This window comes from Pseudoalteromonas sp. APC 3358, assembly GCF_030408075.1.
GTDB lineage: Bacteria > Pseudomonadota > Gammaproteobacteria > Enterobacterales > Alteromonadaceae > Pseudoalteromonas > Pseudoalteromonas arctica.
This window is the reverse complement of sequence record NZ_JASDCE010000004.1, coordinates 1-230,686: the sequence shown is the minus strand read 5'-3', so window position 1 is coordinate 230,686 and position 230,686 is coordinate 1. Positions and strand designations below refer to the sequence as shown.

Annotated in this window: 186 protein-coding genes, 2 tRNA genes, 4 pseudogenes and 2 riboswitches (1 of these 194 cut by a window edge); of the genes and pseudogenes, 118 read left to right on the top strand and 74 right to left on the bottom strand. The window is 39.1% G+C overall.

Annotated features, from left to right (window positions below; genetic code table 11):
* The 4 genes from carB to ribB all read left to right on the top strand — a co-directional run.
* Window positions 1–1,110: the 3' end of a carbamoyl-phosphate synthase large subunit gene (gene carB / locus QL995_RS08330; RefSeq protein WP_121955296.1), read on the top strand. It extends 2,109 nt beyond the left edge of the window; 1,110 of the gene's 3,219 nt are visible here — the last part of the coding sequence; its start codon lies beyond the left edge, outside the window; its stop codon occupies window positions 1,108–1,110.
* A gap of 48 nt (window positions 1,111–1,158) precedes the next feature.
* The gene (gene greA / locus QL995_RS08325; protein ID WP_010553419.1) at window positions 1,159–1,635 is read left to right on the top strand and encodes a transcription elongation factor GreA; all 477 of its coding nucleotides are present in this window, start codon (window positions 1,159–1,161) and stop codon (window positions 1,633–1,635) included.
* Window positions 1,636–1,876: 241 nt separating this feature from the next.
* A complete protein-coding gene (locus QL995_RS08320; protein WP_290293967.1) occupies window positions 1,877–2,935 on the top strand; it encodes a S66 peptidase family protein in 1,059 nt (352 codons plus the stop codon).
* Window positions 2,936–3,015: 80 nt separating this feature from the next.
* A riboswitch (FMN riboswitch) is annotated at window positions 3,016–3,193 on the top strand.
* Window positions 3,194–3,441: 248 nt separating this feature from the next.
* Window positions 3,442–4,095, top strand: a complete 654-nt coding sequence (gene ribB / locus QL995_RS08315; protein ID WP_290294023.1) for a 3,4-dihydroxy-2-butanone-4-phosphate synthase — start codon at window positions 3,442–3,444, stop codon at window positions 4,093–4,095.
* Between the two features lie 79 nt (window positions 4,096–4,174).
* On the opposite strand, the gene QL995_RS08310 is transcribed toward ribB, so the two are convergent.
* The gene (locus QL995_RS08310) at window positions 4,175–4,831 is read right to left on the bottom strand and encodes a nitroreductase family protein (RefSeq protein ID WP_290293966.1); all 657 of its coding nucleotides are present in this window, start codon (window positions 4,829–4,831) and stop codon (window positions 4,175–4,177) included.
* Window positions 4,832–5,199: 368 nt separating this feature from the next.
* Window positions 5,200–6,225, bottom strand: a complete 1,026-nt coding sequence (locus QL995_RS08305) for a zinc-binding alcohol dehydrogenase family protein (RefSeq protein ID WP_290293965.1) — start codon at window positions 6,223–6,225, stop codon at window positions 5,200–5,202.
* A gap of 133 nt (window positions 6,226–6,358) precedes the next feature.
* On the opposite strand from QL995_RS08305, the gene QL995_RS08300 reads away from it, so the two are divergent.
* From QL995_RS08300 to rhlP, 3 genes are read left to right on the top strand one after another with little or no spacing between them, the layout of a single operon-like run.
* Window positions 6,359–7,294 carry a LysR family transcriptional regulator gene (locus QL995_RS08300; RefSeq protein ID WP_165722533.1) on the top strand — a complete coding sequence of 312 codons (936 nt, stop codon included), beginning with the start codon at window positions 6,359–6,361 and terminating at the stop codon, window positions 7,292–7,294.
* Between the two features lie 13 nt (window positions 7,295–7,307).
* Window positions 7,308–7,652: a hypothetical protein gene (locus QL995_RS08295; RefSeq protein WP_007375815.1), complete on the top strand. Its 345-nt coding sequence runs from the start codon at window positions 7,308–7,310 to the stop codon at window positions 7,650–7,652.
* Between the two features lie 48 nt (window positions 7,653–7,700).
* Entirely contained in the window at window positions 7,701–8,495 is a 795-nt protein-coding gene (gene rhlP / locus QL995_RS08290; RefSeq protein ID WP_290294022.1) for a rhombotarget lipoprotein, read from the top strand.
* A gap of 74 nt (window positions 8,496–8,569) precedes the next feature.
* On the opposite strand, the gene QL995_RS08285 is transcribed toward rhlP, so the two are convergent.
* The 5 genes from QL995_RS08285 to QL995_RS08265 form a co-directional block, all read right to left on the bottom strand.
* The gene (locus QL995_RS08285; protein ID WP_290293963.1) at window positions 8,570–9,460 is read right to left on the bottom strand and encodes a dienelactone hydrolase family protein; all 891 of its coding nucleotides are present in this window, start codon (window positions 9,458–9,460) and stop codon (window positions 8,570–8,572) included.
* A gap of 106 nt (window positions 9,461–9,566) precedes the next feature.
* Window positions 9,567–10,523 carry an alpha/beta hydrolase gene (locus tag QL995_RS08280; RefSeq protein ID WP_290293962.1) on the bottom strand — a complete coding sequence of 319 codons (957 nt, stop codon included), beginning with the start codon at window positions 10,521–10,523 and terminating at the stop codon, window positions 9,567–9,569.
* A gap of 37 nt (window positions 10,524–10,560) precedes the next feature.
* Complete coding sequence (locus tag QL995_RS08275; RefSeq protein ID WP_165722537.1) at window positions 10,561–10,731, bottom strand: hypothetical protein; 171 nt, start codon at window positions 10,729–10,731, stop codon at window positions 10,561–10,563.
* A 144-nt stretch (window positions 10,732–10,875) separates the two neighbouring features.
* Complete coding sequence (locus QL995_RS08270) at window positions 10,876–14,025, bottom strand: efflux RND transporter permease subunit (RefSeq protein ID WP_101163750.1); 3,150 nt, start codon at window positions 14,023–14,025, stop codon at window positions 10,876–10,878.
* Between the two features lie 2 nt (window positions 14,026–14,027).
* Window positions 14,028–15,206: an efflux RND transporter periplasmic adaptor subunit gene (locus QL995_RS08265; protein WP_007581894.1), complete on the bottom strand. Its 1,179-nt coding sequence runs from the start codon at window positions 15,204–15,206 to the stop codon at window positions 14,028–14,030.
* 169 nt (window positions 15,207–15,375) lie between these two features.
* On the opposite strand from QL995_RS08265, the gene QL995_RS08260 reads away from it, so the two are divergent.
* Together QL995_RS08260 and QL995_RS08255 are read left to right on the top strand one after the other, a co-directional pair.
* Window positions 15,376–15,639 carry a YkgJ family cysteine cluster protein gene (locus tag QL995_RS08260; protein WP_290293961.1) on the top strand — a complete coding sequence of 88 codons (264 nt, stop codon included), beginning with the start codon at window positions 15,376–15,378 and terminating at the stop codon, window positions 15,637–15,639.
* Between the two features lie 204 nt (window positions 15,640–15,843).
* Complete coding sequence (locus QL995_RS08255) at window positions 15,844–16,314, top strand: hypothetical protein (RefSeq protein ID WP_007581896.1); 471 nt, start codon at window positions 15,844–15,846, stop codon at window positions 16,312–16,314.
* A gap of 108 nt (window positions 16,315–16,422) precedes the next feature.
* On the opposite strand, the gene QL995_RS08250 is transcribed toward QL995_RS08255, so the two are convergent.
* Window positions 16,423–18,288, bottom strand: coding sequence for a TonB-dependent receptor (locus QL995_RS08250; RefSeq protein WP_290293959.1), 1,866 nt, complete (start codon window positions 18,286–18,288; stop codon window positions 16,423–16,425).
* 187 nt (window positions 18,289–18,475) lie between these two features.
* Here QL995_RS08250 and QL995_RS08245 point away from each other — a divergent pair, with 187 nt between their 5' ends.
* Complete coding sequence (locus tag QL995_RS08245; protein ID WP_007581898.1) at window positions 18,476–18,964, top strand: peptide-methionine (S)-S-oxide reductase; 489 nt, start codon at window positions 18,476–18,478, stop codon at window positions 18,962–18,964.
* A gap of 382 nt (window positions 18,965–19,346) precedes the next feature.
* Here QL995_RS08245 and QL995_RS08240 read toward each other — a convergent pair whose 3' ends face one another.
* The 4 genes from QL995_RS08240 to QL995_RS08225 all read right to left on the bottom strand — a co-directional run bounded on the left by QL995_RS08240 (window position 19,347) and on the right by QL995_RS08225 (window position 24,633).
* Window positions 19,347–19,898: a DUF4136 domain-containing protein gene (locus tag QL995_RS08240; protein WP_007581899.1), complete on the bottom strand. Its 552-nt coding sequence runs from the start codon at window positions 19,896–19,898 to the stop codon at window positions 19,347–19,349.
* Between the two features lie 140 nt (window positions 19,899–20,038).
* A complete protein-coding gene (locus QL995_RS08235) occupies window positions 20,039–22,813 on the bottom strand; it encodes an ATPase (RefSeq protein WP_290293958.1) in 2,775 nt (924 codons plus the stop codon).
* A complete protein-coding gene (locus QL995_RS08230; RefSeq protein WP_290293957.1) occupies window positions 22,810–23,358 on the bottom strand; it encodes a hypothetical protein in 549 nt (182 codons plus the stop codon). The genes QL995_RS08235 and QL995_RS08230 overlap by 4 nt, the downstream gene beginning before the upstream one ends.
* Before the next feature lie 3 nt (window positions 23,359–23,361).
* Window positions 23,362–24,633 (bottom strand): hypothetical protein, encoded by a 1,272-nt coding sequence (locus QL995_RS08225; RefSeq protein ID WP_197150796.1) that lies wholly within the window; start codon window positions 24,631–24,633, stop codon window positions 23,362–23,364.
* A gap of 222 nt (window positions 24,634–24,855) precedes the next feature.
* On the opposite strand from QL995_RS08225, the gene nhaD reads away from it, so the two are divergent.
* Window positions 24,856–26,103: a sodium:proton antiporter NhaD gene (nhaD, locus tag QL995_RS08220; RefSeq protein ID WP_033026509.1), complete on the top strand. Its 1,248-nt coding sequence runs from the start codon at window positions 24,856–24,858 to the stop codon at window positions 26,101–26,103.
* A gap of 101 nt (window positions 26,104–26,204) precedes the next feature.
* A riboswitch (Lysine riboswitch) is annotated at window positions 26,205–26,377 on the top strand.
* A gap of 75 nt (window positions 26,378–26,452) precedes the next feature.
* Window positions 26,453–27,856 (top strand): lysine-sensitive aspartokinase 3, encoded by a 1,404-nt coding sequence (lysC, locus tag QL995_RS08215; protein ID WP_290293956.1) that lies wholly within the window; start codon window positions 26,453–26,455, stop codon window positions 27,854–27,856.
* A gap of 59 nt (window positions 27,857–27,915) precedes the next feature.
* On the opposite strand, the gene QL995_RS08210 is transcribed toward lysC, so the two are convergent.
* Window positions 27,916–28,674, bottom strand: coding sequence for a 4'-phosphopantetheinyl transferase superfamily protein (locus tag QL995_RS08210; RefSeq protein WP_290293955.1), 759 nt, complete (start codon window positions 28,672–28,674; stop codon window positions 27,916–27,918).
* Between the two features lie 141 nt (window positions 28,675–28,815).
* On the opposite strand from QL995_RS08210, the gene QL995_RS08205 reads away from it, so the two are divergent.
* A complete protein-coding gene (locus QL995_RS08205; RefSeq protein ID WP_290293954.1) occupies window positions 28,816–30,138 on the top strand; it encodes a sodium-dependent transporter in 1,323 nt (440 codons plus the stop codon).
* A 93-nt stretch (window positions 30,139–30,231) separates the two neighbouring features.
* Here the strand turns inward: QL995_RS08205 and QL995_RS08200 are convergent, their stop codons facing one another.
* Together QL995_RS08200 and QL995_RS08195 are read right to left on the bottom strand one after the other, a co-directional pair.
* Window positions 30,232–31,212, bottom strand: coding sequence for a 2-hydroxyacid dehydrogenase (locus tag QL995_RS08200; RefSeq protein ID WP_290293953.1), 981 nt, complete (start codon window positions 31,210–31,212; stop codon window positions 30,232–30,234).
* A gap of 110 nt (window positions 31,213–31,322) precedes the next feature.
* Window positions 31,323–31,883, bottom strand: coding sequence for a glutathione peroxidase (locus tag QL995_RS08195; RefSeq protein ID WP_165725877.1), 561 nt, complete (start codon window positions 31,881–31,883; stop codon window positions 31,323–31,325).
* Window positions 31,884–32,004: 121 nt separating this feature from the next.
* Here QL995_RS08195 and QL995_RS08190 point away from each other — a divergent pair, with 121 nt between their 5' ends.
* Window positions 32,005–32,886, top strand: coding sequence for an NAD(P)-dependent oxidoreductase (locus QL995_RS08190; protein ID WP_290293952.1), 882 nt, complete (start codon window positions 32,005–32,007; stop codon window positions 32,884–32,886).
* 524 nt (window positions 32,887–33,410) lie between these two features.
* Here QL995_RS08190 and sbcB read toward each other — a convergent pair.
* On the bottom strand, window positions 33,411–34,856 hold the full coding sequence (gene sbcB, locus QL995_RS08185; protein ID WP_282114734.1) for an exodeoxyribonuclease I: 1,446 nt from the start codon (window positions 34,854–34,856) through the stop codon (window positions 33,411–33,413).
* A gap of 219 nt (window positions 34,857–35,075) precedes the next feature.
* Between sbcB and QL995_RS08180 the strand changes: the two genes are divergently transcribed.
* From QL995_RS08180 to QL995_RS08170, 3 genes are all read left to right on the top strand, one after another.
* The gene (locus QL995_RS08180; protein WP_290293951.1) at window positions 35,076–38,024 is read left to right on the top strand and encodes a COR domain-containing protein; all 2,949 of its coding nucleotides are present in this window, start codon (window positions 35,076–35,078) and stop codon (window positions 38,022–38,024) included.
* 177 nt (window positions 38,025–38,201) lie between these two features.
* Window positions 38,202–38,609: a hypothetical protein gene (locus tag QL995_RS08175; RefSeq protein WP_101162764.1), complete on the top strand. Its 408-nt coding sequence runs from the start codon at window positions 38,202–38,204 to the stop codon at window positions 38,607–38,609.
* 293 nt (window positions 38,610–38,902) lie between these two features.
* The gene (locus QL995_RS08170) at window positions 38,903–40,153 is read left to right on the top strand and encodes a sodium:proton antiporter (protein WP_024590868.1); all 1,251 of its coding nucleotides are present in this window, start codon (window positions 38,903–38,905) and stop codon (window positions 40,151–40,153) included.
* A gap of 75 nt (window positions 40,154–40,228) precedes the next feature.
* On the opposite strand, the gene QL995_RS08165 is transcribed toward QL995_RS08170, so the two are convergent.
* Entirely contained in the window at window positions 40,229–40,777 is a 549-nt protein-coding gene (locus tag QL995_RS08165; RefSeq protein WP_290293950.1) for a hypothetical protein, read from the bottom strand.
* A 379-nt stretch (window positions 40,778–41,156) separates the two neighbouring features.
* Between QL995_RS08165 and QL995_RS08160 the strand changes: the two genes are divergently transcribed.
* The 3 genes from QL995_RS08160 to QL995_RS08150 all read left to right on the top strand — a co-directional run bounded on the left by QL995_RS08160 (window position 41,157) and on the right by QL995_RS08150 (window position 44,604).
* Window positions 41,157–41,564 carry a hypothetical protein gene (locus QL995_RS08160; protein WP_169044871.1) on the top strand — a complete coding sequence of 136 codons (408 nt, stop codon included), beginning with the start codon at window positions 41,157–41,159 and terminating at the stop codon, window positions 41,562–41,564.
* A 557-nt stretch (window positions 41,565–42,121) separates the two neighbouring features.
* Window positions 42,122–43,420, top strand: coding sequence for a porin (locus tag QL995_RS08155; protein WP_010553489.1), 1,299 nt, complete (start codon window positions 42,122–42,124; stop codon window positions 43,418–43,420).
* A gap of 257 nt (window positions 43,421–43,677) precedes the next feature.
* Window positions 43,678–44,604 carry a LysR substrate-binding domain-containing protein gene (locus tag QL995_RS08150; RefSeq protein ID WP_024609352.1) on the top strand — a complete coding sequence of 309 codons (927 nt, stop codon included), beginning with the start codon at window positions 43,678–43,680 and terminating at the stop codon, window positions 44,602–44,604.
* A 116-nt stretch (window positions 44,605–44,720) separates the two neighbouring features.
* On the opposite strand, the gene QL995_RS08145 is transcribed toward QL995_RS08150, so the two are convergent.
* Window positions 44,721–46,406, bottom strand: coding sequence for a BCCT family transporter (locus QL995_RS08145; RefSeq protein ID WP_197150803.1), 1,686 nt, complete (start codon window positions 46,404–46,406; stop codon window positions 44,721–44,723).
* A 373-nt stretch (window positions 46,407–46,779) separates the two neighbouring features.
* Here QL995_RS08145 and QL995_RS08140 point away from each other — a divergent pair, with 373 nt between their 5' ends.
* From QL995_RS08140 to QL995_RS08080, 13 genes and pseudogenes are all read left to right on the top strand, one after another.
* A complete protein-coding gene (locus QL995_RS08140; RefSeq protein ID WP_010553492.1) occupies window positions 46,780–47,970 on the top strand; it encodes an aromatic ring-hydroxylating dioxygenase subunit alpha in 1,191 nt (396 codons plus the stop codon).
* Window positions 47,970–49,394, top strand: a complete 1,425-nt coding sequence (locus QL995_RS08135; protein ID WP_290294021.1) for an aldehyde dehydrogenase family protein — start codon at window positions 47,970–47,972, stop codon at window positions 49,392–49,394. Before QL995_RS08140 ends, QL995_RS08135 begins: the two co-directional genes overlap by 1 nt.
* Before the next feature lie 99 nt (window positions 49,395–49,493).
* Window positions 49,494–49,655: pseudogene (locus tag QL995_RS08130) on the top strand (rubredoxin); the annotation flags it as partial.
* Entirely contained in the window at window positions 49,644–50,906 is a 1,263-nt protein-coding gene (locus QL995_RS08125; protein WP_356947984.1) for an FAD-dependent oxidoreductase, read from the top strand. The pseudogene QL995_RS08130 and the gene QL995_RS08125, both read left to right, overlap by 12 nt.
* 3 nt (window positions 50,907–50,909) lie before the next feature.
* A complete protein-coding gene (locus QL995_RS08120; RefSeq protein WP_039488163.1) occupies window positions 50,910–52,232 on the top strand; it encodes an FAD-binding oxidoreductase in 1,323 nt (440 codons plus the stop codon).
* A complete protein-coding gene (locus QL995_RS08115) occupies window positions 52,229–52,579 on the top strand; it encodes an ethanolamine utilization protein EutQ (protein WP_010553496.1) in 351 nt (116 codons plus the stop codon). Before QL995_RS08120 ends, QL995_RS08115 begins: the two co-directional genes overlap by 4 nt.
* A gap of 241 nt (window positions 52,580–52,820) precedes the next feature.
* A complete protein-coding gene (locus QL995_RS08110; RefSeq protein ID WP_010553497.1) occupies window positions 52,821–53,231 on the top strand; it encodes a hypothetical protein in 411 nt (136 codons plus the stop codon).
* A gap of 556 nt (window positions 53,232–53,787) precedes the next feature.
* Window positions 53,788–56,880 (top strand): PilC/PilY family type IV pilus protein, encoded by a 3,093-nt coding sequence (locus QL995_RS08105; protein ID WP_290293949.1) that lies wholly within the window; start codon window positions 53,788–53,790, stop codon window positions 56,878–56,880.
* A gap of 432 nt (window positions 56,881–57,312) precedes the next feature.
* Window positions 57,313–58,806 carry a hypothetical protein gene (locus tag QL995_RS08100; protein WP_290293948.1) on the top strand — a complete coding sequence of 498 codons (1,494 nt, stop codon included), beginning with the start codon at window positions 57,313–57,315 and terminating at the stop codon, window positions 58,804–58,806.
* Window positions 58,807–59,042: 236 nt separating this feature from the next.
* Window positions 59,043–59,381: a hypothetical protein gene (locus QL995_RS08095; protein ID WP_007583302.1), complete on the top strand. Its 339-nt coding sequence runs from the start codon at window positions 59,043–59,045 to the stop codon at window positions 59,379–59,381.
* Window positions 59,374–60,714: an SPFH domain-containing protein gene (locus tag QL995_RS08090; protein ID WP_290293947.1), complete on the top strand. Its 1,341-nt coding sequence runs from the start codon at window positions 59,374–59,376 to the stop codon at window positions 60,712–60,714. The genes QL995_RS08095 and QL995_RS08090 overlap by 8 nt, the downstream gene beginning before the upstream one ends.
* A 152-nt stretch (window positions 60,715–60,866) precedes the next feature.
* On the top strand, window positions 60,867–61,133 hold the full coding sequence (locus QL995_RS08085) for a YrhK family protein (protein WP_024590876.1): 267 nt from the start codon (window positions 60,867–60,869) through the stop codon (window positions 61,131–61,133).
* Between the two features lie 89 nt (window positions 61,134–61,222).
* Window positions 61,223–61,738, top strand: coding sequence for a M23 family metallopeptidase (locus QL995_RS08080; RefSeq protein ID WP_024590877.1), 516 nt, complete (start codon window positions 61,223–61,225; stop codon window positions 61,736–61,738).
* A 111-nt stretch (window positions 61,739–61,849) separates the two neighbouring features.
* On the opposite strand, the gene QL995_RS08075 is transcribed toward QL995_RS08080, so the two are convergent.
* Window positions 61,850–63,019, bottom strand: coding sequence for an MFS transporter (locus tag QL995_RS08075; RefSeq protein WP_290293946.1), 1,170 nt, complete (start codon window positions 63,017–63,019; stop codon window positions 61,850–61,852).
* A 267-nt stretch (window positions 63,020–63,286) separates the two neighbouring features.
* On the opposite strand from QL995_RS08075, the pseudogene QL995_RS08070 reads away from it, so the two are divergent.
* Window positions 63,287–63,418 (top strand): annotated as a pseudogene (locus QL995_RS08070) (LysR family transcriptional regulator); the annotation flags it as partial.
* Window positions 63,419–63,437: 19 nt separating this feature from the next.
* Here the strand turns inward: QL995_RS08070 and QL995_RS08065 are convergent.
* The 3 genes from QL995_RS08065 to QL995_RS08055 all read right to left on the bottom strand — a co-directional run bounded on the left by QL995_RS08065 (window position 63,438) and on the right by QL995_RS08055 (window position 67,400).
* Entirely contained in the window at window positions 63,438–64,439 is a 1,002-nt protein-coding gene (locus tag QL995_RS08065; RefSeq protein WP_290293945.1) for a LacI family DNA-binding transcriptional regulator, read from the bottom strand.
* A 75-nt stretch (window positions 64,440–64,514) separates the two neighbouring features.
* Window positions 64,515–66,041, bottom strand: coding sequence for an MFS transporter (locus QL995_RS08060; RefSeq protein ID WP_290293944.1), 1,527 nt, complete (start codon window positions 66,039–66,041; stop codon window positions 64,515–64,517).
* 30 nt (window positions 66,042–66,071) lie between these two features.
* Window positions 66,072–67,400, bottom strand: coding sequence for a GH1 family beta-glucosidase (locus tag QL995_RS08055; protein WP_290293943.1), 1,329 nt, complete (start codon window positions 67,398–67,400; stop codon window positions 66,072–66,074).
* 238 nt (window positions 67,401–67,638) lie between these two features.
* Between QL995_RS08055 and QL995_RS08050 the strand changes: the two genes are divergently transcribed.
* Window positions 67,639–70,215: an exo 1,3/1,4-beta-D-glucan glucohydrolase gene (locus QL995_RS08050; RefSeq protein ID WP_290293942.1), complete on the top strand. Its 2,577-nt coding sequence runs from the start codon at window positions 67,639–67,641 to the stop codon at window positions 70,213–70,215.
* A gap of 327 nt (window positions 70,216–70,542) precedes the next feature.
* On the opposite strand, the gene QL995_RS08045 is transcribed toward QL995_RS08050, so the two are convergent.
* From QL995_RS08045 to QL995_RS08035, 3 genes are all read right to left on the bottom strand, one after another.
* Window positions 70,543–72,030, bottom strand: a complete 1,488-nt coding sequence (locus QL995_RS08045) for a tryptophan halogenase family protein (protein ID WP_290293941.1) — start codon at window positions 72,028–72,030, stop codon at window positions 70,543–70,545.
* On the bottom strand, window positions 72,023–73,573 hold the full coding sequence (locus QL995_RS08040) for a tryptophan halogenase family protein (protein ID WP_290293940.1): 1,551 nt from the start codon (window positions 73,571–73,573) through the stop codon (window positions 72,023–72,025). Before QL995_RS08040 ends, QL995_RS08045 begins: the two co-directional genes overlap by 8 nt.
* Window positions 73,574–73,675: 102 nt before the next feature.
* Entirely contained in the window at window positions 73,676–76,642 is a 2,967-nt protein-coding gene (locus QL995_RS08035) for a TonB-dependent receptor (protein WP_290293939.1), read from the bottom strand.
* A gap of 483 nt (window positions 76,643–77,125) precedes the next feature.
* Between QL995_RS08035 and QL995_RS08030 the strand changes: the two genes are divergently transcribed.
* The 8 genes from QL995_RS08030 to QL995_RS07995 all read left to right on the top strand — a co-directional run bounded on the left by QL995_RS08030 (window position 77,126) and on the right by QL995_RS07995 (window position 82,546).
* Window positions 77,126–78,034 (top strand): MBL fold metallo-hydrolase, encoded by a 909-nt coding sequence (locus QL995_RS08030; RefSeq protein ID WP_290293938.1) that lies wholly within the window; start codon window positions 77,126–77,128, stop codon window positions 78,032–78,034.
* Window positions 78,035–78,110: 76 nt separating this feature from the next.
* The gene (locus QL995_RS08025; RefSeq protein ID WP_225913197.1) at window positions 78,111–78,770 is read left to right on the top strand and encodes a hypothetical protein; all 660 of its coding nucleotides are present in this window, start codon (window positions 78,111–78,113) and stop codon (window positions 78,768–78,770) included.
* Between the two features lie 3 nt (window positions 78,771–78,773).
* Window positions 78,774–79,448, top strand: a complete 675-nt coding sequence (locus QL995_RS08020; RefSeq protein ID WP_010553509.1) for a Crp/Fnr family transcriptional regulator — start codon at window positions 78,774–78,776, stop codon at window positions 79,446–79,448.
* A 71-nt stretch (window positions 79,449–79,519) separates the two neighbouring features.
* The gene (locus QL995_RS08015) at window positions 79,520–79,927 is read left to right on the top strand and encodes a hypothetical protein (RefSeq protein ID WP_290293937.1); all 408 of its coding nucleotides are present in this window, start codon (window positions 79,520–79,522) and stop codon (window positions 79,925–79,927) included.
* A gap of 84 nt (window positions 79,928–80,011) precedes the next feature.
* The gene (locus QL995_RS08010) at window positions 80,012–80,515 is read left to right on the top strand and encodes an Mpo1-like protein (RefSeq protein ID WP_010553511.1); all 504 of its coding nucleotides are present in this window, start codon (window positions 80,012–80,014) and stop codon (window positions 80,513–80,515) included.
* 60 nt (window positions 80,516–80,575) lie between these two features.
* On the top strand, window positions 80,576–81,367 hold the full coding sequence (locus tag QL995_RS08005; RefSeq protein WP_290293936.1) for an SDR family oxidoreductase: 792 nt from the start codon (window positions 80,576–80,578) through the stop codon (window positions 81,365–81,367).
* A 61-nt stretch (window positions 81,368–81,428) separates the two neighbouring features.
* A complete protein-coding gene (locus QL995_RS08000) occupies window positions 81,429–82,022 on the top strand; it encodes a DUF2238 domain-containing protein (protein ID WP_149604942.1) in 594 nt (197 codons plus the stop codon).
* A gap of 71 nt (window positions 82,023–82,093) precedes the next feature.
* Complete coding sequence (locus tag QL995_RS07995) at window positions 82,094–82,546, top strand: GNAT family N-acetyltransferase (protein WP_290293935.1); 453 nt, start codon at window positions 82,094–82,096, stop codon at window positions 82,544–82,546.
* Window positions 82,547–82,600: 54 nt separating this feature from the next.
* Here the strand turns inward: QL995_RS07995 and QL995_RS07990 are convergent, their stop codons facing one another.
* From QL995_RS07990 to QL995_RS07980, 3 genes are all read right to left on the bottom strand, one after another.
* Window positions 82,601–84,697 (bottom strand): hypothetical protein, encoded by a 2,097-nt coding sequence (locus tag QL995_RS07990; RefSeq protein ID WP_290293934.1) that lies wholly within the window; start codon window positions 84,695–84,697, stop codon window positions 82,601–82,603.
* Between the two features lie 634 nt (window positions 84,698–85,331).
* Window positions 85,332–85,511 carry a DUF6435 family protein gene (locus QL995_RS07985; protein WP_007583346.1) on the bottom strand — a complete coding sequence of 60 codons (180 nt, stop codon included), beginning with the start codon at window positions 85,509–85,511 and terminating at the stop codon, window positions 85,332–85,334.
* 144 nt (window positions 85,512–85,655) lie between these two features.
* A complete protein-coding gene (locus QL995_RS07980) occupies window positions 85,656–86,831 on the bottom strand; it encodes a PQQ-dependent sugar dehydrogenase (protein ID WP_290293933.1) in 1,176 nt (391 codons plus the stop codon).
* Between the two features lie 274 nt (window positions 86,832–87,105).
* Between QL995_RS07980 and QL995_RS07975 the strand changes: the two genes are divergently transcribed.
* The 3 genes from QL995_RS07975 to QL995_RS07965 all read left to right on the top strand — a co-directional run bounded on the left by QL995_RS07975 (window position 87,106) and on the right by QL995_RS07965 (window position 90,400).
* On the top strand, window positions 87,106–88,149 hold the full coding sequence (locus QL995_RS07975; RefSeq protein WP_290294019.1) for an iron-sulfur cluster-binding domain-containing protein: 1,044 nt from the start codon (window positions 87,106–87,108) through the stop codon (window positions 88,147–88,149).
* Window positions 88,146–89,198: an acyl-CoA desaturase gene (locus tag QL995_RS07970; protein ID WP_290293932.1), complete on the top strand. Its 1,053-nt coding sequence runs from the start codon at window positions 88,146–88,148 to the stop codon at window positions 89,196–89,198. Before QL995_RS07975 ends, QL995_RS07970 begins: the two co-directional genes overlap by 4 nt.
* A gap of 143 nt (window positions 89,199–89,341) precedes the next feature.
* Window positions 89,342–90,400, top strand: a complete 1,059-nt coding sequence (locus tag QL995_RS07965) for a branched-chain amino acid aminotransferase (RefSeq protein ID WP_290293931.1) — start codon at window positions 89,342–89,344, stop codon at window positions 90,398–90,400.
* An 81-nt stretch (window positions 90,401–90,481) separates the two neighbouring features.
* Here the strand turns inward: QL995_RS07965 and QL995_RS07960 are convergent, their stop codons facing one another.
* Both QL995_RS07960 and QL995_RS07955 read right to left on the bottom strand, forming a co-directional pair.
* The gene (locus tag QL995_RS07960; RefSeq protein WP_290293929.1) at window positions 90,482–93,064 is read right to left on the bottom strand and encodes a TonB-dependent receptor; all 2,583 of its coding nucleotides are present in this window, start codon (window positions 93,062–93,064) and stop codon (window positions 90,482–90,484) included.
* 716 nt (window positions 93,065–93,780) lie between these two features.
* Window positions 93,781–94,095 carry a DUF962 domain-containing protein gene (locus tag QL995_RS07955; protein ID WP_165723651.1) on the bottom strand — a complete coding sequence of 105 codons (315 nt, stop codon included), beginning with the start codon at window positions 94,093–94,095 and terminating at the stop codon, window positions 93,781–93,783.
* Between the two features lie 164 nt (window positions 94,096–94,259).
* Here QL995_RS07955 and QL995_RS07950 point away from each other — a divergent pair, with 164 nt between their 5' ends.
* Window positions 94,260–96,416, top strand: coding sequence for a prolyl oligopeptidase family serine peptidase (locus QL995_RS07950; protein ID WP_290293927.1), 2,157 nt, complete (start codon window positions 94,260–94,262; stop codon window positions 96,414–96,416).
* Window positions 96,417–96,532: 116 nt separating this feature from the next.
* Here the strand turns inward: QL995_RS07950 and QL995_RS07945 are convergent, their stop codons facing one another.
* Window positions 96,533–97,825, bottom strand: coding sequence for an anti-phage deoxyguanosine triphosphatase (locus tag QL995_RS07945; protein WP_290293925.1), 1,293 nt, complete (start codon window positions 97,823–97,825; stop codon window positions 96,533–96,535).
* 247 nt (window positions 97,826–98,072) lie between these two features.
* Between QL995_RS07945 and QL995_RS07940 the strand changes: the two genes are divergently transcribed.
* Window positions 98,073–98,879 carry a glucosaminidase domain-containing protein gene (locus QL995_RS07940; protein WP_290293924.1) on the top strand — a complete coding sequence of 269 codons (807 nt, stop codon included), beginning with the start codon at window positions 98,073–98,075 and terminating at the stop codon, window positions 98,877–98,879.
* Window positions 98,872–99,540 carry a DUF2987 domain-containing protein gene (locus QL995_RS07935; protein WP_165727732.1) on the top strand — a complete coding sequence of 223 codons (669 nt, stop codon included), beginning with the start codon at window positions 98,872–98,874 and terminating at the stop codon, window positions 99,538–99,540. Before QL995_RS07940 ends, QL995_RS07935 begins: the two co-directional genes overlap by 8 nt.
* Window positions 99,541–99,612: 72 nt before the next feature.
* On the opposite strand, the gene QL995_RS07930 is transcribed toward QL995_RS07935, so the two are convergent.
* The 3 genes from QL995_RS07930 to QL995_RS07920 form a co-directional block, all read right to left on the bottom strand.
* Complete coding sequence (locus QL995_RS07930) at window positions 99,613–100,617, bottom strand: LacI family DNA-binding transcriptional regulator (protein WP_290293922.1); 1,005 nt, start codon at window positions 100,615–100,617, stop codon at window positions 99,613–99,615.
* Between the two features lie 62 nt (window positions 100,618–100,679).
* Window positions 100,680–102,002 carry an MFS transporter gene (locus QL995_RS07925; protein ID WP_024590902.1) on the bottom strand — a complete coding sequence of 441 codons (1,323 nt, stop codon included), beginning with the start codon at window positions 102,000–102,002 and terminating at the stop codon, window positions 100,680–100,682.
* A 46-nt stretch (window positions 102,003–102,048) separates the two neighbouring features.
* The gene (locus tag QL995_RS07920; RefSeq protein WP_007585304.1) at window positions 102,049–103,377 is read right to left on the bottom strand and encodes a GH1 family beta-glucosidase; all 1,329 of its coding nucleotides are present in this window, start codon (window positions 103,375–103,377) and stop codon (window positions 102,049–102,051) included.
* Window positions 103,378–103,635: 258 nt separating this feature from the next.
* On the opposite strand from QL995_RS07920, the gene QL995_RS07915 reads away from it, so the two are divergent.
* Both QL995_RS07915 and QL995_RS07910 read left to right on the top strand, forming a co-directional pair.
* Entirely contained in the window at window positions 103,636–104,910 is a 1,275-nt protein-coding gene (locus tag QL995_RS07915) for a sugar MFS transporter (RefSeq protein ID WP_290293921.1), read from the top strand.
* Window positions 104,910–107,462 (top strand): glycoside hydrolase family 3 N-terminal domain-containing protein, encoded by a 2,553-nt coding sequence (locus tag QL995_RS07910; protein WP_290293920.1) that lies wholly within the window; start codon window positions 104,910–104,912, stop codon window positions 107,460–107,462. The genes QL995_RS07915 and QL995_RS07910 overlap by 1 nt, the downstream gene beginning before the upstream one ends.
* Before the next feature lie 189 nt (window positions 107,463–107,651).
* On the opposite strand, the gene QL995_RS07905 is transcribed toward QL995_RS07910, so the two are convergent.
* Together QL995_RS07905 and QL995_RS07900 are read right to left on the bottom strand one after the other, a co-directional pair.
* Window positions 107,652–108,605, bottom strand: coding sequence for a GGDEF domain-containing protein (locus QL995_RS07905; protein ID WP_290293918.1), 954 nt, complete (start codon window positions 108,603–108,605; stop codon window positions 107,652–107,654).
* A 354-nt stretch (window positions 108,606–108,959) separates the two neighbouring features.
* Window positions 108,960–109,850 (bottom strand): TIGR01777 family oxidoreductase, encoded by an 891-nt coding sequence (locus tag QL995_RS07900; RefSeq protein WP_290293917.1) that lies wholly within the window; start codon window positions 109,848–109,850, stop codon window positions 108,960–108,962.
* A gap of 170 nt (window positions 109,851–110,020) precedes the next feature.
* On the opposite strand from QL995_RS07900, the gene QL995_RS07895 reads away from it, so the two are divergent.
* Window positions 110,021–111,058: an AI-2E family transporter gene (locus QL995_RS07895; protein ID WP_007585280.1), complete on the top strand. Its 1,038-nt coding sequence runs from the start codon at window positions 110,021–110,023 to the stop codon at window positions 111,056–111,058.
* Window positions 111,059–111,127: 69 nt separating this feature from the next.
* On the opposite strand, the gene QL995_RS07890 is transcribed toward QL995_RS07895, so the two are convergent.
* The 6 genes from QL995_RS07890 to QL995_RS07865 form a co-directional block, all read right to left on the bottom strand.
* Entirely contained in the window at window positions 111,128–112,207 is a 1,080-nt protein-coding gene (locus QL995_RS07890; protein ID WP_290293916.1) for an FAD-dependent oxidoreductase, read from the bottom strand.
* 117 nt (window positions 112,208–112,324) lie between these two features.
* Window positions 112,325–112,735, bottom strand: a complete 411-nt coding sequence (locus QL995_RS07885) for a hypothetical protein (protein ID WP_197150851.1) — start codon at window positions 112,733–112,735, stop codon at window positions 112,325–112,327.
* The gene (locus QL995_RS07880) at window positions 112,722–114,059 is read right to left on the bottom strand and encodes an ATP-binding protein (protein ID WP_222713809.1); all 1,338 of its coding nucleotides are present in this window, start codon (window positions 114,057–114,059) and stop codon (window positions 112,722–112,724) included. The genes QL995_RS07885 and QL995_RS07880 overlap by 14 nt, the downstream gene beginning before the upstream one ends.
* Window positions 114,053–114,727: a response regulator transcription factor gene (locus QL995_RS07875; protein ID WP_007375447.1), complete on the bottom strand. Its 675-nt coding sequence runs from the start codon at window positions 114,725–114,727 to the stop codon at window positions 114,053–114,055. Before QL995_RS07875 ends, QL995_RS07880 begins: the two co-directional genes overlap by 7 nt.
* 3 nt (window positions 114,728–114,730) lie before the next feature.
* Entirely contained in the window at window positions 114,731–114,988 is a 258-nt protein-coding gene (locus QL995_RS07870) for a PepSY domain-containing protein (protein WP_002959808.1), read from the bottom strand.
* Between the two features lie 162 nt (window positions 114,989–115,150).
* Window positions 115,151–115,453, bottom strand: coding sequence for a YciI family protein (locus QL995_RS07865; protein ID WP_010552536.1), 303 nt, complete (start codon window positions 115,451–115,453; stop codon window positions 115,151–115,153).
* 189 nt (window positions 115,454–115,642) lie between these two features.
* On the opposite strand from QL995_RS07865, the gene QL995_RS07860 reads away from it, so the two are divergent.
* Both QL995_RS07860 and QL995_RS07855 read left to right on the top strand, forming a co-directional pair.
* The gene (locus tag QL995_RS07860) at window positions 115,643–117,067 is read left to right on the top strand and encodes a sodium-dependent transporter (protein WP_024590912.1); all 1,425 of its coding nucleotides are present in this window, start codon (window positions 115,643–115,645) and stop codon (window positions 117,065–117,067) included.
* Window positions 117,068–117,179: 112 nt separating this feature from the next.
* Window positions 117,180–117,632, top strand: a complete 453-nt coding sequence (locus QL995_RS07855) for a hypothetical protein (protein WP_290293915.1) — start codon at window positions 117,180–117,182, stop codon at window positions 117,630–117,632.
* Window positions 117,633–117,685: 53 nt separating this feature from the next.
* Here QL995_RS07855 and glp read toward each other — a convergent pair whose 3' ends face one another.
* Entirely contained in the window at window positions 117,686–118,903 is a 1,218-nt protein-coding gene (gene glp / locus QL995_RS07850; protein ID WP_290293914.1) for a gephyrin-like molybdotransferase Glp, read from the bottom strand.
* A gap of 45 nt (window positions 118,904–118,948) precedes the next feature.
* On the opposite strand from glp, the gene modA reads away from it, so the two are divergent.
* From modA to QL995_RS07835, 3 genes are read left to right on the top strand one after another with little or no spacing between them, the layout of a single operon-like run.
* Window positions 118,949–119,701 (top strand): molybdate ABC transporter substrate-binding protein, encoded by a 753-nt coding sequence (gene modA, locus QL995_RS07845; RefSeq protein WP_290293913.1) that lies wholly within the window; start codon window positions 118,949–118,951, stop codon window positions 119,699–119,701.
* The gene (gene modB, locus QL995_RS07840; protein WP_002959821.1) at window positions 119,688–120,365 is read left to right on the top strand and encodes a molybdate ABC transporter permease subunit; all 678 of its coding nucleotides are present in this window, start codon (window positions 119,688–119,690) and stop codon (window positions 120,363–120,365) included. The genes modA and modB overlap by 14 nt, the downstream gene beginning before the upstream one ends.
* 1 nt (window position 120,366) lies before the next feature.
* Window positions 120,367–121,395 (top strand): ATP-binding cassette domain-containing protein, encoded by a 1,029-nt coding sequence (locus QL995_RS07835; protein ID WP_290293912.1) that lies wholly within the window; start codon window positions 120,367–120,369, stop codon window positions 121,393–121,395.
* On the opposite strand, the gene moeB is transcribed toward QL995_RS07835, so the two are convergent.
* Entirely contained in the window at window positions 121,396–122,154 is a 759-nt protein-coding gene (gene moeB / locus QL995_RS07830) for a molybdopterin-synthase adenylyltransferase MoeB (protein ID WP_222713813.1), read from the bottom strand.
* A gap of 289 nt (window positions 122,155–122,443) precedes the next feature.
* Here moeB and QL995_RS07825 point away from each other — a divergent pair, with 289 nt between their 5' ends.
* The 13 genes from QL995_RS07825 to QL995_RS07765 all read left to right on the top strand — a co-directional run bounded on the left by QL995_RS07825 (window position 122,444) and on the right by QL995_RS07765 (window position 138,162).
* Window positions 122,444–123,913, top strand: coding sequence for a NarK family nitrate/nitrite MFS transporter (locus QL995_RS07825; RefSeq protein WP_290293911.1), 1,470 nt, complete (start codon window positions 122,444–122,446; stop codon window positions 123,911–123,913).
* Between the two features lie 13 nt (window positions 123,914–123,926).
* Complete coding sequence (locus tag QL995_RS07820; RefSeq protein WP_290293910.1) at window positions 123,927–125,684, top strand: bifunctional protein-serine/threonine kinase/phosphatase; 1,758 nt, start codon at window positions 123,927–123,929, stop codon at window positions 125,682–125,684.
* Between the two features lie 9 nt (window positions 125,685–125,693).
* Window positions 125,694–126,887 (top strand): alginate export family protein, encoded by a 1,194-nt coding sequence (locus QL995_RS07815; RefSeq protein WP_290293909.1) that lies wholly within the window; start codon window positions 125,694–125,696, stop codon window positions 126,885–126,887.
* Window positions 126,888–127,114: 227 nt separating this feature from the next.
* A complete protein-coding gene (locus tag QL995_RS07810) occupies window positions 127,115–128,638 on the top strand; it encodes an FAD-dependent oxidoreductase (RefSeq protein WP_290293908.1) in 1,524 nt (507 codons plus the stop codon).
* A 26-nt stretch (window positions 128,639–128,664) separates the two neighbouring features.
* The gene (locus tag QL995_RS07805; RefSeq protein ID WP_290293907.1) at window positions 128,665–131,361 is read left to right on the top strand and encodes a nitrate reductase; all 2,697 of its coding nucleotides are present in this window, start codon (window positions 128,665–128,667) and stop codon (window positions 131,359–131,361) included.
* Between the two features lie 16 nt (window positions 131,362–131,377).
* On the top strand, window positions 131,378–132,349 hold the full coding sequence (moaA, locus tag QL995_RS07800) for a GTP 3',8-cyclase MoaA (protein WP_290293905.1): 972 nt from the start codon (window positions 131,378–131,380) through the stop codon (window positions 132,347–132,349).
* Between the two features lies 1 nt (window position 132,350).
* Window positions 132,351–133,073, top strand: coding sequence for a molybdenum cofactor guanylyltransferase (locus tag QL995_RS07795; protein ID WP_290293903.1), 723 nt, complete (start codon window positions 132,351–132,353; stop codon window positions 133,071–133,073).
* The gene (moaB, locus tag QL995_RS07790) at window positions 133,070–133,609 is read left to right on the top strand and encodes a molybdenum cofactor biosynthesis protein B (RefSeq protein WP_007585240.1); all 540 of its coding nucleotides are present in this window, start codon (window positions 133,070–133,072) and stop codon (window positions 133,607–133,609) included. The genes QL995_RS07795 and moaB overlap by 4 nt, the downstream gene beginning before the upstream one ends.
* Window position 133,610: 1 nt before the next feature.
* Window positions 133,611–134,081 carry a cyclic pyranopterin monophosphate synthase MoaC gene (moaC, locus tag QL995_RS07785; RefSeq protein WP_007585237.1) on the top strand — a complete coding sequence of 157 codons (471 nt, stop codon included), beginning with the start codon at window positions 133,611–133,613 and terminating at the stop codon, window positions 134,079–134,081.
* Entirely contained in the window at window positions 134,059–134,358 is a 300-nt protein-coding gene (locus tag QL995_RS07780) for a MoaD/ThiS family protein (RefSeq protein ID WP_165721836.1), read from the top strand. Before moaC ends, QL995_RS07780 begins: the two co-directional genes overlap by 23 nt.
* Window positions 134,358–134,813, top strand: a complete 456-nt coding sequence (gene moaE, locus QL995_RS07775; protein WP_290293901.1) for a molybdopterin synthase catalytic subunit MoaE — start codon at window positions 134,358–134,360, stop codon at window positions 134,811–134,813. The genes QL995_RS07780 and moaE overlap by 1 nt, the downstream gene beginning before the upstream one ends.
* Window positions 134,814–134,962: 149 nt before the next feature.
* A complete protein-coding gene (locus QL995_RS07770) occupies window positions 134,963–137,500 on the top strand; it encodes a toll/interleukin-1 receptor domain-containing protein (RefSeq protein WP_290293899.1) in 2,538 nt (845 codons plus the stop codon).
* Between the two features lie 17 nt (window positions 137,501–137,517).
* On the top strand, window positions 137,518–138,162 hold the full coding sequence (locus QL995_RS07765) for an MOSC domain-containing protein (RefSeq protein ID WP_290293898.1): 645 nt from the start codon (window positions 137,518–137,520) through the stop codon (window positions 138,160–138,162).
* Window positions 138,163–138,178: 16 nt separating this feature from the next.
* Here the strand turns inward: QL995_RS07765 and QL995_RS07760 are convergent, their stop codons facing one another.
* Complete coding sequence (locus tag QL995_RS07760) at window positions 138,179–139,084, bottom strand: LysR family transcriptional regulator (RefSeq protein WP_290293896.1); 906 nt, start codon at window positions 139,082–139,084, stop codon at window positions 138,179–138,181.
* Between the two features lie 126 nt (window positions 139,085–139,210).
* Here QL995_RS07760 and QL995_RS07755 point away from each other — a divergent pair, with 126 nt between their 5' ends.
* From QL995_RS07755 to QL995_RS07745, 3 genes are all read left to right on the top strand, one after another.
* Complete coding sequence (locus QL995_RS07755; RefSeq protein ID WP_290293895.1) at window positions 139,211–139,648, top strand: PACE efflux transporter; 438 nt, start codon at window positions 139,211–139,213, stop codon at window positions 139,646–139,648.
* A 279-nt stretch (window positions 139,649–139,927) separates the two neighbouring features.
* Window positions 139,928–141,382, top strand: coding sequence for a HAMP domain-containing sensor histidine kinase (locus tag QL995_RS07750; RefSeq protein ID WP_010552556.1), 1,455 nt, complete (start codon window positions 139,928–139,930; stop codon window positions 141,380–141,382).
* Window positions 141,379–141,828 (top strand): response regulator, encoded by a 450-nt coding sequence (locus QL995_RS07745; RefSeq protein WP_033027013.1) that lies wholly within the window; start codon window positions 141,379–141,381, stop codon window positions 141,826–141,828. Before QL995_RS07750 ends, QL995_RS07745 begins: the two co-directional genes overlap by 4 nt.
* A 153-nt stretch (window positions 141,829–141,981) precedes the next feature.
* Here QL995_RS07745 and QL995_RS07740 read toward each other — a convergent pair whose 3' ends face one another.
* The 6 genes from QL995_RS07740 to nirB form a co-directional block, all read right to left on the bottom strand.
* Entirely contained in the window at window positions 141,982–143,700 is a 1,719-nt protein-coding gene (locus tag QL995_RS07740) for a GGDEF domain-containing response regulator (RefSeq protein ID WP_007585212.1), read from the bottom strand.
* 58 nt (window positions 143,701–143,758) lie between these two features.
* A complete protein-coding gene (locus tag QL995_RS07735; protein WP_290293893.1) occupies window positions 143,759–144,949 on the bottom strand; it encodes a HAMP domain-containing sensor histidine kinase in 1,191 nt (396 codons plus the stop codon).
* 279 nt (window positions 144,950–145,228) lie between these two features.
* The gene (locus QL995_RS07730) at window positions 145,229–146,491 is read right to left on the bottom strand and encodes a nitrate regulatory protein (protein ID WP_290293892.1); all 1,263 of its coding nucleotides are present in this window, start codon (window positions 146,489–146,491) and stop codon (window positions 145,229–145,231) included.
* A gap of 274 nt (window positions 146,492–146,765) precedes the next feature.
* Window positions 146,766–147,629 carry a uroporphyrinogen-III C-methyltransferase gene (cobA, locus tag QL995_RS07725; protein WP_290293891.1) on the bottom strand — a complete coding sequence of 288 codons (864 nt, stop codon included), beginning with the start codon at window positions 147,627–147,629 and terminating at the stop codon, window positions 146,766–146,768.
* A gap of 9 nt (window positions 147,630–147,638) precedes the next feature.
* Window positions 147,639–147,992, bottom strand: a complete 354-nt coding sequence (gene nirD / locus QL995_RS07720) for a nitrite reductase small subunit NirD (RefSeq protein WP_002959861.1) — start codon at window positions 147,990–147,992, stop codon at window positions 147,639–147,641.
* Complete coding sequence (nirB, locus tag QL995_RS07715) at window positions 147,979–150,552, bottom strand: nitrite reductase large subunit NirB (protein ID WP_290293890.1); 2,574 nt, start codon at window positions 150,550–150,552, stop codon at window positions 147,979–147,981. Before nirB ends, nirD begins: the two co-directional genes overlap by 14 nt.
* Window positions 150,553–150,946: 394 nt before the next feature.
* On the opposite strand from nirB, the gene QL995_RS07710 reads away from it, so the two are divergent.
* Entirely contained in the window at window positions 150,947–153,058 is a 2,112-nt protein-coding gene (locus QL995_RS07710) for a pyridoxamine 5'-phosphate oxidase family protein (protein ID WP_290293889.1), read from the top strand.
* A 111-nt stretch (window positions 153,059–153,169) separates the two neighbouring features.
* On the opposite strand, the gene QL995_RS07705 is transcribed toward QL995_RS07710, so the two are convergent.
* Both QL995_RS07705 and QL995_RS07700 read right to left on the bottom strand, forming a co-directional pair.
* Window positions 153,170–154,177 carry a hypothetical protein gene (locus QL995_RS07705; RefSeq protein WP_290293888.1) on the bottom strand — a complete coding sequence of 336 codons (1,008 nt, stop codon included), beginning with the start codon at window positions 154,175–154,177 and terminating at the stop codon, window positions 153,170–153,172.
* A 456-nt stretch (window positions 154,178–154,633) separates the two neighbouring features.
* Complete coding sequence (locus QL995_RS07700; RefSeq protein WP_290293887.1) at window positions 154,634–155,257, bottom strand: glutathione S-transferase; 624 nt, start codon at window positions 155,255–155,257, stop codon at window positions 154,634–154,636.
* A gap of 116 nt (window positions 155,258–155,373) precedes the next feature.
* Between QL995_RS07700 and QL995_RS07695 the strand changes: the two genes are divergently transcribed.
* Entirely contained in the window at window positions 155,374–156,291 is a 918-nt protein-coding gene (locus QL995_RS07695; RefSeq protein WP_290293886.1) for a LysR family transcriptional regulator, read from the top strand.
* An 87-nt stretch (window positions 156,292–156,378) separates the two neighbouring features.
* Here QL995_RS07695 and QL995_RS07690 read toward each other — a convergent pair whose 3' ends face one another.
* The 3 genes from QL995_RS07690 to QL995_RS07680 all read right to left on the bottom strand — a co-directional run bounded on the left by QL995_RS07690 (window position 156,379) and on the right by QL995_RS07680 (window position 159,731).
* A complete protein-coding gene (locus QL995_RS07690; protein WP_024607376.1) occupies window positions 156,379–157,230 on the bottom strand; it encodes a universal stress protein in 852 nt (283 codons plus the stop codon).
* Between the two features lie 10 nt (window positions 157,231–157,240).
* The gene (locus QL995_RS07685; protein ID WP_282115335.1) at window positions 157,241–158,731 is read right to left on the bottom strand and encodes a SulP family inorganic anion transporter; all 1,491 of its coding nucleotides are present in this window, start codon (window positions 158,729–158,731) and stop codon (window positions 157,241–157,243) included.
* A gap of 271 nt (window positions 158,732–159,002) precedes the next feature.
* Window positions 159,003–159,731, bottom strand: coding sequence for an NUDIX domain-containing protein (locus QL995_RS07680; RefSeq protein WP_024590950.1), 729 nt, complete (start codon window positions 159,729–159,731; stop codon window positions 159,003–159,005).
* A 128-nt stretch (window positions 159,732–159,859) separates the two neighbouring features.
* Between QL995_RS07680 and QL995_RS07675 the strand changes: the two are divergent.
* The 10 genes and pseudogenes from QL995_RS07675 to QL995_RS07630 all read left to right on the top strand — a co-directional run.
* Window positions 159,860–160,487, top strand: a pseudogene (locus tag QL995_RS07675) (MFS transporter); the annotation flags it as partial.
* A gap of 718 nt (window positions 160,488–161,205) precedes the next feature.
* On the top strand, window positions 161,206–161,811 hold the full coding sequence (locus QL995_RS07670) for a hypothetical protein (RefSeq protein ID WP_290293884.1): 606 nt from the start codon (window positions 161,206–161,208) through the stop codon (window positions 161,809–161,811).
* A 311-nt stretch (window positions 161,812–162,122) separates the two neighbouring features.
* The gene (locus tag QL995_RS07665; protein ID WP_290293883.1) at window positions 162,123–162,299 is read left to right on the top strand and encodes a hypothetical protein; all 177 of its coding nucleotides are present in this window, start codon (window positions 162,123–162,125) and stop codon (window positions 162,297–162,299) included.
* Window positions 162,300–162,947, top strand: coding sequence for a hypothetical protein (locus QL995_RS07660; RefSeq protein ID WP_290293882.1), 648 nt, complete (start codon window positions 162,300–162,302; stop codon window positions 162,945–162,947).
* A 440-nt stretch (window positions 162,948–163,387) separates the two neighbouring features.
* Window positions 163,388–164,536, top strand: a complete 1,149-nt coding sequence (locus tag QL995_RS07655; RefSeq protein ID WP_024594224.1) for a N(5)-(carboxyethyl)ornithine synthase — start codon at window positions 163,388–163,390, stop codon at window positions 164,534–164,536.
* Window positions 164,537–164,706: 170 nt separating this feature from the next.
* Entirely contained in the window at window positions 164,707–166,071 is a 1,365-nt protein-coding gene (gene nhaA, locus QL995_RS07650) for a Na+/H+ antiporter NhaA (RefSeq protein WP_290293881.1), read from the top strand.
* 510 nt (window positions 166,072–166,581) lie between these two features.
* Window positions 166,582–167,523, top strand: coding sequence for an FtsH protease activity modulator HflK (gene hflK, locus QL995_RS07645; RefSeq protein WP_002962612.1), 942 nt, complete (start codon window positions 166,582–166,584; stop codon window positions 167,521–167,523).
* Window positions 167,520–168,503, top strand: coding sequence for a protease modulator HflC (gene hflC / locus QL995_RS07640; protein ID WP_290293880.1), 984 nt, complete (start codon window positions 167,520–167,522; stop codon window positions 168,501–168,503). The genes hflK and hflC overlap by 4 nt, the downstream gene beginning before the upstream one ends.
* Before the next feature lie 52 nt (window positions 168,504–168,555).
* Window positions 168,556–169,014, top strand: a complete 459-nt coding sequence (locus tag QL995_RS07635; protein ID WP_290293879.1) for an ATPase — start codon at window positions 168,556–168,558, stop codon at window positions 169,012–169,014.
* 457 nt (window positions 169,015–169,471) lie between these two features.
* A complete protein-coding gene (locus tag QL995_RS07630) occupies window positions 169,472–172,030 on the top strand; it encodes a bifunctional diguanylate cyclase/phosphodiesterase (RefSeq protein WP_290293878.1) in 2,559 nt (852 codons plus the stop codon).
* A 76-nt stretch (window positions 172,031–172,106) separates the two neighbouring features.
* Here QL995_RS07630 and QL995_RS07625 read toward each other — a convergent pair whose 3' ends face one another.
* From QL995_RS07625 to QL995_RS07615, 3 genes and pseudogenes are all read right to left on the bottom strand, one after another.
* The gene (locus tag QL995_RS07625; protein ID WP_010552591.1) at window positions 172,107–172,310 is read right to left on the bottom strand and encodes a hypothetical protein; all 204 of its coding nucleotides are present in this window, start codon (window positions 172,308–172,310) and stop codon (window positions 172,107–172,109) included.
* A 171-nt stretch (window positions 172,311–172,481) separates the two neighbouring features.
* Window positions 172,482–173,969 carry a bifunctional 2-methylcitrate dehydratase/aconitate hydratase gene (locus QL995_RS07620; protein WP_290293877.1) on the bottom strand — a complete coding sequence of 496 codons (1,488 nt, stop codon included), beginning with the start codon at window positions 173,967–173,969 and terminating at the stop codon, window positions 172,482–172,484.
* Between the two features lie 22 nt (window positions 173,970–173,991).
* Window positions 173,992–179,946, bottom strand: a pseudogene (locus tag QL995_RS07615) (glucoamylase family protein).
* Window positions 179,947–183,469: 3,523 nt separating this feature from the next.
* On the opposite strand from QL995_RS07615, the gene QL995_RS07610 reads away from it, so the two are divergent.
* Window positions 183,470–184,207, top strand: coding sequence for a Crp/Fnr family transcriptional regulator (locus tag QL995_RS07610; protein ID WP_010552594.1), 738 nt, complete (start codon window positions 183,470–183,472; stop codon window positions 184,205–184,207).
* Between the two features lie 140 nt (window positions 184,208–184,347).
* Here QL995_RS07610 and QL995_RS07605 read toward each other — a convergent pair whose 3' ends face one another.
* Window positions 184,348–184,539, bottom strand: a complete 192-nt coding sequence (locus tag QL995_RS07605; protein ID WP_290293876.1) for a DUF2934 domain-containing protein — start codon at window positions 184,537–184,539, stop codon at window positions 184,348–184,350.
* 541 nt (window positions 184,540–185,080) lie between these two features.
* On the opposite strand from QL995_RS07605, the gene QL995_RS07600 reads away from it, so the two are divergent.
* Window positions 185,081–185,797, top strand: a complete 717-nt coding sequence (locus QL995_RS07600; protein ID WP_024609484.1) for an HAD family hydrolase — start codon at window positions 185,081–185,083, stop codon at window positions 185,795–185,797.
* Window positions 185,798–185,960: 163 nt separating this feature from the next.
* On the opposite strand, the gene QL995_RS07595 is transcribed toward QL995_RS07600, so the two are convergent.
* On the bottom strand, window positions 185,961–186,785 hold the full coding sequence (locus QL995_RS07595) for a PRC-barrel domain-containing protein (RefSeq protein WP_222714612.1): 825 nt from the start codon (window positions 186,783–186,785) through the stop codon (window positions 185,961–185,963).
* Window positions 186,786–187,394: 609 nt separating this feature from the next.
* Here QL995_RS07595 and corA point away from each other — a divergent pair.
* The 12 genes from corA (at window position 187,395) to QL995_RS07535 (ending at window position 198,198) form a co-directional block, all read left to right on the top strand.
* Window positions 187,395–188,549 (top strand): magnesium/cobalt transporter CorA, encoded by a 1,155-nt coding sequence (gene corA / locus QL995_RS07590; RefSeq protein WP_290293875.1) that lies wholly within the window; start codon window positions 187,395–187,397, stop codon window positions 188,547–188,549.
* 180 nt (window positions 188,550–188,729) lie between these two features.
* Entirely contained in the window at window positions 188,730–188,969 is a 240-nt protein-coding gene (locus QL995_RS07585) for an SHOCT domain-containing protein (protein ID WP_008168384.1), read from the top strand.
* A 70-nt stretch (window positions 188,970–189,039) separates the two neighbouring features.
* Window positions 189,040–191,424 (top strand): phosphoketolase family protein, encoded by a 2,385-nt coding sequence (locus QL995_RS07580; protein ID WP_197111280.1) that lies wholly within the window; start codon window positions 189,040–189,042, stop codon window positions 191,422–191,424.
* Window positions 191,421–192,878 (top strand): F0F1 ATP synthase subunit beta, encoded by a 1,458-nt coding sequence (gene atpD, locus QL995_RS07575; RefSeq protein ID WP_290293872.1) that lies wholly within the window; start codon window positions 191,421–191,423, stop codon window positions 192,876–192,878. The genes QL995_RS07580 and atpD overlap by 4 nt, the downstream gene beginning before the upstream one ends.
* Before the next feature lie 40 nt (window positions 192,879–192,918).
* Window positions 192,919–193,245 carry a F0F1 ATP synthase subunit epsilon gene (locus QL995_RS07570; RefSeq protein WP_290293871.1) on the top strand — a complete coding sequence of 109 codons (327 nt, stop codon included), beginning with the start codon at window positions 192,919–192,921 and terminating at the stop codon, window positions 193,243–193,245.
* Between the two features lie 20 nt (window positions 193,246–193,265).
* Window positions 193,266–193,619: an AtpZ/AtpI family protein gene (locus QL995_RS07565; protein WP_024607604.1), complete on the top strand. Its 354-nt coding sequence runs from the start codon at window positions 193,266–193,268 to the stop codon at window positions 193,617–193,619.
* On the top strand, window positions 193,612–193,941 hold the full coding sequence (locus QL995_RS07560; protein ID WP_197237097.1) for an ATP synthase subunit I: 330 nt from the start codon (window positions 193,612–193,614) through the stop codon (window positions 193,939–193,941). Before QL995_RS07565 ends, QL995_RS07560 begins: the two co-directional genes overlap by 8 nt.
* Window positions 193,925–194,614 carry a F0F1 ATP synthase subunit A gene (locus QL995_RS07555; protein WP_010552605.1) on the top strand — a complete coding sequence of 230 codons (690 nt, stop codon included), beginning with the start codon at window positions 193,925–193,927 and terminating at the stop codon, window positions 194,612–194,614. Before QL995_RS07560 ends, QL995_RS07555 begins: the two co-directional genes overlap by 17 nt.
* 34 nt (window positions 194,615–194,648) lie before the next feature.
* Window positions 194,649–194,930: a F0F1 ATP synthase subunit C gene (locus QL995_RS07550; RefSeq protein WP_010552606.1), complete on the top strand. Its 282-nt coding sequence runs from the start codon at window positions 194,649–194,651 to the stop codon at window positions 194,928–194,930.
* A gap of 3 nt (window positions 194,931–194,933) precedes the next feature.
* Window positions 194,934–195,734 (top strand): F0F1 ATP synthase subunit delta, encoded by an 801-nt coding sequence (locus tag QL995_RS07545; RefSeq protein ID WP_290293870.1) that lies wholly within the window; start codon window positions 194,934–194,936, stop codon window positions 195,732–195,734.
* Window positions 195,734–197,314 carry an alternate F1F0 ATPase, F1 subunit alpha gene (locus tag QL995_RS07540; protein WP_290293869.1) on the top strand — a complete coding sequence of 527 codons (1,581 nt, stop codon included), beginning with the start codon at window positions 195,734–195,736 and terminating at the stop codon, window positions 197,312–197,314. The genes QL995_RS07545 and QL995_RS07540 overlap by 1 nt, the downstream gene beginning before the upstream one ends.
* Window positions 197,311–198,198: a F0F1 ATP synthase subunit gamma gene (locus tag QL995_RS07535; RefSeq protein WP_290293868.1), complete on the top strand. Its 888-nt coding sequence runs from the start codon at window positions 197,311–197,313 to the stop codon at window positions 198,196–198,198. Before QL995_RS07540 ends, QL995_RS07535 begins: the two co-directional genes overlap by 4 nt.
* A gap of 926 nt (window positions 198,199–199,124) precedes the next feature.
* On the opposite strand, the gene QL995_RS07530 is transcribed toward QL995_RS07535, so the two are convergent.
* From QL995_RS07530 to QL995_RS07515, 4 genes are all read right to left on the bottom strand, one after another.
* Window positions 199,125–199,201 (bottom strand) — tRNA-Val (locus QL995_RS07530).
* Window positions 199,202–199,322: 121 nt separating this feature from the next.
* Window positions 199,323–199,399: transfer RNA gene (locus QL995_RS07525), tRNA-Val, on the bottom strand.
* A gap of 113 nt (window positions 199,400–199,512) precedes the next feature.
* Window positions 199,513–200,577, bottom strand: coding sequence for a DUF3080 family protein (locus QL995_RS07520; RefSeq protein WP_290293867.1), 1,065 nt, complete (start codon window positions 200,575–200,577; stop codon window positions 199,513–199,515).
* Window positions 200,540–201,910, bottom strand: a complete 1,371-nt coding sequence (locus tag QL995_RS07515; RefSeq protein WP_290293866.1) for an MATE family efflux transporter — start codon at window positions 201,908–201,910, stop codon at window positions 200,540–200,542. Before QL995_RS07515 ends, QL995_RS07520 begins: the two co-directional genes overlap by 38 nt.
* A 128-nt stretch (window positions 201,911–202,038) precedes the next feature.
* Here QL995_RS07515 and QL995_RS07510 point away from each other — a divergent pair, with 128 nt between their 5' ends.
* A complete protein-coding gene (locus QL995_RS07510; protein WP_007585130.1) occupies window positions 202,039–202,665 on the top strand; it encodes a riboflavin synthase in 627 nt (208 codons plus the stop codon).
* 1 nt (window position 202,666) lies between these two features.
* Here the strand turns inward: QL995_RS07510 and QL995_RS07505 are convergent, their stop codons facing one another.
* A complete protein-coding gene (locus QL995_RS07505) occupies window positions 202,667–202,870 on the bottom strand; it encodes a CPXCG motif-containing cysteine-rich protein (protein ID WP_008166246.1) in 204 nt (67 codons plus the stop codon).
* 103 nt (window positions 202,871–202,973) lie between these two features.
* The gene (locus tag QL995_RS07500; protein ID WP_101163040.1) at window positions 202,974–203,846 is read right to left on the bottom strand and encodes a fructosamine kinase family protein; all 873 of its coding nucleotides are present in this window, start codon (window positions 203,844–203,846) and stop codon (window positions 202,974–202,976) included.
* 125 nt (window positions 203,847–203,971) lie between these two features.
* Here QL995_RS07500 and QL995_RS07495 point away from each other — a divergent pair, with 125 nt between their 5' ends.
* The 4 genes from QL995_RS07495 (at window position 203,972) to QL995_RS07480 (ending at window position 208,478) form a co-directional block, all read left to right on the top strand.
* On the top strand, window positions 203,972–204,664 hold the full coding sequence (locus QL995_RS07495) for a DUF445 domain-containing protein (RefSeq protein ID WP_290293864.1): 693 nt from the start codon (window positions 203,972–203,974) through the stop codon (window positions 204,662–204,664).
* A 285-nt stretch (window positions 204,665–204,949) separates the two neighbouring features.
* Window positions 204,950–205,735 (top strand): hypothetical protein, encoded by a 786-nt coding sequence (locus QL995_RS07490; RefSeq protein WP_007585117.1) that lies wholly within the window; start codon window positions 204,950–204,952, stop codon window positions 205,733–205,735.
* A 100-nt stretch (window positions 205,736–205,835) separates the two neighbouring features.
* On the top strand, window positions 205,836–207,218 hold the full coding sequence (locus QL995_RS07485) for an amidohydrolase (RefSeq protein WP_290293863.1): 1,383 nt from the start codon (window positions 205,836–205,838) through the stop codon (window positions 207,216–207,218).
* A 12-nt stretch (window positions 207,219–207,230) separates the two neighbouring features.
* Window positions 207,231–208,478, top strand: coding sequence for an amidohydrolase family protein (locus QL995_RS07480; protein ID WP_024590331.1), 1,248 nt, complete (start codon window positions 207,231–207,233; stop codon window positions 208,476–208,478).
* Between the two features lie 370 nt (window positions 208,479–208,848).
* On the opposite strand, the gene QL995_RS07475 is transcribed toward QL995_RS07480, so the two are convergent.
* Together QL995_RS07475 and cspD are read right to left on the bottom strand one after the other, a co-directional pair.
* The gene (locus QL995_RS07475) at window positions 208,849–211,071 is read right to left on the bottom strand and encodes an NADP-dependent isocitrate dehydrogenase (RefSeq protein WP_007585113.1); all 2,223 of its coding nucleotides are present in this window, start codon (window positions 211,069–211,071) and stop codon (window positions 208,849–208,851) included.
* 525 nt (window positions 211,072–211,596) lie between these two features.
* Complete coding sequence (gene cspD, locus QL995_RS07470) at window positions 211,597–211,815, bottom strand: cold shock domain-containing protein CspD (RefSeq protein WP_002962500.1); 219 nt, start codon at window positions 211,813–211,815, stop codon at window positions 211,597–211,599.
* Window positions 211,816–212,024: 209 nt separating this feature from the next.
* Between cspD and clpS the strand changes: the two genes are divergently transcribed.
* A complete protein-coding gene (gene clpS / locus QL995_RS07465) occupies window positions 212,025–212,333 on the top strand; it encodes an ATP-dependent Clp protease adapter ClpS (RefSeq protein WP_007585109.1) in 309 nt (102 codons plus the stop codon).
* Between the two features lie 94 nt (window positions 212,334–212,427).
* Entirely contained in the window at window positions 212,428–214,689 is a 2,262-nt protein-coding gene (gene clpA / locus QL995_RS07460) for an ATP-dependent Clp protease ATP-binding subunit ClpA (protein ID WP_290293862.1), read from the top strand.
* Window positions 214,690–214,902: 213 nt separating this feature from the next.
* On the opposite strand, the gene infA is transcribed toward clpA, so the two are convergent.
* From infA to trxB, 4 genes are all read right to left on the bottom strand, one after another.
* The gene (gene infA / locus QL995_RS07455; RefSeq protein WP_002962494.1) at window positions 214,903–215,121 is read right to left on the bottom strand and encodes a translation initiation factor IF-1; all 219 of its coding nucleotides are present in this window, start codon (window positions 215,119–215,121) and stop codon (window positions 214,903–214,905) included.
* Window positions 215,122–215,211: 90 nt separating this feature from the next.
* A complete protein-coding gene (locus tag QL995_RS07450; protein WP_010552618.1) occupies window positions 215,212–215,916 on the bottom strand; it encodes an arginyltransferase in 705 nt (234 codons plus the stop codon).
* Window positions 215,909–216,625, bottom strand: coding sequence for a leucyl/phenylalanyl-tRNA--protein transferase (gene aat / locus QL995_RS07445; RefSeq protein ID WP_024594164.1), 717 nt, complete (start codon window positions 216,623–216,625; stop codon window positions 215,909–215,911). The genes QL995_RS07450 and aat overlap by 8 nt, the downstream gene beginning before the upstream one ends.
* A gap of 97 nt (window positions 216,626–216,722) precedes the next feature.
* Window positions 216,723–217,673 carry a thioredoxin-disulfide reductase gene (gene trxB / locus QL995_RS07440; protein WP_008168643.1) on the bottom strand — a complete coding sequence of 317 codons (951 nt, stop codon included), beginning with the start codon at window positions 217,671–217,673 and terminating at the stop codon, window positions 216,723–216,725.
* Between the two features lie 298 nt (window positions 217,674–217,971).
* On the opposite strand from trxB, the gene pssA reads away from it, so the two are divergent.
* Entirely contained in the window at window positions 217,972–219,297 is a 1,326-nt protein-coding gene (gene pssA / locus QL995_RS07435) for a CDP-diacylglycerol--serine O-phosphatidyltransferase (RefSeq protein ID WP_024590327.1), read from the top strand.
* Between the two features lie 131 nt (window positions 219,298–219,428).
* Here pssA and ald read toward each other — a convergent pair whose 3' ends face one another.
* Window positions 219,429–220,550, bottom strand: a complete 1,122-nt coding sequence (ald, locus tag QL995_RS07430) for an alanine dehydrogenase (protein WP_010552621.1) — start codon at window positions 220,548–220,550, stop codon at window positions 219,429–219,431.
* A 142-nt stretch (window positions 220,551–220,692) separates the two neighbouring features.
* Between ald and lrp the strand changes: the two genes are divergently transcribed.
* From lrp to QL995_RS07375, 11 genes are all read left to right on the top strand, one after another.
* Window positions 220,693–221,172, top strand: coding sequence for a leucine-responsive transcriptional regulator Lrp (gene lrp / locus QL995_RS07425; RefSeq protein WP_007582985.1), 480 nt, complete (start codon window positions 220,693–220,695; stop codon window positions 221,170–221,172).
* A 173-nt stretch (window positions 221,173–221,345) separates the two neighbouring features.
* Window positions 221,346–223,841 carry a DNA translocase FtsK 4TM domain-containing protein gene (locus tag QL995_RS07420; RefSeq protein WP_290293860.1) on the top strand — a complete coding sequence of 832 codons (2,496 nt, stop codon included), beginning with the start codon at window positions 221,346–221,348 and terminating at the stop codon, window positions 223,839–223,841.
* A complete protein-coding gene (gene lolA / locus QL995_RS07415; RefSeq protein ID WP_290293858.1) occupies window positions 223,841–224,467 on the top strand; it encodes an outer membrane lipoprotein chaperone LolA in 627 nt (208 codons plus the stop codon). Before QL995_RS07420 ends, lolA begins: the two co-directional genes overlap by 1 nt.
* Complete coding sequence (locus QL995_RS07410; RefSeq protein ID WP_290293857.1) at window positions 224,460–225,803, top strand: replication-associated recombination protein A; 1,344 nt, start codon at window positions 224,460–224,462, stop codon at window positions 225,801–225,803. Before lolA ends, QL995_RS07410 begins: the two co-directional genes overlap by 8 nt.
* Window positions 225,796–226,176: a fluoride efflux transporter CrcB gene (gene crcB / locus QL995_RS07405; protein ID WP_138584440.1), complete on the top strand. Its 381-nt coding sequence runs from the start codon at window positions 225,796–225,798 to the stop codon at window positions 226,174–226,176. The genes QL995_RS07410 and crcB overlap by 8 nt, the downstream gene beginning before the upstream one ends.
* A 9-nt stretch (window positions 226,177–226,185) precedes the next feature.
* Window positions 226,186–227,490, top strand: a complete 1,305-nt coding sequence (serS, locus tag QL995_RS07400) for a serine--tRNA ligase (protein ID WP_002962971.1) — start codon at window positions 226,186–226,188, stop codon at window positions 227,488–227,490.
* Between the two features lie 362 nt (window positions 227,491–227,852).
* Entirely contained in the window at window positions 227,853–228,311 is a 459-nt protein-coding gene (locus QL995_RS07395) for a hypothetical protein (protein WP_290293856.1), read from the top strand.
* A gap of 85 nt (window positions 228,312–228,396) precedes the next feature.
* The gene (locus QL995_RS07390; RefSeq protein WP_010552829.1) at window positions 228,397–228,660 is read left to right on the top strand and encodes a hypothetical protein; all 264 of its coding nucleotides are present in this window, start codon (window positions 228,397–228,399) and stop codon (window positions 228,658–228,660) included.
* Window positions 228,661–228,777: 117 nt separating this feature from the next.
* Entirely contained in the window at window positions 228,778–229,188 is a 411-nt protein-coding gene (locus QL995_RS07385) for a hypothetical protein (RefSeq protein ID WP_290293855.1), read from the top strand.
* Between the two features lie 109 nt (window positions 229,189–229,297).
* Complete coding sequence (locus tag QL995_RS07380) at window positions 229,298–229,723, top strand: hypothetical protein (protein WP_290293854.1); 426 nt, start codon at window positions 229,298–229,300, stop codon at window positions 229,721–229,723.
* Window positions 229,724–229,858: 135 nt separating this feature from the next.
* Complete coding sequence (locus QL995_RS07375) at window positions 229,859–230,287, top strand: hypothetical protein (protein WP_290293852.1); 429 nt, start codon at window positions 229,859–229,861, stop codon at window positions 230,285–230,287.
* Window positions 230,288–230,686: the final 399 nt, after the last annotated feature.

Here is a 230,686-nt window from a genome sequence, read left to right as displayed (position 1 = left end):
TCAGTTGAAATTGGCTTCCCGTTAGTAGTACGCCCGTCGTATGTACTAGGCGGTCGTGCGATGGAAATTGTATACGACGAAGATGATTTACGTCGCTACATGACCGAAGCTGTACAAGCATCAAACGAAGCACCTGTATTACTGGATCGTTTCTTAGATAACGCGATTGAAGTTGACGTTGACGCAATTTGTGACGGCGAGCAAGTAATTATCGGCGGTATTATGGAGCACATTGAGCAAGCGGGTGTTCACTCGGGTGACTCAGCCTGTTCATTACCAGCACATTCTTTATCACAAGAAGTGCAAGACGTAATGCGCAAGCAAGTAACCGACATGGCGCTTGAACTTGGTGTTGTTGGCTTGATGAATACACAGTTTGCAGTAAAAGAAGACAAAGTGTACTTAATCGAAGTTAACCCGCGTGCTGCACGTACTGTACCGTTTGTATCAAAAGCAACCGGTGTGGCGCTTGCAAAAGTAGCTGCACGTTGTATGGCTGGGCAGTCTTTAGCGAGCCAAGGTATTACTAAAGAAGTGATCCCTCCTTACTACAGCGTTAAAGAAGTTGTTTTACCATTTGCTAAGTTTCAGGGTGTGGATCCAATCCGTGGTCCTGAGATGCGTTCAACAGGTGAAGTGATGGGTGTTGGTGATACTTTCGCCGAAGCATTCGCAAAAGCACAATTAGGTGCAAGCAACACTTTACCACGCGGTGGTCGCGCGCTATTATCTGTTCGTAATAGCGATAAGCCACGTATTGTTGAATTAGCCAAAATCATGACCGACTTAGGTTTTGAACTTGACGCAACTGGTGGCACGGCACAAGCTCTTGAAGAAGCTGGCATTGAAGTACGACGTGTAAACAAAGTATATGAAGGCCGCCCGCATATTCTTGATTATATCAAGAATAAAGAGTACAGCTATATCGTTAATACCACCGAAGGTCGCCAAGCGATCGAAGATTCGAAGGTGTTACGTCGTGGTGCATTGCAAAATAAAACCAACTATACGACAACCTTGAACGCGGCATTCGCTAACTGTACTGCTAATAAAGCAGATGACCGCAGCAAAGTGACGTCAGTTCAAGAGCTACATCTGCGATTGAACTAAGGAAATGTGCCAAGGCCAACTAGGGCCTTGGTGTTAAGTGAGAAAAGTATGCAATCAATTCCGATGACAGTTCGTGGCGCAGATTTACTGCGTAAAGAGCTTAACGAATTAAAAACAGTTACCCGTCCTAAAATCGTAAGTGATATTGCGGTTGCACGTGAACATGGTGACTTAAAAGAAAACGCTGAATACCACGCTGCGCGTGAGCAACAGGGTTTTTGTGAAGGGCGTATTCAAGAAATTGAAGCTAAACTTTCAAATGTTCAAATTATCGACGTAACTAAAATGCCAAATACCGGTAGAGTTATTTTTGGCACTACGGTAACTATTGTAAATATAGAAACCGATGCTGAAGTAAAATACCGTATTGTGGGCGATGACGAAGCAAATATTAAAAACAACTTAATATCTGTTAACTCACCGATTGCACGTGGCTTAATTGGTAAACAAATGGACGATGCAGTGTCTATTCAAACGCCAAAAGGTATTGTTGAGTTCGAAATCATTGAAGTTGAGTATCTTTAACGCATAACTCACTTTAACGTTTTTAAATAAAAACCGATGTAATTACATCGGTTTTTTTATGTCTGTAATTTAACCTTTAATGGTAGGCGCGTTTGTACAGTATTCATGTTCTATAAATATGGTCTATGTTGGTATAGTAGGTACTTATATCAATTTACTAAAAACATGAGCATTTAGCGCATCAAATAACTCGCTGATTTAATGTAATTGGTATTAACGTATTCTCTAAAAAGGAAAATATATGCCTAATATACTTTACCCAGAGCCTTTAAAAGTAGGATCAAAAATAGCAATTTGTTCACTTTCATCAGGCCTTAAAGAAAAGTACCATGCACGGTTAGACATTGTTATTAATGGATTAAAACATCGAGGGTATGATGTTGTTGAAGGAGAGTTTTTACGTCAAAGCAAACCGCTTGGACAGCTTAACGCCAAAGCGCACGCTCAGCAGTTAATGGGTTTTTTATTAGATGATGAGATAGATGCAATTATGCCTCCATTTGGTGGCGAGCTTGCAATGGAAATACTGCCCCTACTTGATTTTAACGCAATTAAAGAAGCAAAGCCTAAATGGTTAGTTGGGTTCTCTGATGTAAGCACCATTGCATGCGCACTCACGGCAAAATGCCAATGGGCAACACTACACAGCGCTAATCTTATGCAGTTACATCCTGACGAAAAAAGTCCTTATTGCCTGCAAATATTTGAAACACTAAGTTATGAAGCAGGTAGCAAATTTGAGCAAGCACCGTCATCTCATTATCAAAAAAATAGACCTGATTACGTACAAAACCCAAATGCATTGTTTGAACACACAGAAGTTACTCAGTGGCAGTGTTTAAATTACTTTGATGCACGCACTATTGAAATGTCGGGTCGCTTATTTGGTGGCTGTTTAGATACAGTCGGCTTATTACTCGACTCTCCATTTTTGGCACTACATGAATTTAAAAAACACAGTGCACCCGAAGGGCTTATTTTATACCTAGAAAACTCAGAGTTGACGCCAACAACCGTTGCACGGTTTTTACTTTCATTAAAATTAGCAGGTATATTTGACGATATAAACGGTATTATTATTGGTCGCAGCGTGATCACTCAAGGTCAAGATGCTTCTTTTGATTACCGCCACGCGCTTGATGTTGCACTAGGTGGGTGTTTATTTCCTGTGATTATTGATGCCGATATTGGTCATGCTCCACCTAACTTAAATTTAGTAAACGGCGCTACTTGTACAATCACCGCTGATATAAATGAAGGTAAAGTAGTCAAAGCCTCATTAAATACCGAGCTTTGTTAGAAGTTTATTCACTTACCTTTGATAAGTAATTAAGTTAAAGGGTATAATAAGCCCGCTTTTATAGCGCTTTAGTTATAAAAGTACATTCTCAGGGCGGGGCGAAATTCCCCACCGGCGGTATGTTTAATGTTATTTATAACTTAAACGAGCCCGCGAGCGCTTTATTTAACTTATTTTTTAACTAGGTTAAGTAAAGGTCAAGCAGATCTGGTGAGATGCCAGAGCCGACGGTTACAGTCCGGATGAAAGAGAATATGGCTTATTATACTAATATCAATTTTATTATAGACACGATCATTGTATCGCGTTAAGTGAGCTATTTTTCTAGCGTTATAATAGGTCACTAATTTAATGCCGTTGGTATAACAGTGTGCGCTGCTTTTTGCTGCGTGCTTTTTGTTATTTTATTTAAGCTATTTTGGTAGTGATCGTTTTAAATTTAAAGCGATATATTACTGATCCTTTCACAGTCCTGAATCTATTATTTTTTTATTTGGAATATAATGATGATTCAGTCTCTACTTACTCAATTCGGCGAAAGCCATATCCGCGTACAAAGCGCAATTACTGCACTACAGCAAGGGCAAGGCGTACTTGTTGTTGATGATGAAAACCGTGAAAATGAAGGCGACTTTGTATTTTCAGCTGAGCATTTAACGACTTCTCAAATGGCCGAAATGATCCGCGAAGGCAGCGGTATTGTTTGCTTATGCATGGGGGAGGAGCGCATTAAACAGCTCGACTTACCGCAAATGGTAACCCACAACACCAGTCAAAATAACACCGCTTATACAGTCACTATTGAAGCTAAGCATGGCGTTACAACAGGCGTGTCTGCTGCTGATAGAGTAACTACTATAAAAGCAGCGACAGGCGATAACGCTAAACCAAGTGATTTATCGCGCCCTGGGCATGTATTTGGTTTAAAAGCACAAACGGGCGGAGTATTAGTTCGTCGTGGTCATACCGAAGCATCCGTTGATTTAATGCAGCTTGCCGGCTTAAAACCATTTGGCGTAATTTGCGAACTAACAAATCCAGATGGTTCAATGGCGCGCTTACCTGAGGTGAGTGATTATGCTAATAAACACAATATGACTGTGGTTTCTATTGAGGATTTAGTGCAATACATTCAGGCTGCGCAGCTTCAAGTAAGTTAAACTGCTTTAAAGCAAAAAACCACTTATTTAAATAAGTGGTTTTTTAATATTGTTATCATTTAAGTTTATAACGTATTACTTATAAAACCTGAATAACTTGCTCTTTTGCCAAGCGAGATTTAGGTAATTTAGCATTATAGTCTTCTGCGCTATCGTGATAGCCAAGTACTAATGCTACGTCGCACACGTAACCATCAAGTTCTTTTTCAAAAACTTCGCCAATCAGCTCGGCATCTACGCCTTCCATTGGAGTAGAGTCAATACCTAAGCGTGCAGCTGCATGCATAGTGTTACCCAGTGCAATGTAAGTTTGTGCTTTAGTCCACTCTTCATTATTGCCTTGCTCATCAGTATTCATATCAACAAACGCGTAAGCACCAAAAGCTTGTTCGCGATTTTCTGCTTTAGTACGACCATTTTTAATATCTGCATCAATGATTTGTGCGTAATCATCGCGGGTATATTTAGGGTTGTGAGCAAATAATATTATATGCGAAGCTGTTTTAATGTGTGGCTGGTTAAACGCAAATTTATTAGCAAATGTACTATGCATACGCTCTTTAGCCTCATCTGATTCAATTACGATGAATTTCCAAGGCTGCGAGTTAATAGATGAAGGAGACAGGCGCATAGCTTCGTAAATAACGGCTAAATCGTCTTGAGATACACGTTTCGTTGCATCATAACGTTTTGCTGTGTAGCGCTTTTTTAAGTCATTAATAATAGGGTGAGTCATTAGTTTTTCCATTGAGTAGGTGTTTTACCAGTATTTACTATGTTGAGTCAGTTTTAGTAAAAACAAACCCTTTTAAAAATTTATTACAAAAATAATATCGTGCTTTTAAATCACTCTACTTACTTTATACAATCGATATATCTACGTAACGTAAGGCTTATCAATATAGCTATGTGCGGATAGTAGAGGATTATTACAATATGATAAACAGGTATATGGTTGAATCATTATCAAATATTATTAGGTAATAGTTTCTTTAATAAATATAAATACAGCAAAAGCCACCCCGAAATATTGGCTGGAGACGCCAATTGCATTGGCGCCTTTAATCAATTCAGGTATAAATAAGGCGTGTAATATTTATAGAATTAAAAACCTTCCAACACTATTTTGCCAATAGAGCGACCTTCTTCAAGTTCTGTGTGTGCAATACGCAGGTTAGCCGCATTTATAGTGCCTAAGTTTTTACCAATTGTGGTTTGAATGTAGCCTTGGTCAATCAAATCGGCAACATGATTTAATAACTTACTTTGCTCAATTAAATCTTTGGCATTAAACATTGAACGGGCAAACATAAATTCCCAATGTAGAGATAAACTCTTCATTTTTAATTTGCTAACATCTAATGACTCAGGATCGTCAATCATTGCAATTTTACCAAATGGTGCAAGTACCTCTGTATACGCTTCAAAGTAAGTATCAGTACTATGCAGGCTTGCTACATGTGTTACCGAGCCAATGTTTAACGCGTCAATTTGAGCAGGTAATGGTTTTGTATGGTCAACGACATAATCTGCGCCTAGTTTTTTAACCCATGCTTGAGAGCTTTCGCGCGATGCAGTGGCAATCACCGTTGCGCCAGTAATCGCTTTAGCAAGTTGAATAAAAATAGAGCCAACGCCGCCTGCGGCATCTGTTACTAAAATAACCTCTTCTGATTTTGTTGTTGCATCAGCAGCTTGTTTTACAATGTTTAAATGCTCAAATAATAATTCGTACGCTGTTATTGCAGTAAGGGGTAATGCAGCCGCTTCAGCATCGTTTAAGCTCTGCGGTTTAAATCCTACAATGCGCTCATCCACTAATTGAAATTCTGCATTACTACCTGGGCGAGTAATGTCACCTGCGTAATAAACCGCATCACCGAGTTTAAATGCCGTTACAGCATCGCCGATTGCAACAACTTCACCAACTGCATCCCAACCAATAACTTTTACTTCACCCTCAGCAGGGGGTATAGATGCACGCACTTTGTAATCTGCTGGGTTAACTGCAATTGCTTTAACTTTAATTAATAAGTCGCGACCTGTTGCAACTGGCTGTGGTAGCTCAACATCAATTAACGATTCAGGATTAGTAACAGGAAGAGATTTTTTATAACCAATGGCTTTCATAATAAATGTCCTAATTTGTTTACGTATAAGATGCAAGCCATGCTTTGGCTAGCTGATGGATATATAGTAGACCTTGCTTTAATGTAGATAAACCGCATAATCGTTGAATCATTATCAAATATAAATAGATAATATGAACATAGAAGATTTAAAACTTATTTTAAAAGTCGCTGAGTTTAGAAGTATTACGCTAGCAGCTGCTAAGTTAGATATGCGTACAGCCACAGCAAGCGCCGCTATTAAACGCGTGGAGTCAGCGCTTGGTAGCGAGCTGTTTGTTCGTACCACACGTCATTTGAGGTTGTCGGCTGCTGGGGAGCGCTACATACCACAATGTGAACAGGCTTTGGCAGTGCTTGAGCTCGCAAAACAAAACCTTAAAGGTGAACACGACGAAATAGAAGGCGAATTGCGTGTTGCACTTTCATCTGACTTAGGGCGTAACTTGGTGATCCCATGGATTGATGAACTCATGGACACTTATCCAAAGCTAAGTTTAAGAACCCATATAAGTGATAGCAATATCGACTTTTACCGTGACTCAGTTGATATAGCGCTTCGTTATGGCTCGCCTAATGATGCTAGCGTTTATGGTTTTAAAATTTGTAACGTACCGCGCTTATTATGTGCAACTCACGAATACCTCTTACAAAACGGGGCTCCCGTGCATCCTGATGATTTAGCGTCGCATCAAGGTTTGTTTTATCAGTTGCAGGATATTATAAATAATACATGGGAATTCACCGATGGTGAATCAAAATATAAAGTTAAAATGGATGGCAGGCGCGCCTCAAACGATGGCGATTTAGTCAGGCGCTGGTGCGTTGCGGGTAAGGGCTTAGCTGTAAAGTCGGCACTTGATATAGCCGACGATTTACTCAATGACAGGGTGGTTACTGTTATGCCAAATTATCAACATGTTAATGGTGAACTTTGGCTTATTTGCCCAAGTAGGCAGTCAATAACCCCTGCGGTGCGTTTACTACGTGATGCATGCAGAGCAAAATCCCAAGCTATTTTGCAGCAGTTGGTCAATAAAGGAATTATTGATAAAAGCGTACTGAGCTAATTAAGGAAGAGTTATGCAAGTTGATGATATTAGAATTTTTATTCCCTGTAAAAATTATGAGCAATCTCAGCGCTTTTATAAAGCGCTTGGATTTAAGATTGAAGATGCCTCAAATGATTTATGTGTGTGTACCTTTGGCGAATGTACGTTCTTTTTACAGCGTTATTATAATAAAACGTTTGCTGAAAACTTAATGCTGCAACTTTGTGTGTTAAATATAGATGAAGCATACGAACTCATTAGTAATTTAAACGGTTTTGATATCCGCTTTGAGGGTATAAAACAAGAACCCTGGGGTAGCGTTATTTACTTATGGGGACCATCGGGTGAGCTTTGGCACGTAACTGAATTAAATTAAAAATAAAAAGGAATAAATGTGGGATTTAATAAATATATAATCATTTTTATGGCGACCTTACTTGCTTCTTGTAGTTCGTTTGTGAGCAACAATACAGGTAAAAATACGCAATCTAGTAGCTTAATGGACTTCTTATATCCTGATCAACAAAGTCGCTCTACCTATAAACCTGAAATACCTGTTTTAAAACTTCCTGTTACTGTTGGAATTGCATTTGTACCGTCTAAAAACTGGCAGCCAGACGGGTTAGAGACCCAAAATCAAGTTGAGTTACTCGAAAAAGTAAAAAAGTCATTTCTACAATATGATTACATTGACCGCATTGAAGTTATACCAAGTACCTATTTAAAAGGAGGTGAAGGTTTTGCAACACTGGAGCAAGTCGGGAGGCTTTACGATGTAGATGTAATGGCACTGGTTTCATATGATCAAGTTACGCAATCTTATGAAAATAATGCAGCCTTACTTTATTGGACAATAGTGGGTATGTACGTTATTCCAGGTAATGAAAATACAATACAAACCTTTGTGGATACAGCTGTTTTTGATATTAAAAGTAGAAAAATGCTATTTAGAGCACCTGGTATAAGTAAGCTTGAAAAAAGAACAACAGCAATAGGTATTGATGAAACGTTATCTGAAAAGTCGGCTGAAGGTTTTAATCTAGCGGTTAGTGATATGAGTACTAATTTAGATGCAGAACTAGCAAGGTTTAAAACACGTGTTAAAGAAGAAAAAATTGCAAAAGTCGAAAATAAAGATGGCTCTAGTAGCGGTGGCTCTTTGAGTATTTATTTACTCATCTTGTTGTCGTTATTAGTTATGCGTAGCAAAAAAAATTAAAGTTGATAAAAAACCAAGTATTTTTAATAGTGCCACCGGCTTAGAGCTGGTGGCATTATTTTTTATTCGCTAACTTAGCTTAACTTTTTATCAAAAAACTCAACGGTACGTTGCCATGCAAGCTCGGCATTGTCTTTATCATAACGACCTGTAGAGTCGTTATGAAATCCATGATTTGCCCCTTTATACATATGCATAGTGTATTCAACCTTATTGGCTTTTAAGTCTTGTTCGTACTGTGGCCAAGACGCGTTTACACGTTTATCTAGCTCGCCCAATTGAATCATTAAAGGTGCTTTAATATTTTTACGTAAACTTTCGCTGGCTGGAGTACCGTAAAAAGGCACTCCGGCGCTGATTAAGTTGCTATCTACTGCCGCTAAATAATTAACAATGTAGCCGCCAAAACAAAAACCGACAGCGCCTAACTTACCGTTACTGTTAGCATGCGATTTTAAAAAGTGCGCTGCGGCAACAAAATCGTTTTGAATTTTAGCGCGATCCATGTTTTTTTGCATAGCGCGTCCTTCATCATCATTACCAGGGTAGCCACCCAGTGGAAAGAGCGCGTCGGGTGCAAACGCAATAAAACCGACCTTAGCTAAGCGCCTTGCTACGTCTTTTACGTAAGGATTTAAACCACGGTTTTCGTGTACCACAAGTACAACAGGAAGCTTACCTTCTATGTTTTTAGGGGTTGCTAAGTAACCTTTGCCTTTACCGTGCCCGTCTGGCGAATCGAATTCTTCGTATGTTGCTTTAATATCATCGTCATTAAACGACACTTGTTCAGCAAGTGCATAGTTAGGTAATAATGCTGATGTAAGTACAGCCATCGAAAAGCCAAGAGCAGCAAGGCCACCGAGTTTTTTCATAAAAGTACGTCGGTCCATTAAACCGTGGGCGTATTCGTCATACCAATCAAAGGCTTCTTGAGGAATGTGATCAGAGGGAGATGTATTCATGGCTGTTCCTTAACTTTATTATGTCTATTTATTATTTAAATACCATAACGTATTAGGGATAAAAAACGAGCAATATTTCTCTCAATTATTAGGACTGTTGCCAAAGTTATCCATCAAGCAAGGAAAGGAGCACATTCCTTTGTTGTGCGGATATTAAAGAAACCATTTCAAGTTGATTTAAATCTTTTACCTCATAAATGCTCACTTTTGGGTTACTAAGAGTAAGCAACCCATTATATGGACTCACTTTGTCTGCATTACTTGAAAAGATGTAAGTTTGCCTTGCATGAGGGGTCTTATTTAGATTACTTAATATGTCGAGTTTATTAAGAGGTACTTTACTTTTTTCAATTACCTTAGCCGCGACTTCGTTTATATAATCATCACCTAACAGTTTGCTATAAACAGGGTATGATAACTTAGCAATTGTTCTTAGTGCGGCTTCAAAATTAATCATTGGAGCAAAAAGTATATGCTTATTAATATTGAGTTTGGTTGTGAGGTCGATGCTTGCAACTGCACCCATTGAGTAACTAAGCAATGAAATGTCGGTGTATTGGTGTTCATTTATATATTTTACTAATAAATCAAGGGAGTTTAAGCCATACTTAAATTCATCGTATTGATTACTTGCAGGCATCACTATTACATTCTTTCCAGTGATATGGCTAAGCCATCGGGCTTGCATGGTATAAACCAAACTATTTACGCCATATCCCGGAAAAATAATTAAAAGCCCATCGTTTGACTTACTCGGTAAGTTATCAGCATTGAGTTGATATTCAAAAGTATCGTCTTCAGTGCTTCTTTTACTAATTAAAGTTAATGTTAACGTATTGCCACTTAGTAGATAATTATCAATATCCTTAGGTGAAATAACCCTAAAATCAAGACAATCTATTTCGCTGCTATAGTAATGGGTTTGTGCTCCAGATAAAGCGATAGAGCTCTCAAATTCTTTAGGGAGAACTCTCTCAGGAGGCTTAGTTATTTGATAAGTGATATAGCTCTGGCAACCACTTAAAAAAATAACTAAAGAAATAATCAGTATGTATAAGCGCATTAAAGTCCCTTTAATTTTCAGCTAAAATTTTTATTGATTAATTAATGCCTGATATCCCTTCATCTACGCCGATTAAAAAGTCGAGCCCTACAAACGCAAACGATATTGCAACGGCGCCTAATAGCATTAAGTTACGGTTATTCTTTTTGTAGCCAATTGTGGTTAGTACAGCAAATACAATAAATAAAATAAGTTGAAGTGTGCCCATTATTATTCCTTTTGAGGGTTATATTTATAGAGTCAAACTATCAGTAAGATAAAGACTTGGCAAATAGGTGAATATCATTTTTAAGCTAAAAATAAAAAGCTCGGCATAATATGCCGAGCTTTTTTGGTTGGGATGTTACTTAATTTAGCTGTGAGTAGGCGCTGGTTGGGCATCTACTAGTGGTGGCTTGCCACGCATTTTACGTACTAATCGTTTAGCATCTTCTAGTGCAACATACTGGCACGGTATAAGTATCAGTGTAATTACTGTGGCAAATAACACACCAAAAGCAAGTGATACAGCCATCGGGATAACAATTTTAGCTTGTAAACTCGTTTCAAAAATAATTGGCATTACACCAATAAAGGTAGTGATTGAGGTGAGTAATATTGCTCTAAAGCGACGAGCACCGGCTTGCATTACAGCATCCTTAATCGAAACACCTTCAGCGCGGGCTTTGTTTACAAAATCAACCATAACGAGGGAATCATTTACGACCACACCCGCTACAGCAATAATGCCAAACATCGATAAGCTACTCATGGTCATACCTAAAATCATATGGCCAAACATAGCGCCCACTACACCAAACGGAATAACCGACATTATAATAAGTGGCTGCGAGTAAGATCTAAGCGGAATGGCTAACAAGGCAAATATAATCATCATTGATATACCAAAATCACGAAGCTGCTCTGAAGCGCTATCCATCTCTTCTTGAATGCGCCCAGCTACATCACTTGTAACGCCAGGGTAGCTTTTAAGTAATGTTGGTAAGTATTCATCACGAATTTCTTCTGCAATTGCAAATGGTTCGGCTTGGTCAGTATTTACCGCAGCCCATACGTTTACAGTACGTTTAGAGTTTTCGCGGCGAATACGGTTAACACCGTCAACAAGCTTAACTTCGGCTACTTCACTTAGCGGTACTTCAGCGCCAGTAGGTGTAATAATACGCACACTTGCGATGTCACTAATTGAGTTACGTTCGTCTTCTGGATAGCGGATCATGACTTTAATTTCTTCGCCTTCACGCAATATTCGCTGCGCTTCTAAGCCGTAGTAACTAAAGCTAACTTGCGATGCGACATCAGCAAGCGTTAAACCCATGCTGTAAGCGAGTGGTTTTAAATCAAGTTGCACTTCGTCGGTAGCGCTTTGCATTGAATCGTTTACGTCGCCAACGCCTTCCATTGTTTGTAATTTGGCTTTTAATTTACCAGCCACTTCTTTTAGCTCGTCAGCATTTTTGCCTTCAAGTTTAAAGCTAACGTCGCCATCATCTCGACCGCCATTCATTATACTGTCTTGAATGGTCATGGTTTTAATGCCTGGTAAAGCGGGCATTTGCTCACGCCATAATGCACTTAGGGCAAAGGTGTCGATAGGGCGTAAGTCAGGCTCTACCAAAATGGCCATAATATTTGCTTGCGTTCGTCCGCGCAGGCTTACCGATAAATCGCGGATCATCGGTTTACCGTATTGCTCTTGTAGTTGCTGATCGACCTTTAACAACACGCTTTCTATTTTACGTGCAGTTTCAAGCGTTGCTTGCTCAGATGAAGCAAGGTTCATTTCTATATCAATACGTGGAAAGTCGTGCGGTATTTTAGGGTTTGGTACAAACTTAACTAAACCACCTGCAAACATACCTGCGCTTACAATAAGCAAACACATAAAGCCAACAATTACGGTATAGCGGTAGTGAATACAGCGGCTAACAAAAGGAAGGTAGTAGTTATTCACAAAGCCTTTTAAACCACTATCAATTACCATACGTAAGCGATGTAATAGGTTTTTAGGGTTTGGTTTACGCGGGTTCATTGCTGCAATGTGCGCAGGTAAAATAAGTTTTGATTCAATGAGTGAAAAAATCAAACATAAAATAATAACGCCACCAATTGCCTTAGAAAAAGCAGCACCAGGGCCGGTTGCGAGTGTTTGTGGTAAAAATGCCGCAATAGTTGTTAGTACACCAAAGGTTGCTGGCATCGCAACACGTTTTACGCCGCGTACTACGTTATCAAGTGTATGGCCGTATTTTTCTATTTCGGCACTGGCTGACTCGCCCACAACAATGGCGTCATCAACAACAATTCCGAGCACAAGTATAAAGGCAAAAAGAGAGGCTAGGTTAATTGTTACGTCTAAAAAGCCAATGGGCATAAACAAAAAGGCACCTAGAAAAGACACCGGTAAGCCCATCATTACCCAAAATGCCAAGCGTAGCGGTAAAAATAGTGCCAGTACTATCATTACTAACAAGCCACCCCAAATCATGTTATCGACCATCATATCGAGTCGACCTTCAAGGTAGTAAGTTAAATCAACAATAGGAGATAGCTTAACACCTGCAGGTAAAAGCGGCTCTTTAGCCGCCATGTAGCTTTTAAGAACTTTTGCTACATCGGTAATATCTTGATCTTTTGATGCGTTTACTTCAAACGAGAGTGAATTTTTACCATTGTATTTTGAATATTGTAGACCTTCTTCAAAGCCGTCGTTAATGGTTGCTACATCGCCTAAATAAATTTGTGCGCCATCAGCAAGGGTAATAAGGGGGAGTTTTTCAAACTCAAAGCCACGGTAGGCTTGTTTTTCAACACGCATCGAAATATAACCGTTTTCAGAGCGTATTTGCCCCGCCGACATATTGGCCGAAAAGTTTTGTACAGCGCCTGCAATATCTCTAAATGTTAAGCCGTACTCGCGTAGTTTATCGGGGCTAACTTCTATACCAATTTCGTATTCTAAACCGCCGTTAAAATTAACAAGATTCACGTGAGGCAGTGCTTGTAACTCGTCTTTTATATCGTTGCCAAGCTCTTTTAACTGGTAGTTACTCATGTCGCCATAAAGCGCGAGTATCATTACCTCTTGCTCAAACTTATCGCGGCGAACAACAGGGCGCTCCATTCCCGCAGGAAAGGTGTTTATTGAATCAACTTGTACTTTAATTTCATCAAGTACTTCTTGTGGATTGTATTGTTCTTCTATTTCAATCCACGCTTGTGAAAAACCTCGGTTAGAGTAAGTAATTAGGCGTTTAATGCCTTCAATACCTTCGAGGTTTTCCTCAACTTTTATGGTTATGCCTTCTTCAACTTCTTGCGGGGCTGCACCTGGGTAAACCGCTTGTACGCTTATCCAGTTACTTTCAAACTGTGGGAACATTTGTTTGCGAATGGTCATCGCCATTAAAATACCGCCCACTAATATAAATATCATTAGTAGGTTGGCAGCAACGGGATTTCGGGCAAACCATGCTATTAACCCTGTTTCACGAGTGTTCATGATTATTCCTCTTTCAGCGCAAGTTGAGTTACATCAGTTTTATCAGGCGCAATATCTTCAACTTTTACTGCCATACCTTCAGTTGGATACTCAAGCGCTGAGGTAACAATTTGCTCGCCATTTTTTAGCCCTTGGCTGGCTATAATCATGCCGTTTTGTTCGCGTATAATATTGAGAGTTTTAAACGATAATGTTAAATCGTCATTTAAAATTACAATTTTATTATCTTTAACTAAATGATGCGCAACAATAATTGCGTTATCAAGCGGGCGACCTTCAATGGTAGCGTTAATGTATGAACCAAAACGAAGGGGGCGTGTTTTATCGCCATAAGGTGTTGCAAGCTGTGCAACCAAATAGCTCATACGGCTTGTTTGATCAACCACACCTTCGGTGCGAATTACTTTGGCTTGCCACATTGTTTGCTTACCCGCGTATTCTGCGTTAAATGTAACATTTGAGCCTACGCCGCCATTTTTTAAATATTGCAGTTCTTGATCGGCAACCGGTAAACGTACCTCTGCAACTGAGGTTGCACTCAATGCACCAAAACTATTACCTGGGTTTACTACTGAACCCAAGCTAATTGTGCGTTCATTAATAATGGCATCATATGGAGCTTTAATATAAGTACGTTCAAGATTACGGCTAGCACGTTTAACACTTGCTTGAGCAGAGCGGTAACGAGCTAGTTTTTCGGCCAGTTGTGGTTTACGTAAATAAAGTTCTGAGGCAATAGCTTCGCTTGAGTCCGATTTGATACGCTCCCATTCAGCTTTTGCTACATGTGCTTGCGCGCGTTCTATTTCAAGTGCTGAGCTTGCTTGTGCTAAACCGGCTTGCGCTTCAATAAAGTCTGCCTCGTAATCATTTGCATCAATTCGTGCTAAAATATCGCCTTGCTTTACAAACGCGCCTTCAACAAATTGATCTGATACCGAAATAACTTGCCCACTAACTTGTGCTATCAGCTCGGTACGGTCCTTTGGTTTAACAATGCCGTACGATTTAACATCGAGCGTTATAGAATCTAAAAGTATGCTTTGTGTTGCAACTAAAGGGCGTAAATCTTGCTCTGGCTTTTCTTCGGGTGGTTTTTTCATTGCCATAAAGGCGAAAGCTAAAGCAATACCGCCTGCTAAAACAGCAATTGGAAGTATTATTTGTTTTGTAGTAGCCACAAGGCATTCCTTCATAATTGGTGGTGACAGAGCAATAATACGCAATAAAGTGTTTACAAGGCGTTTTAAGATGTAACAAAGCATTACATATGTACATTACAACTGAACATGCGGCTAATTACGTTCCTAAAAAGGAATTAAAGTAAGTGTGTTTTATTCAGAGGATATTATGAAAACCGAATCGATGAGTTGCAGGCTAGGCTGCGGCGCATGTTGTATTGCGCCAAGTATTAGTTCGCCTATTCCAGGTATGCCAAATGGTAAAAAGGCCGGAGAGCGCTGTATTCAGCTGGACGAACGTAATTTATCTAAGTTATTTGGTGATTCAAGCCGACCTAAAGTATGTAGTGATTTTAGCGCCACATTTGATGTGTGCGGGTCAACAAATGCACAAGCTTTAGCACTTATTACAGAACTCGAAGAGCTAACTTAATCCTCGTTTTTAATACACATCTATTTACAATATATTATTAATAAAAATCTTCACAAGGTTATTAAAAGCAGTCGTTAATTTATTTGATGGCGAAATATTAGACATATTTAATTTTGTTGCTAATATAGGAAATTGTAAGATACTTTTTATAAATCTCATTTATAGGTGATTTCGTTCAATCTTAATTTTTAAAAGGAAAGAAAAATGAAAAATTTACTTACAGCATTTACATTAGGTGTGACTTTATTAGGTTGTTCAAACTTACCCATTAAAACCGATATTAAAGAAGACCATTTTAGACTCGAAAACTTTAAAAGAGAGCAGGGAGTAGATCTAGAATATGTCCACTTGATGTGCTTTAACAAAAAACCTACACAATGGGCTGAACCAAAGCAGTATATCAGTGGTGAGCATGATTTATGGGTAAAGGCGAGTGTTTCAAACCCTGATGTTTTAAATAGTCAAAAAGAAGCTTTTGTTAATTTTAACGTTAATTTAGATTCTGATAAAAGCTACATGCTAAATAGAAAAAGGGAAGGGGATAAAATATCAATCTGGATACAAGAAGTTGAAACCGGTACGGTTGTTTCGCAGGTTCTTACAGATGAGCTTAGTCGCCCTTTACAAATTGATAATGAGCTAAGAAAAAGACAATGTCGTTCTGGTTCAATATAAGCTGAGTAATAAAAGCTCTTAATATTTAGTAGGCCGTTTATTCTTTGCTAAATATTTATTCAAAGACCTGTTTTAAATAAACAGGTCTTTGAATGTGATAGCTCAATTCTACCAACTATACGTTGCGCTTAACGTATATTGCTCACCTCGCCCTGGTGTACCAGGTATCTCTTCAAATGATTCACCCCATAAGTTATCTGCTGCTAAAGTAATAAATAAGTTTTTTAGCATTGGCGGCGTAATTTTTAACGTTAAATGGGTAAATAAAGCATCGTCGTCACTACCGCGCAGCGCATTTTCGTGCTGTTTGCGCCACTCGTTATCTATTCTAAACTGCAATATATCAGTAGGATTCCACACTGCGCCGAGTGTTAGGCGGTGATCAGGAAAGTTTAATGCGTAAAAACTAGCGTCAATATCTGCCGCACCGTAATTTTCTGATTTATGAAGGTAGGTGTAACTCGCTACAATTTCGGTTGTTTCAAAGTGTTTAGTTGCTAAGAACTCAATGCCCGTTGTATTTATATCTACAGGGTTTGCAAAGCGCGCAGAGCTTGAGTCAAAATTAAACGTCCAATCGGTTAAGTTGTCATCTTTACGATAAAAAATAGCCGAATTAAGTTGCCAAGTTTGCTCATCAACTAATAAACCTAGCTCTAGGCTTTTAGTCGTTTCGCGCTCAAGGGTGTAATTACTTCTAAATAACCCGCCTGAATCACTTCCGCCAATGGCGGTATAGCCTGCTACTTGGCTTGCCTCTGCGTACGATAAATAAAACGTGCGCTCAAAACCTTTGCTGTTTTGTGTATTAAGCGTTATATCACCAATAAGTGACAGTTCAGAGTCGTCTCCGTTTGTATCGTCAAACGCAGCACCTAAACGAAATGTAAGTTGTTTATTATCCTCAAGCGCCATATTGTATTCAGGCAATACGCTTAATTTATAATACTTACGTGAGGTAAAGTTGTTTTCAAGCGTGGTAGATTCAATTGAGTCGTCAATAAACTGTGCTGAATAATTTACAGCAAATACATCGCTTTGAGCATGATGCCCCGATAGCGCTAACGACTTAACTTCACTTTTGTGAAACGCTTCAAAAGCGCTTGGATTTTCGCGAGAGTAAATATAATGATCGTCGTGTGTGCGGTAATAAGCCGACACTTCAAAGTTACTATCCTGCGCATAACTTTGCTTATGGTTTAGCATTAATAAGCGGGTTTCTAGCTCTTCTGTTTCGTTAACGCCAAATGGAGTGTACAAATTTGGCCAACCAAAAAACTTATCTTGTGAGCCAAAAAACAAATCTGTTTGAGAATCAGCGCCAGCTAATTGAACGCGACCCGATGCACGCGTAAAGTCGTGATCGCCGTTATCAATAGTGCCATCGCTTTGTGAGTGAGAAATCTCACCTTCAAAACCAAGCTTCCAATCCTTTGCGCCTTCAAGGGGCATACTTACAGCTGCATGTAAGCTTTGTAAGTTAAAATCGTTAGTACCAGTACCTAACGATACGCTGCCGCCCGTGCTAATTGGTTTCCAGCCAAACGATACAGTGCCTACAGAGCTATTAGCACCATTAAGTGCATTGTCTGCGCCTGTTAAAATATAAGGGCCGGTAAGCATTTGCGGTGCAATAGGAATTTCAGCAAAGTAATGACCAGACTGTGGGTCAAGTAAAGTAGCACTACCAACTCTAAAGCCGGTATTTTCAAAAATACCACCGCGTATAGTCACATCGGCTTGCGCTTCAGCCATATTACGTGATTGTAAATCAACACGTGGGTCATACTCTAAATTAGATACTGGAGAGTCAAATGTACCTACAGGTAATGTGTTTGCAGTGGGCGATGCCTCAACCGTTATTTTTTCGATTGCCGGTGATGCTTCAGTTTTATCAGTTATAGCTTCGCCGTAGGCAAAACTGCTCGCGCTGCATAGCAGTGCAGGGAGTATAAAGTGCGGTGACCATTTCATGTTGTGTGTCTCATTTTTTATATGCAATTACGGTAACAATTAAATTCAGAACACACTTTTAAGGCGTGATAAAATAATTCAATTAAACAACTGCGATTTTGGCGCGATTGTACATTAATTCATTAAAAACTGCATTTGATAATCATTTGCAACGTTAATGCATCTAACAAATTTGGTCACATTTATTATGAATATAAAACAGCAAGATACTATTTACTTTGCAGGTGGCTGCCTGTGGGGCGTGCAAGAGTTTTTAAAGCACTTACCTGGTGTGATAAGTACTGAAGCAGGGCGGGCTAATGGAAAAAACGATAATACACAAGGTGAATACGACGGTTATGCTGAGTGTGTAAAAGTAATATTTAGTACAAAAGCGGTTAGCTTAAACGAGCTGTTTGGCTTCTTTTTTGAGATTATTGATCCGTATAGCGTTAACAAACAAGGGGATGACGTAGGCCCTAAATATCGCACTGCCATTTATAGCAAAAGCCAAGATCATTTAAAGGTCGCTAGCAATTATATAAGCCAGCGAAGTGATGCCGATAAAATTGTGGTAGGGGTAGAGCTGCTAACTAACTACGTGCCAAGCGATCCTGAGCATCAAGACCGCTTAACTAATCACCCTGATGATTACTGTCATATACCGCTTGAGTTACTGCATAAGTATAAATCGTAACTTAGAGTAGGGTAAGCGCATAAAGATAAGTAATTAGAAGCTATCGCTTCTCGCGCAAGCAAGCTTAGCGCCTACGGGTAAAGTTTGACGCGGTGTTTTTTGCATACGTGCAGCTTGCTGACGTGACGAGCGCAGCTCGTAATTTAAGGTTGAATATAGCGTTAGGTAAAGGTAAGTGATTAGAAGCTATCGCTTCTCGCGCAAGCAAGCTTAGCGCCTACAGGTAAAGTTTAATCCGGTGTTTATTTTGTAGACGTGCAGCTTGCTGACGTGACGGGCGTAGCTCGTAATTACTTTATTTTAAAAGTTCCAAAAATACACACCTACAAAAAAGCTCACATACTGTGAGCTTTTTCAAAACTTAATTATAGCTAATTTTAACTTACTGCTGCTTTTGCGGCGGGAAGTTACTTAAAATTTCGCTCACTGTTTTGTTAATTGATGCTTCACGCTTTTCTGGCGATTGATTTTTCTTTAATCGACCTTCTTTTGCGCCGCGCCATACTAGCTGGTTAGATTCACGATCCACAATATCAATAATTAGCGTGCCTACTTCGTATTCACGCGCAGTTGTATCGCGTTGAAAACCAGTACCCCAATAACCCCAATGCGGGCGGTAGTTTATATTGAAGTTGTCTACTTCAAGCTCTTTATCTACCGATGCATGATAGTTAACAAGTACATCAGCTTGCGCTGCATCAACTAAACTCATACCTAGTGTTTGGCTCAATTCTGCATTAACGGCAGTGCGAACACGCTTTTCCATTAGGCCATTAATTTGATAGTTATTTGTGTCTTTAGTTAGGCTGGCGTTTTCTACCCAAGCAAATGTTTTAAAATTACTAAAGTTAGCTGATTTATCGTAATCCCAATCTGGGGTTTGTGTACAGGCTGTAAGAAGTGCTAGCGCTGCAACAATAAGTATATTTTTCATTACGTTTGCTCCAATAAAATGCATTAATTTAAAATAACACACATAGTTTAAATGTGTATTATTTAAACGTCCTAAATATTAGTCTAATTGTCAGGGCTGAACGACTAATTAACCTATGTTAATTAGTCTCGATTCATCAGCTAATGTTCAACTTCAATCCAATCTTTTTCATCTACCCAGTTTTGTGCACCGTCTTTTACCGAGCGAATAGGCACAATGTAGTCACAACTTATTTGTGGCTTAACTGAAGCAAATATAGGCACAAAACCAAAGCTTAGTGCGGTTTCTATAATTGCTTTTTGATTTTGTGGGTCAATGTCGGCCGCTTCATCTATATAAATAGGTATACGGTATAGGTTTTGTTCCTGGTCACTCAATAAGTAACGAATAAACAACATGCCACACAATAACTTAATAGTAATACGTGTGCCGTTTGAACCCGCCGAATCTATTTTTTCAAAGTGCTCTGTTTCACCTGCGCGGTTAACTACTTCAAATCGAATATCAAATAAATCGGTAAGCGTTAAACCCGCTTTATCTGAGGCGAGTTTAATTAAGTGATCTTTCGCTTCGTTTACCGCACTTTCGCTGTACGGTTCTTGGCTCAGTAAATCAAGTGTGTCACCTTGCTCAAACTGATGCGACGTGCTGATAATGGTATCTATACTATCAACCAGCATTTTGCGCGGTATGACGTTAATTTTAAACGCTTGCAGATTTGAAATACGGTGCTGGCTTATGCCTTTATTAAAGCTGTTCATTTCGCGGCGAAGGCGGTCTAAATCTTCTCGCAAGCCTTTAATAGTTGCGGCCACCTCGGTAAGGGCAACGCGTGCTTGGCGCTCAACAGCGTCGCGTTCGTTATCAATATTATGAAAGGCGCTTATTAGCTTTTGGTATTTAGTGTATTCGTCATTTTCGTTATCGAATTTAGTAATACCCGCGTTATATACATGCAAATAGGTGTTGCGTACGTTTATGTCAAAATTACGCAGCTCTTGGCAGTCTTTATTAAAATGATGAACAAGGTCGCTTAAGTTATCAAAGTCGACCGTAATATCAATCATATACGGGGTTACTTTACCACTGTATAAATCAAGCGTGTGATCAATTCGCTCGCTCTTAACTTGGCGCAGGCGCTCAGTTTGGCGATTAATTTGCTCTTGTTTCGATTTAATTAACGAGCGACGATCGGCAATTGAGCCACTATTTTTTTGAATATCTTGCAGGTAGTCGTCAACTTGTTCGCGCTCAGCTAATAACTGCTCTTTTAGCATAGCTTGCGCTTCAACCGACTGCTGCATTACTTCAAACTGCTCTAAGCGTTTTAGGGCGCTCTCAGCGCTCATAAGCTCATCGTATAACGCGTCTTTTTCTTTTTGCTTGTCGGCAACGTTTGCTGCAACATCGCGCTGTTGCTTAAACTCTTTAAGTGAATGCTCAAGTGCACTGAGCTGAGCGGTTAATTGCTCTTTGTTTTCGCCGCTTTGCATTTGCACAGGCGAGAGCTTTTTAAGCTTAATGCTCGCACCTGGCAGCGTTAATACGCCGCCTTTAACGTTTTCGCTAAGTAGCGATAAAAATTCACCAAACGCATCTTCGTCATCAATGGTTATATCGCCATTAGTGGTGGTTGCAAACGAGAGAATATCTGGGTTTAAAATCCGCGATATTTCTTCTACTTCTTTTAACGAGAGGTCTTCGCGCATGCGGGTAAACAAATTAAATTCAAGGTTTTTAAGTTGCAGCTTTAAGCTCTTAATTTGTTTTTGTGTTTCGCTAATGCGGTAGTCAAGCGTATGTAGGCTTTGCCCTTGTGCGCTGGTTATAGAGTGCGAAAGTGACTCGTAATCTTGTTTTAACTGAGTCAGGCTGGTTTTAAGCGTGGCTTTATTTACTAGTTCAAACTCGCTTTTAAGCGCATTGTAATCTAAAAACCACTGCTCAATTTGAGTTTGTCTGCGCTCTATGTCGCGCGATTGCTGTACGTATAGGCTTTGCTTTTGCTCAAACTCGTGTTTTTCGTGCTCTATATCTTCAAGCGCAATGCCCAACTCATTAAGTTGCGATTCTTGATAGGTATCAAAATCAATCAGTGCTTGGTCAATTTTAGGCGCATACGCGGCTAATTTACCTTTAAGCACGGTTTGGTTTTCAAGCATTGATTCAAGCGCGGCTATTGGCTCTTGCATTGACTCAAGGGCTTTTAATTCGCGTTTTGAGCGATTTACTTTATCAAACGAGCGACGCCATACTTCATAAAAGTCGACCTTAGAGTTCGACATATGGCGTTCAAACACGCGGAGCATAAAGCGTTTTACGTCGCTTGCGCCTAATTTGTGTAAGTTAAGAATACGTCTAAATATTTCTTTATAAATAGAGGAGTCTTGGACATTATTAAGCGGGATCATTTTTAGGTTAATGTCGCCGTCAAAAGGCGTTGCACCGCCAGTCAGTAGTGCGTTTAGCTCTTGTGCTTTAAGCTCAATAGGGTTGTAGTTAAGCGATTTTAAATGGTTGAACAGCTTGGTAAATTTAATAATAGTTTTACCTTGCGTGTACTGCTCTAAATCAAGCTTTCCTTGGTAACAAAAGTACTGATGCGCGTAACCGGCAATTTTACCAAGCCCTGCCACGCCAATCACTACCGAGCCATGAGGCAAGTTAGCTTCGAGTAAAATGTACGACTGATCGGATGAAAAATAAAACTTTCGGGTTTCATCTAAATCGTGTCCGTCCCATTCTGTTAAGCGCAAATCGTTAATAAGCGGAAACTGCAGGGCGTTAATAACCGAGCTTTTACCTGTGTTATTGGGCGCGCAAATAGAGCTGCTTTTATCAAGCGGGATCACACATTTTGCATAGCCTGCGGTGTTAAGTAGGGCGAGTTTACTTAGTCCGTATAGATTTTTCATTCCTCGTCCTCTCCTAAATAGGTTTCTTCGTTTACTTCCATGAGTGCATCTATATAGCGGTGAATTGGCGCTTGTAGCATAAAGCCGCCTTCTACTTCACGGGCTAAACCTAAGCGTACCATGCGCAGGTAAACGTCTTTGCGCAAATCAGATCCTGAAAATATCTCAAGCTGATCAAACAAATGTTTGTTAATTTGCACCAGCGTTTGCATAAGCTCTAAATCGTTTACGTCGTCAAACAATGCGCGCATTGGATCTTTACCCGTATTGGCGTAGTGCTCAATTAAAATGTAAATAGTGAGCGCGATAGCGCGAGATATTTTGCCCATATTGGGTGTGCTTTCGTCGCTACCAAAATAATAAAAGCCACGGCTGTCGCGTTTTAAATCGTTACCTAAAGCGGTAAATAGGGCGGTGTAGTCTTCTATGTGTTGGTCAAGCTCTTGCCACATTACGTTGTCTTGCTCGCAAATGTGATAACCCGCTACTAATTTTTTATTAATGGCTTGTAGGTGGGTTAGCTCGTCTAAGTTTATGTGTGTCATGGTTTATTTACCTGCCTTTGAATCTGGCTGAGGCTCTGAATTAAATGGATATAAAGAAAAGTGCTGACCGGCAATTTTTACGCGGGCTTTTTCATCGCTTTGAATTATTTTAATATCGCTGTCGCTGACTAATTTTTGATACAAGAATAGCATTTCGTCGGCATCGAGATTTGGGTAGCTTTCGTCTAAAAATTGCAGCAAGGGCTGCGGCTTTTTGCGTTTTTTATTAAAGCGCTTAGCAAAGCTGGTTTTAACATCGTTGTAGTCAGGAATATTAGGCGTAACAAATGCAGGCACGTCTTGTTGATCGGGCAATTGATATTCTTCGTGTTCAAATTCAACCAAGCTTGCCATGTAAGCCACAATATGACGTTGCTGACCAAGCGAATATCGCTGCGCGTCGCTCACAAAATGTGGCTGCACCGCACTTAGCATGTTGTCTACGCCATTTTTGCGCACAAGCCCAAGTACTTTGGCTGCTTGGCGAGTAATTAAGTTATTACGGCGTAACTCTTCGCGCAGCGGCATAAGCATGTCGGCACTTTTACGTAAGCTTTCTCGACCCACTAAATGCATTTCGAGTATACGGGTACGTAATTGCTCCAGCATGCGTTTGTCGGTATACGCTTTACCTGAGCGCTCAATGTGCAGTATTTGCTTACTTATTTGCTCTTCAATGAGGGTAAAACATGCATGAAATTCACCGCGAATATCAACCATTTCAAGCATTGGCTCTATGTATTCGTCAAACGCTTCTATTACCGCTTTATAACGCTTTTGCAGCGATTGCACCGCATTATTAGATTTAGCTTGTTCAACAATATTTAAAATTGCGTTTTCGTTGTGTGCGTATAGCTTCATTATTTTACGCACCCGATCATCCATAATGCGGCTGTAGCGGCGTAAATCGTCAAAGTCTTCTATTTCGCCAGCGTTATCTAGGCGGTTACCTAAACGTGCAAGGTCGTCGACTAATACGCTAATTTCTTGCGCTAAACCTAAATGCTCTTCTTGCAGTAAAAACGTAGCAAAATCGGCAATAGCACGATTTATTTCAAGCTGAGAAGATTTAGCCAGTGGAATTAAAATATCTTGGTTTAACAAGCGATTTGTTTCTTTATAAATGCGTTCGTTTGACCACGTAGGCTGCTTTTGCTTAATCGCGTTTTGTACGTCTTTTAGGCTAAAGTCAGCCATTTTAAAACGTTTAAATAATAGCTCTAATACACCCCAATGTTCGGTTATGGTGTTTAGCAGCTTTTTAGCTGGGATCATAAGAGGTTACAACATCCTAGTATTTTATTATTGAGTTCTTTTAGAAGACTCATTATTACGTATTTTTAATTAACCTTGTCTGTATATAGTATTCGTTTTTAAGACCATTTAATAATAGTTTTTGCATAGAGGCAGTGCTAAAATTCGCGCCGAAAATAGGCACATGAAATGGAATGTTATTTGTGTGTTCTTTAAAACTATATCAAAGGTTGTTTAACTACCATGGTTTCCTCGATTATTCTAACCCTGATAGCGATTGCATTTTTACTGATCGTTATAGAAGATATAATCCATGTCAATAAAGCTAAAACCACGCTGTTTTTTGGTACGCTTTGCTGGATTCTTCTTTTTATATACCCTCTACACGGGCAAAGCCCCGATACGATTCAACACCTTCTAAACGAAAATATTTTAGAAATTGCCTCATTATGGCTGTTTTTAATGGCTGCAATGACCTTTGTAGCGTATTTAAATTCAAAGGGGTTTATAGAAAATATTGTGCACCGCGTTATGCCAAAAAGTATTAGCGAAAAAAAGCTCATGTTTTTGGTGGGTGGTTTTGCGTTTTTGTTTTCGTCGATTTCAGACAACGTAACAGCGACGCTTATATCGCTTGCGGTTGTTATGTCGTTAAAACTTGAACCTAAAAAGCTTATTAAATACGCCACGCTTATTGTATTTGGGGTTAACTCAGGTGGGGTATCGCTTATAACAGGTGACGTAACCACACTAATGATATTTTTAGATGGCAAAGTAACCATTGCTCATTTATTACTACTTATAGCGCCAGCACTTGCAAGCGTTATGCTGCTTGCCGCGTTACTGTCTATCGGTATGAAAGGGCGTGTTGAGTTTGCTAGTGCAGGTAAAACCCGCATTGAAAAAACCGACATAACCATTGCTGTTATATTTTTATCTACCGTAGTGAGCACACTTATGCTGAGTGTAGTTTACAGCGTACCGCCTTTATTAACCTTCTTGTTTGGCTTATCAGTGATGTTTTTAGTAGCGCAATTTTTAATGCGCAAAAAAGACATTAACAAAGACATAATCGATTTTGTTCGCGATATAGAATACGACACATTATTGTTTTTTGTAGGTGTACTTTTACTTGTAGGCGCACTTAAAGAAATTGGTATGTTGAGTAAATTTACCGACCTATACACGGTAATGGCACCTGAGTACGCAAACTACTTAATGGGCATATTATCAGCAGGGGTCGATAACGTACCGCTTACCGCTGCATTATTAAAAGCCGATATAGTAATGAGCCAACAACACTGGTTGTCGTTTACTTATGCAACGGGCGTGGGCGGTTCAATGCTTATCATTGGGTCGGCTGCGGGTATTATTGCCATGAGTAAAGTTAAAGCGCTTACCTTTATGAGCTACTTGCGTTTATCGCTGCATTTATTAATTTGTTACACGGTTGGATATGCGGGCTCTTATTACATGGGCAGTTTTATTTAACTCATAAATTATTAAATGCTTGACAGCTAGACGTCTAAACGATAACTTTCAAAGCCCCGCTACTTAGTGGGGTTTTGTTTTATTAGCCACTGGTTAATAAAGCATTCAGAAGAGGTGCGATACTTAGGTACTTAATGTTAGGCGACGAAAGCCGATGATCATTAAGGAGGGAAGTACTCGCCGAGGAAAATAATGGTACGTCGTCATTGTTTTTCGGTTTATGGGGCTGAATCCTCAAAACTGTCACCAATATAGGTGGAGAGCTTCTGGCAGTGGACTTATCTTCAAGCATTCCTTTGCCAAGTTCTTCTTGTTTTATTGCGATTTGGATATCGCGAAAGGAGACTAAATGACTACCCAATCAGCGACACAAACAGTGCCTCAAACAGAGTTAAGCGCAAAATCAGATTACATCGTTGCCAAATTTGGCGGAACAAGTGTTGCAAACTTTGAAGCGATGAGTCGCTGTAGCGAAATTATTGTTGCAGATAAAAGCGTACGTATTGTTGCCGTGAGCGCCAGTGCCGGCGTAACTAACCACTTAGTTGCACTGTGTAAATCAAGCATTACTCCTAGTGAGCGCCAAGAGCACATAAACGGCGTGCTTGCTATTCAACAAACTATTTTAGATGAGTTATCGCTAGATGCCGATTTAGCGGTTGGCTTTAACGAAACCCTAAAAGCATTTCAAACATTGGCTCAAGAGTCACTAATAACCGATAAACAACACGACGAGCTACTTAGCTTTGGTGAGCGTTTGTCGTCGTATTTATTTGCTCAGGTGCTGCGTTTACAAGGTTTAAATGCCGATCGCTTTGATGTGCGCAAGGTGCTTAAAACCGACAGCCAATTTGGTAAAGCAACGCCTAATGTTGCAGCCACAGCGCAAGCCGCTAAAGAACATTTAATCCCGTTATTAGACGCTCAAGTAATTGTGACTCAGGGCTTTATTGGCAGTGACGAATACGGTCAAACCACAACGCTAGGACGTGGTGGTTCAGACTACAGCGCTGCATTATTAGCTGAAGCAATTAACGCTAAAAGTGTGCATATTTGGACCGACGTAGTGGGTATTTTTAGCACCGACCCGCGTTTGTGCTCAAAAGCGACGCCTATTGCACGTTTAAGTTTTGACGAAGCCGCTGAAATGGCAACCTTTGGCGCAAAAGTATTACACCCAGCAACTATTTTACCAGCAAGCCGTAGCCACATTAACGTGTTTGTAGGTTCTAGCCGCGAGCCAGAGCGTGGCGGTACATGGATTGAGCGCGAAAAATCGCAGCAACCAGGTATACGCGCAGTAACACAACGTAAAAACCAAATATTGCTTACGCTTAAAAGCCCAGAAATGCTACTAGCAAGCGGCTTTTTAGCACGCGTATTTACACTATTAAGTGAATACAATATATCGGTAGATTTGGTAACTACATCAGAAATTAGCGTAGCTATAACCCTTGATAACGCGCAAAACGCATCGCGCCCAGAGCTCGATCAAGAATGCCTAGATAAGCTTGCAGAGTTTTGCCATGTTTCGGTAGAAAACAACCTAACATTGGTGGCACTTATTGGCTCTGAGATTCAATTACGCCAACACGAAATGAACTTAATGAGTGTACTAAAAGACTTTAACATTCGATTAATTTGCCACGGTGCTAGTAAGCACAACCTGTGCTTTTTAGTAGAGCAAACTGAGTCAGATAACGTAGTACAGTCTATTCATAGCCGTTTATTAGAAAATGATTTTGCTGCGTAAGTAACTGTTATTAAGGGGAATCACCTAGTAAAGTCACTTAATAAAGTTACTTAACAAAATTACTTAACAAAATCAGTTAATAAAAAGCATCGCCAGTCGATGCTTTTTTTATGCACCACACTCACATCAAAACAAATATTGCTGTCACTGCTATCAGCTACAGTAACGCTATTACTGCAAGCACTCAGCTTTGCACTATGTAATTCGTCAAACACATTGGGGCTAAGTAGTTGTGCAATAGGGCGGCTGGTGGCTTTAGCAAGTGACTCTTTTAATGTCCAAATTCTAAAAAACGTATCTGCTTGGGCTTGGGTATTAGTAGGCTCAGTGATAAGTGTAATTTCATCATTATGATAAAAATGCTTAGCGAGCTTTTCAAACGGGCGCTTTAGGCTTACTTTTTCAATATCAAAACCAAACTCACTTTTATCAAAATTTAGCGCGACCCCAACTAAACCATGCGAGTGCGAAATACAGGTATTTATAACATCACCACTCACATGTATTTGCAGCTTTGAGCTTGCCTCGTCAAATTCGGTACTCATTTTATTAAGCGCCACGTGCGCATGTTGCGGCTGCGCTACTTTAATAAGGTGTTTTAACAATAACCGCGTCGCTAAATACTCTTGCTTAGCTGGCGGGCTTTTACGGCGGTTTATAATAGTTAATTCAAATGGGCTTAAGCAATCGGGCAAATTAAAGTCACTAAGCTCAAGTGTTTTAGCATTAAATAATAAAATACTGTTACTCGCTAAAGACAAATTTGCCAATTGAGTTGAAGTAATACTCAAGGCGTTTTTAAAATAGTGTTCAGTCATAAAAGCCCTAAAGCAAAAGAAGTCGCTGATATTGTGAGCGGTTAACGCCACTAATAAAGGCTGGGTACAATTTTATTACTCAGCTGGCATGAAATATGGTTTAATTCACAATAATCAAAATAATAACAGATTTGTAGATGTATGGCACAAGTGCGTGATGGGTTTCAAAGCCGGCTTGGTTTTGTTTTAGCCGCTGCTGGCGCAGCAGTGGGTTTAGGTAATATTTGGGGTTTTCCTACGCAAGCGGCCAACCATGGTGGCGGTGCATTTTTACTGGTTTACTTTATTGTTATATTTTTACTTGCGCTTCCTGCGCTGTATACCGAACTTTATTTAGGTCACAAAGCACAAGCTAATCCTGTAAAAGCATTGGGCGATGCATGGCAAAACACTAACCGTAAAGTAGGTGCTGCAGCTGGTTACATAGGCCTTGCGGGCGCAGTTGTTATGCTAAGTTTTTATTCAATAGTGGCAGGGTGGATGCTTTCGTACGCTATTGAACCCATAACAACTTTTTTAGGTTTCACAGGCGCAAGCGAGTTTTTACATAGCGACTCAGTGCTGCGTAATTTTGTATTTACGCCGCTTATGCTTATTTTAACAGCCAGTATTATTTTAAAAGGGGTTAAGTCGGGAATCGAAACCTGGTCGCGCCGTTTAATGCCACTGTTACTTGTGCTGCTAGTTGGTTTAATTGCCTACATTGCAACACTCGATGGCGCAAGCGAAGGCTTTGCCGCGTATTTAATTCCTGATTTTAGCCAAATACTCGACCCTAATTTAATTATTGCCGCAATGGGGCAAGCGTTCTTTTCGCTCTCACTAGGTGTGGGTTGTATGATGATTTACGGCTCGTATTTACAACCAGATGCTAATTTACCAAAGCTCACAGCAGGTGTTGCACTACTTGATACTGGCGTTGCTTTTTTAGCGGGGTTACTTATTATTCCTGCTATTTATGTGGCGCAGCACAACGGTGTTGAAGTATTTAGTGGTGGTAAATTGATTGGCGAAGGGCAGCTAATTTTTGCTATTTTACCTGAGCTATTTAGCACCATGGGCGAAATTGGTTTATTAGTTGGTTTATTATTTTTTGTATTAATGTCTATCGCATCGGTTACGTCAACTATATCGACGACTGAAATTCCGGTAGCGTTTTTAGTCGAAAACCATAACGTTAGTCGCAGCAAAGCAACGTGGGCAGTAAGCGCCGTTGTACTTGTGTGTGCAAGCGCAATTATACTAAATTTTGATTGGTTATTTGGTTTGGTAATTATGCTATTTACTCAATACCAATTACCGCTTATGGGTTTATTTTACTTTATTACAGTAGGGTGGATGTGGCAGCGCGGTAATAAATTACACCAAGCAACAACAGGCGTACATTACTGGTTTGCTCAGTATATTCGTTTTGTTTGCCCAATATTAATGACCTTAGTATTTGCAAACGTCGCGTTTGGCTAAGCTCTACTTAAAGTAAATTTTTAAACAAAAAAGCGAATAGGGCTCACCTTATTCGCTTTTTTTGTACCGGTTATTTAGGTAAAGCCTAGATTTTTATAAAACCTCGTTAGTCAGAGGCCTACCTTCACTTACTTCAAGTGCATTTTGTATTGTTGTGTTTGCTATCTCGGTGAGTGCCTCTTGGGTAAAAAAGCCCTGATGCCCCGTTACTAAAACATTTTTAAAGCTCACTAAGCGCGAGAATATATCGTCTTGGTTTATTTCGTCACTGTGGTTTTTAAAAAATAGCTCCGACTCTTGCTCGTAAACGTCGAGCCCCAAGTAGCCTAATTTTTTAGTTTTAAGTGCGTTTATACACGCTTTGCTGTTAAGTAGTGCACCGCGAGAGGTGTTAATAAGCATAACGCCGGTTTTCATTTTACTAAATGCCTCATCATCTATTAAATGATGAGTTTGTTCCGTTAGAGGGCAATGCAAAGAAATCACATCGCTTTGGCTAAGCAAGGTGTCTATATCGGTAATTGTATAATTGCCAGGTTGTGCGTAGGGGTCGCACACTAATACTTTAGCGCCAAAGCCATTTAAAATGTTGCACAGCGCAAGGCCAATTTTACCGCAACCTACAATACCCACGGTTTTATTGTGCAAGTTAAAACCAAGCAATCCGTTTAAATCAAAATTGTCTTCGCGTACGCGGTTATACGCTTTATGCGTTTTACGGCTAAGCGTTAGCATAAGTGCAATACAATGCTCGGCTACGGCCTCAGGGCTGTAAGCAGGAACACGTAATACTTTAATTTTATGTGCTTTTGCTGCAGGTAAATCAACATTATTAAATCCTGCACAACGTAGCAAAATAGTATTTATGCCTTGGCTTGCCAATTGTTCAATAACAGTGGCGTTTACAGTGTCGTTAACAAATACGCATATGGCATCAAACCCGTTTGCTAAAATAGCCGTTTGTTCGCTCAGGGCTTGTTCAAAATACGTTATTTTTATATCGCGGTGACCGCGTGTACTTTGTTCAAAAAAAGGCAGTTCGTACTTTTGAGTACTAAAAAAAGCAATGTTCATGGTAATAGCCTCGACGCTTAAGGAGTATTATTTATTACTAATACAATAAACTACTTTATAAACCTGTGCTTTAGTAACACGCATTTTATTGATTTAAATTAAGCCCTAATTTATGCCTTAGCCGACGTAAACAAAGGTATTTTTGACGATACTTTTTTACCACCTCTAGCAGCGCTTAACTTTGCGGCTTGCAGTAGGTTGCTTTCTATTACTTGTTTAAGTGTTTCGGGCTTAGTACGTGGTGCATAGCGTGCAACAAGTTGCCCTTGTGAGTTAATTAAAAACTTAGTGAAATTCCACTTAATTGCACGATTTTGCGAAATACCCCGCGTATGCGACTTTAAATAATTAAACAACGGATGTGTTTCTGGCCCGTTTACCATTACCTTACCAAATACCTCAAATGAGACATTAAATTGATCTTGGTAAAAGTCTTTAATGGCTAAATTATCAAGCGGCTCATTTTGGCCAAACTGGTTACACGGAAACGCAAGTACAGTAAAACCATTGCTTTTGTATTGCTGATAGAGCTTTTCGAGCGCATTTAATTGCACCGAAAAATTACACTTACTCGCTGTATTAACAATAAGGACGGTTTTGCCCTGTAACTGGCTAAGAGAAAAATTTTCGCTGTTAAAAAGTGGTGCATTAAATTGATAAATACTGTCCATAGGTTACCTACTTACCTTTCCCGCTAAGGAAATTTTATAAAGACTTTCATTCGCTTTTTTATCGACCGGTTGACATAATCGAGGTCTAGTTTCTAAGTTATCAGTTTAATAGGTCATTTTTATGTCAATGAAAGTCGCATTTATAGGTTTAGGCGTAATGGGTTACCCAATGGCGGGGCATTTAGCAAAAGCAGGGCACAGCGTATGCGTTTATAACCGCACTCAAGCTAAAGCACAAGCGTGGACTGCAGAACATTCAGGAAGCTTTGCACCAACCCCGCGCGAAGCTGCCAACAATGCCGACATCGTATTTATGTGTGTTGGTAACGATGACGACTTACGCTCAGTAGTGTATGGCGACGACGGCGTATTAGCGGGCATGCTGCCGCACACTGTTTTGGTTGATCACACCACAACCTCAGCTGAAGTAGCACGCGAAGTGGCTGCAAAAGCGGCTCTGCAAAATATCGACTTTATAGATGCACCTGTATCAGGCGGACAAGCTGGCGCCGAAAACGGCGTATTAACGGTTATGGCGGGTGGCAGTGAAGCCGTATTTGCTAAAGTGCAGCCAGTTATGGCAGCATTTAGTCGTTTTAGCCAATTGTTAGGCGGTGTTGGCTCGGGACAGCTTTGTAAAATGGTTAATCAAATTTGTATTGCTGGTGTAGTGCAAGGTTTAGCCGAAGGCTTACATTTTGCCAAACAAGCAGGGCTTGATGGTGAAAAAGTAATAGAAACCATTTCTAAAGGCGCAGCCGGTTCGTGGCAAATGGAAAACCGCTACAAAACAATGTGGGCAGGGGAATATGAGTTTGGTTTTGCCGTAGATTGGATGCGTAAAGATTTAGGCATTGCACTCGATGAAGCTAAAAACAACGGCGCTACTTTACCAATGACCGCAACGGTCGATCAATATTACGCCGACGTACAAGCACTTGGTGGCGGCAGATACGACACCTCAAGCTTACTAGCACGCATTGAAGCGCTGCATAAAAAGTAACGTTTACGTTGAGTATGTCGATGTAGACGCGAAGCTTGCTGGCGTGACGGGCAAAGCCCGTAAAGTAATTTATTCACAAAGAGGTTATGAGGCGCTGCGCTTTTAGAGGAAGTGATTAATTTAAAGCTTTTATTGGCTTATGTCTTCGCATTTACTCCTCATTCGCTTCTCTTTGTGAATAGAGTTTTATTTAAGTAATTAAAAGCTGTGCTTTACACGTGAGCAAGCTCGACTCTTACCGCCAAAGTATAGCGGTGTGTTTAACTTGTAGACGCGAAGCTTGCTTGCGTGACGGGCAAAGCCCGTAAAGTAATTTATTCACAAAGAGGTTATGAGGCGCTGCGCTTTTAGAGGAAGTTATAGATCTAAAAAATTATTGTTTTTATGACTCCTCATTCGCTTCTCTTTGTGAAATAGATTTTTCTTTTTTTGAAGTGGTACAGATATTTATAAACAAAAAACGCGACACTTTATTGCTAAAGTGTCGCGTTTTTAATGCGTTATATAAACAAAATTAGAGCAAATTACATGCTTTGTGCGTAGTTATATAGCGCCTTTAAAATTGTAAGATTTTTTTCGCTGTCGTCATGTTCATGCGCTAGGTTTTCAAGGGTGATCATAAAATCTTGCGCGTTAATCGATGGTTGATCTTCCCCGTGCATTAACTTGTTTTGGCAATACTGGCGCCATTGGTCAAGCTCTTGCTGGTTTAGCGTTTCAGGCCAGTTACGGGCGCGGTACCTAAACAATAACGTATTAAACTTTTTATCTTCAAAGTCTAACTTCAACCCTGCTAATTCATCTGGTTTTGCATCACGAATAATTGCAAACTTAGCTTTATCGGCATGGCTTGTAAACCCATCGTAAAGTAAGTAGTCAACGTTAGTGGTTGCGCTGTAATCGCCTTGCTCGTTAAACACTTCGGTTACTTTATCGCGAAGGTCGGTATTGGCTTTTAAAACAGCTAAGTTAGCTAAACACTGCTCGCGGTCAATTCCAAGGCGGGCGGCGTTTTCAGGTAATAACGTTTTAGCTGGGGCTAAAATAGGGCACTTGTTTAAATGCACCAGTTTTAATCCAACAGGTAAATCGTCCTCGGCTAAATCTACACGTTTGGTGTATAAACGTTTGCGTAATTCTTCTACGTTTAAATCAATGAGTACTTGCGGGTTTTGAGTTAAATCAAAACAAATAACCGCGTTTTTATTTACTGGATGAAAGCTCATTGGTGCAACCCAGCTTGTACAGCCTTGTGTTGCAGGTATGCGCGACGTGGTATGCACCAGCGGCGTCATGTTAAATACATCAACCAATTCAGCAAGGGCTTTTTTATTACGCAGCCCAAAAAAGAAGTTATATAGCTTTGGCTGTTTTTCTTTTATTAGTTTAGCTAGTGCAATAGTGGCGGTTACATCGCTTAGTGCATCATGCGCTGCAGCGTGTTCAATACCATTGGCTACCGTTAAATGCTCTAGCTTAAAGCTTGGGCTGCCGTCTTCTTTTAACGGCCATTCAATGCCTTCAGGGCGCAGCGCGTAACAAGCACGCACTAAATCAATAATATCCCAGCGGCTATTATTATTTTTATATTCGCGCTCGTATGGGTCGTAAAAGTTACGGTAAAAACTATAACGGCTTACTTCGTCATCAAACCGAATACTGTTATAACCTGCAACACAGGTGTTTGGCACACTAAATTCGGCATGAATCTTTGCTATAAACTCAGCCTCAACCAAGCCTTTTTTCATCGCTACTTGTGGCGTAATACCCGTAATTAAACACGCCTCAGGGTGAGGCAAGTAATCCGCTTGCGGCTTACAATATTCAATAAGTGGCTCGCCAATAATATTTAAATCAAGATCGGTACGAATACCCGCAAACTGGCTCGGCTTATCCTTTTGAGGGCTCGCCCCCCAAGTCTCGTAGTCGTGCCAATAGATTGTTGCTTGATTTTGCTCTTGATATGCCATGCTGAAAACCCTGAGTAGTTAACTTAAAAGCGCCTAAATACGCGCCAAGTTACTAAAATAATGAATTATTTAGATTATGGCATATGGGCGAGGGAGTTTATAGGTTTGGGTGAGAAATGTGTCAGCTTATGGGTAAGTAGTAAGTAATTATTTAGCCTAATAGTTTCTTTTTACTTGTTCTGATATATTCAAAATATGAAAACTAGGGACAGCAGAGATATGCCCAATAAATCAAATACCAAAGAAGATCTACCTAAAATTAAAAACGACCTTTTACCTTTAGTAAGAGATTTACTGCAATTAAGTGATTCAGTAAAAGTCTTTGATTATGGGCACCATCGTTCTCCTAACGATAAAGGCGGTGCCTTTTCAGTTAATGATAAAGGGGAACTTACTAGTTTAGTATTAAAACCCATAGAAGAGAGCAATGTAGACTGGAAGCTTATCTTAAAATGCAAATATCTACAGGCATTACATTTAGAGGGTTTTAATTTAGGTCATGTACCAGAAGAAGTTTTAACCATTACCGAGTTAACTAACTTAAGACTTATTAATCTACAAATAAAAGAAATACCAGAAAATATTTGCAATTTAACGTCATTAGAATCTTTAGATGTTTCTAATAATGAAATATTTGAATTACCAAATCTAATAAATCTAAAAAATTTGAAAGGTTTAACTTTAGGAAAAAACAAATTTTCTATTTTCCCTAAAGTAATTTTCAATTTGGTAAACTTAAGACAATTAAATTTAAATACTAATTGTATTGAATTAATCCCTTCGGATATAGCTTATCTGAAAAATCTGACTGTATTGGATGTAAGCTTTAATCGCTTATCAGCATTACCTACTGAAGTTTTTGAATTAAAAAAATTAATTATTTTAGAGGCTAATCATAACAGTATAAATTTTATACCCGAAGTAACGAAAAGTAATGCGATGTTAGAATTTTTAAATTTTTCAAATAATAGGATTGAAAAGTTACCAGACAGTTTATTAAAATTAGAAAGTCTGTTTATGTTTGATATTGAAGATAACTCATTGCCTATCCCAGATCTTTCTTTTCACGACCTTGAACCTAGTGAAAAAATACAAACATTATTAGCTATCCAAAACAGTAAATCATCCCCGTTGAAACAGGCAAAGGTTTTAGTTGTTGGTGATGAGAGGGTGGGTAAAACATCTATTATAAATAGGATGCTTGGTAACCAACATAATGAGAATCAAACTTCTACACAGGGTATTGATATATCAAGTTTAGATTTTAACGAATACAAAGCTCATATTTGGGATTTTGCAGGGCAAGAGCTTACCCATCAAACACATCAGTTTTTTTTGACCGAACGCAGCCTATACATTTATGTGATAGATGCTCAAAAAGAAGATAACCAAGCCAGAGATTTACACTGGTTTAATACAATTAAAAGCTACAGTGAAAACTCCCCGATAATTGTAGTAGTGAATCATTGCGACCAAAATTTAAACTATCAGTTTGATCTTCAAAGGTATCAAAATACTTTTCAAGTGGTAGATGTAATTTATACAAGTGCGTGTAATTTAAATTCTCTGTCCGAGGACGTTAAACACAAAATAGGCGATTCAATAGATAAGTTAAATCAGTCTATTTCAAGACAGATACCAAAACTACCTGGTATTGAGAGGCAGATACCTGAAAGTTGGCACATTGTAAAAAGTGCAATGGAAACATTTAAAGAAACACATAACGTTATTGAAAAAAACATTTATGAGAATGAGTGTCAAAAAGCAGGTGTATTGGGTTCTCCTCTACAAACGGCGTTACTTAAGATTTTGAATAGCATTGGAACTGTTATTGCGTATCCTAATGATTTTAGACTGAAACTTACACAAATATTAAAGCCTGAATGGGTGACAAACGCAGTTTATAAAATAGTCAGAAGCCCCGCCAAAAATCCCGGGCTATATACCGAGGAAGCCATAAGTGAAATTTTAAAAGAAGGTTATTCACATCCCCAGCAGCAATGGCTTATTGATTTATTAATTAAGTTCGAATTAGGCTTTCGTTTATCATCAAGCTCTGACTTGTTAATACCAATGAGACTTCCTTCTGTAATGCCTGAATTTGACAAAATGCGTTATAAACAAGGATTAAATATAAGGTTTAATTACCATAGGGTTGGTTTATTAAAATCAAATGTATTACCTCAACTTATAGTCCGAATGCATTCATATGTTGACGAGAACACAACTAAGTATTGGAGGCATGGACTATTTTTGGCCCACGGTGAATGCCAAGGTGTAATTATTTCGGATGAACCCAATCAATGTATCGATGTTTATTTATCAACAAGAGATGAAGATGCGAGAGCATTATTGCAATGGCTGCGATCAAATTTAAAAAAGATAGAACATTCACAAATACAAGCAAATGAGAATAATGCACTCCCTTACAAAGAAGAGATAACGATCTATGGTAATAACTTTATAACGCCTATAGGTTATGTGGCTTACGAAAAAGTTGAACGTGCTCATAAAAAAGGAAAAAAGACTATTGAAGTTGAAGTCAATTATCCTGAAACTGGGGAGGTTGATGATATTGATGTTGAAGTAGCTCAACTACTTGGGTTATATAAAACACCTGAGCTTTCTTACAGTATCCAGAGCTTAAGTCATGTCATTATAAACGTTCTTCTTAGACTTACTGACTTTAGATCTAAAATAATGAATGAAAAAGAAGACGATATAAATGATAGGTTGAGAGAATCTCTTATTTCGAGTGGTTATTCTATAAAAGATCAGTCAAGGGGTGGTTTCAGTGGTAGTGGAGTGGGTGTGGGTGAACGTGATTTAGTCATGATGAATCAATTTGGTCAACAAGCTACACTTATAGAAGCCATGTGCTTGAACAGTGTAGTAAAAAAGACAATTAAAACTCACTATGACAAGCTTATAAATAACTATAATACACAAGGTAACCCATTCGACTTTTTAATCACCTATGCAAAAGTTAATAATTTCGATAGTTTTTGGGACAAATATCAGAAAAATTTTGATGGCTTTAGAGATCTAACTCGTATGTACACAGATAAGTCAGTACTTAAAGTGGGGCACAATTATGTTGATATGGATGGAAGTACGGAAGGTAGAATAATAGTCCATATTGTAATCAACTTTGGTGTTAAACCATAGACGTTATGATTGTATTGCGTAAAGCGAGCAACAGCTTTATGCAATGCATTAGACTAAAGTCTATAGGTTAGATTTATTCACTTATTAGGTTTGTTTTAATCGTTTGTCGGTTTTGTGTTAATTCTCTAAAGTTCAGTTGTCGGCAACAAGCACGGCTTAACCAACAGGACTACGACCATGAAACTTACTCTTATCAAAACTATCGCTCTTAGCTCACTACTTACATGTTCAGCTGCTGCAATGGCTGAGCAAAGTGATTACAAATTAATGGTTATTGAAACTGCAACAGCGCCACAGCCACTTGAGCAATCATTTAATAGCTGCGCACTGAATGTTAAGTCAAAAAATTACGCTGAGGCTGAAGCAATTTGTACTAAAGCAATTGCGCTTTTAAAAGATGCAGATGGCCCTAAATTTAAAGTACGCCAACTTACATCGTTTGCATTAAGCAACCGTGGTGTTGCACGTTTAAAAGCGAACAACGACACTGCTGGCCTTGCTGATTTATACGAAGCAAACCAAATGTCTACAAGTACAATGGTATCGCACAACTTAACTCGCGCTAAAGAAGAGCTTTCTTTATAAGCACTTTATAAACGCTTTTATAAAGTGCTTACCAAAAGCATGTTATAAAATAGCGAGAGTAAAAAAAACCATGTTAGGTTAATTCCTAACATGGTTTTTTTTTGTTTTATTTAACGCGTGAGTTAATACTTTAAATACGTTAACAGAGTAGGGTGTGTATTTATAATTAATATTTTGGGTATGCTTGTTTAGGCTACACGAATATAATGCGAGATAACCGTATAAAAATAATAACCCTTCTGCTTTGCTTATTTTGAGCAAGGTATCATTAAATAAATATTGAGATTTAAACCATGGCACCAGGAACCAGCCTAAGCGTACTTGAAATAAGTGCGATATTTTTATCAATTACCGCGTTACTCACCTATGTAAACCATCGCTTTATTGGCTTGCCAACAACCATTGGCGTTATGGTTATTTCGATGCTTTTATCTATCGGCGCTATATTTTTGGGCTTTTTAGGGTTTGATGATCTTATAGATTACGAAGTGAGCTTGCTCGATCAGTTAGATTTTACTGAAGTTTTGCTCGATGGCATGCTCTCTATGCTGCTGTTTGCTGGGGCGCTACATGTAAATGTTAGCGATTTAAGGCGCTATAAATTGCCAATAGGTATTTTGGCCTGTGTTGGTACGTTGTTATCTACGGTTATTATTGCCGGTGCGCTTTATTTAGTACTTCCTTTGCTTGGTTTTGATTTAGCGTTTATTTGGTGTTTACTGTTTGGCGCATTAATTTCGCCAACCGATCCTATTGCGGTAATGGGTATTTTACAATCTGCGGGTGCGCCTAAAAGTATTGAAACCGTGATTGCGGGTGAATCGTTGTTTAACGATGGTATAGGCGTGGTTATTTTTGTGCTTTTATTGGGTGTTTTATCAAGTGGTGATATTCCTACAACTTATTATGTAGCACACACGCTGGCGGTTGAAGCCGGTGGCGGTATTGTTTTTGGTTTGGTATTAGGTGGTATTTTATATTACTTACTTAAAAGTATTGATAGTTACCAAGAAGAAGTACTCCTTACTTTAGCGGGCGTTATTGGTGGTTATGCACTGGCTAGCCATTGGCATTTGTCGGGCCCACTTGCAATGGTAATGATGGGGCTAATGGTGGGCAATCATGGTCGTAGTATGGCTATGAGCGACAAAACACGCCATTACGTTGATTTATTTTGGGAGCTGATTGACGAAATTTTAAATGCCATTTTATTTGTACTCATAGGGCTTGAAGTCGTCATGATTGCATTTTCGAGTAATTTATTTATTGCTGGTGGCTTAACTATTTTAATAGCGTTACTCGCACGTTTAATTGTTGTGGGTATAACAACCACTACATTTAATAAGCAATTAGAGTTGCCATCTGGTGCGTGGAAAGTTTTAACCTGGGGTGGCTTGCGTGGTGGTATTTCGGTTGCACTGGTATTGCAACTACCTGATGGGAACGAGCGCGATATTTTATTAGCTCTCACTTATGCGGTTGTAGTGTTTTCTATTTTAATTCAGGGTTTGAGTATTGGTAAAGTAGCCAAAACTATCCGTTAAATATAATTTTTTAAAAAGCGTGTGAAATAGCTGTATTTCACACGCTTTTTATTTTTCTTATAAAACAAAAGGGAGTTAAAACGTAAAACTGAGCTGCACACCGCTGTAAATATGTTCTTGTGCTTCCCAGTAGTCGCCATCTATTTGGCGTGCTCGAGTAAATACTTCTATTTTAAATGGCTTAAAGTGATAACCCGCACCTATACCTGCGTAGCCGTCTATGTCGTTGTTCGATTTTTCTATTTGGTAGGTGTTATCGCCTCTATCGTTTTTAAAGGCGAGTTCGAACAGATCTAAGCCAAGCTCGGCGTATATAAAAAAGTCATTAAAATAACCAAGCTTCATGCCATTGTCCCACGTTATAAATTCTTCTTGCTCGCCTTGTTTATTATTGATTACTGCCGCGCCAATTGCGCTTGTAATAACAACACCAAAGTTACTGTAATTTTGTTTGACCATCATTTCTACACCCGCAGATGTAATGCTGCTATCGCCATTAAATTCTGATTTTATAAACATACTGGTGTTAGGCATGTCATTACCGAGCAAAAGCCTTGCGTTAGCATTTTGGCTAAATGATAAAAGCGTGCTTAATAAAACAAAAAGAGGAAGTGTGTGTTTCAAAAAAGTTAATCCATTAATGATGAAAAGTTACCAGAGGCGTAATTATAAATACATAACTTAGTATTGCATGTAATTAAATGTATAAATTTGTTTGATTGTTACTCAGCTATGCCAAAGCAAGGTGCTTAAAATAAAACCGACTAAATAAAAGCATAAATAATTATATGTATTTTAAAATGCAAAGTAGCGATTTTAGGCACGTAATATGGTGTGTAAGTTGTTTAAATATATAGAAAAAACTCAAGCGTATTAGACTAAGGTCTATAGGTTAATTTTTCTCACTTATTAGGTTTGTTTTAATCGTTTGTCGGGGTTGTGGTAATTCACTAAAGTTCAGTTGTCGGCAACAAGCACGGCTTAACTAATCAGGAATATGACCATGAAACTTACACTTATCAAAACTATCGCTCTTAGCTCACTATTAACATGTTCAGCTGCTGCAATGGCTGATGAAAGTGATTACAAATTAATGGTTATTGAAACTGCAACAGCGCCACAGCCACTTGAGCAATCATTTAATAGCTGCGCACTAAATGTTAAGTCAAAAAATTATGCGCAAGCCGAAGCAATTTGTACTAAAGCAATCGCACTTTTAAAAGACGCAGATGGCCCTAAATTTAAAGTACGCCAACTTACGTCATTCGCATTAAGCAACCGTGGTGTTGCACGTTTAAAAGCGCATAACGATACAGCTGCACTTGCTGATTTATATGAAGCATCAAAATTGTCTAACAGCTCAATGGTATCGCACAACTTAACTCGCGCTAAAGAAGAGTTATCGTTATAAAAAACCTTTATAACGCGTTTTATAAAGCGCTTACTAAAGCATGATATAAAATAGCGAGAGTAAAAAGCCGATGTTGGGTTAAACCCTAACATCGGCTTTTTCGTGTTTATAGCATTGATAAAATGCATTACATACATCATCACAATATAAAAGTAACACTCCTCATATAACGCCCAGCATCCCTTGTGTTTTAAATCTGTGCACTTATAGCCTCGCTTAGAATTAATTGATGATTAATTCTCATGGTGACCTATCAAAAAAGTAGTTTGTTTGTTGCTGAAATGTTAAGCAGAATTTGAGAGCTAATTTTAATAAATAATAAATGTGGTTAATAATTATTAGTCATATTTAATATACCGAAAAACATCTGTTTTTATTAGCATTATTGCTTTTACGCGGTTGGTTTTAACGTGTGATTAGGCTTACTTTTTAATGGAATTATTGTTTTTTTTGTAATTGTATTATTGCCTGTTTACGTGAATACAAAGCTAAAAGTAATAAAAAAACGAGTAATGCTACACATAATAAAACATCAACACGGCACACAAGGACACACAATGAGAGCTTTTAAACTATCGGCTTTAGCCGTTGCTATGGGGGTTGTTACCTGTAGTGCTAATGCAAGCGATGATCTAGACACAGTTAAACAGCAATTAAGCGAATTACAGCAACAGGTTGAAAATTTACAGCTTAAGCTTGCAAACGCCAATAAAAATGAAATAAATGCCATAAAACGCAATACTGAAAAACTATCAAATAGTGGCGAAGCGCAAGATGTTGTAGCTGAGCAAAAAGCAGGAGGAATAAAAGTAGGTGGGGCTGTTCGTACTAACTACAGTTATACGTCGTACGAGGATGGCAGTAAAAACAGAGGTGGGGATTTTGATTTTGATATTTTTAGGATAAATTTTACAGGCGATGTAGGTGGTGTAAAACTAAATGCCGAGATCCGTTTTTTTGATTATATGACCGCAGTTAAATATGCTTATGCAGCATATGATTTTGCTGACATTTGGCAAGTACAAGCCGGTATTACAAAGGTACCATTTGGTAATTGGCCTTATAATTCGCACAGCTATTTTTTTAGTACTAATTACTACATTGGGCTCGAGGATGACCACGATTTAGGGGTGATATTTAAACGTAAAATAGCAGATAACTGGCAGCTTGATTTAGGCTTTTTTAAAAATGATGAGCTAGGTGGCATAGATGGCTATGTTGATAACCGTAGTGATCGTTATTCATATGATGTAGTGGGTTTTAGGGGCGCACAGGAGGGGACATACGCAGAGCTTGATAATCCACTTGCTGAATATAATACATTTTCCGCGCGTTATGGCTATCATATTGAACACGATAAAGGGAAGACTGAGGTTGGCTTTTCTGCTTTAAGTGGTGGATTACATGATGGTGTAGACAGAGCGGGTGATTATTATGCGTGGGCAGTGCATGTGAATAGTAATTTAGGGCCGTGGAATTTACAGTTTCAACATGGCGAATACAATTACGATATAGAAAACGCAAACACCATGGCTGTAGGTGCGTACTCGTTTTATGACAGTATTGCTGCTGAGGCCACTACAACCAATGCAAATATTGCTTACAACTTACCTGTAAAATGGGGGCCTGTAACCGCTTTGCAGTTTTATAATGATTACGGAGTAATTTACGATAAATCTGATAGCAGTGCAGATACTTGGATGAACGTAACAGGGTTTTCAGTTGCTGCCGGTGGATTGTTCACCTATTTTGACTTAGTACACGCTAAAAACCAGCCGTTTGTTGGTGGCTCAATTGCTGGTGACAGCGATGAAACTGAGCGCCGTTTTAATATTAATATTGGTTATTATTTTTAAAAAAGAAGAGCATAAGCTTTGCTTGAAATAAGTTTATGCTCTTATATTACTTTTTATAATCGGTTACAGTGAATTAGTCTATTTGAGATGATAGGTTGCTGGCAATCGACTTGGTAGAAAAACTCAAGCGAACAATGAGTTGACCACAACAATTACCTGCAAATTACTCACCTTAATTTATACCTTATAAACGTGTATGTATTCTCAAATTGGTTGGTCAGTCGTTTCTATTGAGTAGAGACAAAGTAGGAAGCTATATGAAAATTAATCCGTTACCGCCGTTAAATAGTTTAGTGGCATTTGAAGCGTCTGCACGACATTCAAGCTTCACTATTGCTGCAAAAGAGTTAAATGTGACGCAAGGGGCAATTAGCCGTCAAATTCGACAATTAGAAGAGTACTTAGGTAAGGCTATTTTTATTAGAGCAAGCCGAAGTATTCATTTAACACCAACGGGGCTTCAATATTATCAGGCAATCAGCCGCTCTTTAGTTGATATTGCAGATATAACTGGGCAAGTTAAAAAATGGCAAGGTGATAAAAAAATAACTGTAGCAACAACAAATGCCATGGCTTCGTTATGGTTGTTACCTAAAGTCGCCGAGTTTCAAAATTTACACGATGATATTGATTTGCGTATTTTAGCCTCCGATAACGAGATTGATTTAAACCGCTTGGAGTGTGATCTCGCTTTATTTTACTGCAGAACCCAACCTGCCAATATGAATATAACAACGTTGTTTTGCGAAGAAGTTTTTCCGGTGTGTAGCCCTTCTTATTTAGAAAAAATAGGCAGTCCAACTAAACCGGAAGATATTTTTACTAAAACAATTTTACACCTAGATGAAACACAAATGGGCTGGGTTAACTGGGAAGAGTGGTTTGCGGGTGTTGGGCTTGAGCAACTTGAGCCAAGAAACCGTATAAATATTAATAACTACCCAATGCTTTTACAAGCTTCAATTAACGGTCAAGGCATTGCATTAGCGTGGGGGTCACTAGTTGATGAATACTTACAAAGTGGAGTATTGATCCGGCCAACAGAACATGTACTTACTACAGGTTCTAAGTTTTCTATGATAGAACCTAATAATCGTGGTCGTATGCCAACAAGCGTTAAGCACTTTAGAGAATGGTTGTTACAACAAATTCCAGATGAGGTAGGTGAACGAGGACTCGTTTAATTACCCTCTGTTGCAAGGTTAGAATTTGGCGTTTAGATTCTGATATTTAATAGTATGAATGCGCTGCCTTAGAAGCAAACCTAAGAGCAGCGCGTATTTTTTGATCATTTAGCAGATTAGTTGATTGTATTAGTATGCTTTATTGGTTCATCGAGTTGATCTTTACCAGGGCGAACATGTTGTGGAAGCATTGCCCAAGGTTTTGGCTCGCGTCGAATGCTATAAAATAGCGTTACACCCATCATTAAAATAAAAATCGAGATAGGAAAACCAATAATAATGGAGGCAAATTTAATTGCTTGTAATCCACCTGCATAAATTAATACCCATGAAATTACCGCAATTGCAACTCCCCATAAGACACGTATGGATTTAGGTGGTTCTGTATCGCCTGCGGCATCAAGTATGCACAGGACTAACGTTCCTGAATCTGCAGAGGTGATAAAGTAAGTTGCGAGCAATATACACGCTAGAATACTGAGTATCGTCCCTAATAAACCTTCATCTAAGTTATTAAATAATGTAAACAGTGCGCGCGTGCTGTCTTCTTTTGTGGCCTTAAGGACTGTTCCACCTATAAATACATCTTGCTTAATTACTTGCTCTGAATTGCTTACTTGAGCTGCAACGTTATTTTTTTCAAAGGCGTTTCGCTCGTCTTGCTCTATTTTTAATGCACTGCCACCAAATACAGATAACCAAATAAATGCAATGGCTGTCGGTGCTATCAGTGCACCGCCTATAAGTTCACGAATTGTGCGACCTTTAGATATACGCGCAATAAACATGCCTACAAATGGCGCCCAGGTCATCCACCATGGCCAGTAAAAGCTAGTCCACGAACTTTGCCAATTGGTGTCTTTTTGTGTGTCGGTCCATAATCCCATTTGCACAATATTTTGAAGATAGTTACCAGTGCTTTCGAAAAAAATATTAAAGATGTATCGAGTAGGTCCAATCGCTAAAACAATTAATACTAATAATAGAGAAAGCAGCATATTCCACTGCGATAATAAACGAATACCTCGGCCAACCCCTGAAAGCACTGAGCCAACAGCGATGGTACATAATGTAACAATTAAAATAGTTTGTGTTGTTAGGCTTATATCAATACCAAAAGTTTGTTGTAATCCGGAGTTTATTTGTATAACACCGAGGCTTAAAGTTTGGGCTATACCAAAGGCAGTTACAGCAACGGTAATAATATCGGCAATATGACCAATTGGGCCGTAAATACGTTCCCCTACGATAGGATATAAAATAGATCTAAAAGTGAATGGTAAGCCTTTACGATAAGAAAAGTAAGAGAGGGCTAGTGCGACAATAACAAAAAGTGACCATGGATGAAGACCCCAATGATAAAAAGTTAGCTGCATTGACATTGAGGCTGATTCGTCGGTTAACCCTTCGGTAAATGGATTATCTGCGTAATGCCACATAGGCTCTGCGACTGACCAAAAAACTAAACCTATTCCCATCCCGCCTGAAAACAACATTGAAATCCAAGCCCAAAAACTAAATTCGGGCTTGTCGTTATCGTTTTCGCTTAATCTAATATGGCCATAACGACTAACCATAAGATAAATCAAAAAGGCGACCACGAGCGAAACTAAGCCAATAGAAAACCACTTCATATTATAAAGTAAGAAAGTAGCGAGAGTTTCAAAGTAGTGACCTGCTTTATTAGCGAGTATCACAATAAATAAAATGAAGGCGATTAAAATTACTTTGGAAGCAATGGTAACCGTGGGGTTGAGTCCTTTAAAAATTCCGGACTTAGCTCTTATTGTGGAGTGTGTCATGTGTTGTCCTGTGAGTGTGTGTGTTTTTATTGCTTTTTGTTAAATAGTGTTTGAAAACTAGAAAATTTACCACCTCATTACAAATTATAAATTCTCATCAATCCATGAGTTTTAGTTATGCATGAGGTTTAGTGCTATTACTCTAAAGCCTTTTAAAAAGTTAAGTTCAACAATTATGCATGATAAAAACTCATCGATAGGTAGCGCAAAAATCGTTTGTTTAGTGCGCTGTTGTTAATCAAAATCAAGTCAGTTGATAACAAAATGTAGTTATGACCTGAGAGTTTAATTTAAATAAAAACGCTTAATTTGTTTTTCTTAAATTAAGAGTTAGGACTTATCTTTCATCACACACACCGTTTGGAGAAATAGCATGAGCAATGTAAAACAAAAAATAATCCCTATTCAGCAGATTGATCGTGTACTTAATCCTATTCATGAGGCCACAGGGATGCCTAATGAGGCTTATACCAATCCAGAGTATTTTAAATTTGAACGCGATCAGGTTTTTGGCAGCACATGGGTCTGTGTTGGTTTCGCTTCTGATTTGACAAAAAATGGTTACGTAAAGCCAATTAACTTTATGGATTTACCACTTTTACTAATGAAAAACCGCCAAGGCGATGTGCAGGTTTTTCATAATGTATGTAGTCACCGAGGCATGAAGCTGATTCATGAAGAGGGTGAAGTACAAGGCATGATCCGCTGCCCTTATCATTCTTGGACATACGATCTGGACGGTAACTTAAAGGGGACTCCTCATATTGGTGGTATTGCAAAGCATAAAGACGAGCGCTTTAAGTGTGAAAATCATGGGTTAAAAGCACTGCGCTCAGCCATTTGGATGGATATGGTTTTTGTTAACTTGTCGGGCGATGCTGCAAGTTTTGAAGAGCACATTGCACCGCTTGAAAAACGTTGGGAACAATTTATTGGTAATGACGGTTTAGATTTATTGCGTCGCGTAAATATGAGCGGACACATTGAAATAGAAGTAAATAGTAACTGGAAACTAACAATAGAAAACTTTTGTGAAGCCTACCACTTACCTTGGATACACCCCGCTTTAAATAGTTACTCTAAGTTAGAAGATCATTATAACATTATGTTTAATGAGCATTTCTCTGGTCAGGGTAGCTTAGCGTATAACCTTTCTGATACCGCCGGTACACACTTACCTAAATTCCCTAACTGGCCTGAGGACAAGTTACGTCAAGCCGAATATATTGCGCTATTTCCTAATGTTTTAATTGGCATTCAAGCCGACCATGCATTTGCGATGATGATTGACCCGGTAAATACAGATAAAACAGTTGAGCGATTACGCATTTTTTATGTGGGTGACGAGGCAATGAAAGATGAATATGCGGCATGTAGAACGTCGACCGTTGAGTCTTGGCGCGTGGTATTTAGCGAAGACATTATTGCGGTTGAAGGCATGCAGCAAGGACGTTACTCTCCTGGATTTGGTGGTGGTGCTTTTTCTCCGGAAATGGACAAGCCAACTCACTTTTTTCAAACATGGTTAGCAAAACAAGTTAAATCGGCGACGGAGCAAGAGTGATGGCACATTACCTTAATTATATAGGCGGTCAATGGCTTAATGCTGATACCCATATAGATGTAATTAATCCTGCATCTGGGCAGTTATACGCAACAATTGCCAGTGCGACGATTAACGATGCCGATAAAGCGATGGCAGCGGCTAGACAATGCGTTAATAGCGGCGAGTTAAACGATATACGCCCTGTGATGCGCGCACACTGGATGCTCAATGCGGCGCAAGCAATACGAGATATTGCTGATGAAGGGGCGCTCGAGCTATGTCGCGAAAATGGTAAATCTTTGCAAGATGCTAAAGACGAATTTTTAGAATCGGCTCGCTATTTTGAATACTACGCAGGTATGGCGGATAAACTCGAAGGTACCTCTATTCCGCTTGGTAAAGACTACATTGATTTTACTCAATATGTGCCTATGGGTGTATCGGTTCAAATAGTGCCTTGGAATTTTCCAGTGTCTATTTGTGCACGCTCTCTAGCCCCGGCGCTTGCTGCAGGTAATGCCGTAGTTATTAAATCCCCTGAAATATCACCAGTAGGCATGGTGTATTTAATTAGGGCACTTGAAAACTGTGGTTTTCCTAAGGGATCAATAAACTTACTTTGCGGAAAAGGCTCAGTTATAGGTAACCATTTAGTTGAACACGCTGAAGTAAATCAAATTGTTTTTACGGGTTCAGTGCCTACAGGGCAGCATATTCTTAAAGCATCTGCTGCGAGAGCAACACCTTCAGTAATGGAATTAGGCGGTAAATCTGCCGCTATTGTTTTACATGATGCTGACTTACAAAACGTTGTAAGTAGTGTACGCAGCGGGATATTTTTTAATGCTGGACAAGTTTGCTCTGCTATGTCGCGTTTATTAGTACATAAAAGCCGTTATACAGAAGTGAAAGACGCAGTGGTAAAAATGGCTGAAAGCTTATTGATTGGCTCTGGCGAAGAGCAAGCTGATTTAACGCCTGTTGTCTCAAAAGCACAGCAAATCAGTGTTATGGCAATGATCGAGCAAGCTAAAAAAGAAGGCGCAAAAATCATCACCGGTGGCTATATACCTGATATGCCTGGCTACTTTGTAGCACCAACCATAATTGAAGCAACGCCAGAAATGACAATAGCGCAAGAAGAAGTATTTGGCCCTGTACTTGTTGTTATGCCGTTTGATACAGACACTGAAGCTGTTGCTATTGCTAATGGAACCGACTTTGGTTTAGTTGCGGGTGTGTTTGGTGAGGGCTTAAACCATGTATTTAATGTTGCTCAGCAACTTAGAGGTGGCCAAGTGTTTGTTAATGAATGGTTTGCCGGTGGTATTGAAACCCCTTTTGGTGGTGTGGGCTTGTCTGGCTTTGGGCGAGAAAAAGGCCAAGAAGCAATTTATAGCTATGTTCAAACCCGCAATATTGCGATTCGTTTGCATCATTAAAACAATATTTCGGCTTGTTACTCGCATTCACTTCTTATTTTTTTATTCAATAAAGTGAATGCAACAGGTGTTTTAAATAAAGTCAGTAGGATGAGAGATATGAAAAAATGGCTCTGTATTATTTGTGGTCTTATTTACGATGAGGCTCAAGGCTGGCCAGCTGATGGCATTTTACCAGGCACTCGTTGGGAAGATGTACCAGAAGATTGGGTCTGCCCAGATTGTTTAGTAGGTAAAGCTGATTTTGAAATGATGGAGATCACACAAGACGACGTTCAAGTAGCGAGTCATGTGGAGCTAATCGAGCAGGCTCAACCTATTGCAGCACAAGACCTAAAATCAGACATTACTTTAAAACCGATTGTTATTATTGGCAGTGGGCATAGTGGTTATCAAGTAGCGGCAGCACTTCGTAAGCAATCTTCAACGGTCCCTATTACTGTTATTACTGCTGATAACGGCGCGCTTTATAGTAAACCGGCACTATCTAATTCATTTGCATTAGGTAAAAGTTGTGACGATTTACAAAATGAAAGTGCGTTAGAGTGGGAGCAAAGGCTTAATATTCGTGTCTACCCTCATACTCGAGTAGAAAAGATTGATAGGAATAAGCAGACCCTAAATACTAATATTGGCAGTTATGAATATAGCAAGTTAGTACTAGCCACTGGTGCTTCTGCTATTAAAATTCCGATTGCTGGCGATTGTAGTAATGTATTAAGTATTAATGATTTAACAGACTATCGCTGTTTTAAAAATGAGCTTACAGGAAAAAAACGCATCGCTATTCTAGGTGATGGTTTAATTGGCTGTGAATTTGCCAACGATTTGAGTGCAAGTGGTTATGACGTGAGTGTAATTGGTTTAGGTAAATGGCCAATTGAGCGCTTAATTCCACAAATATTAGGAGAGCGTTTAAAGAAATCATTGACCGATATTGGGGTTTCTTGGTTTTTAGAAGACAGTATTTCTCATATTGACGCTGAGCCTGATGGAAGTTCTCAATTACATTTACAAAGTGGAAAAGTAATTGAAGCTGATTTAGTTATATCGGCCGTTGGCTTAAAACCAAATACAGCATTAGCAGAGCAAACTGGTCTTGAAGTTGGCCGAGGTATAAAGGTTAACGACTATGGTCAAACAAGTGATGAAACTATTTTTTCATTGGGTGATTGCGCCGAAACAAGTCAAGGCTGGCAGCCATTTATAGCGCCAATTAATCAGCTTGTGCCTTCATTGGTCTCTTGTTTATTAGGCGACTTGACCAAAGCTATTTTTACATGTTCACCAGTGATAGTGAAAACTCCAATCATGCCTTTATCTATTTATCCTGCGGCAGTAGGGGCACTTGGTGAGTGGCAAATAGAGCAGATTGATGATGGTTTAACTGCTCGGTTTTATTCTGTTGATGGTTTATTACTAGGTTTTGCCCTTTTGGGTAAACAAGCTCAGATAAATAGAAGCCACTTACTTGAGCAGCTTAATACAAAACAGCTTACTGTAGCGGAGTAATAAATGATTCATTTACCAAACGATGATGCTACATGTGGTTGGTATCATGCAATAACTAAAACACCAGAAAAACCTAGACTAACAGGTGAACAAACTGCCGATTACGTTGTACTAGGTGGCGGGTTCGCTGGACTTGCAATGGCTAGGCGACTAGCTTTGCATGCGCCTAATGCACGTATTATATTGATTGATGCGCAGCGTATTGGGCAAGGAGCATCGGGTCGAAACTCAGGCTTTGTAATTGATCTACCGCATAAATTTTCATTAGAGCATCCAGATCCTGCGCATAAGCAAAAGCTACTTAAGCTTAATCGCTCAGCGATAGATCAGCTTTCGAGTTTAGTGTCGAAATATAAGATTGATTGCCAATGGTCTGCAGCTGGTAAATATCAAGGTGCAGTCGGTGAGCGTGGTGAAGCTTACTTAGATCATTTTGAACACTTAATGAAAGATTTAGGTGAGCCTTACCAACATATAAATGGAGATGATCTTTCTAAAGTATTGGGTACAAACTATTACAGTCGCGCTATTTATACACCTGGTGGTTATTTAGTTCAGCCTGCGGCTTTAGCATGCGGGTTAGGAGATAACCTTCCTGATAATGTTGAGGTATTAGAAAACTCGCCAATAAATAACTTATCTAAAGAGCATGGGAAGTGGCTACTGCACTCTAAGCATGGTGTAGTTAAAACACCTAAGTTACTACTTGGTACTAGTATATTTACGCGAGAGTTTGGCTTTTTAAAAAATCGATTATTACCTGTCATGACTTTTGCTAGTTGGACCAGGCCTTTAAACGATGATGAAATGAAAGCGTATACCGGGTTGTTAGATTGGGGCTTAACACCCGCAGATCATGCTGGCACAACGATAAGAATGACAGCCGATCGCCGCATATTAATTCGTAATACTTACAAGCATGTCGATAAATACGGTGCTAGTTCCACTGTAAATGAAAATGTGCGTAAACAGATTCAGGATGATCACCGTAAAGTATTTTTAGCACGTTATCCTCAGTTAATTGACGTTCCTTTTACCCATTCGTGGGGAGGTACTTATGCAATTTCTCGTAATTTTACCAACTTTTTTGGCGAATTAGATGATGGCGTATATGCCAGTGCATGTGATAACGGTGTAGGCATTGCGTGGGGGACTGTGTCGGGAACATTATTAGCTGATTTAGTGATGGGCGAACAATCAGAATCCCTCGACGATATTCAACACGTTACAGGTATGCCCAGCCTTAATCCTCCAGAGCCGTTTTTAGGTATTGGTGTTAAAAGCCGAATTAGTTTAGCTAAATGGTTAAGCCGGAGCGAAATATGAAACAAGTTAAATTAGTAGACAGCAAAAATCTAGATTTTAATGTTAGAGGGGAGACCCTTGGTATGGCTTATGTTGCACGTGCTTTAAGCACAGAAATATCACCTCACATTGGAGTGGGTTTTGCTAAGTGGGAAGGGGCGAAAGTTGCTTGGACCGTTTTATACGATGAAGTTATTTTTGTAATTGAAGGGTGCTTTGAGCTAACTGCAAATGGAGAAACGCATTTGGTTCATCCGGGTCAAATGTTATGGATACCTGAGAATACAGAATTGGTATACGGCGGGCATGCGTTATTTGGCTATGTGGTACACCCAGGTAATTGGAAAGAAATACATGGAATAGTTTAATTTTTAAATCTACACATAGTTCCTGAGCCCTTAGTGCAACCAAACTAAGGGCTTTTTTAGTATATTAGAAGAACTCAATTTTTGTAATTTAGGTAAATTTAAAACCAAATATTAGACTAAAGTCTATAGGTTAGATTTATTCACTTATTAGGTTTGTTTTTATCGTTTGTCGGTTTTGTGTTAATTCTCTAAAGTTTAGTTGTCGGCAACAAGTACGACTTAACTAATTAGGAATATAATCATGAAATTTACACTTTTAAAAACCATCGCTCTTGGCTCATTATTAACTTGCTCAGCTGCTGCAATGGCTAATCAAGGTGATTATAAATTAATGGTTATTGAAGACTCTGTAACTGCAGCACCTGCATTTGAAAAATCATTTAATAGCTGTGCTTTAACTGTTGAATCAAAAAACTACGAAGAAGCAGAAGCTATTTGTACACAAGCAATTGCATTGCTTAAGCAAAGCCATGGTCCGCGTTTAAAAGTACGTGAACTTACATCGTTTGCATTAAGTAACCGTGGTGTAGCGCGTATTAAGGCTCAAAAAGACACTGCTGGTATTTCTGATTTATATGAAGCGGTTCAAATTTCTAAAAACTCACTTGTAACACATAACTTAACTCGCGCTAAAAAAGAGTTATCTTTATAAGAATGCTTGTATAAAGCGCTGATAATTTAGCGAGAGTATAAAAGCCCATATTAGGTAGCACCTAATATGGGCTTTTTTGTATGTTTGCATAACCGTAGTTACTTATAAATACACTCATTTTAATAAAGCAGCTTTACTGAATAATAGTGTTTTTAAGAGTGATTTTTAAAACTTTGTTTTACTAATTTATAGTAGTAAGTACTTGTTACCTAAAACATAGATCTATAAATATAAAAGTATAGGTAAAAACATTATTTTTTGACGTGACTTAACTATTCAGTAAAACGGGATTGTTTTATTTAAGTGGTTGTTTTTAATTGATAATAAAACCTAATACCTTTGACTTTAGTCTGTTTTTATTTAAAAATCGAAATGATATATATTTTATAGTATTAACGACACGTGAATGCTAATCACTGTTTTGTGGTAAATAGCTAGATATTACCTTTGTTTTAATTTTTAGTCCCACCTCCATATTACTAATAATTAAACACGGAATAGAGTAGTTATTAACTTGCGCAATAAAAATAAAAAGCGCAAATAAAGGGATTTAAAAATGCAATTCAAACTAAAAAAAATAGCTGCCTTGTTATTCGGGGTGGGTATTAGCCTTTCTGTATTTGCCGAAGATATAGAGCTATACGTAAACCATAATGTTAAAACCGACGAAAACCCTCGTGTACTTATTGTGTTTGATACTTCAGGAAGTATGAAGACTAAGTTGCCTAATGGGGGGCCTAGAAAAATCGATGCTGGTATAAGCGCTATGACCCAATTAGTAAATGATAACAGCTCGATTGATTTTGGTTTAATGCGTTTTAATGGCAATGATGGTGGTTATGTTATGGCTGGCCTAGGCTCCTCACATGATAAAATATTGGGTCAAATAAAAAAGCTGCCAGCTAGCGGGAATACACCTATCACTGAGACCTTATGGGAAGCTTACCTATATATGACGGGGCAGACGGTTTGGTATGGGCAAAATACGGACAAACGCGATACTACGATTGAGAGAGAGCAAAGTGGTAGTGATATACCTCGTTATGTTTCTCCTTTTCAACAGGCTGTTGGTGCAGATGAGCGTTGTGATAACTCAATTAGCTTAATATTAATGACTGATGGTGATCCGACACAAGATATTACCCGAAATGATGATATAAGAGCTTTATACAAATCTACTTTTGGTTCATATCCTAGTACTACAAGTAATAGTTATTTAGCCGCTTTAGCTCAAATAATACATGGCACAAGAGATGTTGAAGTTGACTTGTACGAGACCACGCCAGAGGTTGCCGATACTGGGCGAGTTTTTACTATCGGTTTTGGTAGTGGCATGAGTACAAATGGTAAAAAGTTATTAGAAAAAACCGCTTTATTGGGAGGAGGCGAGTACTTACATGCAGATACATCGACTGAACTTTCTGAAGCGCTTAATAATACAATATCGAAAATACGCGAAGTTAACGATAGTTTTTCATCTCCTACGGTAGCAAGTAATAATGTTGACCAAACACGTAGCCGAGAGTCAATTTACTTTGCGATGTTTTACCCTGAAACAGGCGCACGTTGGAGCGGGAATTTAAAAAAGCTTAAAGTGTCTGGTGCAAATATTGTAGATTCAACTGATAAAATAGCTCTTGATGAAAATGGGTTAATTGATGAGAAAGCGCGAACATTTTGGCTGCCAACTAATAAGCCTGCAGATGGGAATTTAGTAGCTCAGGGTGGCGTAAATTTACTTTTATCAACTTTAGACCCTGATAGCCGTAAAATCTACATAGATAAAACGGGCAGTATTATTGATTTTACTTTTGATAAAGTACAAACCATTTTAAATTTAGCGACAAGTACAGTTACCGATCTTGCCCCTGATTTGATTCCTAATATCGGGTTAACTTTACAGGAGAGTGATATTAACTGGGCACGAGGGGTTGATGTTGATAATGAAGATGGAGATGACTCATCAGTAGATCAGCGAATCAATATTTTTGGCGACCCTTTGCATTCAAAACCGGTATCTATAGATTACGGCGATGGAAGTATTCATATACTTGTTGGTACTAATGCCGGCTTTTTACATATGTTTGAAGACAAAGGCGATACTGTTGAAGAAAAGTGGGCTTTTACACCTGCTGCCTTATTAAAAAACATTCCGGCTTTGCGTAGTAATCTTGCAAATACTAAAGTGTATGGCATGGATGGGCCTATAAGTGTGTTCTTTAATAATAAAGGCTCAAATAGCGAAGGGTTAAACGATGGTGTTATTAGAGCAAGTGATAATGATGAAGTATGGGCATTTGCAGGCATGCGCAGAGGCGGTAAAAATTACTACGGCCTGGATATAAGTGACCCCAAAAAACCTAAGAAATTATGGAATAAGCCAATTGTTGGTGGCTCAGAAGAATTTAAATATTTAGCACAAACATGGTCTAAACCTCAAATTGCATACATTAAAGCCTTTGGTGAGGATCCATTGCTAATATTTGGCGCAGGCTACGATACAAACAAAGATAATGCGATTAGAACAACAGATGAAACCGGGCTAGGTATCTACATTGTTAATGCTAAAACTGGCGAAAAGGTATGGGCGCTGACTCCAGATGAACATGGTTTTACCGGAGAGCACAGTATTGCAGCGGATGTAACTACGCTTGACTCAGATTACGACGGGTACATCGACCGAATTTATGCAACCGATACTGGCGGTAATATTTGGCGAGTAGATATTCCTAGTGAAGATGAAGGTGATATTACCCATTTTAAACTTGCTGAGCTTGGCAGTACATTAGCGTCGCAAGACAGACGTTTTTTTTACAAACCATTAGTTGCTAGAACGCTGTTTAGTAAAGTCACTAAAACCAATTATGGTGGTGAAATGATCACCACCCGTTTAGATACCCCGTACGACGCAATAGTTATAGGTAGCGGAAATCGTTCAAACCCACTTGCTACTAATGAGCAAGATCAGCTGTATATGATCCGTGATGAAAACACCCTAACAAAAATATTTACTGAATTTCCAGCCCCAATAGTGCCAGATGATTTAATGAAAATGAATGAAGACCCATTTGGTAACGCACTTGATGACGTTGATAAATTTGTTAATCTTGAAGTTAAGTTAGCCGAATTTAAAGGATGGCGATATGAATTAGGGACGGGCGAAAAGTCCCTTGCTGCAGCAACGGTCGTTGGTGGGGTTGCTTACTTTACTTCCTTTACGCCTGCATCTTCATCATCAACACAAAACCAATGTTCGTTAACGGGTGGCGGAGGTTCGCTTTATGCCTTTCATTTGCATTATGGAACGAAGGTTTATGACGATGTGAAATTTGCAACAAGTAATGATGTACCAGATACACCGAAACTATTTTTTGGGGAAGGCCCGTCGTGTGCAGATAATGATGCGGATGGTAAGTGCGATTGGGATGATGCAACGGATGTAACGCAAGTTAGTCAGTTTTATTTAATAGGCCCTGGGGTTAAAGGTTCTGATAAGCCGATAAAAGCTATTGAAATACTTGGGCCAAATTTAAATGTTGAAGGTGGAAAAGTTAAGCTAGTAAATGGCGCTGAACCAATTGGTTTTGGCTTTAAAACCCAACAAACATATATTTATAAACGCGAAGAAAACGATAGTCAGGCACATTAAAAACACGATGTTATAGACATAAGCCACCTTAATTAGGTGGCTTTTTAATTTTAAGAGCGAATCAAAAATGCTGATGGTTTGCTTATATAATTGGTTTAGAGTTTTCGAAGCGCTCTAAACCAACCCATGTATGATACACATTCGTTTACAAAATACTGCCTATCACTCAAGCCCTTTATTTTAGGTACCTGTAGTCCATATTAGTCAACAATAGCTGGTCTTAGTTATATTTAATTAACAAATGTAAGAGCAAAATTTAACATGGCGTGTCATCATATAGGTACAGGGCATGTTAACTTGTTGCCATCCCCCCATAAATATTCAATAAATTTCTGTTGTTTAAATTTACTTGTTATTTATTAAAGTAACCAATTCAATTTATAACAATATGATTTTTAATAATAATTAAAGTGCAAAAAAGGAAGTATTTGTATGTTTTTTAAAAAAAGTCAGTTAGCTATTTCATTAGCGTTTACGCTAGGCCTTGTTGGATGTGGCGGCGGTGGCGATGATAAAGTGGTCGTTGTAGAGCCAGTTGTAGCTAAGCCTGACCCTATAAAAGTAGACCCCGTAGAAGTTAACACTATCTCTCTTACTGGAAAGGTTATTGATGGCTATGTATCTGGTGCAATAGTATGGCTAGATATTGATGGCGATGGTACTTTTGATGAGCAAACAGAACCTTCTGTAGTCTCTGAAGAATCGGGTAATTATAGTTTTAATTTTACAGAAGAGCAGGCGCTGTGTGTGCCGTATTCAACTATGTATGTTGATGTACCGGTTGGCGCAATTGACGAGGATTTAGGAGAGGTAACACAAGCGTATCAAATGTCATTTCCACCCTCAATTGAGGCTTTAACTGATGAAGATATTCGAAATATATCACCTTTAACAACTGTTATTTGGGAGCAGTTGAGCCTTCAATTACAAAAAAATGGTAACAACAATTTAAGTTGTGATGCACTTAAAGAAAATACTGAGTTACTTGCAAATCTTCAAAGCGAAATAACAAATGTTATGCAAAACTTGGTTGCGCATTATAATTTGTCGACTGAACAAATGTACTCAGATTTTATTGCCAATAGTGACAGTGATGCTTACGACAGAGCACAGGCGATTGTTAAGGGATTAAAAGCTGCCTATAAATTCAAGCAAGAACTAGATGCTCAGTTTCCTGATGCAGAAGAAGTAAGAGCAGTGATTTACCAAGACACAGCAAAAGATGCAGAGTATGGATTTGAAAATGCATGGTACCGCGATAAAGTTATTTTTGCAGGCGCTGAACTTATTTATGAGCAAGTAAAGCTTCAAAATACAGACGAACTCGACAAAATTGACGTTATTTTGTCTCGATTGGATTCAACAGATACGCCTTGGGGCGAAGAATCGTTAAATGGAAAATTAACAGTTAGAGACGATGTTTACATTAACGCCGATCGTACTTACCGATGCTCTAGCATTGAGAACGTTAGTTTTGAGCAAAGCAATGTGCTTTATGGCGTTGATAATACAAGCCCATCGGTTAACTTCCCAACAGCAGATGAATGCGTTAGTGCTAATTTAGATACACCGTTCGAGCGAGGTTTTAGCATTAGCTATACTGAGTCAGGATCGTTTTACCAAACTGACTTTGCCTTTAGAGAGGAAAATGCTAACTTTCAAACATTATCTGATTGGGTAAATGTTAAAGACAAAGCTGCTGATTTAGAAACTCAAGATTTAGTTACTGTACTCGCTGCTATGCCTTATAAGTTTGATGACGAAACATCTATTGATGCTAGCTTTTGGCGTAAATACAAAACCACAGACAACGTACGTATTATTAAAACGATTGAAGGGAAATGGTTTAGAGATACTCGCCAAGAAGATGGAACAATGCTGCATGAGTGCGGTGAAAATGGTGTTGACTGGGTGCAATGCGAATAATTTAAAAGGCACTTTAATAAATATTAGCTTAATGCCAGTCAGTTAATAACTGACTGGCATTTTTTTGTTTGAAAAAGCTTACTTTTATGTGCGCTTATAACTGTATACCTGATGAACTTTATTTTTAATCTGTTTTTTACTCGGGTTTACTGTAAAATTACTGGGTTAACATTTGTTAAGCAATGCTTACAATTGTTATTGCTCATTAAGTATTTAAACTAATTTAAGTAGAGCTTATGATTTTTTATATTATAGGGTTAAGTTTACTTGTCATTATTTTATGCGTTGCACTTTATGTAATTTACAGCAACGTACATAAAAGTCGGGTAAGAAAATCCAAAGAATACAACGTACTGTTTGATAAAGACACGATAGTGGATGATTTAATCACTCAACTAACAGAAAAAAATCAAACACAAGAAAACCAAGATAAAACAGCTAAAGGTAAAGAAGAAATCCTTGCAATATTTGTTGAGTTACATCGCTCTGGTAGCTTTTGCGCACATTTGAGTGAACAGGAAATTATTTACTTTGTTAAAAAGAAATTAAACATGGAGAGTAGTAAAAATGGATAGCGAAAAAGCAGTCCCAGCAGTAAAAAGTGACTCATTTATGAGTCGATTTGGTCGTCGTAATGTAATTGTTGTTTCATCAATTGTTGTTGTATTAGCCGTAATTGCAACGCTTACATCGCAAGTTGTTTCGTGGAATGAAGCAGATGAGCGTTTAGTACATCAATCAGCTTTTACAGGTAACTTAACCGTAATAAATCAAGCCGGCCCTTATTTAAAAGCGTTTGGTACTACATCGGCTTATAAAAAAGTAATTTCGATTAACTTTACGGGCGATACCGGTGCAACAGCAAGCGCAATTGTACCGCTAATACCAATTCGATTTTTAGATACTACAACGGGTGGCGCACGAGGTGTCTCTCGTTTTAGATTGCCAGGCAATGTACCAGCAGCAGAATCGGGTGCTTTACGTGGTTTACTTAAAATACACGAAGAGTTTGGTTCACAAGAAACATTAATATCTAATTTATTAATGCGTGCCACCACTGAAAATGTAAAAGCGTCGGCGCGTATGATGTCGGTAGAGCAACATTACTCTGGTGGTAATGGTCAATTAAGCCAAGATTTTGCTGATCAATTAACAAACGGTATTTTTGTTACTGAACAAATTATTAGTACGGGTGAGCGCGATAAATCTGACGATTTAGGTAATTTAAGTAAACAGCAGCGTGTCACTATTAATATTAAAATGGACGATGAAGGTAATACACTGCGTAATGCACCTATTTTAGGCGCTTACGGTATTACAGTAGTTGATGCCAGCATTATTGATATTGACTACGAAAGCAAAGTAAATGCTCGCCTTGAAGCGCAAAAGCAAGCTGCTGCTGATGAAGCACTAGCGCGTCAAAACCTTAAAAAAGCTGAGCAACAAGCACGTACTGAAGTGGCTTTAGGTGAACAAGCAATTGCTAAGCAACGTGCTGAATCTGAAAAGCTAAAAATAAAAGAGCAAATTGATGCTGAGCGAATTAAGGCAAATGCTATTATTTCTGCGCAGCAACGAGTGGCTGTAAAAGCGGAGCTTGCAAAAGAGCAAGAAGAGATTTTAAAGCAACAACGCTTAGAAGCATTAGGTATGGACGTTTTAGCTGAGGCTCGTTTAAGAGCTAAGTCTGCTGCACTTGATCCTAAGTATGTATTTGATGAAACGCTAAAAGCAGAAGTTAAAATTCAAACTGCTTTATTTACAAGCTTAGGTAATAGCCGTTTAGTGCCTGAAATTGTAATAGGCGCAGGCCAAGGCGAGCAAAGTAATGGCTCTGAATTTATGCGTTTATTAGCCGCTGACGCTGCATTAAGCCTTAAGAAACGTTTAGAAAAAGATAAAAAATAAACGATTAGTTAAGTATTGCACAAACAATAAAAACGTTGGCTGATTCGCATCGGCCAGCGTTTTTTATTGCGTAAATTTTGTTATTGTATGGTGCGGTTTAGCTTGTGAAAACAAGCTTTTTAAATTATGAAATAAAAGAGTGAGCAGTACTTATGGACTCCAGTAATCAGTTTATTTTAGATTTAGGGCAAGAGCATATTACTATTCAGCGTCGATATGAAGCGCTGGGAGCGTTTAACGATTTTTTGATTGCTGTGTGGTTTTTAATTGGCAGTTTTTTCTTTTTAAATGATGCATTAGTGCAAAGTGGCACATGGTTGTTTATAGCGGGCAGTGCTCAATTGCTTATAAAACCTGTTTTGAAATTGATCAGCTTAGTGCATGTTAGTCGGGTATTTCATTCAAATAAAACTCCATAAATAAAACCATAAATACGACTCATGATGAGTTCAGTTATTATGGCTAATAATTTACCAGTATAAGTTATTTAAATATCAAGGATTGAAAAGTGAAAGTACTTAAGTGGATTGCAATTGGAATAGCTACTTTATTAATTATAGGCTTACTAATTCCCGAAAAAATAATGATTCCGGTACAAGGTGCTACAAGTAAAGATTGGAACCATAATACATTTTGGTATGAACCTTGGGGTAGGTCGGGTGTGCACAAAGGGATTGATATTTTTGGCACAAAAAATACCCCCGTAGTTGCCTCAACAAGCGGTGTTGTTATATTTGCAGGTGAGTTAACTCGCGGTGGTAAAGTGGTTGCGGTGCTTGGGCCTAAATGGCGCGTGCATTACTTTGCACATTTAAATGACTACTCTGTAAGTACAGGTGATGTAGTAAGCATAAACAGTCAAATTGGATTACTGGGCGATACCGGAAATGCAGCAGGAAAACAGCCTCATGTGCATTATTCTATTTTATCGTTAGTGCCCATGCCGTGGCTTTTTACAACGCAAAACCAAGGGTGGAAAAAGATGTTTTTTTTGAGCCCACATAAAAAACTCACTGCTAAATAATTACTTCATTATTTATAAATGACCTTTGTGTAAATAATAGTTTTAGCTGTTAAAGCAAGGTATTTAACAGCTAGAATTAGTTAATAAGTAAGCGTGTATTTAAGCTAGAGGTTAGCCTGCAACAGGTGTTTTACCTGCGCGAATATTTTTAATGCTTTTAATAAACATATAAATACAGGTAGTGATTAAACAGCCTGCTAAATAAAACACAATACCGTTTGGTGCATCAGATAAATTTGCGGCGAGCATAGGGCCAAATACCGAACCAATACTATAACTGAGCAGCATAACCTCAGTTGCCGATACTATTTTTGCCATTGGCAATGAGTCGCACGCAAGTGTTATAGCAATCGGGTAAAGTGCAAAGCTGCACGCGCCTAGTATTAAGTAGCTCACTATTAATCCTGCTAAAGTGTTTGCTTGTAATATACCCACAGCACCGGCTGCGCCTACTAAACAAAACATACCCATCAATAAGCTTTTTTCAAGCCGAGTAGATAAGTAACTTACAAGCGGCTGCACGACCATGCCGCCTAAAATAATAACCGCCATAAGTGTCCCTGTGTACTGAGCTTGATCAGTCTGCGCTGAAATATAAACCGGCATTAAGCCGTAAATAGGGCCCAGTAATAAGCCTGATGCCAAGCATCCGAGCATTGCAGGGTGGCTTAGTGTTTTTATTTCTTTTAGTGGTAGTTTTTCAAGATGCTGTTTTTCGGGCTGACCTTTGGTTATTAATAAAGGCGCTAAAATAGCTAAAAATAATAACGAGGCTACAAATAAATAAGGCGTTGAACCTTCGGTGCCAAGCGGCCCTATAGCAAGCTGACCTACGGCGCTGCCCCCATAAAGTGAGGTCATGTATAAGCCCAAACGTTTAGCACGCGACTTTGCTGTGTTGGTCATTAATAACCAAGACTCAACAACGACAAACACACCGGCAACAGCAACACCTGCTACAAATCGTGCAATTAACCAGTTAACGGTATTTGGCAGTGCAAGTTGTGCAAGCACACTTACTATTAATAAGCTTAAAAATAATATAAATGCGAATCGATGACCAATTTTTACCACAATGCGCTCTATTGTGGTGGCGCCAATAAGTAAGCCAAAGTAAAAAATGCTCGCAAGCCAAGGCGCTAGGTTTTCATCAAGTTTAAATGCGGGTAACGACAGCGGAATAAGGCTCATTAAAAAGCCGGATGCGATAGCAAAAAATGACAGCCCGATAACGGGTGCTAAAGGGTTATTAGAGGTGCTTGTGGCGGCTGATTCTGCCATTTGTGTTTATCGACTCTTGAAGGTAAATAACCACTGTTTTAAAGTTTGAGAGGTTACTTTAATAATAAAATTTGCGCGAATTTAGAGCCAAATTAAAAATAAGTAAAGTGATATTTTATTAAACAATATAAATAAACTTTAAAACGATCTTTTTGGTAAATTATCGGATCTATTATGCTTTTTATTGTAGTGTTTTTATGTAGATATTGTTTTATATTTGTGAGCATTTATTAGTGTTAAACCCTGTGTAGAATAGGGTTTAACAGTTTTGTAATGCGAACAGATAGACACATATCGCATGCTGCACGTAACTTTTTAAAGTTTGCGCAGCAGCACGTAGAGCAATATTTAGATACGCAGTGGGTGCGTAACGAGTTACATAACTTAGATTTAAACTAGATTTAAATTAGGTTTAAAGTTAATTAATGTCGGGTGTTGAGTCTCTTAAAATAAGCTTTGGCTGAAACACGTGCTTTACTGTTATGCCGCTTTTTTTGTAAATATCTTTAAGCACTAAGTTAGCCGCAGCTCGGCCCATTTCGGGAACTGGGTTATCTATTGTAGTCAGTGTTGGGTAGAGATAATTGGTAAAAATTACGTTATCGAACCCAATAATGGCTAAATCTTTTGGCAGGTTAAAACCGTGTTCGCGGGCGTATTTCATGGCACCCGATGCCATTTCGTCATTGGCACATACAATGGCGGTTATTTGCGCTTTATTTTGAATAAAATGCCTTAAGCCGTCGCTTCCGCCGGTTTCTTTAAAGTCGCCTATGTAAAATAGCTTTTCGTCAAAGGTTAGATTGTACTCTGCTAGGGCTTGTTTGTGACCTTTTAAACGATTTGACGCATCTTCTTTAAACTGCGGGCCTGCTATGTACGCAATGTTTTTATGGCCTTTGTTGATCATGGCTTTAGTGGCTAAGTAGCCGCCCATTACGTTGTCGAGGCTAATGCAGTTTTCTTCAATTTCTTTAACGTAGCGGCTCATCAAGTAAATAGGGGTTTTGCCTTTACTTAACTCAATTAGATACTCGTTTGATACCGCTTCTACGTGGGCAATAATAGCGTCGCAATTACGGCCTATTAAAAACTCAAAGCCGCTTTTTTCTTTTTTCTCGTCACTGTGCCCAGGCGTAATAATAACGTGTTTACCCGCAATACGAAGGTGCTCTTCAATGGCTGACATCATTTGACCAAAAAACGGACCATCCAACTCAGAAACTAAAATACCGACGCTGTTTGTAGTGCTAGACGCCAAAGAGCGAGCAATAGAACTTGGCTGGTAGCCTAGCTCTTTCATTGCTTCTAATACCTTTTTTTTAGTTTTTTTGCTTACGTAGTCGTTGTCGTTAAGTACCCTTGAAACAGTTGATAAAGACACACCTGCCATTTCTGATACTTGATAAATTGTCGCCATTGATGTCCTAGCTTATATGTGTTTTTACTCGCGCTTTATAAAAATATAAAGCGCGAAGAATCATTAAAAGTTAATTTACACATTACTGCGTCTAATTGCTAAGTCTTCTGTTATTTTTTGCGTCATCGCTGAAGTAAGCGGATAAATAAGCATCAATGCGGCACCTAAAAAAGCAAATGCGGCAGGTATCCAGCTCATAAGTAACTGCATACCAGGTAGGGCTTGCGTAATTGTTAGCTCATCCATACCGTTATAGCCGTAGCCTGCAAGTACCACTAATACTAATGCACCGGCAAAACCACCACCGGTTTTTTGCACAAATGTACCCGCAGAATAAATAAGGCCTGTAGCGCGGCGTTTGTTTTTCCACTCTGAATAATCGGCTGAATCACCAAGCATACTAAAAAATAATGTTGGCATCATCGCGGCAAAAAATTCAGCAGCGCAACCAAAGGTAAATACAGCAACCAGGTTATCGCTAGGCACCCAGTAAAATGCAGTAGTGAGTATGCCGCTTAGCATTAATGATGCAATAAATAGGTTTCGTTTACCCATAATTTCGGCTAGTTTACCTGTGGCAAGTGCGCCTAATATAGATACAACCAACAAGGCAATAAAGTATTGCCCAGCCATGAGTTCATTGGCTACGTGGTACTTAAAGTAGTACGCAATTACACCGTATTTTATGCCATTAAACATCATGGTTAAAAAACCAATGCCGAGTAATACTAACCAAGGTTTGTTGGTCAGAAGATCAACCATGTCGCGCTGTGATCCTGTTAGGCTTTGCTTATCTTTATTGAGTAATTTTTTAATAACGAATGTCATTGCTGCCATAACAAGGGCAAAAAATACGCCGCTGTATAAATCGCGGTAATAAAAAAACAAGGTAGTAGCAAGCAAAGGTAGGATTATAAATGGCAGGCTTTTGGTTAAATCAAACAACTCTGATTTTAAATTCCCTTCATTTGAGGTGTGCGGTGTTACACGCTCTTTAGTGGTCGCAAACGTTATAATCATTAAAATAATAAGTAAGCTGGCAAATAAGTACATAGTAAGCTGATAGCCTTTGGCATCGTCGCCGCCACCAAAAAAAGCTACTAGCTCAGGTAAAAAACCCATAACCAATAAGCCACCAGTAAATGCACCTGCAAACCTAAAACCAGAGAGCTTTGTGCGCTCTGTATCGTCTGGTGTCATTACGCCCATAAGTGCCGAGTAGGGCACGTTACTTACGGTGTAGGCAAGCGTTAAACCAATGTAGGTTACGTAGGCATAAATAAGTTTGTTGGTGGTGCTAAAGTCGGGTGTAGTAAAACACAACACCATAAACAAGCCCAAAAACGGTGCCGAATAGAGTATCCACGGTCGAAACTTACCAAAGCGCGACTGCGTTCTGTCGGCAATCATACCCATAATAATATCGGTTACGCCATCAGACAGCCTTACAACCAAAAACAACATGGCAGCGGCAGCCGCCGATATGCCAAATGTATCGGTGTAAAACACCGCTAAATAAGCAAGCGCGCCGCGCCATACTAAGTTAGCGCCGGCATCGCCCATGGCGTAACCGACTTTTTCGTATAAAGGGAGTTTGTTCACAGTGTGTTCTTATTGTTATAAGCCGATAAATTATCGGCTAGTTATTAGGTTACTGTACGCTTTACCGCTGGCTTTAACAGTTCGTTTTTGTGTGTTGTAGTCTACGTGTACTATGCCAAAGCGCTTTAAATATCCTTCTGCCCATTCAAAGTTATCCATTAGGCTCCACGCAAAGTAACCATCTACTTTTACGCCTTGCTCGGTTGCGTTATGCAGGGCATTTAAATGCTCGTGGTAATATTCAATACGGTCGTTATCTTTGACTTCACCGTCTTTAAATTCGTCAGCCATGGCTGCACCGTTTTCGGTAATATAAATAGGTGGTAGGGTGTATTTTTCGTTTAACGATACAAGTAATTCTGTAAGCGCTTTAGGGTAAATTTCCCAGCCAATATCGGTCATTGGCGCTTTATGTGGCAGCTCATGGTAAAAGTCGGTTTCGCTTGCTTGATAATGCATGCGGGTATAAAAGTTAACCCCTAGGTAATCTAGCGGTTGAGCAATTATTTCCATATCGCCATCTAAAATGTCAGGGCGGTGGGCTTTAGGTAATTGCTTAATAATATCAGGGTATTTACCTTGCATTACAGGCTGCATGTACCATTGGTTTATATAGTCATCAGCAAATGCAGTGGCTTTTAAATCATCTTCACTTTGGGTAACGGAGTAACAAGGCGTAAAGTTAAGTACAATACCGTTTAGCGTATTTGGGCTATTTTTAGCAAGTACTTGCATAGCTAAACCGTGACCTAGTAATAAGTGGTGCGCGGCTTTACGACCAAATTCACGACCTACAATGCCAGGCGCATGTACGCCAATTTCGTAACCTAAGTAAGAGCTACAAAACGGTTCGTTTAAGGTGGCGTAAGAGTGCACACGTTCACCAAAAGCTTTGGTAATTAAATCTGCGTAATGGGCAAATTCGTAAGCGGTGTTACGGTTTAGCCAACCGCCTTCGTCTTCAATATGTTGTGGTAAATCCCAGTGGTACAGCGTTACAAAAGCTTTAATGTTACGGCGTTTTAATTCATCTAAAATGTTGGTATAAAACTTAACGCCTGTCGGGTTTAAGTGACCGCTTTTAGTCATTACGCGTGGCCACGAAATTGAGAGTCTGTAAGCGTCTACACCTAATGATTCAATTAAGTTTATATCGTCTTTCCAGCGAGTGTAGTGCTCGCAGGCTACATCGCCATTTGAATTATCGACTATTTTGCCTTCTTTACTGCAAAAGGTATCCCAAATACATGGCAAGCGATCAGCTGCGCCGCCTTCAATTTGAAATGAGGCCGTAGCTACACCATAGGTAAAATTTTTGGCTAAAAGTGGTGAGCCACTAGGTAAAGATAATTGTTTCATTAAGAGAAAACCTCTGCTTCTTTGTAGTAAATTTTGCTTTTATTTATAGTTTATAAATTGCATTGATGGAAGCGCTTCCATATTTAATTTGATTAATCACTAAGGATGGTATTTAATAACTTTAAGGAAGCGCTTCCATATTTAGGTTAGTGGCTATTGTTAAGCAGGTCAATAGTTAAATTTAAATAACAAATAGGCGTTTCACAAAAACACACTGATACAACACAGGGCTATAAAAATGAAAAAAAGCTTAAACACTAACAGGTTACGCATGCTCCCCATTTTAATAGGAGGATTATGCGTTTTAAGTGCGTGTAATAAACAAGAGGTTAACGCTAATAATAGCCAAGGCGCCGTAGCCAAAAAGGCTGAGCATGAGCAAGGTGATTTATCACTTTGGCCAACGCTTAAAAGTAAGGTAGTGAAAACGCCTGAAATTGAAAATACGATTGCACAGTTTTTAAAAACAATGACGCTTGAGCAAAAAGTAGCGCAGATGATCCAACCTGAAATTCGCGATATAACCGCTGCAGACATGCGCAAATATGGTTTTGGTTCGTATTTAAATGGCGGTGGCTCGTTCCCGAATGCTAATAAGCATGCAACGCCTGCAGATTGGATAACGCTTGCTGAAAGCATGTATCAGGCATCAGTTGATGACTCAATTGATGGCAGTAAAATTCCGACCATGTGGGGCACCGATGCAGTACATGGCCATAATAATGTGATTGGGGCGACGTTATTCCCGCACAATATTGGTTTAGGTGCAGCTAATAACCCCGCATTAATTGAGCGAATTGCAGCAGCTACGGCAATAGAGGTAATGGCAACAGGCATAGATTGGGTGTTTGCACCGACTGTTGCGGTTGTGCGCGATGACCGATGGGGCAGAACGTACGAAGGCTACTCAGAAGACTCAAGCATAGTGCGTGAATATTCAGCCGCAATTGTAAACGGATTGCAAGGCAGAGCCGATGAGGACTTTTTAAGTGACAAACGCGTAATTAGCACCGTTAAGCACTTTTTAGGCGATGGCGGCACGGTAGATGGCGACGATCAAGGGGACAATATTGATAGCGAAGAGACGTTATATAACATTCATGCACAAGGTTATATAGGAGGCTTAACCGCAGGTAGTCAGTCGGTTATGGCATCGTTTAATAGCTGGAATGGTAAAAAAAATCACGGCAATAAATACCTACTTACTGATGTGTTAAAAACAAAAATGGGTTTTGATGGCTTTGTTGTAGGAGATTGGAACGGACACGGACAAGTTGCAGGCTGTACAAATGAAAGTTGCCCGCAGGCTGTTAATGCGGGGCTTGATATTTTTATGGTGCCAACGGGTGCATGGAAACCACTTTATGAAAATACAATTAAACAAGTAAAAGCGGGCACAATAACAATGGCGCGAATAGATGACGCCGTGTCACGTATTTTACGCGTTAAATTACGCGCGGGTTTATTTGATAAACCAAGCCCCGCAAATCGAAAATATTCAGGTAAATTAGAACTAATAGGTGCGCCAGCACATCGCGATATTGCCCGCCAAGCCGTACAAGAGTCGTTAGTACTGCTTAAAAACAACAATCATTTATTACCGCTTAACCCATCAAGCAATATACTGATTGCAGGCGATGCGGCCGATAACATAGGCAAGCAATCGGGCGGTTGGAGTATTACGTGGCAGGGAACTAATAATCAAAATGCAGATTTCCCTGGAGCAACGTCTATTTATGCGGGGCTAAAAACGCAAATAGAGGCTGCTGGCGGTAACGCTATTTTAAGCCCAACGGGTGAATTTAATACCAAACCCGATGTAGCCATTGTTGTATTTGGTGAAGAACCATACGCAGAGGGGCATGGCGATAAAGACAACCTTGAGTTTGAACGTAACAATAAACGTTCTCTTAAAATATTAAAAACATTAAAGCAGCAAGGTATTGCGGTGGTATCGGTGTTTATATCGGGCAGACCAATGTGGGTTAACAGCGAACTAAACGCGTCAGATGCATTTGTAGCAGCATGGCTTCCTGGCACTGAAGGACAAGGCATTGCAGATGTTTTATTAGCGGATGCAAGTGGGCAGGTACAATACGACTTTAAAGGTAAGTTGTCTTTCTCGTGGCCTAAATCGCCACTACAAACCGCAGTAAATAAGGGTGATGCTGATTACTCACCATTATTACCCTATGGCTTTGGCTTAACGTATAAAGATGAAAGTACGCTTAGCAATAATCTAAATGAAGACTCAGGTGTTGATATTAGTAACCTTGCGCCGTTATCTATATTTAATGGCAGCTTTAAAACACCGTGGCGTTTGTTTTTAAATTCAAACAGCGAGCAGCACCAAGTAGCAAGTAACAGTGTAAAACTTGGCGGCATTACTTATCGCACTGAAGACAAAGCGATTCAAGAAGATGCGATGCAATTTAATTTTGATGGCACTGCAGCCAGCTACATCGAAATTAATAGTAACTTTACCGAAGACAAAGTGGCCTACATTGAAGCAAATTCGGCCCTTAGCTTTAGCTATAAAGTAAACCAAATACCTAGCTCACAGACATACCTTGCAATGAAATGCGAACAAGGCTGTGGTGGCGAGCTTGATATTACCAATGAGCTTAAAAATGCTGATTTAAATACATGGCAAACCATGAGTATAGATTTAACGTGTTTTGCTAAAAAGGGCGTTGATTTTGCCAGAGTAACCAGCCCTTTTATTATTAAAACGGCAGGAGAGCTTAGCGTTTCAGTTGCAGATATTAGCTTTGAACCACAAAGCGCTAAAACAGCAAAAATAAAGTGTGAGTAGTAGAGTGTTGATAAGTTAAGTTTATTGTGTGTTGTCTCAAAGCCCTAAGGGCGTGTTGATCTTTGTGGATTGAAATTTGTTCAATCTAGGGGCAATTTAATCGCGGCGAGAGGTTTGTAACCTAGTGGGCTAAGTAAAAACCGAGCAACAAAGAGTAAATTGCCCCTAGGCAGAACCCTACGGGCAGCGCATGTTTGGCATTTATGCTACGTTATCGCCTATTTATGGGGAATAACCACACTACATAGGCTCTGCCTTGCCTAAAAACCAAACATACTGCTGCAAATTCAACCACCAAAGAACAACACGCCCTAATAAGGGCTTTTTTTATGCTGGGCAATACTGTTTTAAAAACTCATGATGAGATGGTAATTGGCTTACGCGTTGCTCTATTTGTTGCTTAATACCGTGTAAAAAACGGGCGAGTTCTTCATCGCTCATCATGCTGGCTATTAAGTGATGTTGATTAGGCTCAATACCTTGACCAAGCATAACTTGCACCCACGAGTCGACTCTAAAAATGTCGCCATCGTCTAAAAATACACGGCCGGTTTGCTTAAACAAATCAATTTTATGCTGAAGTGTTTTTGGCACTTCCATGGCGCTACAGTGTTGCCAAAACTCACTGTCATCGCGATTAGTTACTTTGTAGTGCAGCACAATAAAGTCGCGAATATTTTCAATTTCGCTTTTAAGCTGTTTGTTGTATTCGTCAATGGCGTGATTAGTTATGCCATTAAACGGAAATAAACGCATAAAGCGAATAATACCCGACATAATTAAGTGAATGCTGGTGGACTCAAGTGGCTCTACAAAACCGCTAGCAAGGCCAAGCGCTAGGCAGTTTTTGTTCCAGCCTTTTAAGCGACGCCCTGTTTTAAATTTAATAATACGGGGCTCTGTAAGCGCCTCGCCCTCAATGTTATTTAATAATAGCGCTTTGGCTTGTTCGTCATCCATATATTGGCTGCAATAAACTAACCCGTTGCCGACACGGTTTTGCAGCGGTATACGCCATTGCCAGCCGCTTTTGTGGGCAATAGAGCGGGTAAGTGGCAATACGGTCTCGCTGGTTGATTTTGTTTGCACGGCAATGGCGCTGTTACACGGTAGTAAATGCGACCAGTCTTCGTAGCCAGTATGCAATGCTTGCTCTATTAATAAGCCTCTAAAGCCGGTGCAATCAATAAAAAAGTCGCCGTTAATGTGCTCACCACTATTTAAAGTAAGTGATTCTATATGGCCCGTTTTAGTGTTTTTTATTACTTTTTGTATTTTACCTTCAATGCGTTTTACACCTAATGGCTCTGAAAATTCACGTAAAAACTGCGCGTAACGCGTAGCATCCATATGGTAAGCATAGTTAATGAGGTTTTGCTGATTAAACGCAAATTTACCGCTTTTAGCCGCTTGCAACTCGTAGCAGTAATCGCCAAATGGGTTGTTTATTCCTAAAGTTTTACCTTGCAACCAAAAGTGATGAAATTCACCCGCCCAACATTCTTTGCCCGTTGCGCCAAATGAGTGAATATAATGCGTGTTTTCATCGCCCCAGTTTTCAAAGCTAATACCTAATTTAAAACTGGCTTGAGTGGCTTTCATAAATGCTTGCTCGTTTATACCCAGCAATTTATGAAATGTACGAATAGGTGGAATTGTTGCTTCGCCAACACCTACAGTGCCAATATCGTCAGATTCAACAAGGGTTATGTTTATATTGTTACCAACTAGTTTAGCAAGTGCCGCTGCGGCCATCCAACCTGCAGTGCCGCCTCCAGCAATTACTACGTTTTTAACAGCGTTTGTTTTAGTCATTATGTGGCTGCCCATTATTTGATAAAAGATGATTTAAAAGCGCGCGATTACTTGGCAGTCCATTTAAGCACTGCGCTATTTTTTCGCGATTTTGTTGATAATAGTAATCCCCAGTGCGTGGGTCGTTAAATGTATTTTGTGCAGATATTGTTTGTGTATTAAAGCCCATGCCATATAAAACGTATTGATAACTGCTTGATGAAAACACTTCTTCGTTTTCAATAAAATCAAAGCGGCTAGGGGGCTGAAATTGCCAAAGTTTAAGTAAGTTTTGCAGGCGCTCGGGTGCGGTATTTAAATTACTAATATCTTGCCAATAGGGAGTGTCGTCGCGCTCGCTTAGCACATAATGAAGTTTTAAAAACTCAATAACGCGCTGCCAACGAGTACTAAAACGGTCATTAAAACGCGTTTCAAGCTGGCTCATGTGGGTGCGGTTTTGCGGTAGTTGCTCGCTTATCATGCTAATTGAAAGCTCAACCATAGCAAGTGCTGACGCTTCAAGCGGCTCTAAAAAGCCAGCAGACATACCCACGGCAACACAGTTTTTAATCCAAAATTTTTGCCTGTAACCAGGGCTAAATTTTAATACGCGGTAGTTAAGTTGCTCAGCTTGTTGCTCACAGGTGCTTTTGGCTATGTAGCTTTTTAGTGTATTTGTTGCGCTTTCATCACTTTGATATTTACTACTAAATACATAACCTGTGCCACGGCGTGTTGGTAGGGCTATATCCCAAATCCAACCGTTACTTTGCGCTGTAGATAACGTAGCAGAGGCAATTGGCTGATCGGCGTGTGCATTAGGTATTTGCGCCGCAACAGCGCTGTTATTAAATAAAATATGATCTTGCGCTATAAACTCACTATTAAAATGCTCACCAATTAAACGAGCGCAAGAGCCTGAGCAATCTATAAATAAATCACCTGTTATATCGCCATTATTATTTGTTTTTAATGAAGCAATATAGCCATGATCGTCGTTAATAACCTCGGTTACATCGTCAGTAATATGCGTAACATTTAGATTTTTAACGCAGTAATTTTTTAAAAACTCAGCAAATTTACCCGCATCTAAATGATAACCATAGTTGGTGACCGCTGCATATTCAGGTGTTTGTAATTGCTTTGGTGCAAGTGCTGCTTGGCATACAAAGCTTTGCATATTAACAACGTCGGCAAATTTTTGAACAGGTGCAATACGTTGCCAGCTGGCGTGTAAATTAGTGTGCTCGTAGCCTTGTGGATTCATAAAAGGGTGGTAGTAGTTTTCTCCCTCGCTGAGGTTGCGCCAATTTATAAATTTAGAACCTTGCTTAAATGACGCGTCGCAATGGGTTATAAAATCACTTTCTTTAATGCCAATGCGCTGTAGGGTGTTGCGCATTGACGGCCACGTGCCTTCGCCCACACCCAATATAGGCACATTTGCCGACTCCACTAACGTTACATTAAGGTGCGGGTGTTCGGCGGCTAATAAGCCTGCGCTTAGCCAGCCGGCAGTACCACCACCTAAAACGACTATTTTTGTTATTGGTTTGGTCATGAGTTAACACCCTAAAGTTGATAACATTTAAACTAGCATTAATACTGTTTTAAATACAAAAAAGCCGCTAGTAAAAACTAACGGCTTTACTTTGTATTACCTTTAGAAGTTGTAACGCATACCAATATTGTAACGTGCACCTAGCTGTTGTAGGTTCCACAATTGAACTGACGTACGGCCATGTTCGCGGCTGTTTTGTTCAGTAATATTAAGGCCTTCAACAAAAAACGATAGTTGCTCGCTGTAGTTGTACGCAACATTAAAGTCGATTTGATAATATTCTTCAGTAAAGCCTGGCTCGTTTACGTATCGAGCTGCGCTATTTAAAAACTTATCACGCCAGTTGTAAGCAATACGTGCTTGAAAATCATCGTTTTCGTACATTGCTATAAAGTTAGCTGTATCGCTTAAACCTACCAATGCAAATTGTGTAGTAGTAGGGTCAGCGTTTACATCAAAGTCTATGTCGCCGTTAACAGTGGTGTAGTTTGCTTGCACACCAAAACCGCTTTCACCAAAAAAGTGCTGAAAGGCAACTTCAAAACCATCAATAGTGGCATTTTTATTGTTGGTAGGTACTTGTGCTGTAAATTCTAGTAATGGGTCATCGCTGTTAGCAATTACATCGTAAGCGGCTTCAAACTCTTCGTAGGTCATAGAGTCAAAATCAACGTTGTTTTCTGTTGCGGCAACCATTTGAAATAAGTTTGAATCGGTTACTGCAAGTCCGCGAGATTCTAGCTCAGCAATGGCAGCTTGTGCGCGAGGGCCCGCTGTTGCATCGCGTAATCCGTAGTAGTTTTGCGTCATGGGTGTTAAACCAATAAAGTTTTCGATATCTTTAGTGTAATAACCTACCGACACATAACTTGTTTCTGCAAAGTACCACTCAGCCGATACATCAATATTATCTGATTCAAGCGGCACTAAACCAGGGTTACCCGTTGACGCTGTAGCCGGTGAAGAACCCGCTAAAAGAGTAGGGGCACCTGGTACACCAACCGTCGCTGCTGAACTTAAGTTGTCGTAAGTTGGGCGAGCAATCGTAGTGCTATAAGAAAAACGCGCTTTTACGTTTTCAATTACTTCTATGTCAAAGTCAAAGCTTGGTAAAAAGTGATCGTAGCTAGATTTAAGCGTGAAATCTTCTTTATCTGAGCCAAAGCGAACGTTAAAGTCGTTATTACCTTCCCATGCTACTGCGTTAGGTAAGTCGATATTAGCCGTTGAGGTAATGTCGGTAGACTCTTGGCGTGCGCCAATAACAATGTTGTATGGCATATCGCCAATGTAACCATTGTAAGTAAATTGCACAAACGCTGCGGTTATATCTTCTTCAATGGTGCGGTTAGTTGCAAATGCGCCATCGGCTGCAAAGTTAAAGCCGTATTCTTCACCTGCCCAGTAACCAATTTGCGATGCGCTGCCGGTATAACCTTGGTTGAACGAGCCCGATGTATCGTAGTCGTCAAACTCAGCTAAAAAGTTTGTTGGGTTTAGGTAGCCATCAGGTAATTCGCCTGGGTTTTCGATACCCCAGTTACCCATTGTATTACGTGTAAGTGATTGCAGTGAATGGCTTTCCATAGAGCGAGACTCTATACCAAAGTCAATTGCACCGTTTTCAATTTCGTATTTACCATGGATTCTAAATTCTGTTATTTCAGACTCTTGGCGAGCAAAGTTAGAATCTAAAATAGACGTACCCACATCAGAGGCATCTAACGTGTTATTACAATTTAGGTTGTCTCGGCGGCAATCATCAAAATCGATACTCATTGATGGAAGCTCACGGCTAAAAGCAACTTCTTGTGCGTTAACTACGTTTGCGCCCAAGCCTGCGTTTACCCAGCTGCCGTAAGGTGCATCTGGTTTGCTAGTGGCTTTTGAATTGTGCGCATCAAACATAAAGCTCAATTCTGAATTGAAATAGTATTCAACGTTTAAACCAATAGAGTCGTTTTGGTTAACTTGGTTTAACTCTTGAAACGCTAAACCTAAATCGCGTGTTTGCTGATCGCGACGTTCTTCTCGGTAGTAAATAGGGGTTTTTACCGTGTTATCGTCAAATGTTAGCGCGCTTTTGTAGTTATCCATCCATATTGATTGCTCAGCACGGGCTTCGAACAAATCTTGTTTAGAATACGTGTAATCAAGTGTGGCTGTTAAATCGTCAATAGGGCTGTACTGCAGCGTTAATTGTGCGTTTGTACGAGTACGTTCTCTGTCGGCAATGGTGTAGCGCAAATCTGATGGCATTGAATAAAGCTGGCCAACAGCGGGTGCATTAGTTAAAACAATATCGTCTGCTGCTTGTGGAATTGTGCCGTCAAAAGCAGATGTATTCCATTGATTTACAAACGCACCTGTTGATGAGCTATCGCGCTGTTGCATGCTTGCAGTTAACGAGGCACCAAATTTAGCTTCACTGTCGGTCCAGCTAATTAAGCCCGAAAGCTCTGGTGTTATGTCATCACCAACACGGTTTGTTGAGTCGTGTAATGCTTTTACACCTACGCTTGAAATAAAGCCTGGATTGTCGAGTGGGCGAGCCGTATTAATATTAATTGTTGCGCCAATACCACCCGATGCAATACTTGCTTTACCTGTTTTATATACTTCAACCGATTTAACGCTATCAGACGCTAAGTTTGCAAAGTCAAAAGCACGAGAGCTTGGTGTACCACCGCCTGAAGGCAATGAAGCTGCCGGCATAGTTCGACCGTTTAGGGTTACCATATTGTAGTCGGGACCAAAACCACGAACAGTTACTTTAGAGCCTTCACCATTTGAACGATCAATCGACACACCTGTAATACGCTGTAGCGACTCGGCTAAGTTGGTATCAGGAAATTTACCAATATCTTCAGCTGATATCGCATCTACAACACCTGCGGCGTCGCGTTTTAATCGAGTTGACTCTTTAATACTGCTTTTAAAACCAGTAACTTGAATTACTTCAACATCTGTATTTGCTTCTTGTGCATATACAGGTAAAGAGATTGATGCGCCTAAAATCAGAGATAGGCTGGTCGCTATCTTTGTTTTTCTTACAATACGGTTGGACATTCGGTTTCCCTCGCACTTTTATCATTATTATTAACAGCTGTATGGGGCTGTTATTGTGTAATTATAAACATTGTCAAATGTATGGAAGCGCTTCCAGAAAAGTTTATTTAACTGAGCTTTGTGGAAGCGCTTCCAGAAATGCTAGTTTAAATTTTAAATAGGGTCAACTATTGTTTTAATAAAATGAGACTAAATTGTTTTTAAAATGTATGTTTTTTAGATTTAACTTTATTTAAATTATAAATTACAGATGGTTATAAAAAAACGTTTTAAATAGTTGTGTAACAACATTTTATTATAAGAAAACCGATTATTGATTCATTTAGTTATTTAAACACTTTAATAAGGTGTTTAAATCAGCTTTTAGTAAGGGCTAAAATTAATAAGTATGCCGTTGGTCACTCAACTAGGACAAAACTTAAATTAGTTATTACACTCAGCCATAGACTCAACTGAAAACACTATTTATAGGTATTAATAATTATGAGCAATGTAAAACAAGGACTAGCTGCAACCGCTTTAATTATAGCGTCGTTTAGTAGTATTGGCGCGCAGCAATGTAGTGATGTAAGTTTGCAAATTTTAGGCTCGGGCGGCCCTGAGCTTGACGATGGTCGCGCAGCAACAAGTTACCTTATTTTGCACGAAAATAAAGCCAGAGTGTTAGTTGACGTAGGCTCTGGTGCCAGTATTGGGTTTGATAAAGCAGGTGCAAAATTTAGTGATGTTGATGCCATTTTATTAAGCCATTTACACACTGATCATGCTGGCGATTTACCTAGTTTTATAAAAGGCAGTTACTTTACATCACGCGATAAAACACTTGCGATATTTGGCCCCCAGGGCAACCGTGTAATGGCTTCTACTAACGAATATACACAAGCGTTACTAGGTAAGCAGGGCGCATTTAGATACTTAAGTGATTACGTAGAAGGTAATGAAAACTACAAATTAGATATTCGTTCTGTTGCACCAACAAAACAAAATGAATTCAAACAATCACTACAAAGTGATTTGGCTGTTAATGCAATGACAGTTAACCATGGACCTATTCCGGCTTTAGCGTGGAAAGTGAGTATAGCAGGATGCGAACTTGTGTTTGCAGGCGACATGACCAACAAATTAGGCACATTTACTGACTTTGCTAAAAATGCCGATGTAGTGGTTATGCACAACGCAATTGATGAAAACGCATCAGACGGGGCTAAAAATTTACACATTACCCCAAGTCAAATCACTAAGGTACTAATTGAGGCTGCACCTAAAACGGCGGTTCTATCTCATTTTATGAATCGGTCATTAAAAAATCAGCAATTGTTTAAAAAATCGTTAATTAAATCACTAAAAAGTAACGTAGTTTTTGCAGAAGATGGTTTAAAAATAAACTTATAAAGTATTGCGCATAAGAGTGTTGCGGGTCGCTAGTTTTATCGCTATTTTAAAGGCTCTCTCATAGATGGATTTTATTATGCGCATTAAATTTTTAGCGAGCTTTTATTCTTTCTTCTTGTTTGCACTGTTTGGTTGTGACGACCAAAGCATGGCAATGCAAGATAGCCCTCAGCTAAATAGTAATGCAAGTAACTTACCCTCTGATCTCAAAGTAAACACACCTCCAGCAGCTCAAACAAACGAACCCGCTTTAGTGGTCGGTATGCTTGCAACACATTGTAAAAGTAATGAAGCGGCCTACATTAACGCAAAAATGCATAAAGTTGTGCGTAACCCAGATGAAAGTACAGCCTACAAGTTAGAGCCTACCGATAAAGTGCTTTCTATTTGTGTTGCAAAAGATGACTCATCGCTTAGTTATCGATTTGGTAGAGTTAATGACATAGGGCTTGAAAAAGAAGCAACACCAGATGCACCATTTGGTAGTTACTACAGGCAAGTAGGGCGTATTGGCGAGAGTATTTTATTTTTTAGTAACGGCGAATATCATTATTATATTATTAACTCAGGCGGTATGGGCAGCGGTGTAACCGTTAATGTTTATAAAAACGACACATTAATAACTGAGCTGTTTTCGGGTAATGATCCTTACGATGATTTTGTTATAGCAACCGATTTAAATTTCCCTAAAAAATTGGTTATCGAAAAACAGCCATTTAATAAGCAAATGCAGTAAATAATGACTCCACAGCAGCAAAACGTTATAGAGCAAGGGCATTGGTTTAAAAACCGTAGCGCTTATTTAAAAAGCTTTTTATTAACGCAGGGCAAAACGCTCTCGCTAAAAGCTCAGCAATCATTATTTTTGCGAGGTGATAAGCACGATGGAATTTATGCCGTACTTAGCGGCGTGGTGCGTATTAGTGGCGTAAGTAACGAAGGCAAAGAAGCCGTATTGAGCTTTATTGATTCATCACTGTGGTTTGGCGAAGTTACCTTGTTTGATGGTGGCCTGCGTACTCACGATGTATATGCACAAACTGATGTTGTGCTTTTTTACGTGCCCCAACGCGAGCTTGAACAACTATTAAACGAACAGCCACAATATTGGCAAGAGTTTGGTTTATTGCTGGCACAAAAGTTACGCCTAATGTTTACCTCAATGGAAGATCACGCATTACTAAGTGCTGAGCAAAAAGTATGCAATCGACTTTTAATGCTCAGCGAGCATACAGAGCACTTAACACCACTTGTTTTATCTCAGCAGCAACTTGCTGATATGACCTACCTAACGCGCCAAACTATTAATCAAATACTGCAACAGCTTGTTAGCCTACAAGCCATTAGTTTGGGGTATCAACGCATAACTGTTTTAGATAAACAAAAGCTACAAGCGCGTGCTACACAAGCTTAAATAGAGACCGCATTATTTAGTTGGAACCAAAATTGCTACAGATAATGTAACGCAACAATGGATTTGAGCTAATGACTACAATAACCTTTAAAAATCAATATAGTAATTATAACTCTCCTACAGTAAATAAAGCGGCAGGTCCAAGCGAAGTTGCGGCAACTAATACCCTCCCTAATGAAAAAACAAGTGATGCTAAAGGCATTACCTCAGCCCCTAAAGAACCAACGTTTTTAGAAAGTGCCCAAGAAGCGCTGGTTTATCAGCGCTTAGGTGTAAACAAAAACAAAATAGACGAGCTAAAAGCGACAATAGAAGAGCTCATTAAAGAACAGCAAAGTGAGGGCGCAGACCCTAGCGCAATTGCTGATAAAATAGAGGAACTTCAAAAAATGCTTGAGCAAGAGTATCAAAAAGGGCGCGAGCGAACGGATATGAGAGGTGAGCATGAGCCGGGTAAAATAATTTCTGCATTTGTTTAATTCACAAAATGTCGGATACCTGACATTGTTGCTGTGCTTACTTTTGCTAAAGTAAGTTTTATATATAAAAATAAAGGCAAAACAATGAAAACACTTCAACAGCAACTTGGTAAATATGGTTTGTATCATCGTTCTAAGCGTAATGTACTAACGCACTTTATTGGTATTCCGCTCATTGTATTTGCAGCGTTGTGTTTACTAGCGCGCATTCAAATACCCCTTGGTAGTGTAGTAATTGATGGTGCACAACTTTTTGTATTAGCGTCGGTTGTTTATTATTTTATGCTGAGCTTTTCGCTTGGCTTTATTATGGCCGTGATATTCACTTTACTCCTTGTTGGTGCTCAGCCTATTGCGGCAATGGCGTTTTGGCCTTGGTTGAGTATTGGCGTAGGTGTGTTTGTATTTGGCTGGGTATTACAGTTTATTGGGCACTATTACGAAGGTAAAAAACCGGCGTTTGTAGATGACCTAATTGGTTTAATTATTGGCCCTTTGTACGTAACTGTTGAACTACTATTTTTAATGGGTTTTTACAAAACATTAGAAGATGAAGTAAACGCAATAGCAGGTCCTACAAAGGCGTAAAATACTTTACTAAGTACCTTTATAAAACCTAATAAATAACAATAAAAGGGCAGATAACGCATGCAATATAATAATAAAACCGTGTGGATCACCGGCGCATCATCAGGTATTGGTAAAGAGCTCGCTATACAATTTGCCGAGCTTGGAGCGCGCGTTATTTTATCGGCGCGCAATGTAGATAAACTAAACGATTTAAAAGCAACCCTTAAAGGCGAAGGGCACTTAGTTGTGCCGCTGGACTTAGCTCAGCCAGAGCATGTACTGAGTACAGTAACAGCAAAAATGAACGATCTTCCTGCAATTGATATTTTAATTAATAACGGCGGCGTATCGCAGCGCAGTTTATTTTTAGAAAACGACTTTAACGTGTATCGCCAATTAATGGAGGTTAATTACTTTGGCTTAATTGCACTTACTAAAGCTGTATTGCCTACTATGGTGGCAAGGCGCAGTGGTTCAATTGTGTCTATTAGTAGTGTGGCGGGTAAAGTAGGTTCAAAATTTAGAACGGGTTATTCGGGTTCTAAATATGCGGTTGTTGGTTTTATGGATTGCCTACGTGCAGAAGTAGCACAACATAATATTCATTGCTTAACAATTTGCCCAGGCTCTATTAAAACAGCAATTGCGCATAACTCACTAAACGAGCAAGGCATAGCGCAAAATAAACCAGAAGAGTCGATAGAAAATGGCATGGATGTAAGCGTAGCGGCTTCAAAAATGATTCGTGCCATTAGTAATAAAAAAGACGAAGTGATTATTGGCAAAGGTTTAAGTGGTTGGGCGCCTACAATTAAGCGCTTTTTTCCTACTTTGTTTAATCGCATTACCGCAAAAACAAACTATAGGTAGCGTCGTTTATTTCAAAGGCGTAAAATGCCGTAAATTTGATCAATTTAGAAAAGGATTCTAAATGAAGTATTTATGGCTGAGCCTGTTTTTTATTGTATTAATTTGGTCTGGTATTAACCCAAAAGATCAATTTACATGGTTGCTTGAAGTTATCCCCGCAATTATTGGTTTAGTGCTGCTAGCAAGTACCTATAGCCACTTTAAACTTACCCCTATTTTATATACATTTATTTTAGCGCATTGCATAGTGCTGATGATTGGCGGGCATTACACCTACGCCGAAGTCCCTTTGTTCGATAACCTATTTGGTAGCGAGCGTAATAACTACGACAAAGTAGGGCACTTTTTTCAAGGGTTTGTACCTGCACTACTAGCACGCGAAATTTTACTGCGCAAAAAAGTAGTAAATGGTCGAGGCTGGTTAATCACCTTTGTTATTTCGGTATGTTTAGCATTTAGCGCGTTTTACGAATTAATAGAGTGGTGGGTTGCAGTATTAAGCGGCGAAAACGCAGAAGCATTTTTAGGCACGCAAGGTTACGTGTGGGATACCCAATCAGATATGGGACTGGCGTTATTTGGGGCTATTTGCTCGCTGTTAGTGCTTTCAAAGGTACACGACAAACAGCTAAAAAACGTTAAAGATTATTTATAGACTATAGGAACGTTAAAGGCTTTCTATAAGAATGTTTATAAAAACATTGGTAAAAAAAAGACTACTAACTTATGACCGCAAAAATTAGTAACTACTCAATTAGCACAGACAAAAGCAAACTTAACTTTAACGTTATTTATAACTTTATTGCTAATAGCTATTGGGCCAAAGGCATTCCTAAAAGCGTGATGCAATCAGCTATTGATAACTCAATGTGCTTTGGTGTTTACAGCGCTCATAACGAGCAAGTTGGATTTGCCAGGGTAGTGACCGATAAAGCAACCTTTGCCTATTTAGCCGATGTATTTATTGCCCCGCACTTGCAAGGAAGTGGGCTGAGTAAGTTACTCATTAAAACGATAGTAGAGCACCCTGAGCTGCAAGGGCTCAGGCGCTTTTTATTAGCGACTTCTGATGCACATGGCCTTTATGCGCAATACGGATTTAAGCCAATAGATAACCCCGCACTACTAATGCAAATAAATCCTGAGAATGTGTATGATCAAAACAATCGTAAGAGCTAATAAACGGGGGCGAAGAACAAATTCCGTTTAATGTTCTTATTATGTAGCATTGATCTACTGTTCAAAATATGTTGTAACGGCTTCATCCGTAAGTGAATAGTAATTTCTCTTACCTAACGTTCGATCTATAGTCATTTCTTTTGCCTGTAAAAAGCCCATATCTTTCAACTTTGCTGCTCTTTTACCAACCTTTTGATATGTGCAATCAAGCTCTTGTGCAAGACCAGACGGGTACTGTGGGCTATCAACTTTTAATGAGTTTATAAATTGCATATCAAACTCAGGTAATAGAATCTTCTCATCAGCTAATTCAACATCTACATTTGCATGTTCTACACTACATGTCCCAGATTTACATTTAGGACATAACATATCAAACATCTCTATCATTGATAGCATTTCATAGTCGTGGGTCGCTTTACACTGTGGGTTATTACAAGCGATATGTTTTGCATCTGATAAATAGCCTTGTAAGTTTTTTGTATTGTTAAAGCGTCTTTGGATTACATATTTACGATCTGAACCGCGACCATAATTAATATCCTCACTTACACACAACCCAAAGTTCAATGAAAAGAAGCTCATTAGTTCACTGCTATCTTGATCTTTTTGTTCATTGTATTTAGTAATGAAAAATTGCATTTCCAATGGTTTTAGAACATCTTCTAGTTTTTTATTTATATAAAAATGGCTAGTTGGTGGTTTAGTTTTATCTTTTGCAAAAACTTTAGAGTCTGAAACTAGAATATCTCGTTTGTTACTTTTTGCAGATTCAACAAATCGCTCAAGTAACTGATGTAAGTGATATTTTTCAAGCTTCATATCAAATGGTTCTCTCATGAATTGATTTTGAGAGAAGTAAGGCCTTACAGTATCAATAAAGTGCTTTTCTGCAGCAATAGACAAATCATTAAGTGTAATTTTTTTATCTTTAGCAATACTCTGTTGGTTTGCGTACCATAAAATCCAGCCAACATTACGTGGTACACAAGATGTAATATCAAAAAGAGTTTTGTAGTAATCATCGAGTGTAGCTTTTGTTGTATCAAAGAATTCATCAGGAGTTTGCTTACAGAAAAACTGGGTTCGTTTTTCAATCAACTTTTTAATGCTTCCCTCTGCCTGAGCATGAACATCTGTAATAGTTTTAGCTTGGTATAACTCGTAAAAATCTAGCCTTATTTGTTCGATTTTCTGCGGATCGATATCTCCGAGATATATTCTTCCTGGGTAAGCTGCAATTTTGAATTTAAAGAATTCATCAGAAAGGTTGTTCAACGGTCCAATGATTACATCTACAAATATTTTCATTGCATCATAATCTATTTCTGAAAAGTCATCTAAACAAATAAAAACATGATTAATACCGATATTTTTTAACAGCTCCCTTATACTTCGCATTATCAAAATAGGGTTGAAGCACTTTAAAAGAACTTCAGAAAACTCTTCATTTAAGCTAGATGCATCAGAGTTTGAAGTCACATGTTCGGCATTAAAACTTCCTTTAGGACCAGTTGAGTCAACACTTACATTAGCTGAAATTTTTTGATTAACTGAATTCTTATTTTCTTCATTAGACAAGACTTTCTTTTGCTTTAGAACTTCAACATCCATATATTCAAATTTTTCGATATCATCGAAAATTCTATTTAGTTCTTCTTCAAAAGCAGTTTTATCCGGACCAAAATAATCAGTAATCTTAGCAAGGTAAAATTTCAAAGTGTTAGTTTTAAGTTCTAGCTTAATTTCTGAGATGATTTCTTTAAGAAACGATTTATATATCAGGTATTTATTCAAGTCCTGAGCAGAGAAATGATCAGCATAGTTTTCTGCACTATAAGAAAACGCTTTAGACTGTTCAAAAATGCTTTTAACATCTATATATAGTGAAAGGCGATCCTTACTCTTTCTTATATCGTGTTGAAGCCTAGCAATGATTGTCGATTTTCCAGTGCCGCGTCGCCCTGTTAGGATTGTCGTATTTAGTTTTGAAATCGACTTTAATATAAGATCATTATCTAAAGGATCAACATAAAGCTTTTCGATAACATCTTTGCTTTTACTAACATCCGATAAATCAGCTCTTCTGCACTTTTTTAAGGAATCAACTAAATTAAAAAAATTATCTTTGTTTTTCTGACTAATGTTCATTTAATACCCTTTAAAAATACACGAGAAATTTGAGTGAGCTGACTTGCTACATAATAGTTTTATCAGAGGATACTTTCCTCTCTTTATGAGCAATGTATGTCCTCTTAATTATTTTTTAATATTAATAGCAAATCCTGTAACACATTGCGAGTATTAAACTTTAAGTCGGGCTGTTCTTTTAATAATATGCAGAAAAGAGGAAAACGTCCTCATTTTTTACTTAGGAGGAAAAACACCAGCGCTGTATGTAAATGCAGCAATTAAATATTTAAAATGAAAACCAAACCCGATTTTAAATCATTTAATATTCACTAAAAAACGGTGGCGATAACGTAAGTAACGGCCTTAAGTACACTTGTTTGTGTAAGCATATTATAAAAGGGGGTTTAGGGATGGTGGAAGCTGTAAAGCGAGGTCGTGAATATTTACTAAACGCGTCTTCCTACTTTTAAAACAGGGCAGACACGATGTTTATACCAATCGACTTAAATATTTAGCCTTTCTAGCGTGCTAAATAAAGCGTTAACGGCGTTATAAATTTCTCATGTAGAACAACTACATGTCGAAATTTATGCCTTGTTATCACTTTATTTACCCGTCGCTATAAATGTCTAATAACTTAACACGATTGGTATTATTTGGCTTTTTTAGCCTCTAGAATTTCTATTTCACTCCAGATTTTTTCTGCTTCTGCACTTAACATGGCGAAGCTTTTAATGTCACCTTTTCTTTGTGCCTGCATGCCTTGCTCTAGCTTTACGTCGTATTCTTTACGCAGTTTTTTTATTGGGTCAGGCTTTAAAAATGAAAACATTAGTATTCTCTTAATTTATTAAATTATATGTAGTTAGTGTACGCATTAATGGGCTTAATAGTTCTTTGTTTGGTGAAAATGTTTACTTTGCGCTTTTAAAGCGCAGAGTAAACGCAGTGTAATTTTGCGTGCTAGTGCTAGTGTTTATTTTTCTGGCTCTAGGCGTTTAATACCTTGGCCATCAATACCTAAATAAATAAAACCATCACTGCCTTGGGCTAAGCTGCGTACTCTGCCAATTCCATCGAGTATTTTATATTGCTTAACAACCTTACCTTTTGATAGTTCCAGAGCGCTAATGAATGCAAATTTCATTGATGCTAGTAATAGCTTACCTTTAAGCTTTGGGTATTTATCACTCGTTACATACAACATATCGGAAGGGGCAATTGAAGGGGTCCAATGTAATACGGGCGATTGCATGCCGTCTTTTTCTTCAAGGTCTGTAAACTTGGTACCGCTGTAGTTAACGCCATAGCTTACTAAAGGCCACCCGTAGTTAGCGCCTTTTTTTATAATATTAAGCTCATCGCCGCCGCGCGGTCCGTGCTCGTGAGACCATAAAATATTATTTTGATTATCAAACCACATGCCTTGTGGATTACGATGCCCATAAGACCATACAGCATGTTTTGCATCTTTTTGTTTAACAAACGGATTGTCGCTTGGGATACTACCATCTTCGTGTAAGCGATAAATTTTACCGCCATCGCGAGTGAGATCTTGCGGGTTTATGTCGCGCGAGCCGCGATCGCCAATTGAAAAATAAACATAACCTTCATCATCAAACACAATACGGCTGCCGTAGTGCTGGCCTTTGGTAGTATTATGCTCGCCTTTGTATAGCAATTGCTGATCAGATAGCTGCGTATGATCGCTACTTAGCTTGGCGCGCATTAAGGCGGTGTTACTTCCGCTTCCTTTGCCCTCACTACTTGAGTAACTAAAGTACAGCCATTGGTTTTGCTTACTATCGGTGTGTAGTGATAAATCAAGCAATCCACCTTGGCCATTAGCATCAATGTCGGGAAGCCCAGAGACCTTAGTTAATTTAGTTGTATTTTTAGGTAATAAGAATAATGTTCCACTGCGCTCAGATATTAGTAAATCACCATTAGCTAAAGGCTCAATAGCCCAAGGTATAACCACACCATCTGCTGCTGTTACTGCGTTAACGTTAAGCGGTAAAGTATCGAGCTGCTTATAGTTTTTTACGTAATCGCTTTTTGCATGCGCGGGTGCGTTAGTAGCAAATATAGCAACGGCTAAGCCTGCACTTATTAGTTTAGGGAGTGTGTTATGTGACATTAAATTTATCATTATGGCTTCCAAAATTAATCCAATCTTACATAACCTTAACATGGCATAAATAAATTTGTTAAGCGTTGAGTTGAATGAAAAACACACACTTATATTTTTATACGATGACCTTTTAACAGAAAATTGTTTAGTAATTAGCGCTAATAAAAAATTGAATAATTACTCTATTGGGGTTGAAAACTAAAAATTTCAGCGTACACTTGTGCGCTGAAGTTTGAGCGTACACGTGTAAGTTCAAACGTTAAGTATTTTACGACCCAAGAGATTAATAGTGATGATAATTAAAGTATTAAACCAATTTTCAAAATGGTTTTTACACCATCAAAGTTTTGCAGGCTACATAGAGCCAATAATGCAGGTATTTAAACCTGCATGGCGTGCAGGGCAGTTTAGAGCGCAAGTAGTTAGTATAGCTGTGCTTGATGGCGGCTTTTTAAGTGTGCAACTTAAGCCAAGCAAACATTGGCAGGCGCATACATCAGGGCAGCATATAAGTTTAACGCTTGAAATTAATGGGCGATTATTAACACGCGTTTTTACCGTGGCTTCAAGCGCTCAGCAATTTAAAAATACTGGTTTGGTGCGCTTACTAATCAAAACAAATGTGCAAGGGCGCTTTACTGGCTTACTCAGCAGCGCATTAAAAGCGGGTTTGTGGTGCAATATTTCTGCGCCAAGCGGCGACTTTGTATTTAAAAACACACATACACCAGCCACTTTTATTGCAGGCGGCTCGGGTATAACACCTATGCTAGCTATGCTTGATGATTACCTAAGCCAAACAACGCAAAAAGTATCGTTGGTGTATTACGCAAAAGCCACTGAGCATCAATGTGTTGATGAGCTAAGTGAGTTGGCAGCGCAATTTGAGCATTTTTCGTTTTTATTATTAACGCGTGAGCAATCAAGCGATATAACCAGCAATATTAAGCCGTGGGAAAATCCAGACATTTACTGCTGTGGCCCTGCAGCATTTATGCAGACGGTGAGCGATTTTGCTAAAACGAATAAGCTAAATTACTACCAAGAAGCCTTTGGTTTAGCGCTGCCTAGCTTAAACGACGACAGCCAATTTAATGTAAAGATTAACGCCAGTGCCCATGTTGTGTCGGGCAACGATGTTTTACTACCTCAGTTTGAAGAAAAAAAGCTCCCCGTTAAACGCGGTTGCGGTATTGGTATTTGCCATCAATGCCAATGTATTAAAAAGTCAGGCGTGGTACGTAATTTAAAAACAGGTGAATTGAGTGACAACGGCGAGCAGTTAATACAACTTTGCGTAAGCCAACCTGTTAGTGATTTGGAGTTACAATTATGAAAAACATTAACTATGACATGCTCGCAAGCGAGCTAGATGCCATTAAAATGGAGACCCTTGGCAAAGTAGGCCAACAAGATGCTGACTATATTCGCTCTGTTGTGCGCAAACAGCGAGTGTGTGAATGGAGCGGGCGAATTTTGCTAATGCTTGGTTTTATTCAGCCATTATTGTGGGTTGCAGGCGTGTTGTTATTAGCACTTGCTAAAATTTTAGACAATATGGAAATTGGCCACAATGTAATGCATGGTCAATACGATTGGATGAACGACAAGCAACTTAACTCACAACATTATGAGTGGGACATAGCGTGCGACGGGCAAAGTTGGCACCGTATTCATAATTTTGAGCACCATACTTATACTAATATTATTGGTAAAGACCGTGATTTTGGCTATGGATTATTACGCCTGAGCGATGATTTTAATTGGCGTTTAAAAAATGTATGGCAGTTTATTACATACATTAATTTAAGTGTGCTATTTCAGTGGGGTGTGTCGTATCACGAGTTGGCTGCAGAGCGTGTTTTTATTGGTAAAAAGAAAGAAAACCGCGAAGGGCTTGTTTCACACTCTACATTAAAGCAGCGCTTTTTTAGTAAAGGCGCTCGCCAGTTAATTAAAGATTATGCGATATTTCCGTTACTTGCAGGGCCTTTATTTTTATGGGTGTTGGCCGGTAATTTAGTAGCAAATTTAATCCGTAATTTATGGACATCGACCATAATATTTTGTGGTCACTTTACTGAAGAAACGCAAACTTTTAAACAAGAAGACTGCGTAAACGAAACCCAAGGACAGTGGTATTACCGCCAAGTACTGGGCTCGTCTAATATTAAAGGACCGCATTGGTTTCATGTTTTAACAGGGCATTTGAGCTGCCAAATAGAGCATCATTTATTTCCTGATATGCCGTCTTCGCGCTATCAAGAAGTTGCACCTCAAGTACAAGCTGTTTTGAAAAAACACGGTATTGATTATCATACAGGTGGTTTTTTTAGACAGTATACGTCGGTGTTAAAACGTATTATTAAATATTCGTTTAAATAAACATGTTTTAATTAACGAATGAAAAAATCGGTCTGTGTAACTACACTGACCGATTTTTTTGTTTATTGCACTCAATACGGTTGATTAGTAAACAGCACTTGCAAAAAATTCTCATAGTTAATTAAAAAAGCCTTACTTTAGCTATGGTTAAATGGCGGGTGATTGTCATACAATGGAGGGAAATAGACCACACAAGAGAGATTAAAATGGCCGCATTTGGTACCGTGTTTATGCCGCAGATGATTCAAGCTCGTTTTTCTGATAATAAATGGAGCGAAAGCTCAATTGTCCCTTCCGATAAACTTGAACTTCATGCTGGTGCGCACGTTCTTCATTATTCAAGTACATGTTTTGAAGGCTTAAAAGCCTTTCGCCATGAAGATGGTTCTGTTTATCTTTTTAGAATGGATGCAAACATTGCACGCATGCAACAAAGCTCAGCGCTATTAAGCTTACCGAGTTTTGACAATGATATGCTAAAAACGATGATTATCGATATTATGCGCGAATACGCAGATGAAACGCCATTACCACCGGGCTCTATGTATATTCGCCCAACGCACATTGGTACTGAGGCTGCAATTGGTAAAGCGGCTGCGCCATCAATGAGCTCACTTTTATACACGTTACTATCGCCAGTAGGTGATTACTTTGCCGGTGGTGCAACTGCACTGCGTGTATTGCTTGAAGAAGATGGTATGCGCTGCGCTCCGCACATGGGTATGGTAAAAAGTGGTGGTAACTACGCCAGTGCTCTAGCACCTATTAGTGCTGCACGAACTAAGTATCAAGCAGATCAAATTTTATTTTGCCCAGGTGGCGACGTACAAGAAACCGGTGCTGCTAACTTTATACTTATTGATGGCAACGAAATTATTACTAAAGCGCTTGATAGCACGTTTTTACACGGTGTAACGCGTAATAGTATTTTAACCATTGCAAAAGATTTAGGTATGACGGTAAGCGAGCGTAACTTTAGCGTTACTGAGCTACTAGAGCGTGCTGCTAAACCAGGTACTGAAGCGGCGCTTTCGGGCACTGCAGCTGTACTAACTGCTGTGGGTACATTTATTCATAACGATAAAGAATACAAAGTAGGTACTGGCGAGCCAGGCCCAACTACTGCGCGCCTTCGCCAAGCATTGAACGATATTCAATGGGGTAAAAGTGAAGACAAGCACGGCTGGTTAACTAAAATCTAATTATAGATTTAATAGCAACTCGCATTAAAAAGCCACCTAATCGGTGGCTTTTGTGTGTTTGGTTACTTTAAGCTGTGCTTATTAGAACTTCATTTCTATTTTACCGTACACGTAGCGTCCGTTAAATCCATACGGCGAGAAGCTAGAGTAAGCAAATAAACGTGAGAATGTGGTTACATCGTCAACATTTTCACGGGTTGCATCTGGGTAAACATCAAAAATGTTATTAGCACCTAAGCTCAGCGATACGTTTTCACTAAGCGAGTAGGCTACATCTAAGTCGGTTATCCATTTAGGCTTAAGCACTTCGTTACGTTCTGGGTTATCTGAAGGGTCTTGAGTTTCGCCGTAACGCGTTGTTCTAAGAGTGGTACGTATGTCGTCGTTAGTCCATGTTGCGCTTAAGTTGTACTTATTACGCGGTGTGCTTACTTCAAAACGACGTAGCTCAGTGCCTGAGAACAAGTTGTCTTGATCAAACCCTGCACCTTGTAGCTCTGCTGGTGGGTCGATAATATTTGTTACTTCATTTTTGCCGTAGTTATAACCTAGGTTAAAGGCTAAATCGCCGTAACCATCAGTTGCTACATTATATGAGGCAACCACATCAACACCACGGGTTTTGCTGTCAATTGCATTTAAGAAGAAACGACCTTGGTTAGCGCCTGTACCTTCAAGAAGTTGCTCAATAGCATCGCCCGATAAGTTGTTTGATAGCACAATGCGGTCATCAATTAATATTTGGTAGTAATCAACCGACAAGCTGAAATTAAAGTCGGTAGACCATGTAAAACCAACGCCGTAGTTTGTTGCTTCCTCAGCATCAAGACCTGGTGAGCCCAGTGCTTTTGCTACATCGCTGCTTGGTGCGAACGTACCTGTTTCGGTTGGTTCGCCATCAACAAATACAGTGGCCACTGAGGTAAAGTATTGCTGCTGCAAAGAAGGTGCTCTAAAACCAGTAGATACTGAGGCGCGTAGTGCTAAGTCTTCAGTTAATGAATAACGAGTCGCAATTTTACCGTTAAGTGTATCGCCAAAGTCTGAGTAATCTTCATAACGGGCGGCAACCGCTAAATTCCAATCGTCGGTTAGGTAGGTTTCAAGGTCTATATATAAGCTCACGTTGTGGCGGCTGTTATCGCCCTCTGATTCGGGTGTAAACCCCGGGAATACTTGTGCCCCCGCTGCGCCAAATGGGCCATCAACTGGGTCGGTTACTGCGCCTCCTGGGCCAAATGTGCCTTGTGCATATGATGCTTCTTCGCCTGCATCTATTTGGTATCCTTCGCGGCGATACTCAGCACCTACAGCTACGTTTACAGAGCTTTCTAAAAAGCTGACGTCTACTTCGCGGCTAAAATCAACGTTTAAAGTAAGTTGATCGTAGGTAAGTGTTCCTGCATCAAAGCTTGTTTGGCTAGTCGGGCCGTATGAGGTATTTAAGCTATTTATAACACCAAACTCAAATGCATCTTGACCATATACGGCCGATACATCGTAATTCCATTCACTTACAAAACCTTTAGCGCCAAGTGCCAGTGAAAAGTCATCTATGTCTGAGGTAATAACAGGTAAAAAGCCATCAGGGTATACTTCTTCTATATTACGGCTATCGCTTGCACGGCGATAAAACCCGCCGCCTTCGCCTTCACGTTTGCTGTAAGAGCCAAACGAATATAAGTCGACTTCGTTTGTTAACTGGTAACCTGCGTTATAAAACATTGAAAAATCTTCAACATCGCCATTACCAAAGTTATGGTTGTAACGATTTACAGTCAGTTCACGTGGGTCAAGCGCGCCATCTACTGAACTGTCATCTATGCGTGCGTAGTTTTCACGGTTATCGTAGTCTGAGCGGTTAGTTGAATGACGGTCGCGGTATTCTGTTGAGATGTTTAAAAAGCCATTATCGCCAAGCTCAAAACCCATATTACCTTGCAGCGTTAATGTTTGACCATCGGTTAAAGAGCGATCGCCCCCTTCGGTAAAGGCTAAATTACCATCACTGCCTTCAGAAACTGATTTTAGCTGTGGTACACCGTCCATTTCGGTTACGTTAGCACCATATATAGCCGCAACTGAACCACCGCTGCTGGCACTTTTAAGTACAATATTAATAACACCAGCTATAGCATCAGAGCCATATTGCGCTGCTGCACCATCGCGTAATACTTCAATACGGGCAATAGCATTTGCAGGTATCGCATTTAAGTCAACCGATGATGAACCACGACCCGTTGAGCCATTTAAGTTAAGTAATGCGTTGCTGTGGCGGCGTTTACCATTAACAAGCACTAAGGTGTGATCGGGTGCTAAGCCACGAAGCTGAGCGGGGCGTACATGGTCGCTGCCATCAGTAAGTGATGCTTGTGGGAAGTTAAAGCTGGGTAATAAACTGCTAAGCAGGGCATTCGTTTCAGTAAAGCCTGAGTTTTTAAGTGCATCTGCACCAATTATATCGATGGGTACTGCGCTGTCTTCTACTGTACGGCCTAATCGGCGAGAGCCAATTACGCTTATTTGTTCGATGTTTTCTTCTGCTTTAGTGTCTTGCTCTGCAGCATTTACGCAGAGCGAACCAAGTAGTGCAGCAGACGCGCTCATTGCGAGTAATATTTGTGGTACCGATTGCTGTAATTTAAATAACGGTTTTCTATTCATGCTGTATTTCCCCATACCCATTGAATTATTTTAGTTTTGTACAAAAAGATTAATACCAACCCGCAATAATACTTAATCATTTTTAGGAGCTAAACGTGCCGTTACCTGCGTTAAAAAATTCTCATTTACGACTGCATGGATGCAGAAGGTAGAGCAATGCAGGAGCAATTGCCGAGAACAACTAAATAGCGAATTTTTTGCCTAGCTATCAACACGTTTTTCCATCCTCAAAATAGATCACTTAATTAAGCGGATTGGTATAAACTTTTTTGTTACCTTGAACATATACTTAATTAACAAAGTCAGTCAATTGAATAACATTCAATTAATTTAAGGGTTTTTATAATTACATTTGGTTGTTTTTTATAATGATCATTGTTTTAGTTATATAGCGAAGGTAATTGCTAAGTAATTGATGGATAATGAATTATATTTAAAAGTTAAATTTAACGTTTAATTAACTGGTAAGATGAGGTTGATGGGTTGAATTAATTTAGAGTAGGGAACCATTTTTATTGGGCTGGCAATAAATAGCTGTTGAGCTATAAATGTTTTTTAAAATTTAAAATACAAATAAACCCATTAGATGTTAACTAAATTAACATTTAATGGGTGTACTATAAATTATGTACTACTTATTAGAACCTATACTTTAAAGCATGAAGCAATTTTGTTTTTATAAGTAATTGGTATAAAAAAGAGTGCTAAAAATAGTGTTAAAATTTAATTTTTCCAACAAGCATATCTTTAAACATTACCCAATCTCCCCACAAACTGTAAAAAGGGTGTTTAAAAGTAGCTGGGCGGTTTTTTTCAAAAAAGAAATGCCCAACCCACGCAAATCCATATCCAATAACAGGTAATAGCCATAATAAACTGTAGTGTTGTTTTAATAATGCTATTGCGATTACAGCAAGAACGAGGGTGCTTCCTATAAAATGTAAGCGGCGGCAAATCACGTTGCGGTGTTCTTTTAAATAATAAGGGTAGAAGGCTTTAAAGCTTTTAAACGTGGGGTTTTTACTTTGCATAGTGTGCTCTTTTATTGTTTTTTATTTTAATGAGGGTTGTGCTATTAAAGCGTAAGTTTACATTTGTTTACAGCGATAAATGACGCTTAACGCATCTAAATAGACAAAAGGGCTAAAAGTTAATAACTTAGGCGCACTATTAATAAATAAGAATGGAACTCAGGATGTTTAAACATACTCTAGCGTGTGCTGTAATTGTAGCGCTTAGCGGCTGTTCAGAGCCAACTAATACGGTAACTCAAGAAGAAGTAAAAGCACCTATGAAGCAAGTTAACGCAGTTATATACCCAGAAACAAAAAAAGGCGATATCGTAGATACCTACTTTGAAGAAGCCGTTAGCGACCCATATCGTTGGCTTGAAGATGATATGAGCGACGAGACTGCCGATTGGGTTAAAACGCAAAACAATTTAACATTTTCTTATTTAGAACAAATCCCTTATCGCGATAAGTTAAAGCAGCGCCTTGAAAAACTAATGAACTACGAAAAAATAGGCGCTCCTTTTACTGAAGGCGATTACACCTATTTTTATAAAAACGATGGCCTGCAAAATCAATATGTTTTGTACCGCAGTAAAGATGGCGGCGACGTTGAAGTATTTTTAGATCCAAACAAGTTTAGTGACGATGGTACGACGTCTATGTCGGGTTTATCGTTTTCAAAAGATGGGTCATTACTCGCGTATCAAATATCTGAAGGCGGCAGCGATTGGCGCAAAATTATAGTTATTGATGCACATACTAAAGAGCAAGTTGAAGAAGCGCTTGTTGACGTTAAATTTAGTGGCATTGATTGGTTAGGCAACGAAGGTTTTTATTATTCAAGTTACGAAAAACCTAAAGGCAGTGAGCTTTCGGCTAAAACAGATCAGCATAAAGCGTATTACCATAAGCTAGGTACTGCACAGTCTGCTGACCAAGTTGTATTTGGTGAAACTGATGAGCAAAAACATCGCTATGTAGGCGCTGATGTAACCCATGACGGCCGCTACCTACTTATTTCGGCAAGTACGTCTACCTCAGGCAATAAACTGTTTATAAAAGACTTAACAAAAGAAAACAGTGAGTTTGTAACGGTTGTTGGAAATACTGATTCAGATACATCAGTTATTGATAACGAAGGCAGCAAGCTGTTTTTAGTTACTAACCTCAATGCACCAAACAAAAAAGTAGTGACGGTTGATGCAAGTAATCCAAGCCCTGAAAATTGGGTTGATTTAATTCCAGAAACCAAAAACGTATTAAACCTTACAAAAGGTGGCGATACCTTTTTTGCTAACTACATGGTTGATGCTATTTCGCAGGTAAAACAGTACAACAAAAAAGGCGAGCTAATTCGCGAAATTACATTACCAGGCGTGGGTACTGCACGTGGTTTTGGCGGTAAAAAAGATCAAACAACGCTTTATTATTCGTTCACTAACTACAAAACACCAGGTACTACTTATACGTTTGATGTAGCTACAGGTGAATCGGGTGTTTATCGTAAGTCGGCTATTGATTTTAATAGCGATGATTACACGTCTGAGCAAGTGTTTTACACATCAAAAGACGGCACTAAAATACCGATGGTAATTACCTATAAAACAGGCATTAAGCTTGATGGTTCAAACCCTACTATTTTATACGGTTACGGTGGTTTTAATATTAGTTTAACGCCAAGCTTTAGCCCTGTTAATGCAGTATGGCTTGAGCAAGGTGGTGTATACGCCGTTGCTAATATTCGCGGTGGTGGTGAGTACGGTAAAAACTGGCACAATGCCGGCACAAAATTGCAAAAGCAAAATGTGTTTGACGACTTTATTGCCGCAGCTGAGTACTTAAAAGATAAAAAGTACACATCTAAAAAGCGCTTAGCACTTCGCGGTGGATCTAATGGTGGTTTGTTAGTTGGCGCAGTGATGACGCAGCGCCCAGACTTATTTCAGGTGGCTCTACCTGCTGTAGGTGTACTTGATATGTTGCGCTACCATACCTTTACCGCAGGTGCGGGTTGGGCATACGACTACGGTACCAGTGAGCAGAGCAAAGAAATGTTTGAATACATTAAAGGTTATTCACCACTTCATAATGTAAAAGCAGGTGTTGAGTATCCAGCGACTATGATTACAACTGGCGATCATGATGACCGCGTTGTCCCTTCGCATTCGTTTAAGTTTGCAGCTGAGCTTCAAGCAAAGCAAACGGGTAATAATCCAACGCTTATTCGCATAGAAACCAATGCAGGGCATGGCGCAGGTACTCCAACAAGTAAAACAATTGAGCAGTACGCTGATATATTTGGTTTTACGCTATACAACATGGGCGTAGAGTCGTTATAAAAGCGATTTAACTAAATAGCTAACTTTAATAGCTGAGCAAAAAGGCCGAGTAAATTTAATTTACTCGGCCTTTTTAATAATGCTCAGTTTTATATTACTTACGTCTATTGGTATTGCTACTGCATAGGTGAAAACAATCGTTGATACGTTTTATAAGCGTACTCGTCGGTCATTCCGCTTAAGTAATCGCAAATTATACGCATACCTTGGTTTTGCTTTTGTGCATCTATGTATTGTGCTTGTGTTGTTTCGGGTAATAAACGCAGCGGATCGCTAGCAAACGCGGTAAATAACTCTATTAGTAAGTTTTGACCTTTGAACTCTATTTGCTGCATTTCGGGGTCGCGTATTAAACGTTGAAACACAAAATGCTTAAGTATTTGTAATACACTGTCGTATTGGGCATCTAATTTAGCGGTGTACTTTAAAATAGGGCATTCAAAGTCATCGTTTTGAACATCTAAATGTATATGAATAATAAAGGTATTAACCAGCTCACCTATGGCATCTTTTCGCTCATAATCATTTTTTGAAAACAAACGCTGGGTCAGCGATTCAAGCATGGTGTTTAACCAGTCAAAATTTAGTGCTTTTAAATGAGGTAGAGCATGAGTTTGCCAATCGTCTAACGTAAGTACACGGGTTGCAATGGCATCTTCTAAGTCGTGTACCGCGTACGCTATATCGTCGGCGTGTTCCATTATGGCGCTGTCGAGTGATTTATACGTTGTTTTAGCGCGGTACTTATCAATAGCGGCATGGCTACCTAGCAATGTTTTATCGTTTTGACTCAGTGGTTCTACTATCCAATTAAATATGGCAGCATCGTCGTTGTATAACCCTTTGGCAGGTCTCCAATCATCCGCTTTTATAAATGCACGACCGGTTGTATCGTCAGGAATGGTATGCCAGAGCGTATTAATAAACGCGGGGTATTTTATAAAGCCTAATAAAGTACGACGAGTGAGGTTCATGCCGTGGCCATTACTGTAGGGCTCAAGTTTTGCAACTATGCGCAGTGTTTGTGCGTTACCTTCAAAACCACCGTGATCGCGCATCATGTAATTTAGCGCTATTTCACCACCATGACCAAAAGGCGGATGGCCAATATCGTGCGCTAAACACAGTGTTTCGAGCAGTCCGGTTGATGGAAAGTGCGTAAAGTCGCCATGTTGCGCTTTTAAATGGCGCAATATACCAGTACCAATTTGCGATACTTCTAAAGAGTGGGTAAGGCGAGTGCGGTAAAAGTCGTTAAGGCCAATGCCCATAATTTGGGTTTTAGCTTGCAAACGCCTAAATGCAGCTGCATGAATAATACGCGAACGGTCGACCTGCCACGGCGAGCGGTTATCGTTAGGACGATGTTTATATTGCTCTATTATTCGGCTTTGCCATTGTTTATCCATACTGCTTACTCACACATAGTTAATATTATTAAACTTTGCCCAGTATACCCATGGACTTATAAATTGCGAATGAACAAATGCACTACATAGGCTCCGTTTTATCTAAAATTCAAGTACACTGCTGAAAATTCAACCGTAAAAGGTCACCAAACCCCAGTTATTCGCGTTTATAAAGTGGCTTAGGTATAATGCGCCTTCGTATGCTTGTGTATAAACCATGCATAACTAAGTTTAATAGAGAGAATAGATGTTAAAAACGATTTTTAAGCTTTTACTAACTGTATTTTTTGTTTGGGCGCTTGCATACCCGTTTATACAAAGTGACGATGTTGAACTAGATGAACAAACGTCAGAACAACCAAAAAAAGTGAAGAAAAAAGAAAAACCATTACATAATGTAAAACTGCCAAAGTTTTCAGAATTTAGTGATGTTAAAGAAAAAAAACATGCATTTTTTAGCTTTATTCGTCCGCACGTTGAAGCCGAAAATAAAAAAATATTACAGCAACGCGCTAAGCTTCAAATTGCACGATTAATGCTTGAGGATAACGAGCCACTGCAATCTAAGCAAAGCAAAGATATTATCAAAATTTTAGAGTCGTACGATTTACCAACAACGCTTGATACTTTAACGCTTAGTCTTGCATTGCGCCGTGTTGATATAATTCCTAAAGAATTAGCGCTTATGCAAGCTGCAAACGAATCTGCATGGGGCACTTCGCGTTTTGCACGTATTGGCCTTAACTTTTTTGGTCAGTGGTGTTACACAAAAGGTTGTGGCATGGTGCCAAAACGCCGTAATACCGGGGCTGCGCACGAAGTTGCTGCGTTTAAATCGGTAAGAGCTGCTATAAACTCTTACTTTAAAAACATAAATACGCATCCTGCTTATAAAGATTTGCGCACAATACGTGAAAACTTACGTCTTGAGCAAAAACCAATTTTAGCGACTGAACTTACACATGGTTTAATGTCTTACTCTGAGCGCGGTGAAGCGTATATAGAAGAGTTAAACACGATGATTAGCCAAAATAGAGCCTACTTTGATGAATAAATACATTTTTAATTGTACCAACGCTATTGTGTTAGTGCTGCTGAGCATCAGTGCATTTAATGTAAATGCGAGAGAATTTGTGATGTCGTATGACGGTTTTTACGACCGCTTAAAAGTTGTTAACAAAGGCGATTTTCAATATGCGCGAGTTAACTTTTACATTAGTGATATTGGTACTAATGAAACATGTGCGATTAAAAGCGGTACTATTTTAACCGAAAGAAACGAGTATCCACTTAACTTTACCGATAAAGCACAATTACTATTGCCGTTCGATAAGCAGCTTGATACCGATAAAGCGGTTATTGTAGTAGAGCCGCTCAATCCTGTGCACGATTGCCAATTAAAGTTACAAATAGAAGCAAACGAACTTGAAGGTTTAGCATTTTCAAAGCAGTCGTTATATACCATTAACGAAGAACTTGATGAACTATTAACTGATTTGTCGGGCTTTTTTGTAAGTAAATTAATGTGGTTTTTATTACCAGAGCAAAAGGGCGTAGCAGTTACATTTAAAAGCCCAATGCAATTTGATGATGAAAATATAACGTGTGAAAAGTCAGTGTGTTATTTTGCAGTTGAAGATAGCTGGGAAGATGATAGCGCAGTGCTTGGCGATATATCGAACGTTATTAAAGTAACGCCTTGGATTGTTAAGTAGCTCATATATAAAAAGCGGCATTTAGCCGCTTTTTTTGTACCAAAATCAGTACTCGTTTTTAGCCTTTAGTTTTTATTTAATAAGTGGTGCTGATGAATCGCGCTGCATTAAAGTAGGTTCAAAAAAGCGATTTATAACGAGGTTTTTATTTTGATATACGTCTTTAAGTACTAATTTAGCAGCCATTTCGCCCATTTTTCCGACCGGATTATCTATGGTCGTGAGTGTAGGGTAAAGGTAGTTTGCAAAAATAACGTTATCAAATCCAACAATTGATAAATCAATTGGTAAGTTATAACCGTGCTCTCGTGCATACTTCATGGCACCTGAGGCCATTTCGTCATTGGCGCATACTAGTGCGGTAAAGGTAAGTTTTTCATCAATAAAATGTTTTAAGCCTTTACTACCGCCAGTTTCGTTAAAGTCGCCAATATAATAAAGCGTAGGATCAAATTTAACACCAGCCTCTGTAAGCGCTTGTTTGTGACCTTCAAGTCTATTAAATGCATCGGCTTTAAACTGCGGGCCTGCAATATACGCTATTTGTGTATGGCCTTGATTTAATATCGATTTAGTAGCTAGGTAACCACCTAATTGATTATCTAGGCTGATACAGTTGTCTTTTAGTTGCTCTACGTAACGGCTCATTAAATAAACGGGTGTAGAGCCTTGGCTTAGTTTTATTAGGTAGTCGTCTGAGACGGCTTCTACGTGCAAAATAATGGCATCGCAGCGTCTGCTAATTAAAAACTCAATGCCTTCTTGTTCTTTGTCTTCTTCACTGTGTCCGGTGGTAATAATAACGTGTTTACCCGCAGCACGAAGCTCTGACTCAATACCTGCCATCATTTGGGCAAAGAAAGGACCATGTAACTCAGACACTAAAATACCGACACTGTTAGTACAGTTAGAGGCTAAAGATTGCGCTATTGAATTAGGCTTGTAGCCAAGCTGCGCCATAGCATCAAGCACTTTTTGTTTAGTTTTATCGCTTACACGGGTATTTTTGTTCATCACGCGAGAAACGGTGGCTAACGATACGCCCGCAAGCTCTGAGACTTGATAAATTGTTGCCATGTTATTTGTTCACTCGCTTATCCTTAACTACTTCGGCTAAATAATACCTTAGAGTATATATCTTAACTAGCTGTTAGTTTAGATTGAATATTTTCAACAACCTGATTAGTCAGTGTATATTTTTTCATTATGTAGGCAACAAATAATGAGCCAAAAGCAGGTAGTACAGTGAATGACAGTAAAATACCGTGTTGGGTATCAAGAGTTTGTACTGCATCGGCCTGATAACTGTAAAAAGATAATAACCAGCCTGCAATTGCGCCGCCTACAGCCACGCCCATTTTAATAAAAAATATAACGCCTGAATAAACCAAACCCGTAATGCGTACACCTGTTTTTTCATGCCCGTAATCTATGGTGTCGGCCATTTTTGCCCACAACAACGGGGTTGCCATATCTAAAAAGAATTTCCATAAAATAAAGGCAGTAAATGCGAGTACTAATTGATCTTTACTAATAAAGTAACTAAAACCACAAATAGCGGCGGCAATAACTTGTAAGCTTATATAGGCCTTTATTTTACAAAAGCGCTTTGCAAGTGGTTGAGCTAAAGCACAACCTACCATGCTGGCTGCAACACCTAGCGTCATAAATAAAGTGATTAAATCGTCTCGACCTAAATAGTATTTTACGTAGTAAACAGCAAGCGTAAGCCTCAATACTTGCCCGGTAAGTAAAAAGAATGCAGCTAAGCAAAGTGTTCGCCATTGATCGTTTTTAATTAATGCTTTAACACTTTGGGCAAAAGGAATGTTTTGCTCTTTAGGCTGTTGTATACGCTCTTTTGTGCCTAAAAAACAAAGTAAAAACAGTACAAAGCCTAAAATGCTCATTGCAGTCATTGTGTATTGATAGCCCTTTGCTGCATCGCCTTGGCCAAAATACTCAACCATTGGCATAGTACAACCCGCTACTATAACGCCGCCTAACATACCAAATACAAACCGGTAAGACTGAATAGTCACGCGCTCTTTTACATCAGCCGTAAGTACGCCGCCCAATGCACAATAAGGAATATTGATAGCGGTGTAGACAACCATAAGTAAAGTGTAGGTAGTAAAGGCATAAATTATTTTATCGGTGCCTTCTAAATCGGGCGTAGTGAACGCTAAAATACTAATAATGGCAAAAGGGAGGGCAAGCCAAAGTAAGTAGGGGCGAAAGTGCCCCCAGCGCGTATGTGTTTTATCAGCAAGGTTACCCATTAACGGGTCGGTTACGGCATCAAAAATACGCACTGCTAAAAACATAGTACCTACAACAGCAGGCGATAAACCCACTACGTCTGTGTAGTACAGCATTAAAAACATCATAACTGTTTGAAAAATAATATTACTGGCGGTGTCGCCTAAGCCATACGCTATTTTTTCTTTTACACTGACCATGATTGTTTATCCCGCTTTATACTTGTTTTTAGTTGTGGGTATACTCTTATCTTTTAGAGATGAGTTCTTTATAAGCTAAGCCACTATTTTTAATGGTGCGTTGCTGCGTCTTATAATCTACATACACAATACCAAAACGTTTTAAATAACCTTCTGCCCACTCAAAGTTATCCATTAAGCTCCAAGCAAAGTAGCCATCTATAACAACACCTTGTTCAATCGCATTATGAACCGCATTTAAGTGATCATTATAGTAATTTAAACGATCTAAGTCGTTAACTTCACCATTATTATATGTATCGGGCATGGCTGCGCCATTTTCTGTTATATAAATAGGCGGTAGGGTGTATGTTTTATTTAGCGATACGAGCAAGTCGGTGAACGATTGCGGATAAATTTCCCATCCCATATCAGTCAACGGACCCGTTGGTGCAATGGGTTCATAAATGTCAGTAGGATGCGCCTTATAAACTTGGCGGGTATAAAAGTTAATGCCTAAGTAATCAATTGGCTGAGAAATTAATTCCATATCACCAGGGTGTATGTCTGGTAAATGATCGCTTGGTAATTGGTTAATTATATCGGGGTACTTACCATCCATTATTGGTTTCATGTACCACTGATTTAAGTAGTCATCAGCGTATTTGGCACTGTCTATGTCTTGTTGATTATCGGTAAGTGGATATGCGGGTGTAAAGTTAAGCACAATGCCGTTTTGAGTATTAGGCGATGTTTTATTTAGCACGTTCATGGCCAGACCATGAGCGAGTAATAAGTGATGAGCTGCTTTTTTACCATACTGCTTGCCGACTAGGCCTGGGGCATGTATGCCAATTTCGTAACCCAAAAACGCGCTGCAAAAGGGTTCGTTTAATGTAGCGTACGAATACACTCGAGTTCCAAATGCGTTAGTAATTAGTTCTACGTATTGCTCAAATGCGTAAGCAGTTTTTCTGTTGAGCCAGCCGCCTTCATCTTCAAGGTGTTGCGGTAAATCCCAGTGGTACAAAGTAACAAAGGCTTTTATATTTTTTTGTTTTAGCTCATCTAAAATATCAGTATAAAACTTAACGCCTACAGGATTTAACTTTCCGTCTTGAGTCATCACGCGAGGCCATGAAATAGAAAGCCTGTAAGCATCAACACCTAGAGACTCTATTAAATCTATGTCTTGTTGCCAATTATTGTAATGATCGCAGGCAATATGACCATGTGAATTGTCAGCAATTTTACCTGCAGTACTACAAAAGGTATCCCAAATACACGGTAAGCGATGCTCATATCCGCCCTCTATCTGAAATGATGCTGTAGCTACACCATAAACAAAGTCTTTTGTTAATAGAGGTGAATTAAATGGTAATGATATTTTTGTCATTGGTTACAAACCTTTTTGAGAACTTAATTGCACGCTTAGCGCTTATTTTTACTGACTTTCAGCGGGTACAAAACATTATTAAAAATAAAAGTTGTTGAAATATGTAACATGTTCGTATTTAATTAGCCGTGAAAGCGCTTACATTTTTAGATTAATGTTAATTAATCTTCAGGTCAACTCTTAAATACTGCGCCTTAGCGGGGGTTGTATTAATTACTTACTGAAGGTCAATTTATAATAATAAATTGCGGAGAGCACATGGCTAGTTCAGCACCACTGACATCACACACACAGTCGCAAAACCACCAAGATAAAAACTATGGTTTTGCACTTACATCTTTAACTTCACTGTTTTTTATGTGGGGTTTTATTACCTGCTTAAATGATATTTTGATTCCGCATTTAAAAGCGGTTTTCGATTTAACGTATGTACAAGCAATGCTTGTGCAGTTTTGCTTTTTTGGCGCTTACTTTTTAATGTCACTCCCTAGTGGACACATTGTTAAAAAGCTTGGTTATAAAAAAGGAATCGTGGTTGGGCTTTTAATTGCGGCAGTAGGGTGTGTCTTATTTTACCCAGCAGCGTCTTTACATAGTTATCCTGTATTTTTATTCGCTTTATTTGTACTTGCCAGTGGCATAACGTTATTACAAGTATCTGCAAATCCTTATGTAAGTTTGTTGGGTTCTGCAAAAACAGCGTCGTCTCGTTTAACGCTTACTCAAGCTTTTAACGCGTTAGGCACTACGGTTGCGCCATCATTTGGTGCTCTGTTAATTCTGGACTCAGCGTCGGATGCCTTTTTAACACCGGCACAAAATGCAGAATCAGTACAACTTCCTTACCTCCTTTTAGCTGCAATGCTTATTTTACTAGCCGGTATTTTTGCATGGCTTAAATTGCCAGACATTATGAGCGAGCAAAAAGAAGCGGCTAAAAATTCAGAAACAATTGAAGGCAGTGCATGGCAATACCGTCACCTAACATTAGGTGCTGTGGGTATATTTATGTATGTTGGCGCAGAAGTGGCAATTGGTAGCTTTTTAGTAAGCTTTTTAGCACAAGAAAATATAGCAGGGCTAAAAGAGCATGTTGCAGCTCATTACATCACTTATTATTTTGGTGGTGCTATGGTTGGGCGTTTTATTGGTGCTGCTGTAATGCAAAAATTACCCGCTGGTAAAGTACTTGGCTTTAACGCGACCATGGCTATTATCTTAGTCGTTATTGCCATGAGCACGTCGGGTCAATTAGCAATGTGGTCAATACTATTGGTTGGTTTATTCAATTCTATTATGTTCCCCACTATTTTTAGTTTAGCGTTAAATGGACTTGGCAAACATACAGCTCAAGGCTCTGGTATTTTGTGTTTGGCGATTGTGGGTGGTGCAATAGTGCCACTTTTACAAGGTGCACTTGCTGATAGTGTGGGTGTTCAACTTTCGTATGTTTTACCTATTTTATGTTACATATTTATCGTGTTCTATGGTTTAAGCGGTAGCAAACCAGTTCAAGCGCAGGAGACTCTATAATGAAAACCCCTTTTACACTTAATAAAATAGCCTTAGCAACATTAATTGCATCAGTAGGTACTTTATCGGCTTGTTCAAACGACGCAGTAACATCGGTTGAAACTAATGAAACGTTATCTAAAACAGCGCAAATTTGGCCAAAACTTAATATTGCCGTTAAAAAAGATGCCGATATTGAAGCTAAAATAGTTAACTATTTAAAAGCCATGACACTTGAGCAAAAGGTTGCTCAAATGATTCAGCCAGAAATTCGTGATATTACCGTTGAAGATATGCGTAAATATGGCTTTGGTTCATATCTTAATGGCGGTGGCGCATTCCCTAATGGCGACAAACATGCAACACCAATGGACTGGGTAGCCTTAGCAGAGAGCTTTTATCAAGCTTCTGTCGATGACTCAGTTGATGGCAGTAGTATCCCAACTATGTGGGGCACCGATGCAGTACATGGCCATAATAACGTAATTGGCGCGACGCTTTTTCCACATAACATTGGTTTAGGCGCGGCGAATAACCCAGATTTAATAGAGAAAATAGCATCGATTACTGCAGTAGAGGTAATGGCTACGGGTATTGATTGGGTATTTGCACCCACAGTTGCCGTAGTGCGCGACGATCGCTGGGGCAGAACGTACGAAGGCTACTCTGAAGATCCAAAGATTGTTCACGATTACTCAGCAGCGATTGTAAATGGATTGCAAGGTAAAGCCGATGGCGACTTTTTAAGTGATAAGCGTGTTATTAGCACGGTTAAGCACTTTATTGGCGATGGCGGCACCGTTGATGGGGATGATCAGGGAAATAATATAGATAGCGAACAGTCGCTATTTGATATTCATGCCCAAGGTTATGTAGGTGGTTTGTCTGCGGGTAGCCAATCGGTTATGGCGTCTTTTAATAGCTGGAATGGCGTTAAAAATCACGGCAATAAATACTTACTTACAGATGTATTAAAAACACGTATGGGTTTTGATGGCTTTGTAGTGGGTGATTGGAATGGTCATGGGCAAATTAAAGGCTGTACTAACGAAAGCTGTGCACAAGCCGTTAATGCAGGCCTCGATATATTTATGGTGCCAACAGGTGCCTGGAAGCCACTTTATAACAATACAATTGCGCAAGTTAAGTCAGGCGAAATTAGTATGTCGCGTATTGATGATGCAGTGAGCAGAATATTACGCGTAAAACTTCGCGCTGGTTTATTTGATAAACCAAGTCCGGCTAAGCGTCTTTACTCGGGTAAAACAGAACTTATTGGCGCGCAAGAGCATCGCGAAGTCGCACGTCAAGCTGTGCGCGAATCGCTTGTATTACTTAAAAATAAAAATAACCTATTACCTATCGAAGCTAATCAACGCGTACTTGTTGCAGGTGATGGTGCTGATAATATAGGTAAACAGTCGGGTGGTTGGAGTATTACGTGGCAGGGGACTAATAATAAAAATGCTGATTTCCCTGGAGCAACGTCAATTTACAAAGGGCTTGAAGAACAAATATCTGCAGCAGGTGGAAGTGTTACTTTAAGTGCTGATGGTACGTTTGATCAACGTCCTGATGTTGCCATTGTTGTATTTGGTGAAGAACCTTACGCAGAAGGGCACGGCGATAAAGATAACCTTGAGTTTGAGCGCGGAAATAAAAAGTCATTAGCACTTTTAAGCTCGCTAAAAGAGCAAGGTATCCCTGTTGTATCGGTGTTTATATCAGGTCGACCTATGTGGGTTAACAGCGAACTTAACGCATCTGACGCGTTTGTAGCTGCATGGTTGCCAGGTACAGAAGGCGCAGGTATTGCTGATGTTTTATTAAAAGCGGCAGACGGCACCATTCAAAATAACTTTAAAGGTAAATTATCGTTTTCTTGGCCTAAATCAGCGGTACAAACTGCAGTTAATAAAGGCGATGAAAATTACGACCCATTACTCCCTTATGGTTTTGGTTTAACGTACGGCGATAAAAACGTATTAGCTGACGACCTTGATGAAGACTCTAAACTTGATAACTCAGGGCTTACGAGTATGGATATACTTGTTGGTGCACCTGTAGCACCATGGCGCTTATTGTTAAAATCGGGCAATGAGCTTTTAGATGTATCGAGTAGTACTCATGAATTTGGTGCAATTAAATACCGAACTGAGGACAAAATAGTACAAGAAGACGCTCGCCAATTTAGCTTTAGCGGTGCAGAAAAAGCCAGTGCTGAAATAGTAACAAGCTTTGCAGAAGATACCATTGCCTACGTTGAAGCCGATAGTGTGATTAGCTTTGATATTAAATTAAACGAAGCACTAACGAGCGATATAGCACTTGCTATGACTTGCTCGGGTGAATGTGGTGCAAGCATTGATTTAGCAAACGTAGTGGATAAAACCATTGAGAATAAATGGCAGTCAGTATCAATCGATTTAGGTTGTTTTGCTGATAAGGGTGTTAATTTTGCAAACCTAACAAGCCCATTTAGCTTACGCAGCAATGGTAAAGCATCAATTTCTGTGGCTAATATTCAGTTTGTGCCAAATAAAGCAGGCGAAGCTACACTTTCATGTAAGTAGTTTATTAACTCTATTGTGTGTATACCAAAGCCCTTCGAATGAAGGGCTTTTTTTATGTAGAGGTTTAATACTAACCTGCATAAATACTTGAGCTAATTGATATAACTAAAAAGGAACAAGTCACTATAAATACAAAGGGTTACCACGTTTTTATAGGAAGAACCTTTTTTATAATAGCTTGTAAAATAATTAACACTGCATTAAGAGGTTTTTTTCGTCAAAGCTAACTACTTTATCTCTGCCGGTTTCTTTAGCAAGATAAAGGCGTTTATCAGCCAACGACAGTAAGTCTTTTACACTCATTTTACCATTTACAGAGTGACTCACTCCCGCGCTCACAGATAGTTTTATATGCGCGTTTTGATAATAAAACGGATGCTTAGAAATATTTTCACGTAAGTGCTCTGCATATTCTTTAGCTGCTCGTAGGGAATAGTCTGGTAGTAATATTGCAAATTCTTCACCGCCTATTCTGGCGCAAATACCCTCATCAATAAATTGCTCTTTTATGTGCTGCGCAATCCATTTAATTGCTTGATCGCCCGTGTCGTGGCCGTACTTATCGTTTACATGCTTAAAAAAGTCGATATCTAAAATAATTATAGATACATTTATATCATTGTTATTAGGCTGTTTAAGGACTGCTTTGGCGTTGTTAAAAAAACCTCTGCGATTAAATAACTGTGTAAGAGAGTCGGTATTGGCAAGGTTCGATAGCGTGTATTCACTATTAGAAAATAACAAAAATGGCAGTATAAGAGCACTTAGAGTGGCTAATAGTAAATGACTAATAAGCACAATTTGTAAAGGCGTTGCTACATCTTGAATACTCGAGCTCAGTACCGGTATTGATAGAAATATAGCATTTAAAAACATAACACCGCTGTGCACTAAAAAGCAGGTAATTAACGCCTTTTTCTGGGCTTTAGCAACAAAGCTCATGCTTTTGATTAAATACGCTGTGTAAATAAATAATCCGGCAATTACTAAACTCGTTAGCATTTTTGCTGCACCGAAAGGATAAATTGCCAATAACAATAAACCAGAAAAACCAAATATGCAGTAAAGAGGCATTAAGCTGATATTTTGTACGTTTTTGTACTTATATAGTCCAATAATAATTAAAAGTGGGCTAGTTATCATTGAAACACTAGCTAAATAGTGGGTTATTAAAGGTAGATCTATGAATAAGCGCAAACATGCTAGTATTTCGGCTAATGCGAATGTGGCACAGGCTAAACCAAATAATAAAAAAGATGTTTGTTTTTTATATTTATAAATTGAGAGAAAAAATAAGCTTATGAATAAGTTAAGGATAAAAGAGAAGAAGATCACAGTAGGCAAATGAAACATGATTTATTCTCTTTATTATAAAATGATGAAATATATATTTAACTAACTGTTGTAATTATTATGTATTAATAAGAAAAGGTCAATTCAGTTAAAAGGATTGCTTTTTCAATTTTTATATTTTACCTCAAGAATTATTAACGCCCGCTAAACCAAACTCTCTAAAGCTGATTTAATATCAGGATGATGAAAACGATAATTATGAACGAGCGCCTTTTTAGGGACTACAAATTGTCCCGTTGTTAGTAAGTCTGACATTTCACCCATTAATAGTTTAAGTACTGCAGTGGGCATAGTGATAAATGCAGGTCGCGATAACGCCTCGCCTAAGCTTTTACCAAATTGAGCATTGCTTACAGGATTTGGCGCAGTTGCGTTAACAGGGCCAGATATTTCTGGATGCTTAATAATAAAGAGTATTAGCTGAATCATATCGTCGATGTGTATCCACGACATTCCTTGCTCGCCATTACCAATTGGGCCGCCTAAACACAATTTAAAAGCGGGTAGCATTTTACTTAATGCTCCACCTTTTTTAGCTAAAACAATACCCGTGCGCAAAAGGCACACTCTGCTATGCTCTGATTGCGCGAGTAGCGCTGCGTTTTCCCAGTCTTTACAAAGCTGGTGGCTAAATTCGTCGTGTGGGTTTTCAAAAGTTTCATCAATAGGGTTACTATTTTGTCGACCATAAAACCCAACGGCGCTTCCAGATATAAAAGTATGCGGGGCAGTGCTACAAGCTTTAATAGCTTCGCTAATTTGTTGTGTAACACCAATACGGCTGTCGCGTATTATTTGCTTTTGTTTGTCGCTCCAGCGCCTATTTACAATAGGCTCGCCAGCTAGATTAATAACAATATCAACAGTGTTAAAATCAACTGCATTAACATTGCTTACGGCTTTAACTTTATGGCCCAATAATACGTTTGCTTTAGTCGGATTTCGGCTAAGCACAGTAACAGTATTATGATGAAGTAAAAAAGGGCATAAGTGCTTACCAATTAATCCCGTCGCGCCAGTAACAAATATATGCATTATTAATCCTTACAATAAAATAGTAGCAAGTGATTAAAAAACATACTCGCTAGCAAACAGCTTTGCAAATTTATACGTAAAACAGGCTTTTATGATCACTTCGTAATTATTTCATTTAATTACCTTTTGCCTTACACTAAAGCCATATAATTAATAAAAGGATTAATAAATTGGCAAGTTTAACTGGAGTAAATAAAAGCTTAATAGTTTTTGCTTCCTTAGTGGTCGTACTCGCGGGGATAAAAGCGGCAAGTGTAATTATTATTCCGTTTATTTTGGCGGCGTTTATTGCCATTATTTGTAATCCGCTTATCAAGTTTTTTGCGCGCTACCGAATTCCTAAAGGCATTGCTGTTATGTTGGTAGTGCTTATTATAGTTGGCTTAGGTGTAAGCCTTGGCGGGCTTGTAGGGCAATCAATAAACGATTTTTCGCAGCAACTTCCTGAGTATAAAACACAACTCAAAGAAGAATTTGTATGGCTTGTAGATTTAGCATCTCAATACAACATACTGATTAATAAAGAACAGTTAATCAATATGTTCGACCCAGGTAAAATGGTTGATGTAGCCACTAATATGCTCACCGGTTTAGGTGGCGTAATGGCAAACATGTTTTTAATTATTTTAACCGTTGTTTTTATGTTGTTTGAAGGGCCAATGCTGAGCAAAAAAATACACATGGCACTTGAAGATCCCGATAGCAAAATGAAGCAAATTGACCGCTTTTTAGAGTCTATTAATTCATATCTGGCAATTAAAACACTAGTAAGTTTAGGTACGGGTATTATTGCTGCGTTTTACTTATGGATTTTAGACGTTGACTACTTTGTGCTGTGGGGGGTATTGGCATTTATGTTCAATTACATTCCTAATATTGGGTCAATTATTGCGGCTGTACCGGCTGTATTACTTGCGCTTATTACTCAAGGTCCGTTAATTGCGGGATTGGTTGCTGCAGGTTATTTAACAATAAATACGGTAATGGGCAATATTGTAGAGCCTAAGTTTTTGGGCAAAGGGCTGGGCCTTTCAACATTAGTGGTATTTTTATCATTAATATTTTGGGGTTGGTTATTAGGTACTGTGGGTATGCTTTTATCTGTGCCATTAACGATGATTGTGAAAATAGGCTTAGAAGCCAGTGCAGAAGGTAAGTGGGTTGCCACTCTACTAGGCAGTGGCGAAGACGTTGCTAAAAATAACTAACATCTATAACTATCAAGGGCTGTAAAATTAAAGCCCTTGATGGTTAAGTTATCAGTAAATACAGGGCTATTAATTAACAAACAATTTAATAGCGTCATCCACCGCGTTTATTGCGCCTTCTAAATATCCTGCTTCTTGTTTTGCAAACTCACTCGCTACAAAACGAATGTTCAAGTTATTTAATTGCTCATCTAAGCCTGAAAAATCAAATTCTGGGTGCTGCGAAGGTTGAGTTTGATCGTCTCTATTAGCTACAAACTTATCGTCTGCCCAGTCTTTAATAAAATACCCCGTTGCCTTTTCAGCATCTTTACCATAAAAATAGCTAAGCTGTTGGGCACAGGCTTGAATTAATTGCTCTTTAGTTACTTGGTTTCGTGATAAGTAGGGCACACCTATAAAGCCAAATAATGCGGCGTAATTGCCATCTTCAGCACTGGCATCGTGAATTTCGACCATTGGGCCTACGCGACTAAAGCATTGTCCTGATAAGTTTTTATCACGCCAAAATGCATGTTCAAAAGTAGCTATAAATTTGGCTTGTCCTGCCATCCATGTAGGTACACTACTAAGGCGGTTTATGAGCGTTGGAGTAGCCCATAGTTCAGGTGTTAAGTGTGTTGTAACCATACGAGCAGGAATAGCTGAAATTAGTTTTTCAGTAGTAAGGTGCTTTATATTACCTAAGTGATTAACCGTAATTTGCCAGTTATTATCACCTTTTTTAAGCTCAGTGACATTGTGTTCCAATAACACTGAATCAGGATTAAGTTGCTCGTATAAGGCAGTTATTAAGGTATTCATGCCGTGTTTGAGTCTAAATAGTTGCATATCTCCAGCACCTGCAATTTGTTGAGGCTGCTTGGCGTTAGGTGCTTGATATAACACATCACCTTTGTTGTATTGCTCAAATATACTTAAGTGGAGTGACTTTACTAAAGCTTGGATTTTTGGTTGGTGAGGAAATATCCACGTAGGACCCAAATCAAAACTAACATCGTTATTTATTGGTGATTGCGCAGCAAAAATTCGGCCGCCTAATTGCGATTTAGCTTCCAGTAATAAGTAAGGAATATTAAGTATTTGCAACTTGTATGCACTGTATAAGCCAGCAAGTCCGCCACCTATAATAATTACTGGTTTAGTCATTTATTAACTCATTAGTTTTTAGCAATCTACTAGTAGATAGTTTGTTTTGATGTAAATAATTGTCAAGTAGGCTAGAGAGAGCTGCAAACGCAACTAATTTGGTTTGCCTAAGTTACGTTAAAATGGGTGTTTTAGTGATTCTGTAAATTGATTTATAAGCTCTATTTCACAGAGTTTATAGCTAATGGCCGCTGTTGTCGCATTAGGAAGTTTTATTAAGTAACGCCATTGGCAGGCGCTCTCAAGGTACTTTTCGTTATTTTTAATGCTGCGCATAAATAACGGCAGTACTTGCGTATTACCTGTGCTTTCTTGTGATTTAGTTAGCTCATATTTGCGCTTTTGTATCCAACTGCCTTGTGCTTGCTTTGCTTTATCAATCTGGCTATCTAGGCATTGAATATACCGCTTAGCTTCATCGGTTGTTGCTTTAGCGGCTAAAGTACATGCTTCATTTGCAAAGCTGTACTGGTTTGTAGCTAATAGCACAATGGCAGTTAGTTTTAATAAATAGTTACTTTTTGTCATTGTAATTAAACTCTAAAATAAATTGAGCGCCGGCTAAGTTATCAGCATCGGTAATGGTAAGCGTCCCGTTATACGACTTAACTAAATCAGATACAATCGCCATGCCTACGCCGTGTCCGCTTTCGTATGTATCGAGGCGAGTACCACGTGTAAGTAAAGATTCACGTTTATCCTCTGGCACACCAGGGCCATCATCGCTAATTCCAATACACAGAGTTTTACTTTGGATTACTTGTATTTCTACTTGCGAGCGACACGCTTTACAGGCGTTATCAATCAAGTTACCGAGTAATTCCATTAAATCTGTTTGGTCACCTAAAAAGTAATCTTTTTCAGTTACAGTGCAGTTAAAAATAATATCTTTATCACGGTATACTTTTGCCATAGCACTGAGTATTGAATCAAGTACTGGCTTAATAGGGGTTTGCTTTTTCCACGTGTCTGATGCACCGGTTGCAGCACGCTTTAATTGGTGCTCGATCATCACATTAATTCGGTCGAGTTGTTCTTGTGCATCGGCATCGTTTGCCAATGGACTTGATTTTAGTACTGCAAGCGGTGTTTTAAGTGCATGAGCAAGGTCGCTTAATGAGGCTCTGTAGCGCTCTTTTTGGCGCTGTTGCGACTCAAGTAGCAAGTTTAGGTCTGCTTTTATTGTTTGCAGCTCTACAGGGTAGAGGCCTTTAATTTCTTGAATATCACCCGATTCAATCGCTTTTATTTCTTTATCGAGTCGTTGGAGTGGGCGAGCGCTCCAAATGAAACCAATCGCCATTAGGCCTGCAATTGCAATCCCCATGATAAACATCCAATCTACAAGGGTTTGCTTAAAGCCATCCATTATACGAAGTAGAGCGTCGTTACGTTTGACTAATATAAAGCGAGCTTGTTCTGATTGATCTATGTTGTTTAAAATTACAGTCAGGCTAAGTTGCCAGTACGCGGTATTATTATACTCCACGCGCCTGAAGTCGGCGGCACCTGCTTTGGTCTCTATTTGTTGAGGTACATAGTTTAAATTTACAGCCGATTCTGAGTTCCAAACAGGGTCATCATCGCGGTAAATCATTGCGTAGGTATCTGAATTTAATCTGTTTAACTCAGGCGCTAAAATAGTGCTGGGCATAATAATACCATGCTCAGTAAAGTCGACTTCAGATATTAGCGAGTAGAGCTGTGCCTCGAGGGTTTTTTCTGTCGCATCAACAAGTGAAGCGTAATACGCTTTGCCAATTGAATAAAATAAGATAGGGAGTGCGACTAATAAAACAAAGACAAGGATAAATCCTTGCCTTATTTTTAACGATATTTGCGGTATTACCACTGGCTTTTAAGCCTGTAACCACGCCCACGTAGTGTTTCTACTGGGTTTAGTACGCCTTCAGGGTCAAGCTTTTTACGCAAACGTAGTACAAATACTTCAATTACGTTTGAATCAAGGTCGAAATCTTGGTCGTAAATATGCTCAGTAAGTTCTGATTTAGAAATTACTTTTTGCGGATTTACCATTAAGTATTCAAGTACTTTATATTCGTAAGCTGTAAGGCTAAGTTCTTTATCATCAACCCATACTTGTTGTGAACGTGTATGAATTTTAATTGGACCCGCAGTCATTTCTGGATTTGCTTTACCAGCACTGCGACGAATTAATGCATTACAACGTGCAATAAGTTCTTCAACATGAAATGGTTTAGTAAGGTAGTCATCTGCACCTGCATCTAAACCTTCTACTTTATCCTGCCAGCGATCGCGCGCTGTTAAGATTAAAATAGGGATAGTAATGCCTTGTGCTCGTGCTTTATTGATTAGCTCAATACCGTCTATTTTAGGTAAACCTAAATCAACTACGGCCATATCAAGCGGGTATTCTGTAATGTGGAAAAGACCTGCTTCACCATCGTGACATAAATCCACGCTGTAACGTTCTTTTTCTAAAGCATTACGTAGGTTATCTGCTAAATGTAAATCGTCTTCAATAACTAAAATTCGCATTTGTTAATCCTTTTTCACTTCGCCGGTTTTTTTATTTATATGTAAATCAACGACGTGGCCGTCAGATTTGAGTATTCGTACGGTATAAAAATCTGTTTTTTCGGTAATTTTTAAGGTCTTACCGCCTATTGTTTTCTTTGCAAGTATTACGGCTTTCTTTTTGTCCACCTCAGCATGAGATGCTTGGGTGGCCGTCGCTGCTTGAGCAAAGTTAGCTAAGCTAACACAAGCAATAAAACCGAGGCTTAATAATACGCGCATAATGGAAAACTCCTAGACCAGACCCACTTAGTTTAATTAACTAAGTTACTAAAATTCAAGTAAAAACGCTAAATTCGCTTTTATCTCAGTAATTTTAATTAAAATCTTGTGAACAAACCCTGAATTACAGTGCAACACACGCTCTTAGGGTTTAATACACTTTTAAGCAGGGAACACTTTTTTGAAAGGTTTAACAATTGTATTTTCATAGATGCCAGCAGCAACGTAAGGGTCAGCTGCTGCCCACTCTCGAGCTGCTTCTATTGACTCAAACTCAGCAACAACTAATGAACCGGTAAAACCTGCTTCTTGAGGATCTTCACTATCGACTGCCGGAAACGGACCCGCAGTTAATAAACGGTTTTGTGAATCAAGCTCACTAAGGCGTGCTAAATGTGCCGGGCGTGCTGCTTTTCTAAGCTCTAAGCTGTTTTCAACGTCTGTTGAGTGAATCATGTACAACATAAGGAATCTCATAAAAATTGTTAAATTTGATTAACGCAATACTACCACAGCGTTGAAAATTGGTGAATTAAAAGCGTATTTACACAGGTTTACACTTCGATTTTATTTTTAAGCTGTAATTGCTTGAAAATCTCTGTGTAACACTGGTAGAGTCGCTGAAATATACAAAATAATAAAAAGGTTTTATGCATGAGCGAAAATAGAGAACGATTTAGTTCCCGTCTCGGATTCATAATGGCAGCGGCAGGTTCGGCTGTTGGTATTGGCAATTTAGTTGGTTTTCCGGTTTCTGCTACCAAAAATGGTGGTGGCGCATTCTTATTAATTTACGCTTTATTTGTCGTATTTATTTGTTTACCAGTCATGATGGCTGAAATGGCAATGGGTCGTAACGCTCAAAAAGATCCACTTGGTTCGTACAAGCTATTATCTACTAACGATAAAAAATGGAAGCTAGCAGGTTTTTTAGCGGTGCTTACACCATTTATGATTGCTGTGTTTTATATGGTAATTACGGTTTGGATTTTTGGTTACTTAACGCAAACAGGCCTCGGTAATTTAGATTTACTTGCAGATCCTGGCCACTTTGGTGTTTTTATTAATAGTTACACTGTGTTTGGTTATATGGCCGTTGTGGTTATTATTGTTAACTTAATTTTATTAGGGGGTGTTAAACAAGGCATAGAAAAAGCCGCTAAATTTTTAATGCCAGCCTTACTTTTCATGCTACTTGCTTTAGTTACTTATGTATTAACGCTTGATAACGCAATGGCCGGTGTTAAATACTACATTATTCCTGATTTTTCTAAGATGAGTGCAAGTGTACTTAATGGCGCATTAAGCCAAGCGTTTTTCTCGCTATCGCTGGGTATGGGTATATTAATGACTTACGCGTCGTACATTTCTAAAAAGGATGACATTGTAAGTAGCGCTAAAATGGTCGCTATTACAGACTCACTCGTTGCATTTGTAGCGGGCCTAATGGTGTTGCCCGCTATATTTAGCTTTGATCCAAACACAGACCCATCAGCACTTTCTGACTCGTCTGTATCAATGATTTTTGTATACCTACCTAAAATATTATTAGCACTGCAAAATGATATTGGTTATGTAGGTGCGTCTATTGTTGCGTTCTCATTCTTCTTATTAGTATTTTTTGCAGCGATTACTTCACTTGTTTCAATAGTAGAAGTACCGACAGCAACACTAAGTGACCGTAAAGGTATTAGCCGTAAAAAAGCATTGGGCATCCTTACACTTTCAACCGGTGTACTTACTATTTTATGTACAATGTCGTTTGGTATGATTGACAGCCTTACTTCGTTCACCAGTTATGGCGGCGTTAATAAGAGCTTTTTTGATATTATTGTTGATGTATTTTACGACACAATTTTACCGCTTAATGGCTTAATGGTGTGTTTGTTTGTAATGTACCGCTGGAAAAAAGCACGCTTAACACAAGAGCTAAGCTTAGGTTCGCCTAATTATGCGGGAAGCTTGATGGAAAAGTACGTTAACTTTTCACTTTCAACGTTTATTCCTGTCATTCTAGCTGTGATATTTATAAATACAGTGGCGACTAAGTTTTTTGATTTAAAAATATTTGGTTTTTAAATAGACCTCTTTAAAAGCTTATTGAATAATAAAATGCCGCTCAGTTAAGCTTAGCGGCATTTTTTATAGGCGTTTTTTTACAGGTATCTGGTAACTATTAAAAGGATTTAAAATGAATAAAATTATTATTGGGTTTGCTTTTGCTATTTCATCATTTGGCGCATTTGCACAAAGCGCTGATGGTTGGCCAGAAGGCGGTGCAATGCACACCGGCAATATTTATAATTTAGAGGGCAATAGATACAAAACTAAAATCAGTAAAATGATGGATGAAATCTACCCGCAACTAACTGATGATTACCAAGTTGATGCAGTTAAAGCGCAAATATCAGCATGGGAGCAGTATAAAGATGCTACATGTAATGTTGTTGGAGTAGCAACAGGTGCTGGTGGCTCTTGGCCCTCAACGTATAGTGTTAAATGCGAAAGAAGCCTAAGTTATGATAGATACTTTGCGACTAAAAATGCGCTAAAGTGTGTTAATAGATTGAGCAAAGAAGAGTTTGTAGGACACAGCGAAAAGTTAAATTGTTTAATTCAAACATTAAATATAAAAATATTTTAAGGTTTGCAGCAGCGCTACAGCTAAATTATACAGTTAGCTGTAGCATTTTAGGCTTATAGCAACTCAATACTTACTGTTGCGCCTTTTTCGATATTGCCGCTTTGTGCTGGCACTACAATTAAGCAGTTAGCTTTACTAAGCGACGAAAGTACACCCGAGCCCTGTTTATTAAACGGGGCAACCATCAAGTCACCTTGCTTGTTAATTGTTGCTGTACCGCGTTGAAAGTCAGCTCTGCCAGGGCGCTTTTTAATAACGGATGTAGTAACCGCGTTAAAACGCATTTTAGGGTTTACTTCACCAAGACCCGACAGCTTTTGCAGTGCAGGCTCTACTAACTGATTAAACGTAACAGCAGCCGACACAGGGTTACCTGGTAAGCCAAAAAAGTAACTGTTACTTAGTTTACCAAAGGCAAAAGGTTTGCCTGGTTTCATGGCTATTTTCCAAAAGTGAATTTCGCCAATTTCGTTGAGCACTTCTTTAGTAAAGTCGGCTTCACCAACCGATACACCGCCTGAGCTTATTACGGCATCGGCAAGTTCGTTCGCTTTTAAAAATGCATTAGTGATGAGTTCTTTGTCATCAGGAATAATTCCTAAATCAATCACGTCTATATTTTTTTGTTGCAGCGCACTAATAATAACAGCGCGGTTGCTTTCAAAAATAGCGCCTTGCTTAAGAGGCTGACCAGGTTCTATTAGCTCATCGCCAGTAGAAAGCACGGCTATTTTTAGGGTTCTTACCACGTCTATATTGGCAATTCCTAAAGATGCAAGTAACCCCACATCAACGGCCTTTAATTTATCGCCTGCTTTTAAAATAACGTCGTCGATTGCAATATCTTCGCCAGCAAAACGCACGTTTTCATTTAGCTCTGGTTGCGCAGTAAACGTAATTTTATCGCCATCAACCGAGGCGTTTTCTTGCATTACAACGCCGTTAGCGCCTGGTGCAATGGCGGCGCCGGTCATTATTCTTACGCATTGCCCTGGGGTAAGCGTTTCTTCAAAAACTTGCCCCGCAAACACGCTACCTACTTGTGTATAGGTTAAGCTTTTATCTGAAATACATAGCGCATAGCCATCCATTGCAGAGTTGTTATGAGCTGGTACGTTTATAGTTGATTTAACATCGCTTGCTAAAACGCGATCAACGCTTTGCATTATAGTGATGGTTTCAACGTCTTTAACTGGCGTTATTGAGCCAAGTATATTTTGTATTGCAGTTTCAATTGGCAATAAACCGGGTGCATTGCAAACATCGTTCATATATATTGCTTACTTAAATCATTTTATTTTGAAACAATACTTATAATGTCAAAGCTTTACAATACATGGTTGGGTTATTTTTTGCTTATAGCATGCATGCTTTCGTGCAGTGTAAACGCAAAAGAAACGCTGCAAGTAGCCGTAGCGAGTAATTTTAAAACTGTATTGCAAACCCTACTAAAAAAATCCCCATTACCTAATGTTGACGTGAAAATATCAGCCGCTTCTAGCGGTGTTTTATATTCGCAAATAGTGCATGGTGCGCCATTTGATGTGTTTTTATCGGCCGACGATTTTCGACCGCAATCACTTATTAAAGAAGGTTATGCCGAGCAAAGTAGCTTAATCACTTACGCGTTAGGCGAACTTGCTTTGTGGCAACCCAAAGCTGAAAAAGTAAATGATAAAGTAGCCATTGCTAATCCACGTTTTTCACCATACGGGCGTGCCTCAGAGCACTACGCTAATAACCATTTTAAAAAGCCAGTAAATTATGTGTACGGTAATAACATTACGCATGCTTTTCAGTTTGTTGAAAGCGGTAATGTAGGAGTAGGGCTGGTGGCTGTTTCATCGCTAAAGGCGGCTTACAGTAACACGCAAGATCAAAAATATTTAGATTATACCGTGCTGCCTACCAATCAATATCCCGATATAATTCAACAAGGCGTTATTATTAGCTCGACTAAAAAGCGTGCTAGCGCTAAGCAACTCATGCAATTTTTAATGACGCAGGCTACGCAGCAGCAGTTAATTGAATTAGGTTACAGAATAAAGGACAACAATGCTTCAAAGTGATTTAACCGCGCTGTGGTTAACTATAAAACTTGCCTTTATAACCGCAGTACTCCTTCTTGTTTTTTGTATTCCACTGGCTTACAAGCTCGCTGGCTATAACGGTAAATTTAAACCATTTTTAGAGGCATTAATTGCAATGCCTTTAGTGCTGCCGCCTACGTTATTAGGGTTTTACTTACTTGTTTTGTTTTCGCCTGATCACGCTTTTGGGCAGTTTTGGTTTTGGCTAACGGGTACACAGCTTGCGTTTAGTTTTCAGGGAGTGGTTATTGGCTCGCTTTTTTATTCGCTGCCTTTTGTAATGCAGCCTCTTGTGGCTGGGTTTAAGCATATTAATCAAACCTATAACGAAGCAGCCATTGCGCTTGGGTTAAGCCCGTTTAAACGCTTTGTGCATTTAATTATTCCGCTTTTAAAACCCAGTATTGGTAGCGCATTTGCTTTAGGCTTTGCGCATACATTGGGTGAGTTTGGTTTGGTATTAATGATTGGCGGTAATATTCAGGGGCAAACACAGGTGGTGTCTATTGCGCTTTATGACCATGTTGAATCGTTAAATTATACAGCGGCGCATCAGCTTTCACTTATTTTACTGGCTATTTCGTTTGCCTGTTTGGTGCTGTTATTTAAGTTTAATAAAAGCATTGTAGGGGTTAAGCAATAACATGATTAAGTTAAGCCTTTTTAAAGCACTCAATAATTTTGATTTAGATATAAACCTTGAGCTTGAGTCGTTTAATGTATTGGGTGTTTACGGACCTTCCGGTTCGGGTAAGTCAACATTACTGCGTTGTATTAGCGGTTTAGAGCCTGCAAAAAGTGTTTATGTAAACAATCAGCCAGTGCATGAGTTGCCAAGCGATAAACGCGGTATTACGCTTCAGTTGCAATCGTGCCCGTTGTTTCCTCATTTAGATGTGGCAGGTAATTTAGCGTTTACACAAAAACACTGCGGGAATAAACAAACAAGCTTAACGCTAGAATACGTTGTTAAAGCGCTTGAATTACAAGACTTACTAAACCGTGACGTACAAAGCTTATCGGGTGGCGAACGCCAACGTGTAGTATTTGCGCGTACGCTATTAGCCGGTCAGAAATTTATAATGCTTGATGAGCCTTTTAGTGCGCTTGATTGGTCATTGCGTTTTAAAACGCTCACTAAACTTAGCGAGTTTGCAGTTAAGTTTAATATTAAATTTATAATAGTAAGTCACTCATTAAAAGAGCTGCTATTTTGCTGCGATACCCTTATTCAGCTTGATAAAGGGAAGGTGATAAACCAAGGTGCAAGTGCGCACGTTGCAAAAGCTATTTACGCAAACGACAGGCAAACACCGCTGAGCTTAATTAATTACGATGTGGTTAAATTTGATGAAGACTACGGGCTATATCAACTACAATTACAGCAAAGTGAGCAGCCGCTTTTTGTGCTTCCTGCACTTGTAGATAGCAGTAATAAGCTAATTATAGAAAGTGAGCAAATGTCGTTTAGTGCGTTAAAGCCTGAGCAAACAACGCATAGCAATGTTTTAAGGTCGGTATTAACTCAGGCTGAGCTTATTAATAATAAATGGCAGTTAACGCTTAATGTAGATGGGCAAACATTGTATTGCTTGGCATCAAGACGAGTGTGGGACAAAAACGACTTTAAAGTGGGTGATGTGCTTTATACAACAATCAGTAATCTAGAATAACTAAATGCTGCACACCGCACATTGACTGTTTTTAGCTATTTTAAAACGATTAAACTCCATGCTTAAACCATCCACCAGCAATAAATGTTTGTCTAAGCCACTTGGCAAGCCAGCAAGCATTTTTAGCGCTTCAGTAGCCTGAATACTGCCTATTAGCCCCACAATTGGGGAAAGCACACCGGATTCTGAGCAGCTTTGTGTTTGTTCACTAAAAAATTGTGATAAACAGCCATAACAATGGCTGTTTTCATCCATAGTAAAACACGCGACTTGTCCTTCCATACGTATTGCAGAGCCTGACACTAGCGGAACTTTAGCTTTAAAACAGGCGCTATTAAGTGCATTGCGCGTTGCTAGGTTATCTGAGCAATCAATCACTATATCAATGTTATTAAATAATTGTTCTGTAGAGGTACTTGCATCAAAAAATGCCTCAATGGTGTTTATGTCTATTTCACTATTAAGCGCGTTAAGCTGTTTTTTAGCAGCACTGCATTTTGAACTACCAATATCACTTTCTTTATACAGTATTTGTCTTTGCAGGTTGGTCACGTCTATTTCATCGTTATCAACTAAGGTAAGCGTCCCAACGCCAGATGCCGCTAAGTATTGACCTACCGCACACCCAAGCCCACCCACACCAATAATTAAAGCATGCGATTGCCATAGTCGCTCTTGTCCGTCTATATCAAGCTGCGGCAGCATAATGTGCCGAGAATAGCGCAGTTGCTGCTGGTAAGTTAATGGTGTTTTTTGCATTTTCAAACTTCTCATACTTTTTTTGAACAATACCAAGTTGTTAAATCCAAGAGCAAGTAGTAACGCTTTTTATTTGCACTCTAACAACCCAGAGCCCTTCACTCATATAGTGCAACTATAACGTATAAAAACAACTGTTGCATGTAACTATATGAAATTTATGGTTTTTAATTAGTGGCTCAGTAATTGCTATATCGGGTTAACTTAAATTTAACAAACATTGGGCTGCTACTCATATAAAAGGGTGGGGCATTAATAAAACAATAATACGTTTACGAGGAAAATAAACATGCAACCGAGTTCTGGGTTTAACTTAATATCGTTTAGCGGAAAAATGAAAGTATTGCATCTAAGTTGGATGGTCTTTTTTGTGTCATTTTTTGTATGGTTTAACCATGCTCCTTTATTAGGTGCCATAGCGGGTTCACTTGGGATCACCATGGCACAAGTTAAAACATTACTAATTTTAAATGTAGCGTTAACTATTCCAGCGCGTGTTGTGGTGGGTATGCTAACCGATAAATTTGGTCCCCGTATTGTTTATGCGGCACTACTTATTAGCTGTAGTATTCCATGTTTTATGTTTGCTATGGCAACCACATTTGAGCAAGCCGCAATAGCGCGTTTTGCTTTAGGCTTTATTGGTGCTGGCTTTGTTGTGGGCATTCGTATGGTGAGTGAATGGTTTCCTGCTAACGAACTGGGTATAGCTGAAGGTATTTATGGCGGTTGGGGTAACTTTGGTTCAGCAGCAGCGGCTATGTTATTGCCAATTATTGCACTAATGTTTGGCGGCGAAGATGGCTGGCGTTATGCAGTAGGTTTAACCGGTGTATTAAGCGTTATATTTGGTGTTATTTGGTATTTAAATGTAACCGATACGCCAAAAGGCGGTACATACTTTAAACCTAAAAAAGTAGGCGCAATGGAAGTAACCAGTAAAGGCGACTTTGTATTACTACTTATTATGAAAATCCCTATGTACGGCGCATTAGCATTACTTACTTGGAAGCTTTCGCCAACCGGTGCTAACCTAATTTCGGCTAATTTTGTAATTGCTGTGTATGCTTTTTTAGTCCTACTTTATATTTACGAAGTGTATAAAACCTTTGACGTAAATGGTCATATTTTTAAAGAGCCTGTACCTGAGTCGCATCGTTATGAATTTAAGCAAGTGGCTGTTTTAAATATTTTATATTTTACAACCTTTGGTTCTGAGCTTGCGGTTGTCTCTATGTTGCCGCTGTTTTTTATGGATGTATTTGCGCTTGATATGGTGTATGCCGGTATTTTAGCCTCTGCTTACGCATTCATGAACTTAGCATCTCGCCCTGGTGGCGGTTGGATTTCAGATAAGTTAGGTCGTCGTATAACACTTATTGTACTTACGATGGGTCTTGCTGTTGGTTATTTTGTAATGGGCTTAGTTGATGCATCTTGGCCTTTATGGCTTGCAGTTGTTGCAGCTATGGCATGTTCGTTCTTTGTGCAAGCTGGTGAAGGCGCTGTATTTGCCGCAGTACCACTAATTAAGCGTCGTTTAACTGGGCAAATAGCTGGTATGACAGGCGCATACGGTAATGTAGGCGCAGTAGTTTACTTAACGGCATTATCACTTGTTGATTATAAAACCTTCTTTTTCATTATTGCGGGTAGTGCATTACTTGGCTTAGGCGCGCTGTTTTTTATGAAAGAACCAGACGGACATATTACCGAAGTAAATGAAGACGGAACCGTTGAACTTATTTCAGTGACTTAAGGCATTATTGACGATGTTTGATGAAACACTCCAAGCTAAAGCGTTAAAAAATGAACTCAACGTTTCATTTGGCGGCCACAGCGCTAAAGGGTTAAAAGCAGAGAACCAAGATGCGTTTGCAGCCCTTAATACCAAAGCGCAAGAAAAAGAGTCTAAAGGCGTTATTGCCTGCTTAGCCGATGGGTGTTCATCAGCAAAAAATGCGAAACAAGCGTCTCAACTTTCGGTTACTCATTTTATAAATGAGTATTTAAATACCCCCGAAAGTTGGGCAGTTAAAAAGTCAGTGTCGAAGGTGTTAGCGAGTTTAAATCAGTGGCTGTATTCGCAATCGGTTAATTACAATCACCTTGGTCAGCGCCAAGCCGATTGGATGACCACTTTTACAGCACTTATTTTAAAGTCGGCAACGGGTTATATATTTCACTTAGGTGATACGCGTATTACCCGCTTGCGAGGAAATAAAATAGAGGCGATAACACGGGATCATAAAGTAAACGATACGCTAACACGTGCATTAGGCGCACAACTTCATCAAGAAATAGATGTTTACGAAGTTGACCTAAAAGCAGACGATATTTATATATTAACCTGCGATGGCGTACACGATGTGCTCCCACGTAGTGATATAGCTAAATTAATTAATGAACACGTTAATTTAGATCACACTAATTTAGAAAATGCAGCTAAAGCAATTACCGAACTTGCATTAGCGCGAGGCAGTGACGACAACGTAAGTTGCTTACTGGTAAAAGTAGAAAATATTGCCGAGCAAAAGTTAGATGAGCTTTATCATTCGCTAACACGACGAAAAATTCCACCTGCGCTTAATGTTGGACAAAAAATTGATGACTACACGGTTATTCGTAAATTGCATGCCAGTAGTCGCTCGCATATTTATTTAGTGCAACAAGCGCCCGATATACCGCCAGTGGTTTTAAAAGCACCTTCGGTTAATTTTGAAGACGATGTGCACTACCTTCAAGGCTTTATAAGAGAAGGTTGGGTAGGGCAACGTATAAACCATTTAAACGTGATGAAAGTACTAAGTACGCAATCGCAAAGTCGTTTTTTGTATCATATTTGTGAGTACATGGACGGGCAAACACTCAGTGATTGGAAGCACGACGTGCCGCACCCAGAAATAACTCAAGTACGCAGTATTATTGAACAAATAGTACATGCACTAAGGGCGTTTCAGCGACTCGATATGGTACATCGCGATTTAAAACTCGATAATGTAATGATAGATGCGCACGGAAAAGTAACGCTCATTGATTACGGCACAGTAAGTGTTGCAGCTATGGACGAGTCGGTTAAACAAATTGCGGATGATTGCCCGCAAGGCACTGTCGACTACACCGCACCCGAAACACTTATTACTATGCACGCCGATTTTAAAAGTGATTTGTTTTCACTTGGCGTTATTGCATACGAGTTATTGTGCTCAAAATTGCCTTACAAACCACTGCCACTTAACCACGTAGCGCCAAAAGATTACAGCCATTGGCACTACACAAGTATTCGTAAATACAGAGCCGATATTCCGTTTTGGTTAGATCAAGCCCTTATGAAGGCGCTTGCCCCTAAACCAGAGCTCAGATACCAAGCTTTTTCTGAGTTTATAAACGATATCAACAAACCTAATCCTTATTTAGAAAGTACCGCTAATAAAAGTTCAATAATGAAACGCGATCCAGTTATGGTGTGGAAATGTATTTCGCTGTGTTTATTTATTGCTTTGGTATGTGTATTAATAATTAAAACTTAGAGAACCAAAATGCTTAACTATAAGAACAACTTACCTATTATTTTTATACTGGGTTGCTTCACTGCGCCTTCAATAAGCCAAGCTTCGCAAACTGATCTTGATTTTAGACTGCGTTTTGAAAGCGTTGATCAAGAAAATGCCTTAAAAGATGCAAGCGGCTTAACACTTAGAACCCGCTTAACGCATCAAACAGACGAGGTTAATGGTTTTTCAGCCGTTATTGAAGTAGAAGACACTCGCAGCCTATTGGGCGTAGATGATTACAACAATACGGTGGGGAAAAACACTAATTACTCTGTTATTGCAGACCCAGAAAGCACTGAGGTAGACCAAGGTTTTGTTAAATATGCCCGCGATGGTCTATCGCTAAAAGTAGGACGCCAAGTAATAGCCCTTGATGGGCAGCGTTTTGTTGGGCACGTAGGTTGGCGCCAAGATAGGCAAACCTTTGATGCAGCAACCATTAATTACGCATTTAATAACATAGATTTACAGTACAGTTATTTAAATAAGCGTAACCGCATATTTGCTGACGATAAAGACATTAAATCGTCCGATCATCTAATTAATGCAAGCTTTAAAACAGACTTCGGCAAAGTGGTTTTATACAGTTACTTATTAAGTGACGATGCACTACAAGACGACAGTTTAGACACTTATGGCGTTTCTTTTAACGGTAATAAAACCCTAAACGACATAAAGTTTTATTACAAAGCGGAGTATGCAACGCAGTCTGCCTCAACAAGCGTGAGTGATTTTGATGCCGATTACTATGCACTTGAAGGCGCTGTTGATTTAAATGGTTTGGGCAATAAGACAGTAACATTAAAAGTCGGCATAGAGTCACTTGGTTCTGACAATGGCGATTACGGGTTTGCAACACCGCTTGCCACGTTACATAAATTTAATGGTTGGACAGATACGTTTTTAAATACACCCGCACAAGGCTTGGACGACACTTACATAAGCTTAAACGGTAAAGCGTTTGACGGAAAGTGGCTGGTGGCTTATCACAGCTTTGATGCTAATGAGCAATCAAATGGGGTTGACGATTTGGGTACTGAACTAAACGTACAATACGTTAAACCTATTAATAAACAATACGCAGTGGGTGTTAAATATGCTGATTACTCAGCGGGCGATACTGCAGCTAATAAAGTCGATACTCAAAAATTGTGGGTATGGATGAGCGCTAAATTTTAACCCTCACTATCTTCTAAAATCCTCTTGTAATTTATAGCGACACAAGATGGTGCAATTGCACCATCTTGTGGGGCTTTATGCTTTTTACTTCTGCACCAATGTAGGCAACTTGCTGATTTTAAATGCTTATATATTTGGCTTACATATTGCTATAACAATCCTATAACAAATTATTCGATGTCAGCTTTAGTCAATTACTAAAGTAGATATCATTTTAAGGTGAGTAAATGCTAAGCAAGCAGCGTGTTGTAGTGGTAGGAAACGGAATGGTGGGGCACCATTTTGTGCAGCAGCTGGTTTCTCAAAATCAAGCTGATGAGCAATTTGAAATTACCGTATTGAGCGGTGAAGACCGTTTAGCGTATGACCGCGTACAACTATCGTCTTTTTTTAAAGGTAAAACCGCAGACGACCTCGCACTTACATGCAATAAAACCTATGACGATTGGCAAGTACGCTTTCATACTCATTCTAAAGTGGTTGACATAAATCGTGATGCGCAAACTGTAACGACCGCTAAAGGGGAGTCGTTTGAATACGACAAGCTTGTGCTTGCTACAGGTTCATTTCCATTTGTACCGCCTATACCGGGTAAAGATCGTGAACATTGCCTTGTTTATCGCACCATTAACGATTTACACGCAATAAAAAACTCAGCCCACGGCAGCAAAGTAGGCGTGGTAATTGGTGGCGGTTTATTGGGGCTTGAGGCTGCAAACGCATTAAAGCAACTGGGTTTACAGACTCACGTAATAGAATTTGCACCGCAACTTATGGGCGTACAAGTTGATGCGGGGGGCGGTCGGTTACTAAAAAACAAAATTACAGATTTAGGCGTTACTGTGCATACATCGGTAGCAACTGAGGAAATAGTAGAAGGTGAAAGTTGCCGTTACCAAATGTGTTTTAAAGGTGGTAAAACCCTTGAAACCGACATGATTGTATTTTCGGCGGGTATTCGCCCTTATGATAATTTAGCCCGCGAGTTTAATTTAGAGTTAGGTGAGCGCGGCGGTATTGTAATTAATAACCACTGCCAAACGAGCGACAAAAACATATACGCTATTGGCGAATGTGCACTGTGGAATAACTTTATTTTTGGCTTAGTGGCACCCGGTTACGCTATGGCTAAAATAGCAGTTGGGCATATTTTACAAGATACGCAGCAAGGTACTTTGCAAAGTACTGGTTTAGACAATAAAGCCGATGAATTTAGCGGTGCCGATATGAGCACTAAGCTTAAATTAATGGGTGTTGAAGTGGGCTCTATTGGCGATGCGCATGCACGCAGCGAAGGCGCAATAAGCTATTATTTTGAAGACCAACCCAATGGCATTTATAAAAAAGTAGTCACTAATTCACAAAGTAATAAGCTGATTGGCGCGGTACTTGTTGGCGATACAAGCGATTACGACAATTTGCTGCAATATCATTTAAACGACATTGAACTTACCACCGCACCCGAAGCGCTCATTATGCCCCTTGCCGGCGAAATAGCAGAGCTAAGCGCCGATGACTTGCCTGATGACGCCATTATTTGCGCGTGTCATAAAGTAACTAAACACACCATTGAACAAACAGTGGCTAAAGGCTGCATAGATTTGACAAGTGTGCAGCAAAGCACCAAAGCCAGTACAGGCTGTGGTGGTTGTGAAAAACTCGTTCAAAACGTAATAAGCAGCGCACTCGCTAAAGCAAGTAACACTATTAACGTAGTTACCCTTAATGAGCCTGTAAAACAGCCCGCATAAATTAAAGCACACTAAAAGAGAGCAGTATGGCAACCGCAAACACGTCACCAACTATAAATAAAACGAGTTTAAAACAAACAACATGTGCTTACTGTGGTGTAGGGTGTGGTGTTGATATTTCACTTTTTAATAATGTGCCAACCAAGCTTGAAGGCATGCGTGAGCATCCCGCAAACTTTGGTCGTTTATGTGTAAAAGGCACGCATTTGCTCGACACAACAGGCAGTGATAATCGCTTAACGTCGCCTCTTATTAATAACCAAGCCGTTACGTGGGATGAAGCAACCGACCACGTTGCCAATAAATTTAACGACATAATACAAAAGCACGGACCTGATGCGGTGGCATTTTATGTGTCAGGGCAGTTACTTACTGAAGATTACTACATCGCGAATAAATTAATGAAAGGCTACATAGGCTCAGGCAATATTGATACAAATTCGCGCCTGTGTATGTCATCTGCTGTGGCAGGTTATAAACGTGCTTTTGGTGAAGACGTAGTGCCGTGTACCTACGAGGATTTAGAGCAAACTGAGCTACTTATTTTAATTGGCTCTAATGCAGCATGGACTCACCCGGTTTTATATCAGCGAATGGAGCGTGCAAAGCAGCTTAACCCAAATATGAAAGTGGTGGTTATTGATCCGCGTAAAACCGACACCGCTGAGCTTGCCGACACATTTTTAAATATAAAACCAGGCAGTGACGCCGCACTTTATAACGGCTTACTTAATTATTTAAATGAGTATAACCACCTCGACACGCAATTTATTGCTCAGCACACAAACGGCTTTGAAAGCGCACTGCAAGAGGCACAAAAGTGGAGCTGTGAGGCAGTTAGCGACTTTTGCGATATAGCAATTGAGCAAGTAACTGAGTTTTATGCGCTATTTGCTAAAAGCCCAAGTGCGATTAGCTTTTATTCAATGGGTATAAATCAATCAAGCTCGGGTGTAGATAAATGCAACGCCATTATTAATGCACATTTAGCATCAGGTAAATTACTTAAGCCAGGCAGTGGTCCGTTTTCGATTACGGGGCAACCCAATGCGATGGGCGGGCGCGAAGTAGGTGGTTTGGCTAATCAGTTAGCGGCGCATTTAGATATTGAAAACGAAGCGCATCAATCACTTGTGCAACGTTTTTGGCTCTCGCCAACTATCGCTAAAAAAGCAGGCAGTAATGCTATTGATATGTTTGATGAAATAGCCGCAGGCAAAATAAAAACAGTGTGGATAATGGCAACAAATCCAATGGTGAGCTTGCCCAATAACGCCGCAATTAAAAAAGCATTAGAGACCTGCGAGCTGGTGGTTGTATCTGACTGTATTGCAAAAAGTGATACGTTAAAATTTGCCGATGTTGCTTTTCCATCAACCGGATGGGGCGAAAAAAACGGCACAGTAACTAACTCAGAGCGCAGAATATCAAGGCAGCGCCCGTTAGTAGCGCCTTATTCGGGAGCTAAAAACGATTGGCAAATTATGTGTGAAGTCGCTAAAAAAATGGGCTTTGAAGGATTTGATTTTACAGACCCAAGTGGCATTTTTGAAGAATGGGCACAATTAACCGACTTTGAAAATAACGGCAGCCGATTATTAAACCTCTCAGGTTTAGTTGGGCTCACACAAAATCAGTATGATAATTTAAAACCCATTATGTGGCCTGTTGTTAAAAATCAGCCTTATAAAAATGGTCAGGTTTTTACAAATAACCAATTTAGCACCGCTGATAAAAAAGCACGCTTTATACCTATAACGCCGCAATTACCGGTGCAAAAAACATCCAGCGATTATCCGTTTGTAATGAACTCAGGGCGTATACGCGACCAATGGCATACCATGAGTCGCACCGGTAAAAGCACTGCGCTTTCATCGCATATTACACGCCCGTACATTGAAATTAATCCGCTTGATGCCAGTAAATTAGCAATTAAACAAAACGATTTAATAAGTGCAATTGCCCTAACTGGGCAGGTTACCGCGCATGCAAAAGTAACCGATGCCGTGCGAAAAGGTGAATGCTTTATGCCTATTCATTGGAATAAGCAATTTGCGTCATCAGCAACAGTAAGTGGGTTGTATCAATCGGTAGTTGACCCTCTATCTGGTCAGGCTGAGTGCAAACACGGCGCTGTTAATATAGTTAAAGCACCCTTTGTGCAATATATGCAGCTGTTTGCTAAAAACGAACTTGTTATAAACAGTGATTTTTGGCTCAAAGTTAATGCAAGTAATTGCTTTAATTACCAATTGGCGCTTAATGAGCCAAAAAGTGATTTACTGTATTACTGCCAAACCTTAACCGGTTTACAAGGGCTGTGGTCGGCTATGAACACGGCAAAAGCCATGCATGTGCAGTGTATTCAAAACGATCAATTAGCGTTTATTGGTGTTATTTCTAACGAGCAAAAAGAAATATCACTTGAGTGGATAAACCATTTATTTGCAGAGCCATTACTGACTTTTACCCAATTACAGTCTTTGCTTTATGCAACCCCCGATGAAGAATTTACTCAAGGCGTGCAAGTGTGTAGCTGCTTTAAAGTAAGAGAGCAGCCGATTATAAACGCCATTAAAAACGGTGCAAACACAGTCGAGCAATTGGGGTCTGAACTTAAATGTGGGACGAATTGCGGTTCGTGTAAAACACAATTAAGCCAATTAATAAAACAACATTACAAAGCAGGTTCTAGCAGCATTGATGTTGCGGTTGTAATGTAAAGAAAAAAGGAAGCATATGCTTAATGATCAATTTGGTCGGCAGTTTAACTATTTGCGCCTCTCAATAACCGATGTATGTAATTTTAGTTGTAGTTATTGTTTACCAAACGGGTATCAGTGCGATACACCGCGTAATTTTTTAAATAAAAACGAAATTAGCATGCTTGTAAATGCGTTTGCAGAGCTAGGTACCAAAAAAGTGCGCATTACAGGTGGCGAACCATGCTTACGAAACGACGTAACCGATATTATAAAGCTTTGTAAAAACACGCCCGGCATAGAAAAAGTAGCCATTACTACAAACGGATTTAATTTATTAAAGAAAATTGATGAATTTGCAGAAGCAGGGCTTGATGCGCTTAATGTCAGTATTGATAGTTTAAATCCGAGTATGTTTAAACTCATAACAGGGCACGACAAACTTAACCTTATTTTAAAAGGGATTGAACGCGCGGTAGAGCTGGGCATAAAAGATATAAAAATAAATGCGGTGCTTGCCAAGCAGTTTAATAAAAACCAGTTGAAGGATTTTTTAGCGTGGGTAAAGCATCACAAAGTTACAGTGCGCTTTATAGAACTAATGGAAACAGGTGACGGCGCAACATTTTTTGAAGAAAACCACTTAAGTGGGCAAACGGTTAAAGCCCAATTACTCGACCAAGGCTGGTTACAAGTAGTTAGGGGGAAACTAAACGGACCCGCTGAGGAATTTTGTCATCCTGATTACGATGGTCGTATTGGTTTAATAATGCCGTACAGTAAAGACTTTTGTAAAAGTTGTAATCGCTTAAGGGTGTCGGCGCTAGGTAAATTACACTTATGCTTGTTTGCCGAACAAGGTATAGATTTACGCGAACTACTAAACGAGGACGATACTGCAGCGACCGTAAAAGCAATTCGAGCTGCTATGGGCAATAAAGAAATAAGCCATGAGCTAGATAAACGCTTAACAGGTGCGACAACTCACTTAGCTATGTTAGGTGGCTAATATGGGAGTTGATGTGAATACTCATATAGAAGCTGATATAAAAGCTAATATAAAAGTTAAGCGAGATTTTACAGGCGTTGTGCTTGCTGGTGGTAAGTCATCAAGAATGGGCACAGACAAAGCCGATTTAGTTTTAAAAAATAAAACGCTATTGCACAATGCGTGTGATTTATTAAAAGACGCAGGTGCTAAAAATATACTAATAAGCCGCAACGTTACAAATCCAGTCAAGTCATTGAACCATTATTCACCGAGCGATTATCCCTCAGAAAAGTACGTTAAAGATATATACCCAAACAGTGGGCCCCTTGGCGGAATTTACTCAACATTAATAGCCACTGAGCACGATTTACTTATTACTGCGGTAGATATGCCTCTACTTACGAGTAGTTTGTTAAGCACAATAGTGCTGGCTTCTCAGACAAATAACGTACAAAGTGTGAGCAATCAATTAAATCAGTCACAAATACATGCTTGGCACTTTGAAAATGAACCGCTACCGCTGTATATTCGTAATACAAGCAGTGTAAAAAATCATTTAAAACACATACTCACAAACGCAAACAGTCATAAATCAATAAAACAGTTTACCCAAAGCATTGGTGTGCAAACGCTTTTATGTAATAAAGCGCATGCATTAATAAACACCAATACACCGGCGCAATTTAAAGCTGTAAATGAGCATTTTGACCTAAGCATTAACCAATTGAGAAGAACATTATGAGCCACACAAGCGATACACAAATACCTTTAAACATTGCCGTACTTACAGTAAGCGACACGCGCGATGCGATTACCGATACTTCTGGTCATTACTTAATTAAAGCGCTAACTGAGGCGGGTCATCACTTAGCGGATAAAGAAATTGTAAAAGATGATGTTTACCAAATGCGCGCTATTGCATCGCAGTGGATAGCCGACGACACGATTCACGCTATTTTAGTGACTGGTGGTACAGGATTTACCGAACGTGATTCAACACCAGAGGCATTTGCGCCGCTGTTTGATAAAAGCGTAGACGGCTTTGGTGAGCTATTTAGACATATATCGTACGGTGAAATTGGTAACTCAACTATTCAATCTCGTGCACTTGCAGGACTTGCTAACAACACCGTTATTTTTTGTATGCCAGGCTCTACAGGCGCATGTAAAACAGCGTGGACAGGCATTATAAAAGATCAACTTAACTCAATGCATAAACCGTGTAACTTTGTACCGCACATTACCATTGGTAAAAAGTGTGAATCGCGTGAGCAATAGTATGCTAAGCCACGTAGACGAAAACGGCCAAGCTAATATGGTTGATGTATCGCTCAAAGACGTAACCTTGCGTGATGCCTCAGCTGAAGCCTTTATTAGCATGAGTAAGCTTGCCTTTGAGCAAGTGATGCTTAATCAAAACAAAAAGGGCGATGTGTTAGGCGTGGCACGTATTGCGGGTATTCAAGGCGCTAAAAAGTGCGCCGATTTAATCCCGCTTTGTCATCCGCTTGCACTTACTAAAGTAGCTGTTGATTTTGAACTTGATGAAGCAAACAGCCAAATTAAAATAACCAGCTACTGCAAACTTGCCGGTAAAACTGGCGTAGAAATGGAAGCGCTAACAGCGGTATCTGTGGCTAGCCTTACTTTGTTTGATATGTGTAAAGCAGCCGACCCACTAATGGAAATTAGCGGTATGCGCGTTACTCAAAAAGCTGGGGGCAAAAATGGCAGTTGGCAGCGAGATTAATCCAAACGATGCTATATCTAGCGCCCAAAATGTAGAGTTATTGTTTTTTGGGCAACTAAAAGAGCGCTTGAAGTGCAGTAAATTAAGCCTTGAGATTACGCAGCCGCTTAGTATTTCAGAGCTTAAATTAAGATTAGTTAGCCAATACCCGCATTGGCAACCGTGGCTGGAGGAGCGTGAGCTACTTGCAGCGCTTAACCAAACTATGTCATCAAGCGACGAAATAGTGAAAGCAGGGGATGAGCTTGCCTTTTTCCCGCCGGTTACAGGTGGCTAATGAGCATACATATTCAAGTACAAACCGATGATTTTAATGTAGGTGACGAGCACAATACGCTTTGTAGTAATAATAAAAGCGATGGCGCTGTTGTCACCTTTACAGGTTTGGTAAGAGAGTTCAGCAGTGGCGATAACGTTATTGCACTTGAGCTTGAACACTACCCTGGTATGACCGAGCAGCTGCTTCAATCTATTGCAGAGCAAGCACAAACTCGCTGGCAACTGGCGAGAATATGCATTATTCATCGCGTTGGTTACTTAGCACTTGGCGAGCAAATTGTATTTGTAGGCGTAACTAGCCGCCATCGCCAAGCCGCGTTCGAAGGCGCACAATTTATAATGGATTACTTAAAAAACCACGCCACGTTTTGGAAAAAAGAGCATTTTAAAGACTCATCAAATTGGGTTGAGTTTAAACAAAGCGACAAACAAGCGCTGGGCAAGTGGGAGTGATAATTGTTATTAAGCTCTCTTTTTTGTTAACTTTATAATAATTAAAGACTTGTCCGAATAGTAAGACAAGTGCTATGTTGACTATAAGAATTAATAATTTTGTCTTCGAAACTTGAATAGACATACATAATGATAAGGAACATCAATATATGCCACCATTAAATTTCTTCTATAGTTATTGCCATCAAGATCATGATTATCGAACCACTTTAGACAGCCACTTGTCTATGTTGGTTAGAAATAAAGTAATTAATCAGTGGTACGATGGAAAAATTACCGCTGGTAGTCCTTGGGAAGATAAAATTATAGAAAACTTAGAGAATGCAGATATAGTAGTATTCTTGGTGACAAAAAATTGGCTGAATTCTGATGCGTGTATAGAGGAGTGGGATAAAGCTAAATTGTTTGCAAAGGAACAGCCTAATAAAAGGCTTATTCCGATTATTGCTGCAGAATGTGCTTGGAAAGATTTTGATGATATGAAGTCAAAGTTAGTGTTACCGCAAGATGGAAAGCCTGTATCACAATGGAAACCGATGGACTCTGCTTGGAGTTCTGTATATGACGGTATCAAACATGTAGCTTCAGAAGTAAAAAAAAACTTTAAATTGAAGAAAAAATTTGAAACTGAACTTAAAAGTATTGAATTTTGTTCTACCAATTCTAAAGACATCTTCCTAGAAGATGTCTTTGTTTTCCCTAGTCTGACGGCATACTCAGATGATTTAAATGGGGTCGAGTTAGCAGTAAAGTCACTTGATGAACTAATAGAAGAGCCTCTACAGTTTATTGTGGGAGAAAATCAGTCAGGAAAAACAAAACTCTGCTCATGGATATATTTACAGTTAAATAAGATTGAGCATCCATGCTTATATATAGACCTTGCACAAATAGGGGCTAGTAAAGATAGGGAAAAAATTCTCAAAGAGAATTTTATAAAACAGCAAACTGGAGATTTTCATTTATGGTTAAACTCACCAAATAAAACTATTATTTTTGATAATCTTAGTAAAGATAGTAACTGTATAGAATTAATAAAGTTCGCCGAAGAACACTTCACAAATATAATGATATTCACGAGTACCGATGTTTATAGATCCTATTATATTGATGATGATCGATTTGTGGATTTTAAAAGAATAAATATAAAACCCTTTTGCCATAGCAAGCAGGAGGATTTAATAAAAAAATGGCTAGAAATAAAAAGTAGCGGCGATGATATTAACCATAGTCTTATCGATGCCATTGAGAATAATATAAACTCGATTATTATTGATAATAAAGTTTTACCTAGATTTCCTTTTTTCATTCTTTCTATATTACAGACTTACGAAAGTTTCATGCCTGAAAACCTTAAAATAACTGCATATGGTCACTGCTATCATGCTTTAATCGTAGCCCGCTTGATCAAGTCTGGTATAAATCAAGAAGACAGTGCTTTGGAGTCAGCCTTCACCTTCTGCTCTAACTTAGCATATAAAATTTTTGAATCAGAAAATGGCTTGAACCTTTCAGAAGAGCAATTTACTAAATTTAAAGAAGAATATTCTTCAGAATATATTATTAAGAATTCAATTTTTAATCGCCTTTTTAGTGAAAATGGTTTATTGACAAAAAATCATGGGAAAATTGAATTTGCAATTTCTTATTCATATTACTTTTTTTTGGGAAAGTACTTAACTGAAAATTACTTAGCAAATAAAGACAAAATCTCAGCGATGGTAGAATCAAGCTATGCCAGACACAATTCTTTAACTCTTATTTTTACAATCCACCATGCCAATGACATAAGTATTATTGATGAAATTCTGGCACATACAATGTGTGCTATAGACCAAAAGCAGCCAGCGAAATTAAGTAAAGAAGAGACATCAATTTTTAATAGTTTATTAAATGATGTAATCCCCAATAGACTTCACGATAACAGTAGTGACTGCAGAGAGATTGAAACTGAAAGAGCAAAGGAGCGACAATTTAGAACTCAACATGAGGAAGATGTTGGATCTAGTGATGAAGACATTGAGCAGTTGGCATCTGAAAATAAGCTCTTAAATCAAGTTTTTCAATGTAATAAAAATATAGAAATATTAAGCCAGATACTTAAAAATAAAACGGGCAGTTTGAAAAAAGCAAAAATTGCTGAAATAGTAGAGACTTTATGCGATGCAGGGCTTCGGTTGGCTTCAATACTTTTAGGCGACGACAAAGAAATTAAGGCATGTGTTAAGTTTGTGTATGATCAATATAAGCTATCAGATGAGTATGATAGTACTAAAACTGACTCTTATCATTTAAAGAAAATTCAGAATATTGTTACTTTTAGATGTATGGTGTGGGTAATCAGCTCAATTGAGAAGTCTGTGAAAGCAATTAACAAGCCCGAGCTGAGAGAGATTATAATAGATATTGTTGACCAGAAAAACACACCAGCGTACCACCTAATTAAATATTTTTATATGCTCGATACATGCGACAAATTTGATGGTAACTTAAAGCATGAACTTGAATTTATGATGAAGAGTTACACTAAAGATAAGTCTATGTTTTTAAATAAAATTGTTTCGATAAGAACGCAGCATTATGAAAGGACACACCGTATAAAAGAACAGCACCGACAATCAATATTTTCACTGTTAGGGTTGAAAGATAAGAAGATGAATGCAAAGTTAGATATGCTTAAGTTGTGACTGTAGAGTTCGAATTAATGAAAATCATCTCGACTAATATCTCTAAAATTAAAACTCTTATTCAAAATGGTAAAGAGGTGAAAACGGGAATATTCAAAACCCCAACTAACGAACCTGTAGTGATTGAAAAACTAAACATTATAGGTGATGAGCAAGCTGATTTAGTTAATCACGGCGGGGTTGATAAAGCGGTTTACGCGTTTTCGCACAATCATTATGATTATTGGAAACAAACCCTCGAGAATGATGATTTAGCAATGGGTGCCTTTGGCGAAAACTTCACAATTTCTGACCTTGATGAAGCGACTATACACATAGGCGACCATATTCGAATTGGTACTGCACTGCTTGAAGTAAGTCAGCCTCGTGTGCCATGTTTTAAACTCGCTATCGCCCTTAATAATAAAAACAGCCTTAAACTGTTTACCCAGCATTACTGCACTGGCGTATACTTTAGGGTACTAGAGCAGGGAGTTGCAAAAACGGGTGATAGTGTTGTTATCGAGAAGAAAGCCTCGCACGACATATCAGTTAAAAAACTGTTTCGGGCATTTTTTGATAAAAAATATCCAGATTATGAAAGTGTATTATTAGCAGCACTTGAACTACCCGAGCTTGCGCTTGAGTGGCAAATTAAGATTAAAAAGAAGCTCGCAATATAACGCCGTGTGAGCGCTGTTAAACTTTAGCTTTCCAATCACCTTCTTTTAAAAAATGTTGCTGTAAAAGGGTTAGTAAACTTTCAGTAACTGGGCCTGTAGGTTTACTTCTTGATACCACACAGCCTAAAGGCGTTAGCCAACCACCTTGCTCATGCACTACAGGAAGAGCAACAAGGTCACCTTGTTTAAGTTGTTGTTTTATTGCCAACTCAGGCACCAACGCCCAGCCCACATTTTGTGTTACCAAATCTATAAGTGTTTGATGAGTATTGGCGTACCAAACCTTTGCGCTTATAGCATAGCTAAACCATAACTCTGATTGATTAAGGCTACGGTGAGCACATTGCCTATGTGCTTTTAAGTCACTGCTATTTACTTTATTAAGTTTAGCAAGCGCATGTTGTGGCGACGCAATTGTTAAAAATCGAGCTTGGCCTAGCAAAAAAAAGTCCATATCTACCTTTAATTCACCATCACTATATATGATGCCTATTTGCGCTTTACCTGTTTTTATAAGTTCTTCTACATCAAATGTGGTAGCTGATATTAGCTCAAAGTTCGTAATAGGGTACTGCTGTGCAAGTGGGGCTATTATTTTTAAAATTCCATGATTACTTATACTCTCGTCAATCGCAATTACTACGTCTTGCTCGTTGTTTTTAGCAAGAGACTCAACTTTTTGATCGAAATAAGTTTGGTGTTGCAGTATTGAATAAGCCACAGGTAGTAAGGTTTTTCCACTTTTTGTTAAAGTGGGAGTGTTTTTATTACGGTCAAACAATGTTTGGTCTATTGCAATTTCAAGGTTAGAAATAGCTTGGCTAATACCCGACTGCGCACGCTTTAATTTACGGCCGGTTGCTGAAAAAGAGCCTGTTTCTACTACGGTTACAAATATTTTTAGTTGCTCTAAGCTGTACATTTTATTCTACTTTATCTAGAACTATATACTCATCTTATCACTATAGGTGATAGTTGCTAACTTTTGTAATTAAATAAATCTGTCATTATCACTACACTTAAATATTAATAGATAAAAGAGGATATTATGACAGGGAAAATGGGGGCAACAGAGCGAGTATTTCAGGCGGTTTTGTTTGAGATTTTAGCCGTGTCGTTATCAATTTTAGGTTTAGCACTATTTACAGATCATGCAATTGGGGCTCTATCGGGCACTATGATTATAATTGCAACGATTGCGATGTGTTGGAATTTTGTTTTTAATTGGTTTTTTGACAAAGTAGCTACCGGTGCAAAAGAGCAACGTTCTGTATTATTCCGTATTTTTCACGTGATTTTATTTCAAGGCGGGTTACTTGTTTTTACTATTCCCGTAATGGCGAGCATTTTAAACGTAGGCTTATGGGAAGCATTAATAATGGATATCGGCGTAACTTTTTTTATAACCCTTTACGCTTTTACTTTTAACCTAGTGTACGACCACACACGAGCCTATATTTTTCATTCAAAAAATGCTGCATGTTAATACACTTTTTAAATATGGGATGACTTAACAAAGTTTTGTATTGTATTTGCCAATGCACCAGTACTTTTAGAGGCGTAATATTACCCAAGTTTGCTTTATAGTGGCAAAAAACTAATAAAGGATCTTTTTATTAAAAGTGAATAAAGCTAAATATCAACTGTTATTCATAGAGGAGCTAGTAAAAAAGATAAAATCTGCTATACCTAAGGTTATAAATACTATAATTATTATAGTGTTATTTAAAGATTTTTGGGTTAGTAGCTAAAATAGGTGTCGTATATGAATATCTCAAGAAAACTGATGCTTATTGTAATATTAACTGCAGCAGAGATAAGTATTACTGTCTACTCAGCTTTTGAAATAGCTAAAGGGGCTAAGTTTCATCAACTTAACTTTCTTCATTTAAAGTATACACATCAACTTACCAAGTCAGTTAAAAAAATAGAAAATGATATCCCCATAGATATAAATGCCATTGAGTCGGATATATTGTTAATTAGGCAGCAACCTATTGAATGTATTGAACAAATAAACCCGTTAAATTATGCTGTTATGAAAGTTATTAACACAGATCATACATTAACAATCTGTGAAAACGATATTGAAATTGCTGATAAAGCCTTATTGTCAGTTAATCAGTATAAAAAGGGGGAACTTAGTAGAGACGCTTTTTTACTAAATCTTAATACTTCGCTAAGTGGCTTTAATAAAAATACGGAGCTGTTTGAGGAACCAATTAGAAAAACAGTATCGTTTATACTAATGACGTTAATTCCACTTGTTATAATCATATCTTTTTTTAATATTCTTTTTATAAGTTATCTTTCTCGCACAATATCGAGCTCTATTCGAAATCTAACTCTACTTTTATCAAGTAAGCCCGAAAACAATATTAATCTGGACGATGAACTTGATATAAAAACGTCGGGTGAATTAAAAGCACTCGTTATCGCGGCCAGACAGCGAATTAAAAATGATCTTTTAAATATTGAAAACAGTATTGAACTCAAAGAGATTATAAACAGCCAAACAGCTTCCCTGCAGCAAGCAAATGATGAGCTTGCCCAGTTTGCTTATCGGGCTTCTCATGACCTGAAGTCACCGCTGTCAGGGGCTAAATCCTTAGCGCATTTTGTTATCGAAGATATAAAAGCGGGAGACACAGAGGAGGCAAGCCGAAATGCACTGGTTATTTATCAACAAATGGAAAAGTTAGAAACACTTGTTGTTGATATTTTATTGTTAGCCAAAGCTGAAATTGGTAATGAAGATAAAGATGTAATTGACTTTAATCAGTTAATTACTGATATGAAAGAACGACTGTCTTGGCTCATGAAAGATAATCCTTGTACGCTCGAAACAACAATTAATCTATCAGTACCTATAAGGTCGGAAAAAGCGCGTTTTGCTCAAATTATTGAAAATTTGATATCAAATGGGTTGAAGTATTACGACAGAAATAAAGACTCGCCTTATGTCCGCTGTGACATTTTTAATGAGCAAGAGACGTTTTTTATTACTGTTACAGATAACGGAATGGGAATACCACAAAAGCATCAAAGTGAAGTGTTTGATATGTTTAAGCGATTTCATGCACAGACGAGCACAGGCTCTGGTTTAGGGATGGCGCTGGTTAAAAAACATATTGAGTATTTAAATGGTGAAGTATCACTGCAAAGCTCTGATGAAGGTACGACGTTTAAAATAATAATACCAATGGATAAGCTAACATGACAAAAATTAAACCCCCTATATTAATTGTCGATGACAATGAAGTTGACCGGTATATTCTTAAAAGATTAATTAAAGAGGCTGAATTAGATCTTACAATTTTTGAAAAAAAAGATGGCCAGGAAGCATTAGAATTTCTAGAAAATTATGAAGCTAACAGAAAAGAGTACCCTGATGGATTTCCTCCAATACTCATATTTTTGGACATCAATATGCCAAGAGTCAATGGTCTTCAGTTTTTAGAAGAGTTTTCTAAACTGAGGAAGATGATAGAAATCAGTTCGTGTGTGGTTATGATGTTTAGCTCATCAGAAAGAGAAGAAGAAAAAAAGATTATAATGTCACACGATTTTGTTAAAGGTTACCTTGTAAAAGGAAGTTTTCAGGCAGCAGAGTTAAAAGAAAAAGTATTGGCTGTCATCGGTCAGCATTTGGAAAAACACAGCTGATTTGCATGTGTTTTAAGTTTTAACCCGCTAGGCTGTGCCAATTGGAGAGCCTTTAGTTTGAGTATGTGACACAAACCAAAGGTTTTTAGCTTAAGGTTATAAAGGTGTTTGATTTAAGCTTCAATTTTACAAAGGTTCAAAATAACCTATTTATTAAAGGCTTATTTTTTTACTATAGTCATCGAGCAGCAAATTAATTTCGTTTACAGGCATAGGCTTTGAAAAGAGAAAACCTTGCAGGTAGTCTATATTTAATTTTTTACACAGCTGATGCTGGGTTTCAGTTTCGATTCCTTCAGCTACCACAGAAAAATCTAGTTTCTTCAGCATTAAAGATAAGCTCTCGATTATTTTTAATCGTTTATTATTTTCTCCACCTAACGATTGCATGCTTTTGTCTAATTTTACTATATCAATAGGGTAGGAAATAAGGTGAGATATGGATGAATAACCCATACCAAAATCGTCCAAAGCAATCCTAAACCCTTTATTAGACAAAGAAGTTAATATTTCAATCACTTCTTTACTGTTTTCCATAAAAGCTGTTTCTGTTATTTCCAGAATAATACTACTGGTTTTTAAATTGTATTTTTCGACCGTCTCTAATAGATACGTTTGTAAAACTTCTCTTTGCAGCTGTATCGGTGAAATATTAATAGATAGAGTTAACGGCGTTTGATAGTCTTTCTGCCACAAAGATAACTGCTTTAAAGCGCTCGCAATTATCCATTTTCCAAGAGGGGCTATTAATCGGCACTCTTCAGCAATAGGAATAAACTCATCGGGGGTATAATTAACGGTTGTATCTGGCCAACGGATAAGGGCTTCGACACCTGTCATTATTTGTGTTTTTGAACAGTAAACAGGTTGATAAAATAGCCTAAAGTTTTTTTCCTCTATATGCTCTTTTATACTATTTTGAATATCTACCCGACGACTAAATTCATATTGATATTGCTCTTTGTAAAAGCTTATTCTACTTTTACCACTTTGTTTTGAGCGATACATTGCAATATCAGCACATTTTAGCAGTTCATGAGATTCAGTAGCATCATTTGGGTATATGGCGCTTCCAATGCTAACACTGCAATTTAAAGTTCTGCCTTCATGCAAAAAGGGTTTAGAAACTTCAGCTAAAATTCTATTTGCTATCATACCTATTTGATTAATATTGCAAATTCCACCTATTATAACTGCAAATTCATCGCCTCCTAAGCGTGCAAATCCTTCATTTTGCCTCAGGCAACTATGAATCCTTTCTACTGTTTGTATTAAAATTTCGTCGCCGACACTATGCCCAAGCGTATCATTAATATTTTTGAAGTTATCTAAATCTAAAGCAAGTAACGCCACGCAGTTTTTAGCACGTTTATTGTTAGCTATCATTACTTTTAGTATTTCTTCAAAATGATATCGATTAGACAAACCAGTAAGCTGATCCCGTTCTGCCATATGCTTTACAGCAAGATAACTGTTGTGCATACGTTGTTCTGCCTCGAAGCGTTTTTTGGCATATATAAGCGCTTTATTTAAACTATCCCTCGTTATATCACCTTTTGGTAAAAAGTCTTGAGCGCCGGCTTCTATACACTCAATAGCCAAAGCTGAATTTTCTGAGGAGCTAATCATGATAATTGCGGTGTTACCGAGTTTAGGCTTTGCACGCATTTCAATTAGCATTTCAATGCCATCTTCTTTAGGCATATTATAATCGAGTAGTATTATATCAAAGTGCGTGTCTTCAATGGCTTTCAAGCCTTCGGATACGCACGTTACCTCGGTAATGTCATGATGATGAGAGCCATCAGAAATAAGCATTTTTTTAATTAATTTGCGATCAACTAAGTCATCATCAACAATTAAAATATTCATAAGTTCCTTCTAAGAGCAGCATCTACATGATGCTCGTTTATAATTGATAATTTCATAGTTAAACTTTGGGCCAAAAAATAGTGAATGTACTGCCAAGTTCCCCATCGGAGGCTACTTCAATTTTGCCCCCATAATTAATAATGAGCTTATTGGCAATACAGAGTCCAATGCCGCTCCCTTCAACATCATCTCGAGATTGCAATGTCTGAAATAACTTAAATATGAGTGAAAAATATTTAGGGTCAATTCCAGGGCCATTATCTGTTATCTCAATAATGTAATATTGATTAGAGGGGATAAGTGAAATATCGATAACCGGGTGCTCTTTATTGTTATGTTTTATTGCATTACTAATAAGATTTTGAAAAACAATTTTAAAAGGGATCAGCGGTATATCGAGTACTTCGTTATTGGCGTGTATATCAACAGTGACAGCTTGTGAAACTTCTAAAATTTGTTCTATATCTTGGTAAATACTTTCTAAAGATATGTTTGCATGAGTTGAATCACAGCTATTTATTCTCGAGTAGCTTAGTAAATCTTCTAGCAGTACTTGCATTCTATTAGCCCGGCTGAGCACAAGCTGAAAGTTTTCTAGGTGCTCTTGAGGGAGTAAATCTTTACAGTCATCATAAATCCACTCTAATAAACGTTTTATAGCATTTAATGGTGACTTTAGATCGTGTGAAGCAATACTGGTAAATTCATCTAGTTCATCGCTCATTTTTTGTAATTTTTTGATTAGGCGATCTTTGTCAGTTTCGTCTTCTTTTAGCTCGCTAATTGTTGAGTGAAACTTAGAACTGTTTATTTTATCTAATGAATTTTTACGTTGGACTAACTGATTAACAAAGTTTTTTTGTAAACTATTTAAGATTAATTTTTCTTTTTCGGTAAGTAGTGAATCACTTGCTCGGTCAAATATAAACCATCCAAATTTAAGGTTTGAGGGCAAAATAATAGGTGATACCACTCTAAATATTTTAGGAGCATGCTCGATAATCGATTCATTAAAAACGTCATCAAATAGTTGCTCTTTAGCTACTGTTATTTTTGAACCTGATTTATATAGCTCGACAGCACGTTGAGGCAGGTTAGCAACAATAGAGAATGAGCTTGCATCAAAAATGTTTAAAATTAGCTCAGCAAAGCTTTTTAAGCTTGTTTGAATGTCATTATCAAGAGAAGTCGTTAATTGCTGCTCATCTATTAATGATACACCTTCTAAATAACTCTCTACATTGGGCATTCAAACTCCTACAACAGTATTAAATAAATATGCCTCATTAAAATGAGATGCAACAAATGATTAACTTATTGTAGTTGATTATTTTGAATGTGTTGAATTATTCACTTTATAAATTAACGCCAAATTAAAGCCTTACCTTATTATAGTCAGTAGATTATGAAATTATTTTTAAATAAGGGAAAACGCAGTCTGGGCGTGAAATTTATAACTGAATAAATAAGTATTATGTAGAGTAGTGTTCTTACTAAAGAGCAACATGCCCAAGTAAAAACAGCATATTTAATCGCTCATTTGTACAATTGTTTGCGCTACGTTAAATAAGGTTTTATGTGTATCCATTGCTTGTTTTTGTAGCTGTTTATGGGCTTGCTCTTCAGTGAGTTTTAACTGTTCAATAAGTATATATTTGGCTTGGTGAATTACCTTTTGCTCACTAATTACTTTTTTAGCATCAAGTAACGCTTGGTTTATTTGTTTAATATGCTGGCTTTGCTCGATAATTAAATCGTACATACTTTTATTACTATTGAGCTTATCGGCCGCTATGTTTTGGCTCACTTCTGGCTCTGGTTGCTTAACGGCTAATTGGCCAAAAGTAGGGGCTATGTGTTGCTCTACCATATTGTTAAGTACCTGCTTATTTGTATTTAAGCTACGTTGAGCACAGGCTATTTGCATTGCTGCGGTATCAATTAACTGATCTGCTATATTTTGTTCAATTTTGTGCATTATATCTATGCGCGTAGTGGTTACTTCGTACCATACTTCGCTAAGTTGTGAGAGCGGTTGAGCGTTCTCGTCATCGAGCTTTTGCAGTAAACTTCTAAGTTGCTCTACCTGATTATTAACCTGATGCGTTGTTAGTGTGCCAAAACATTTTAAAAGGTGCGCATCGGCGTACTCATTAAAAAAGTCAAAGCTGTGGTTTTGCTCTTGTACAAAATGCGCGAGTTGTTGTTTTTGTTCTGTGGTAAATTTACTCGCTGCAAATGCTTGTGCACCACAGGCACGCTCTTGTCCTGCGTATTCTTTACCTTGCATAAAATTAAAAAATGCGACTAATAAGCGCGTTATTTTGGGATCGCTTGCGCCATCAGCTGCCTCTAAAATAATATTGAGCAAACTAGCAATTAACTGAGTGAATGACTGCGTAGCATGTACCGCACTAATGTTTTGTTGTGCTATTTGCTTGCGCAATACCGGTAATGCATCGAGTGCTTGTAAGCTATAGGTAATTAAATTAAATAACCGAGTATGGCCAGTATCGGCGTTGTCGTTTATAAATGTTTGTTTAAGAGAATCATAAAATGCAGTTTGTGCGCTGTCGCTTAAAGGGATTTGTTCTTGTAATTGGGTTTTAAATCGCTCTCGATTTGAGGCCAAAAATATATTACTCATTGCGCGTTCTTTTTGTAACTGATGTACAAAATCGCCTAATTTAGTAAGCGAGGCACAACTGTTTTGTAATTGCTTTAGCGCGTGTATTTCTTGATACTTTGCTGCTAATAAAAACTGTTTTGTGAGAGGATTGCTTGTCGCCATTGGTATTATTCCACACTTTTTTGTTTTTAAAGTGCAACCACTGTTCCAATCATTAATAAATTTCATCATTGAATTTAAAATCAAGCTAATACAATTGCTTAAAGTGTTGTTTTTGTTTGCCACTGTTTTTCTATAATTTAAATTACCATTACTTTTAACTTATTTGGTGCATTTAAACATGTTATTGCACACAACTTGAACCCAAATTAAAAACAAAAAAAGCGCCTACTCCTGGGGAGGTAGTAAGCGCGAAAAGTGCATTATTCATTTTGTATCATGCGTTAACATTTATACTGTTTAATAACTCAGGGCTAATTGCCATTTTATGATTTATTACTTCACCAATCATAATAAGGGTAGGGCCTTGAAGGTTGTGTTTAGCATGCTCATTTACTATCAGTTCAAGCGTACTAGTAATTACTTTTTGCTTAGTGGTAGTGGCATTCTCTATTAGTGCAATGGGTGTATTACTTGGCCAGCCCACTGATTGCAAACCGTTGCTTAGCGTTTGTAAGCGCGAAAGCCCCATATAAACCACTAAAGTGGGGTTGTTGTTTGCAGGCATAAACGCGTAATTTTGCCAATGAGGTTGCTTGTTAGGATCGGCAAACTGCGCCGTTAAAAATGTAACACTACGCGCTACATCGCGTGCAGTGAGCGGAATACCCGTATAAGCAGAAGTAGCACAAGCCGTTGTAACACCCGGAATAATAGCAAAATTAATATTATGCTTGGTAAGTGCATCGGCTTCTTCGTTAATACGTGCAAATATACTCGGATCACCGCCTTTTAAACGCACTACGTTTAAGCCTTGTTGCGCGTATTTAACCAGTAGTTCGCAAATGTTAGCTTGGGTCATCGAATGCTTACCAGCACGTTTACCTACAAATACACGCTGTGCTTTTTTAGGAAGCGTTTTTAATAAATCATCGCTTACTAACCAATCGTATAAAACAACATCGGCGGTATTAATTAAACGCTGCGCTTTTACCGTAATTAGCTCTGCGTCTCCTGGGCCCGCACCAATTATATAAACGTTGCCGCTTTTAGCACTGCGATCATTTGAGCCTGTTAGCTTAGTAACAAGCTTATTTAGCCACACGTTTTCAATACCCGAAAAATAAGACAGTACACTCATAATATTCCCCTAAGCCACAGCTGTTGTAACTTTTGGTTCAGAGCTTATAAATACACTGCCGTCTTCAATTTTTGCATTAAAAACCGGTAAGTGTATTGCTTCTGCTTCTAAACATTCGCCTGTTTCTAGGCAAAAGTGTTGCTTATATAAAGGCGATGCGACAACTAATTTATTGTCGATTGAGCCAATAATGCCACGCGATAATACATTGGCTTTGCCAATCGGGTCGTAGTTGCTAATGGCAAACACAGCCGTTGGATTTTGTGGAATGTAAAAAATAGCCACTTGCTGATTATTAACTAATGCGCATACGCCGCTATTAGCCACTAGGTTGTCGATTGTTCCAATATTATGCCAAGACATCAGCTTGCTCCTCTTCAACTTCCATTACTGGAATACGGTTTTGTGTATTACGTTGCTCACGTTTTTCGGCTTCTGTAGCAGGGCGAATTTGGTTACGCTCTTGCACAAACAAAATGTTGTCGTCGGTTTCGGGGCTATTAACAAACTGGCGGAATCGTTTGGCAGCATCTGGGCTTTCAATGGCTTTTTTCCACTCACACGCATAGGTTTGTGTAATTAATTCCATTTGCGCTTCTAGCTCATCGCAAATGCCTAAGCTGTCGTCAATTACGACACTTTTAAGGTAGTCTAAACCGCCTTCAAGATTTTCCATCCATACCGACGTACGTTGTAATTTGTCAGCTGTTTTAATGTAAAACATAATCACGCGGTCAATGTATTTAATCAGTGTTGGCGTGTCTAAATCGGTTGCAAATAAATCAGCATGGCGAGGGCGCATACCGCCATTACCACACACGTATAAGTTCCAGCCGTTTTCGGTAGCTATAATGCCAATATCTTTACTTTGTGCTTCGGCGCATTCGCGAGTACAACCCGATACCGCCATTTTAAATTTATGCGGTGCACGTAATCCTTTGTAGCGGTTTTCTATTTCTATTGCGTGTCCAACGCTGTCTTGCACACCATAACGACACCACGTACTACCCACACACGATTTAACGGTTCTAAGAGACTTACCATAAGCATGACCTGTCTCAAATCCAGCTTCTATAAGTCGCTCCCAAATAACAGGAAGCTCTTCTAAGCGCGCACCAAATAAATCAATACGCTGACCGCCAGTGACTTTGCAGTACAGGTTAAAATCTTTTGCTACTTGTCCTATTACAATGAGTTTGTCGGGGGTTATTTCGCCACCCGCAATACGCGGTACCACAGAGTACGAACCATCTTTTTGCATATTTGCTAGGTACGTATCGTTAGTGTCTTGTAAGCCAACATGAGCGGGCTCTAAAATGAAGTCGTTCCATGTTGAGGCTAAAATAGAGGCAATGGCAGGTTTACATATTTCACAGCCATGACCGCTGCCGTGTTTAGTTAGTAAGTCATCAAAGCTTTTAATGCTTTCTACTTTTACCATGTGCAGTAGTTCTTGGCGTGAATACGCAAAGTGCTCACATACATGGTTGTTTACTTCAACTCCGCGACTTGCTAATTCGTTATCAACAACTGATTTTAATAACGCGGCACAACCACCACAGCCGCTTGCTGCTTTAGTGCATGATTTTACCGATGCTAAATCACATGAGCCGCCATCAATTGCACCTACAATGTCGCCTTTACTCACATTGTGACACGAACAAATAGTGGCGGTGTCGGGTAGGGCACTGCCCGATAACGACGGTGCGCCGCCGCTGTCTGGTAAAATTAAACACTCAGGGTTTTCTGGTAAGTCCATGTCGTTAAGCATGTACTGTAATAAAGTATCGTAGTCGCTGGTATCGCCAACAAGTACAGCGCCCAGTAATTTATCGCCTTTCTCACTTAGTATGATTTTTTTATAACAGCCGCGAATAGCGTCTTGGTATATAAGTTCTTTGCAGCCTGGCGTTTTTGCATGAGCGTCGCCAATTGAGCCTACTTCTACACCTAATAACTTAAGTTTTGTGCTCATGTCGGCACCTAAAAACTCAAGCTCGCCGCCACTTAATTGACTCGCTGCAACGCGCGCCATGTTGTAACCCGGTGCTACTAAGCCAAATAGTTTTTTGTCCCACAGGGCACATTCACCAATGGCTAAAATATCAGGATCTGACGTTTGGCATTGGTTATTAATAATAATACCGCCGCGTTCACCGAGTTCTAAATCAGCAATTTTACCTAGCTGATCATACGGGCGAATACCTGCAGAGAACAAAATAAGGTCTGTTTCTAAAAATGTCTCATCCGAAAAATTTAATCTAAAGCGACTCGTTTCGCCTTTTACTATTTCACTGGTCGCTTTTGATGTATGCACCGTTACGCCGAGTTCTTCTATTTTATTTTTTAGTAGCGTACCGCCTTGTCCATCAAGTTGAACAGCCATAAGTTGCGGTGCAAATTCAACTACGTGGGTATCAAGCCCGAGCTGTTTAATCGCATTTGCAGCTTCAAGCCCTAATAAACCACCGCCAATAACAACACCGCTTTTACTTACAGCGGCACTGGCTTTTATTTGTTCTAAATCTTCTAATGTGCGATACACCAAACAATGGGGTTGGTCGTTACCTTTTATAGGCGGCACAAATGGGAACGAACCTGTCGCGAGTACAAGTTTGTCGTATGGGTATTGCTCACCGGTTAATGTGGTCACTATTTTTGCTGTTCTATCAATGCCTTCAACCCACTGGCTGGTATGCACATTAATATTGAGTTGTTTATAGTTGTCGTGAGTTGTAAGTGCTAAATCAGCGGCTGTTTTGCCATCAAATACACTTGATAAGTACACGCGATCGTATGCAAGATTTGCTTCTCCGCAAAGTACAGTAATGTCTGCGTTGGCATCGCTTTGGCGCATTTGCTCAACAAAGTGGTGTCCGACCATACCATTACCAATAATGAGTATTTTTTGCGAGGTTTGCATAGGGCATTCCTTAAAGTGACGGTTTAAATACAATTAACAAAAAAGCCCGCCACAAATACGCAATATGCATAACTGTGTGCGGGCTTCTTTGCCGATGGTTGCTAATAGCTATTGTGCTAACAACCTAAATTTTTGCCGTAAGTAAAACGGGCTTGTTAATAGAATGTTTGCAAAAATACAGCCAGTTTTTTAAGTTATTGTTTAAATAGTATTTAATGTGTTTTTAGAGTGAGGATAAAACCCGTTTTGTTATATTTTGGTGCGCGCCTAGCACTAAGTGGGTGCAAGTATTGTCATTGTTTTGTGCATTATCAGTCAATAAAATACTCATTATCATTGAGTGTGTATTGCGTTAAATTTAACCCATAAAATACGCACACGAATTACGAGCAAAATGATAAATACAAACTCAATAGATGCTTCACCTTTTCACGAAGGCGAGCTGGCAATACAAGACAAACTCGGTAAACGAGAAATAATGGCAACATTTGGCAAACGTGCCGTGCGCTCATTTATGCCAGAGCAGCATCAAGCCTTTTTTGAGCAGTTACCATTTGTGGTTGCAGGCAGTGTTGATGAAAACGCCGATGTGTGGGTATCTATTGTTTCAGGACAGTCAGGCTTTTTAAGCGCCCCCACACCCACGTCGTTATTAATGACACACGCGGTTGATAAAAACGACCCCTTACATGGCACGTTAAACATTGCCGGCTCGCCAATTGGTTTATTAGGCATTGAGCTAAGCACGCGTAGGCGTAATCGTTTAAATGTGCGCGTAGGTGAGGTAATTAGTGATAATAAAGTGAGTTTTAATGTTGATCAATCCTTTGGTAATTGTCCGCAGTATATTCAAACGCGCGACTTAACGTTTAATAGAGATCCTTTACTTAAAAGTAATGCGGTACAAAAAGTTGAATTTAATACACTTGATAACGCAGCCAGTACGTTAATTGACACCACCGATACATTTTTTGTTTCGAGTTTTATAACCGCTAAAAACAATCCAAAAATTGAAGGGGTTGATGTTTCTCACCGTGGTGGGTTGCCGGGCTTTGTAAAGCGAGAAGGCAATACATTAACGATTCCTGATTACGCAGGTAACAATTTTTTTAATACCTTGGGTAACTTTTTATTAAACCCAAAAGCAGGTTTGTTATTTCCTGATTTTGATACGGGTAATGTATTAATGCTTACCGGCAGCGTTGAAATTTTATGGGACGGGCACTCAGCGCTTGAAGGCTTTATTGGCGCAGACCGAGGCTGGAAATTTACCCTCACTAAAGGAATGTGGCTAAAAAACTTACTCCCGTTTAGTGCTAAATTTGATGCTTATTCCCCTAACACTAAAATGACGGGCACGTGGCTTGAGGCTGATAAAAACAAACAAGCCGAAAAACTAAAACATACTTGGCAGCCTTTAAAAGTAACTAAAATAACGAAAGAAAGTAATGTAATTACCTCCTTTTATTTAGAAGGGCATAACAATACAACCTTGTTACCGTTTAAAGCTGGGCAGCATTTAACTGTACAAATACCAAGTAGTAGTAATAACAGTAATAACAGTAATAACAAACCTGTTATTAGAACCTACACCGTTTCATCAAGCCCTCATGAACTATTTTATCGGTTATCGATTAAAAAAGAACTCAGTGGTGAGGTGTCTAACTACTTTCATAATAACGTAAAAGTAGGTGACGTTATTTTAGCTAAATACCCACAAGGGCAATTTTTTATTGACTCAACCAGCGCCAAACCAGCGGTACTCATTGGTGGCGGAATAGGTATTACACCTATGCTCTCAATGGCTAAACACATTACTCATGAAGGGTTAAGAACCGGCTATACACGCCCTTTGCATATTTTTCACAGTGCTAAAAATAAACAGCAGCGTGCGTTTTATAACGAGCTAAAAACGCTTGCAGATACGAGTGGCGGGGCAATTGATTACTACTCACTTTTATCGCAGCCTGAGCTTGATGAAAAGCAAGACAATGGCTTTAATTTAAAAGGGCGCATAAATGCGGATGTGTTTAGGTACTATTTACCACTTGATGATTACGAGTTCTTTTTATGCGGACCGCAAGCGTTTATGCAGCACGTATATAACGAACTGTTATTGCTCGGTGTGCAGGATAAAAACATATTTGCGGAAGCATTTGGACCCTCCAGTATTAAGCGCAAAGTACTTAACACAAACGAAGCGCCTAATAAAAGTAAAGGGATTAGCATTGAGGAAGCCGACAACACTGTAATTAAATTCAGTAAATCGGGCTTTGAACAGCGCTGGAATAAAGGCGATAACACTATACTTAATGTAGCCGAATCTCATGGTTTAGAACCTGAATTTGGCTGTCGAAACGGCAGCTGCGGCAGTTGCGCCGTAAAAATAAACGCAGGCGCTGTGGTGTATCGTAATAACGTAAGTTACCCAGTAGAGACAGGGCAGGCGCTTATTTGCTGCGCCGTACCTGCTAAAGGGGTTGAGGAGCTTGATTTAGAGCTGTAGTGTTTTGAATACAAAACTATAAGTAGATATAAACTGTCAGAATTAACTATTCTGGTCATTAATCCTGACAGGTGTTGTGGTGCTAATTATGGGCGGTTAGTTGTTAGGATGTCAGAAATCGGAACTTGACCCGGTAGATTTTGGTTTAGCACCAAGTTTCAACATTAGTTCGGAAAAAGATGGATTCTCAGTAATAAGTTTTTCTAAATCTGCATTCCGAGCATATCGTCGAGCCATTTTTCCATTCCGGTCACTGAGAAAAAAAGCTGTGTTGTGGTATTCCACGGAAACGTAGTTGTCAAGCCAGAGTTCGATATCTTGTTTTAAGACGATTAATTCTGCCCCGATCTCATTGATTCTTTTAATTTGCTCTTGCTGAATATCTGGATCAGATATAGGTGTAATTATTGCAGCAACATTTGTCTTATCATTATTTATCAAATGCTCTGCAAGTTGAGCAACTGCTAGTTGTCCGCCTGCTGGCACAACATTAAATTGGGCAATAATGTCGAAGCGTCCTAATAATACTTGAATAGTGCGGACATCATCCTCGCCTTCAACTAATATAATCCACTTTTGTCTATGAATTTGAGTTTTAATATCTAGATTTGCTAGTTTAGTCTCGGAAAAATAAGTCTCTAAAGGATAGAATGGTTGACCGTAGCTCGCGGCATAACGTTGCTTCACGCGCATAGCCTCACGGAAGGTGATCTTCCCATCTTCAATAAGCAGAAGATCGTTATGACCAAAAAGAATAAGATTTAATTCTTTCCCATTCAATAAGGCGTCTACAGCATCTGTACTGTAATCAGACATGGAAAAGAACACACCTATAGTACCTATCAGCTTTCCATCAACCTTTCCTTTAAATGAGTATAATGCAGATGCAGGAATTGGGGATGCATGCCACTTTGCCTCAAGTAGATAGAAATTATCACCGATTGCAAAGGAACCATAAATCTCTTCTCCTGAGGGGCGCATGCTCGTCCGTGCTTCCATTTCTTCCTTCGAAAGCATGCTGTTAAGAATTTCCTCAAATACTCTGCCTCTTTTTTGAAACCAGTGTAAACCACGTGGTTCGGGCGGCTCTAACCAATCTCTCAATCCTATATTTTTCAATTCAAGCCCTCTGTAAATATATGTTCATCGCAAAAATGAATCTGTTTAAATTTTTAGCCCCAAAACTAGAAAGATAAACACTATCGGTGTTGTTGGCTCAAAGCCGAATTTCTTTCAATGTCTTAACAATTTAATTGTACGTAAGCAGAATATATATCTTCTGACGTCATGCTCATTTTCTATTTTATGTAGTTTTAGCAAATTATCTTAGATATTACTATTATTAAGCTTTTTATAAACTCATAACAAAACAGACTTTAAAAAGAGTGTTTTCTGAATATATGCGCAACATCAGATGGATCGTAAGGTTAATTGCTATAGGGTTTTTACCAGAGCCAATTTATCTATTACTAGCTATTCGGATTATAAACCTATGTCCAAATTTCAAATATCACTTAAACGAACACAAAAAAGAGGCTCAATAGCCTCTTTCCAAACAGTATTAAAAACTTAAAACTAAGCTAGTAAACCCGCTTTTGTTTCAGGCATTGCTATATAGCCATCAAGTTTACGAACGTTGCTTAACCATCTTAAAATATTTGGGTATTCACTAAGTGATACGCCGCCCTCTGGTGCGTGTGCTATGTATGAAAAGTTGGCAATGTCGGCAATAGTTGGCTGAGTGCCTACTAAGTATTCGCGATTTTGTAAGTACGCATCCATTGTTTTAAATAATGTATGGGCAATATTTATCGCGTTATGATGATCAAGCTCTGCGCCAAATACAGTGACTAAACGAGCTGAACACGGTCCTGAAGCCACAAGCCCTGCAGCAACGCTCAACCAGCGCTGAATGTGCGCTTGAACAGTTACATCTTCAGGGTACCAGGTTCTGTTAGCATCAAGTTTTTGTGCCAAGTACAGCAAAATAGCGTTTGAATCGTTAATTACGTCATCGTTATGTTTAAGTACCGGTACTTGTCCAAAAATATTCATTTTTAAAAAGTCAGCGTGCTTTTGTGCGCCGTTTTGCAGTGCAACATCAACCATATTTACATCAAGCTTTAAAAGCGATGTAAATAGCTCTGCACGATGTGAATGACCAGATAAAGTAAAACGGTATAGCGTTAGGTTGCTCATGGGTTGTCCTGTTTTTTAATTTGAATAGTGATTTTTAATAACGCTATTCTTTCACTATTATCAGTTTTTAAAAACCGAGCTAGTAAGGAATTAATGTCAATGCTATATTGACAATCATGGATACTATTATTGGCATTAAAACAATCATCGCGGTTGTTGAAACAGGCTCTTTTACAGCCGCAGGCGACAGGCTAGGGCTCTCAAAGGCACTGGTTAGTAAGTACGTGGGCATTGTAGAGCAAGACTTAGGGGTTAGGTTATTTAACCGCTCCACGCGCAGAATTTCGATTACCGAAGCGGGGCAAAGTTATTACACAAGCGTAGTACCTGTAATTGAAAGCTACAGTGAAATGCTCGATAACTTATCGGGTCAAACAGCACTTGCTAGCGGCAAACTTCGGGTGAGTGCGCCGGTGTCGTTTGGTGAATCAAACCTTGCGCCGTTAATGCCTGAATTACTGAGCCGATACCCCGATTTAAGTATTGATTTAGTGCTTTCAGACAAAACAATTGATTTGCTAGAAGAGGGGGTTGATTTAGCAATAAGAATTGGCAGTGTGTCTGACTCTAATTTAATCGCGAGGCAAATTACCAGCTACCCTCTAATTTTATGTGCGTCAGCCGAATACATTCAGCGTTTTGGCGCACCAGCGAGTGTTAACGAGCTTGAGCAACATGCCACAGTGATTGATAGCAACTTTAAAATAGGTCGCCATTGGCCTCTAGTTTCACCTAGTGGTGAGGCCTTAACGGCAAGCGTAAACTCGCGTGTTTCGGTTAATAATCCGCAAGCTGTAAAAGAGGTGGTTGTGGCGGGTGGCGGTATTGGCTTAATTCCTGAAATAGTGGTGAGAGACGATATTGCATCGGGTAAGCTTGTACAGGTTATGCGGGACTATAAAACCTTTGAGTTTGGCTTATTTGCTATTTATCCGCATAGAAAGTTTGTGGCTCAAAAGGTTACGTCGTTTATTCAGTTTTTATTTGAAAAGTTTGAAGCTAAGCCAAAAACAAAAAAGCCTAAAATCAGTTAAGTGATTTTAGGCTTTTTAAAGTGGGTCATTAAAATATAATTTAAAACAGTTGCTTACTTAAAAGTGGTGCTTACTTAAAACAACCACTTACTTTAATATAATAACTGGCACATCGTTGTTTTCGAGCATTTTAATGGTATTACTGCCCACAAAAAACTGCCTTAACTTAGAGTGCCCAAAAGCCCCCATAACAATCAAATCAATATTATTTTGCTCTTTGTATTGCATTAACGAGTCAAAAATATTGCCCTCTAAAAAGCTTGCAGACACTTCAAAACCCATACTACTAAGCTTAAACTGAGCGTTAAGAAACTTCTCTTCTAAGTTCTTCTCATTATTATTAATACTCACTAAATGACAATGAAGCCCATGTAATAAACCGCCATCAATGACTTGTTGCAGTGCTTTGTCGGCTGTTTCGCGGCCGTCGTACGCAATCATAAATGATTTAGGCTGCTTAAACTTTCTAGAAATAAGCAATATTGGTTGCGAAGCGCTACGCACGAGCGTTTCGATGTGTGAACCAAGTGCATTTAAATCAACACGATGATCAACACCATTTCGACCAATAACGATTAAGCGAGTATCATCTTTAAAATCAATAATAGCGTCGATTACATCACCGTGACGTTTAATTAATTCATAGTTTTGAATATGAGCAATTTTTGCTTGTACAGCAACCGAGTCGAGTAATTCATCTGCTAGTTTTAAAGAAACTTTACTACGGTGTTCATCGAGTTTTGTCATTTCTTCAAGCAAAGCCGATTGGGCACCTAAACCAATTGTACCGGTGTAGTTACCTACATTAGTTTGTTGTATTTTTTCAAGCATATGTATAAAGCTAATTGATTTATCTAGCTTTTTTGAAGCCCAAATAGCAGCTTCGGTTACAGCGTGTGTAATGACAGAGCCATCGATACAGGTAATTATTTTTTCCATTACATTCTCCTTAATGACCGCCAAGTAGTTTATCGACTTCTTTGGGGTCGTTATGTACGCCAAACTTATCAACAACTGTTTCGGTTGCGCTATTCATACCAACAATATTAACTGTTGCGCCTTCGCGTCTAAATTTAATAACCACTTTATCGAGTGACGATACACCGGTTATATCCCAAAAGTGGGCATGGGTTAAATCTATAACAACATTTGTTACCGCACTTTTAAAATCGAACGAAGCAATAAATTGCTCTGCTGAGGCAAAAAATACCTGACCTACAACTTCATAAGTTACTAGGTTTTTAGTTTCATCGTGCTTAGTTGTAACAACCATAAAGCGACCAATTTTGTTCGCAAAAAACAACGTAGCTAGCAATACGCCAACTAAAACACCAATGGCAAGATTATGCGTGGCAACAACCACAATAACGGTTGAAATCATCACTACGTTTGACGAAAGCGGGTTCTTTTTTAAATCTTTAACTGATGCCCAAGAGAATGTACCAATCGACACCATAATCATTACTGCAACTAATGCCGCCATAGGAATTAAACGCAGCCACTCATCTAAAAACACCACCATGATGATTAAAAATAAACCAGCAATAAAGGTTGAAAGTCGTCCACGACCGCCCGATTTAACGTTAATGATTGATTGCCCAATCATGGCGCAACCCGCCATACCACCAAATAAACCTGCGCCAATATTAGCAATACCTTGGCCCTTACATTCTTTATTACGATCGCTCGTTGTATCAGTTAAGTCATCAACAATGGTGGCGGTCATCATTGATTCAAGTAAGCCCACAACCGCAAGACCAATTGAATACGGTAAAACAATTTGCAGCGTTTCGAGTGTTAGCGGTACATCGGGCCATAAAAATATAGGTAGGGTGTCTGGCAGTTCGCCCATGTCGCCAACGGTTCTTATATCAAGCCCTAAAAACAGTGAAACCAGCGTAATAACAACAATACACACTAAAGGAGAGGGAAGGATTTTGCCAATAGCTGGAATATACGGAAATAAGTAAATAATACCTAAGCCTGCAGCAGTCATGGCGTAAACATGCCAAGTAACATTGGTAAGCTCAGGTAACTGTGCCATAAATATTAAAATCGCCAGCGCATTTACAAACCCTGTTACAACAGAACGCGATACAAACCGCATTAATTCACCGAGCTTTAAAAAGCCTGCAAATATTTGTAGTACACCAGTAAGTAAGGTAGCAACCAGTAAGTATTCCAGACCATGATCTTTAACCAGCGTCACCATTAACAGCGCCATTGCACCGGTAGCCGCCGATATCATGCCAGGGCGTCCGCCTACAAAGGCAATAATAACCGCAATACAAAATGAGGCGTATAAACCCACTTTAGGATCAACACCCGCAATAATAGAAAAGGCAATAGCTTCCGGTATTAGGGCAAGCGCCACAACAATACCAGCAAGCACATCACCACGAACATTAGAGAGCCAATCTCTTTTTACGTGATCAAACATGTAATAAACCTAATTAGTTAGTTTCCCAAAGTATAGGGGAGTATTTTATTTAAATAACAATGATTCTCGCGCAGATGGCGATTAAGGGTGCACGCAACGTGCTAATGAAAAAGGGAGTGGTTGCCTAGGGCGGCGTAAGTTTCAAGTAAAAAGCTCCTTTTTGATTAGTTTATATTAATAATGCAAACGAATTAAAGGTATCACATATATATTAGCAATATGCTGTTTTGCCTTAAAGACCAAACTTTAATCCAATAATGTTTTTGAATATTTAAAACTCAAACGTAAAACCAAACTCTTTTAATTTTTCGTACACGTTTATGTCAAAACGATAAAGCGTTGCGGCTCGGTGAGCTACATTTGTTTGTTTTTCTTTGCAGTTTATTAGTAAGTTCATTTTTTGAAACTTACGTCTAAAGTTAGGTTTATCGAGTGATTTATTTAAAATCGACTCGTAAATTCCTTGTAGCTCAAGCAGGGTAAATTTTTCAGGGAGCAGGCTAAAACCAATCGGCTCGTGTCTTACTTTGTAGCGTAAGTAGTCTAAGCCACTTTTTAAAATATCGGCATGGTCAAACATTAAAGCCGGTACACTATTTACATCAAACCATTCACATTCTAAAGCATTGTCGCCACTCACAAGGTTGGTTTCTTCAAAGCGAACGAGCGAATAATAAACAATGGTAATAATACGTCTGGCAGGGTAGCGGTCTACGTTACCAAAAGCACCTAACTGATCTAAGTACAGGTTTTCAACACCGGTCGTACTTTTAACAACTCGTAAAGCTGCAAGGTCTAAGTTTTCATCTTTACGAACCCAATGACCAATTAAACCCCACTGGCTTGTTGCAAGGCCGCGGTTATATTTAACCAGCAACACCTTTAACTTACCTTCATGAATAGCAAATACAATATTATCTACGGTTAGATTACTAATGCAGTCATCAGGAATCGATTCTTCGTCGATGTTGTTAGAAATGTTTGATGTTTTATAGTGCATAAATTACTCAGCCAAAGCTATACGAAGATATTGTTATAAAGACTATTAAGGGTATATAAAAGGTGAGTAAAGCGCAAATAAAAAGCTTTTATAATTCCTATTTAAAACAATCAGATAAACCTAAAAAACGTTTACGCCCCATTGTTTGGATAGGAATTGGCTTAGCTACATTTCAACAATTAGTAGGCATTAACGTTGTTTTTTACTACGGCGCGGTACTTTGGCAAGCTGCCGGTTTTACTGAATCTGACGCGTTACTTATTAATATAATAAGCGGCTTTGTAAGTATTTTAGCGGTGTTTATTACCATGTATTTTATAGACAAAATTGGCAGAAAACCTTTTTTGTTAACCGGCTCAATTGGTATGACGGTGACGCTTTCGGTTATTGTTTATGCCTTTTTAAATGCAGATATTGGCTCAACAGGTAACTTAGAATTAGGAGAGCAGGGCATAGTTGCTTTAATAGCCGCTAATGCGTATGTATTCTTTTTTAACTTATCGTGGTGCCCTGTAATGTGGGTTATGTTAGGCGAAATGTTCCCTAACCAAATTCGCGGCTCTGGCTTGCAGTTACCGGCTTTGCCCAGTGGATAGCTAACTTTTTAATTACTTGGTCGTTCCCTGTCATGCTCACAGGTATTGGTTTAGCAGGGCGTATGGTTTTTACGCACTTTGCGCGTTTGTTTCAGTTATATTTGTATTTAAGTTTTTACACGAAACCAAAGGCAAAGAGCTTGAACAAATGAAAGGCTAGTATTATCCCTTTAATAAGCGCCAAAACTAAAGCAATAGAACTAGAATAATAGAACTAAAGCAATAGTTTTGGCGTTGTAAGACTACTTCACTCGTTAAGCTTTCTTTTTACTAAACCCAAACACTTTATAAACTCGCAGCAACTATCTAATTTCTCAATAGTTAAATTACTAATGCACTTAAGTAAAGTGTGAGTCGCTTGTTCAATATCACGATTTGCAATAGCGTTTAACATCATTTTTTAAACTTTTATTATTTCGATTTAAGCTGCCTCGATCGCCGTTTTCCCTTAGTTGTTAACTGGGTCATCAACCTTCGGCCATGTTCTAAAAATGAATAATATTAGACGTGACGTAGTTTTTAAAAAGACGTAGTTGCGCAGTTTGTGTAATAAGTAACTAAAAAGTAAATACAGCTAATAGTCTGCAGTGAGCTTTGAATTCAACTACTCGATGCAACACACAGCGATAACCGGACACTGAAAAAGTTAAATTTATTCCTGTGTTTTGAGTGGAAATCTAATTTTGTCCAATAACATTATTAAACGCCGTTTTGGGGCAAAATAACATGCTTAATTTCTAGCTGTTTTAATTGCTTGTTTACAAAGGTAATTATTAGTGAAATTATCATGGTATGTAATATACGCCGTTTTGGTGTGTTATAAACCACCAAAATGGTGTTCAATAAGCTGTTATGTTTTTAACCAAACTGGATCGTAAATGTTCAATAATCAAATAATTAGTATTGAGGTTTCTGAGGAAAGTAACTTTTCTTTTAGTAGAAAAATTACAGTAGATGAAATGACTGAATTTCTTAAGGTGCTTTCTTCTTCATATAAAACAGCTCAACATTTATCTACTACTTTAGACTCTGAGTTAGAAGTAAATATAGATTCATGTTTAAGAGCATTACTCGTTAACACAAGCCAAACTGTTAGTAAAAGCAACGAAGTTGAACCATCCTTTATTAATGACCTCAACTCTTATAATTATTTTTCAGCATATGCGTTTAATCATGACGAGTTAGAAATTGTTTCCATTAATTACAATAGCCCATTAAAAATTGAAATCACTGGTAAATCATTACGAAACTTAGTTATTGCAATAGCTTTAATGGGAGGAGAAATGAGCACGGGTGATTTCTCCGTAAAAATGCCTGGAATAGCCGACATGATTCAGAAATTATCAACAACCTATATTGAAATTAAAAAATTCAGTAACGATCAAAGTGTTATTGATAAAGAGATTGGTAAGCATGTTGGTACTTTACCTCATACAGATATTAATAGTTTTAATGCCTTAAAAAATGGTGTTCAAAAAACATAACAAGCTGTTAAACAAGGAAAAAAACAGTTGGTTTTGCTCCTTCGTCGCTACTTATAACCAACTATTTTTTTGCCTGTTAACAGGGCGTTGAGGCTGTAGAATTACTCTTTTTTAAAAAAACAGCCTGTTTTATGGGTTCCAAATGCATTACCTAATGCCTTAAAAACGCTTAGAGTTAATTTCAAGAGCTCGTTTTATAATTGAATTTGGCTGTTGGAGTTATTCTACAGCCTCGTTAGGGCTATCGAACTTTTATCTATACCAATAATGTTGTAGAATAAAAAATATAAATACCTACTTAGGAGTGTGAGATGTTTGATTTACAAAAAGCATTGAATGAGCGATTGGCTACATTAAAAAACAAAAAAGTTAATTCTAAGCAATCAATAAATATCACTTTTGAATCGAATGAATCTATTCAAAAATCTCTAACGCAGGCAGGGATATTAAATAAAAATGGAAAACTAATTAAAAGGATTGCAGCATAAGTGTATGTTTCACCTGGAGTTGTTGTAGGTTTTCATGGTTGCGATAGGGCCGTTTTTGATTCAGTAATCAAAAACGGCTCTTCTATTTCTAACAGCGAAAATGATTATGATTGGTTAGGTCATGGTGTTTATTTTTGGGAAGGAAGTTATGAGAGAGCTTTAAATTGGGCTAAACAAAGTAAAGCTGTGAAAAAGCCAGCTGTGATTGGTGCATTTATAAAGCTAGGTAATTGTATTGACCTTTTAGATTCTGTTCACCTCGAAAAAGTTAAATCAACTTATGAAATTTACAAAATTGAGTGTGATAAATTAGGTGTGGAACTGCCCGAAAATAGGATTGTGGTTAACGATATTAGTTTTATAAGAGAGCTTGATTGTCAAGTTATCCAAAGACTTCAACAATTTAATAATGAGTTAATAATTCAAGATTTAAACTTGCCAGATATGGCTGGACAAAATAAAAGAAAGGTTCAAAAACACCCTGAATTTATTGATTCTGTAAGAGGAATGTTTCCAGAAGGTGATGAACTATATAAAGGTGCAGGATTCCGAGATAAAAATCATATTCAACTCTGCATAGTTAACCCCAATTGTATAATCGGTTTTTTTGATCCTATCCATAATAATAATTGGTACAAATCACTTTAGCTCCTTATAGCCCTAACAAGAGTCTAAGGTTACGACAGTCCGCTCATGGCACATAGCCGAAGTTGATATAAAAGCCAAACGTTCAGCTAACCCAATACAAAGCGGGTTAAATCTGCTCTACAGAGTAAATCATTAAGTTAAAACCTCAGTAATTAGCGAGTACTCCCTTTATTTCAGTTTGAGATACTCAAGTTAGTAATACTTATTTCTGATATACTCATTCAGCACTTTTACTCAAAAGGTAATAGTCTTCAGCTTGCAACTCAATGCAAGTTAACTCACTGCTCTTCATTATTTATTGTCAAAATTACACCTTTGTAAAATAGAGTTGGTTCATCCGAGCCAAAAACGTACAGAAAAAACACCGCCTAAGTTTATTGGCGAAGTATGATGATTCGTTGATGAACTCAAGCGTACTTACTTTATAAACAGGACTTAGCATGAGTGAATTAACTATCGGCGTTATCGGAACATCCCGCAAGACAGATGAAAGACGGTATCCTATTCACCCAGAGCACTTATTACGAATTCCCGAAAGTCTTAGAAAACAAATGGTGTTTGAACAAGGCTATGGCACCGCTTTTAATGTTAGCGATGAATATATTGCAACGTTAACGGGTGGCATTGCATCTCGCAGCGAAATACTTACCCATATTGGCACTGCCATTATCGCAAAGCCTGTACTTGCTGACTTAGAAGAAATGCGCGAAGGAGGCACTATTTGGGGTTATGCCCACTGCGTTCAACAGCATGAAATAACACAAGCGGCAATTGAACGTAAACTTACCTTAATTGCTTTTGAAGATATGTATGTGTGGTCACCACAAGGAAATGTAGGGCGCCATACTTTTTATAAAAACAATGAAATGGCAGGGTATTGCGCTGTAATACATGCTTTGCAACTTAAGGGTATTGATGGTCATTATGGCGATCAACGTAAAACGATTATATTTAGTTTTGGTGCAGTGAGTAGAGGCGCTATTTACGCCCTTAAAGCGCATGGTTTTAGAGATATTACAATTTGTATTCAGCGCCCTGATCACGAAGTCCGTGAAGAAATATTAGATTGTCACTATGTTAAGGTACGAGAAGGTCTTGAAGGAGAAGCTCGCATGATGGTTGTTGAACATGATGGGACTAATCGACCTCTTGGCGATCTAATTAGCGAAGCCGATATTATCGTGAACGGGACTTATCAAGAAACAGCTCATCCGGTTAACTTTGTAATTGAATCAGAAGCCGACTGCTTAAAACCTAACAGCTTAATTATTGATGTTAGCTGTGATGAGGGAATGGGATTCTTTTTTGCAAAGCCGACAACGTTTAAAAACCCTTTATTTCGATATAACAACACGGATTATTATGGCGTTGATCATACACCGAGTTATTTATGGGAAAGCGCGACGCGTTCAATCTCTGCGGCGCTCATTGTATATTTACAAACGATACTTAAAGGTGCTTTGCAGTGGCAAAAAGATGAAACCATTCGCCGTGCAATAAACATTGAGCAAGGAATAATTAAAAATACGGCTATTTTGGCATTCCAAAACCGCGAAAATATTTACCCTTATAACGTAATAACACAATGATTATATCTATCTCTAATCTAATTTTACATTAGATTAATTAGGGGTGTGCACTTCGTCTTAATACTAGTAATTTTAAGGCGAAGTGTTTGTTGACTGATAGTAAAACTGGAGAACTTAAATCTTAAAAGTTTTGATAAAACGAACACCCACAATTTATAAGGCTACCTTATATGCCTAACGATTCTAAAAATATACTAAATCGTGGCTTAGACTATATGCACGACCCATTTTCTAATTTTATGCGTGCTCAAACCACCTCTAGTCTGTTTCTTCTGGTATCTACGATCATTGCACTATGGTGGGCAAATTCAGCTTATTCAGCTACCTATCTAAACTTAGTGCACACGCCTATTGGGATCTCATTAGGAAACTTTGAGCTAAAAACCTCGCTTAAACACATTATTAATGATGGTTTGATGGTGATATTTTTCTTATTGCTTGGGCTTGAAATAAAAAGAGAGGTACTTGCTGGGGATTTAGCTGAGCCCAAAAATAGACACATGCTCATTTTTTGCGCCATAGGCGGAATGGTCGTGCCGGCTGGTATTTATTCGCTGTTTAACTGGGGGCAAGATTCACTGATTGGTTGGGGTATACCCATGGCAACCGATACTGCGTTTGCATTAGGTGTGCTTACAATTGTAAGAAAACATATACCAACAAGCTTGTTGGCCTTTATTGTAGGTCTTGCGATTGTTGACGATGTGGGGGCAATACTCGTTATTGCCGTGTTTTATACCCAAGAAATATCGGTGATGTATTTGTCATGCGCCGTTGTTCTATTTGCTTTTTTAGTAGCCGCCAATTATGCCGGAATAAGGCAGCCGCTTTTTTACATTATTATTGGTCTTGCCACCTGGTGGATGATGTTACAGTCAGGTGTGCATCCTACTGTAGCAGGTGTTGCTATTGCTTTAACGGCTCCTGCACGCTCAATGTTGGGCTCAGAAAGGTCGCTTGAAAAGGCAAAAACAACCATTACCTCTATGCAAAAAGAAATAGAGAAAGTAGATGTTCTGGCTAGCAGGCAGGATCATAAACAGGTACTCGAAATTCGTGATTTAGCCGAAAATGCGGGTACACCTTTGCGTCGGTGGGAAGATGTGCTGCACCTGCCTGTCGCACTGTTTATTTTACCGCTATTTGCTTTAGTTAATGCGGGTGTGGTTTTTAACTTTAGTTCATTTGTTGAGAGTCTCAGTGATCCCGTTGGCTTAGGTATTATTAGTGGTCTTGTTGTTGGTAAGTTTATTGGTATTTCGGGTGCGTGTTGGCTTGCTTTACGCTACAAAATAGGTTGCTTGCCTGAGGGCATCAATCTTCAGCATGTTATTGGTGCTTCACTTATCGCTGGGATTGGATTCACCATGTCTACCTTTATTGCTACGTTGGGGTTTGATGGGCAAGCCGAGCATCTTCATAACGCAAAAACATCGGTTTTAGTGGCTTCGGTTCTTTCTGCAATACTTGGGGTTTTATATATTCGAGTGGTTGCCTCAAAAAAGAGCAATAAATCAATTAATTCAACGCCATAATAGGGCATGAAGGGGCTAATGGGTATTCAATAATGTGTACTCATTAGTTGTACTTAACCCTTTATTTATCAATTAAACATATTGTTTAAAACACGCTATGTGTTGTAGCGAACAGACCAATTAAAATAAATACGCTAATGTCTTACTAAGGTTTTTTGGCTTTAAATTAATCTATAAGTGCATGAATTTAAATCTTAAAACGATTCCTTAAATCATTGCCCCTAAATTATTACCCTTAAATTATACAGAGGAAGTTATCACCTAGATTGCGAAGCACGCTGGCGCTTTAGGCTAGGGCTTATGACAATCTAAAGTAGTAATAAGGCTCCATATTTTTGGTTTCTTAAAAAGGAGAATATTATTTCTACACAAAACGAAAATAATCCAAATTCTAAAAGTAAAAGCGGTCCGCCAGATATCGATAAAGTGATGAGCGGTGCGTTTAAAAAGTATAAGAAGTTGCTGAGTGGAAAATTTAGCACAAGTTTAACCATAGTATTGTTTTTGGGATTGATTGCTACAGGCTATAGCGCAGTCTATACCGTTCCCAGTGATTCAGTTGCTTTGGTATTAAGGTTTGGTAAGTTTCAAGAAATTCTACCTGCGGGCTTACATGTAAAAATCCCATTAGGTGTTGATCACGTCACAATAGTGCCTACTAAGCGGCAATTAAAGCAGGAGTTTGGTTTTTCTACTCCTGGAGCCTCCGACCCTGATCAAAATATTAATCCTGAAAATAATATTCGCTCATTTGCGCCAAAAATTTCACCTGCAACAAATCAACGCGAAGAAACCCAAATGGTAACTGGCGATTTAAACACTGCGCTGATTGAATGGGTAATTCAATATCGGATAGCCGATCCCCAAAAGTACTTATTTGAGGTGCGCGACCCGGCAGGCACTTTACGATACGTGTCTGAATCAGTTATGCGTGAAGTTGTAGGCGATAGAACTGTAGATGAAGTAATTACCATTGGCAGGCAAGGGATTGAAATTGAGGCATTACAAAAAATGCAGGCATTGGCAACCAAATATGTAATGGGGATTAGTATTGATCAGGTTCAACTAAAAAACATTAATCCACCCGTACCAGTACAAGGGTCGTTCAATGAAGTTAATCAGGCTCAACAAGAAAAAGAAAAGTTGATTAACGAAGCGCGTCGCGAATATAACCGCGTTATTCCGCTTGCTGAGGGGGAGCGCGACCAACGAATAAGAGAAGCTGACGGTTATCGCCTTAAGAGAGTTAATGAAGCTGAAGGCGACGCTCTGCGTTTTAATGCGCTGTTTGCACAGTACCAACTGGCACCTGAGGTAACACGCAGACGAATATATATAGAAACAATGACAGATGTTATGCCCACGATAAAAAATAAAATTATTATCGATAGCGAAGCACGCGGTGTATTACCTTTACTCAATTTAACTTCACTAAAAGGACAGCAGCCATGAAATCTTATTTAATCGTTGGCAGCAGTATTTTAGCTGCACTTGTAGGGGTTACTTTGTATAGCGCTTTATATACGGTTAACGAAGTAGATCAGGTCGTTATTACTCAGTTTGGTAAACCGGTTGGAGAGCCAATTAGAGAGGCGGGTATTCAACTCAAAATGCCTTTTGTTCAGCAAGTTAATTTTATTGATAAGCGCGTGCTGGAATGGGAAGGAACACCTTCTGATATGCCGACCAAAGATAAGCTTTATATTTCTGTAAGTCTTTATGCGCGGTGGCAGGTTACCGATCCGTTGCAGTATTTTTTACGTTTAGGTGATGAGCGAAGCGCACAGTCTAGGCTCGATGATATTTTTGGTAGTGAAACGCGTAATGCAGTAGCCACACACGAATTAATCGAAATTATTCGTACAACGAAAGGTCGCCAACCTTTGCGTGACTCGTCACTCACCGAGGCTGAAAAAGAGCAGAATATTGGTAGTTTAGTGCCTATAAGCATGGGACGTTTAGTTGTCGAGCAAGATATATTTAATGAGGCGGCAAAAAAAGTAAAAGTATTTGGTATTGAGCTTATGGATATTCGTTTTAAACGTATTAATTATAATGAAAGTGTACGCCCTAAAATCTATGAACGTATGATCAGCGAACGTCGTCAAATAGCAGAACGCTTTTTGTCAGAAGGAAAAGGCGAAGCTGCCCGTATACAAGGTAACAGAGAGCGAGACTTAGATAAAATTCAATCTGAAGCCTACCGAGCAGTAACAGAAATTAGAGGTAAAGCTGATGCTAAAGCAGCCGCTATTTACGCCTCAGCCTATAACAAAAATGATCAAGCAGTCGCATTTTATGCATTTACCCGTTCGTTGCAGGCGCTTGAACTTGCCCTTAGCCAAAACACAACATTGGTATTATCGACCGACAGTGAGCTATTTCAGTATTTACAACATACTCAGGCGAGTGAGCCTAATCCTAAAAATTAGCATGCTTCATATTTAAATATTGTATAGATATCATCAAACTTAGGAGCAATAAATGCAAATTGAAACAATTAGAGATGTACTCAATTGGACCGTTTTATTTCACAAAAGCTTAAAAGATAGCCTAAACCAGAGCTCTAAACAAAATAAGGATGAGGGAGCGCGAATGATGCTTCGCTACCTATCTGAGCATGAGGAGAGTTTAGAGAATATTGTACAAGGGTTTGAAAATACGGCAGACGAAAAAGCGCTAAACACCTGGTGCTTTGATTACATCGAAAAGCACTCAATTATTGAGCGCGTTGATTGCAACTCACTTTTTGAAGAGCTCGATATCTCGGACATTATGGATAAAATAGTAAACCATCATGAACTAGTTATTGAGTTATACATTCATATATATTCTCGTGTAGATATCGAAAGCGCAAAAACGTTGCTTGATACAATAAAAGATATTGAAGAAAATGAGATAAAAAGAATTGTGCAATCGGCTAACCGATTTTCAGATATGTAATCGACTGATTGAACTGGCAATATTAGTGTATTACTAAGGTGTCAGTTCAATCAAATGTATGTGATATCAATTTATATCCAGGATCTTTTCTTTTAATCGAGTTAAGTAAAATGGTTTGGTGTGCTCAACATATCCGGACAGTCAATCCTAGTTTACTCAGTTATACCAATTTGCTTATATACGGGGGCTATTTAACAACGTTATAGAGTGATTTAACTTGTTTTAATTGTTCAAATATTTATGCAGGTTGGTATTAAAATGAGAAGCAGATGATATTGCATGACTATGAATCTACTTATTTTTCATTAGATTATTCCCTCAATTTAATATATAACCATAAAGGCTGTATCTTTTTATTTAATATAATACAAAACAATTAAATTTGACTGTACTAATACGGCAGTTGCTTTACAGTTTAAGATCTTGGCGACTCAAATTAGAAGGTTACAACAGACTCATGCGGTTATCTCTAACTCAATCAGCAGCAAGTATTTTATATTTAGGCTTTATTCAGTTTTTTGTTGTTGTAGTAATTTTGGGTGGGTTGGAGAGTATTTTACTTGAAGCACCTCTGATGCCTATAATTTCTATTAGTACCGCTTTAATATCGCTAGTTTTAGGCTCAATCTTAACTTTATTATTTAATTTTAAATTTACAAAAAAAGTTAAATATGTGACTCCTGTATTAGGCATTCTAGGGTGTGCTTTTTTCTTAAATTTTCAATTGAGCTTATGGGGAGTCGTTGACGAAAAGTTTTTTTTAATTAGTGATAATCCATTTATCTCTGCTTTAAATGCCGTTATGGTTTTTTCTTTTTTCTCAGCGCTCATTATTAAAATTTTATGTTCTGCAACGATAACTAAAGGGGCTAAGTTTACCAAAGCAGTCATGTTTTTAGTTATCTTTACGGGTGTGTCGTTATGGTACGCTAGTGCAGTAAAAACAGTGAGTAGTGAAGAAGAAAAAGCACGAGAAAAAATAAGCTTAGTGGGGACAATGCTTAATAAAAATCTTGATGAGCATAAAAAGTCATTATCTCGGATTAAGTCGAGATTAGAAAAAGTGAGTCATGATAATTTTTTAAAGCTTGCCGCTGTTGATATGAAAAATTATGCGAGAGATTATAAAATCATCAAAGGGATGCTTATTCTTGATGAAAATCTTACGTTAGTTGAAGGTGACATATTTTCTAAGCAATTTATTTCCAGTGGATTTCTATCAAGTGTTTCTGTAGTGAACTGGTTAAATACAACTACGGATGAAGTTAGATTTGCAGCTAATTCATTAACGTTGAAAACGAGTACGCCGACTATTATGTTTTCGATACCTATAAATTCAGTTACTGGCGGTAAGTATCAAGTTTTAGCTTTACTAGACATGAATTTATTAATTGAGAACAGATACATAGATTATCTAAATACGTTTGATGTATTTATTGAATTGACGCCTCAAGTTTACTTTTCTGTTAATGCTCAAAAGCAAAACGTATACGATTTAAATATACTATTGAGTTTATACAGTGACTATATTGTAGAAAAAGTCGATGTAATGGGCATTTTAAATCACAATATATATAGTTTTATTAATAACTACTCTGCATTAAAAGAAAGGGCAAAAGTCGAACAAATTATAATTTGGCTTACTTTCATCTTTATCTATATTTTTATACTTGCTTCAGACTCTTCATACCTACTAAAACAACAATCAAAAAAGCTGTTTAAAATGGCTAAATATGATGAGTTAACAGGGCTAATTCGCCGAGATGCGCTAGATGATGAAATAAACGCTAAACAGTCTAAGCAGGCCAAAGCGTTAAACTCACCGTGTGCAATGGTTTTTATAAACCTAGATGGCTTTAGTTCTATAAATAATAGTTTAGGGCATGCCATAGGCGATAAAGTTCTCAAGTTAGTTGCAAGAAGGCTTAAAAATAACGCGCTGACAACCGACTCAATAGCACGCTTTGGTAATGATGAGTTTATTCTTTATTACAGCAATATAAGTAAAGATAAACTAAGAGAAGAAATATCAGTATTAATAAGCTCTTTAGCAAACGTTTATTATTTAGAGGACGTTGATATTTATCTTACAGCCAGCGCTGGTATATCGATGTCTAAAGAAAGAGTAGGAAATTCAAAAGTACTATTACAGCATGCAGATATTGCTATGGACAGTGCGAAAACCCTTGGAGGGAATCAGCTTTGTTTTTATCATAAGCTAATGGATGATAAGCATAAAGAAATAGTCCACATTAGAGGAGAGCTTCAAAAAGCGCTTAAAGATGGTGACTTAGAAGTGTATTACCAACCAATCCATAGTTTATCTGAAAACAAAGTGATTAGTGTTGAGAGTTTGGTGCGATGGAAAAGTAATGGTGCGTATATTTCCCCGGCTATTTTTATACCTATAGCAGAGCAAACGGGGCAAATATTAGAAGTTGGCAAACAAGTACTAGCACAGGTACTTAAAGATATGAGTAATACTGCGCAGTTAAAAAATATTACTGTGGCTGTTAATTTTTCACCCCAGCAATTACAGCTGCAAGGGTTTGTTGCAAATATTTGCCAATTAGTCTCTGATAAATGTATAGAGCCACATCGGCTCACCGTTGAAGTGACTGAAACAGTCATGTCAGAAAAAGGGGTTATCGAAGGCGTTCTTAGAAAGCTGATGGCTAAGGGCTTTAACGTTGCGATTGATGACTTTGGCGCTGGATATTCTAGCCTTTCTTACTTGTCGAGGCAGCCTGCTAATATTATAAAAATAGATCGGGAGTTCACGATTGGTGCTGAGCATGAGGGCCAAGAACGCGCTTTATTAGAAGGTATCATCAAGATTTGTACAGAGCTTAAAAAAATAGTGGTCATTGAAGGTGTTGAAAATGCTGAGCTGATCGCCTATTTATCTCAATTCAGCAGTATAAGGGTTCAAGGCTATTATTTTTCCAAACCAATACCTTTAAATAATCTTATTGATTATATTAATAGCCTAAATAAAACAAGTCATCATAAGTAAAACGAGAACAATCAATTATTACCTTACAACATGGATTAACTCGCCAGCTATGGAGTAATAACATAGCCACGAGCGTCTATCTTTTTACGGGGATATCATTTAATAGCTTTATGATAGCGCTGTTATTACCGAGTTTAGCTAAGTCTAACAGGTAGCTTTTTTCTAGCTCTTGCATTGACTGATCTGCTAATAATTCTTTTACCGATTGTTCTTCCCCATTTGCTATTGAAGTTTCTAAGGCTGCAAAGTTTGCAATTGAGTGTTTAATTTCATTAGTCATAATAAGTCCCGTTTGCTGTGTTTTGTTAAAGCTTCGTTTTAAAAAATATTTATATAAAACAATTGTATATTATAAGCTCGCTTTGTTAGTGAGCTATTTTATTACCTAAAAATAGCTCACTTAATTAAGCGAATTGGTATTACAGTATCACCGTACATACTGCAATTTAACTTATTGAATAACAAATAAGTCCATAAAGCTGTTTACTGGCGTATTTTCAAGCTTGGCTTGATCTTTACAAAGGGTAAATATGGTTTGGCATTGTTGGGTTGCAAGGCGTGTTGCTAAATTAGATTTGAATTTAAGCTCTAATAATGGAATGCCTTCCTCACGACGACGGCGATGACCCAAAGGGTACTGCACAACCACTTCTTCTGTTTTACTACCATCGTTAAAGAAAACTTGAATTGCATTGGCAATAGAGCGTTTGTCCGCCTCTAAATATTCAGCTGTAAAGCGTTTATCTTCTAATACCTCCATTTTGTCGCGTAGTTTATCGATGATAGGGTGCGTGTTGTGAAAGTCGTCCTCATAATGATCGCTAGTTAAGTTCCCAAATGCCAAGGGAACAGCAATCATATATTGTAAGCAATGGTCGCGGTCAGCTGCGTTGGCAAGCGGTCCTGTTTTAGAAATAATGCGTATGGCTGACTCGTGGGTGCGGATCACTATTTTCTCAATATCGTCTAAACGCGACTTTACTTGAGGGTGCAAAATAACGGAGGCTTCTGCTGCTGTTTGAGCATGAAACTCTGCTGGAAAAGAAATTTTAAACAAAATGTTTTCCATTACATATGAACCGTAACCTTGGGAGAACGAAAACGTGCGCTTCGCTTCAGGCTTTAGTGCTTGGTCTTTATTAGTTTTGGAGAAAGAGACATCATAAAACCCCCATTGCGCAGCTGTTAATGCACTGGGTATACCCATTTCACCGCGCATTGCCATATCAGCTAAATAAACTGCTCTGGCAGTTGCATCGCCCGCAGCCCAAGATTTACGAGACCCAGTGTTTGGTGCATGACGATAAGTACGCAGTGCAGAACCATCAACCCATGCTTGAGATATGGCTGCCATTATTTGCTCTCTGCTGCCACCCATCATTTTTGTGACAACAGCCGTTGAGGCTACACGCACCAATAATACATGGCATAAGCCAACACGATTAAAAGAATTTTCTAATGCGATAACGCCTTGAATTTCATGCGCCATAATCATGGCTTCAAGTACGTCTCGCATAGTCAGGGGAGGCTGTGAATTTGCGATTCTGACTTGAGACAAGTGATCGGCTACAGCTAAAATAGCACCTAAGTTATCAGAAGGGTGCCCCCATTCAGCAGCTAACCACGTATCGTTGTAATCGAGCCAGCGGATGGTACAACCAATGTCCCACGCTGCTTTAACAGGGTCGAGTATGAGCGAGGTCCCAGGTACTCGTGCGCCATTAGGAACAACGGTCCCTTTGACAATTGGACCAAGAAGTTTGGTACATTGTGAAAACTTTAAAGCGAGCAGCCCACAGCCTAAGGTATCCATTAAACAATTACGTGCAGTGTTTAGTGCTTCTGCGCTTGATACTTCAAACGTTAATACATAATCAGCGATATCCTGGATAACACTGTCGTAATCTGGGCGAGTGTTATTATCTGTATTACTACTCATTTTGTATCCTTAATTCGTTTGTTTATATTTTACTTGGTTTCAATTTATTAGAAGTCATTGAGTAAACGCTTAGGTGAACTTCATGCTTTTGCTTATCGTTTTCAAGTGGAATATAAGTTGATTCAAGCGCTATACCGTCAAGTATTAGCTCACTTTTATTATGTTTTTTATCCCCTATAATTTGCTCAATTGTAATATGGTAATAGGTGCTCTCGAAGCGATAGTCGATTGAGTAGGTGCTCCAATTCTCTGGAATACACGGTGAAATGGTTAGCTTATTTCCTGTTCGTGTTACACCTAATAAAGATTCTATTATTAGTCGGTATAACCAACCCGCTGATCCGGTATACCACGTCCAACCGCCTCGTCCAATATGCGGATCAACGGCATAAACATCGGCGGCTACGACATAAGGTTCGCCTTTATAGGTTTCAACTTGTTCGGCGTTTTTAGCATGATTTAATGGATTGATTATATTCATCAATTCCCACGCTCTTTTTTTGTCGCCTTGTTGAGCAAATGCCATGCTTGCCCAAATAGCGGCATGCGTATACTGCCCGCCATTTTCGCGCACGCCCGGGACGTAACCTTTTATATAACCAGGGTTCATTTTTGATTTATCAAAAGGCGGATTGAGTAATTGGATTAATTTATCATCGCTATTGACCAAATGCTGATACAAAGACGACATTGCTTGCGTAGAGCGCTCATTATTAGCTGCACCAGAGAGCACTGACCAACTTTGCGCTATTGAGTCAATAGTGCACTCTGGGCTTTGTGATGAGCCCAGCGCGGTTCCGTCGTCAAATCATGCGCGACGATACCAAGCTCCGTCCCATGCGTGTTTAGCTAGGTTACCTTGTAGTTTTTGTGCTTCATCGTCACAACGAGTAGCAAACTCTATATCGCCATGTAATGCAGCAATAGGTGAAAATTCTTGTAGTATTTTATATAAAAAGAACCCCAGCCAAACGCTTTCGCCTTTGCCGTGTATTCCAACAAGGCTCATACCGTCATTCCAATCTCCTGAGCCCATTAACGGTAAACCTTTTTCTCCAAAGTGTAAACCATGCTCAATTGCCAACACGCAATGCTGGTAAAGGCTCGACCTTGCTGCACTCACAGAGGGTAAGTCGTAATAGGATTCTTCGTCGTCTTTAAGGGGGCGACCTTCAATAAAGGGCATTAGCTCATCTAAAATAGTTATGTCATCAGTGCCTTTAATGTAACGACACGTCGCTAATGGTAGCCATAAATAATCGTCTGAACAGCGTGTTCTTACACCGCGCCCTGATGGTGGGTGCCACCAATGTTGCACATCACCTTCGCTATACTGACGTGTGGCGCAGTACAGTATGTGATCCCTTAGTAATGCAGGCGAAGCATGTATTAATGCCATGGCATCTTGTAACTGATCGCGAAAGCCAAACGCGCCACCACTTTGATAAAACCCACTGCGAGCCCAAAAGCGACATGCTAAAGTTTGGTACACAAGCCAGCCATTTGCTAATACATTCAATGCAGGGTCGGGGGTATTAACCTGGACACTGCCCAGTGTTTGCTGCCAAAAATCAGTGACTTTTTCGAGTGCAATGCGTGCTGTACCGGGTTTTCTGAGTTTTAAAGCAAGGGTACTTGCTTGCTCTTTATTTTGCGCAGCACCGAGCCTAAAAATAATTGTGCGCTCTTGTTCACTTTGCAGTTCAAAAGGGACTTGAATTGCACCGCACGGATCGAGTGCCGCTCCTAAGTTGCCAGATAAATGAGTACGAGTCATTGCCTGGGGGTCGTGTAATGTTTTATTGCGACCAATAAACTCGCTACGGTCTCCTGTTAGTGTTCGTGACATATCATCAACGTCAAAAAAAGCAACTCTGCCACCAAACTCTGAGTTATAGGCATTAGAGGCAACCAATGCACCGCTCTTAGCATCAATTTCTGTTACAAGGTGTAGCGCTGTTTTAGAACGAAGATCGCCAAGTACCCATTCAACATAACCTGTTGCACTTAGGCGCCTGGTAGTTAATGAGTTGTTTTTAATTTTTAATACCGAGTATTTTACGGCGTCGAGTGTATCTACATACACACAAAGAGAGGATTCGATGCCGGTTTCACTGTGCTCAAAGGTACTATAACCAAAGCCATGGCGGGTTATATAGGGATTAGCCCCACGTTTTGGCATCGCACAAGGTGACCAAAATTTACCTGTATCTTCATCACGTAAATAAAAGGCTTCGCCACCAGATGAGCCTGTAGTGTCTGCACTCCACGGCGTTAAACGAAACTCATGGGCGTTTTCGCTCCACGTATAAGCAAAACCATTTTCGTCAATAACGCTGCCAAAATGTGCGTTTGCTAGCACATTAACCCAAGGCAGAGGGGTTTTATTCGCTTCGGTGGTGGTAATAATATATTCGCGACCATCTTCACTAAACCCACCCAGTCCATTATTTAAAAGTAAGTTTTCTTGAGTATTGCCAAGCGCTTGATTGATTTTGGGATGTAATGCTTGAGTTGGGATTAATCCCTTTACGTTTTTCTCTGCAAGCGTTCGACGGTTTACTTGCTCTGCCAATGTGCCACTTTGATCAATAATAATCCGCGAAACGGCTTGTAACAGTATGCGGTCTTCATTCGAAATTTGTTCTGCTGAGCGAACGAATATCCCGCCAGGGCGATCAATATAATGAGACTCAGTGCCCGTTGCGATTAGCCCCATAATTTGGTCTTGCAAACCTTGTCGGTAACCAACTTGCTCTTCATTCCAAATGACTAAATCAGCGACAAGCCCTTTTAAGCGCCAATATGCATGGCATTGAATAAGTTGGCGGGCAATTTCAATATTATTACCGCTGGCTACTTTTAATAATATGATAGGTAAGTCGCCAGAAATTGAGTAGCCCCATAGTCCAGATTGTCCTCGACGATTTTGTATTAATACAGATGCGTTAGCCCGAAGAGTTGCATTGGCATACAAAATATACCCAGCCAGCTGCCGGTAGAGTTGAGCATCTGCTTCATTGGCGTTAATTTGGCGTAAGGTCACATCGCTATGAGTCCATGCTAAATCAAGTGCTCGATCGGTAATGTGATGATCTTGATATTTAGCAATTAACGCAAGGCAAGCCTGTCTACTTTGTGCCATACCCGTTATTACATCGAGTGTTACTACACTGCCAGCAAGTAAAGCCACAGGAGCACGAATAGCAACAATAGGATCAAGCACTGACCCTTGTTTAGCGTCAAGTTCGCCCATTTCTAGCATTGCTTGTGGTGAAACCAAAGAGCGACCTCTACCAATAAATTGCATACGATCAGTTGTACAAGACAGGGTTCCGACTTTTGTTGTACTGCTATTGACGCGTGTTGAAAGTAAATGAAACATCCAAGGTGTTTTTTCATCAGCAGAGCGTGCACGACGAGTACATAAAATAGCATTGCCACATGGAAGTATTTCAGTTTGTACAAACAAATTACTAAATGACGGTTGCATAAGGTCGGCTGCATGGTTTGCCATTACAACTTCTGCATAAGTGGTTATATCAATTGTACGAGTATCGGGTGAGTGATTACTTAAGCGTATACGACGAAGTTCAATATCGTCCTCCGGAGAGACAACGATTTCAGTGTAAGTTTCTATATGCTGATCGCTTCGGCGAAACTCAGCGCGACCTTCAGAAAATGATGCGCTATACGACTGGGCTGGTTTTAGCGTTGGCTGGTGGGCTGCCGACCAAAAGTCGCCTGTGGCTGTATCTCTAACGTAGACAAATGTTCCCCAATTGTCGCAAGTAGGATCCTCACGCCACCGTGTAACGGCTAAGTCGGTCCAGCGGCTGTAGCCACCTCCTGCATTTGTAAGCATTACATGGTAACGACCATTTGAAAGTAGCTGTACTTGGGGTGTTGAGGTAATGGCTGGAATAGGTGGATTAACCTTTATTTTTGCATGTTCAAATAAAGCCCCGCTCTCTGCGTATTGGTCTATATGAGGTTGGAATATAGATGTTTTAGGCACGCGCTCTTGTAGTAATAGCAAAGCTGATTGCAGTAAAGGGTCTGATTCAAAGCGTTTTTGCATAGGCTGGTCAAGTAAATGATATGCCAATGCAAGTAAGCTCATACCTTGATGGTGAGCCATAAAGGAGCGAATGACTGCGCTTTTTTGATCTCTGGATAAACGGGCAGGGGTGTAATCTATTGCCTCATACAATCCGTAATGTCCCTCAAGTCCACTATCAGCTAACAGTTGAAGATTTTCGCACGCGGCTTGTGGGTTAACCATTAATGCCAATGCAGACGCGTAGGGAGCGATGACGAGGTCTTCTGATAAGCCTCGTTTTAGCCCTAAACCCGGTACGCCAAAGGCATGATATTGAAAATTAAGAGAAGCATCTACCGTATTGTATGCTGACTCAGATATGCCCCACGGTACGTTTTGTCTTTTTCCATAATCAATTTGTCGGGTAACCGCTGCACGACAAGTTTGTTCGAGCAATGTACCGTCGTAGCTAGGCATAACTAACATGGGCATAAGATACTCAAACATAGAGCCACTCCACGACACCAGCACCGGCTCGGCGCCAGCGCTGGTTAGTAGACGACTTAGAGCGAACCAGGTTTGCTGTGGCAATTTACCTTGTGCTATAGCAATAAAACTGGCTAAACGTGCTTCAGATGCCAGTAAATCGTAAAAACTGGTGTCACGTCGATGCTCATCTACGTTATAACCAATAGCCAATAAATGGCGAGACTCATCATATAAAAATGCATATTCCATTTGTGCAAATTCAATCGCTCTGTTGGCTAATTTGTCACATTGCGAAATGCAATCTTTGGCAAGCTGTGTACTGGCTAAAGTATGAATACGTAATGAAGAAAGCCACTGAGTTTCGTCGGATGGTAATACCGATGATAAAAGCGCATCAATTGCGTTAATAGTGTCGGGGCAACGTTTAACTAATTGCTGCATTGTCAAAATATTAGAATCAAGAAATTGCAGTTTTAAGCTAACTGGCGGATTAGTTAGTTTGAGCCATGGCGAAAATAAATAGAGTTCGTTTAGGGTACGCTGGCATTGCCTGTGTAAGTCTTGAGTCCATACTTTATGCTCTTTCGACTTTGTATCTAAATCATTAGCAGGGTCTTGCTTTATATTCTCTAACAATATTCGCGCATTATTATTGAGTGTAATTAAGTGCTGTTCAACGTCATATAGATTTGTAGGCGCAGTGATACGAACAGCGTTAAGTATTGAGTTCATGGCATTAATAGCGGTATCGATAATATTGTTTTTATTTTGCTCTGAGTCTAATTGCAATGTTTTAAACAAGTTTGCCACAATAGCCAAAGTGATACTTATGCCTTCAAACATTTGTGGGTGAACAATAGGTTTAGAAGGGAGTTCTTTTAATGCTATTTGTAAAGTTAAAAGGTGACCGGCTAAGTTACCGCTATCTACTGATGAAATATAGCGCGGTGGCAAAGGTTGCAATGTTTGTGTGTCGTACCAGTTATAAAAATGCCCTTCGTGACGCTCGAGTTTATCGAGGGTATTAAAGCAATCTTGCGTGCGTTGAATTAAATCACTTTGTACAATAAAACCAAAATCATAGGCGCTAACGTTAGCCAGTAAAGACAGACCAATATTAGTAGGCGATGTACGGTGCGCAATAACAGGACCGGCTTCCTCTTGATAGTTATCGGGAATTAACCAATGATCGTCTGCAGTGTTAAAGTGGTCGAAAAAAGCCCATGTTTTACGGGCAATAGTTTGTAAAAATAATTGTTGCTTGTCGCTCAGTGGCGCTAAATTATCGAGTTTAGGCTCACTAAACCACCATGTTATAACCGGTGATAAAAGCCATAATAAAAGTAGAGGAAATACAGCTAATATATTTGTAAAAGTTAAGTGTAAAGGGGCAAAGTAAAGTAGCGAAGCGATTAAAGTAATCGCAATAAATGGCGCAGTCCACATAGTGTAATAACTATTTATTAAGGCATTTACTACATGATTAGATTTATGATCTGTGACATGCCACTCTAATAAACGACGTTGAGTAAACAGCATTCGACCCGCACTACGTAATATTGCGGTTAAGTTAAACACAGCCTCAAAAGGTAAACATGCTAAACGAAAGCCGATTTGAATAAGCTGACGAACAAAGCACTGTAAAACATCATGCAAATGGTGGGACATCAGCATTTCTGCGGGTTTGCGCATCGACGAAATTAGCGCGCTCAGCAATGGCGGTAATAAATAAATAGCACTTATGGCAAGGGTCCATTTCAATGGATTAGCTGCTGTAAACCAACCAACCGTAAGTAATAAAAAGAGTGCGAGTGGTTCGATACTTCGACGTAAATTATCAAGGATTTTCCAACGTGATAAAGGTGACAAAGGATTTTGACATTTATCGCTTCGAGTGTTTAAAACACGAGGAAGTAACCAGCGCACAATTTGCCAATCTCCTCTGATCCAGCGCTCACGCCGACACATATCAGTGTTGTAACGTGTAGGGTATTCTTCGTACAAGTGCACATCACTAATCAACCCTGAGCGAGCATAGCAACCTTCGAGTAAATCATGGCTGAGTATTTGGTTTTGTGGTAAACGGTTACCAAGTGTTTGTTCAAATGCATCTATATCGTATATACCTTTACCGATAAATGAGCCTTGTGAAAAGAGGTCTTGGTACACATCGGATATTGAACGCGTATATGGGTCGATACCCGGTTCTTCACCAAATAATTGCGAGTAACGAGAAGGGTTATGTCCCGATAGACTTGCTGCCATACGTGGTTGTAAAATGCCGTAGCCGCCTACAATACATTGTCTTTTTTCATCAAATCTTGGTTGATTTAAAGGGTGCGCCATGGTCGCAACTAACTGACGGGCACAATCTCGTGGAAGTTGTGTATCGGTATCTAAAGTAATGACATATTTAACTTTTTGTATAGCGTTAATATCACCGACGATAAGTTCAAATGCATGTTCTATTGGGTTTCGAAGCAGTGCGTTTAGATCTGATAATTTTCCGCGTTTACGTTCAAACCCCATCCAAATTTGCTCTTTTGGATTCCAGGTTCGTGGGCGATGCAGTAAAAAAAAGCGACTTTCTTGCTGTAAAAGAGAAGGCTCTGCATATTTGGCATTAAGGTTTTCTATACCAAGGCGTACTTGCGATAACAACGCTTCGTCTGTGGGGAGTGTTTGTTGCTCTGCATCAGTAAAGTCGGTCAGTAGAGCAAAGTGTATATGTTGATCGCGATTACCTAAAAATCTAACTTCGAGTACTTCTAATAACTGCTCAATACCTATAGAGCTGGTAAGCATTGTAGGGATTACTACGAATGTTTTATTTTGCGCTGGCAACCCTTTTGAATAGTCCATTCTGGGTAATCGTTGTGGGTCGACTAGCAAGGTAACTATCCAGTTTACAAGTGCTGAGGCTAATTGACTTGCTCCGAATAAAGTTAAAATTATTAAAAGAATAAACTGCCAGTGAGGTATGTTATTAGGAACGCCCATAGCCATAAAAGAGGCACTAATTAGGGCTGTTAAGGATATAATTGCCCCTAAATAAAGTACTAATGTTATACGCTTGGCTTGCGAAAATAACGTTTTCAAAATAGGCGTTTTTACTGTTATGCGCTGCTTTAATTGCGTAATACCTTTATCAATTAAATAGTAGCCTACATGGTTAGGCGCAAGCGTTGTGTTTGATACTGTTTGGGCTTGATCAGCCTGCAGGGCTAATTTTATTGCTTTTTTAGCTATATCGACTTCTGAAAATGAGCTTCGCTTAGCGAGTTGATCTATGATTTTTCTGTAACTATCTCGCGTGATAAAGTCCATATAACCATACACACCCCCTATATCTTGGCGCAAAATGTGTTCTACAGCGCTATGATCTTCTACAAAATCCGCCCAGTTCATCGCGGTCAACCAGCGTAAGCTACTAATGTTATTGCTAATTGAGACTTGATCGGCGGCTTGTTGCTGATTCTCTTTTTGTACTAGTTGCTCTATGGTTAAACTCGAATCAGCTAGTTGTTGTTCAATCCAAGTAAGGGGAAGTGCTAATGCCGAACCATGCCCTTGTAATAAACGAGTTAGCTCTGCTACAAAAGCGCTTTCCATAGGAGGCTTTGAGCGTGCCATGTCGGCAATAACTAAAATTAAACTATTAGGGTCTTGCTCAGCAATTTCTAACATTTGATTAGCCCACTGTTGGGCTAGATTTAGGTGCTGGCGTGCGATTATGATACGTGTACTTACGCGTTGTAGGTTTTCAATTAAGGCTAACCTTAGCATAATTGGAATGGCCCAGAGTTCACCAAGGTTAAGCGTTGTTACTGTTTGATACGCGGCTAAAAATTGCGCTAGAATTTCGCTATCTACACGCCCGTCGCCATGGGAAATTACATTTAACGCAATATCATAAACTCGCGGCATACCTAAAGAGGCACCTTGCTCTAAACGTGGCAGTTCCTGACTATAGTGCTTAGGTAAATGAAGCCGAGCGGTACGAATTTGCTCTTCAATAAGATAAAAATTATCGAGTAACCACTCACCAGAGGGCACTATAGGCTGCTTTGCTTTAACGGCAATGGTTAATAAACTATTGGCTTTAATCAGTACTTTTTCGTTTTCGTCTAGGCGCTCAAGTAGCTGATCTTGAGTGTTTTTAGCATCTAAAATATGACTTTTTGCTAGTAATTTTGCATGTTTTTCCATTTGTTCAGCACTTAAGAGCTCTGATCGAATGGGGATTTGTTCTTTCGGGGGAGCTGATTTAAGCCAAGGGAAAAATGGCGAAAGGATGTTGATAAGCTTATTTTTATTCATCGTGGTAAATACTTGAGACTAAACGTCGTAGTGAAGATATTGACGGTTAAATTTATCACTGGATTTAAAAAAAGATGTTTTAAATTATTTTGGTTATTAGAGGTGAGCAAGTAATCATTAAAAATATTCATAAAGTTTATCTTATTGTTGAATACATACATCAACATATAACAAGCTTCGTTAAGGGTCGGTTCGTCAACACACATAGTCTAATAGTAGAGTTCTATTTTGTGTTTTATAACAGTGAGTTGTCGCCATGTTATGGTGTGGATTATCTTTAAATTTCATCAACCATTATGCATATATATCAACTAAAGGCAGATAAATTTAGACTATGTGTGTTAGCGTACATATTCGCCTTGTTATATTGAGTATTTTATTATTTCAGTGAAGTACAGCTGGGAGTGTCGGCTTATATTTAAAGTGAATAACCGTATATAAAATAATTAAAGGCACCTTAAAATTCTTTAATAAAAATAGAACAATTTTTATTATCAAAAAGCAACGACCTTTCATTTCTAGCGCCTAATAACTGTATAAACAAATCCGAGTTTATTATTAAAATATCCTGACTTACATACTTTCAAAGCCATTACTTTTAGGTTTTATTAGTTATAAGTTGGGCATATAAAAAGGAAATTCACATTAGATGGGTCAATTGAAGAACACACTGCTTAATGCTTTATCTACTGACGCACAACACCGCATGTTTCCGCTTTTAAAGCGAGTCAATTTATCCCTTGGAGAAGTTATTTATGAAACAAGTGAAAAGCTCGATTACGTTTATTTTCCAATAGATAGTATTGTTTCATTATTGTATGTGATGATTGATGGCTCATCTGCTGAAATATCAGTTATCGGTAATGAAGGGGTGGTAGGTATAGCTGTATTTATGGGGGGAGAAAGCACTCCTAACCGGGCTATTGTGCAAAGTGCTGGTACTGCTTATCGCTTACCCGCTTGTGAATTACGCAGGCAATTTAATAGCGAGCCTGATATGCGTATGCTCATGTTACGTTACACGCAATCATTGATTACCCAAACGGCGCAAACCGCAGTTTGTAATCGCCATCATAGTATAGTGCAGCAACTAAGCCGCTGGCTTTTGCTATCGATTGACCGTTTACCGAGTAACAATTTAATAATGACTCAAGAGCTAATAGCAAATATGTTAGGCGTAAGACGTGAAGGGGTAACTGAGGCCGCTGGTAAACTACAAAAACTGGGTATTATCACTTATAAACGTGGTCATATTAGTGTGATAGACCGACCTCAATTAGAGTCTCAGTCTTGCGAGTGCTATGAGGTTGTAAAAAGAGAAACAGACAGGTTGGAGTCTTATATGGAAAAAAAACCTAACGTTAGAAAACTATCCATTATCAGTTAATATATTTTGGTATCTAATAAGTTTATTTACATAAAAATAAAATCCGGTAATAGCTTCAAAACAGCCCAGCAAGTTGCTCATTGAGCCTGGGCTTTAAAATTTGTGTATGTTCTGCTGTTAGTGGGCTTTTTACATTTAACCTACTTTGGTAGTTGTCCGTCTACTTCCTTTTCAGCTTCAAGCCAATCATTTAAGTGATTGTCACCGGTAAAGTCACGATCACTCGCTAATGAGTAAGCTTTAGCTTCAATCATGTCATGTCGGCTGAGACCTTCTTTATTCAAATTAGAGTTAGTTTTTGATACTGAATTACTTGAGATGTTATTACTCATGTGATTATTCCTAAAATATTACTCGATAAAATAAAAAACTTAATACCAAATTAAAACATTGAGTGTAGTTACATTATTCTCAATCTTAAGTGGAATGTAAGCTCGATTTATCATAGTAATACCAATGTGCAATAATACTTGATCAATTTGAGGGCATAAACCTGACGCTAACTGTGTTAAAAATTTCTGAAAAAGAACAACTAAATAACGAAATTTTTGCCTTGTTATCGACACGGTTTTCTTACCTCAAAATAGCTCACCTAATTAAGCAAATTGGTATAAAAGCAGTACTACGTATAGCTTAAAAGACTATTCTACAATTTGTATGACCGCTTTATCCTAATGCCTTTGTAATTTTGAGTCTGTGCCACAGCGAACATAAATTACCCATTATCTGTATTTATAGTAATTTTGAGAAGGTGACAAGTGGTAAACATATTTACTTTTATAATATGCTGTTTGGCGCGATACCGTACAGAGTCAATATTAATAAACTCATATAGTAAAATATAAAGTACTTAAATTATTTTAAGGACAGCGCGTGCAAACAGTTCCCGATATCGTATTTTTACTGGATGTTGATAATACATTGCTCGATAGCGATACTATTTTAAGCCATTTGAAAGATTTTTTAGAAGGTGAATTTGGTTGTGAAAATAGTGACCATTACTGGTCTATTTTTGAAAAACTTCGTAAAGAACTCGGTTATGCCGACTATTTGGGCGCACTACAGTGTTATCGAATGGAACATTCTGATGATCCGAGATTGCATCTGATTTCTTCTTTTTTAATTAATTATCCATATAAAGAAAGGCTTTATCCTAACGCACTTGCTGTGATTGAACATTTACAACAATTTGGCCCCACCGTTATTTTGTCTGATGGCGATATTGTATTACAACCACTTAAAATTTTACGCTCCGGTTTATGGGATGCAGTGGAGGGAAGGGTGTTGATATATGTTCACAAAGAGCAAATGCTTGCAGCAATAAAAGAGCAGTACCCCGCTAAACATTATGTAATGGTAGATGATAAGTTACGTATTTTAGCTGCTATGAAAGCGCAGTGGAAAAATGAATTAACAACTATATTTCCACGTCAAGGACATTATGCCCACGATATTAAGCAGCTACTGACCTATCGAAAGGCAGATACGAGTATTGATAGTATAAGTGATTTACTCAACTACGGTTTTTCTTATAAAGAGGATTTAATTGAATACAATTTAAACTCTAATCAAAAATTGTTTTTATATTGATGTGTATTGCTCTTATCTTATTTGAATTTTATCTGGTTTTATAAATAGCATTTTGAGGAAACGTTTTTAAGTATAAAAGCAAATATCGTCCTTGAATATTTGCTTGGTAAGAGTGTTATAAAAGGCAGATTAAGACACGCTTGTTTTGGAATTTGTGCCTGTTTTAACTTTGTTTATTTACTGTTTTAGCAATTTTTTCCCAGTATGCAGCAAGTTCATAGTGATGAAAAACAGCTGCTTCAAAGTCCTGAGTTATCTCTTTATTTGGCTCATATACCGGCGCATCTTTTATCGCTTTACGAACTAAATCAGTTGAAATTGAGTTGTCGAGCCATTGCACTTCGTAAATCCATGCTGACGGGATAAGTGCTTGATGTCCTCCCCACCAATTGCTCGTCTCAACAATTAGGTAACGAACCGCCCATGTATTTTCTTCAACTAAAAATCCTGATACATGGCCAATGTCTCCGTCTTTAGCGTGTATGTTATAGCCAATAATAGCTTTGCAACTACGAAGATTAGGATCCCCTTTTTGATCATGCTGACTTTTTATACTTTTATGAATTAGATTTGCGCTGCGGGCACCTTCGACACTATGTTCAAAAATGTCATTGCCAGGATATAAGGAATAGGGATATATCCCGCTTCCCCAAAAATTAGTACCGATCCAGTAGTACGGGTATCCATAGTAGTTTAGGTAATCCATTTCATGTTGTCGTGAAACGGGTTTATTAGTATCAATACCAGGACTATTTTTAACTTGGTCTTTACTGATTAAAACAGGGAAAATTTTTTCATCCCAATTTGGTTTTTGCACCGCAATAGGAGAAATTAAAACTTTGCGACTCGATAGCCACGTGCCTGTTTCTACAACAAAATAACGTATCACCCATGCTAGGTCATCAAACAAAAAATCTTTTTCTTTGCCTACAATACCGTCACTAGCAGCGATTGCACAACCTTCTAAGTCTTTCATACTACGTAACATAATAACGATCCTTTTTAGTGGGTTATTTGCATTTGTAATGCATTATTTTTGCAGTTTTTAACGCGCTTTTGCTTATCAAGTGCTTTCTTCTTATTTAGGGCACGTTTATCTTTTGAGGTTAAACATGCGCAGCCCTTTGGGTTAATTCTAGAGCGTGAGCTGGATGCGGAAGCTTTGCTCGGTTTTTACCGAGCCCGCTAGGTTGCAAACCTTGCGCCGCGATTAAATAGCCCCTAGATAGAACAAATTTCTATCTTAAAAGGTCAACAGACCCTAATGCTTATCTATAAAAAACCATGCTTTTATAAGCTGTAAAGTACAAACGATAAGTAGATTAATATTTCCAGTTTCGGCTTTTGAAAAACAAAGGTCTGTGCGCTGACGAACAAGCAATGTTATTTTTCATTGATTTTGAGGTAACGCTATAACAAGAATAATTAGAACGTGCGAAGTGTATTTTTAAAACTGACATTATATTTGAGTGTTAGCGCACGGACTCTATGCTTATTTTTGAGTAGCGTGGCTTTGTGACTGACTTTTATTCGCGCTGTAAGTGTTGATAATACTCACTTTATTCAGCTAACTTTAAATAAAGTAATCGAGCATATAATGTTAATACATAATAAAAAGAGAAAGTTGGGTGCTCCAGCATTGGGGCTATATAATGTGCGCAAGTCGAGAAAACATAAATATAACACTATTTCTGGGCCGTCACCCAAAGTTGAATACGTTGCTGGTGTTTTAGCGCCAACAAGATCAAACAATGCTGTTATACGTTATATAGATTATTCAGCTAGCCGTATAGAAGCCAAAGAGGTTAGTGATATTGATGAGTTTTTAAAAACTCCTCAACCCGAGTGGGCAACAGTGAGGTGGATCCACGTGAGTAATACAGACTCTTATATTGTTGGTTTACTTCAACATCATTTCGCATTTCATACGCTCACCGCAGAAGATATTTTACATGTACCTCAGCGACCTCGTATCGAATTTTTTGACGATCATTTATTTGTTGTATTAAGCATGTTGAAGCTAGAGACGCATGAGCCCAATAATACAATCCTTGATATTGAGCAAGTTAGCTTACTTTTATATGACAATGTTTTACTGAGTTTTCAAGAAAAACCAGGAGACGTGTGGCAATCCGTTCGCGGTCGTTTGCATACAGAAAATCGTCGTATTCGCAAAAATGGTACTGGTTATTTACTTTATGCATTACTTGATGAACTGGTTGATAAATGTTTTCCGGTACTTGAACAATATGGCGATATCCTTGAGGAACTTGAAGTAACAACACTTGAAAATCCAACTCCCTACGTACTGCATCATATACATAGTATTAAACGAGAATTGGCATTATTAAGAAGAATTGTTTGGCCTATGCGAGAGGTTATCGATCATTTGTATCGCGAGGAAGGAGGCAGAATAGATGACTCTACGCGCCCTTACCTTAGAGATGTGTATGAGCATAATATTCAAATTGTTGAAATTATTGAGTCATACCGTGAAATGGTAAGCGGTTTAAGTGAGCTATACATGTCAGCTATTTCAAATCGTATGAATGAAATTATGAAAGTGCTTACTATTATATCTTCTGTTTTTATACCGTTAACATTTATAGCTGGGATTTATGGAATGAACTTTAAATACATGCCAGAGCTAAACTGGACTTGGGCATATCCCGTTTTGTGGTGTGTTTTTATTTTGATAACGGCAGCAATGATATTTATTTTTTGGCGTAAAGGTTGGCTTAATAGAAATTAACTTTAATAGAAACAAAATTTAATAGAAACAGCAAGTAAATGCTCAATAAAACAACTACTTATGATTAACAATAATAAATGCGTACGCTAGCGAACAGAACCAATAATATCACTCACTTACACTCATTGTATTAATTGGGGTGTAAGTGTTTTGCGCTCCATATTTTAAGTGGAGATTAAAATGGGTCATGAATTTTGGAGTGAGTGGTACTCAGGTTGGGGTTGGTTTTTATGGTTTGGTATGTGGTTATTGCTCATATCGAGTTTAAGCCATTGGGGTTATAGCTACCGAACCCATAGACGCTATGGGTTAGAGTCTAATAAAACAGCAATTGATATTCTTAATGAAAGATACGCCAGCGGCGATATTGACAAAAAAGAATTCGAGCAAAAAAAACAGGACATAACTACCACTGCGTAGTTAGTGCGCTGGCTAATCCTCGCCATGCTCTTATATAGGGCATGGCTTAAGCATTTTTGGATGCGACAAGATGGAAACCCTGCATATGATTCTTCCTTCATTAACATCAAAAGAATTAGAGTTAATTGACGCATATTGGCGTGCCACGAATTACCTGTCGGTAGGTCAAATTTATTTATGCGATAACCCACTTTTAGAGCGCCCACTGATACTAAGTGATATTAAAAATATGTTGCTTGGGCACTGGGGAACAACACCCGGGCAAAATTTTATTTATGCGCATTTAAATCGCGTTATTAAAATACACGATCTAAATATGATTTATGTATCTGGCCCAGGGCATGGCGGGCAAGCTATGGTTGCTAATACTTATCTTGAGGGGACCTACAGTGAAATTTACCCTGATATAAGCCAAGATAAAGCAGGTATGCAAAAACTGTTTTTGCAGTTTTCGTTTCCCGGTGGCATTCCTAGTCATGTGTCGCCCGAGTGTCCGGGCTCGATTCATGAAGGTGGCGAGCTGGGCTATTCTTTGAGTCATTCGTTTGGAGCTGTATTTGATAATCCAGACTTAATAGTTGCTTGTGTGGTGGGTGATGGTGAGGCAGAAACAGGGCCTATTGCAACTGCATGGCATTCTAATAAGTTTCTTAATCCTATCAGTGACGGTGCTGTTCTCCCTATATTGCATTTGAATGGGTATAAAATTGCGAATCCTACCGTTTTAGCGCGTATTACCCGTGAAGAATTAGAGCAATTAATGTTTGGTTATGGCTGGAGCCCTATTTTTGTTGAAGGACATGAGCCTGAGCTAATGCATCAGGCTATGGCTAAAGCACTTGATGTCGCAATACATCAAATAAAAAAAATAAAAAAAGATGCTCTCGATAATAACGATCCAACTCGTCCACGTTGGCCAATGATTATCCTCATTTCACCTAAAGGGTGGACGGGTCCAAAGCTCGTAGATGGTTTTCAGATAGAGGGAACATCGCGTGCGCATCAGGTTCCTATTTCTAGCCCATCAGCTCATCCAGATCATTTGCAATTATTAGAAAGCTGGCTGCGTAGCTATCATCCAGAAACACTTTTCGATTCACAAGGGCGTTTATTACCAGAGCTTGCTGAATTGGCCCCAACGGGAAATCGCCGTATGGGGGCAAATCCTCATGCGAATGGTGGGTTGCTGCTAGAAGATTTACATATGCCTGATTTTCGCGATTATGCATGCGAAGTAATCTCTCCCGGTATACGCGGAATTGGTGATACCAGAGTTTTAGGTCCATTTTTGAGAGATATAGTTGAGCTTAATGACGAGCAACGTAATTTTAGAGTATTTGGACCCGACGAAACAGTATCCAATGGTTTAGGTGCACTGTTAGAGGTAACCGATAGACAGTGGAATGCAGCAACCCATAGCAACGATGAGCAGCTTTCGCCTAGTGGCAGAGTAATGGAAATGCTGAGTGAACATCAATGCGAAGGTTGGCTTGAAGGATATTTATTAACCGGCCGCCATGGTTTGTTTAATAGTTATGAAGCGTTTATTCATATTATTGACTCGATGTTTAATCAACATGCTAAATGGTTAAAAGTGGCGGCAGGTTTACCATGGCGTAAAAAAATCGCTTCACTTAATTATTTACTGGCATCGCATGTATGGCGACAAGATCACAACGGTTTTACCCATCAAGATCCGGGTTTTATCGATCATGTTATTAATAAAAAAGCTGAAATTGTGCGCGTTTATTTACCGCCTGATGCTAACTGCTTGCTGTCGGTAATGGATCATTGTTTGCGAAGTCGTCATTACGTTAATGTCGTTATTGCAGGCAAGCATCCTGCGCCGCAATGGTTAGATATGGTGGCAGCTGTTAAACATTGCGAGGCAGGGATTGGCATTTGGCAATGGGCGGGTAATAGCGTAGATGCAACACCTGATGTGGTGATGGCTTGTTGTGGTGATGTGCCTACATTGGAAACAATGGCAGCCGTTATGATTTTACTCGAGCATTTTAGTAATCTTAGAATCCGGGTTGTTAACGTGGTTGATTTGATGCGTTTACAGCCTAATACCGAACATCCTCACGGGTTAATCGCAGAGGATTTTGACACTCTGTTTACTATTAATAAGCCGGTTATTTTTGCATTTCATGGCTACCCAACGCTTATTCATAGGCTTACGTACAAGCGTAATAATCATCATAATATTCATGTTCGCGGGTATAAAGAAGAAGGCACTATTACAACTGCTTTTGATATGACGGTATTAAACGAGATTGATCGTTTTCATTTAGTGTTAGACACACTGGAACGCCTGCCAAACTTGGGTACAAAAAGAGACGCACTAAAAAAACAGCTTGAAGAAAAGCTTGTTGAGCATAAAAAATATATTAATAAGCATGGGCAAGATCTCCCTGAAATTCGTAATTGGCAGTGGCAGGCGCATCAATGAATTTTGTAGCTCAATCCACGATTAGTAAATTTGAAAATCTCGGTACAATTACCGCTATACGCGGCAGCGTAATTGACGTGCGTTTTGACAAGAAGCTACCTGCGATTAATTCAATGCTTAGTGCTGGCGAAAATAAACAGTGTATTTTTGAAGTGCTAGAGCAGCGCAATGAGCATCATGTAAGAGCAATTGCGCTCACGCCTACACAAGGACTTGCGCGTGGCATGGAAGTTGTTGACAGTGGCGGACCGTTACTTACCCCTGTAGGTAAAGGAACCTTATCGAGAATGTTTGATGTGTTTGGTAACACGCTTGATGGCGGTGGTGAGCTTAAAGATGTTCAGTGGCGCTCTGTACATAATAAGCCAGTGCCATTAACCGAACGGTCAACCCAATCAGAGATTTTTGAAACTGGTATAAAAGTAATTGATGTGCTGGTGCCGTTAGAACGTGGTGGCAAAGCGGGATTGTTTGGCGGTGCAGGTGTTGGCAAAACAGTGTTATTGACTGAAATGATTCACAATATGGTGGGCAAGCACAAAGGTGTTAGCCTATTTTGTGGCATAGGTGAGCGCTGCCGTGAAGGCGAAGAGCTTTATCGCGAAATGAAAGACGCGGGCGTTTTGCCAAACATGGCGATGATTTTTGGGCAAATGAACGAGCCACCTGGGAGTCGTTTTAGGGTGGGGCATGCAGCTTTAACTATGGCTGAGTATTTTCGTGATGATGAGCAGCGAGATGTGCTGTTGCTAATCGACAATATATTTCGTTTTATTCAGGCAGGCTCTGAGGTATCGGGCTTAATGGGGCAAATGCCTTCAAGGCTTGGTTATCAGCCTACTATGGGCACTGAGCTTGCTGGGTTAGAAGAGCGAATTGCCAATACACAAAATGGTGCTATTACTTCTATTCAAGCGGTGTATGTACCTGCCGATGATTTTACCGATCCGGCCGCAGTTCATACATTTTCGCATTTATCGGCTTCTATTGTGCTCTCTCGTAAACGCGCAAGCGAAGGATTATTTCCGGCTATAGATCCCCTGCAATCTAATTCAAAAATGGCGAGCCCCGGGGTTGTGGGAGAGCGCCACTACTTACTTGCACAAAAGGTACGTAGCACCTTAGCGCAATACAATGAACTCAAAGATATTATTGCTATGTTAGGGCTTGAACAGTTATCAGTTGAGGACCGCAACATTGTTGGACGCGCAAGGCGTTTAGAGCGTTTTCTTACTCAGCCATTTTTTACAACAGAGCAATTTACTAGTTATAAAGGCAAACTTGTTAGCCTTGATGATGCGCTAGATGGGTGTGAACGCATTTTAAATGATGAATTTAAAAACGTGCCAGAGAGTGCACTTTATATGATAGGTGCCATAAGTGAGGTCAAAATAAAATCCACAGTAAATAATAATGAGGATACAAGCGGTGCCGCAAACTCAGATACACCTTAAATTATTGCTGCCATATGAGATATTTTTCGACAGGCATGATGTGACTCATGTTGTTGCCGAAACAAGCGAAGGATCGTACGGATTTTTACCCAATCGCCTTGACTGTGTTGCGCCACTAACCCCAGGTATTTTGACATTTAATTGCGAAAAAGACGGTGAGATATTTGTAGCCGTAGATGAGGGCGTATTAATTAAAACAGGAAACACTGTGCTGGTATCGGTGCGAAGTGCCATATTAGGTACTGATCTGGCGACACTTCGCAGCGCTGTAGATAAAGAGTTTTTGGCACTCAATGAACAAGCACAACAAGTAAGAACAGTGATGGCTAAATTAGAAAGTAGCTTTTTAAATCGTTTTCGACTTTAACCACTAAAAGCTATTTATTTATGACAAACAAAAAAGACGACCTAGGTTCAAAAGACTCACAAAGCAGTTCATCAACACTTGCAGAACAAGTAGAAATAAAAGCCCAGCGTAAGCTAAAAGCAAGGCTTAACTCTCATCAAAAAATATGGTTTGGTTTAGGAATGATGGGCCTTATTGGTTGGTCGGTTGCAGTGCCTACCATACTTGGTGCAAGTTTAGGTGTGTATATCGACTCGCATTATGCCACTGAGCGGTCATGGACATTGGCTTTATTGGTGGCGGGTTTGGCGCTTGGGTGCTTTAACGCGTGGCACTGGATGAGCAAAGAAGACAGCGCGATACATCAAGAGCAAAAGGATGACGAAGATGCATGAGCTAGTCGGCGTATTAATTATTGTTAGTGTAGGTCTAATGCTTGGTGCCTTATTTTTTGGTGGCCTGTGGTGGACGGTGCAAAAAAGTATGGTATCGACTCACCCAGCGCTATGGGTTGTGCTGAGTTTATTTATACGCATGGGAATTACTTTAAGTGGCTTTTATATTGTGATGACGAGTGACTTATTATCAAGATCTTGGTTGCAATTACCACTGTGTTTATTTAGCTTTTTGATAGCCCGTTTTATTACCACTTATGTTTCCCGTACTGCATCAACCTCTCATTTAGCAAAGGTGACACATCATGCACCTGAGTCCTGATACGGTTATTTATTGGCAAAATGGTTTTTTAAAACTCAATGCAACCATCGTTTTCACTTGGGTTTTAATGTTGGTTTTGGTGATTAGTTCGATATTGATAACCCGTAAGCTTTCAACCACGTTAAAGCGTTCTCGTTGGCAAAATTTTTTAGAAATTATAGTAACGGGGATCACACAACAAATTGAAGACGTAGGCTTGAATGACGCTAAAAAATACCTTGGCTTTTTAGGCACACTGTTTTTATTTTTAGTAACCGCGAGCATGTTTACCATTGTTCCGGGTTATGAGCCACCCACGGCGTCGTTATCGACTACAGCAGCACTGGCGCTCACCGTATTTATTGCAGTGCCTTTATTTGGTATCAGTGAACAAGGGCTTGGCAATTACTTAAAATCTTATATGGCTCCTACTTTTATTATGTTGCCATTTAATATTATTAGCGAATTATCACGGACACTTGCTCTGGCTGTGCGGTTATTTGGCAACATGATGAGCGGGGCAATGATCATTGGCATTTTGTTAACCATTACACCCTTTATATTCCCAATCGTAATGACGGCACTGGGTTTGCTTACAGGCTTAGTACAGGCTTATATTTTTACTATTTTAGCCGCCGTTTATATTGCTGCGGCTACGCGCTCAGTAAAACCAGCCAAACAACGAGTTAATTAATCACGTATTTCTACACATCATACTTGGAGAGAACATGGATAGCATGACAATGATCGCAATGGCATCAATCGTTATTTCAGGAATTACAATTAGTTTTGGTTGTTTAGGTCCATCGCTTGGCGAAGGTAAAGCAGTAGCAACGGCATTGAGTGCATTAGCACAGCAACCTGATGCATCAGCAACTATTACGCGCACGCTCTTTGTAGGGCTTGCGATGATTGAATCGACCGCAATATACTGTTTTGTCGTGTCGATGATTCTTATTTTTGCCAATCCGTTTTGGAACTACGCTATCGCACAAGCTGCAGGAAGTTAAACCATGCTAATTGATTGGTTTACAGTTGCAGCCCAAGTGGTTAATTTTTTAATTTTGGTGTGGTTACTAAAACGCTATTTATATAAACCAATTTTGCACGCTATTGATAAGCGAGAAGAGCGTATAGCCGCTGAGTTAGACGATGCTGAAACAAACCAAAATGAAGCACTGGCGGAGCGTGAAAAGTTTTTTCTGAAAAATGAAGAGTTTGAACAACAACGTACACAAAAGATGCAACAAGTAAGCGTGAGTGCTAAGCAAGCAGAGCAAACACTTATGTTAGAGGCGCAAAAAAGAGTCCAAAGCTGGGGCACTAAATATCAACAAAATATAGTAAAAGAGACTGATAATTTAAAGGAGTCTTTAAGTCGAAAAGTTAAGCAAGAGGTATTTGCTATTAGTCGCAAAACCTTAACTGAACTGGCATCAACAACTTTAGAACAACAAATATGTGAGGTGTTTACAGCGCGCTTATATAAGCTTGATGACGACAAAAAAACCACTTTAGCGCAGGCGCTAAGTACAAATAGTGAATTTGTACCTGCCTTAATTCAAAGTGCGTTTGAGCTAACTGAATCTCAGCGTTTAGCACTTAAGAATGCTATTAATACTGTGTTTTCAAAAGATATTACCATTAAATTCACCACCGATGAGAGCTTTATCAGCGGGATTGAGTTATGTGTCAATGGACAAAAGCTGGTGTGGAGTATTGACGATTACTTACAATCAATCGAGCAGGAAGTTGATATGCTACTAAAACAAAAAACAGCTCAGCCTACAACTTCTCAACCTGTTGATAAGTGATGAGTAACCTTAGCGAAAACACTCAAAATAAAAACACAAAAATACACAGTTTAAGAAACGCGTTTGGTGATGTGTTTAAGCACATTCAGCAAGGGCTAAAAACAGTTAACTCAAAATTGAACTTACATGAAGTTGGTATTATTACCAGTGTATCAACGGGTATTGCGAAGGTGTCGGGATTACCTGGCGTTGGCTTTGAGGAACTAATTATATTTCCCGGTAATGTGCTTGGAATTGCGTTTAATATTGATGAAAAAGAAGTCGGTGTTGTGCTTTTAGGTGAATACGCCCACTTACAAGCTGGGGATGAAGTGCGCCGCAGTGGTCGTGTAATGGATGTAGCGGTAGGCAATGCGCTATTAGGGCGAGTGATAAACCCACTTGGCGAGGCACTAGACGGTGGAAGCGTTATACAAACCGAGCAGCGTTTACCAATAGAGCGTCCAGCTGCACCAATTATGGACCGCTCTCCTGTTACTACGCCTTTGCAAACCGGACTTATTGTAATTGATGCGATGATCCCAATAGGGCGAGGACAACGAGAGCTTATTTTAGGTGACAGGCAAACAGGTAAAACAGCTATAGCCATAGACACGATTTTAAATCAGCGAGAACAAAATGTAATTTGTATTTATTGCGCTATTGGTCAGCGGGCATCAACGGTCGCTAAATCAATAGCAATATTACGCGCGCAAAATGCAATGGCTTATACGGTTGTTGTTGCAACAGAGGGTAATGAGCCACCGGGCTTACAGTATATAGCGCCTTACGCTGCAACCAGTATTGCAGAATATTTTATGGAGCAAGGACGTGATGTACTTATTGTATATGACGATTTTACTAAGCACGCAAGAGCTTACCGCGAGTTGTCTTTGTTGTTACGACGACCGCCCGGACGAGAAGCATTTCCTGGGGATATTTTTTATATTCATTCACGATTACTAGAGCGTGCGACCCATTTAAATAAAGAACGTGGCGGTGGTTCCTTGACCGCACTCCCCATTATAGAGACCGAAGCTCAAAATATTTCAGCCTATATTCCAACTAATTTAATTTCGATTACCGACGGACAAATTTATTTATCACCCTCATTATTTGCTCTAGGTGTATTACCAGCCGTTGACGTTGGTAAGTCGGTTTCTCGTGTGGGCGGTAAAGCACAGCGTGCTGCATTTCGTGCAGTTGCTGGCGATCTAAAGCTTGCATATGCTCAATTTGAAGAGCTAGAAACCTTTGCTCGTTTTGGTGCCCGACTTGATGATGATACACGGCGTATAATTGAACATGGACGGCGAATTCGAGCGAGCTTACATCAATCTGAATCATCACCTATGCCAGTGCCTGAGCAAATTATGCTATTACTCGCACTCAGTAATGGCTTTTTAGATTCGATTGAACTGCTAAAAATAAACGACGCAAAAAATATTCTTAAAAAAGCAGTTGCGCAGTTAGACGATACTTTGTGTGATAGATTTGATACCGCTAAAAGCTTAAGTGATGACGATCGACAAACAATTGTTGAGTTGGCTAAGCGCGCACTTGTTGATTTTGAGTCTGAAAACAAGGCAATAACAACATGAGCAATAGTGCCGCTAATTTACGCCATAAAATAGCCAGTGCAAGTGATTTACAAGGCGTTGTAAAAACGATGAAGGCACTTGCTGCCTCGAGTATTGGGCAATATGAAAAATCGATTAGCTCATTGACCGATTACTACCGGGCAGTTGAGTTAGGATTAAGTGCGAGTTTGCGTGATGACATGTCATCTCAATTTTCACCACAACCCAAAAATTTAAATGAAAGCAGAGTGGGTGTGATCATATTCGGCTCAGATCAAGGGTTGGTAGGGCAATTTAATGAAAGTATTACCGACTTTACAATTAAAGCGCTAAGTAACGAGACCCAGCCACCTCTAATTTGGGTAGTAGGCGCACGTGCTGCATCTCGACTTACCGATGCCGGCTTTAATTTAGTAAAAGTATACACAGTGCCAGTGAGTGTTCACGATATAGATACCTTAGTTAGGCAAATTCAAATAGACAGTGAATCAAGCTTGGTTCTTAATCCTGGTTGCCGTGTATTGGTGTTTTATAATCAACCTAAACAAGGCGCGCTTTATGAATGTGTGTCTCAGCGATTACTCCCACTTGACGAGCAATGGCGAGATAATTTTAAAAATATTTTATGGCCAACTAAAGCTTTGCCAGAAGTACTCTGTAAGCACTCTACAACAATAAGGGCATTGATCCGCGAGTATATTTTTATTTCTCTCTATCGTGCATGTGCCGAGTCGTTGGTCAGCGAAAATAGCAGCCGTCTTGGTGCAATGCAACGCGCTGAAAAAAATATTGAAGAGCTACTTAATAAGCTTTCGAGTGAGTTTAATACTCTGCGTCAAAGTACCATTGACGAAGAGTTGAGTGATGTACTTGCAGGTTATGAATTACTAAATAAAATAGACTAGGGGCTGTTGATCTTAGAGGTTGAATTTGCAGCTGTATGTGTTGTTTTTTAATCAAAACATCGCCTATACAGTGCGGTTATTGACTCTTTGTTACTCGATTTTTACTTATTCTTACAAAAATGTAAGCCATTAGAGTAACGCAGAAGCCGCTACCGAGCCCAATAGGTTACAAATCGCGCACGATTACCCCCCTGTAAATTGAATGAATTTTAATCATGAAATGTCAACAAAACTCACAAGGATAATTTACAAGAAATAAAGCTACAACCTGATTGTAAGTGATTGTTAATTAATGATTAACTGTTGAAGTTGAGTGTTCAAGAGTGGGTAGTGCTTTTTCTTTGAGGTATTTTATTATTGTTGTGAACTGGTATGACTGAGTGGATTCGAACTGCTGACCCTTGGACCGGGTGATCAAGAGTGGGTAGTGCTTTTTCTTAGGTTTTTTTATTGCTTTGAATTGGTACGACTGAGTGGATCAGAAACACTGACCTTTGGACCGGGTGATCAAGAGTGGGTAGTGCTTTTTCTTAGGTTTTTTTTATTACTTTGAATTGGTACGACTGAGTGGATTCGAACTGCTGACCCTTGGACCGGGGATCAAGAGTGGGTAGTGTTTTTTCTTAGGTTTTTTTCATTACTTTTAAGTGGTACGACTGAGTGGATTCGAACTGCTGACCCTTGGACCGGGTGATCAAGAGTGGGTAGTGCTTTTTCTTAGGTTTTTTTCATTACTTTGAAGTGGTACGACTGAGTGGATTCGAACCACTGACCCTTGGACCGGTGATCAAGAGTGGGTAGTGCTTTTTCTTTGGTTTTTTTATTACTTTGAATTGGTACGACTGAGTGGATCCGAACTGCTGACCCTTGGACCGGGTGATCAAGAGTGGGTAGTGCTTTTTCTTAGGTTTTTTATTACTTTGAAGTGGTACGACTGAGTGGATTCGAACCACCGACCCCTACCATGTCAAGGTAGTGCTCTAACCAACTGAGCTACAGTCGTACAATTTTTGAGGTTTTACTTAAATTTTGATACGACTGAGTGGATTCGAACTACTGACCTTTGGACCGGGTGGTCAAGAGTAGGTAGTGCTCTTTCCTTCAATTATACGTTTCATTAATGTTGGTACGACTGAGTGGATTCGAACCACCGACCCCTACCATGTCAAGGTAGTGCTCTAACCAACTGAGCTACAGTCGTATTACTTTATTTAAGTAGGTGTTAATTGCTTAACAACGGCGGCTAATATATAGCGTGGCGGTTAGTGAATCAAGCAAGTTTGTTGTTTTTGAGTTTATTTGCCGTTTTTTTATTCATATTGGGCTTATTTCACACGTTTTATAAAATACTTGCCACCAAACCACATGTTTTTTAGCTGAGCTTTTTAGTAAGTTCAGTAAGTTACTTGCTGAGTCCGTTTTGACTAAGTTATTAATTTGAGGGCTTGAGATACTTTCGTTAAACCAAAGCTCATTATAAAGCGGTTGTAGTGCCTCTAGATAACCAGTTAACTGCGCTTGATAGGGCTGAATTTCTTTTAGGTAAAACTTTTGAAATACGTTGCTTATGATTTTTGCGTTTTTATTATTTTTATCCTGTGGGCACAGCGTATTAAAGTTTAATGTTTTTACAAACTGCGTGGCGTTGTTATTTAACACTACCTGCTTGCGGACCGATTGAATGAGTGCCTGGTTAAATTGAAATTTATTAAGCTGCTCGAGTGCACTAAAAATAGAATTGCTATTAATTTCACTAAATTCTTTAGCCTTAATTTGTTGCTTAATGAGTACAAGTTGCTTTAGCGCAAGTACGGTATCACTAAAACCAGCAGGTTCAGTAGTAAGCTCGTTTGAAGTGAGTTGCCAAGTACGATTTAGCTCAGGCTCTTTAAATAACATGGTGTTAAAAAAGTGCATTAGGTGTGTTTCTTTATAGTTTTTGGCTGCGAGTATTTTTGTGTAACTAGGACTATTTTTATCAAGCGTGTTTAAGCAAACCTGTGCACTTTTAATAAAGTTTATTTGATATTTTAATTGCCCAGCAGCGCTGGCGGTTTTTCCTAATTGGTTATTGTGCTCACTTATAAGCACGTTAAGCTTACATTGGCTAATGCCTGCAAGCTCAACAATGCTCAGTGTTAAGTCACTTTGTGCTATTGGGGTAGGCTGCAGTAAGGGGAGTTGCTTGAGTGGCGCAGGCTGTGTTGGGCTTGTATCAACTGTGCTACTTAAGCGTTCAATATAAGTAACGTTTATACTACTTTGTGGTTTGTTGCAGCCAGTAAGCGTTAAAAAACACATTACCAGCAAAGTAGCTGGTAATGTTTTAAGGCTGAGTTTATTAGTTTTGATTGAGTGCATCAATTTTAAGAAATTCATATTTTAGACGTTTTTTTACCGTTAGCATTAATAAAATAGCAGCGACACTAAGTCCCACTATTATCCCAGTCCAGAAACCGTGTGGCCCCATAGCTGGCACAATTATGTCTGTTCTTGCCAATACGTAACCTAAACAAAAGCCGATTAACCAATACGATATAAACGTAATATACGATATAGGCGTGGTGTATTTTAACCCACGGAGTATGCCATTTGCTGCAACTTGCAGTGCATCAGGTAATTGGTAAATACACGCTAAAATCATAATTGATGAAGCCAATGCCATAACAGCAGGGCTGTCGGTATACAGTTGGCTAATTAAATCACGACCGGCAAACGTAATAAGCGCTAAAAATAACGCCACAGCAATGGCTAAAATATAGCTGGTAGAAACCGCAACTTTTAATTGAGTCATGTTCTTTTGGCCGTATAAGTTACCTATACGAATGCTGATAGCGATTGATAGGCTCAGCGGCATCATAAATAGCAATGTAGTTACACTGGCTGCTATTTGATGCCCCGATATAGCTACTGCACCTAAATGCGCTATAAATAGCGGTATACACGCAAATAAAGTGACTTCAAAAAAGGTGGCGAGTGAAATTGGTATACCTAACTTAGTAATAATACCAATGGTAGTGAAATTAGGTTTTTCGAATGATGAAAGCAGGCCTTTAGCATCTACTTTTTTACTCATTTGGCAGTAAGTGACTTGTGCTATTGCCATAACAGTTAAAACAATGGCTGTTGCAATACCACAGCCCGCGCCGCCATAAGCAGGTAAACCAAATAAGCCATTTATGAAAATATAATTTACCGGAATATTAACAGCTAAACCTAATAGGCTTATGTAAAACGCGGGCTTGGTCATTCCCATACCTTCGGTAACGTTTCTGTATACCGTAAAAATTAAAAATCCAAATACACCCCATTTCACAAAGTGAATGTAGTCAATGGCAAGGTTTGCAATTGCAGGCGTTGTATCGAGTTTAAAAATAATGGCATCTGCTAAATGGGCAATCCCAAAACCTATAAAGCTTAAAATAGCAGTTAAATAAAGCGCTTGTTGAAAATAGTGGCTAATGCCTTTGCGGTCATCACTGCCCGAAAACTGCGCAATAATACCGGTAAGCGCTAATAAAATACCTTGAAGGCCAAGTAATAAAGGGTTCCATATTCCTGTTGCAATAGACAGTGCAGCTAAGTCAGTAGGGCTAACTTGACCTGCCATAATTGTGTCGACGACCGACATTAAAATAAGTGTAACTTGCGCTAAAAAAACAGGTAAAGCGAGGGAAAGTAAACGCTTGGCTTCCCAATTGCAAAAGGTCATAAAAACAGCTAGTTGATAAAATAGGGCGTAATTGTAATCTATTGGGGTTTAAATAAAAATCACAGTAGTGAATGATTTTATGAGTTGATACGTTAAACTAGCACTTTGTAATAATTTAAAGTGATTTTATGTTTACAGGAATAGTGCAAACGCAAGCTACGGTGGTCTCTAAGACTCAAACAGACGGTGTTTTACGCTTAGTTGTATCGGTGAGCGATGAGTACGTTAAGCATTTAGATTTAGGCGCAAGTATTGCTATTAATGGCTGTTGTTTAACAGTTGTGCAAGTTGAGCTAAGTAATCACGATGTGGTAGCGCAAGTGCATTTCGATGTGATTGACGAAACCCTAAAGTTAACTAATTTAGGACTGCTTGAGCTAGGTAGTTTAGTTAATTACGAACGCTCTGTTACGTTTGGTACTGAGCTAGGTGGGCATATAGTGTCTGGGCATATTCATTGTACGTCACAAATTTCTCAAATAGTGAAGCTTGAGAACAACTGCAAAATACAACTCAGCTTGCCAAAAGAGTGGCAAAAGTATGTGTTATATAAAGGGTTTGTTGCGATAAATGGCGCAAGCTTAACCGTGGGCGAAGTTGATGAACAAGGTTTTTGGTTACACCTAATTCCGGAAACGCTCGCCATTACAAACATTGGTGCAGCGCAAGTGGGTGACAAGTTTAATATTGAAGTTGATCAGCAAACTTACACTATTGTAAATACGGTAGAAAACTACTTACGCCATCAGGCTTAAGTTAAAATATTTGTTCGTCGTCGCTGTCTACGTGTAGCTCTAATTTATTGTTAGCATGATCTATATGCATATTTAAATGAATTGGGTTACAGCAGGCAGTGCAATCTTCTATGTAGTCTTGATCGCCCATGCTTGCGTCTAAGTCTAAATGTATGTGGTGTCCGCAGTGTGGGCACGTTATTCGTTGTGATAAAAAATCTTTCATAATCACTCCAGTTATAAATAATTAAGTTAGATTCAACTTAATCGCTTACAGATGAACGCCTACTTACTCATTAAATATAGTGCTGAAATGCAGCTTATGACACTTATTTTATACCTTCAAATACCAGCTTTTCTATATGCTGTTTAGCTTCAGTAAGATAGTGACCGGCAAAGATGTTAGCGTGATTTAAAATAGGGTATAGCTGGTATATTAACTTACGTTTTTCGTAATTTTGAGAAAGCGGGTAGTGCTGGTTATAGGCGCTATAAAAGTCTTTTGGCAGTGGCGCAAATAGTTCGCTCATTGCAATATCCACTTCCCGATCACCATAATAACAAGCAGGGTTAAATACCGTTGGCTCTGCTTTTAAAAAGCCCATATTTCCTCGCCAAAAATCGCCATGCAGTAATGAGGGCTCAACTTGATGACTATGCAGCTGTTCTTTAACGGCATTAATTAAGCGCTCGGGTTCAATAAAGTTAATGCCTTTTTCAGCGAGTAACTGTAATTGCCAACCTATACGTTCTTCGGCGTAAAATACATCCCATTTTTTATGCCAGCGATTAGGTTGTATAGTAGTGGCTATGTAGTTGTCTACATCAAAACCAAACATGGCTTGGTCGTGTTTTTGATGCATTTTAGCGAGGCTGCTTCCCATAGTTGCCCACGTGTTGTGGGGTTGTTTATCTAAAACAAGCCACTGTAAAACAATAAACGAAAACTCTATATTTGCACCGGTTGTAATACATTCAGGGACTTTAAAATTACTATTTTGCGCTAAAAGCTTTAAGCCAATAAATTCACTTTCTAAACGCTCGAGTTCGCTTTTTAATGCTATTTTAACGAAGAAGTTATGCGTACCATTGGTAATATGAAATAGTTTATCGGTATTTGTACTTTGTAATTGGCGTTTATAGGTGTGTTTAAAGTCAAAATTAATGGCTTGGCTGATGTGCTCATTTACTGTTTTCCACATAACAATTGCTCGCCTTTTAAACAGATACTTAAACTATGGCAAAAAGGTATTAATTTAACAATCTAAACGTTGTAAAATTAACGACTATATTGCATAAAAATTACACTTACTGTAATGGAGTAAAAATGAACAAAAGTTTAATAACCAATTTGCTAGCGGGTTTATGTGTTGTTGTAGGTTTTATGTTTAACCAAGTAATTGTGTTATCAGTTGGTTTATTTGCACTTTCTGGCGCGGTAACTAATTTATTAGCGATTCATATGTTGTTCGAAAAAGTCCCGTTTTTATATGGCTCAGGCGTTATAGCGCTTAAGTTTGAAAGCTTTAAAGTAGCTATACGAAACCTAATATTAACGGAGTTTTTTTCAGAGCAAAAAATTAATAATTTACTTAATAAAGCGCAGCCCAATATCGACTTTGAGCCAATAATTAGTAATGTTGATTTAAACCCTGCATTCGACAATTTGTTAGAGGTAATAGAGCAGTCTCAGTTTGGCAGTATGCTTGGGATGTTTGGCGGCACAGCGGCAATAGAGCCAATGCGTGAAAAGTTTATTGAAAAAATGCAATTGTCGCTTAGTGAGATTTCCCAAACTGACGACTTTAAAGCATTAGTAAGCCAAACACTCTCACAAGGTAATAGCGCAGAGAGCCTACATAAAACGGTGCTTAAATTAGTTGATGAGCGCTTAGATGAGCTTACCCCAAAAATGGTTAAAGAGATTATTCAAACCATGATCCGCGAGCACTTAGGCTGGCTTGTTGTGTGGGGTGGTGTGTTTGGTGGTTTATTTGGTTTAATAGCGGCCATGATTTAAATATAGCTACTGATACCAATTAAAAAAACAATCATTTTATCGCATTAAATAGCGCAATTACTGCGTTAAAAATTGTTCGTGTTCGTGTACGAGTGCATGGATGCAGGAGGTAGAGCAATGCAGGGATCAATTAGTGATAGCAACTACACGTTATAATTCCACCTTATTATTGCGCTACTTTATTAGCGCAATAATAGATTACTAATTTAATGTAATTGGTATGACTTATTTTTTCAGGCTGTTATTATCGCCCCCATAATTTAGTCGTGTTTTTTAGGAGCAACGGTGAGCAAAACGTTAGCCAGTTATTATCAGCAAGCATACGCTTGCGATCAGCAGCATTTTAACCAGTGTTTTTATTGTGGCTGTGAAGCGACAGAGCGCGACCATTGTCCGCCGCTGCATATGCTACAAAGCATTGTTGATTTAGGTGAAGAGGCTGATTTTATATCTATTCCTGCGTGTTATGAGTGCCATGCGCTTTTACATAACGAAAGGCTGATGACGATTGATGAGCGCTTTACTAAAATGAAAAAAAAGCTTGCCACTAAATATGCAAAACCACTGCGTGTTTATAACATGTGGGAAGAAAACGAACTTGGCGACATGAGCGATGAGTTTGCCCATAGTATTCAAGCGGGTATGAAATTAGGAAAAGAAGCCGCTGAGCGTTTAGCGTTTACTGGTTTTAGCTATGCCACAGAAGATGCCAAAGTAGCAGTACGTGAAAAAACAAAAGAGTTTGATGTAGAAGGCATGATATTTACCGACTTTAAAGAGGCGCTAAATTACTGCATTAATGATTTAAACGTACAAAAAAGTGACTTTTATAAAATTTTGGTTGAAGACTACCAAGGTGATTTTAATAAAGCATTGAGCCAGTATCGTCACCGTCATGACAAAGTAACTGCAGCTAAAGACGGTAATACAATTATTAAAGATTTTTCAAAACTACATAAGCAAAACTCTGATTTTGTAACGCGTACGGTTAAGCACTTTATTAGTAAAGATCCATCGCTTACAACCGAAGGTGCGCTTGAAAAGTTGTATAACAATTATATAAAGAAATAATTACAGATATTCATCTTAATTAACTGCGTTTTCACCTGTTTTTTTGGCTTTATTCCTTAGCTTTCGCTAAAGTAGCAAAAAAACAGGAGATCCAAACAACATGCAAAAATTTGCACCTTCTTTATTAGCAGTTGGCTTAGCTGCTGCACTTGTAGGTTGCCAAGAAAACGGCCCGCAAGACGATAAAATAACAATCAACAAAAATCCTTACCCAAGCACTTATCAGCCCGTTTCTACATCAAGCACACTTATTACAAATGCAACAGTACTTACAGGTACTGGTGAGCGTTTAGATGAGGCTGATGTATTACTTGTTGGCGGCAAAGTACAACAAGTTGGTAAAGACTTAACTGCTACTGCTGATATTACAATTGATGCACAAGGCAAATGGGTAACACCGGGTATTATTGACGTACATTCACATTTAGGTGCATACCCAAGCCCTTCGGTTGAGTCGCATCAAGATGGTAACGAAATGACCAGCCCTAACACTGCAGAAGTGTGGGTTGAGCATTCTGTTTGGCCACAAGATCCAGGCTTTAATCGTGCACGCGAAGGCGGCATTACTTCTCTACAAATTTTACCAGGCTCAGCTAACTTATTTGGTGGACGCGGCGTTACGCTTAAAAACGTCCCTGCACACACTATGCAAGGTATGAAATTTCCAGAGGCGCCGTATGGTTTAAAAATGGCGTGTGGTGAAAACCCTAAACGTGTTTATGGTCGTCAAGGTGTATTGCCTTCAACTCGTATGGGTAATATGGCTGGTTATCGTATGGCGTGGGCTGAAGCCGCTGAATACAAACGTGCATGGGATAAGTACGATGCCGATTATGAAGCAGGTTTAAACCCAGAAGCACCAGTACGTGATATTAAACACGATACGCTTCGTGGTGTGCTTGAGGGCGAAGTACGTATTCATAATCATTGTTATAAAGCTGAAGAAATGGCAATGATGATTGACCTGTCAAAAGAATTCAATTACGACGCGGGTACATTCCATCACGGTGTAGAAGCATATAAAATTGCTGACCTACTTGCTGAGAATGGCTCGTGTGCTGCACTTTGGCCAGACTGGTGGGGTTTTAAAATGGAAGCCTACGACATGGTTCAAGAAAACGTAGCTATTGTTGATGCGGTTAAAAATTCATGTGCAGTTGTTCACTCAGATTCAGATACTACTATTCAGCGCTTAAACCAAGAAGCTGGCAAGGTTATGTACCGTGCTAACGAAAACGGTTTTGATATTTCTGAGCAACACGCTATTAAATGGATCACGGCTAACGCTGCTAAATCGCTAGGTATTGATGACAAAACAGGTTCACTAGAAGCAGGTAAGCAGGGCGATGTTGTTATTTGGAATCAAAGCCCATTTAGTGTTTATGCTAAAGCTGAACAAGTGTTTGTTGATGGTGCAAAAGTTTACGATAGAAACGACAGCGCGTATCAAGCAACAAGTGATTTTATGTTAGGTCAACAATAAGGAGCACCCAGAATGAAAAATTTATCACGTTCGTTTTCGCTTTCTCTGGTTGCTGCAGGATTATTAGCATCTGGTGCTGTAAGCGCACAATCGCTAGCAATTATTAATGCAACATTGCATACGTCATCTGATCAAGGTGTATTAGAAGCAGCAAGTATTGTAATGACAGATGGTAAAATCACAGCGATTAACCCAACTGAAATTAAAGTAGATCAAATTATTGATGCAAAGGGCCAAATTGTAACCCCTGGCTTTATTGCAAGTATTAATCAACTTGGTTTAGTTGAAGTAAGTGCAGTTGCAGGCTCTCGCGATGCAGGCGAGGAAAAAGCCAGTATTGATTTTGACGTAAGTCTTGCTTACAACGCGCATTCGAGCTTAATTCCTTACGCTCGTAAAGGCGGTGTAACACGCGATGTCATTACCCCTCATGGCGGCGATAGCATTTTTTCAGGCCTTGCGAGTGTTGTTGATTTAAGTGGTAGTTTTGACAGCGACATGCAAAAACAAGCGGCTTTAATTGTTTACTTAGGTGAGCGCAGTAAAGGCTCTCGTGCTTTTACTTTGCAAACACTGATTAATAAACTTGATGAGCACAAAACGAAAGCCGGTAAAAAAGCTAAAAAAGATGACGACAAGCCAAGTACTGAAGACAAAGTAATGGCAAAAGTACTCAGTGGCGAAATGCCATTAGTGGTTGGCGTATCACGTGCGGCGGATATTATTGAGCTTATTAAAGTAAAAGAGCAATTTGGTATTAACTTAGTACTTAACGGCGCACAAGACGCTGTTGTAGTTAAAGAGCGCGTTGCTAAAGCAAATATCCCAGTGATTATTAGTGCAATGGACAGCTTACCAGCAAGTTTTGATTCGCTTCATGCGAGTTTAGATAATGCAGGTGTGCTAGAAAAAGCAGGCGTTAAAGTATTATTAACGGTAGGTGGTGATGCAAGTCACAACATTTATCAGCTGCGTTTTGATGCTGGTAATGCAGTATCGTATGGTATGAGCCAAGAAGGTGCGTTAAAAGCGGTTACATCAAACGTTGCTGATGTATTTGGCATTAATGCAGGTAGTCTTGAAGTAGGTAAAGCTGCTGATGTAGTAATGTGGAGTAATGACCCGTTTGAACTAAGCAGCCACGTGAACAAAATGTTTATTAATGGGGTTGAGGTTTCTACACAATCTCGTCAAGATAAACTGCGTGACCGTTATACGACTGATTCAAAAATGCCACGTGCATATACCAACCCGCAATAATACTTAATCAATTTGAGGGATTAAATCTGACGCTAACTGCGTTAAAAATTTCTGATATAGAGCAACTAAATCACGAAATTTTTGCCTTGTTATCGACAAGATTTTCTTGCCTCAAAATTGATCACTTAATTAAGCGAATTGGTATGATACAAAGTAATCAGAGTTTAAATAACTTAAATAACTTAAATAACTTAAATAACTTAAATAACTTAAATAACTTAAATAACTTAAATAACTTAAATAACTTAAATAACTTAAATAGTTTTGGTTAATCAAAAAAGGTCGCTATCTAATGATAACGACCTTTTTTATTGGCGAAAAAAAGCCGCTTACTTTTACAAGTAAGCGGCTTTTAAATTTAAACCAATATTTATACTAATTTAGCAAGAATATCGTTAAATGTAGTGCTTGGACGCATCGCTTTAAAGGCTGCATCATCGTTAGGCTGGAAGTAACCGCCTAAATCAACTGCAGGGCCTTGCGCATCGTTAAGTTCACTTACGATTTGTTCTTTATTAGACTCAAGGTCGCTAGCAATTTGAGTAAACTGTGCTTTAAGTTCACTGTCATCATTTTGCTTAGCAAGTTCTTGTGCCCAGAATAAAGATAGGAAGAAATGAGAACCACGGTTATCAATTTCTTTCACTTTACGTGAAGGAGACTTGTTTTCTGCTAAGAAAGTACCAGTCGCTTTATCTAGTGTATCAGCAAGAACTTGTGCCTTGTTGTTACCCGTAGTTACGCTTAGGTGCTCAAGCGATGCAGCAAGTGCTAAAAATTCACCTAAAGAATCCCAACGTAAGTGGTTTTCTTTTTCGAATTGTTGAACATGCTTAGGTGCAGAACCACCCGCGCCAGTTTCAAATAATCCACCACCGTTCATAAGTGGAACAATTGAAAGCATTTTAGCGCTCGTACCTAGCTCTAAAATTGGGAATAAATCTGTAAGGTAATCACGTAAAACGTTACCTGTTACAGAAATAGTGTCTTTACCTTCTTTAATTCGCGCTAGTGAAAACAATGTTGCTTCAAGCGGTGCTAAAATTTGAATATCTAGGCCAGCTGTATCGTGATCTGGTAGGTATTTATTTACTTTTTTGATTAGCTCTGCATCATGTGCACGGTTTTCGTCTAACCAGAAAATAGCTGGAACGCCTGTTGCGCGTGCACGATTTACTGCAAGCTTAACCCAATCTTGGATTGGTGCGTCTTTAACCTGACACATGCGCCAAATATCGCCTTGCTCAACACTGTGCTCAAGTAATGTATTACCATTTGCATCAACAACACGGATAGAACCGTCAGCTTTAGCTTCAAACGTTTTATCGTGTGAACCGTATTCTTCAGCTTTTTGAGCCATAAGGCCAACGTTAGGTACGCTACCCATAGTTGTTGGATCAAACGCGCCATTTACTTTACAAAAATCAATAGTTGCTTGGTAAATACCCGAGTAACAACGATCTGGAATTACAAAGCTAGTGTCTTGTAATTTACCATCGTTATTCCACATTTGACCGCTTGAACGGATTGCAGCAGGCATAGAAGCATCGATGATCACGTCACTTGGTACGTGTAGGTTTGTAATACCACGGTCAGAATCAACCATAGCAATAGCAGGGCGGCTAGCGTAAACAGCTTGAATGTCCGCTTCAATTTCTTCGCGCTTAGCATCGTCTAATGTTTGAATTTTAGAATATACATCGCCTAAACCATTATTTACATCAACACCTAGCTCTTCAAAAAGCTCACCGTGTTTAGCAAATACATCTTTGTAGAATACTTTTACAGCGTGACCAAAGATAATTGGATCAGATACTTTCATCATTGTCGCTTTCATGTGAAGCGAGAATAAAACACCTTTTTCTTTAGCAGCGTCAATTTCAGCAGCTAAGAAAGCTTGAAGCTTAGAAGCGCTGATGCTTGATGCATCAATAACTTCGCCAGCTAAAAGAGGCGTGCTTTGTTTAAGTACAGAAACGTCGCCGTTAGTTGCAACATGTTCAATACGTACATCAGTGGCTGTATCAACAGTTACTGACTTTTCTGAACCAAAGAAGTCGCCTTCGCTCATGCTTGCAACATAAGACTCTGAATCTTTGCTCCACGCACCCATTGAATGCGGGTTGTTACGTGCATATTCTTTTACAGAACCTGGTGCGCGACGATCAGAGTTACCTTCACGTAGTACTGGGTTTACTGCACTGCCTTTGATTTTGTCGTAAGCAGCTTGAATTGCTTTTTCTTCATCATTTTTAGGTTCAACAGGGTATTCTGGAAGAGCGTAACCTTTTGCTTGAAGCTCTTTAATTACAGCGCGAAGCTGTGGTACAGATGCACTGATGTTTGGTAATTTGATGATGTTTGCTTCTGGTGTTTTAGCAAGCTCGCCAAGTTCAGCAAGTGCATCACCAATGCGTTGTTCTTGTGTTAAATAATCAGGGAAGCTAGCAATTACACGACCTGCTAATGAGATATCGCGAGTTTCAACTTCAACACCGGCCGCATTTGTATATGCTTGGATGATCGGTAGCAACGAGTAAGTTGCTAGTGCCGGAGCTTCGTCCGTTTTTGTATAGATAATTTTTGATGTCATCATCATTCCTAGATAGTAGACCGAAAAGGTCTTATTCAACAATGCAAAGAAAATCATTACTAATGAGTGAGTACATATTATTAAACATGTTAATGAATACATACGCTCGTAATGAATAGTTTGTTAGGTGTTGGTACTCAGCGTTGCTCTTTTATAAAAGCAGAATAGTCACACCTGACGAACTGGAATTGTATTTATAGCTAAAAAATTAACAAAAATAAATCAGCCTTTAGCCTAGTACATATAAAAGAGGCGACAAGTTGGATTAGTTGCTGCGTTAATACGCAATTTTTAGCACCAAGAGTGTAACAAGCTTAAATAAAAAGGGCTAGAGGTTGAGCATGCCCAATAAGCAGTTAAACAATCAACTCTTAGAACATTGGGGTATATAAAATAAATTCAAGGAAAAGGGTTGAATTTGAATGAAAAGAGGCAATAAATGGGGGAGAAGAGATAAGTTAGTATGCTTAAGGAATTAAGCGAGGATCTTAAAAGGTCACTCGCTTTAGTCGAACAAAACAATAGTCACTCAATAATGTCACCATCTGGGGCTATATTTTTAGCGTGTAGACCTTTAGGTCCTTGTTCTAATTCGAATGTTACATCTTGACCAGCTTTAAGCGTTTTATAACCGTCCATTACAATTGTTGAGTAATGAGCGAAAATATCATTCTCGCAGCCGTCTTCTACGATGAAACCAAAACCTTTAGCGTTGTTGAACCATTTAACTTTACCGCAAGCCATACTTCTACATCCTTCAATAAGTTGACTAATTTAGTTATTCTAAATTGTATTATTTGCTAGACTGACTAAGGTTTAATCAATCTACGTTTGACTGTAGTTTATTTAGCCAACCAGTCAAGTGTTTTGAGTTATTTTTTTAACATTTTATTTATTTTTTATTCAAGTTTGCTTGAGTTACAAAGACAAGACTATATTTAATTATGAGTGGTATGAAAGATTCAGGTGTTATCGATACAGTTCGCGACAGCGAAAAGCAAAAGCTACAGCCGCCGCGAAAATATAAAGTTGTTTTAAATAACGACGACTACACGCCGATGGACTTTGTAATAGAAGTTTTAACGACGTTTTTTAATATGGATAGCGATAGAGCAACCGACGTGATGCTTCAGGTTCATGAAAAAGGTAAGGGTATATGTGGTGTTTACAGCGCCGACGTAGCCCACACCAAAGCTGAACAAGTTAACCGCTACGCGCGTGATAACGAGCATCCACTGCTTTGTAGTTGTGAGCAGGAATAAATACCAATTTAATACAATTGGTATAAATACCAATTAGGGTGATCAAACATCCGATTGTTGTGGTATAAATTATTATCTCAGTAAGGGGTTGCCAATGCTAAACAAAGACTTAGAACTCACATTAAATGCCGCGTTTCGTGAAGCGCGCACTCGCCGTCATGAGTTTATGACCGTAGAGCACCTTTTACTTGCGCTGTTAGATAATCCTTCTGCAGGAGAAGCCCTAAACGCGTGTGGTGTTAGTATTTCTGGTTTAAAAACCGAATTATTAGAATTTATTGACGAAACAACACCCGTCATTCCAGATTTAGAAGAAGAGCGTGAAACTCAGCCAACACTTGGCTTTCAACGTGTATTACAACGCGCTGTGTTCCATGTGCAATCGTCAGGTAAAAATGAAGTCACTGGCGTGAATGTGCTAGTTGCTATTTTTTCTGAGCAAGAAAGCCAAGCTGTATATTTACTTAAAAAGCATGATGTATCGCGTTTAGACATCGTTAACTTTATTTCGCATGGTATTTCTAAAGCAGATGATGAATTAGGCAACGACAGCGACGATATTCATGATGAAGTGCAAGAAGTTCAAAATGAAGAAGCAAGCAAGCTAGATAGCTTTACAACTAACTTAAACGTTCAAGCTCGTGAAGGTAACATTGATCCACTGATCGGACGCGACAGCGAAGTAGAGCGCACGGTACAAGTATTGTGTCGTCGTAAAAAGAATAACCCATTACTTGTTGGTGAAGCGGGCGTTGGTAAAACAGCCATTGCTGAAGGCTTAGCGTATCGCATTGTTAATAAGCAAGTACCAGAAGTAATTGCAGATGCTGTTGTGTACTCGCTAGATATGGGTGCATTGCTTGCGGGTACTAAATACCGTGGCGACTTTGAAAAGCGCTTTAAAAGCTTACTAAAAGAGCTGCAAGCTGAGCCAGGCTCTATTTTATTTATTGATGAAATACATACCATAATCGGTGCCGGCGCGGCGTCTGGTGGTGTTATGGACGCATCAAACTTGCTTAAACCACTCCTTTCAAGTGGTAAGCTACGTTGTATGGGTTCAACAACTTACAATGAGTATAAAAATATTTTTGAGAAAGACCGTGCATTAGTACGTCGCTTTCAAAAAATTGATGTACTTGAGCCAAGTGTTGCCGATACTACTAAAATATTAAACGGCTTAAAAGAGCGTTACGAAGAGCATCATGGCATTCGTTACACTCAAAAAGCACTAAAAGCAGCTGCAGAACTCAGTGCTAAATACATTAATGAGCGCCACTTGCCAGATAAAGCCATTGATGTAATTGATGAAGCCGGTGCAAGTCAGCGCCTGCAACCTAGCTCTAAACGTAAAAAAACCATTGGCGTGGCAGATATAGAACTAATTATATCTAAAATGGCACGTATCCCAGCGCAAAGCGTCTCGTCAACAGATAAAGAAACGCTTAAAAACTTAGACCGTAACCTTAAAATGCTCGTGTTTGGGCAAGATCAATCTATTGATGCGCTTACATCAGCTATTCGCTTATCTCGCTCTGGTTTATCGAGCGAAGAAAAACCAGTGGGTTCGTTCTTGTTTGCAGGGCCTACCGGTGTGGGTAAAACAGAAGTAACTAAGCAACTTGCTAAATGTATGGGTGTTGAGTTTATTCGTTTTGATATGTCGGAATATGTAGAACGCCATGCAATTAGTCGATTAATTGGTGCTCCACCAGGGTATGTTGGTTTTGAGCAAGGTGGCTTATTAACAGAAGCAGTTATTAAAAATCCACATGCTGTTGTACTACTAGATGAGATTGAAAAAGCGCATCCAGACATTTACAACATTTTGCTACAGGTTATGGATCACGGTACGTTGACCGATAATAACGGCCGTAAAGCTGACTTTAGAAATGTAGTGGTTGTAATGACTACCAATGCGGGCGTTCAAGAAACTACGCGTAAGTCGATTGGTTTTACAGAGCAAGATCATACGCACGATGCAATGGGTGCAATTAACAAAGTATTTTCACCAGAATTTAGAAACCGTTTAGATAACATCATTTGGTTTAATCACCTTGAACGTGAAGTTATTTTACTGGTGGTTGATAAGTTTATTGTGGAACTGCAAGCGCAGCTTGATAAAAAGTCAGTTAACCTTGAGCTTACGTCTAAAGCACGTGAGTGGTTGGCAGATAAAGGCTACGATAAAGCAATGGGTGCACGTCCAATGGCACGTGTTATTCAAGAAGAGCTTAAAAAGCAATTAGCTAACGAAATACTGTTTGGTGAACTTGTTGATGGCGGTACGGTTAAAGTATCGGTTAAAGATAAGAAGATTCGCTTTGATTACGAGAGTAATTTAACACCAGCGTAAAACGTTAATTAAATAATTTAGTTAAATAAAATGGTCCGCTACATAATAGCGGGCCATTTTTTTGCCCTTTTTATAGGCAACAAAAAACCCAGCAAAGACTGGGCTTTTTGTTTATTAAATGTAATTGCTAGTCAATGTCTATCAATTACATTTAATAAACGCTTAAAGCTAGTAAAACACTAGCCAAAAACTAAATCTCGTTTACGCACTTACTTAGCGAGCACGGAATACGATACGACCCTTTGATAAATCGTAAGGAGTCATTTCTACCGTTACTTTATCGCCGGTTAAAATACGGATATAGTTTTTGCGCATTTTGCCTGAAATATGAGCCACAACTACGTGACCATTTTCTAGCTCAACTCGGAACATTGTATTTGGTAAAGTATCAAGGACTGTCCCTTGCATTTCGATTACGTCTTCTTTCGCCATGTTTAGCGTAACACCTCTTTAATAGTTAAACGCTGCAGATTTTGCCCAAAATACTCCAATAAGTAAAGGCGCAGGGGCTATATTTGCAAATTAAATAGCCACCCACTCATCATTGAGCTGTTTTTGAGCAGGTAAAAACTGAGTTTTGTACTTCATTTTGTCGCATTCATCAATTTGATAGCCTAAGTACACGTATTGCTTATTTTGCTCTTTTGCAAACTTTAGCTGCTCTAATATCATCACAGAGCCTAAACTATAGTGTTCAAAGTCGGGATCAAAAAAGGTATAAATTGCAGAAATAGCGCTATTCATACAATCAGTTACGGCAACCGCGACTAAAGTATCTTGGTGCCACAGTTCAATAAATGTGATCTTGAGCCAACTACAAAGCAAAAAACTTTGAAACTGTTCTTTTTCAGGAGGATACATACTTCCATCCTGATGACGCATCGTTATGTACTTGCTATAAAGCGGATAGTACTCAGGTCGCTCTTGCGTTGAATATTTTACCTCAAACTGTGTTTTTGCTTTGTTTAGTTTACGTTTTTGCGATTTTGAGGGCATAAAGTCTTGTGCTAATACACGTACAGAACTACATGCGCTGCATATTGGGCAGTGCGGACGGTATATTTGGTTACCACTGCGACGAAACCCTAAGCCTAATAATGACTCAAATTTGTCGGTGCTGTAGCAACTGGGATCAAGAATAACTAAAAGTTGCTCTTGTCTGTTGGGTAAATAACTACAGTCAAACTCTTGGGTTAAACCAACACGTGCAGGAAGTTGCTCATTCATAGATTGCGTCAAGTTCTTGTGGCTCCCACATAATAGGGTTAACAGTATAGTTATGTGCAGCTTTTAGTTTAGTCAAAAATGTGGAACGGGGGATTACTTTTGCACCTAGGGTCATTAAATAAGGGTTTTCTAACTGGCAATCAATAAAATGTGCATTATGTCGTTTAAGCCAATTTACCAGTGCCCACATAGCAAGCTTAGAGCAATTGGTTTGATGATGAAACATCGACTCGCCACAAAATACACCATTTTGCATTATGCCGTATAAGCCACCTGCAAGCTCTCCGTTACTCCACACCTCTAAACTATGTGCAATGCCAGCATTGTGTGCATTAACGTAAGCGTCGAGCATGTCAGAGGTGATCCAGGTGCCATCGGTATCAAGGCGTTGATCGCGACAGGCTTCTATCACCTCTTCAAAGGCATTATTAATGGTTACTCTTACAGGGTGCTTTTTTAAATGTTTACGCAGGCTCTTACTTATATGAAAATCATTAAGCTCAAAAATGCCTCGCTCGCTGGGAGACCACCACATAATAGGCTCATCTTCACTAAACCAAGGGAATACTCCGCTTTTGTAGGCATTACTTAGGCGAGGTAAACTCAAATCTCCGCCAATTGCTAACAAGCCATCAGGGGATTCTAATGCGTATTCCGGATTGGGGAATGCTATATCGTTTTCGCTTAATTGGTATAGCTGATTTCTCATACAGTACTTATTTTATAATTGATCGTAAAAGTGTAACTATATTTTAGGCATAAAAAAAGGGCTGAATAATCAGCCCTATAATAATTTATTTAATTGCTTATAAATTATCTAAGAAACGCTCTGCATCAAGGGCAGCCATACAGCCTGTACCTGCTGATGTGATTGCTTGACGGTAAATGTGGTCTGACACATCACCTGCAGCAAAAACGCCTTCTACGCTTGTTTGAGTCGCGTTACCGTGAAGACCAGACTCTACAACTAAGTAGCCATCTTTCATTTCTAGTTGACCAACAAACATATCAGTATTTGGCTTGTGGCCAATAGCAATAAATACGCCAGCTAAATCTAGCTCTTCAGTTGCATCAGAGTGTGCATCTTTAATACGAACGCCGGTTACGCCCATTTGGTCGCCTAATACTTCGTCAAGCGTGCGGTTGTAATGCATTACAACGTTACCGTTTGCTGCTTTTTCAGCAAGGCGATCAGCAAGTATTTTTTCACTGCGGAAACTGTCACGACGATGAATAACATGTACTTCGTCAGCAATGTTAGATAAGTAAAGTGCTTCTTCAACCGCTGTATTACCACCACCAACAACCGCTACTTTTTGACCTTTATAGAAAAAACCGTCACACGTAGCACATGCCGAAACACCACGGCCTTGGAAATTAGTTTCAGACTCTAGGCCTAAGTATTTAGCAGAAGCACCCGTTGCAATGATTAATGCATCACATGTGTAAGTACCTTGGTCGCCAGTTAGTGTGAAAGGGCGCTTAGATACATCTACTTTATTGATGTGATCGAATATGATTTCAGTTTCAAAGCGCTCAGCGTGCTCTTTCATACGATCCATTAACGCAGGGCCTGTTAAACCGTGTGCATCACCAGGCCAGTTTTCAACTTCAGTTGTGGTTGTTAATTGGCCACCTTGTTGAATGCCTGTAATTAAAACAGGGTTTAAATTTGCACGTGCTGCATATACTGCGGCAGTATAACCAGCTGGGCCAGAGCCTAAAATTAGTAGCTTACAATGTTTTGCTTCAGTCATTATTTTTCCTAAACGTTTAATACGGTGTTCAATATGCTCATTAATGCGCTTGATTCTAAGAAAAACAAGGCAGATGTAAACAAAATCCGCGATTATTTTTTTTATCAAATCGAAAAGCTGTGCAGTATTGTGTACTAGAGCTCTGTGCTTTTACAGTTAAAATGCCTAAGTAGCTCAATAAATAGACTAACAGGCAACAAAACAGCGTTATTTCATGACCCCTTTGAATTTTTTTGTTATGTTTTACCTAATTTTATTTGTCACTGATAGATTATGTGACCTAAGCAAATAGGCAACTATGTTATTTTGGCAGGAAAAACCCGCATTCGGGTTGACTTCAAAAGACGTTAACGTCTTAACCAATGCGCAAGATTACCGAACGCAATTGCTACGCTTGATAGCGAACGCAAAAAAACGAATTTATATTACTGCGTTGTATTTACAAGATGACGAAGCAGGTCGCGAAATTTTAGAAGCGCTGCATCGTGTGTCATTGGCAAACCCCGCACTTGAGGTAAAAGTGCTGGTGGATTTTCATCGTGCGCAACGTGGATTAATTGGCGCTGATAAATCAGACGGTAACGCAAGTTTATATTGTGACGATTTAGAAAAGTTTAAATCGAACGTACAAGTTTATGGCGTACCTGTAAAAGCTAAAGAATTATTTGGCGTATTGCATTTAAAAGGTTTTGTAATTGACGACACCTTACTTTACAGCGGCGCAAGCTTAAATAACGTGTACTTGCAATACAACGAGCGCTACAGGCTCGATCGTTACTTTTTAATAACGCAGAGCGAACTGTGTGACTCAGTAGTTGATTTTATTGAAACAAAGCTACTTTCATCAGTGGCCGTGCCACGCATTGACACACGACCGCTTAAGCGTTTGCACGACTTTAAGCTTGATCAAAAGCAATTAATGCGTGATTTAAAAGTCGCAAGTTATAACGCAGCAGAGCAGCTAAATACACAAGCATTAGGTATTCGTTTGTTTTTAGGACTCGGGCGTCGTAATAACGAGTTAAATCGTTTAATAAAAGCGTTATTTGATACAACAGAGCAAGAACTTGTGTTGTATACGCCATACTTCAATTTTCCGGCACCGCTTATGCGATCACTGCGCCGATTATTAAAGCAAGGCAAGCAAGTGACTATTGTTGTAGGCGATAAAACAGCAAATGACTTTTATTTACCGCCAAGCGAGCCGTTTAGTAAAATAGGGGCATTACCTTATTTATACGAAACTATTTTGCATAAATTTGTAAAAACGCAAAAGCGTCATATCGATAACGGTAATTTAAATGTGTACCTGTGGAAAGATGAAAGTAATTCGTTTCATTTAAAAGGTATTTGTTCAGATAGAACAAAGCATTTACTGAGCGGGCATAACTTAAATCCGCGTGCATGGGGTCTTGATATCGAAAACGGTATTTTAATAGAAGATCCAGAGCAAACAATTATGGATGCTATTGATAACGAAAAGCAGGAAATTTTACAACACTGCCGACGTTTAACAGGCCCAGATGATTTAGAAACGATGGATGATTACCCGCAGCCAGTTAAAAAACTACTTGGCCAAGCTAAGCGCGTAAAAGTAGATTTTATAATTAAGCGTTTTATCTAAATAAGTTTATCTAAATAAGCTTATATAAATCTGAAATTTAAATACAAAAAAAGCAGCTAATTAGCTGCTTTTTTTATGATTGTAGTTAGGTAGCTACATACTTAATACCAACCTAACCACAAAACGCTAAATTATGCGTTTTCTACCGCTGTGCGTGGGTCAACATATTCCATGTTGAACGCTTCTGCTACTTCTTTGTAAGTTACTTGGCCTTTAATTACGTTTAAGCCTTTTAAGAAGTGAGCGTCATCTAGTAACGCCTTTTTATAACCTTTGTTTGCAAGGTTAATGATGAAAGGCAATGTTGCATTGTTAAGTGCGAACGTAGATGTGCGTGGAACAGCACCAGGCATGTTAGCAACACAGTAGTGAACAACTTCATCAACGATGAAAGTAGGATCAGCATGCGTTGTTGCTTTAGAAGTAGCAATACAGCCACCTTGGTCGATTGCAACGTCAACAATTGCAGAACCAGGTTTCATTGCTTTAATGTGCTCAGCAGTTACTAGTTTAGGTGCAGCTGCACCTGGGATTAGTACGCCACCAATTACTAAATCAGCTTCTAGTACGTGTTTTTCTAGTGCATCAGCAGTTGAGTAAATAGCTTTTACTTTATTACCAAATTGCGCGTCTAGTGCACGTAATACGTCGATGTTACGGTCAAGAACGACAACTTCAGCACCAAGGCCAACAGCCATTTGCGCTGCACTACGACCAACCATGCCGCCGCCAATGATAACAACTTTAGCCGCTTCAACGCCTGGTACGCCACCTAGTAGCATGCCACGACCGTGGTTAGATTTTTCTAGCGCTTGTGCACCAGCTTGAATAGACATACGACCAGCAACTTCGCTCATAGGAGCAAGAAGCGGTAAACCACCGCGAGAGTCAGTTACAGTTTCGTATGCAATACAAATAGCTTTGCTTTTTACAAGGTCTTCAGTTTGTGGAAGATCAGGTGCAAGGTGTAAGTAAGTGAAAAGAATTTGGTCTTCACGTAACATTGCACGTTCAACAGCTTGTGGCTCTTTTACTTTTACAATCATGTCAGCTTTAGCGAAAACGTCAGCAGCAGTTGCTAAAATCTCAGCACCCGCTAGCGTGTAATCTTCGTTAGTAAAACCAATACCCATGCCTGCATCAGTTTCTACAATCACTTGATGACCGTGGTTTACTAATTCACGAACACTCGCAGGAACCATACCTACACGGTATTCATGGTTTTTAATTTCTTTAGGAACACCAATAATCATATCATTTGCCTTATTAAGAACGGATTAACATTTTTCACTATTATATTCATCATAAGCCCGTGTGTCTCACCTTTTTTAAAGTCAAATCTAGTGTTATCATCTATATAACAAAAATAAACAGCATAAAAAACTAGTTGGCACTATGCATCAGTTATTAGATAGAATTGACCGTAAAATTTTAATGGAATTACAGCACGATGGACGCCTTTCAAATGTTGAACTGGCCAGACGAGTTGGCCTAAGCGCCACGCCCTGTCTGGAGCGAGTGAAAAAGCTAGAACGAGAAGGCTACATACTTGGCTATAAAGCAGTGGTCGATCCAGCTAAGCTTGGGCAAGGTTTATCGGTGTATGTAGAAGTAACAATTACTAAAACATCTCCCGACGTATTTGATGAGTTTAGTGCGGCCGTTAAAAAGCACGAAGAAATTATCGAATGTCATTTAGTATCGGGTAATTTTGATTTTTTACTTAAAACGCGCGTAAATGATATGTCAGAATACCGTGGTGTATTAGGTGACATATTATTAAAATTGCCTAACGTTAGTGAAAGCCGAACTTATGTAGTAATGGAAGAAGTAAAAGGTGAAGAAGGCGTAATTATTCGTCCTTATATTACTTAAGGTTATTTATATTAGCTGCGTCATTTGCTTATATAAGCTCAAATTATAAAAACTTGTTCATAATCAGGCCATCAAGGTTAAGATAAAGTGCAACAAATTGCATTTCCTGCTAAGGTATTTCACTGCTAAGTAAGTGTGAATAAAAATAGAATAATAAAGAGGAATAGGGAACTATGCGCCTAAACGGTGTGCAAAGACTATTAGAAACAGGGCTGATTATCAGCACCTTTACGGCAATATTTATTTTATGTGCCTTGATCAGCTTTGATCCAGCAGATGCTGCATGGTCGCAAACTAGTTTTAGCGAAGTAAGCAACATCACAGGAGCAGCCGGTGCATGGATAGCCGACATTTTATTACTCACCTTTGGTTGGTTGGCTTACTTAGTGCCAGCGGCCATTCAGCTATTTGGCTACTTGCTATTTAAACAACCTCACCGCATTTTACAGCTTGATTACACCACCTTAGCGCTGCGTGTTATTGGTTTTGCTTTATTTATTACCTCAGCTACCGCTATTAGCAGTATCAATTTTGACGATATTTATAATTTTTCCTCTGGTGGGGTAGTGGGCGATGTTATTGCATCAGCCATGATGCCTGCGTTTAACTTTACCGGCACCTCTATATTATTGCTGTGTTTCTTTTTTGCAGGGCTTACCTTATTAACGGGTGTATCGTGGGTTGATTTTGTAGATTACCTTGGCGATTTAATGGTTAGGTTTTATCGCTTTATAGTATCGTACGCAAAAGGTTGGATGCACCGAGAACACGCTGCGGGCAAAGCAAATAATCACGATGAAGTAGACGCCCATTTTGAAGACGATATAAAAGAGCAAATAGAGCTGCCTACATCAGCTAAAAAAGCAGATAAACAAAAAGCAATTAATAAACCGCAAACGCCATTTAGCGAGCCACAAATTAGTGACGATTTTATGCCGTTTGACGAGCTTGACGACATACTCGATCAAGAAATTGGCTTTAGCGCCATAGACGACGAACCAATGGACACGGCCGCTGCATTAAACGCGCTTGATCAAAGCCCAGTTGTAGAACCTGAAAAGCCAGTTACAACAGTGGTATCACCAGCAAGACCAATGCCTAAATCAAAAGCGCAATATCAACCACCGCCGACGGCAAAAGAGAAGTTTGAGCAATTATTGACGCAAGAACCACCACCGGGGCCATTACCGTCGCTCGATTTACTCGACAGACCGGATAAAGCTAAAAACCCTATTTCGCAAGAAGAGCTCGATACAGTATCGCGCCTAGTAGAGACAAAACTACTCGACTTTAACGTACAAGCTAAAGTTGTAGCGGTATACCCAGGCCCTGTTGTTACACGCTTTGAGCTAGATTTAGCGCCAGGTATTAAAGTGTCTAAAATTACGGGCTTGGCAAAAGATTTAGCCCGTTCGCTTTCGGCAATTAGTGTGCGTGTTGTAGAAGTTATACCGGGTAAAACATATGTTGGTATTGAGCTTCCTAATAAACACCGCGAAATAGTACGTTTGTCAGAAGTAATAAACGCACCTAAATTCGAGCAAAATCCATCGCCACTTACCATGGTGCTAGGTAAAGACATTGCCGGTCAGCCGGTATGTGCTGATTTAGGTAAAATGCCACACTTACTGGTGGCCGGTACAACTGGTTCAGGTAAATCAGTGGGCGTTAATGTCATGATAGTAAGCTTGTTGTACAAATCGGGTCCTGACGATGTACGTATGATTATGATTGACCCTAAAATGCTTGAGCTATCAGTATACGAAGGCATTCCGCATTTATTGTGTGAAGTAGTCACCGACATGAAAGAAGCCGCCAACGCACTGCGTTGGTGTGTGGGCGAAATGGAACGTCGTTATAAATTAATGTCAGCATTGGGTGTGCGTAACTTAAAAGGTTACAACCAAAAAGTGCTTGAAGCCAATGAAGCGGGTTACCCGATTCTTGATCCATTATTTAAAGACACCGATGGCATGAAAGAAGGCCCGGAAGAACTTGGTAAGTTACCAAGTATTGTTGTAGTAATTGACGAATTTGCCGACATGATGATGATTGTTGGTAAAAAAGTAGAAGAGCTGATTGCCCGCATAGCCCAAAAAGCACGTGCGGCAGGTATTCATTTAATACTAGCAACGCAGCGCCCTTCAGTAGATGTAATAACAGGTTTAATTAAAGCAAATATACCAACGCGTATGGCGTTTCAGGTGTCTAGCAAAATAGACTCGCGTACCATACTTGACCAGCAAGGCGCAGAAAACTTACTAGGTATGGGCGATATGCTTTATTTACCACCAGGCACTAGCGTACCAGAGCGTGTACATGGCGCGTTTGTAGACGACCATGAAGTACACGCCGTTGTAAACGATTGGAAAGCGCGTGCTAAGCCAAATTACGTTGATGAAATACTCAATGGTGATGCCAGTGAAGATATTTTATTGCCAGGTGAAGCAAGCGAAAATGCAGACGAAGAGAACGATCCGTTATACGACGAAGCCGTGTCGTTTGTAATTGAAACCGGCAAGGTATCGGTATCTTCAGTGCAACGTAAATTACGTGTTGGCTATAACCGCGCAGCACGTTTAGTAGAACAAATGGAAACATCGGGTATCGTGAGTTCACCAGGTCATAACGGCGCTCGCGATGTATTAGTACCTAATGGAGCAAATTAATGAAAAAATTTAACGCCTTATTATTAGTGTTAGGCAGCGTACTTGCCGCACCAAGCTTTGCTGACGACAGCCAAGCATTACAAGACAGACTTGCCACTTTAAAAAGCTTTAAAGCGCAGTTTGCACAAAAAGTAACAGACAAAGAAGGCCAAGCGGTTATGCAAGGCGAGGGCACAATAGCGCTTCAACAGCCTATGATGATTCGCTGGCAGCAAACAAACCCAGACGATACATTATTTGTATCAAACGGCGATAAAACCTATTACTTCGACAGCTTTGCTGAGCAAGTAACAATTATGAAAACCAGCAGCCTAATCGACTCAACACCATTTGTGCTACTTACATCAAAAGACCCAGCACAGTGGGAAAAATACAGCGTACTTGCAACAAATACAGGCTTTAGTGTAACGCCAAATAAAGGCGTAGAAAGCCAAGTAGAACAACTTGATATAACATTTGCAGATAACGAACAAGGCCTTGCTAAATTAGTAGTTACCGACAACTCAGGGCAGCTATCGTCATTTACCTTTAACAATGCACAAGTTAATACGCCGCTTGATAAAAGCACTTTTGAATTTACGCCTCCTGAAGGTGTTGAAATAGACGATCAGAGTAACGGTGAGTAATTTAGGTTTTAACTTTGGGCCCGATGTACGCCCACTTGCCGCGCGTATGCGCCCTACAACGCTTGATGAATACATTGGTCAGCAGCACTTATTAAGTGCCGATAAACCACTGCATCAAGCCATTGTAGCAGGGCGATGCCATAGTTTAATTTTATGGGGCCCGCCTGGTGTTGGTAAAACAACGCTTGCGCAAATAATTGCCAACCACGCTGATGCCTCACTTATTCAAATGTCAGCGGTAACCGCAGGCGTAAAAGATATACGCGATAGCGTAACGCAAGCGCGGGACAATCTACAAAGCCGTGGCCAACGCACCCTTATGTTTGTTGACGAGGTTCATCGCTTTAATAAATCCCAACAAGATGCCTTTTTACCGCACATAGAAGACGGCACCTTTATATTTGTAGGTGCAACCACCGAAAACCCATCGTTTGCCCTTAACAACGCTATATTGTCGCGTGCACGCGTGTATGTTTTAAAATCGCTTGCCGATACCGACTTATACACCGTAATAGAGCGCGCACTCAAACAAGACGAGCAGTTAAACCAAAAAAACATAGTTATTGCCGATAACGCTAAACAGGCACTTTGCCAAGCAAGTGGCGGCGATGCCCGCAAAGTACTTAATTTACTTGAACAGGCAGTTGATTTAACAACCGAGCAAGACGGTCAATACAACGTAGACGAGCACGTACTTAGCCAAGTGCTACCAACGCATTTAGCTAAATACGATAAAGGCGGCGATGAATTTTACGATTTAATATCAGCCTTTCATAAATCAGTACGTGGTAGCTCTCCCGATGGTGCGCTGTATTGGTATTGCCGAATTTTAGCCGGTGGTGGCGACCCTTTGTATGTAGCAAGGCGTTTACTTGCCATTGCAACAGAGGATATAGGTAACGCCGATCCGCGCGCGATGGAAGTGGCCTTAAATGCGTGGGATATATTTCAGCGAGTAGGCCCTGGCGAAGGCGAACGTGCAATTGCACAAGCCACATTGTACTTAGCCAGCGCACCCAAAAGTAATGCGGTGTATATGGCGTTTAATCAAGCCAAAGCAGATGCTCAAAACGAGCCAAGTTACCCCGTGCCAGAGCACCTGCGTAATGCGCCAACCAACTTAATGAAAGACTTAGGCTACGGCGCTGAGTACCGTTATGCGCATAACGAAGAAGGCGCATTTGCCGCAGGTGAAAAATATTTACCACCAGAAATGGACGGTAAAGAATATTACTTACCGAGCGAGCGCGGACTTGAGCAAAAAATTAAACAAAAACTCGATTACCTAAAAGAGCGCGATGCGCAAAGCCCACTTAAACGGTACGAAAATGATTAAACTTTATCTGATGATCGCCCTTGGCGGAGCCTCAGGTGCGTGTTTACGGTTTTTTATTAGCGAAAGCATGCTAAAACTCCTCGGTAGGGGATTCCCTTTTGGCACGTTGACGGTTAATATTCTGGGTTCATTGTTAATGGGCATTTTGTACGGTTTGATAGATAAAGAAATTATCACCGCAAGCCCCGCCAAAACCCTTATAGGAATTGGCTTTTTAGGTGCATTAACCACCTTTTCAACATTCTCAATGGACTCGTTGTTGTTATTACAACAAGGTCACTTTATTAAAATGGCCCTCAATATCATCTTAAACGTGATGGTGTGTATTTTCATGGCTTGGCTGGGCCTTCAGCTAGTAATGCAAAAAGGTTAAAAAACTAACATGTTAGATTCTAAATTTTTACGTCAAGACATCGAACAAACTGCAGCACGTTTAGCAGCGCGCGGTTACGAACTCGATGTCGCGACGGTAACGGCACTTGAAGAAAAACGTAAAACATTACAAGTAAAAACGCAAGAACTTCAAAGTCAACGTAATGCAAGCGCAAAAGCAATTGGTCAAGCCAAAGCAAAAGGCGAAGACGCGCAGCCACTTCTTGATGCAGTGGCTAACTTAGGCAGTGAGCTAGACGCCGCTAAAACTGAGCAAGATGAAGTATTAGCTGCGATTAACGACATTGCTTTAGCAATTCCAAACTTGCCAGACGAGTCGGTACCAGCGGGTAAAGACGAAGATGACAACGTTGAAATTTTAACGTGGGGCACACCTAAAAAATTCGATTTTGAAGTTAAAGATCACGTAGATGTAGGTCAAGACCTAAACGGCTTAGACTTTGAAATGGGCGTTAAAATTAGTGGCGCACGCTTTACCGTAATGCGCGGACAAGTAGCGCGTATGCACCGTGCTCTAACGCAATTTATGCTAGATACACACGCAGACAAAAACGGCTATACAGAAATGTATGTACCGTACTTAGTAAATAGCGCAAGCCTTTATGGCACAAGCCAATTACCTAAATTTGCGGGCGATTTGTTCCACACATTAGGCCTTGTAAACGACGATGGCGAACAACAAGCCGGCTTTAGCTTAATTCCTACAGCTGAAGTACCGCTTACAAACAGCGCACGCGACGAAATTTATGACGAAAGCGATTTACCAATTCGTTTAGTTGCCCACACGCCATGTTTTAGAAGTGAAGCAGGCAGCTATGGTCGCGATACACGTGGCTTAATTCGTCAGCACCAGTTTGATAAAGTTGAACTTGTACAGCTTGTAAAACCAGAAGACTCAATGGCAACGCTTGAAGAGTTAACAGGTCACGCAGAGCAAATACTACAAGCGCTTGAACTTCCGTACCGTAAAGTAATTTTATGTATGGGCGACATGGGCTTTGGCTCAGCTAAAACATACGATTTAGAAGTATGGTTACCTGCGCAAGACACATACCGTGAAATTTCGTCTTGTTCAAACATGGCTGACTTTCAGGCACGCAGAATGCAAGCACGTTTTCGCCGTGAAGGTGTTAAAAAGCCAGAGTTACTACATACACTAAATGGTTCAGGCTTAGCCGTTGGCCGTACACTAGTAGCCATACTAGAAAACTACCAACAAGCCGATGGCACAGTAGTAGTACCAGAAGTATTACGCCCATACATGGGTGGACTTGAAGTAATTGGTAAACAATAAAAATCAAGTTTAAGTTTAAGTTAAGCAAGCTTTAAGCTTGTAAATCTTAAGACGATAGCCGCTGTTTGCAATGAACAGCGGCTTTTTTGTTTAGGTTAAAGGCAAAAGCTTAGAGAAAAATTTAAGTTATCTTATTAATAACATCGCTTACACCTATTTTTATGGCTTATTACTTTTTTGTCCGATATTACTGATCTCTACCATTTTGGGGTATTTCTACATCAAGGAAACTTAAATATCGGCTAACTAGTTGTTTACAAGTCCTTATTAGCTGGTTAAATTAGAACCTTTGTAATATTTGGACATTTGTCGGTTTATAAAGCGACAAATGTCGGATACAAAGTTGTTAGCAAGCAGGGAATATGCGTCAAACTTTCGTAGTCTTAATTATTGTTTTTCTATCTTCGTGCTCTTCCTATAAAGAAGTGCCAAGTTTTGATGCTTATGCAATGGAAATAGCACCAGGAAAGTATGAAATTAAAACTAGCTATACATCTTCATATCGTGGAAATTTGCATGCTCCTTTCGATCTGCGTAAACATGTTAATAGCCATGATACTTATTTTTCCGTTCCAAAAATTGAAGGTGTAGTTTTTTTTAGTGAAATTGATATGTTCGAAAAAACTGAGATACTGGGAATTCTTTATCAGTCAGACCTCAAAGGAAAAATTGAGTTTAAAGGGAATAAAATGGTATTAATGCTTAAATTACCTAGATATGAAGGCTCTAGCTCTATTCCAACTAGGTGGGAACCGTACCGATTTAATGGTGAGTATTCATTACAAAAGCTTGCTAACAAGTCACTAAAGCAGGACAAATAACAGTTGGCTACTTGCTCCTTCGTCGCTTATTTTAGCCAACCATTATTTGCCTCTTAGTGAGGCGTTATATTGCAAAGGTAATTTAATGAATGATGGAATATTCGGTATTGCTGTTCTTGCCACAATTGCGACGATTTGCTCGCTTGTGTCTCATTTATTTATTAAAAAATTCGTTATAGCGGTCTTTGTTTCGGGGTTACTCAGTGCGTCAGTTTTTCACCTTGCAGCATATTTAAACCTTGGGCCGCTTGATCCTTTTTATTTATTCGCCGCATTTGCTTCATTTTTAATTAGCTGCGCAATATCAACGATAACTGGCTGCTTGATACTCAAAAGAACTAATAGCTAGGTTGTTTAAACATGCAATATAACAACCCAATCAACACACTCTCTACGTTCGCTGGGACGCATACACGCGCGGCTTCGCCATCATGCCCCACATGTCTGCGCCCGTTATTGGAAAGTTATGTGGCAGGTCAGAGTGTCAAAAATCACCGTTGAATATAGTATTGATAGAGTATCTAGCCCATTGAGTTTTTGGGTGCATAAAGCGCTAGATTCTGATGTTTCTTGGTCTGATTCTACAAAATATCTACCATCTTTAGCCCCACTTGTTTTAGGTAAAGGGTACCCGACTTTTGGACTAGAATATCGTGGGCATTTTCTTTATTTCTGTTCTAAAGAAGAAATTGTTCACTGTATAGATGTGTTATCTCATAAAGTATTACCATCTCCAAAACGCTTAACAGAAATTGCAGGCCATTCTGGTTATAAACATCTTCACTGGCTTACTAAGTGGCCAGGTGATATAAAAGCGTGGAAAGATCGGCAATTAATAATTAAGTCATTAAATAAGTTGCTTGTAAAAGCCACATAACAAGAAAATTAAGCGGGACTGCTAACAGTTGGCTAGGTTTCGCTCCGCTTCACATTTTAGCCAACTATTAATCAGCCCCTTATTTGGGCGTTATGTGCAAAGGATAACTGTGAGAATCATTCTAGTTTTACTTACCATATTCTTAAGTTCATGCACTATTACAAATGATGTAGAGTTTGCTTCATTTACCATAGGTGCAGATACTTTCGATTCATCAAATGGGACATTTGAACGCTCACTTTGTTTCGATGACAAAGATAAAATTAAAGTTTCAATATCCCTTAGAGATACTGATAAACGAAAGTTATTTGAGCTCGCCAAACTAGATGTGCTCGATGGTAATTCAGAGTCAGATGATCTAGAAAAACTATGTGTAAGCAGTTATCCGTATGAGGTTTCATATAGCGATAATAAAGGTAAAATAAGTACTTCTTGTTTTTCTCCGTTGCGTGATGATGAAGCAAGAGTTGCAAACTTCATTTACGCTCTTAAACAAGTTAAAGATTTACCAAAATCTAATTGCAGGTTTTATTAAAGTTTGCACATAACAAGCTGTTAAAGCAGGACAAAATTCAGTTGGCTGTTTTCGTCCCTCAACATTTTAGCCAACTAAATTTTGCCTCTTAACAGGGCGTTATACGAACCTCAAATTTGGCATTAATTAAATCTTATGCATCAATGGAATGAAATAAAATCACAATTTGAATGTGATGGAAGTTTAAGAGATATTTATATTTTTGGAGCTAATGTTTCCACTTGGAATAAGTTCTTATCAGAAATACAATTATCTGATTACCCCACCGAGTTTATGCATGGCGGGAATTTAATTGATCTACCATCAAACATCGAATCAATTAAACAATTACAAGAATCAGATCCAACAACATTATCTATCTTTGTTAATGAAATTAGGGTTAATTGCCACTTTTTCATTACTTCTGAAGTTGAAATGGATGTATGTCCTACGGAAATCAATTCAGATGTAGGCTTTAATTATCTTATCGAGTTCTTAAAATGGCTTTCAAACGTAGCTAATTCTAATGTAGTATTAACTCATGAGAATTCGCAAGGCGATGTAATACTTACGGTTTGTCGTTAATTCGTATAACAAGCTGTTCAAGCGGGACAAATAACAGTTGGCTAGTTTCGCTCCGCTACACATTTTAGCCAACTACAATTTGCCCCTTAACAGGGCGTTGAGGCTGTAGAATTACTCTTTTTAGGAACGTATCCAACTATTCTTGGTTGGTTGCTTTTTAACCTTGAATCCATCTGTTCGCTGTGATCTAATAGATATTATTCACCCACGGTAAACTGTTATGGCTAACTACAAGCCTGACTTATCCTGTCAAAATAAATTCATTCCTATCAATTTCGCTGAGCAAATTCTGCCTGGCACTTTTGAGTATGCCCTTTGTTATATTGTCGAAAATAAACTCGATTTATCGGGGTTTGACGCGTGGTACAACAATGACAAAACGGGCGCGGCGGCGTATCC

Excerpts from the sequence above, each read along its gene's own strand:
- QL995_RS08310 (WP_290293966.1), bottom strand. The coding sequence starts at position 4,831 with ATGACTCACCCTATTATTAATGACTTAAAAAAGCGCTACACAGCAAAA.
- QL995_RS07975 (WP_290294019.1), top strand. The coding sequence starts at position 87,106 with ATGATAATTAAAGTATTAAACCAATTTTCAAAATGGTTTTTACACCAT.
- QL995_RS07375 (WP_290293852.1), top strand. The coding sequence starts at position 229,859 with ATGCATCAATGGAATGAAATAAAATCACAATTTGAATGTGATGGAAGT.
- QL995_RS08005 (WP_290293936.1), top strand. The coding sequence starts at position 80,576 with ATGCAATATAATAATAAAACCGTGTGGATCACCGGCGCATCATCAGGT.
- QL995_RS07990 (WP_290293934.1), bottom strand. The coding sequence starts at position 84,697 with ATGAACATTAGTCAGAAAAACAAAGATAATTTTTTTAATTTAGTTGAT.
- QL995_RS07580 (WP_197111280.1), top strand. The coding sequence starts at position 189,040 with ATGGAAACCCTGCATATGATTCTTCCTTCATTAACATCAAAAGAATTA.
- QL995_RS08210 (WP_290293955.1), bottom strand. The coding sequence starts at position 28,674 with ATGACTGAACACTATTTTAAAAACGCCTTGAGTATTACTTCAACTCAA.
- moeB (WP_222713813.1), bottom strand. The coding sequence starts at position 122,154 with ATGCAAAAAACACCATTAACTTACCAGCAGCAACTGCGCTATTCTCGG.
- QL995_RS08275 (WP_165722537.1), bottom strand. The coding sequence starts at position 10,731 with ATGGGCACACTTCAACTTATTTTATTTATTGTATTTGCTGTACTAACC.
- QL995_RS07780 (WP_165721836.1), top strand. The coding sequence starts at position 134,059 with ATGGCAGTTGGCAGCGAGATTAATCCAAACGATGCTATATCTAGCGCC.
- QL995_RS07900 (WP_290293917.1), bottom strand. The coding sequence starts at position 109,850 with ATGCATATATTTGTTACTGGCGCGACGGGATTAATTGGTAAGCACTTA.
- QL995_RS08195 (WP_165725877.1), bottom strand. The coding sequence starts at position 31,883 with ATGGACAGTATTTATCAATTTAATGCACCACTTTTTAACAGCGAAAAT.
- ribB (WP_290294023.1), top strand. The coding sequence starts at position 3,442 with ATGATTCAGTCTCTACTTACTCAATTCGGCGAAAGCCATATCCGCGTA.
- QL995_RS08035 (WP_290293939.1), bottom strand. The coding sequence starts at position 76,642 with ATGTCCAACCGTATTGTAAGAAAAACAAAGATAGCGACCAGCCTATCT.
- QL995_RS07925 (WP_024590902.1), bottom strand. The coding sequence starts at position 102,002 with ATGGTCAGTGTAAAAGAAAAAATAGCGTATGGCTTAGGCGACACCGCC.
- trxB (WP_008168643.1), bottom strand. The coding sequence starts at position 217,673 with ATGACTGAAGCAAAACATTGTAAGCTACTAATTTTAGGCTCTGGCCCA.
- QL995_RS07710 (WP_290293889.1), top strand. The coding sequence starts at position 150,947 with ATGATAAATACAAACTCAATAGATGCTTCACCTTTTCACGAAGGCGAG.
- modB (WP_002959821.1), top strand. The coding sequence starts at position 119,688 with ATGCTTCAAAGTGATTTAACCGCGCTGTGGTTAACTATAAAACTTGCC.
- QL995_RS08040 (WP_290293940.1), bottom strand. The coding sequence starts at position 73,573 with ATGACCAAACCAATAACAAAAATAGTCGTTTTAGGTGGTGGTACTGCC.
- QL995_RS07560 (WP_197237097.1), top strand. The coding sequence starts at position 193,612 with ATGCATGAGCTAGTCGGCGTATTAATTATTGTTAGTGTAGGTCTAATG.
- QL995_RS07550 (WP_010552606.1), top strand. The coding sequence starts at position 194,649 with ATGGATAGCATGACAATGATCGCAATGGCATCAATCGTTATTTCAGGA.
- QL995_RS08110 (WP_010553497.1), top strand. The coding sequence starts at position 52,821 with ATGAAATTTACACTTTTAAAAACCATCGCTCTTGGCTCATTATTAACT.
- QL995_RS07825 (WP_290293911.1), top strand. The coding sequence starts at position 122,444 with ATGCAACCGAGTTCTGGGTTTAACTTAATATCGTTTAGCGGAAAAATG.
- QL995_RS07995 (WP_290293935.1), top strand. The coding sequence starts at position 82,094 with ATGACCGCAAAAATTAGTAACTACTCAATTAGCACAGACAAAAGCAAA.
- QL995_RS07810 (WP_290293908.1), top strand. The coding sequence starts at position 127,115 with ATGCTAAGCAAGCAGCGTGTTGTAGTGGTAGGAAACGGAATGGTGGGG.
- QL995_RS08320 (WP_290293967.1), top strand. The coding sequence starts at position 1,877 with ATGCCTAATATACTTTACCCAGAGCCTTTAAAAGTAGGATCAAAAATA.
- QL995_RS07935 (WP_165727732.1), top strand. The coding sequence starts at position 98,872 with ATGAATAAATACATTTTTAATTGTACCAACGCTATTGTGTTAGTGCTG.
- QL995_RS08230 (WP_290293957.1), bottom strand. The coding sequence starts at position 23,358 with ATGACACACATAAACTTAGACGAGCTAACCCACCTACAAGCCATTAAT.
- QL995_RS07605 (WP_290293876.1), bottom strand. The coding sequence starts at position 184,539 with ATGAGTAATAACATCTCAAGTAATTCAGTATCAAAAACTAACTCTAAT.
- QL995_RS08010 (WP_010553511.1), top strand. The coding sequence starts at position 80,012 with ATGAAAACACTTCAACAGCAACTTGGTAAATATGGTTTGTATCATCGT.
- QL995_RS07805 (WP_290293907.1), top strand. The coding sequence starts at position 128,665 with ATGGCAACCGCAAACACGTCACCAACTATAAATAAAACGAGTTTAAAA.
- QL995_RS07610 (WP_010552594.1), top strand. The coding sequence starts at position 183,470 with ATGGGTCAATTGAAGAACACACTGCTTAATGCTTTATCTACTGACGCA.
- QL995_RS07450 (WP_010552618.1), bottom strand. The coding sequence starts at position 215,916 with ATGAATGAGCAACTTCCTGCACGTGTTGGTTTAACCCAAGAGTTTGAC.
- QL995_RS07985 (WP_007583346.1), bottom strand. The coding sequence starts at position 85,511 with ATGTTTTCATTTTTAAAGCCTGACCCAATAAAAAAACTGCGTAAAGAA.
- QL995_RS07535 (WP_290293868.1), top strand. The coding sequence starts at position 197,311 with ATGAGCAATAGTGCCGCTAATTTACGCCATAAAATAGCCAGTGCAAGT.
- QL995_RS08015 (WP_290293937.1), top strand. The coding sequence starts at position 79,520 with ATGACTACAATAACCTTTAAAAATCAATATAGTAATTATAACTCTCCT.
- QL995_RS08105 (WP_290293949.1), top strand. The coding sequence starts at position 53,788 with ATGCAATTCAAACTAAAAAAAATAGCTGCCTTGTTATTCGGGGTGGGT.
- QL995_RS07670 (WP_290293884.1), top strand. The coding sequence starts at position 161,206 with ATGTTCAATAATCAAATAATTAGTATTGAGGTTTCTGAGGAAAGTAAC.
- QL995_RS07520 (WP_290293867.1), bottom strand. The coding sequence starts at position 200,577 with ATGAATTTCTTAAAATTGATGCACTCAATCAAAACTAATAAACTCAGC.
- QL995_RS07500 (WP_101163040.1), bottom strand. The coding sequence starts at position 203,846 with ATGTGGAAAACAGTAAATGAGCACATCAGCCAAGCCATTAATTTTGAC.
- greA (WP_010553419.1), top strand. The coding sequence starts at position 1,159 with ATGCAATCAATTCCGATGACAGTTCGTGGCGCAGATTTACTGCGTAAA.
- QL995_RS07870 (WP_002959808.1), bottom strand. The coding sequence starts at position 114,988 with ATGCGCGTATTATTAAGCCTCGGTTTTATTGCTTGTGTTAGCTTAGCT.
- nhaD (WP_033026509.1), top strand. The coding sequence starts at position 24,856 with ATGGTTTCCTCGATTATTCTAACCCTGATAGCGATTGCATTTTTACTG.
- lrp (WP_007582985.1), top strand. The coding sequence starts at position 220,693 with ATGCATCAGTTATTAGATAGAATTGACCGTAAAATTTTAATGGAATTA.
- nirB (WP_290293890.1), bottom strand. The coding sequence starts at position 150,552 with ATGCAAACCTCGCAAAAAATACTCATTATTGGTAATGGTATGGTCGGA.
- moaB (WP_007585240.1), top strand. The coding sequence starts at position 133,070 with ATGAGCCACACAAGCGATACACAAATACCTTTAAACATTGCCGTACTT.
- moaE (WP_290293901.1), top strand. The coding sequence starts at position 134,358 with ATGAGCATACATATTCAAGTACAAACCGATGATTTTAATGTAGGTGAC.
- QL995_RS07515 (WP_290293866.1), bottom strand. The coding sequence starts at position 201,910 with ATGACCTTTTGCAATTGGGAAGCCAAGCGTTTACTTTCCCTCGCTTTA.
- glp (WP_290293914.1), bottom strand. The coding sequence starts at position 118,903 with ATGAACGATGTTTGCAATGCACCCGGTTTATTGCCAATTGAAACTGCA.
- QL995_RS07635 (WP_290293879.1), top strand. The coding sequence starts at position 168,556 with ATGCAAATTGAAACAATTAGAGATGTACTCAATTGGACCGTTTTATTT.
- cobA (WP_290293891.1), bottom strand. The coding sequence starts at position 147,629 with ATGAGTGTACTGTCTTATTTTTCGGGTATTGAAAACGTGTGGCTAAAT.
- QL995_RS07750 (WP_010552556.1), top strand. The coding sequence starts at position 139,928 with ATGAATATCTCAAGAAAACTGATGCTTATTGTAATATTAACTGCAGCA.
- rhlP (WP_290294022.1), top strand. The coding sequence starts at position 7,701 with ATGGCGACCTTACTTGCTTCTTGTAGTTCGTTTGTGAGCAACAATACA.
- QL995_RS08065 (WP_290293945.1), bottom strand. The coding sequence starts at position 64,439 with ATGGCGACAATTTATCAAGTATCAGAAATGGCAGGTGTGTCTTTATCA.
- QL995_RS07630 (WP_290293878.1), top strand. The coding sequence starts at position 169,472 with ATGCGGTTATCTCTAACTCAATCAGCAGCAAGTATTTTATATTTAGGC.
- QL995_RS08285 (WP_290293963.1), bottom strand. The coding sequence starts at position 9,460 with ATGAATACATCTCCCTCTGATCACATTCCTCAAGAAGCCTTTGATTGG.
- QL995_RS07565 (WP_024607604.1), top strand. The coding sequence starts at position 193,266 with ATGACAAACAAAAAAGACGACCTAGGTTCAAAAGACTCACAAAGCAGT.
- QL995_RS07875 (WP_007375447.1), bottom strand. The coding sequence starts at position 114,727 with ATGCGAATTTTAGTTATTGAAGACGATTTACATTTAGCAGATAACCTA.
- QL995_RS07835 (WP_290293912.1), top strand. The coding sequence starts at position 120,367 with ATGATTAAGTTAAGCCTTTTTAAAGCACTCAATAATTTTGATTTAGAT.
- QL995_RS07980 (WP_290293933.1), bottom strand. The coding sequence starts at position 86,831 with ATGATAAATTTAATGTCACATAACACACTCCCTAAACTAATAAGTGCA.
- QL995_RS07765 (WP_290293898.1), top strand. The coding sequence starts at position 137,518 with ATGAAAATCATCTCGACTAATATCTCTAAAATTAAAACTCTTATTCAA.
- QL995_RS07915 (WP_290293921.1), top strand. The coding sequence starts at position 103,636 with ATGGCTAGTTCAGCACCACTGACATCACACACACAGTCGCAAAACCAC.
- QL995_RS07665 (WP_290293883.1), top strand. The coding sequence starts at position 162,123 with ATGTTTGATTTACAAAAAGCATTGAATGAGCGATTGGCTACATTAAAA.
- QL995_RS07815 (WP_290293909.1), top strand. The coding sequence starts at position 125,694 with ATGCTTAACTATAAGAACAACTTACCTATTATTTTTATACTGGGTTGC.
- clpS (WP_007585109.1), top strand. The coding sequence starts at position 212,025 with ATGAAAGATTCAGGTGTTATCGATACAGTTCGCGACAGCGAAAAGCAA.
- QL995_RS08085 (WP_024590876.1), top strand. The coding sequence starts at position 60,867 with ATGGACTCCAGTAATCAGTTTATTTTAGATTTAGGGCAAGAGCATATT.
- QL995_RS07920 (WP_007585304.1), bottom strand. The coding sequence starts at position 103,377 with ATGACAAAAATATCATTACCATTTAATTCACCTCTATTAACAAAAGAC.
- QL995_RS08295 (WP_007375815.1), top strand. The coding sequence starts at position 7,308 with ATGCAAGTTGATGATATTAGAATTTTTATTCCCTGTAAAAATTATGAG.
- QL995_RS08090 (WP_290293947.1), top strand. The coding sequence starts at position 59,374 with ATGGATAGCGAAAAAGCAGTCCCAGCAGTAAAAAGTGACTCATTTATG.
- QL995_RS07475 (WP_007585113.1), bottom strand. The coding sequence starts at position 211,071 with ATGACATCAAAAATTATCTATACAAAAACGGACGAAGCTCCGGCACTA.
- QL995_RS07905 (WP_290293918.1), bottom strand. The coding sequence starts at position 108,605 with ATGATAACTAGCCCACTTTTAATTATTATTGGACTATATAAGTACAAA.
- QL995_RS08155 (WP_010553489.1), top strand. The coding sequence starts at position 42,122 with ATGAGAGCTTTTAAACTATCGGCTTTAGCCGTTGCTATGGGGGTTGTT.
- QL995_RS07495 (WP_290293864.1), top strand. The coding sequence starts at position 203,972 with ATGAACAAAAGTTTAATAACCAATTTGCTAGCGGGTTTATGTGTTGTT.
- QL995_RS08280 (WP_290293962.1), bottom strand. The coding sequence starts at position 10,523 with ATGCGCTTATACATACTGATTATTTCTTTAGTTATTTTTTTAAGTGGT.
- lysC (WP_290293956.1), top strand. The coding sequence starts at position 26,453 with ATGACTACCCAATCAGCGACACAAACAGTGCCTCAAACAGAGTTAAGC.
- cspD (WP_002962500.1), bottom strand. The coding sequence starts at position 211,815 with ATGGCTTGCGGTAAAGTTAAATGGTTCAACAACGCTAAAGGTTTTGGT.
- moaC (WP_007585237.1), top strand. The coding sequence starts at position 133,611 with ATGCTAAGCCACGTAGACGAAAACGGCCAAGCTAATATGGTTGATGTA.
- QL995_RS07485 (WP_290293863.1), top strand. The coding sequence starts at position 205,836 with ATGCAAAAATTTGCACCTTCTTTATTAGCAGTTGGCTTAGCTGCTGCA.
- QL995_RS08120 (WP_039488163.1), top strand. The coding sequence starts at position 50,910 with ATGATTCATTTACCAAACGATGATGCTACATGTGGTTGGTATCATGCA.
- QL995_RS07690 (WP_024607376.1), bottom strand. The coding sequence starts at position 157,230 with ATGGAAAAAATAATTACCTGTATCGATGGCTCTGTCATTACACACGCT.
- QL995_RS07745 (WP_033027013.1), top strand. The coding sequence starts at position 141,379 with ATGACAAAAATTAAACCCCCTATATTAATTGTCGATGACAATGAAGTT.
- QL995_RS07955 (WP_165723651.1), bottom strand. The coding sequence starts at position 94,095 with ATGCAAAGTAAAAACCCCACGTTTAAAAGCTTTAAAGCCTTCTACCCT.
- QL995_RS08190 (WP_290293952.1), top strand. The coding sequence starts at position 32,005 with ATGTCAATGAAAGTCGCATTTATAGGTTTAGGCGTAATGGGTTACCCA.
- QL995_RS08305 (WP_290293965.1), bottom strand. The coding sequence starts at position 6,225 with ATGAAAGCCATTGGTTATAAAAAATCTCTTCCTGTTACTAATCCTGAA.
- QL995_RS07945 (WP_290293925.1), bottom strand. The coding sequence starts at position 97,825 with ATGGATAAACAATGGCAAAGCCGAATAATAGAGCAATATAAACATCGT.
- QL995_RS08205 (WP_290293954.1), top strand. The coding sequence starts at position 28,816 with ATGGCACAAGTGCGTGATGGGTTTCAAAGCCGGCTTGGTTTTGTTTTA.
- QL995_RS08175 (WP_101162764.1), top strand. The coding sequence starts at position 38,202 with ATGAAACTTACTCTTATCAAAACTATCGCTCTTAGCTCACTACTTACA.
- QL995_RS08145 (WP_197150803.1), bottom strand. The coding sequence starts at position 46,406 with ATGACACACTCCACAATAAGAGCTAAGTCCGGAATTTTTAAAGGACTC.
- QL995_RS08140 (WP_010553492.1), top strand. The coding sequence starts at position 46,780 with ATGAGCAATGTAAAACAAAAAATAATCCCTATTCAGCAGATTGATCGT.
- QL995_RS08225 (WP_197150796.1), bottom strand. The coding sequence starts at position 24,633 with ATGATCCCAGCTAAAAAGCTGCTAAACACCATAACCGAACATTGGGGT.
- QL995_RS08020 (WP_010553509.1), top strand. The coding sequence starts at position 78,774 with ATGACTCCACAGCAGCAAAACGTTATAGAGCAAGGGCATTGGTTTAAA.
- QL995_RS07655 (WP_024594224.1), top strand. The coding sequence starts at position 163,388 with ATGAGTGAATTAACTATCGGCGTTATCGGAACATCCCGCAAGACAGAT.
- QL995_RS07540 (WP_290293869.1), top strand. The coding sequence starts at position 195,734 with ATGAGTAACCTTAGCGAAAACACTCAAAATAAAAACACAAAAATACAC.
- QL995_RS08115 (WP_010553496.1), top strand. The coding sequence starts at position 52,229 with ATGAAACAAGTTAAATTAGTAGACAGCAAAAATCTAGATTTTAATGTT.
- QL995_RS08260 (WP_290293961.1), top strand. The coding sequence starts at position 15,376 with ATGAAAACCGAATCGATGAGTTGCAGGCTAGGCTGCGGCGCATGTTGT.
- QL995_RS08270 (WP_101163750.1), bottom strand. The coding sequence starts at position 14,025 with ATGAACACTCGTGAAACAGGGTTAATAGCATGGTTTGCCCGAAATCCC.
- QL995_RS07970 (WP_290293932.1), top strand. The coding sequence starts at position 88,146 with ATGAAAAACATTAACTATGACATGCTCGCAAGCGAGCTAGATGCCATT.
- corA (WP_290293875.1), top strand. The coding sequence starts at position 187,395 with ATGTTAATACATAATAAAAAGAGAAAGTTGGGTGCTCCAGCATTGGGG.
- QL995_RS07730 (WP_290293892.1), bottom strand. The coding sequence starts at position 146,491 with ATGGCGACAAGCAATCCTCTCACAAAACAGTTTTTATTAGCAGCAAAG.
- QL995_RS07760 (WP_290293896.1), bottom strand. The coding sequence starts at position 139,084 with ATGTACAGCTTAGAGCAACTAAAAATATTTGTAACCGTAGTAGAAACA.
- QL995_RS07625 (WP_010552591.1), bottom strand. The coding sequence starts at position 172,310 with ATGACTAATGAAATTAAACACTCAATTGCAAACTTTGCAGCCTTAGAA.
- QL995_RS07965 (WP_290293931.1), top strand. The coding sequence starts at position 89,342 with ATGGTTAAATGGCGGGTGATTGTCATACAATGGAGGGAAATAGACCAC.
- QL995_RS08045 (WP_290293941.1), bottom strand. The coding sequence starts at position 72,030 with ATGACTAAAACAAACGCTGTTAAAAACGTAGTAATTGCTGGAGGCGGC.
- QL995_RS07420 (WP_290293860.1), top strand. The coding sequence starts at position 221,346 with ATGCGCCTAAACGGTGTGCAAAGACTATTAGAAACAGGGCTGATTATC.
- nhaA (WP_290293881.1), top strand. The coding sequence starts at position 164,707 with ATGCCTAACGATTCTAAAAATATACTAAATCGTGGCTTAGACTATATG.
- QL995_RS07555 (WP_010552605.1), top strand. The coding sequence starts at position 193,925 with ATGCACCTGAGTCCTGATACGGTTATTTATTGGCAAAATGGTTTTTTA.
- QL995_RS08025 (WP_225913197.1), top strand. The coding sequence starts at position 78,111 with ATGCGCATTAAATTTTTAGCGAGCTTTTATTCTTTCTTCTTGTTTGCA.
- QL995_RS07620 (WP_290293877.1), bottom strand. The coding sequence starts at position 173,969 with ATGAGTAGTAATACAGATAATAACACTCGCCCAGATTACGACAGTGTT.
- QL995_RS07940 (WP_290293924.1), top strand. The coding sequence starts at position 98,073 with ATGTTAAAAACGATTTTTAAGCTTTTACTAACTGTATTTTTTGTTTGG.
- QL995_RS08150 (WP_024609352.1), top strand. The coding sequence starts at position 43,678 with ATGAAAATTAATCCGTTACCGCCGTTAAATAGTTTAGTGGCATTTGAA.
- QL995_RS07755 (WP_290293895.1), top strand. The coding sequence starts at position 139,211 with ATGACAGGGAAAATGGGGGCAACAGAGCGAGTATTTCAGGCGGTTTTG.
- QL995_RS07390 (WP_010552829.1), top strand. The coding sequence starts at position 228,397 with ATGAATGATGGAATATTCGGTATTGCTGTTCTTGCCACAATTGCGACG.
- QL995_RS07595 (WP_222714612.1), bottom strand. The coding sequence starts at position 186,785 with ATGTTACGTAGTATGAAAGACTTAGAAGGTTGTGCAATCGCTGCTAGT.
- QL995_RS07865 (WP_010552536.1), bottom strand. The coding sequence starts at position 115,453 with ATGTTGTACATGATTCACTCAACAGACGTTGAAAACAGCTTAGAGCTT.
- QL995_RS07480 (WP_024590331.1), top strand. The coding sequence starts at position 207,231 with ATGAAAAATTTATCACGTTCGTTTTCGCTTTCTCTGGTTGCTGCAGGA.
- QL995_RS08000 (WP_149604942.1), top strand. The coding sequence starts at position 81,429 with ATGAAGTATTTATGGCTGAGCCTGTTTTTTATTGTATTAATTTGGTCT.
- QL995_RS07960 (WP_290293929.1), bottom strand. The coding sequence starts at position 93,064 with ATGAATAGAAAACCGTTATTTAAATTACAGCAATCGGTACCACAAATA.
- QL995_RS08030 (WP_290293938.1), top strand. The coding sequence starts at position 77,126 with ATGAGCAATGTAAAACAAGGACTAGCTGCAACCGCTTTAATTATAGCG.
- nirD (WP_002959861.1), bottom strand. The coding sequence starts at position 147,992 with ATGTCTTGGCATAATATTGGAACAATCGACAACCTAGTGGCTAATAGC.
- crcB (WP_138584440.1), top strand. The coding sequence starts at position 225,796 with ATGATTAAACTTTATCTGATGATCGCCCTTGGCGGAGCCTCAGGTGCG.
- modA (WP_290293913.1), top strand. The coding sequence starts at position 118,949 with ATGTCAAAGCTTTACAATACATGGTTGGGTTATTTTTTGCTTATAGCA.
- QL995_RS08170 (WP_024590868.1), top strand. The coding sequence starts at position 38,903 with ATGGCACCAGGAACCAGCCTAAGCGTACTTGAAATAAGTGCGATATTT.
- QL995_RS07890 (WP_290293916.1), bottom strand. The coding sequence starts at position 112,207 with ATGACTAAACCAGTAATTATTATAGGTGGCGGACTTGCTGGCTTATAC.
- QL995_RS07385 (WP_290293855.1), top strand. The coding sequence starts at position 228,778 with ATGTGGCAGGTCAGAGTGTCAAAAATCACCGTTGAATATAGTATTGAT.
- aat (WP_024594164.1), bottom strand. The coding sequence starts at position 216,625 with ATGAGAAATCAGCTATACCAATTAAGCGAAAACGATATAGCATTCCCC.
- QL995_RS08255 (WP_007581896.1), top strand. The coding sequence starts at position 15,844 with ATGAAAAATTTACTTACAGCATTTACATTAGGTGTGACTTTATTAGGT.
- QL995_RS07680 (WP_024590950.1), bottom strand. The coding sequence starts at position 159,731 with ATGCACTATAAAACATCAAACATTTCTAACAACATCGACGAAGAATCG.
- QL995_RS07930 (WP_290293922.1), bottom strand. The coding sequence starts at position 100,617 with ATGGCAACAATTTATCAAGTCTCAGAGCTTGCGGGCGTATCGTTAGCC.
- hflC (WP_290293880.1), top strand. The coding sequence starts at position 167,520 with ATGAAATCTTATTTAATCGTTGGCAGCAGTATTTTAGCTGCACTTGTA.
- QL995_RS07885 (WP_197150851.1), bottom strand. The coding sequence starts at position 112,735 with ATGACAAAAAGTAACTATTTATTAAAACTAACTGCCATTGTGCTATTA.
- QL995_RS08180 (WP_290293951.1), top strand. The coding sequence starts at position 35,076 with ATGCCCAATAAATCAAATACCAAAGAAGATCTACCTAAAATTAAAAAC.
- QL995_RS07685 (WP_282115335.1), bottom strand. The coding sequence starts at position 158,731 with ATGTTTGATCACGTAAAAAGAGATTGGCTCTCTAATGTTCGTGGTGAT.
- QL995_RS07585 (WP_008168384.1), top strand. The coding sequence starts at position 188,730 with ATGGGTCATGAATTTTGGAGTGAGTGGTACTCAGGTTGGGGTTGGTTT.
- QL995_RS07855 (WP_290293915.1), top strand. The coding sequence starts at position 117,180 with ATGAATAAAATTATTATTGGGTTTGCTTTTGCTATTTCATCATTTGGC.
- QL995_RS08300 (WP_165722533.1), top strand. The coding sequence starts at position 6,359 with ATGAACATAGAAGATTTAAAACTTATTTTAAAAGTCGCTGAGTTTAGA.
- ald (WP_010552621.1), bottom strand. The coding sequence starts at position 220,550 with ATGATTATTGGTGTTCCTAAAGAAATTAAAAACCATGAATACCGTGTA.
- sbcB (WP_282114734.1), bottom strand. The coding sequence starts at position 34,856 with ATGGCATATCAAGAGCAAAATCAAGCAACAATCTATTGGCACGACTAC.
- QL995_RS07795 (WP_290293903.1), top strand. The coding sequence starts at position 132,351 with ATGGGAGTTGATGTGAATACTCATATAGAAGCTGATATAAAAGCTAAT.
- QL995_RS07395 (WP_290293856.1), top strand. The coding sequence starts at position 227,853 with ATGCGTCAAACTTTCGTAGTCTTAATTATTGTTTTTCTATCTTCGTGC.
- QL995_RS07910 (WP_290293920.1), top strand. The coding sequence starts at position 104,910 with ATGAAAACCCCTTTTACACTTAATAAAATAGCCTTAGCAACATTAATT.
- QL995_RS08240 (WP_007581899.1), bottom strand. The coding sequence starts at position 19,898 with ATGAAAAATATACTTATTGTTGCAGCGCTAGCACTTCTTACAGCCTGT.
- QL995_RS07700 (WP_290293887.1), bottom strand. The coding sequence starts at position 155,257 with ATGAGCAACCTAACGCTATACCGTTTTACTTTATCTGGTCATTCACAT.
- QL995_RS08050 (WP_290293942.1), top strand. The coding sequence starts at position 67,639 with ATGAAAAAAAGCTTAAACACTAACAGGTTACGCATGCTCCCCATTTTA.
- QL995_RS08200 (WP_290293953.1), bottom strand. The coding sequence starts at position 31,212 with ATGAACATTGCTTTTTTTAGTACTCAAAAGTACGAACTGCCTTTTTTT.
- infA (WP_002962494.1), bottom strand. The coding sequence starts at position 215,121 with ATGGCGAAAGAAGACGTAATCGAAATGCAAGGGACAGTCCTTGATACT.
- QL995_RS08135 (WP_290294021.1), top strand. The coding sequence starts at position 47,970 with ATGGCACATTACCTTAATTATATAGGCGGTCAATGGCTTAATGCTGAT.
- QL995_RS07820 (WP_290293910.1), top strand. The coding sequence starts at position 123,927 with ATGTTTGATGAAACACTCCAAGCTAAAGCGTTAAAAAATGAACTCAAC.
- QL995_RS07740 (WP_007585212.1), bottom strand. The coding sequence starts at position 143,700 with ATGAATATTTTAATTGTTGATGATGACTTAGTTGATCGCAAATTAATT.
- atpD (WP_290293872.1), top strand. The coding sequence starts at position 191,421 with ATGAATTTTGTAGCTCAATCCACGATTAGTAAATTTGAAAATCTCGGT.
- moaA (WP_290293905.1), top strand. The coding sequence starts at position 131,378 with ATGCTTAATGATCAATTTGGTCGGCAGTTTAACTATTTGCGCCTCTCA.
- QL995_RS08160 (WP_169044871.1), top strand. The coding sequence starts at position 41,157 with ATGAAACTTACACTTATCAAAACTATCGCTCTTAGCTCACTATTAACA.
- clpA (WP_290293862.1), top strand. The coding sequence starts at position 212,428 with ATGCTAAACAAAGACTTAGAACTCACATTAAATGCCGCGTTTCGTGAA.
- lolA (WP_290293858.1), top strand. The coding sequence starts at position 223,841 with ATGAAAAAATTTAACGCCTTATTATTAGTGTTAGGCAGCGTACTTGCC.
- QL995_RS08250 (WP_290293959.1), bottom strand. The coding sequence starts at position 18,288 with ATGAAATGGTCACCGCACTTTATACTCCCTGCACTGCTATGCAGCGCG.
- QL995_RS08095 (WP_007583302.1), top strand. The coding sequence starts at position 59,043 with ATGATTTTTTATATTATAGGGTTAAGTTTACTTGTCATTATTTTATGC.
- QL995_RS08055 (WP_290293943.1), bottom strand. The coding sequence starts at position 67,400 with ATGAAACAATTATCTTTACCTAGTGGCTCACCACTTTTAGCCAAAAAT.
- QL995_RS07510 (WP_007585130.1), top strand. The coding sequence starts at position 202,039 with ATGTTTACAGGAATAGTGCAAACGCAAGCTACGGTGGTCTCTAAGACT.
- serS (WP_002962971.1), top strand. The coding sequence starts at position 226,186 with ATGTTAGATTCTAAATTTTTACGTCAAGACATCGAACAAACTGCAGCA.
- QL995_RS07505 (WP_008166246.1), bottom strand. The coding sequence starts at position 202,870 with ATGAAAGATTTTTTATCACAACGAATAACGTGCCCACACTGCGGACAC.
- QL995_RS08235 (WP_290293958.1), bottom strand. The coding sequence starts at position 22,813 with ATGAAAAATCTATACGGACTAAGTAAACTCGCCCTACTTAACACCGCA.
- QL995_RS07695 (WP_290293886.1), top strand. The coding sequence starts at position 155,374 with ATGGATACTATTATTGGCATTAAAACAATCATCGCGGTTGTTGAAACA.
- QL995_RS07770 (WP_290293899.1), top strand. The coding sequence starts at position 134,963 with ATGCCACCATTAAATTTCTTCTATAGTTATTGCCATCAAGATCATGAT.
- QL995_RS08075 (WP_290293946.1), bottom strand. The coding sequence starts at position 63,019 with ATGGCAGAATCAGCCGCCACAAGCACCTCTAATAACCCTTTAGCACCC.
- QL995_RS07860 (WP_024590912.1), top strand. The coding sequence starts at position 115,643 with ATGAGCGAAAATAGAGAACGATTTAGTTCCCGTCTCGGATTCATAATG.
- QL995_RS08125 (WP_356947984.1), top strand. The coding sequence starts at position 49,644 with ATGATGGAGATCACACAAGACGACGTTCAAGTAGCGAGTCATGTGGAG.
- QL995_RS07545 (WP_290293870.1), top strand. The coding sequence starts at position 194,934 with ATGCTAATTGATTGGTTTACAGTTGCAGCCCAAGTGGTTAATTTTTTA.
- pssA (WP_024590327.1), top strand. The coding sequence starts at position 217,972 with ATGTTATTTTGGCAGGAAAAACCCGCATTCGGGTTGACTTCAAAAGAC.
- QL995_RS08100 (WP_290293948.1), top strand. The coding sequence starts at position 57,313 with ATGTTTTTTAAAAAAAGTCAGTTAGCTATTTCATTAGCGTTTACGCTA.
- QL995_RS08245 (WP_007581898.1), top strand. The coding sequence starts at position 18,476 with ATGAATATAAAACAGCAAGATACTATTTACTTTGCAGGTGGCTGCCTG.
- QL995_RS07950 (WP_290293927.1), top strand. The coding sequence starts at position 94,260 with ATGTTTAAACATACTCTAGCGTGTGCTGTAATTGTAGCGCTTAGCGGC.
- QL995_RS07735 (WP_290293893.1), bottom strand. The coding sequence starts at position 144,949 with ATGCCCAATGTAGAGAGTTATTTAGAAGGTGTATCATTAATAGATGAG.